Origin of the sequence: Alicyclobacillus sp. SO9, from assembly GCF_016406125.1 — a bacterium.
Lineage (GTDB): Bacteria > Bacillota > Bacilli > Alicyclobacillales > Alicyclobacillaceae > SO9.
The window spans coordinates 1326442-1557127 of record NZ_CP066339.1; the positions used below are offsets into that span (position 1 = coordinate 1326442).

Annotated in this window: 201 protein-coding genes, 22 tRNA genes, 3 rRNA genes, 5 pseudogenes and 2 riboswitches (1 of these 233 cut by a window edge); of the genes and pseudogenes, 164 read left to right on the top strand and 67 right to left on the bottom strand. The window is 48.1% G+C overall.

The genetic code is table 11. From position 1 onward, the window contains the following. The 5 genes and pseudogenes from GI364_RS05865 to GI364_RS24860 all read left to right on the top strand — a co-directional run. Positions 1 to 664, top strand: the 3' portion of a protein-coding gene (locus GI364_RS05865; protein ID WP_198852746.1) for a hypothetical protein. The gene continues 110 nt to the left of window position 1, outside the view; only the last 664 of its 774 coding nucleotides appear in the window; the start codon falls outside the window, past its left edge; it ends in the stop codon at positions 662 to 664. A gap of 2 nt (positions 665 to 666) precedes the next feature. Beyond that, positions 667 to 1374, top strand: a complete 708-nt coding sequence (locus GI364_RS05870) for a hypothetical protein (protein ID WP_198852747.1) — start codon at positions 667 to 669, stop codon at positions 1372 to 1374. 123 nt (positions 1375 to 1497) lie between these two features. Then, positions 1498 to 1959 carry a hypothetical protein gene (locus GI364_RS05875; RefSeq protein WP_198852748.1) on the top strand — a complete coding sequence of 154 codons (462 nt, stop codon included), beginning with the start codon at positions 1498 to 1500 and terminating at the stop codon, positions 1957 to 1959. A 155-nt stretch (positions 1960 to 2114) separates the two neighbouring features. Next, positions 2115 to 2948, top strand: a pseudogene (locus tag GI364_RS24855) (aminoglycoside 6-adenylyltransferase); the annotation flags it as partial. Between the two features lie 36 nt (positions 2949 to 2984). Next, the gene (locus GI364_RS24860; protein ID WP_233096148.1) at positions 2985 to 3422 is read left to right on the top strand and encodes a VOC family protein; all 438 of its coding nucleotides are present in this window, start codon (positions 2985 to 2987) and stop codon (positions 3420 to 3422) included. 66 nt (positions 3423 to 3488) lie between these two features. Here GI364_RS24860 and GI364_RS05885 read toward each other — a convergent pair whose 3' ends face one another. Both GI364_RS05885 and GI364_RS05890 read right to left on the bottom strand, forming a co-directional pair. Further along, positions 3489 to 3848 carry an MmcQ/YjbR family DNA-binding protein gene (locus GI364_RS05885; RefSeq protein WP_198852750.1) on the bottom strand — a complete coding sequence of 120 codons (360 nt, stop codon included), beginning with the start codon at positions 3846 to 3848 and terminating at the stop codon, positions 3489 to 3491. Positions 3849 to 4061: 213 nt separating this feature from the next. Continuing rightward, complete coding sequence (locus GI364_RS05890; RefSeq protein WP_198852751.1) at positions 4062 to 4712, bottom strand: GntR family transcriptional regulator; 651 nt, start codon at positions 4710 to 4712, stop codon at positions 4062 to 4064. A 354-nt stretch (positions 4713 to 5066) separates the two neighbouring features. Between GI364_RS05890 and GI364_RS05895 the strand changes: the two genes are divergently transcribed. From GI364_RS05895 to GI364_RS05925, 7 genes are all read left to right on the top strand, one after another. Then, a complete protein-coding gene (locus tag GI364_RS05895; RefSeq protein WP_198852752.1) occupies positions 5067 to 6257 on the top strand; it encodes a CaiB/BaiF CoA transferase family protein in 1191 nt (396 codons plus the stop codon). Between the two features lie 80 nt (positions 6258 to 6337). Next, a complete protein-coding gene (locus GI364_RS05900) occupies positions 6338 to 7222 on the top strand; it encodes a hydroxymethylglutaryl-CoA lyase (protein WP_198852753.1) in 885 nt (294 codons plus the stop codon). A 69-nt stretch (positions 7223 to 7291) separates the two neighbouring features. Beyond that, complete coding sequence (locus tag GI364_RS05905; RefSeq protein WP_198852754.1) at positions 7292 to 7909, top strand: isochorismatase family protein; 618 nt, start codon at positions 7292 to 7294, stop codon at positions 7907 to 7909. Between the two features lie 47 nt (positions 7910 to 7956). Next, positions 7957 to 10005 carry a hydantoinase/oxoprolinase family protein gene (locus GI364_RS05910; protein WP_198852755.1) on the top strand — a complete coding sequence of 683 codons (2049 nt, stop codon included), beginning with the start codon at positions 7957 to 7959 and terminating at the stop codon, positions 10003 to 10005. Positions 10006 to 10032: 27 nt separating this feature from the next. After that, a complete protein-coding gene (locus GI364_RS05915) occupies positions 10033 to 11796 on the top strand; it encodes a hydantoinase B/oxoprolinase family protein (RefSeq protein WP_198852756.1) in 1764 nt (587 codons plus the stop codon). Positions 11797 to 11995: 199 nt separating this feature from the next. Continuing rightward, the gene (locus tag GI364_RS05920; RefSeq protein WP_198852757.1) at positions 11996 to 12745 is read left to right on the top strand and encodes a hypothetical protein; all 750 of its coding nucleotides are present in this window, start codon (positions 11996 to 11998) and stop codon (positions 12743 to 12745) included. A gap of 246 nt (positions 12746 to 12991) precedes the next feature. Continuing rightward, entirely contained in the window at positions 12992 to 13324 is a 333-nt protein-coding gene (locus GI364_RS05925; protein ID WP_198852758.1) for a hypothetical protein, read from the top strand. A 132-nt stretch (positions 13325 to 13456) separates the two neighbouring features. Here the strand turns inward: GI364_RS05925 and recQ are convergent, their stop codons facing one another. Continuing rightward, a complete protein-coding gene (gene recQ / locus GI364_RS05930) occupies positions 13457 to 15280 on the bottom strand; it encodes a DNA helicase RecQ (protein WP_233096031.1) in 1824 nt (607 codons plus the stop codon). A 152-nt stretch (positions 15281 to 15432) separates the two neighbouring features. After that, a complete protein-coding gene (locus GI364_RS05935; protein WP_198852759.1) occupies positions 15433 to 15834 on the bottom strand; it encodes a MerR family transcriptional regulator in 402 nt (133 codons plus the stop codon). Between the two features lie 102 nt (positions 15835 to 15936). Here GI364_RS05935 and GI364_RS05940 point away from each other — a divergent pair, with 102 nt between their 5' ends. Beyond that, positions 15937 to 16779 (top strand): SDR family oxidoreductase, encoded by an 843-nt coding sequence (locus GI364_RS05940; protein WP_198852760.1) that lies wholly within the window; start codon positions 15937 to 15939, stop codon positions 16777 to 16779. A 226-nt stretch (positions 16780 to 17005) separates the two neighbouring features. Here the strand turns inward: GI364_RS05940 and GI364_RS24865 are convergent, their stop codons facing one another. After that, positions 17006 to 17254: a MerR family transcriptional regulator gene (locus GI364_RS24865; protein WP_233096032.1), complete on the bottom strand. Its 249-nt coding sequence runs from the start codon at positions 17252 to 17254 to the stop codon at positions 17006 to 17008. 292 nt (positions 17255 to 17546) lie between these two features. Here GI364_RS24865 and GI364_RS05950 point away from each other — a divergent pair, with 292 nt between their 5' ends. Continuing rightward, entirely contained in the window at positions 17547 to 18551 is a 1005-nt protein-coding gene (locus GI364_RS05950; RefSeq protein ID WP_198852761.1) for a hypothetical protein, read from the top strand. Between the two features lie 52 nt (positions 18552 to 18603). Here GI364_RS05950 and GI364_RS05955 read toward each other — a convergent pair whose 3' ends face one another. From GI364_RS05955 to GI364_RS05970, 4 genes are all read right to left on the bottom strand, one after another. Beyond that, complete coding sequence (locus tag GI364_RS05955) at positions 18604 to 19323, bottom strand: response regulator transcription factor (RefSeq protein WP_198852762.1); 720 nt, start codon at positions 19321 to 19323, stop codon at positions 18604 to 18606. Between the two features lie 25 nt (positions 19324 to 19348). Next, positions 19349 to 20539, bottom strand: coding sequence for an ATP-binding protein (locus GI364_RS05960; protein ID WP_198852763.1), 1191 nt, complete (start codon positions 20537 to 20539; stop codon positions 19349 to 19351). A 75-nt stretch (positions 20540 to 20614) separates the two neighbouring features. Then, positions 20615 to 21115 carry a hypothetical protein gene (locus GI364_RS05965; protein ID WP_198852764.1) on the bottom strand — a complete coding sequence of 167 codons (501 nt, stop codon included), beginning with the start codon at positions 21113 to 21115 and terminating at the stop codon, positions 20615 to 20617. A 163-nt stretch (positions 21116 to 21278) separates the two neighbouring features. Then, complete coding sequence (locus GI364_RS05970; RefSeq protein WP_198852765.1) at positions 21279 to 22673, bottom strand: MFS transporter; 1395 nt, start codon at positions 22671 to 22673, stop codon at positions 21279 to 21281. A 134-nt stretch (positions 22674 to 22807) separates the two neighbouring features. On the opposite strand from GI364_RS05970, the gene GI364_RS05975 reads away from it, so the two are divergent. The 5 genes from GI364_RS05975 to GI364_RS05995 all read left to right on the top strand — a co-directional run bounded on the left by GI364_RS05975 (position 22808) and on the right by GI364_RS05995 (position 33375). Further along, positions 22808 to 23491, top strand: a complete 684-nt coding sequence (locus tag GI364_RS05975; RefSeq protein WP_198852766.1) for an ArsR/SmtB family transcription factor — start codon at positions 22808 to 22810, stop codon at positions 23489 to 23491. A 187-nt stretch (positions 23492 to 23678) separates the two neighbouring features. After that, on the top strand, positions 23679 to 24797 hold the full coding sequence (gene dnaN, locus GI364_RS05980; protein ID WP_198852767.1) for a DNA polymerase III subunit beta: 1119 nt from the start codon (positions 23679 to 23681) through the stop codon (positions 24795 to 24797). 156 nt (positions 24798 to 24953) lie between these two features. Then, a complete protein-coding gene (locus GI364_RS05985) occupies positions 24954 to 26366 on the top strand; it encodes a MocR-like pyridoxine biosynthesis transcription factor PdxR (protein ID WP_198852768.1) in 1413 nt (470 codons plus the stop codon). Between the two features lie 94 nt (positions 26367 to 26460). Then, positions 26461 to 27066 (top strand): thioredoxin family protein, encoded by a 606-nt coding sequence (locus GI364_RS05990; protein ID WP_198852769.1) that lies wholly within the window; start codon positions 26461 to 26463, stop codon positions 27064 to 27066. 930 nt (positions 27067 to 27996) lie between these two features. Then, positions 27997 to 33375, top strand: a complete 5379-nt coding sequence (locus tag GI364_RS05995; protein WP_198852770.1) for a beta strand repeat-containing protein — start codon at positions 27997 to 27999, stop codon at positions 33373 to 33375. A 205-nt stretch (positions 33376 to 33580) separates the two neighbouring features. On the opposite strand, the gene ppsA is transcribed toward GI364_RS05995, so the two are convergent. Beyond that, on the bottom strand, positions 33581 to 36178 hold the full coding sequence (gene ppsA, locus GI364_RS06000) for a phosphoenolpyruvate synthase (RefSeq protein ID WP_198852771.1): 2598 nt from the start codon (positions 36176 to 36178) through the stop codon (positions 33581 to 33583). A 306-nt stretch (positions 36179 to 36484) separates the two neighbouring features. Then, positions 36485 to 37405 carry a DNA-3-methyladenine glycosylase family protein gene (locus GI364_RS06005; protein ID WP_198852772.1) on the bottom strand — a complete coding sequence of 307 codons (921 nt, stop codon included), beginning with the start codon at positions 37403 to 37405 and terminating at the stop codon, positions 36485 to 36487. 255 nt (positions 37406 to 37660) lie between these two features. Between GI364_RS06005 and GI364_RS25250 the strand changes: the two genes are divergently transcribed. After that, positions 37661 to 38194 carry a methylated-DNA--[protein]-cysteine S-methyltransferase gene (locus GI364_RS25250; RefSeq protein WP_304503173.1) on the top strand — a complete coding sequence of 178 codons (534 nt, stop codon included), beginning with the start codon at positions 37661 to 37663 and terminating at the stop codon, positions 38192 to 38194. Between the two features lie 76 nt (positions 38195 to 38270). Further along, positions 38271 to 40256 (top strand): beta-N-acetylglucosaminidase domain-containing protein, encoded by a 1986-nt coding sequence (locus tag GI364_RS06015; protein WP_198852773.1) that lies wholly within the window; start codon positions 38271 to 38273, stop codon positions 40254 to 40256. A gap of 79 nt (positions 40257 to 40335) precedes the next feature. Here the strand turns inward: GI364_RS06015 and sat are convergent. The 4 genes and pseudogenes from sat to GI364_RS06035 all read right to left on the bottom strand — a co-directional run bounded on the left by sat (position 40336) and on the right by GI364_RS06035 (position 43057). Continuing rightward, a pseudogene (gene sat / locus GI364_RS06020) lies at positions 40336 to 41523 on the bottom strand (sulfate adenylyltransferase). Between the two features lie 70 nt (positions 41524 to 41593). After that, positions 41594 to 42204: pseudogene (cysC, locus tag GI364_RS06025) on the bottom strand (adenylyl-sulfate kinase). Between the two features lie 72 nt (positions 42205 to 42276). After that, positions 42277 to 42489: a hypothetical protein gene (locus GI364_RS06030; RefSeq protein ID WP_198852774.1), complete on the bottom strand. Its 213-nt coding sequence runs from the start codon at positions 42487 to 42489 to the stop codon at positions 42277 to 42279. 241 nt (positions 42490 to 42730) lie between these two features. Then, positions 42731 to 43057 carry a sulfotransferase domain-containing protein gene (locus GI364_RS06035; protein ID WP_198852775.1) on the bottom strand — a complete coding sequence of 109 codons (327 nt, stop codon included), beginning with the start codon at positions 43055 to 43057 and terminating at the stop codon, positions 42731 to 42733. 217 nt (positions 43058 to 43274) lie between these two features. On the opposite strand from GI364_RS06035, the gene GI364_RS06040 reads away from it, so the two are divergent. The 6 genes from GI364_RS06040 to GI364_RS06065 all read left to right on the top strand — a co-directional run bounded on the left by GI364_RS06040 (position 43275) and on the right by GI364_RS06065 (position 50198). Continuing rightward, positions 43275 to 44003, top strand: coding sequence for a response regulator transcription factor (locus GI364_RS06040; protein WP_198852776.1), 729 nt, complete (start codon positions 43275 to 43277; stop codon positions 44001 to 44003). Further along, the gene (locus GI364_RS06045; RefSeq protein WP_198852777.1) at positions 44000 to 45373 is read left to right on the top strand and encodes a HAMP domain-containing sensor histidine kinase; all 1374 of its coding nucleotides are present in this window, start codon (positions 44000 to 44002) and stop codon (positions 45371 to 45373) included. Before GI364_RS06040 ends, GI364_RS06045 begins: the two co-directional genes overlap by 4 nt. Before the next feature lie 140 nt (positions 45374 to 45513). Next, complete coding sequence (locus tag GI364_RS06050; protein WP_198852778.1) at positions 45514 to 46497, top strand: carbohydrate ABC transporter permease; 984 nt, start codon at positions 45514 to 45516, stop codon at positions 46495 to 46497. Positions 46498 to 46540: 43 nt separating this feature from the next. Further along, positions 46541 to 47368: a carbohydrate ABC transporter permease gene (locus tag GI364_RS06055; protein ID WP_198852779.1), complete on the top strand. Its 828-nt coding sequence runs from the start codon at positions 46541 to 46543 to the stop codon at positions 47366 to 47368. A gap of 39 nt (positions 47369 to 47407) precedes the next feature. After that, complete coding sequence (locus GI364_RS06060) at positions 47408 to 48718, top strand: extracellular solute-binding protein (protein ID WP_198852780.1); 1311 nt, start codon at positions 47408 to 47410, stop codon at positions 48716 to 48718. 208 nt (positions 48719 to 48926) lie between these two features. Further along, on the top strand, positions 48927 to 50198 hold the full coding sequence (locus GI364_RS06065) for a glycoside hydrolase family 18 protein (protein ID WP_233096033.1): 1272 nt from the start codon (positions 48927 to 48929) through the stop codon (positions 50196 to 50198). On the opposite strand, the gene GI364_RS06070 is transcribed toward GI364_RS06065, so the two are convergent. Next, positions 50130 to 50978 (bottom strand): MFS transporter, encoded by an 849-nt coding sequence (locus tag GI364_RS06070; protein WP_198853873.1) that lies wholly within the window; start codon positions 50976 to 50978, stop codon positions 50130 to 50132. The two genes, GI364_RS06065 and GI364_RS06070, sit on opposite strands and share 69 nt — an antisense overlap. Before the next feature lie 248 nt (positions 50979 to 51226). Between GI364_RS06070 and GI364_RS06075 the strand changes: the two genes are divergently transcribed. Beyond that, positions 51227 to 52120, top strand: a complete 894-nt coding sequence (locus tag GI364_RS06075) for a LysR family transcriptional regulator (protein ID WP_198852781.1) — start codon at positions 51227 to 51229, stop codon at positions 52118 to 52120. 18 nt (positions 52121 to 52138) lie between these two features. Beyond that, positions 52139 to 52978, top strand: coding sequence for an SPL family radical SAM protein (locus GI364_RS06080; RefSeq protein ID WP_198852782.1), 840 nt, complete (start codon positions 52139 to 52141; stop codon positions 52976 to 52978). Positions 52979 to 53001: 23 nt separating this feature from the next. Here the strand turns inward: GI364_RS06080 and GI364_RS06085 are convergent, their stop codons facing one another. Beyond that, complete coding sequence (locus GI364_RS06085; RefSeq protein WP_198852783.1) at positions 53002 to 53427, bottom strand: DoxX family protein; 426 nt, start codon at positions 53425 to 53427, stop codon at positions 53002 to 53004. Positions 53428 to 53711: 284 nt separating this feature from the next. On the opposite strand from GI364_RS06085, the gene GI364_RS06090 reads away from it, so the two are divergent. Continuing rightward, positions 53712 to 54722: an LLM class flavin-dependent oxidoreductase gene (locus GI364_RS06090; RefSeq protein ID WP_198852784.1), complete on the top strand. Its 1011-nt coding sequence runs from the start codon at positions 53712 to 53714 to the stop codon at positions 54720 to 54722. 91 nt (positions 54723 to 54813) lie between these two features. Here the strand turns inward: GI364_RS06090 and GI364_RS06095 are convergent, their stop codons facing one another. Continuing rightward, positions 54814 to 55977: an alpha-hydroxy-acid oxidizing protein gene (locus GI364_RS06095; protein WP_198852785.1), complete on the bottom strand. Its 1164-nt coding sequence runs from the start codon at positions 55975 to 55977 to the stop codon at positions 54814 to 54816. Positions 55978 to 56243: 266 nt separating this feature from the next. Between GI364_RS06095 and GI364_RS06100 the strand changes: the two genes are divergently transcribed. The 12 genes from GI364_RS06100 to GI364_RS06155 all read left to right on the top strand — a co-directional run bounded on the left by GI364_RS06100 (position 56244) and on the right by GI364_RS06155 (position 66369). After that, positions 56244 to 57527: an RNA-guided endonuclease TnpB family protein gene (locus GI364_RS06100; protein ID WP_198852786.1), complete on the top strand. Its 1284-nt coding sequence runs from the start codon at positions 56244 to 56246 to the stop codon at positions 57525 to 57527. Positions 57528 to 58734: 1207 nt separating this feature from the next. Beyond that, positions 58735 to 58974 carry an RNA polymerase sigma factor gene (locus GI364_RS06105; RefSeq protein WP_198852787.1) on the top strand — a complete coding sequence of 80 codons (240 nt, stop codon included), beginning with the start codon at positions 58735 to 58737 and terminating at the stop codon, positions 58972 to 58974. A gap of 282 nt (positions 58975 to 59256) precedes the next feature. Beyond that, positions 59257 to 59472 carry a hypothetical protein gene (locus tag GI364_RS06110; protein WP_198852788.1) on the top strand — a complete coding sequence of 72 codons (216 nt, stop codon included), beginning with the start codon at positions 59257 to 59259 and terminating at the stop codon, positions 59470 to 59472. Positions 59473 to 59829: 357 nt separating this feature from the next. Continuing rightward, entirely contained in the window at positions 59830 to 60006 is a 177-nt protein-coding gene (locus GI364_RS06115; RefSeq protein WP_198852789.1) for a hypothetical protein, read from the top strand. A gap of 64 nt (positions 60007 to 60070) precedes the next feature. Next, a complete protein-coding gene (locus GI364_RS06120; protein WP_198852790.1) occupies positions 60071 to 60280 on the top strand; it encodes a hypothetical protein in 210 nt (69 codons plus the stop codon). A gap of 70 nt (positions 60281 to 60350) precedes the next feature. Then, positions 60351 to 60761 carry a sigma-70 family RNA polymerase sigma factor gene (locus GI364_RS06125; protein WP_198852791.1) on the top strand — a complete coding sequence of 137 codons (411 nt, stop codon included), beginning with the start codon at positions 60351 to 60353 and terminating at the stop codon, positions 60759 to 60761. 20 nt (positions 60762 to 60781) lie between these two features. Next, on the top strand, positions 60782 to 61186 hold the full coding sequence (locus tag GI364_RS06130; RefSeq protein ID WP_198852792.1) for a hypothetical protein: 405 nt from the start codon (positions 60782 to 60784) through the stop codon (positions 61184 to 61186). Further along, positions 61183 to 62097, top strand: coding sequence for a sulfite exporter TauE/SafE family protein (locus tag GI364_RS06135; protein WP_198852793.1), 915 nt, complete (start codon positions 61183 to 61185; stop codon positions 62095 to 62097). Before GI364_RS06130 ends, GI364_RS06135 begins: the two co-directional genes overlap by 4 nt. Positions 62098 to 62357: 260 nt before the next feature. Next, a complete protein-coding gene (locus GI364_RS06140; RefSeq protein WP_198852794.1) occupies positions 62358 to 64004 on the top strand; it encodes an FAD-binding dehydrogenase in 1647 nt (548 codons plus the stop codon). A 289-nt stretch (positions 64005 to 64293) separates the two neighbouring features. Further along, a complete protein-coding gene (locus GI364_RS06145; protein ID WP_198852795.1) occupies positions 64294 to 64467 on the top strand; it encodes a hypothetical protein in 174 nt (57 codons plus the stop codon). Positions 64468 to 64798: 331 nt separating this feature from the next. Continuing rightward, positions 64799 to 65815 carry an SDR family oxidoreductase gene (locus tag GI364_RS06150; RefSeq protein ID WP_198852796.1) on the top strand — a complete coding sequence of 339 codons (1017 nt, stop codon included), beginning with the start codon at positions 64799 to 64801 and terminating at the stop codon, positions 65813 to 65815. A 2-nt stretch (positions 65816 to 65817) separates the two neighbouring features. Beyond that, entirely contained in the window at positions 65818 to 66369 is a 552-nt protein-coding gene (locus GI364_RS06155; protein ID WP_198852797.1) for a GNAT family N-acetyltransferase, read from the top strand. Positions 66370 to 66462: 93 nt separating this feature from the next. On the opposite strand, the gene GI364_RS06160 is transcribed toward GI364_RS06155, so the two are convergent. The 4 genes from GI364_RS06160 to GI364_RS06175 form a co-directional block, all read right to left on the bottom strand. Then, positions 66463 to 68166, bottom strand: a complete 1704-nt coding sequence (locus GI364_RS06160) for an NAD-dependent malic enzyme (protein WP_198852798.1) — start codon at positions 68164 to 68166, stop codon at positions 66463 to 66465. A 446-nt stretch (positions 68167 to 68612) separates the two neighbouring features. Continuing rightward, entirely contained in the window at positions 68613 to 69530 is a 918-nt protein-coding gene (locus GI364_RS06165) for an aldo/keto reductase (protein ID WP_198853874.1), read from the bottom strand. Between the two features lie 477 nt (positions 69531 to 70007). Continuing rightward, on the bottom strand, positions 70008 to 70559 hold the full coding sequence (locus GI364_RS06170) for a DinB family protein (RefSeq protein WP_198852799.1): 552 nt from the start codon (positions 70557 to 70559) through the stop codon (positions 70008 to 70010). Between the two features lie 114 nt (positions 70560 to 70673). Continuing rightward, the gene (locus tag GI364_RS06175) at positions 70674 to 71654 is read right to left on the bottom strand and encodes a helix-turn-helix transcriptional regulator (protein WP_198852800.1); all 981 of its coding nucleotides are present in this window, start codon (positions 71652 to 71654) and stop codon (positions 70674 to 70676) included. A gap of 384 nt (positions 71655 to 72038) precedes the next feature. Here GI364_RS06175 and GI364_RS06180 point away from each other — a divergent pair, with 384 nt between their 5' ends. After that, on the top strand, positions 72039 to 72683 hold the full coding sequence (locus GI364_RS06180) for a DUF2239 family protein (RefSeq protein WP_198852801.1): 645 nt from the start codon (positions 72039 to 72041) through the stop codon (positions 72681 to 72683). Between the two features lie 86 nt (positions 72684 to 72769). Here the strand turns inward: GI364_RS06180 and GI364_RS06185 are convergent, their stop codons facing one another. Next, the gene (locus GI364_RS06185) at positions 72770 to 73792 is read right to left on the bottom strand and encodes a pirin family protein (protein ID WP_198852802.1); all 1023 of its coding nucleotides are present in this window, start codon (positions 73790 to 73792) and stop codon (positions 72770 to 72772) included. Between the two features lie 278 nt (positions 73793 to 74070). On the opposite strand from GI364_RS06185, the gene GI364_RS06190 reads away from it, so the two are divergent. From GI364_RS06190 to GI364_RS06220, 7 genes are all read left to right on the top strand, one after another. Then, a complete protein-coding gene (locus GI364_RS06190) occupies positions 74071 to 75054 on the top strand; it encodes a GGDEF domain-containing protein (protein ID WP_198852803.1) in 984 nt (327 codons plus the stop codon). A gap of 76 nt (positions 75055 to 75130) precedes the next feature. Next, entirely contained in the window at positions 75131 to 75310 is a 180-nt protein-coding gene (locus tag GI364_RS06195) for a hypothetical protein (RefSeq protein WP_198852804.1), read from the top strand. Between the two features lie 334 nt (positions 75311 to 75644). Further along, positions 75645 to 77522: a molecular chaperone HtpG gene (htpG, locus tag GI364_RS06200; RefSeq protein WP_198852805.1), complete on the top strand. Its 1878-nt coding sequence runs from the start codon at positions 75645 to 75647 to the stop codon at positions 77520 to 77522. Positions 77523 to 77738: 216 nt separating this feature from the next. Next, the gene (locus GI364_RS06205) at positions 77739 to 78071 is read left to right on the top strand and encodes a hypothetical protein (RefSeq protein ID WP_198852806.1); all 333 of its coding nucleotides are present in this window, start codon (positions 77739 to 77741) and stop codon (positions 78069 to 78071) included. Between the two features lie 449 nt (positions 78072 to 78520). Then, a complete protein-coding gene (locus GI364_RS06210) occupies positions 78521 to 80407 on the top strand; it encodes a PrkA family serine protein kinase (RefSeq protein ID WP_198853875.1) in 1887 nt (628 codons plus the stop codon). A gap of 12 nt (positions 80408 to 80419) precedes the next feature. After that, entirely contained in the window at positions 80420 to 81562 is a 1143-nt protein-coding gene (locus tag GI364_RS06215; RefSeq protein ID WP_198852807.1) for a YeaH/YhbH family protein, read from the top strand. Then, positions 81559 to 82854, top strand: coding sequence for a SpoVR family protein (locus GI364_RS06220; protein ID WP_198852808.1), 1296 nt, complete (start codon positions 81559 to 81561; stop codon positions 82852 to 82854). The genes GI364_RS06215 and GI364_RS06220 overlap by 4 nt, the downstream gene beginning before the upstream one ends. A 179-nt stretch (positions 82855 to 83033) precedes the next feature. Here GI364_RS06220 and GI364_RS06225 read toward each other — a convergent pair whose 3' ends face one another. Continuing rightward, positions 83034 to 83774, bottom strand: a complete 741-nt coding sequence (locus GI364_RS06225) for an SDR family oxidoreductase (RefSeq protein ID WP_198852809.1) — start codon at positions 83772 to 83774, stop codon at positions 83034 to 83036. A 226-nt stretch (positions 83775 to 84000) separates the two neighbouring features. Here GI364_RS06225 and GI364_RS06230 point away from each other — a divergent pair, with 226 nt between their 5' ends. Continuing rightward, positions 84001 to 85071 (top strand): protein-glutamate methylesterase/protein-glutamine glutaminase, encoded by a 1071-nt coding sequence (locus GI364_RS06230; protein ID WP_370541832.1) that lies wholly within the window; start codon positions 84001 to 84003, stop codon positions 85069 to 85071. A gap of 106 nt (positions 85072 to 85177) precedes the next feature. Here the strand turns inward: GI364_RS06230 and GI364_RS06235 are convergent, their stop codons facing one another. Next, entirely contained in the window at positions 85178 to 86068 is an 891-nt protein-coding gene (locus tag GI364_RS06235; RefSeq protein ID WP_198852810.1) for a gluzincin family metallopeptidase, read from the bottom strand. A 304-nt stretch (positions 86069 to 86372) separates the two neighbouring features. Here GI364_RS06235 and GI364_RS06240 point away from each other — a divergent pair, with 304 nt between their 5' ends. The 4 genes from GI364_RS06240 (at position 86373) to GI364_RS06255 (ending at position 92702) form a co-directional block, all read left to right on the top strand. Continuing rightward, positions 86373 to 88313, top strand: coding sequence for a PAS domain-containing protein (locus tag GI364_RS06240; RefSeq protein WP_198852811.1), 1941 nt, complete (start codon positions 86373 to 86375; stop codon positions 88311 to 88313). A gap of 114 nt (positions 88314 to 88427) precedes the next feature. Further along, on the top strand, positions 88428 to 90176 hold the full coding sequence (locus GI364_RS06245) for a methyl-accepting chemotaxis protein (protein WP_198852812.1): 1749 nt from the start codon (positions 88428 to 88430) through the stop codon (positions 90174 to 90176). Between the two features lie 39 nt (positions 90177 to 90215). Beyond that, a complete protein-coding gene (locus tag GI364_RS06250) occupies positions 90216 to 91454 on the top strand; it encodes an EAL domain-containing protein (protein ID WP_198852813.1) in 1239 nt (412 codons plus the stop codon). 132 nt (positions 91455 to 91586) lie between these two features. Next, positions 91587 to 92702 carry a diguanylate cyclase domain-containing protein gene (locus GI364_RS06255; protein WP_198852814.1) on the top strand — a complete coding sequence of 372 codons (1116 nt, stop codon included), beginning with the start codon at positions 91587 to 91589 and terminating at the stop codon, positions 92700 to 92702. Between the two features lie 6 nt (positions 92703 to 92708). Here the strand turns inward: GI364_RS06255 and GI364_RS06260 are convergent, their stop codons facing one another. The 7 genes and pseudogenes from GI364_RS06260 to GI364_RS06290 form a co-directional block, all read right to left on the bottom strand. Next, entirely contained in the window at positions 92709 to 93443 is a 735-nt protein-coding gene (locus GI364_RS06260; RefSeq protein WP_198852815.1) for an ABC transporter permease, read from the bottom strand. Between the two features lie 36 nt (positions 93444 to 93479). Beyond that, positions 93480 to 94199: an ABC transporter permease gene (locus GI364_RS06265; protein ID WP_198852816.1), complete on the bottom strand. Its 720-nt coding sequence runs from the start codon at positions 94197 to 94199 to the stop codon at positions 93480 to 93482. 34 nt (positions 94200 to 94233) lie between these two features. Then, positions 94234 to 94407, bottom strand: a pseudogene (locus tag GI364_RS06270) (ATP-binding cassette domain-containing protein); the annotation flags it as partial. Between the two features lie 175 nt (positions 94408 to 94582). Beyond that, positions 94583 to 96046: a sensor histidine kinase gene (locus GI364_RS06275; RefSeq protein WP_198852817.1), complete on the bottom strand. Its 1464-nt coding sequence runs from the start codon at positions 96044 to 96046 to the stop codon at positions 94583 to 94585. Continuing rightward, complete coding sequence (locus GI364_RS06280; RefSeq protein ID WP_198853877.1) at positions 96043 to 96825, bottom strand: response regulator transcription factor; 783 nt, start codon at positions 96823 to 96825, stop codon at positions 96043 to 96045. The genes GI364_RS06275 and GI364_RS06280 overlap by 4 nt, the downstream gene beginning before the upstream one ends. Before the next feature lie 287 nt (positions 96826 to 97112). After that, positions 97113 to 98339 carry an MFS transporter gene (locus GI364_RS06285; RefSeq protein WP_198852818.1) on the bottom strand — a complete coding sequence of 409 codons (1227 nt, stop codon included), beginning with the start codon at positions 98337 to 98339 and terminating at the stop codon, positions 97113 to 97115. Between the two features lie 171 nt (positions 98340 to 98510). Continuing rightward, positions 98511 to 99728 (bottom strand): glycosyltransferase family 2 protein, encoded by a 1218-nt coding sequence (locus tag GI364_RS06290; RefSeq protein WP_233096150.1) that lies wholly within the window; start codon positions 99726 to 99728, stop codon positions 98511 to 98513. A gap of 155 nt (positions 99729 to 99883) precedes the next feature. Between GI364_RS06290 and GI364_RS06295 the strand changes: the two genes are divergently transcribed. The 5 genes from GI364_RS06295 to GI364_RS06315 all read left to right on the top strand — a co-directional run bounded on the left by GI364_RS06295 (position 99884) and on the right by GI364_RS06315 (position 103934). Continuing rightward, positions 99884 to 100570: an MBL fold metallo-hydrolase gene (locus GI364_RS06295; RefSeq protein WP_233096034.1), complete on the top strand. Its 687-nt coding sequence runs from the start codon at positions 99884 to 99886 to the stop codon at positions 100568 to 100570. Positions 100571 to 100680: 110 nt separating this feature from the next. Further along, complete coding sequence (locus GI364_RS06300; protein ID WP_198852820.1) at positions 100681 to 101448, top strand: Cof-type HAD-IIB family hydrolase; 768 nt, start codon at positions 100681 to 100683, stop codon at positions 101446 to 101448. Positions 101449 to 101543: 95 nt separating this feature from the next. Next, a riboswitch (cyclic di-GMP riboswitch) is annotated at positions 101544 to 101630 on the top strand. Between the two features lie 244 nt (positions 101631 to 101874). Then, positions 101875 to 102879, top strand: a complete 1005-nt coding sequence (locus GI364_RS06305; RefSeq protein WP_198853879.1) for a fatty acid desaturase — start codon at positions 101875 to 101877, stop codon at positions 102877 to 102879. An 81-nt stretch (positions 102880 to 102960) separates the two neighbouring features. Beyond that, positions 102961 to 103449, top strand: coding sequence for a glutathione peroxidase (locus tag GI364_RS06310; protein ID WP_198852821.1), 489 nt, complete (start codon positions 102961 to 102963; stop codon positions 103447 to 103449). 185 nt (positions 103450 to 103634) lie between these two features. Next, the gene (locus GI364_RS06315; RefSeq protein WP_198852822.1) at positions 103635 to 103934 is read left to right on the top strand and encodes a hypothetical protein; all 300 of its coding nucleotides are present in this window, start codon (positions 103635 to 103637) and stop codon (positions 103932 to 103934) included. Here the strand turns inward: GI364_RS06315 and GI364_RS06320 are convergent. Both GI364_RS06320 and GI364_RS06325 read right to left on the bottom strand, forming a co-directional pair. Beyond that, on the bottom strand, positions 103921 to 104208 hold the full coding sequence (locus GI364_RS06320) for a glutaredoxin family protein (RefSeq protein ID WP_198852823.1): 288 nt from the start codon (positions 104206 to 104208) through the stop codon (positions 103921 to 103923). The genes GI364_RS06315 and GI364_RS06320 overlap by 14 nt on opposite strands. 463 nt (positions 104209 to 104671) lie before the next feature. Then, on the bottom strand, positions 104672 to 106141 hold the full coding sequence (locus GI364_RS06325; RefSeq protein WP_198852824.1) for a purine-cytosine permease family protein: 1470 nt from the start codon (positions 106139 to 106141) through the stop codon (positions 104672 to 104674). A gap of 181 nt (positions 106142 to 106322) precedes the next feature. Then, positions 106323 to 106424: riboswitch (purine riboswitch) on the bottom strand. 212 nt (positions 106425 to 106636) lie between these two features. On the opposite strand from GI364_RS06325, the gene GI364_RS06330 reads away from it, so the two are divergent. Then, complete coding sequence (locus tag GI364_RS06330) at positions 106637 to 107062, top strand: DUF1641 domain-containing protein (RefSeq protein WP_198852825.1); 426 nt, start codon at positions 106637 to 106639, stop codon at positions 107060 to 107062. A gap of 14 nt (positions 107063 to 107076) precedes the next feature. On the opposite strand, the gene GI364_RS25100 is transcribed toward GI364_RS06330, so the two are convergent. Together GI364_RS25100 and GI364_RS06340 are read right to left on the bottom strand one after the other, a co-directional pair. Continuing rightward, the gene (locus tag GI364_RS25100) at positions 107077 to 107298 is read right to left on the bottom strand and encodes a nucleotidyltransferase family protein (protein WP_198852826.1); all 222 of its coding nucleotides are present in this window, start codon (positions 107296 to 107298) and stop codon (positions 107077 to 107079) included. Between the two features lie 211 nt (positions 107299 to 107509). Continuing rightward, on the bottom strand, positions 107510 to 107821 hold the full coding sequence (locus tag GI364_RS06340) for a hypothetical protein (protein ID WP_198852827.1): 312 nt from the start codon (positions 107819 to 107821) through the stop codon (positions 107510 to 107512). Between the two features lie 413 nt (positions 107822 to 108234). Here GI364_RS06340 and GI364_RS06345 point away from each other — a divergent pair, with 413 nt between their 5' ends. The 4 genes from GI364_RS06345 (at position 108235) to GI364_RS06360 (ending at position 112210) form a co-directional block, all read left to right on the top strand. Beyond that, positions 108235 to 109293, top strand: coding sequence for an ABC transporter substrate-binding protein (locus tag GI364_RS06345; RefSeq protein ID WP_198852828.1), 1059 nt, complete (start codon positions 108235 to 108237; stop codon positions 109291 to 109293). Between the two features lie 64 nt (positions 109294 to 109357). Beyond that, on the top strand, positions 109358 to 110134 hold the full coding sequence (locus GI364_RS06350) for an ABC transporter ATP-binding protein (RefSeq protein WP_198852829.1): 777 nt from the start codon (positions 109358 to 109360) through the stop codon (positions 110132 to 110134). Further along, the gene (locus GI364_RS06355) at positions 110115 to 110999 is read left to right on the top strand and encodes an ABC transporter permease (protein ID WP_233096035.1); all 885 of its coding nucleotides are present in this window, start codon (positions 110115 to 110117) and stop codon (positions 110997 to 110999) included. The genes GI364_RS06350 and GI364_RS06355 overlap by 20 nt, the downstream gene beginning before the upstream one ends. 95 nt (positions 111000 to 111094) lie before the next feature. Continuing rightward, positions 111095 to 112210 (top strand): GH25 family lysozyme, encoded by a 1116-nt coding sequence (locus GI364_RS06360; protein WP_198852830.1) that lies wholly within the window; start codon positions 111095 to 111097, stop codon positions 112208 to 112210. Between the two features lie 91 nt (positions 112211 to 112301). Here the strand turns inward: GI364_RS06360 and GI364_RS06365 are convergent, their stop codons facing one another. Next, positions 112302 to 114431: an RNA degradosome polyphosphate kinase gene (locus tag GI364_RS06365; protein WP_198852831.1), complete on the bottom strand. Its 2130-nt coding sequence runs from the start codon at positions 114429 to 114431 to the stop codon at positions 112302 to 112304. A gap of 228 nt (positions 114432 to 114659) precedes the next feature. Here GI364_RS06365 and GI364_RS06370 point away from each other — a divergent pair, with 228 nt between their 5' ends. Beyond that, on the top strand, positions 114660 to 115640 hold the full coding sequence (locus tag GI364_RS06370) for an aldo/keto reductase (protein ID WP_198852832.1): 981 nt from the start codon (positions 114660 to 114662) through the stop codon (positions 115638 to 115640). A gap of 145 nt (positions 115641 to 115785) precedes the next feature. Here the strand turns inward: GI364_RS06370 and GI364_RS06375 are convergent, their stop codons facing one another. From GI364_RS06375 to GI364_RS06400, 6 genes are all read right to left on the bottom strand, one after another. After that, positions 115786 to 117321, bottom strand: coding sequence for a putative bifunctional diguanylate cyclase/phosphodiesterase (locus tag GI364_RS06375; RefSeq protein ID WP_198852833.1), 1536 nt, complete (start codon positions 117319 to 117321; stop codon positions 115786 to 115788). Positions 117322 to 117646: 325 nt separating this feature from the next. Continuing rightward, positions 117647 to 118489: a 2-oxoacid:ferredoxin oxidoreductase subunit beta gene (locus GI364_RS06380; RefSeq protein ID WP_198852834.1), complete on the bottom strand. Its 843-nt coding sequence runs from the start codon at positions 118487 to 118489 to the stop codon at positions 117647 to 117649. Continuing rightward, positions 118490 to 120199, bottom strand: coding sequence for a 2-oxoacid:acceptor oxidoreductase subunit alpha (locus GI364_RS06385; protein ID WP_233096036.1), 1710 nt, complete (start codon positions 120197 to 120199; stop codon positions 118490 to 118492). A gap of 271 nt (positions 120200 to 120470) precedes the next feature. Further along, on the bottom strand, positions 120471 to 121874 hold the full coding sequence (locus GI364_RS06390; protein ID WP_198852835.1) for a DHA2 family efflux MFS transporter permease subunit: 1404 nt from the start codon (positions 121872 to 121874) through the stop codon (positions 120471 to 120473). A gap of 141 nt (positions 121875 to 122015) precedes the next feature. Further along, positions 122016 to 122753 (bottom strand): 5'-methylthioadenosine/adenosylhomocysteine nucleosidase, encoded by a 738-nt coding sequence (locus GI364_RS06395; protein WP_198852836.1) that lies wholly within the window; start codon positions 122751 to 122753, stop codon positions 122016 to 122018. Positions 122754 to 122972: 219 nt separating this feature from the next. Then, complete coding sequence (locus tag GI364_RS06400) at positions 122973 to 124754, bottom strand: Rieske (2Fe-2S) protein (protein WP_198852837.1); 1782 nt, start codon at positions 124752 to 124754, stop codon at positions 122973 to 122975. A 286-nt stretch (positions 124755 to 125040) separates the two neighbouring features. Here GI364_RS06400 and GI364_RS06405 point away from each other — a divergent pair, with 286 nt between their 5' ends. Beyond that, positions 125041 to 126618, top strand: coding sequence for a peptide chain release factor 3 (locus GI364_RS06405; RefSeq protein ID WP_198852838.1), 1578 nt, complete (start codon positions 125041 to 125043; stop codon positions 126616 to 126618). Here GI364_RS06405 and GI364_RS25335 read toward each other — a convergent pair whose 3' ends face one another. The 3 genes from GI364_RS25335 to GI364_RS06415 all read right to left on the bottom strand — a co-directional run bounded on the left by GI364_RS25335 (position 126619) and on the right by GI364_RS06415 (position 128338). Next, a complete protein-coding gene (locus GI364_RS25335; RefSeq protein WP_370541833.1) occupies positions 126619 to 126969 on the bottom strand; it encodes an alpha/beta hydrolase fold domain-containing protein in 351 nt (116 codons plus the stop codon). Continuing rightward, a complete protein-coding gene (locus GI364_RS06410) occupies positions 126899 to 127555 on the bottom strand; it encodes an alpha/beta hydrolase (RefSeq protein ID WP_370541834.1) in 657 nt (218 codons plus the stop codon). Before GI364_RS06410 ends, GI364_RS25335 begins: the two co-directional genes overlap by 71 nt. Positions 127556 to 127732: 177 nt before the next feature. Continuing rightward, positions 127733 to 128338: a sulfocyanin-like copper-binding protein gene (locus GI364_RS06415; protein ID WP_198852839.1), complete on the bottom strand. Its 606-nt coding sequence runs from the start codon at positions 128336 to 128338 to the stop codon at positions 127733 to 127735. Positions 128339 to 128658: 320 nt separating this feature from the next. Here GI364_RS06415 and GI364_RS06420 point away from each other — a divergent pair, with 320 nt between their 5' ends. From GI364_RS06420 to rrf, 31 genes are all read left to right on the top strand, one after another. Further along, entirely contained in the window at positions 128659 to 129762 is a 1104-nt protein-coding gene (locus GI364_RS06420; protein ID WP_198852840.1) for a GerAB/ArcD/ProY family transporter, read from the top strand. A gap of 149 nt (positions 129763 to 129911) precedes the next feature. Further along, complete coding sequence (locus GI364_RS06425) at positions 129912 to 130556, top strand: hypothetical protein (protein ID WP_198852841.1); 645 nt, start codon at positions 129912 to 129914, stop codon at positions 130554 to 130556. Next, positions 130531 to 131211 carry a class D sortase gene (locus tag GI364_RS06430; RefSeq protein ID WP_198852842.1) on the top strand — a complete coding sequence of 227 codons (681 nt, stop codon included), beginning with the start codon at positions 130531 to 130533 and terminating at the stop codon, positions 131209 to 131211. The genes GI364_RS06425 and GI364_RS06430 overlap by 26 nt, the downstream gene beginning before the upstream one ends. 143 nt (positions 131212 to 131354) lie before the next feature. Further along, positions 131355 to 131900 (top strand): RNA polymerase sigma factor, encoded by a 546-nt coding sequence (locus tag GI364_RS06435; RefSeq protein WP_198852843.1) that lies wholly within the window; start codon positions 131355 to 131357, stop codon positions 131898 to 131900. Then, entirely contained in the window at positions 131897 to 133045 is a 1149-nt protein-coding gene (locus GI364_RS06440) for an anti-sigma factor (protein WP_198852844.1), read from the top strand. Before GI364_RS06435 ends, GI364_RS06440 begins: the two co-directional genes overlap by 4 nt. Positions 133046 to 133451: 406 nt before the next feature. Beyond that, a complete protein-coding gene (hprK, locus tag GI364_RS06445) occupies positions 133452 to 134363 on the top strand; it encodes an HPr(Ser) kinase/phosphatase (RefSeq protein ID WP_198852845.1) in 912 nt (303 codons plus the stop codon). Between the two features lie 192 nt (positions 134364 to 134555). Beyond that, a tRNA-Arg gene (locus GI364_RS06450) sits at positions 134556 to 134632 on the top strand. A 44-nt stretch (positions 134633 to 134676) separates the two neighbouring features. Continuing rightward, a tRNA-Lys gene (locus GI364_RS06455) sits at positions 134677 to 134752 on the top strand. A 214-nt stretch (positions 134753 to 134966) separates the two neighbouring features. Beyond that, positions 134967 to 135041 (top strand) — tRNA-Ala (locus GI364_RS06460). 5 nt (positions 135042 to 135046) lie between these two features. Continuing rightward, positions 135047 to 135121: transfer RNA gene (locus GI364_RS06465), tRNA-Asn, on the top strand. 1 nt (position 135122) lies between these two features. Continuing rightward, positions 135123 to 135198: transfer RNA gene (locus tag GI364_RS06470), tRNA-Thr, on the top strand. A 5-nt stretch (positions 135199 to 135203) separates the two neighbouring features. After that, a tRNA-Glu gene (locus tag GI364_RS06475) sits at positions 135204 to 135278 on the top strand. Positions 135279 to 135307: 29 nt separating this feature from the next. Then, positions 135308 to 135383, top strand: a tRNA-Val gene (locus GI364_RS06480). Between the two features lie 156 nt (positions 135384 to 135539). Next, positions 135540 to 135615, top strand: a tRNA-Met gene (locus GI364_RS06485). A gap of 3 nt (positions 135616 to 135618) precedes the next feature. After that, positions 135619 to 135694, top strand: a tRNA-Phe gene (locus GI364_RS06490). Positions 135695 to 135743: 49 nt separating this feature from the next. Further along, positions 135744 to 135818, top strand: a tRNA-Gly gene (locus GI364_RS06495). Positions 135819 to 135967: 149 nt separating this feature from the next. Beyond that, positions 135968 to 136044: transfer RNA gene (locus GI364_RS06500), tRNA-Pro, on the top strand. Positions 136045 to 136051: 7 nt separating this feature from the next. Further along, positions 136052 to 136126: transfer RNA gene (locus GI364_RS06505), tRNA-Val, on the top strand. Between the two features lie 3 nt (positions 136127 to 136129). Further along, positions 136130 to 136206: transfer RNA gene (locus GI364_RS06510), tRNA-Met, on the top strand. Positions 136207 to 136216: 10 nt separating this feature from the next. Further along, positions 136217 to 136291 (top strand) — tRNA-Thr (locus GI364_RS06515). A gap of 5 nt (positions 136292 to 136296) precedes the next feature. Continuing rightward, positions 136297 to 136380, top strand: a tRNA-Tyr gene (locus GI364_RS06520). A gap of 83 nt (positions 136381 to 136463) precedes the next feature. Further along, positions 136464 to 136539: transfer RNA gene (locus GI364_RS06525), tRNA-His, on the top strand. Positions 136540 to 136542: 3 nt separating this feature from the next. Then, a tRNA-Gln gene (locus GI364_RS06530) sits at positions 136543 to 136617 on the top strand. A 28-nt stretch (positions 136618 to 136645) separates the two neighbouring features. Then, a tRNA-Gln gene (locus GI364_RS06535) sits at positions 136646 to 136719 on the top strand. 4 nt (positions 136720 to 136723) lie between these two features. Beyond that, positions 136724 to 136798, top strand: a tRNA-Glu gene (locus GI364_RS06540). Between the two features lie 6 nt (positions 136799 to 136804). After that, positions 136805 to 136881, top strand: a tRNA-Lys gene (locus tag GI364_RS06545). Between the two features lie 123 nt (positions 136882 to 137004). After that, a tRNA-Asp gene (locus GI364_RS06550) sits at positions 137005 to 137081 on the top strand. 4 nt (positions 137082 to 137085) lie between these two features. Beyond that, positions 137086 to 137162 (top strand) — tRNA-Ile (locus tag GI364_RS06555). 473 nt (positions 137163 to 137635) lie between these two features. Beyond that, a 16S ribosomal RNA gene (locus GI364_RS06560) occupies positions 137636 to 139182 on the top strand. Between the two features lie 319 nt (positions 139183 to 139501). Further along, positions 139502 to 142462: ribosomal RNA gene (locus GI364_RS06565) — 23S ribosomal RNA — on the top strand. 162 nt (positions 142463 to 142624) lie between these two features. Further along, positions 142625 to 142741: ribosomal RNA gene (rrf, locus tag GI364_RS06570) — 5S ribosomal RNA — on the top strand. Together the 16S, 23S and 5S rRNA genes with 22 tRNA genes alongside form the textbook arrangement of a ribosomal RNA operon. An 822-nt stretch (positions 142742 to 143563) precedes the next feature. Here rrf and GI364_RS06575 read toward each other — a convergent pair. After that, complete coding sequence (locus GI364_RS06575) at positions 143564 to 143917, bottom strand: hypothetical protein (protein WP_198852846.1); 354 nt, start codon at positions 143915 to 143917, stop codon at positions 143564 to 143566. Positions 143918 to 143956: 39 nt separating this feature from the next. Between GI364_RS06575 and GI364_RS06580 the strand changes: the two genes are divergently transcribed. After that, positions 143957 to 144442 (top strand): hypothetical protein, encoded by a 486-nt coding sequence (locus GI364_RS06580; protein ID WP_198852847.1) that lies wholly within the window; start codon positions 143957 to 143959, stop codon positions 144440 to 144442. An 87-nt stretch (positions 144443 to 144529) separates the two neighbouring features. Here GI364_RS06580 and GI364_RS06585 read toward each other — a convergent pair whose 3' ends face one another. Together GI364_RS06585 and GI364_RS06590 are read right to left on the bottom strand one after the other, a co-directional pair. Further along, a complete protein-coding gene (locus tag GI364_RS06585; RefSeq protein WP_198852848.1) occupies positions 144530 to 145852 on the bottom strand; it encodes a S53 family peptidase in 1323 nt (440 codons plus the stop codon). A gap of 116 nt (positions 145853 to 145968) precedes the next feature. Beyond that, entirely contained in the window at positions 145969 to 146427 is a 459-nt protein-coding gene (locus GI364_RS06590) for a GNAT family N-acetyltransferase (protein WP_198852849.1), read from the bottom strand. Between the two features lie 233 nt (positions 146428 to 146660). Here GI364_RS06590 and GI364_RS06595 point away from each other — a divergent pair, with 233 nt between their 5' ends. After that, on the top strand, positions 146661 to 147143 hold the full coding sequence (locus GI364_RS06595) for a hypothetical protein (RefSeq protein ID WP_198852850.1): 483 nt from the start codon (positions 146661 to 146663) through the stop codon (positions 147141 to 147143). A 25-nt stretch (positions 147144 to 147168) separates the two neighbouring features. On the opposite strand, the gene GI364_RS06600 is transcribed toward GI364_RS06595, so the two are convergent. After that, positions 147169 to 147525 (bottom strand): hypothetical protein, encoded by a 357-nt coding sequence (locus tag GI364_RS06600; protein WP_198852851.1) that lies wholly within the window; start codon positions 147523 to 147525, stop codon positions 147169 to 147171. Positions 147526 to 147926: 401 nt separating this feature from the next. Here GI364_RS06600 and GI364_RS06605 point away from each other — a divergent pair, with 401 nt between their 5' ends. The 20 genes from GI364_RS06605 (at position 147927) to uvsE (ending at position 170015) form a co-directional block, all read left to right on the top strand. Beyond that, positions 147927 to 148379 (top strand): OsmC family protein, encoded by a 453-nt coding sequence (locus GI364_RS06605; RefSeq protein WP_198852852.1) that lies wholly within the window; start codon positions 147927 to 147929, stop codon positions 148377 to 148379. A gap of 288 nt (positions 148380 to 148667) precedes the next feature. Further along, on the top strand, positions 148668 to 149138 hold the full coding sequence (locus GI364_RS06610) for a hemerythrin domain-containing protein (RefSeq protein WP_198852853.1): 471 nt from the start codon (positions 148668 to 148670) through the stop codon (positions 149136 to 149138). 54 nt (positions 149139 to 149192) lie between these two features. Continuing rightward, positions 149193 to 149480: a hypothetical protein gene (locus GI364_RS06615; RefSeq protein WP_233096037.1), complete on the top strand. Its 288-nt coding sequence runs from the start codon at positions 149193 to 149195 to the stop codon at positions 149478 to 149480. Between the two features lie 81 nt (positions 149481 to 149561). Then, entirely contained in the window at positions 149562 to 150617 is a 1056-nt protein-coding gene (locus tag GI364_RS06620; protein ID WP_198852854.1) for a tellurite resistance/C4-dicarboxylate transporter family protein, read from the top strand. 82 nt (positions 150618 to 150699) lie between these two features. Beyond that, positions 150700 to 154443 (top strand): nitrate reductase subunit alpha, encoded by a 3744-nt coding sequence (locus GI364_RS06625; RefSeq protein ID WP_198852855.1) that lies wholly within the window; start codon positions 150700 to 150702, stop codon positions 154441 to 154443. After that, entirely contained in the window at positions 154433 to 155926 is a 1494-nt protein-coding gene (gene narH / locus GI364_RS06630; RefSeq protein ID WP_198852856.1) for a nitrate reductase subunit beta, read from the top strand. The genes GI364_RS06625 and narH overlap by 11 nt, the downstream gene beginning before the upstream one ends. Continuing rightward, positions 155923 to 156702 (top strand): nitrate reductase molybdenum cofactor assembly chaperone, encoded by a 780-nt coding sequence (gene narJ, locus GI364_RS06635; protein ID WP_233096038.1) that lies wholly within the window; start codon positions 155923 to 155925, stop codon positions 156700 to 156702. The genes narH and narJ overlap by 4 nt, the downstream gene beginning before the upstream one ends. A 61-nt stretch (positions 156703 to 156763) precedes the next feature. Continuing rightward, entirely contained in the window at positions 156764 to 157450 is a 687-nt protein-coding gene (narI, locus tag GI364_RS06640; RefSeq protein ID WP_198852857.1) for a respiratory nitrate reductase subunit gamma, read from the top strand. A gap of 1516 nt (positions 157451 to 158966) precedes the next feature. After that, entirely contained in the window at positions 158967 to 159629 is a 663-nt protein-coding gene (locus GI364_RS06645) for a hypothetical protein (RefSeq protein ID WP_198852858.1), read from the top strand. A gap of 32 nt (positions 159630 to 159661) precedes the next feature. Next, positions 159662 to 159838, top strand: coding sequence for a hypothetical protein (locus tag GI364_RS06650; RefSeq protein ID WP_198852859.1), 177 nt, complete (start codon positions 159662 to 159664; stop codon positions 159836 to 159838). A gap of 15 nt (positions 159839 to 159853) precedes the next feature. Continuing rightward, entirely contained in the window at positions 159854 to 160063 is a 210-nt protein-coding gene (locus tag GI364_RS06655) for a 4Fe-4S binding protein (protein ID WP_198852860.1), read from the top strand. Positions 160064 to 160078: 15 nt separating this feature from the next. Further along, positions 160079 to 161152, top strand: coding sequence for a 3-methyl-2-oxobutanoate dehydrogenase subunit VorB (locus GI364_RS06660; RefSeq protein ID WP_233096039.1), 1074 nt, complete (start codon positions 160079 to 160081; stop codon positions 161150 to 161152). Further along, positions 161153 to 161899: a thiamine pyrophosphate-dependent enzyme gene (locus GI364_RS06665; RefSeq protein WP_198852861.1), complete on the top strand. Its 747-nt coding sequence runs from the start codon at positions 161153 to 161155 to the stop codon at positions 161897 to 161899. Position 161900: 1 nt separating this feature from the next. Then, positions 161901 to 162446 carry a 2-oxoacid:ferredoxin oxidoreductase subunit gamma family protein gene (locus GI364_RS06670; RefSeq protein WP_198852862.1) on the top strand — a complete coding sequence of 182 codons (546 nt, stop codon included), beginning with the start codon at positions 161901 to 161903 and terminating at the stop codon, positions 162444 to 162446. Positions 162447 to 162500: 54 nt separating this feature from the next. Continuing rightward, positions 162501 to 163652 (top strand): DmpA family aminopeptidase, encoded by a 1152-nt coding sequence (locus GI364_RS06675; protein WP_198852863.1) that lies wholly within the window; start codon positions 162501 to 162503, stop codon positions 163650 to 163652. A 416-nt stretch (positions 163653 to 164068) separates the two neighbouring features. Then, on the top strand, positions 164069 to 165127 hold the full coding sequence (locus GI364_RS06680; RefSeq protein ID WP_233096040.1) for a BMP family lipoprotein: 1059 nt from the start codon (positions 164069 to 164071) through the stop codon (positions 165125 to 165127). Positions 165128 to 165211: 84 nt separating this feature from the next. Then, a complete protein-coding gene (locus GI364_RS06685; RefSeq protein WP_198852864.1) occupies positions 165212 to 166741 on the top strand; it encodes an ABC transporter ATP-binding protein in 1530 nt (509 codons plus the stop codon). After that, positions 166738 to 167814, top strand: a complete 1077-nt coding sequence (locus GI364_RS06690; RefSeq protein WP_198852865.1) for an ABC transporter permease — start codon at positions 166738 to 166740, stop codon at positions 167812 to 167814. Before GI364_RS06685 ends, GI364_RS06690 begins: the two co-directional genes overlap by 4 nt. Positions 167815 to 167818: 4 nt before the next feature. Further along, positions 167819 to 168739 carry an ABC transporter permease gene (locus GI364_RS06695; protein WP_198852866.1) on the top strand — a complete coding sequence of 307 codons (921 nt, stop codon included), beginning with the start codon at positions 167819 to 167821 and terminating at the stop codon, positions 168737 to 168739. A 310-nt stretch (positions 168740 to 169049) separates the two neighbouring features. Beyond that, a complete protein-coding gene (uvsE, locus tag GI364_RS06700) occupies positions 169050 to 170015 on the top strand; it encodes a UV DNA damage repair endonuclease UvsE (RefSeq protein WP_198852867.1) in 966 nt (321 codons plus the stop codon). Positions 170016 to 170089: 74 nt separating this feature from the next. Here the strand turns inward: uvsE and GI364_RS06705 are convergent, their stop codons facing one another. Then, complete coding sequence (locus GI364_RS06705) at positions 170090 to 171661, bottom strand: GGDEF domain-containing protein (RefSeq protein WP_198852868.1); 1572 nt, start codon at positions 171659 to 171661, stop codon at positions 170090 to 170092. Between the two features lie 246 nt (positions 171662 to 171907). On the opposite strand from GI364_RS06705, the gene smpB reads away from it, so the two are divergent. Further along, positions 171908 to 172381, top strand: coding sequence for an SsrA-binding protein SmpB (gene smpB, locus GI364_RS06710; RefSeq protein WP_198852869.1), 474 nt, complete (start codon positions 171908 to 171910; stop codon positions 172379 to 172381). An 86-nt stretch (positions 172382 to 172467) separates the two neighbouring features. Beyond that, positions 172468 to 173595, top strand: a complete 1128-nt coding sequence (locus GI364_RS06715; RefSeq protein ID WP_198852870.1) for an NAD(P)/FAD-dependent oxidoreductase — start codon at positions 172468 to 172470, stop codon at positions 173593 to 173595. Between the two features lie 53 nt (positions 173596 to 173648). On the opposite strand, the gene GI364_RS06720 is transcribed toward GI364_RS06715, so the two are convergent. Continuing rightward, positions 173649 to 174329, bottom strand: coding sequence for a tetratricopeptide repeat protein (locus tag GI364_RS06720; protein ID WP_198852871.1), 681 nt, complete (start codon positions 174327 to 174329; stop codon positions 173649 to 173651). Between the two features lie 61 nt (positions 174330 to 174390). On the opposite strand from GI364_RS06720, the gene GI364_RS06725 reads away from it, so the two are divergent. Beyond that, the gene (locus GI364_RS06725; RefSeq protein WP_198852872.1) at positions 174391 to 174549 is read left to right on the top strand and encodes a hypothetical protein; all 159 of its coding nucleotides are present in this window, start codon (positions 174391 to 174393) and stop codon (positions 174547 to 174549) included. Between the two features lie 70 nt (positions 174550 to 174619). Next, entirely contained in the window at positions 174620 to 175654 is a 1035-nt protein-coding gene (locus GI364_RS06730) for a mannosyltransferase family protein (protein WP_198852873.1), read from the top strand. Positions 175655 to 175677: 23 nt separating this feature from the next. On the opposite strand, the gene GI364_RS06735 is transcribed toward GI364_RS06730, so the two are convergent. Together GI364_RS06735 and GI364_RS06740 are read right to left on the bottom strand one after the other, a co-directional pair. Next, complete coding sequence (locus GI364_RS06735) at positions 175678 to 176208, bottom strand: CBS domain-containing protein (RefSeq protein WP_198852874.1); 531 nt, start codon at positions 176206 to 176208, stop codon at positions 175678 to 175680. A 188-nt stretch (positions 176209 to 176396) separates the two neighbouring features. After that, entirely contained in the window at positions 176397 to 176744 is a 348-nt protein-coding gene (locus GI364_RS06740) for a hypothetical protein (RefSeq protein ID WP_198852875.1), read from the bottom strand. Between the two features lie 260 nt (positions 176745 to 177004). On the opposite strand from GI364_RS06740, the gene GI364_RS06745 reads away from it, so the two are divergent. Continuing rightward, a complete protein-coding gene (locus GI364_RS06745) occupies positions 177005 to 179146 on the top strand; it encodes a HelD family protein (protein WP_198852876.1) in 2142 nt (713 codons plus the stop codon). Positions 179147 to 179183: 37 nt separating this feature from the next. Here the strand turns inward: GI364_RS06745 and GI364_RS06750 are convergent, their stop codons facing one another. Beyond that, complete coding sequence (locus GI364_RS06750) at positions 179184 to 180179, bottom strand: phosphotransferase (RefSeq protein WP_198852877.1); 996 nt, start codon at positions 180177 to 180179, stop codon at positions 179184 to 179186. Positions 180180 to 180972: 793 nt separating this feature from the next. Between GI364_RS06750 and GI364_RS06755 the strand changes: the two genes are divergently transcribed. Genes GI364_RS06755 through GI364_RS06765 form a run of 3 tightly spaced genes read left to right on the top strand, consistent with a single transcriptional unit; the run spans position 180973 to position 184259 of the window. Further along, positions 180973 to 181638, top strand: a complete 666-nt coding sequence (locus tag GI364_RS06755) for a succinate dehydrogenase/fumarate reductase transmembrane subunit (RefSeq protein WP_198852878.1) — start codon at positions 180973 to 180975, stop codon at positions 181636 to 181638. Beyond that, positions 181638 to 183455, top strand: a complete 1818-nt coding sequence (locus tag GI364_RS06760) for a fumarate reductase flavoprotein subunit (RefSeq protein WP_198852879.1) — start codon at positions 181638 to 181640, stop codon at positions 183453 to 183455. The genes GI364_RS06755 and GI364_RS06760 overlap by 1 nt, the downstream gene beginning before the upstream one ends. A 60-nt stretch (positions 183456 to 183515) precedes the next feature. Next, positions 183516 to 184259: a fumarate reductase iron-sulfur subunit gene (locus tag GI364_RS06765; RefSeq protein ID WP_198852880.1), complete on the top strand. Its 744-nt coding sequence runs from the start codon at positions 183516 to 183518 to the stop codon at positions 184257 to 184259. Positions 184260 to 184483: 224 nt separating this feature from the next. Here the strand turns inward: GI364_RS06765 and GI364_RS25340 are convergent, their stop codons facing one another. Both GI364_RS25340 and GI364_RS25345 read right to left on the bottom strand, forming a co-directional pair. After that, a complete protein-coding gene (locus tag GI364_RS25340; protein ID WP_370541851.1) occupies positions 184484 to 185026 on the bottom strand; it encodes a hypothetical protein in 543 nt (180 codons plus the stop codon). 218 nt (positions 185027 to 185244) lie between these two features. Then, a pseudogene (locus GI364_RS25345) lies at positions 185245 to 186027 on the bottom strand (Mbeg1-like protein); the annotation flags it as partial. Between the two features lie 35 nt (positions 186028 to 186062). Here GI364_RS25345 and sfsA point away from each other — a divergent pair. After that, on the top strand, positions 186063 to 186770 hold the full coding sequence (gene sfsA / locus GI364_RS06780; protein WP_370541835.1) for a DNA/RNA nuclease SfsA: 708 nt from the start codon (positions 186063 to 186065) through the stop codon (positions 186768 to 186770). A 120-nt stretch (positions 186771 to 186890) separates the two neighbouring features. Next, positions 186891 to 188138 (top strand): aminopeptidase P family protein, encoded by a 1248-nt coding sequence (locus GI364_RS06785; RefSeq protein WP_198852882.1) that lies wholly within the window; start codon positions 186891 to 186893, stop codon positions 188136 to 188138. A gap of 166 nt (positions 188139 to 188304) precedes the next feature. Here the strand turns inward: GI364_RS06785 and GI364_RS06790 are convergent, their stop codons facing one another. Then, positions 188305 to 189225, bottom strand: a complete 921-nt coding sequence (locus GI364_RS06790; RefSeq protein ID WP_198852883.1) for a ketopantoate reductase family protein — start codon at positions 189223 to 189225, stop codon at positions 188305 to 188307. Positions 189226 to 189532: 307 nt separating this feature from the next. On the opposite strand from GI364_RS06790, the gene GI364_RS06795 reads away from it, so the two are divergent. From GI364_RS06795 to GI364_RS06820, 6 genes are all read left to right on the top strand, one after another. Then, complete coding sequence (locus GI364_RS06795) at positions 189533 to 191686, top strand: ATP-dependent Clp protease ATP-binding subunit (protein ID WP_198852884.1); 2154 nt, start codon at positions 189533 to 189535, stop codon at positions 191684 to 191686. A gap of 452 nt (positions 191687 to 192138) precedes the next feature. Next, the gene (locus GI364_RS06800) at positions 192139 to 193479 is read left to right on the top strand and encodes an MDR family MFS transporter (protein ID WP_198852885.1); all 1341 of its coding nucleotides are present in this window, start codon (positions 192139 to 192141) and stop codon (positions 193477 to 193479) included. A 256-nt stretch (positions 193480 to 193735) separates the two neighbouring features. Further along, positions 193736 to 193999, top strand: a complete 264-nt coding sequence (locus GI364_RS06805; protein ID WP_198852886.1) for a metal-sensitive transcriptional regulator — start codon at positions 193736 to 193738, stop codon at positions 193997 to 193999. 228 nt (positions 194000 to 194227) lie between these two features. Next, positions 194228 to 194614: a DUF302 domain-containing protein gene (locus GI364_RS06810; protein WP_198852887.1), complete on the top strand. Its 387-nt coding sequence runs from the start codon at positions 194228 to 194230 to the stop codon at positions 194612 to 194614. A 91-nt stretch (positions 194615 to 194705) separates the two neighbouring features. Then, on the top strand, positions 194706 to 195566 hold the full coding sequence (locus GI364_RS06815) for a DUF421 domain-containing protein (RefSeq protein ID WP_198852888.1): 861 nt from the start codon (positions 194706 to 194708) through the stop codon (positions 195564 to 195566). A gap of 72 nt (positions 195567 to 195638) precedes the next feature. Further along, positions 195639 to 195929, top strand: coding sequence for a hypothetical protein (locus GI364_RS06820; protein WP_198852889.1), 291 nt, complete (start codon positions 195639 to 195641; stop codon positions 195927 to 195929). Positions 195930 to 197223: 1294 nt separating this feature from the next. Here the strand turns inward: GI364_RS06820 and GI364_RS25350 are convergent. Continuing rightward, complete coding sequence (locus tag GI364_RS25350) at positions 197224 to 197442, bottom strand: PT domain-containing protein (RefSeq protein ID WP_370541836.1); 219 nt, start codon at positions 197440 to 197442, stop codon at positions 197224 to 197226. Between the two features lie 43 nt (positions 197443 to 197485). Next, entirely contained in the window at positions 197486 to 198976 is a 1491-nt protein-coding gene (locus tag GI364_RS06830) for a cation:proton antiporter (protein WP_198852891.1), read from the bottom strand. Positions 198977 to 199363: 387 nt separating this feature from the next. Here GI364_RS06830 and GI364_RS06835 point away from each other — a divergent pair, with 387 nt between their 5' ends. The 4 genes from GI364_RS06835 to GI364_RS06850 are packed head-to-tail and all read left to right on the top strand — an operon-like array spanning position 199364 to position 201032. Next, complete coding sequence (locus GI364_RS06835; protein ID WP_198852892.1) at positions 199364 to 199828, top strand: hypothetical protein; 465 nt, start codon at positions 199364 to 199366, stop codon at positions 199826 to 199828. 24 nt (positions 199829 to 199852) lie between these two features. Continuing rightward, positions 199853 to 200305, top strand: a complete 453-nt coding sequence (locus GI364_RS06840) for a hypothetical protein (RefSeq protein ID WP_198852893.1) — start codon at positions 199853 to 199855, stop codon at positions 200303 to 200305. Between the two features lie 15 nt (positions 200306 to 200320). Continuing rightward, the gene (locus tag GI364_RS06845; protein ID WP_198852894.1) at positions 200321 to 200551 is read left to right on the top strand and encodes a hypothetical protein; all 231 of its coding nucleotides are present in this window, start codon (positions 200321 to 200323) and stop codon (positions 200549 to 200551) included. Beyond that, on the top strand, positions 200541 to 201032 hold the full coding sequence (locus GI364_RS06850; protein ID WP_198852895.1) for an Hsp20/alpha crystallin family protein: 492 nt from the start codon (positions 200541 to 200543) through the stop codon (positions 201030 to 201032). Before GI364_RS06845 ends, GI364_RS06850 begins: the two co-directional genes overlap by 11 nt. Before the next feature lie 23 nt (positions 201033 to 201055). Here GI364_RS06850 and GI364_RS06855 read toward each other — a convergent pair whose 3' ends face one another. Continuing rightward, positions 201056 to 201322 carry a DUF1292 domain-containing protein gene (locus GI364_RS06855; protein WP_198852896.1) on the bottom strand — a complete coding sequence of 89 codons (267 nt, stop codon included), beginning with the start codon at positions 201320 to 201322 and terminating at the stop codon, positions 201056 to 201058. A gap of 126 nt (positions 201323 to 201448) precedes the next feature. Here GI364_RS06855 and GI364_RS06860 point away from each other — a divergent pair, with 126 nt between their 5' ends. From GI364_RS06860 to GI364_RS06915, 13 genes are all read left to right on the top strand, one after another. After that, a complete protein-coding gene (locus GI364_RS06860; protein ID WP_255524605.1) occupies positions 201449 to 202918 on the top strand; it encodes an amidase family protein in 1470 nt (489 codons plus the stop codon). A 522-nt stretch (positions 202919 to 203440) separates the two neighbouring features. After that, positions 203441 to 204916, top strand: coding sequence for a S8/S53 family peptidase (locus GI364_RS06865; protein ID WP_198852898.1), 1476 nt, complete (start codon positions 203441 to 203443; stop codon positions 204914 to 204916). A gap of 472 nt (positions 204917 to 205388) precedes the next feature. After that, positions 205389 to 205643, top strand: coding sequence for a hypothetical protein (locus GI364_RS24885; protein ID WP_233096043.1), 255 nt, complete (start codon positions 205389 to 205391; stop codon positions 205641 to 205643). Next, positions 205586 to 205846 (top strand): GNAT family N-acetyltransferase, encoded by a 261-nt coding sequence (locus GI364_RS06870; protein ID WP_233096044.1) that lies wholly within the window; start codon positions 205586 to 205588, stop codon positions 205844 to 205846. The genes GI364_RS24885 and GI364_RS06870 overlap by 58 nt, the downstream gene beginning before the upstream one ends. Before the next feature lie 8 nt (positions 205847 to 205854). After that, complete coding sequence (locus tag GI364_RS06875) at positions 205855 to 206040, top strand: hypothetical protein (RefSeq protein ID WP_198852899.1); 186 nt, start codon at positions 205855 to 205857, stop codon at positions 206038 to 206040. Between the two features lie 315 nt (positions 206041 to 206355). Further along, a complete protein-coding gene (locus tag GI364_RS06880) occupies positions 206356 to 206904 on the top strand; it encodes a GNAT family N-acetyltransferase (protein ID WP_198852900.1) in 549 nt (182 codons plus the stop codon). 198 nt (positions 206905 to 207102) lie between these two features. Next, positions 207103 to 207972 (top strand): alpha/beta fold hydrolase, encoded by an 870-nt coding sequence (locus GI364_RS06885; RefSeq protein ID WP_198852901.1) that lies wholly within the window; start codon positions 207103 to 207105, stop codon positions 207970 to 207972. Positions 207973 to 208951: 979 nt separating this feature from the next. After that, positions 208952 to 209836 (top strand): TOMM precursor leader peptide-binding protein, encoded by an 885-nt coding sequence (locus GI364_RS06890; protein ID WP_198852902.1) that lies wholly within the window; start codon positions 208952 to 208954, stop codon positions 209834 to 209836. Further along, complete coding sequence (locus tag GI364_RS06895; protein ID WP_198852903.1) at positions 209833 to 211089, top strand: YcaO-like family protein; 1257 nt, start codon at positions 209833 to 209835, stop codon at positions 211087 to 211089. Before GI364_RS06890 ends, GI364_RS06895 begins: the two co-directional genes overlap by 4 nt. Positions 211090 to 211116: 27 nt before the next feature. Then, the gene (locus GI364_RS06900; protein ID WP_198852904.1) at positions 211117 to 211944 is read left to right on the top strand and encodes a SagB/ThcOx family dehydrogenase; all 828 of its coding nucleotides are present in this window, start codon (positions 211117 to 211119) and stop codon (positions 211942 to 211944) included. Next, positions 211922 to 213037 carry a peptidase M16 family protein gene (locus GI364_RS06905; RefSeq protein ID WP_198852905.1) on the top strand — a complete coding sequence of 372 codons (1116 nt, stop codon included), beginning with the start codon at positions 211922 to 211924 and terminating at the stop codon, positions 213035 to 213037. The genes GI364_RS06900 and GI364_RS06905 overlap by 23 nt, the downstream gene beginning before the upstream one ends. A gap of 186 nt (positions 213038 to 213223) precedes the next feature. Continuing rightward, positions 213224 to 214162, top strand: coding sequence for an ABC transporter ATP-binding protein (locus tag GI364_RS06910; protein WP_198852906.1), 939 nt, complete (start codon positions 213224 to 213226; stop codon positions 214160 to 214162). A 31-nt stretch (positions 214163 to 214193) separates the two neighbouring features. Continuing rightward, positions 214194 to 214979 carry an ABC transporter permease gene (locus GI364_RS06915; protein WP_198852907.1) on the top strand — a complete coding sequence of 262 codons (786 nt, stop codon included), beginning with the start codon at positions 214194 to 214196 and terminating at the stop codon, positions 214977 to 214979. A gap of 486 nt (positions 214980 to 215465) precedes the next feature. Here GI364_RS06915 and GI364_RS06920 read toward each other — a convergent pair whose 3' ends face one another. Then, positions 215466 to 215942 (bottom strand): Lrp/AsnC family transcriptional regulator, encoded by a 477-nt coding sequence (locus GI364_RS06920; protein ID WP_198852908.1) that lies wholly within the window; start codon positions 215940 to 215942, stop codon positions 215466 to 215468. Between the two features lie 261 nt (positions 215943 to 216203). Between GI364_RS06920 and GI364_RS06925 the strand changes: the two genes are divergently transcribed. From GI364_RS06925 to pcp, 7 genes are all read left to right on the top strand, one after another. Further along, on the top strand, positions 216204 to 217133 hold the full coding sequence (locus tag GI364_RS06925; protein ID WP_198852909.1) for an ABC transporter permease: 930 nt from the start codon (positions 216204 to 216206) through the stop codon (positions 217131 to 217133). 2 nt (positions 217134 to 217135) lie between these two features. Further along, complete coding sequence (locus GI364_RS06930) at positions 217136 to 218053, top strand: ABC transporter permease (RefSeq protein ID WP_198852910.1); 918 nt, start codon at positions 217136 to 217138, stop codon at positions 218051 to 218053. A 10-nt stretch (positions 218054 to 218063) separates the two neighbouring features. Next, positions 218064 to 219053, top strand: a complete 990-nt coding sequence (locus GI364_RS06935; protein WP_233096045.1) for an ABC transporter ATP-binding protein — start codon at positions 218064 to 218066, stop codon at positions 219051 to 219053. Beyond that, positions 219026 to 219961 (top strand): ABC transporter ATP-binding protein, encoded by a 936-nt coding sequence (locus GI364_RS06940; protein WP_198852911.1) that lies wholly within the window; start codon positions 219026 to 219028, stop codon positions 219959 to 219961. The genes GI364_RS06935 and GI364_RS06940 overlap by 28 nt, the downstream gene beginning before the upstream one ends. Before the next feature lie 29 nt (positions 219962 to 219990). Then, the gene (locus tag GI364_RS06945; RefSeq protein WP_198852912.1) at positions 219991 to 221619 is read left to right on the top strand and encodes a peptide ABC transporter substrate-binding protein; all 1629 of its coding nucleotides are present in this window, start codon (positions 219991 to 219993) and stop codon (positions 221617 to 221619) included. A gap of 20 nt (positions 221620 to 221639) precedes the next feature. Further along, positions 221640 to 222488: a M55 family metallopeptidase gene (locus tag GI364_RS06950; protein ID WP_198852913.1), complete on the top strand. Its 849-nt coding sequence runs from the start codon at positions 221640 to 221642 to the stop codon at positions 222486 to 222488. 168 nt (positions 222489 to 222656) lie between these two features. Beyond that, entirely contained in the window at positions 222657 to 223307 is a 651-nt protein-coding gene (gene pcp, locus GI364_RS06955; protein ID WP_198852914.1) for a pyroglutamyl-peptidase I, read from the top strand. A gap of 27 nt (positions 223308 to 223334) precedes the next feature. On the opposite strand, the gene GI364_RS06960 is transcribed toward pcp, so the two are convergent. Further along, entirely contained in the window at positions 223335 to 224480 is a 1146-nt protein-coding gene (locus tag GI364_RS06960) for a C39 family peptidase (protein WP_198852915.1), read from the bottom strand. Positions 224481 to 224650: 170 nt separating this feature from the next. After that, the gene (locus GI364_RS06965; protein WP_198852916.1) at positions 224651 to 225532 is read right to left on the bottom strand and encodes a DMT family transporter; all 882 of its coding nucleotides are present in this window, start codon (positions 225530 to 225532) and stop codon (positions 224651 to 224653) included. Between the two features lie 162 nt (positions 225533 to 225694). Between GI364_RS06965 and GI364_RS06970 the strand changes: the two genes are divergently transcribed. Both GI364_RS06970 and GI364_RS06975 read left to right on the top strand, forming a co-directional pair. Continuing rightward, positions 225695 to 225865, top strand: coding sequence for a hypothetical protein (locus GI364_RS06970; RefSeq protein ID WP_198852917.1), 171 nt, complete (start codon positions 225695 to 225697; stop codon positions 225863 to 225865). A 117-nt stretch (positions 225866 to 225982) separates the two neighbouring features. Beyond that, positions 225983 to 227149: a solute carrier family 23 protein gene (locus GI364_RS06975; RefSeq protein ID WP_198852918.1), complete on the top strand. Its 1167-nt coding sequence runs from the start codon at positions 225983 to 225985 to the stop codon at positions 227147 to 227149. 220 nt (positions 227150 to 227369) lie between these two features. On the opposite strand, the gene GI364_RS06980 is transcribed toward GI364_RS06975, so the two are convergent. Next, a complete protein-coding gene (locus GI364_RS06980) occupies positions 227370 to 228335 on the bottom strand; it encodes a DMT family transporter (RefSeq protein ID WP_198852919.1) in 966 nt (321 codons plus the stop codon). A gap of 136 nt (positions 228336 to 228471) precedes the next feature. Here GI364_RS06980 and GI364_RS06985 point away from each other — a divergent pair, with 136 nt between their 5' ends. After that, entirely contained in the window at positions 228472 to 228813 is a 342-nt protein-coding gene (locus GI364_RS06985) for a winged helix-turn-helix transcriptional regulator (protein ID WP_198852920.1), read from the top strand. Between the two features lie 19 nt (positions 228814 to 228832). Here the strand turns inward: GI364_RS06985 and GI364_RS06990 are convergent, their stop codons facing one another. Together GI364_RS06990 and GI364_RS06995 are read right to left on the bottom strand one after the other, a co-directional pair. Beyond that, a complete protein-coding gene (locus GI364_RS06990; protein ID WP_198852921.1) occupies positions 228833 to 229006 on the bottom strand; it encodes a hypothetical protein in 174 nt (57 codons plus the stop codon). A gap of 268 nt (positions 229007 to 229274) precedes the next feature. Beyond that, positions 229275 to 230219: a type I phosphomannose isomerase catalytic subunit gene (locus tag GI364_RS06995; protein ID WP_198852922.1), complete on the bottom strand. Its 945-nt coding sequence runs from the start codon at positions 230217 to 230219 to the stop codon at positions 229275 to 229277. A gap of 203 nt (positions 230220 to 230422) precedes the next feature. On the opposite strand from GI364_RS06995, the gene GI364_RS07000 reads away from it, so the two are divergent. Further along, complete coding sequence (locus GI364_RS07000; protein ID WP_198854206.1) at positions 230423 to 230596, top strand: hypothetical protein; 174 nt, start codon at positions 230423 to 230425, stop codon at positions 230594 to 230596. Positions 230597 to 230686: the final 90 nt, after the last annotated feature.

A 230686-nucleotide genomic window follows, 5' to 3' on the forward strand; every position in this document is an offset into this window, starting at 1 on the left:
CAGCACTTCTGGCAAGAGGATTACTTTCGCCGAAATCTGGCGCGGTACAGGAGCAGTCCTGGCGGCGATGATCGTTGCTAGCTTCGTTATTCTTCACGTCAAGAATCCGCTGCCGTCTTACACGACTGCCGGGACAGGCAAGCCGGGGATTGAGGTGGGCTGGCAGTTCTCCCTCTTTGCACCATATTTCGTCCTTCTGGGCATGAGCGGGATACTGTTTTTGCTGGCATGGATTGGGCGCAAAACGGCGTTTGCACTCGCTTTTCGCTATCACAGTCTAAGTTGGCTTATTGGGTCAGGCACGGGTCTACGCTTGTACGATTCAGCGCGCATGCAGACCTACATTGCAATTCTCTTCTCGTGGGTTATGTTTGCCATCTTTGTAGCTCCCAGAACTACGAGCCCCTTTGTCGGGGTTGCGGCCTTCTTGCTGTTTTCCGCTCTGTGCGGGAGTCTCCGTTATCTGCTGTTTGCAGTTGTCGCGTTGCTGCTTGCAACGGTACCCGCATGGTGGATGACCGTCTTGCCTAGCAGCGGGATTGAAAGCTGGTATCGCTTAATCTTTTTCAATATCGTATTTTTCATTATGACTCCAGGTTTAGTTCTCATCTCTAGTCGCAATGCAATGATTCGGCGTTTGCAAAAACGGAAAGGGGGAAGGTAGTTGTGGCAACCAGATGGGTTAAAGGTATCGGCGTGGTCATTCTGTTGGTGCTGGTCCTTGTGGCCGCCCTCTACACGTATTTCAACGGAACCTTTTGGGGACGGGCATCGGCTCAACGACAGATTCAAAAAGCCCTGCAGGCGGAGTATGGCAAGATGAAACTCCATCAGATAGGGGGAGCCTTATACAACTTTGAGTCACATAGGTATGATGCCACGGTGGTATTTGACAAGCGTCCTGGCGTCAAATACTTCTTCGAGTTAAACAAGGGTCAACTTACATACGATGGGACAAATACCTTACGCGCGCCCATTCCTGTGCCCTATAACACCGGTTGGATAAGCAGTCCGACTTCTGTGCCTCCCAGCCCGGTGAAGGGGGTGTCTGTAACAGACTTGAATTGGAGCATCGGAGCGGTCAGTCCTAAGAACCTCAGTATGGATAGGCAAAAATACTCTTTTACAGCGACTATTGAAAACCAGACAAAACAGCGTGTACACGTGACAAAAGTCGTATTATCGTTGCCTGGAAAACTGGGCCATCACTTTCTTTCGGGGGTGCAGACCATCTCTGTAGATAGAACTCTCAAACCAAAAGGGTATACCTCGGTGTCAGGGTTCTTTATCATCAAGACGAAGGGGATGACGAAACAGCAGATCCTCGGATTGGGTTCCATCAAGGCGAGGGATTTCACCGTTTATGTAGCGTGATCACGATAACTGTGAACAAGAGACTCCGTAATCATCTAAGATATAGTAAGCTATACCTATAGTCTCAGGAATTTGAGGGAACCTGGAGCGATAGAATCGCTAGGTTTCGTCAGGAGGATTGTTTTGGGAGTGACTGTCAAGTGGTATCGTAGAAAAACTACCCTCATAGTTGGCGGTTGCGCTGTGGTATTGCTGTGTGTCGGTTGGTTTTGGCGCGATTGGGTCGGTCTTGGTCTTGAAACTCAAGTTCGAGCGAATACTGTGAATGCATTCAAGTGGGCGCTAAATACTTCCGCCGCTGAATCGACGTCCTTCCAGAAGGTTGACTCTGGCGACAAGACGTTTTACTTACCCAACTATGATCCAACGGATGCGGCTGGGATGCACAATATGCAGAATCTCAAAAGCCTGTTTGTTGATAGCTTGAGTAATAAATTGCCTATGCCCATGTTTCGTATTGAATCAGTTCAAATTGTGCCTACTACCACTATGCAATACACTGCCAGAATACGATATGCGACGTGGTTGGGTTTGAATAAAACAATTGCTGTTAGCGGCAATCCCCCGATTCCTCACAAAAGGTGACCGCGCGAGCAATGGAGGCGATTCGCATTCTACACTCATTACGGGTGATGACAGGGAACATATGGAGAAGTATGGAAAAGAATCTGCGAAGGTAACGCAGTGAGCAGCTAAGATGGAGAACGATAGGCACCAAAGAAATTGGGAGATGGTTGTGGATGGAGCCTCTTAGGTACGACCTTTTGACAGACCGCATCGTCAAGTGGGCGGAAGATAGGGACGATATTCGCCTCGTAACAATCATCGGGTCGCGTGCACGAACGGATGTGCCGGCGGATTTGTGGTCAGACTTAGATCTGCTGCTGTTCACGAAACACCCAGACATTTATCTATTAAATGCTAAGTGGCTTTCTGAACTTGGTGAGTATCACCTAACGTTTCTCGAATCGACCGCCGTTGGGGATTTCGTAGAGCGACGCGTATTGTTTGATGGAGGACTAGATGTCGATTTCGTTCCTTTGCCGATGCACGTCATTCAGGGTGATGTTGCGCCTGAGATGTCCGCAGTGCTCCAACGTGGCTATCAGGTTCTCGTTGACAAGGACGGGCTTTCACTAAAACTTCAAAATGCGGCAGGAGCAATCAAAAATTCGGAGATTTCAGCACCTGTCATTCCGACCGATGCGTCACTCCTGCATTTAGTAAATGACTTCCTTTACCACGCAGTCTGGTCGGCAAAGAAGTTGTGTCGAGGAGAACTGTGGACGGCTAAGATGTGCTGTGATGGCTCTATGAAGCGCCAACTTCTGCAGATGATGGAATGGCATCATCAGGCTTGCACAGAGTCGTGCGATACCTGGCATGAAGGGCGATTTCTGGACTCATGGGCTAATCCGGGTGTACTCAATGACGTACGCCAGTCCTTTGCCCTGTACGATGTGGATTCAGTCTGGACAGCACTCCTCACGACCACTGACGTGTTCGGACGACTTGGCAAAGAACTTGCCGTGCAGTTGGGGTACAAATATCCGACAGATGCGCATAGTTATGTGACAGGTCTCCTCCGAGAGTATCAAGATACAGACATTTTGGTATCGGCGAAACACCACACGGTTCCCTCTCAATCGGAGCGCACAGGTTATTTACACCATGTTGAAGTCAACGTATCTCATCTCGAAAGCTCGATACAGTTTTGGGGATGGCTGTTAGACTACTTGGGCTATCAGCTTTATCAAGAGTGGTCACAGGGGCAAAGTTGGAAGAAGGGTAACACCTATATTGTGTTTGTTCAAACTGTGCAAAGACATCTGGAGACTGGGTATCATCGAAAGCGCACCGGGCTAAACCATCTCGCTTTTCATGCTGAATCACGAGAAGAGGTCGACGAATTGACCCAGGTTCTGAGGACGCGGGGCATTCCTATTCTGTACGAATCCAGTCACCCCTATGCCGGAGGACCCGAACACTATGCAGTGTTTTTCGAGGACCCAGACAGAATCAAAGTTGAGCTCGTGGCACCGGAATAAGGGGATGGTAGAGAGGTGGGGCCGTTGACAGGCGACGAATCCGAGCAGTTACAGCCCAGGTGTGATTTATTCGAGCGCAAGCCTATCCTTACGTCGTAATTTAGAAACGACGCGTTGATAAGATTCGTGCAGCATTTGAACCACGACGTCGTCAGGAACACTTCCATTCAATATCACGGTATTCCAGTGTTCCTTATTCATGTGATAGCCAGGAATGACAGATCCAGGGTATGTTTGGCGCTGAGACCAGGCCTCTTCGGGATTCGTCTTTAGGTTGACGCTTTCATAGTTGTTGTGTTTGCCGAGCAGGGCAAACATTTTCCCACGCACGTCTAGTACAGGCAAATCGGGGCGAAAGGGAAATCTCAAGCTGGAGCCAGGGAGCTTGAGTCCAAGTTCAATCAAATAACTGTGGTTGACTGTCATGGGAATCACCTGATTTGGCAGAATTTTATCCTATCATCAACTTAATCTGATTGTCCGTCAAAAGATTGAGTTGTTTTTCTCATATCTCCCAGCCGTTCCCACATAGATGACGAGATACTTATAGATGGAGAAACAGACTACATCGATGGGGAGGGGTGCAGTGGCCAGTTGGTGAGGCCGTTGGCTACCGCGTATGCGGTATACGTTGCTGTGTCATCGCTCTATTTTGTGCATGTTGGCGAGAACGTGATCGCGTCCGTGATAGATATGAGATGCCATGATTGCGCGGGCTTGGTGGCTGTCGTTGTTTCGAATGGCTGCTTCCAGCAGTTGATGGTGATAAACGGATTCGCGCAGTGCATCGGGACTAAACCAAGAGAATCCGTTGAAGGCCACAGGTAGAGACACAACTGTGGTTATGACGTCCGTCAAATAACGGTTCTTTGCCAATTCCGAAATGATAGAGTGAAAGGCTTGGTTGGCTTTAACCATGTCCAACGTATTATCACTTGTTCTGCTGACAAGACATTTTTCAGCCGCCACCTCACACGCGCGATTCGCTTCTTCAAGGCGGACAATGTCGTTGTCTTGTGCATTCTCGGCAGCCAGTGTGGCCGCATAACCTTCCAATTGAGCCCGAAGATTGTAGGCATCCCGAACATCATCAAAACTATAGGTTCTGACAGACACGCCTCGATTCGTCGAGTAAATTAAGAGCCCTTCTGCTTCAAGTCGGCGAATCGCCTCGCGTACAGGTGTACGGCTCAAGTTCAGCCGTGTTGAAATTTGTTCTTCTCGGAGTCTCTCACCAGGCTTTAGGTTGCCGCGTAAGATGTCTTCCTTGAGTACGGTGTATGCATCCAAAATAAATGCCTCATCTCAAATTGTATACAATTTAGAAAATTATTAAAAGATAACGAGTGTAACAGCGTGTTTAAGGTCCCGGATCCATTATAACACTATGTCGGCTGCTGTCGCGGGTGGCTGGTAAGTTTGCAAGGGCACAGATATCCATGAGGTTTCTGTCTTAGAACAAGCCCATTTAAGACATTTGATACATCGGTTTGGCTGGAAAATGTCGTGTTATGACAGCGGAAAGAATTAGGGATATGAGATGTTTGTGTTAATCTATCTCTTGAAAAATAATATCTGAATGTTATGATTGTATACAATTGATGCTTAGGGCGAGTCAACTTTGTGATATATGGAGGAGAATAAATGGGAGCATTGACTGGAATTCGGGTGTTGGAAGTAGGCACGCTTTTGGCAGGTCCGTTTACTGGGAGACTGTTGGGAGACTTTGGGGCGGAGGTCATCAAGATTGAGCCTCCGGACAGATCGGACCCAATGCGTCACTGGGGACAACAGATAGACGGAGAGGGTCTATTATGGCCTGTTCAATCCCGAAACAAAAAGTGCATTACGCTTAACTTACGCAAACCTGAGGGGCAGCGGGTGTTTAAGGAATTGGCGGCAGAGGCGGATGTGGTCCTTGAGAACTTTCGCCCAGGAACCATGGAGAAGTGGGGACTTGGTTATGAAGAACTAAAAACTGTGAATCCAGGCATCATCATGCTTCGCACCAGCGGTTTCGGGCAGACGGGGCCCTACAGCAGTCAAGCTGGTTTTGGCAGCGTCGGTGAGGCAATGGGTGGACTCCGCTACGTCACAGGATACGGAGACCGTCCGCCAACGCGTGTTGGAATCAGTATTGGTGATTCCCTGGCAGCGTTGTTTGCGACCATTGGATGTCTATTGGCCCTCCAGGAACGGAACAAATCGGGCCAGGGTCAAGTGGTTGACACGGCTATCTATGAAGCTGTCTTTTCCTTGATGGAGGGGCTGGTGCCGGAATACGCACTCAAGGGCTATGTGCGTGAACGCAGCGGAAACATTCTTCCCGGTGTAGCGCCGGCCAACATCTACGAAACAAAGGAAAGTGACTATGTTGTCATCGGCGCCAATGCAGATACAGTTTTTAAGCGATTGGCACAGGCCATGGGAGCGCCTGAAATGGCAGAAGATGAACGCTATGCTACGCATAATGCCCGGGGACAGAACCAGGACGAACTGGACAATCTCATTAACGAGTGGACACAAAGCGTTAGCACAGACGATTTATTGCAGATATTAAGTGAGTTTGGTGTGCCGGCGGGAAAGATTTACAGTGCAAAGGATATCGTGAACGATCCGCACTATTTGGCACGGGATATGATTCTATCCATGATGCATCCGCATCTCGGAGAATTCAAACTGCCGGGCATCGTGCCAAAACTGAGCCGTACACCTGGGGAAGTGAACTGGCTAGGTCCGGCGGAAATGGGTGAGCACAATTCGGAAGTCTATCAAGGCCAGCTGGGTTACACGGACGGCCAAATTAACCAACTGAAGCGGCTGGAAATCATCTAGTCGGGAACTTGTCTTGAGGCCTGCTGCCGATGCCATTTCAGCAGAGGGTAACAGGGAGTTGAGGGGAGCGCTGAAAAGAAGTGGTGGAAATATGTGAAGTCGGACCTCGCGACGGTCTCCAGAACGAAGCCGTCACTTTGTCCGTATCAGACAGAGTACAACTCATCAATCGGCTGGTAGAGGCGGGAATCACAAAAGTGGAAGCAGTCTCTTTTGTCAATCCCAAGGTGGTTGTGCAAATGGCTGAGCCAGAAGAGGTCATGAGACAGCTCAATCAGGCAGTGGGTGTACGGTTTGCGGGCCTGGTTCTGAGTGCCAAGGGGATGGAACGGGCGATGGAATCGGACGTGGACGACATTCATCTTGTACTGGCTGCATCCACGGCATTCAACCTGAAAAATGCACGCAGAACGACGGATGAATCACTGGGGGAACTGGTTCCTCTGGTGGAAAGGGCTAAGACAGGTCATCGCGGTGTCACGGCTGTCATTGGAACCGCTTTTGGCTGTCCGTTCGAAGGAAAGGTGTCAGAAGAGGTTGTTTTTTACGCTGCAAAGCGATTTCTGGATGCTGGTGCGGATGCGATTACGCTGGCAGACACAACCGGTATGGCGAACCCCGGTCAGGTGAGAAATATGGTCGAGGCTTTTGTAGAGCAATTTCCTGATGTGCCGCTTGGTCTTCACTTTCACAATACAAGGGGCCTAGGGGCGGCCAACGTCTACGCGGGTTACCTGGCGGGGGTAAGACGGTTTGATGCGTCTATCGGAGGTTTGGGTGGCTGCCCTTTTGCTCCGCTGTCCGTGGGCAATGTCTGTACCGAAGATGTTGTTCACATGTTTGAGCAAATGGGGGTTGACACAGGACTGAATTTGGATGGGTTGTTGGCTGCGGCAAGGTTTGCACAGGAAAAGGTTCAGCATCCCGTTGACAGTTATGTACTACGTGCAGGGCCTGTGCCGTGACGAGTCCGTGAAAGTAGCAGCAGATGCTGCGCAGACTGAAATTTTGAACACGGAGAGGAGGAATGGGTGTTGGCGCAGCAGTTCAAACGGTTTGACGGTTTTGGCGGCAGCTCTGGTGTGGGACGTCATCCTGCTATTTTGGTGGTGGATTACATTCAAGGATTTACGGATGCAAGTTGTCAACTCGGCAGCAATTTTGACAAGGAGGTTACCGCTTGTCGTCAACTGCTGGATCCGGCGAGAGTGAAGTCTGTTCCTGTGATTTTCACAACGGTCTTCTATGAAGACGTTCGCGAGGGAGGTCATTTTCTCGAAAAAGTCCCTGCGTTAAAGCAGCTTGTGCCTGGGAGTCCCTTCATCGAGGTGGATCATCGTTTGGGACGCAACTCTGGCTCCGAACCTCTTATCGTAAAGAAGTTTGCCAGCGCCTTTTTTGGTACGCACTTACAGTCTCTACTGACAACCATGCAAATCGATACACTCATTGTGACAGGATGTACAACTTCTGGGTGTGTTCGGGCAAGCGTTGTTGATGCTTTGCAATTTGGATATAGGGTGGTGGTGCCGCGCGAGTGTGTCGGAGACAGAAGTGCTGCCGCTCACGAAGCCAACTTATATGACATTCAGACAAAATACGGAGATGTAGTTGGGTTGGAGTCGGTGCAAGAGTTCTTTCAATCGCTATAGACTGTTCGGACAATTACTTAAAACAATGCCGTCGGGAGGCTGAGTTCATGTATCGGATCGCAGTTGACGTAGGGGGAACTTTTACAGATGTTGTCCTGCAAGATGAAACAAGCGGGGAGATATACGCCACAAAAGTGCCGTCAACTCCTAAAGACCAATCCATCGGTTTGATGGACGGAATTATCAAGATTTGTGAAGAAAGGGGTGTTTCATTTGACGATGTTCGGGCCATTATGCACGGGATGACTGTGGCTACAAATGCTGTACTCGAAGGAAAAGGAGCAAAGGTTGGGCTCATTACGACAGAGGGGTTCGAGCAGATTCTTCACGTAGCCAGGTCTTGGACACCGGCTCCTGTAAGTGCGTGGATTGGGTTTTTGAAGCCCGATCCATTGGCAGATTTGCGGTTTACACGGGGAGCCAAGGAACGCATGACTGCCCGGGGAGAGCTTCACTTGCCTTTAGATGAAACAGACATTCGTGAGAAAATAGAAGACCTGTACGGTCAGGGTGTAGACAGCCTTACAGTAAGCCTTCTCAACTCCTATGCGAATCCGGAAAACGAGCAACGGATTCGCGAGGTTGCCTTAAGTGTAAATCCAGATATACCAGTCTCCATTTCCTACGATATTCTTCCGGAATTTCGCGAGTATGAACGTACGCTGACAACTGTGATGAACGCGTACGTCCGTCCCGTCATGCAGCGTTACTTGAATAATGTTCAGAACAAGTTACATCACGAGGGCATCAAAAGCCGTATCAGTATTGTGCGGTCAGACGGAGGACTGATGAGTATCCCGTCTGCTGCAGCACGCCCGGTTCATACTATGTTGTCAGGGCCCTCGGGTGGCGTGACAGCAGCTGCTGCAATCAGTGCCCAAACTGGACAGAAGAATGTAATTTCGTTTGACATGGGTGGCACATCAACCGATGTAGCCCTTACTTATAACGGCACACCCCGGGTATCACGCGAGACAAAAGTTGGTGTGTTTCCGGTAAAATCTCCGTCCCTGGAGGTTGTGAGCATTGGTGCCGGCGGCGGTTCCGTTGCCCACGTGCCCTTGACGGGTGCGCTCCGAGTCGGGCCGCAAAGTGCAGGCGCTGAGCCGGGACCTGCATGCTACGGCAAAGGCGGAGACAATCCCGCTGTCACGGATGCGAATGTTGTGCTTGGCTATCTGCCCCCCAATCTCGTCGGTGGTGAGATGAAACTCGATGTCGAGGCTGCCAAAGCAGCGATGGCCAAAATTGCAGAGCCTTTGGGTGTCGATGTCTATCATGCAGCAAAAGGCGTATATGATATCGTAAATGAGAATATGTATGGTGCTACACGTGTTGTCTCCGTAGAAAAAGGATACGATCCGCGCGAGTTCGCCCTGCTGGCCTTGGGCGGAGCAGGGCCGCTTCATGCAAATGCGCTGGGGAGTCTATCGGGATCGTTCCCCATTATTATTCCACCCACCCCAGGCGTTCTGTCAGCACTGGGATTCCTAGAGTCCGATATTCGAAATGAATTCTCACGAACCTATATCAGAACCCTCAGTTCCACAGACAAGGATACATTAATCGAAGAATTATCTGAATTGGGCAAAGAGGCGAAAAACTGGCTGGAGGACGAGTCTGTACAAGGCGATCTTCAGCAGATTACTCATGAAGTGGATGTGCGTTACTTCCGCCAGGGATTTGAAATTCCTATCAAAGTTGACACTGAGTTGCTGGCTGACAGAGGACTGAACCTATTGAAGGACATGTTCGACGACATTCACGAGCAAACCTATGGGTTCAAGATGGACATCGAAGTGGAAATCGTCAATGTCCGCGCGGTGGCAATTGGGAAAGTGTTGTCGCCGAGTCTTCCGACGGACGAGTTGGGAGAGTCAGACTCATCGCACGCTGTCATTGACGCAGAGCACCAAGCGTTCTTTGACGGTGCGTTTCAAAAGACCCCCTTGTACAGCCGCGATTTGCTCAAGCCGGGGAATCAAATCACAGGTCCGGCAATTGTGACGCAGAAGGACAGTACGACCCTAGTCTTGCCTGGATTTATCGCTGCAGTGGATGCGTATGCCAATATCATCATTTCTAAAGCCAACTAAAACTTTCTAAAGTGGAGGGGATTGCCAATGACGACAATGGATTCAATTACAGTGGACATTGTGGAAAATGCCTTGAAAAATATTAAGGAAGAAATGGATGTCACGCTCTTCCGGTCGGCCATGTCGCCGGTCATTCGCGAGCAACATGACTGCTTTCCGATGATTACGGACGCTTCAGGAAAAATGGTTGTAGGGAACTTCGGCTCCCACGTCCCTGAAGTTGTAGCACATTTTCCGGAGGGTGTGCAGGAAGGGGATGTGATTTTCCTCAGCGATCCGTATAGCTGCGGCGGGTCTATCTCCCATATCAACGACTGGATGATTATCATTCCGATTTTCTACAAGAGCGAGCTGGTGGGATACTCTTCCATGTTCGGACACGTGATGGACGTTGGCGGTCCTGTACCAGCCAGTCTTCCGGTCACCGCCATTTCCATCTTTGGCGAAGGTGTTCGGTTTCCTCCTGTCAAGCTGTACGAGCAGGGGCAACTCAACCAATCTATCATCAAGATTGTCAAGGCCAATACGCGTACACCGGTTGAAAACTACAGTGATTTAATGGCGATTGTTGCAGCCTGCCGGACGGCAGAAAAGCGTGTAAAGGAACTGTGCGAGAGGTTTGGACCTGAAATCTATCAGCAGGCTCTCGGTGAACTGCTGGATCGGACGGATAAGATGATGAGAGAACTCATTAAAGGGTTCTTACCGACCACGCCAGTTTCCTTTGAAGACTACGTGGATGACGACGGGCTTGGCAATGGGCCATTCAAAATGAAACTGACCATTTGGCGCGATGGGGAACAAGCGTACTTTGACTGGACAGGAACGGACCCTCAGGCACAAGGTCCCATTAGTTATTATTTGAGTGATTCGATGTTCAAAATGTTTATTGGGTCGTTCCTCATTTCTGTGTTTGATCCCGCTATTATGTTCAATGACGGCTTCTATAATTTGCTTCACATTACAACACCGGAAGGCAGCCTGCTGCGCCCGAACTTCCCGGCAGCCCTGGGTTGCCGGACCCACGTGTTGAGCAGACTTTTCGATGTGCTCAGTGGCGCCCTGTCGTTGAATACACCTGAAAACAGCCCGGCGGCTGGTTACGGCACGAGCCCGTACTTTATCTACTCTGGTAAAGATGAAGACGGACGGGATTACCACCTGATGGAGGTCATGTACGGAGGACTGCCAGGCCGCCCCATAGGAGACGGATTAGACGGTCACTCCTGGTGGCCGGCTTTCGTGAATATCCCAACAGAATACCTGGAGACCTACTACCCGTTGCTTGTGGAATACTACCGAACGGGAACAGACTCCGGCGGAGCCGGCAAACACAGAGGCGGCAACTGCAACGAAAAGCAGTACACCTGTCTGGCAGACGGAGTGGTTTCGATTCATGATGACAGAGCCAAGATGCAGCCTTGGGGCATTAATGGAGGCGAGCCAGGAACGTCGTCTTATAAGATCCTTTTGAAGAAGGATGGCAGTGAAGTCCCCATTGAGTCCAAAGTAGACAACGTCCAAGTGGCGAAAGGAGACAGAGTTCTGTTTGTCACCGCCGGAAGCGGGGGCTGGGGTGACCCGCTGGAACGCGAACCGGAAAAAGTTCGCACTGATGTACTGCGCGGTCTTGTCAGCAGAGATAAGGCTGAGGATGCTTACGGAGTAGTTTTAACAGCAGACGGGGAAGTAGATGCCGCAGCTACCGAAGAAAAACGCCAAGTCATGAGTGTGTCTAGAGGAGAGATTGATCTGTTTAACTTTGGCAACCGCGAAGCTGCTATCCGGTAATAGAGTATCTCAATTCAAGGCCGTCGACGAAATTTTTTCGGCGGTCTTTTTTGGCGTACACTGCGATTCTCATCGAGCAATGACCCGGTATCCAATTAACGTAATTGTGAAAGTGTTCAAAGTTGACACTATAGAGCTGACAAAAGTTTAGGGAGTATCATAATGATTAGAAAATTATGTAAGGTGGGTGACAGTTTAGGTGGTTTATCGTAATAGAGAATACAATTATACTGTCCTCTCCGCTTCCCTTTCCCTTGTCGTATTTGCCCTCGGAGGGTGTGCGACAACGCCTGCAACAAGTCAACAAAAGACGAATCGGGTTACTACGAATACAGCGGTATTACAAAGCCGGAACAGTACTTCTTCAAATCCTGTGTCTGGCCAGCTATCAAATTCTACAGCAGCGTCGCAACAAGTCTCGACGAAAGTGAGTCAAGCAGGTGCCGTCGAACTGGCCGCCAAGCCGATTACACTTGTCTACGGCGGCACGAAATATCAACTCTCTGTACCGGCGGCAGATAGTGGCGGAAAACAAACGAATGTCAGCGCTGTGGTCGTACCCGGCGGTATCGTCTGGATTCCTGGCGGAAGCAGTATCGGTGTTGTGGTTTCTGACCCAAAAAATCCAAGCGAAAAGGTTACCTTGTGGATGAATGCGTGCGCTGGGTGCTATTCGCCATCCGTAGTTTCTGCAGAATTGGTAACTGCCCCCGATTCACCTCTACTGGGTGCTCAAAAAGGGGAGAGCTATACTTGGCTGAACGATCACGCTGTCACTTACACGCTTCCCCCCTCCAAAAAGTCCAAATATCCGACCTACGGGTTGACCAGGACATTCACTGGTGCTAGTGGGGATGAAGAGGTCACTGTGACTGTACCGGCAAGGGATAAGCAAACCGCAACGGACATCTTAAATTCTGTGTTGTCAAGACCGTCACGGCATGCGTAATCCATCATCAACAGCTGCATCTCGAACCGTTCTCCGCCGTGTACTCGCTTCATTTTTACGATTTTTCCCTGTCCGTTTGCGAAGGTGCAAATTCCCTTTTAATTTGAAAACTCTAAAGAGGGGGATTTAATTTATCAAAGTATCCAGTTGCGGTACAGGCTCGAAATACTTACAAAATGAATAGTGCGGCGTCTATCACAGGGATGTATAATAAGCGTTAGATTGATTGACTCGGGAGCGGATGGAATGTCTGACAAAACGCAGATGGACCGTATGGAGGACTTGTTAACCCAACTCATCGGCAATGTCGCCAGCAATCGCTCAGATCTAGTTGGACTCAAGAATGATATGGCAGGGTTCCGTGAGGATATGGACGCAATCCGCAGTGATGTGGCGAGTTTTCGCAGTGATATGGACGCAATCCGCAGTGACATGGCGAGTTTTCGGAGCGAAGTGAATGAGCGCCTGGACAGAATTGAGGGTCAGCAAGCATTGACCGATAAACGACTGTCGGTGCAAAGAGATGACATCGCTAACCTTCGAGAGCGTGTTGGTGTCATAGAGCAAAGCCAGCATTAGGACATGAAGCCTACCTGGCCAAAACAGTGTGTTCTCAAACAGGCTCCCGGTAGGGAGCCTGTTGTTACAGCATCTCGTTTGAAACTGACGGCGTACCCGCCGTGATTTCGGTTCAGGAGGAAACTGCTTACCCTACCTAGGTGCTTCTGACGCATTGAGGTACATTTGAATTCTGTCCAAAAAGTGGCGACCGTAGCGTTCGGCTTTGACCTCTCCGATGCCTTTAATTCGCAGCATCGATGCAAGGTTCGTAGGGCGCACTGAGGCCAATTCACGCAGGGTCGTGTCCGGGAAGATAACATAGGGTGGAACGTTATTCCGCAACGCGAGCTCACGACGCAATTCCCGAAGGTTTTCAAATAGTCTGGTGTCCCCTGCGGAGTCTGACGTACGTTTCGTCGATTTCACCTGTAATACTTTCATCAACACGCTTGCTTCTTGCTTTAGCACCGGAGCTGCTTTGGGTGTGAGTTGGAGGACAGGGTACTGTCCTTCACTCATCCGCAGATACCTTTCCGTAATCAGATGTCGGACATAGCCAGTCACTACTTTGTCTGACACTCCGCGCATCAGTCCATAAGTAGACAGCTTGTCCAAACTTGCATCAACGATTTTCTTAGTCTTCGATCCCTTTAGTACCCCGACCACAACCTTTATCCCATAGCGTTCTCGCAACCGTAGAACGCATGAGAGAATCTGCTGGGCCGGGATGGTGATATCCTGAACATCAAAGGTCTGGTTGCAATTGCTGCAGCGCTGACAATCTGCCTCTGGCTCTTGCCCAAAATACCGTAAAACGAAGGACTGCAGGCAGTGCGTGGTTTGGCAATAATCAATCATCGCGTAGAGTTTCTTCAACTCGATGCGTTTGCGTTCCTCGCTTTCAACACTCTGCTCAATTAAAAACTTCTGGACGCGGATATCTTCCGGACTGTAGAGGAGGATGCACTCGCTCGGACCGCCATCTCGTCCTGCACGGCCGGCTTCTTGGTAATAGGCTTCTATGTTTTTCGGCATATTATGATGGATCACGAATCGAACGTTGGACTTATCAATCCCCATTCCAAATGCGTTTGTGGCGACGATGACCCGAATATCATCGTACAGAAACCTATCTTGGACGCTGGCACGTTCACCATCGTTCATCCCGGCGTGGTAGCGCCCCGCAGAACACCCGTTGTCCAGAAGATACTGGTACAGGCTGTCCACTTCTTTGCGCGTAGCCGCATAGATAATACCCGCATCACCCTGATGCTGATTCAAGTACTGCATGATATAGTCCCGTCTGTCCCACCCCGACAGTACCGAAAATGACAAGTTGTCGCGGCTGAAGCCGGCGACGTAAACCTCAGGTTGGGCTAAATGCAACGAGATGGCGATATCTCGTGTCACCTCTGGTGTCGCCGTCGCTGTGAGTGCCACCACAACGGGACGCTCATCGAGCTGCTCCAAAAAAGGGGCAATTGATTGATAACTTGGCCGAAAGTCATGACCCCACTGCGATAAGCAATGCGCTTCATCTACAGCTACCAAGGATGGCCGAAGTTTATTTAACCAGCGTGTAAAGGACTCTGATTCCAGCCGCTCTGGCGACACGTAGAGGAGCTTATAGGCTCCTTGGTCTGTTTCGCGGATACGTTGTCGCAACTCCGTCGTGGTTAATGTACTGTTGATGAACGCAGCTGGAATTCCAATGGACGTTAAGCTGTCCACTTGATCCTTCATCAGGGATACGAGCGGTGAAATGACAATTGTAATTCTCTCAATGACCATCGCCGGAATCTGGTAGCAGATTGACTTTCCGCCTCCGGTGGGCATTATGCCAATGGTGTCTTGTCCTTCAAGTACGGTCCTCACAATGTGTTCCTGGCCCTCGCGAAACCCATCATAGCCGAAGTACTGCTTCAGTGCCTGCTTGGCAATGTGGATCCGACTTAAGTGGCTTGGTTGATCCAAACTATTCGACCCCTAACATCTTATGTACATCTCGCTAAAACCATCATACCATCACAATAGACAAGAAAGGGTTGAACTCCCCGATGAGAAGCGACTGAATACACATGGTGCGCATGCAAAATATGATGTTCCCAGCTGAGGGCGGATTGATTCTAGTGCTTGACATCCTTCAACATCGCTTGGGCTCGCTGCGGATCGCTCGTCAACGCCATTCTGTACTCCAACATCCATTGAAGGGTTTTAAGAACATGGTCCAATTCGTCCTTTTTGCTTTCCACTTCATTCATCTTTTGACGAATCCATTCAATGACTTCAACGTTAGTCAGGGTATTCGTGTCACGGTCCTGCAGGATTGCTTTCAACTCGGACAGCGAACACCCCAATCCCTGGAATTTCTTGACCAGATTCAGACGCTCTAGAGCCTCATCAGAATAACTGCGGTAGTTGTTCTTCTCTCTGCGCACATGTCGCTGGTCCAACAGTCCCTCCTTCTCATAAAAGCGAATGGTGTGGGCAGTCAACCCTGATTTATCAGCTAACTCCTGTATCCTCATGCAAAAATCTCCTCAAAATGGCTTGCCTTAGAGTTCACTCTATAGTTTAGACTGCAATTGTCAACTTGTATTTCATTCCCTTGGTTTAAGGAGGATATTTTGATGCGTGTTTTTGTAACAGGAGCAACAGGCTATATTGGTTCTGCCGTTGTAAGAGAACTCATCAGGAATGGTCATCAAGTCCTAGGACTCACCCGACGGGCCGATAGTGCAGGTATGCTGAAGGAAGCTGGTGCCGAAGCACATTACGGTACCCTTGACAATCTCGACAGCCTTCAAAGCGGAGCTGCTGCTTGTGACGGAGTCATTCACCTTGCGTTCAAACACGATTTCTCCGATTTCTCCGGATCGCTTGCCAACGATTTACGCGCGGTGCAGGCAATCGGCGAAGTGCTTGAAGGCTCACAAAAACCCTTCATCACGACCGCTCATGCAAATGGAGAGGCATCCGACAATGCGGTCATCGCGCTGGCTCAGCGCGGGGTACGAGCAGCGGTTGTGTCACTCGCCCCAACAGTACATGGCGATGGGGATAAGGGATTCGTGCCGAGGCTCATCGACATTGCCCGCGACAAGGGAGTTTCCGCGTATATTGGCGACGGCTCCAATCGTTGGCCAGCTGTCCATCGCCTTGATGCAGCGACTCTCTACCGGCTTGCGTTGGAAAAAGCGCCGGCGGGATCACAACTATACGGTCGCGCCGAAGAAGGAATTGCCTTACGTGACATTGCCGCAGTCATTGGCAAGCACCTTGGCGTACCAACTGCTAGCGTGTCGCGAGAAGAGGCAGATTCTCACTTCGGCTTTCTCGGCACCATTGCTGCGCTCGATGTGCCAAGTGTACTACCTGGACGCGCCGCTGAAACGAAACAATTGCTGGGCTGGGAGCCCGTCGGCCCCAGCCTCATTGAAGACATGGAACAAGGGCATTACTTTCATAGCTGACTTCAGAAGTATGGTAACGGTTTGTCTGTAATCAAAGTGTGGGGCTACGAGTACGATGGCGTCAGGACTGCATCACCTGTTTGGTTAGTCTGACGCAACCTCAACACAGTATTCGCTGGCCCCGCATGAAGGGCATGTTAGTTTGCGTGTTTTTGATGAATGACGGGAGAATACGAACCGCCCCAGTGACGGCTTGAATTTCGCATCGCATTTCGGACAAATGTACTCAGCATTTCTGTAATACTTTGCCCGGTGTATCGCTGTCCAGTATGCCTTTAATTGATTTTAGCGTTAATCCCAGGGCTTTTAACATCAAAATTAAGCGCAGTCTCTCAACGTCTGTATCAGAATACAGACGTCTTCCACCCTCCGTAAGTTCTGACGGTTTCAATAAGTCTTTCGTATCATAAAACTGCATTGTTCGCACTGAGACTTCACACAGTTTTGCCAACTCTCCGGTTGTGTACTGCGGCATAGAGCTCACCTCCTTGCCCCGATTCTAGGGGGTTACGCAACGTCACCAGCAATGGGTGACGTTAGAGGATTTTTACAAAGTCAACAATACACTCTATTCACAGGAAATGTTAGATACAGTTTCCGTTGGTGTATATGATTCAATGCAAGTGTTACCAGTGCAAAAGTAGGTCTCCATACATAACTGTCACAAAGTCTTCACAAGGCTTGCATCGAACCTTTATCCAGGTATACAAAGCCGGAGTTACAATGTGTATGCATAGGGGCAGGACTCAGTTCAGGGGGGGATTGTATTGGAGGTCTTTTGGATAACTCTTAGTTTTGGATTTCTTTTGGCCTATGGTTTTGGCTATTTATATGTTAGTAGTAAATTATCCACAGTTGCCGAAACAGAGTCAGAAAGGAGCAGAAATGGGCTCACTCCAAATCGCCGAGTATTGAGAGTCTCACGCATAGGTATGCAGAGAATACTGGGTACCGTCTGGTTTCTTGATGGCTTGTTTCAATTGAAACCACAGATGTTTACACCGTCTTTTCTTAAACAGGTCGTCTTGCCCACTAGTGCCGGGCAACCTCATTGGCTTGCCTCCATTGTAAAGTGGGGCGCGGGCATTGAGATGTCACATATAGTAGTCTGGAACACTCTCTTCGCACTTATCCAACTCCTTATCGGACTGGCGCTTATATTTAATTTCAGAGTAAAGTTCTTCATTATTGCATCATTAATATGGAGTGTATTTGTTTGGATTTTTGGGGAAGGAGCCGGTCAGATTTTAACAGGGCAGTCCTCTTTGATAAATGGAGCCCCTGGCGCGGCTCTGATTTACGGCTTATTGGGGATTGCCGTCTTTCCAAAACAGGAAGCCGATGCCGGTGAATGGCGCGGATTCGGTATTCGATTCGCACAAGTATCACTGGCCATCGTGTTGTTTACGGGCTTTGCCTTGCAATTTCAACACTTGTATTTAACGCCAACGGGTCTGTCGCAGGCAGTCTCCGTGACATGGTTAGCGAAGGCAATCGGAACTGGTGGGATTCCGCTTTCTATTCTATTGGCACTTATCGAATTAGCATTGGGTACTATGCTACTTGTCAAGTTCAAACTCCGCTTTACTGTTTGGGTGTCAATAGCTCTGTTTTTTGTCTATTGGTGGATGGGGCAGTCATTTGGTCAATTTACGCAACCGTTGGCGACGGATTTTAACACGGGGCTGTTGATGATTTTGTTAGCGATATCTTCGAATCCCGAATTGGCAAGTTGGTATACTGAAAAGACCGTTCAATACAGTGCAATCTAGAAATTTTGCGTAATCAAGACCACTGAGGAGTTTCTCAAAATCTTTAAACCAGCTATTTTACTAGACCTTGTCGCAGAGCAAGGACGACGGCCTGCGTTCGGTCTTCTACACCAAGTTTGTCGAGAATGTGGTGAATGTGGGTTTTGACTGTTCCTTCAGATACATGCAGGTTCCTTGCAATTTCACTGTTGCGTCTGCCATAGGCCATCTCTTGAAGGACATCTAACTCCCGTTCGGTTATGCGCTCACTTGGACCTGTTTTAGTTGTCGCAGCCTCAAGGGATCGATTTCCAGTTTCTGTATCCGGCTGTACAGCATCCCCGTACACAGGCTCGGTGTGCGGGGAGGTCTTCACGGCAGTGGTCATCGCTCGACTTGCATGTTCCGTACGAAAGAAGGCCTCACCGCGGTTTGCTGCCCGAACCCCTTCAATCAGGTCATCAGGTTCGGCATCTTTCAGCAAAAAGCCGACGGCGCCCGCTCTGATGGCGTCCACAACGTGAGTCAACTCGTTAAAAGTGGTTAGCACTACAACCTTGAGTGACTCGTTCTGCGCCAGAACTTCGCGTGTCGCGGAGATGCCGTCCATGTCCGGCATACGAATATCCATCAACACAACGTCTGGATTCGTTTGAACAATACCATCCACTGCCAGGCGGCCGTTCTCGGCTTCGGCCACCACTTCCATATCTTCTTGCACATCCAGAATGTATTTAATGCCTTCACGGACTAGGGCTTGATCGTCTGCTATAAACACTCGAATCTTTCGCATCTTTCCGCCCTCCTCATCCCTTCGTTCACTTCTCCGTATCAGCAGTGGGAGCATGAAGTGGCAGTACCACCTCAACAGTGACACCGCCGTCAGAACCCACCTGCCAACCACAATGTCCGCCAATTTCTTCACATCGTGCTCGCATGTTTCGAAGTCCGAAGCCAGGTTGCAGCGCCTCCTCTGAGGCCATCGTTCCGTTATCTGAAACTGTCATTGCGACCCCCTGCATATGCTCAGAAACACCAACCTGAATGTGGCTCGCGTTGGAATGGCGTATTGCATTCGACAGTGTTTCCTGAAGAACGCGGTAGAGTACGATTTGAACGTTTGTGGGCCAGTTCTCGTTGTCACTGACATTTGTCTGCAGGTCCACAGTGCAGTGGGACGTGGATTTTACTTCCTGGACAATTGCCCTGAGAGCGGTCAAACCACGGGTGTCATCGGAGTCTTCCCAACCTCGCACAGACTGCCGTACTTCGTGCAAACCTGTCCGAGCTACATATAGCAGCTTGGGAATGCGATTGCGAACTTCATCCAGGGAATCCGGAATCATGTAGGTCAGCGCCTGCAACTGCACAATCAGTGAAGTGATCTGGTGCCCTAGGCCGTCGTGAATGTCTCGGGCAATGCGGAACCGTTCAGCCTGCGCTGCATAGTGCATCGATTGGGCAGATTCTGCTTCTAATTTAGCTTGGGTGGATTTTAATTCTGCCAAAGTGGCCTCGAGTTCTTTGATGTAACGCTGCCGCATGGCTTCCATTTCCCGCCGTCCGCGAATACTTCTGACACCTGCATAAATACCGAGTTGTGCAACGCCGCTCCACAAACCCTCTGGATATGAGCTCCCTGTGACGCTCATGAGGGTAACTGCCGCCGATAGACCAAGGCTCAGTGCTAGGATGCGGTTCGGCGCACCAGCCAAAATCACCACAGCGGCAATGAGGCCGTCTGGAGGGATATGGTGAGGCGATGCGGTGGTCCACAGCCAGGCACCAGCGACCAGTGCTCCGGTTCCGACACCGACGTAGTAGGCGGTTGTCCGAAAGCGTTTCGGGATCCAAATTGCGATGAGCGTTACACCAAACAGGACAGCGTAGATGACGACGCTTGACCGAGGACCGCTTGTAGCAAGCGATTGATACAGAGCAGCCATGGCAATTGTAAAAATGAGTCTGCCGCGGATTACCCGGATGTAAGCCTGGCTTAAACTAAACAATGTCGCCGTCCTCCACTTGTACCATCAGCTGTTGATTTCCCTATTGTAGCCCTTGTCTATAGCTGGCACAATTCATTAGACATCGCAGCGACGTCCCTTCCTCCTAGCGAGTTGACTGCGAATCTCTGGATGCTTCAGGTACAGTACAATACCCCGAACTCCCCACACACACGCCAACTCCGCCCAAATAATCCAAGCCATGGATGAGAGCGAGTTGCCAGACTGATGGAAGACAATATCTGTAGCAATTCGACTGACAAAAAGCACAATCCAAAGTATGAGATAGACCCAACCGCCGCGCATGTACAAGACACCGTCTGTCTCAGTGTATACCGCGGTGACTTGAGCTTGCAGGAAGCCAATGACGATGGATATGGAAAGCGCGATGGCCGCCTCTGTCAATTGATTTGCTGAAATCGTTGAACGGGGCAGGGAGTGAACAGATTCATACAGTCCAATGAGAGGCAGGATGATAAACGGAAATCGATTGACTCGGCGAGGGGTTATCTGACGAAAGATAGCCCAGAGAAAAACAAGTCCGATAATAATGCCAAGAACTAAAGTATGCGTTGACATGGGAAACCTCTCCTTGTTATGAGTTCATGCATTCAGTTTAGTACCAGCCGCTTGGGATTTCGTCTGTCTGTAAGTGGATTTACGTATGAGTAAGTCTATCCAGAGATAGAGGACGAGAGCGGACACGACACATCTGAATGACGAAAATGCGGAGAGAATCTAGTTACCTGGAGTACCGGCTGTAGGTTGTAAGGAACATGATGATGCTGCACAGAATCGTCGCTGCTGCAAAATCCCACGCCAGATGAAACCCGTGAATGAGACCGAGTCCCGTCCCATTTGAATTGGCAAGCAACAATGCGGCGGCTACGGCAGTATACACTGCTATCCCCAAATTTTGCACCATTCGCTGAACCGCTCCAATCGTACCCTGGGCATCCCGTGCGACTGTGCTCATGATTGCCGCGATGTTGGGTGAAAGAAATAAGCCGCCGCCCGCTCCGTACAGTAATAAAAGAAGACTCACCACCAGTGGATTCCAGCTCACTTGCATTTGACCTAGCACTGTATAGGAGATGAACATGATGATAAGGCCCGTCACCATCAAGCGAGTAGTTCCCCACCGGTCCATCAGTCGTCCCGATACTTTTGACAGCAAGACAATGCCAAGAGGAGACGACAGGTTGACCAATCCCACTTGCCACGGCGTGAGGTGAGTGACTCGTTCAAGAAAAAAAGGCGGGATGATAAAGCCCATTGAGCTCGCGCCGCCAAATACAAAGATGGCCAGCATAGGAGCCGAAAACCTTCCTTTCGAAAACAGATGGAGGTCGACAATAGGCTGTTTCACGTACAATTGATTTATCAAAAACAAAATAAACACCATGATGAAGATCCCAAGCGGGATATAAGTCATCGGCTTTGACAGCCCAACCGACGGCCACATGGCGAGGCCCTGCAAGAGAGCAAGCATAGAGAGGGACAGTAGTGTGTTTCCGGACACGTTGAGTTGGATTAGGCTGTGTTCCTCAGTAATCCTCCTGAACAGATAACGACATCCTATCAAGCCTGTCAGTGCTATCGGCAGATTAATCCAAAAAATCCACGGCCATCCGCCGAGAGAGATGAGAACCCCGCCCACACTGGGACCCAAGACCGGTCCAAGTCCCATTAAAACGCCAAGTGTTCCTAGTGCGGAGCCTCTGCGATGCGGTGGGATTGAAGTCGTAATAATAGCCGCAGCGGTGGCTTGAAGCATCGCTGCACCGATGCCTTGAATCGTACGAAAAGCTATCAATTCAGCCGCTGAATGGGATAGTCCGCATAGTGCGGAGAACAGGGCGAACAAAATCAGGCCCAGTGTGTAAATGCGCAGGCGTCCGTACCTGTCACTGAGTCTGCCAAAGATGATAATTGTCCCCGTTAAAGCAATCGTATATAGCGTCACCGTCCAGGCAATGGTTGTCACACTCGTATGAAGCACTCGTGAGAGCGTGGGTAAGGCAACGTTGATGATACCAGTATCCAAGGTGGACAGGAAGAGTCCAATCCCTGCAGTGATAACAAGAACTCTTTCATTGACATTGGGTGCATCATTATGAACTACACCACATTCCATTGAATAACCCCCTGCAAAGCGAAATAGCATCGTTTGCTCTATTCTATCTACGGAACATTTCATGCACCGTCGAAATATGCTCATGCTAGACTAAAGTAGGAAGTTTATAGCATGGGTGAGGGGAGTGAACGTAAGTGGTCTATGAGAATATAACGACTGTCGCAGCGCTCATTGGGGACAAAACTCGCACAGCAATTCTTTTGGCGCTAGCTGACGGGCGAGCATTGCCTGCGGGGGAGTTGGCCAAGATGGCTGGGGTGTCGCCGCAAACAGCAAGTAATCACCTGGCCAAATTGGTCGAAGGGAAGCTCATCACCGTGGAGGCCTGGAGCCGACACCGATACTATCGGCTGGCTGGATCAGACGTTGCCAATATGCTGGAAGCGATTGCATCCTGTGCTCCGCCTTCACCCATCCGCTCACTTCGACAATCAGAACAAGTGAAGGCGTTACGTCACGCCAGGACCTGTTATAACCATATTGCGGGCGAATTAGGCGTCAGATTTACTGAGGCACTCGTTACCAGGACATACCTGAAGGAAGCAAATGACGGGTTCTTGCTTACTCCGGAAGGAGAGACGTGGTTGCGGAACTTCGGTATTGCGAAGAGAATCATTGGGCAAGCCCATGTAGCTGTACCGTGGCACAATGATTGGACCGAACGCGTGCATCATATAGCGGGTCCCGTTGCGCTTGCGGTCACAAAGAAGATGTTTGAAATGGGGTGGATTGACCATGGAAGAATCCGTCGGTCAATTACTGTAACGCCGGTCGGGCGGGAGGCGTTTGCACGGGAGTTTGGTATATACCATTTATAGGAAACGGTCTTCGCGTCCGCTTGCAGCATGCCATCGACGTATTTGGTGTCGTCCATTCGTTATGTCAGAAAAGTAGGAAATGACACCAAACGAGTCGAAGTATGTCCATTCACACCGTAAGAATCGGTTAGAACAACAAGTCTATAACGGTATCTACTGAACTGCTCGGTACGAAAGAGGGAATAACATGGAATTTAAAATGAACAGAATGTTGTTGGCTAGCATGCTGCATGCAGTTTCCAGCGGACTTGCAACACGAACACCACATCAGATCTTGACCGGTGTATTGTTACAGGTGACCGAAACCTCAGTTGAGGCGACGGCCTATAACCTGGAAACCGGTGTTAGACAAATCTTGCCGGTGGAGTTAGATGAAGATATTATGGTCATAACCCCGGGCAGTGTAGTGGCACCTGCCAAGCAGTTGATGGATCTGATTCGTAAACTCACAGGTACCCACGTGACGGTGTCTTGTGAGAATGCAGAATTAATCACACTGAGTTCCAATCAGTTCGAATGTAATTTACATGGATTTGATGCAGAGGCTTTTCCACAGTTGCCGAACTTGTCAGGAGCGGTACAGTTCTCTCTCACAGCACCTGTACTTAAGAGCCTGATTACGAGTACCGCTTTTGCGGCATCCAAGCAAGAGGCACGTCCCGTGTTAACCGGGATCTACATAGAATTAGCTAACGGACTTCTTCGATTCTCCTGTACAGATTCTCTGAGACTGGCGACCCAGGCAGTACCTCTCGAAACAGACGTAGACACACTGTGTGCTATTATTCCAGCTAAATCCATGGTAGAACTCGCTCATTTGCTTCCGGACAATGACCAGACCATTTTCGTTACAGTGGCAAACAGTCACTGTTCCTACACAATTGGGAATTTGCAGTTTTACACGCGCATCATCGAGGGTGCGTTTGTCGAAGTGACCAGACTGATTCCCAGCGTTCACATGACAGAGGTGACGATACGGACCCAGAGCCTCTTACATTCGCTTGATTGCGCCACAGTGATTGCACCACAAAGCCAAGAAATTCAGGTTCTCGTTGAGAAGGGAACGGTCCTAATATCCACTGAGTCTGCCGAATACGGAGATTCAAAAGACGTACTCGATGCAGTGTCTGTCAGCGGGGGGCGGTCGGCATTGCGGCTCAACGCAAAAAATGTGCTTGAGGCCTTGCGTACTTGTAAGTCGGAGGATGTTGTTCTTCGGTTCACCGGAAAAAACAGACCACTCATCGTCGTACCGAACGATGACACAAATCTGGTACACGTCATTTCACCCATTGTCTCAAGATAGAATTGCATCGCATTCGGTGAAAGTTGGAAGGTAACTGGCTGAGGCACTGACATGAGGCACTGACAGACCGGGAAACCGCATCTCACGGGCACATGATACCGGTTGAGCAGTGATTTGACGTTTGACACGACTGGATGCGATAAGAGGTGGCGCAGAATGGAATTTGTTTTCACATTTGATGAAAAAAACGGTATTCCGTATTATCATCAACTCTATCAGTTTGTGCGTCACGAAATTGAGTCGGGCAAGATTGCCGCCGGATCACGTTTGCCATCCGTTCGCAGTCTATGCGATTCGCTAAAAGTCAGCAAGACGACGGTAGAGCAGGCTTACCAACAACTGGTGGCAGAGGGCTACATCGAGAGTAAACACCGGTCCGGGTATTTCTCGTTGACACCTGAACACAGTTTCGGGTCTTCGACAGATTCAAAGTACATTGATGTGCTGTTTCCAACTGCAGAACAAAGACAACCGGATATTGACTTTCATCCTGCAAGAGTCGATGTTCATAGTTTTCCGAGATTGACCTTGAAAAGAATCGCAAACGAAGTCTGGAATGGGATTGACCAAACTCTGCTCGACTACGGTGATGCAAAGGGGGAACTTGGTTTGCGCAAGCAAATTGCGACCTATCTGCAGCATTCACGCGGTGTTCGGTGCAGCCCTCAACAAATTGTGGTGGGGAGCGGTATTCAATTTTCGCTTCAGTTCTTGGTCGATTTGCTCGGGAGAGAAAATATGCAGGTCGCTATGGAAGACCCAGGATATGGCCGTGCTCAGTCAATCTTTAATCGGCTTCATGTGGGCATTAAGCCCATATCCCTCGACCACGACGGAATTAGCGTGAAAGAACTGTATTCCAACACTGCACAACTCGTCTATGTAACGCCTTCGCATCAGTTTCCACTGGGCATGGTCATGTCCTATTCAAAGCGCATTCAGTTGCTGGAATGGGCAGAACAAACTGGAAGCATCATTATTGAAGACGATTACGACGGTGAGTTCCGCTACAGCGAACGTCCCGTTCCCTCTTTACAGGGTATAGACAGCCATCATCGAGTTGTTTACATTGGCACTTTTTCCAAGGCGCTCGCTCCATCCTTTCGAATGAACTACATGGTATTGCCTGTTTCACTTCTAGAGGACGCCTTGCATCGACTTCAAGAAATCGATTCTCCAGTTCCAAAATTGCAGCAATTGATTGTTGAGCGCTTTATGGACCTTGGCCACTTTGAACGACATATTCGAAGGGTGAGACGGTCGTACAGACAAAAGCACTCGATACTGCTGGATGCTGTTCGGTCTGAGTTTGGAGAGTTGGCTGCAATTGAAGGCCATGGTGCAGGATTGCACGTGTTAGTGCGCTTGCAAACGAACTACTCTGAGGTTGAACTGGCAGAGCGTGCAGAGGCCGTCGGTGTTCGCGTGTATTTTCCAGCACACAGTGCAACTTTACACATTGTACCCTGCGAGGCGAGCCCGACGGTGAGTATCATGCTGGGATTTGCAGGTCTTGGTGCAGCGGATATTGTGGAAGGCGTCAGTCGGCTCCGTGCTGCATGGTTATAAACTGACCTCTTATAAATCTCGAAAACTGACCATTTTGTGATATACAGTGTTGATCTATAGTGCAATTATCTTACTGTAGAGAGGACGCTGTACTGTGACAGAACCCATTAATCTAAAACATGAAATTGGACAAGGTATATCTCCACAAGAATTCATGGATGGAATGCAAACGCTGAAGATGGAATTGAGCAATATCCCCGATACCAAAGAACAGCTTCACAGGAACTACGAAGAATTTCGGTTTCGGCACCAAAGCGATGAGGCGTTCTTCTCCAGAGTGTCCCAGAAACCGGGGCTTCACTGTCTGATTTTGACGACGGATTGGTGCCCGGATGTGATATGGAATGTACCGGTGCTATTTCGAGTCATGAATCAGGCGGGGGTACCCACAGAAGTCCTGCCGATGGATGAACATCTTGAGACGATGGACTTGTTTCTCACAGATGGGGGGAGAGCACAACCCATTGCCGTGCTCCTGACCGAAGGCGGAGATGTTGTCGGAACGTGGGGGGCACGTCCGGCATACATTCAAGCGGTCATGGATAAGTTCAAGCTAGAACACCAAGTAAGAACGTCTCCCGAGTACGACGACCAAATTTCGGATGTGTACCGAGAGATTGGCGCCCTGTACCATGATGTAGCAAGGTATCAGGATGCAATGACTGCAGAACTGCGAGCACTGTTTACAAGTATTTTGTGACGGGCGAGTGAGGACCGGCGTCAAGGTCAAACGCTACAGTACAACAACTACTGGGAGGATCCGATGTCTCGGGCAATGCGGAACCGTTCAGCCTTGGCTGCATAGTGCATAGATTGAGCGGATTCTGCTTCCAGCTTGGCTTGTACCGATTTCAATTAAACAGGACAGCATAGATGACGACGCCTGACCGATGACCGTTTGTACCAAGCAATTGATAGAGCCGCTATGGCGATTGTACAAGTTAAATGTGAATCTCTGGGTGCTTCAGATACAGTACAATACCCCGAATTCCCCACACGAGCGCCAACTCGGCCCAAATTATCCAAGCCATACTGGAGAATGAGCGGCCAGGTTGATGGAAGCCCACATCTGTGGCAATTCGGCTGGCAAAGAGAACAATCCAAAGGACGAGTTAAATCCATCCGCCAAGCATGTATACCTGACCATCTGTATCAATATATACTGTTGTCACTTGAGCTTGCAGGAAGCCAATGACAATGCTGCAAGGAATGTTCAAGACAAAATAATACTGAATCTTTCGATGTATTTCGTGCTCAAGAATTTTTTCTGCTCTATACCCTAACTAAACTGCGCTGAAAAGTTAATTTCCCTGTGGAGTACAGAATGCTTGTACGCCGAGGACTCCGCACCGAGGGCTGTTTCTGTAATTGTTTAGAATTTGTTTAGAGGTGCTTCTATATAATGAAATCTATTCTGCGAGGTGTAAGAGACAGGCAAGCGATTCCGTAAGCGATATTCGTCGATGGCAAATGTTCAGTCTAGCAGGTATATCGAATGGGACGGAGTCTGGACGAGTGCATGGGTTTTGGTGCAGTCAGACATAGAAAGTGAGTGAAAACGCTGCTTGGAGTGTATTGTGCAGCATTCTAGTGGCTATTACTGCATGTAAGGAAAAGGGGAAAAGTGTTTGTGGGGAAACGACATGAGAAAAGAACAAAGAAGTTGACGCTAGAGGCCAGCATTCAACGCAAACGTTTAAGAAAGTCACTGGTTGCCTTCATCGTTATGACACCACTCTCTTGGTTGACACTGGTGCCAATGCAAAACACACGAGTGCTTGCTGCTACCACAGTCTTTGCTGGGGGAAGCGGAACTACAGCAGACCCGTACATCATTGCGACGGCTGCACAACTCGCGGCGATGGCGAGCGACGTTAATGCAAAGTTGACTGATCCGCAAGGCACATCCTACGCTACCGCCACGTATGACTTGGGTGCGAACATTGACTTGTCAGCCACAACGTGGACTTCCATTAGTAATTTCGCGGGGACATTTGACGGAAACGGTTATAGGATTAGCAATTTGAGCAGCAGTGGCGGCCTGTTTGAGAGTACTACATCTGGTGCGACGATTGAAAATGTGGCCCTGACCAACGTCAAGGTAACGACGAGCGGCTCATATTTGGGTGCCTTGGTAGGTGTCAACCGGGGTGATGTCACAAACTCGTACAGCAGCGGATCGGTACAGTCATCAGGAGGAGGAAACGTAGGAGCACTGATAGGGGAGAATTTTGGAACCATTTCGTATTCCTATTCAACCGGAACCGTGTCTAGTGCAGGTAACTCAGCCGGAGGGCTCGTAGGCTATAACAATGCTACTATTGAGGATTCCTCTTCCAGTGCTTCGGTTGCTTTCACAGCAAGCGGTTTGTGGGGCGCAGGCGGACTAGTGGGTATAAATTATGGCAAACTTACGGATGTATACGCAACAGGATCGGTTACAGCACAAACAACGAACGCGGAAGTGGGTGGATTAGTGGGTGACAACCCTGGTCATATTACGGACGCGTATGCAACTGGACGTGTGACCGCCTCGGCTTCAGGAGAAGCCGCAGGGCTGGTTGGCCAGGAATACTACACCGGATCATCAATCACCGATTCGTTCTGGGACACGACGACGACAAACCAGTCCAGTGGTGTTGGAGGAGGTGGCGCGTCTCCGTCCACCATTCAACTGACTGCGGAAACCGACACCAACATGAAATTGGCCAGTACGTTCTCCAGTTGGCCGTCTGTCTGGACCGCCACAAACGGGCACTATCCGTACTTCGGACTGCAGATGGGTACACAGCATTTGCCTTCAGCCACGGTGGGGGTCCTGTATATCGCATATTTGAAACCCAAATATGCGACAGGCACGGCGCCCTACACCTGGTCGCTCACGGGGAGCCTGCCGCAAGGATTGTCGTTCAATTCAAGTGGGGAAATCAGCGGCATACCCACTGTGTCTGGGACAGCTAATTTTTCCGCCCAGGTTAAGGACAGCTTGGGTGCTACCGCTACGATAAACAACCTGTCTATTGTGACCGGTAAGCCGAATCCTCCGGGCGCGCCGACGGGTCTCGGTCACAGCAGTGTGGGGAAGACCGGATGGACGGAGTATTGGTCTTCTGTGAGCGGCTCGACTGGGTACAACGTATACATCAATGGGACGAAAGTGACCACTAGCCCGGTAACAAGTACGAGCTACAATGTAACTGGAGAGACAGCGGGGACAATCTACAGTGTGATGGTGACGGCAGTGAATGCAGGTGGCGAGAGCGCGCCGTCTTCCCCGGACAGTGTGACGACGCCCCCTGGTGCGCCGACAGGTCTCACTCATAGTAATCTGACGCAAACGGGATGGACAGAGTCTTGGGGATCAGTTACCGGTGCTACGGGCTACAACGTGTACATCAATGGTACGAAGGTGACCAGTAGCCCAGTGACGGCTACGAGTTACGTAGTGTCTGGCGAGAGCGCAGGCACCACATATCATGTAACGGTGACGGCAGTGAATGCAGGTGGCGAGAGTGCCATGTCGACCGCGGACACTGTTACGACACTGCCAAATGTTCCCGGTGTGCCGACGAGTCTCACTCATAGTAATCTGACGCAAACGGGATGGACAGAGTCTTGGTCTTCCGTGACTGGTGCGACAGGATACAATGTGTACATCAATGGAACGAAGGTGACCAGTAGCCCAGTGTCGAGCACGAGTTACCCGGTGACTGGTGAGAGTGCAGGTGCCACATATCATGTGACGGTGACTGCAGTGAATGCAGGCGGCGAGAGTGCAACTTCTACAGCGGACAGTGTGACGACCGTCCCTGGTGTGCCGACGAGTCTTAGCCATAGTAGCGTGACGCAAACGGGATGGACAGAGTCTTGGTCTTCCGTGAGCGGTACGACAGGATACAATGTGTACATCAATGGAACGAAAGTGACCAGTAGCCCAGTGGCGGGTACCAGTTACGTAGTGTCTGGCGAGAGCGCAGGCACCACATATCATGTGACGGTGACGGCAGTGAATGCAGGTGGCGAGAGTGCAGCTTCTACAGCGGACAGTGTGACGACCGTCCCTGGTGTGCCGACGAGTCTTAGCCATAGTAGCGTGACGCAAACGGGATGGACAGAGTCTTGGTCTTCCGTGAGTGGTGCGACGGGATACAATGTGTACATCAATGGAACGAAAGTGACCAGTAGCCCAGTGGCGGGTACGAGTTACGTAGTGTCTGGCGAGAGTGCAGGCACCACATATCATGTGACGGTGACTGCAGTGAATGCAGGTGGCGAGAGTGCCATGTCGACCGCGGACAGTGTCACGACTGTCGCATTGGTGAATGCGGAAACACCGTCATTTAGCACGGAGCCGCAAGCCACGCAAAGTGTAACGGCGGGTTCGCCAGCGACGGCGTTGACGGTGGCGGCAAGTGTGACGGATGGCGGAACCGTCACGTATCAGTGGTACAAAAACACCACGAACAGCAACACGGGTGGCACAGCTATCACGGCAGCAACCAGTGCGAGCTACACACCTGCGACGGCTAGTGCGGGAACAACGTACTACTACGCAGTGGCGACCAACACCAACAATAGTGTCAATGGTACGAAGACGGCAACATCCACCAGCACTGTGGCGAAAGTCACAGTCAACGCGCTGGTGAACGCAGTTAAGCCAACCTTCACGACAGAGCCCCAAGCGGCGCAAAGTGTAACGGCGGGTTCGCCAGCGACGGCGTTGACGGTGGCGGCAAGTGTGACGGATGGCGGAACCGTCACGTATCAGTGGTACAAAAACACCACGAACAGCAACACGGGTGGCACAGCTGTCACGGCAGCAACCAGTGCGAGCTACACACCTGCGACGGCTAGTGCGGGAACAACGTACTACTACGCAGTGGCGACCAACACGAACAGGAGTGTGAATGGAGCGAAGACTGCGACAGCCACAAGCAGTGTGGCGAAAGTCACAGTCAACGCGCTGGTGAACGCAGTTAAGCCAACCTTCACGACAGAGCCCCAAGCGGCGCAGAGTGTGACGGCGGGTTCTGCCGCAACGGCCTTGACGGTCGCAGCGAGCGTCACAGACAGTGGGACAGTCACGTATCAGTGGTACAAAAACATCACGAACAGCAACACGGGTGGCACAGCTATCACGGGAGCGACCAGTGCTAGCTACACGCCACCGACCACCAGTGTCGGAACAACGTATTACTACGCAGTGGCGACCAACACGAACAGGAGTGTGAATGGAGCGAAGACTGCGACAGCAATAAGCAGTGTGGCGAAAGTCACAGTCAATGCGCTGGTGAATGCAGCGACGCCGAAATTCACTACGGAGCCACAAGCGACGCAAGGTGTGACGGCAGGTTCTGCTGCAACGGCGTTGACGGTAGCGGCCAGCGTCAGTGATGGCGGAGCAGTCACCTACCAGTGGTATAGCAACACTACCAACAGTAGCAGTGGCGGCACAGCTATCGCGGGAGCAACCAGTGCGAGCTACACACCACCGACCACCAGTGCAGGAACGACGTACTACTATGCAGTGGCTACCAACACGAACAGCAGTGTGAATGGCGCCAAGACAGCAACCGCCACGAGTAGCGTTGCAAAAGTTACAGTCAATGCGCTGGTGAATGCAGCGACACCGACCTTCACGACAGAGCCACAAACGACGCAAAGTGTGACGGCGGGTTCGACCGCCGCAGCCCTGAAGGTAGCAGTCAGCGTCAGTGATGGTGGAACCGTGACGTACCAGTGGTATAGCAATACTACCAACAGCAACAGCGGCGGCACAGCCATTACTGGAGCAACGAGTGCCAGCTACATGCCACCAAGCACCAGTGTCGGAACCATGTATTACTACGCGGTGGTCACAAATACCAACAATGGCGTCAACGGTGCGAAGACAGCGACAGCAACCAGTGATGTGGCGAAGGTCACAGTCAACGTCGTTTTGGCTCCAATGGGGCTGAGCCATAGCAGTATCACGCAAACTGGCTGGACAGAATCATGGAATTCCGTCAGCGGAGCCGCAGGCTACAACGTGTATGTCAATGGGACCAAAGTAAATGCCAGCCCGGTGACCGGGAGCAGCTATGCTGTGACGGGTGAGAAGGCGGGTGCCAGCTACAAAGTCACCGTGACAACAGTCGGTGCGGGTGCACAGAGCGCAGCTTCTGCTGCAGATACGGTTCAGACCTTATCCGTGCTCTCTGTATCCACAGGCTCTTCCCTACCCAGTGTCTTACAGGGGACGGACTACAAACAGAGCATCCAGGTGACTGGAGGGGCGAGCCCGTATACGTTCTCTGTGACTAAAGGAGCTTTGCCCACAGGGGTGACCTTGCAATCGGATGGGAACCTGGTCGGAACACCGTCAAGCAACGGGAGCTATAACTTTACCGTGCAAGTGACTGATAAGAACGGGAACACAGCTGCGAAGAACATGAGTTTGTACGTGATACCTGCGGCACCAGCAGGTTTTCTCCCCAAGGTAGAAACCAAGCAGGTGGTCGGTGGCAGCGGCGTGACTTTGACGGCTGGAAATGGTAGCACAAATGCCACATTGGTCGTGGCAACAGGAACTTTTGCGAATCCACTGCAAATGGATGTGACTAGCGGAACAGTACCCAATGCGCTGGTTCCAAAAGGTCAAAAGGTGATTGCGGCCTATGGGGTGAACTTTGATGCACAGGATGCCCCTTCTAAACCGCTGATATTTACATTGCGGAACGCAGAGATTACACCACAATCAAAGGTGTACAAGATTGTGAATGGGAAGATAGTCCCAATCAGTGCTGTGGTGACGCAGGGGAAAGCAGTGATTACCTTTACAACAGATCCTTCATTCGTAGTATTGAAGTCACAATCACAACCTCAACCGCAGACAAAGACAGTTCCAGGTGCGACGAAACCTGTGACAGGATTTGGCGCGAGGCCATGGGGAGCAGGAGGAGTGCTAAGTATCCTGACAGGTGGACTCCTGCTGTGGTGGCAAAGGCGAAGAAAGCATCATGAAGAGTAAAACTGCCAGATTACCATGAACATGCAGTACACTGAACGTAAATGCATGAAAAGACAGGGGGAGGCTTCTCAATTGAGAAGCCTTTTCTCCGTTCACCCTCCATCAGTGACGAAAGGCATTGCTCTCGCTGTTTGTAATGAGAATGTGGAAAACGACCTTCGTAAGCAGTGGTTACATTTGGTGCTGACAATTATGCCTTGCGCCATTACAGTAAATCGATATACCCTTCGGTTCCATTCAGACGAATTTTTTGCCCGTCTTGTATCCGTTTAGTTGCATTTTCCACTCCAACAACCGCCGGCAAACCATACTCACGTGCAATGACTGCACCGTGAGTCATGATTCCCCCAACTTCGGTGATGAGGCCTCTGCTGGATACAAACAATGGTGTCCAGCCAGGATCGGTGAAGGCGGTAACTAATATATCGCCCTCTTCGAGGTGAGCGTCTTCCATGTTTAAGATGACGCGAGCTCGTCCCTCCACAACTCCGGAGGAGACGGGCAAACCAGCAATCGCCTTCGGAGGGACATTTTCTCGTTTGTATAAGCCTCTGATAATCTCGCCATCAGAAGTCATCACACGCGGGGGAGTTAATCGTTCATAGACTTCGTATGCGTCTTTTTGCCTGTCGATGATGTGGTAATCAAGTTTGTGAGTCCGTACAACTTCGTCCAGTTCTTCAAACGTGAGATAGTATATATCTTCTTTCGCGACAATCACGCCAGCTTTTACAAGTCGTTCAGCTTCCCCTAGCAGAGCTTGCTTATAGACGAAGTAACGACTCACCATGCCGTATTTCGGATACTCCCGATAGCCAATGAAATTACGAATCAAGTGAATGGCTCGTTTCGTGTCCTTCATTTTTTGCTGACCACCCGGCAGTCGTTGTAATCGTTCTAATAACTCTTGCTCTTTCTTCAAAGCTTTTTGTCGCCCCTGGTCAAATATTCGGTTGCTTGCATGGCTCTCAAAATTTTTAATGTTATTGAGAATTATCGGGACAAGCGCAACTGGGTTTTCGCTCCAACGAGTTCTCGTAATATCGATTTCTCCATCACATCGCATTCCGTATTTGGTTAGAAAAGCGTAGATAGCGTCTCGGCTCTCCCGCCCGCCAACAAACTGAACGAGATTATCCAAGAAGGTGTCTTCTTTTACCTGTTGTAAATAGTCTACGACCTCCGCGTACGGACGAATCGCGTCTGCGAGATCCAAAAGGGCCAGCCCCATGTCGGAAGTAATGTTATTTGGCACAGACCGAGAGAGCGTATCGACTGCATTCTTTTCGCCCAACCACTCGTTTATGTGCTTATTGACCCATGACGAAGCATGAATAGCAGCCATAAACACACGTGAACTTTGAGGGTCGAATAATACTCGCTTTAGTTCCTTGATGTCTTCCCGAATAAAATCCAATAATGCTGGTCCCGATTTGGTACGAATGTCTTGTTTTAACTGGTTTATCGATGCTTGATTTTGCTGAATTAAATCAAGGACGACGGTCTCATCGCTGTGGATTTGTGCCAATCTGTTTGCGGTGCTGCTTGCTTCTGGCGTTGTCGTGTCACTTGGCTGGGATTTTATGAAACCCTCTCGCTGAGTGATAGTTTCAAGTGCGTCTCGTATGAGTGGATCGGACTGCTCGAAGGTGTCTAACAAAATCTTGCTTCTGACAGACGAAGCCAGGTGATGTGTTACATCCACAAACAACCTTCCACCGGCCTTACGCATGGGTGCATTCGTCGTTAACAGGAAGAATGACAATCCCAATGGTTTTATTGGGGCAGTCATCATTTGTTGATGACCAACGGATATGTAGACGTGGTTTTCGTCATCATTTGCATCTGGAATGGGGTACAGTGTTGTGATTGGACGACTTTGAACAACATAAAATGTGTTCTTAAACAGACACCATTCGATATCTTGCGGACATCCAAAATGACGTTCTATGGTTCTGGAAATATGCGCCAGTTGTAAAATCTCCTGGTCTGTAAGTGTTTGAGTGTTTTGTCGGTTAAAATCAATCTGCCGTGTTTCCGTGCCGCCTCCCCTTTGCCCGTAGATTCCTAATTTTTTGGTTGCTATCCTCTTGTCTTTGATGTTTTCGTCTTGCACCTTATAGCAGTCAGGCGAGACTTTGCCTGAAACCAGCGCCTCCCCAAGTCCAAAGCTGGCGTCTATTGACAGCAACTTTCGATTGGAGGTAACGGGATCGGCCGTGAATACTATCCCTGAAGCCGATGGCAACACCATTTTTTGAACGACAACGGCTAGACTCACTTTGCTGTGGTCAAAACCGTTTTGAATTCGGTAGATGACTGCACGGTCTGTATACAGAGAGGCCCAACATTTGCGGATATGCAGCAAGATGTCGTCGAGTCCAATAATGTTAAGGTAGCTATCGTGTTGACCGGCGAAAGAGGCATGCGGTAAATCCTCAGCAGTCGCACTGGAACGGACTGCATATGCGTGATTATCACCGCGCTTGGACAGGTAGTGAGAGACTGCGGCAGCAACGTCAGAAGGAACGTCAAGCTTCATGATAATTTGTCTAATCTTTTTGCTTAATTCACTAATTTGTTTGCGATTTTCAACTTGAAGCAGTGTTAATTGTTCCAAAGAATCTAGTAGTGCACGGTTTTGTTCGATGGCTTCTTGATAGCCTGCGGTTGTGACGCAGAATCCTTCGGGAACTTGTATTCCTTCGATTGTTGACAGCTCTCCCAGATTTAATCCTTTGCCGCCAGCCAGTGACAGGTGGGTTTTGTGCATTTCCTGAAAATCGAGGACCACAGGCTTCATAGACTATCTCTCCTCTAAAAAAATTTGACAAACCACTTCCGGGTGTGATATATTTACAGTGTAAGATGGGATTTTTATTAGAGTCGTATATTGAAGAGTGGTCGTAATGCGATTATAGCGTCGCATTTATTTTTGTCAATAAAAAAATGGGCTGGATTGCATATTCAGTCTCTTTTTTTCGTTTGCTCTGTGTCCTATCCATAGGAAACCGTGAGCTAGTGTTTAACGTATGTGTTACAAATGAGTAAATATGGTTTATAGGAAAGGATTAACTGTATCAAGTGCTTATGAATCAGGGAGAGTGCACTAGACTTGCGCAAACAGAGTCATCCATAAGTAAAATGTTGCGTAGGATTTCCAGTGCCCCCAGTGTTCTGCGATGTCCACTACCTCATTTACGGTTGGTTTGCGTTGCATTTGCAGGGCTATTTTCACGGCGTTTTGCAGTCCAACATCCTGAGCAGGCAACGCATACTCGTCTCGGAAATGTCGCATGAGGACGTAATTGGCAGACCATGGTCCAATCCCGCGAACGTTTTGCAGGGCTTTATACGCTTGGTCGAACCCGCTCATGTTCAAGAACTGTGCCCGTGATAACTCACCTGTGACAATGGACGCAGCTACTCCGATGAGATACTCCGCTTTTCGAACTGTAAACTGTAATTCTCGTAATGCATCGATGCTCAAATTTGCTACTTGTTCCGGTGACGGAAATGTCCAATATGTTTGGTTTTCATAGTTTACAGGACGTCCGCATAACTCCACCAGACGTTGTTTTAGTGTGTAGGCAAAAGGTAAGTTAATTTGCTGCCCTATAATGGTCCAACACAACGCCTCGAAAAAGTCAGGAACACCAATCAAACTCAGCCCCCGAAACTTTTTAACCGCTTGATGTAACACAACATCATTTTGTGCCATCTGGTAGAAATCGCTTAGATTTCTGTCCAAGTCAAACCAATCCCATACGTATGCCGCGGCTGCAACACGAGTCCTTCTTTTCGATGGTATCTGATGGACAAACCGGACTTGGAGACAGTGATTATAGATGGCGCTAATTTCCATCACAAGGTCTTGGTTGTCTAGATGAAGCAGCTTATACACCCTATCGTTCTCGACGACATGCATACACTCAGTCTCTGAGCGATTTAGGTACTGCAAGTTTGCTGCAAACCGAAAGTCTTTTGGCGTCTGCAAAACTATGAATGTCTGATGGTCACTCCAATCCATCGAGCGGTTCACCTCTTATAAAATGATTTTACTTGGACCTTTGCGGCACTGCTCACGGCACTGCTCTCAGCCAAGTATGACTCCTCGCTGCGCAACAGACTTGCGTTTTCTTGTCATCATATTTGCGTTCATGTGTGGGGAGATGTTCAAAGACGATAGGACGGCAAGAATCCGAAATCGGTCACTGCGGGAATATGTTAGACTCCAATCTACCTAAGCTGTTTGTAGACAACCAATCTGTGGAGAGTGAAAAGCATGTCAAATACGTTGTACTGGGGCAATGTCAAACACAGAGGGATGACTTTTACATTGGTACGTCACAAGGAAGCATTGTGCTTCGTTGGCCTGCCCAATCAGTCACATGACTCAATCGTCAAATGGACTCAATCTCATTTTCCTCATCATGATTTGGTTCATGTTGATGGAGAAATAGGCCAGCTCGCTGTCCAGTTGAAAACCTATTTGGATGGGGAAGTGGACCACCTTGACGGTCCGCTCGAACTGCACGGAACGCAGTTTCAGCAAGCTGTATGGGATGCACTTTGTGCTGTCCCGTTTGGCGAAACGCGGACGTATTCTCAGATTGCCGAAAACCTTCGCAAACCATCGGCGGTTCGTGCAGTCGGTGCTGCTATTGGTGCAAATCCACTTCCGATTTTTGTACCGTGTCATCGTGTGATTGGAAAGGATGGGAAGCTAACAGGATATCGAGGGGGGATAGAGTTGAAAGCGTCGTTACTGCTGTTGGAAGCCCGAAGGAAAAAGATGATGTCATGTCACATGAACTGAGGCCGTATCGTCTACATAATGGCAGGGAATAATGTGTAACTCGCCACGAACCGACTGAATTCTGGGGGACATCCTTATGCGTTGGATGAAGAAAACTATAGCAGGAAGCGGAACTATCATCCTTTCGCTATTCGCAGTCACTGCCTGTGCTAATACTTCTGGCAGCTCCCATTCAACTTCAAATAGTGGTGGCTCACATAACGAGACTTCTTCGATAGGCAGTAATACAATAAGTGAGAACTCATCTGGCAAAGGCACGAAAGCAGAGTCCAAAACGTTTGTGCTCCATTTAGATTCGGAGGCTAAGTCTGGGAAGACAGACAATTCACTTTATACAGCAGGGAACTCAAGCATCACACAGGTCAAACAGAGGTGGGGAAGTCCTGATAAACAGGGGGTTGCGGGTCAAGGAACCTACGCAACGTATAAGTCAGAAAAGGCTTCTTTTGGGTTTAATCAGGACGGCACTATCTTTGATGTCCGCTCTTACAGCAAGCAAGTGCAAAGCCTAACACTCTCCGACGTACGAGCAGTACTTGGGAACCCAAAAGAAACAACTAAACCTACAGCGAGTCAAATTAATGAGATTTATCAGGTGAACAACACTTTCCAGCTTGAATTCATCATTAACACGGGAACAGATGCCGTTAATCACATTTCCGTGTTCGATGCGAGCGCCGTCCATTCACCGGGGACACAGCCCACATCACCGCATGGGTCGAACATCGCGATTCGAGGGGTGATTGAAGGATTTTATGGGAAGCCCTGGAGTAACAAAGAGCGCATAAATATGTTTTCGTTCATGCAAAAAGAGAATCTAAACACCTATGTCTATGCTCCAAAGGGTGATCCATATCAACGTGTAGATTGGCGAGAGCCCTACCCCTCTGTGAAACTTCAGCAAATGAAGGCGCTTGTGGCCCAGGCCAAACAAGACGGTGTTCAATTCGTTTACTCCATCTCACCGGGAATGACCGGCTACTCAACAAAGGATATTCAAAAATCAATTACCTACAGTTCTGCTTCAGACAGAAAAGCATTAGAAGCCAAGATTCATCAACTTCAATCAATTGGTGTCAACACGTTTATGTTGTCGTTTGATGATATTGAGAAAACCTTAAAGCCTGCTGATAAGAAGGTTTACGGTACGGACTATGCAAAAGCACAAATGCAGTTGGCCAATCAGGTCCTAGCGTATGAAAAAGCAAGAGACCCCAACTTTAGGCTTTGGTTTGTTCCAACGTTTTACTATGGTATGACTGACGGCCCGTATTGGCAAACGCTTCGGTCCACCTTAAACCACAGCATTAAGGTCATTTGGACCGGAAAATGGGTTTTAAACAAGAGCATCAACAGTTCACAGGCAAAGGCTATCACAAACTTGTATGGGCGAAAGCCGATTCTCTGGGACAATTACCCGGTTAATGACTATACCTATGACAAGGGTAAACAGCATCAATTGATGTTGGGACCGCTAGAGGGAAGAACTGCAGACCTCACGAAAAACATAGCGGGATATATCAGCAATCCGATGGTGCAGCCATACGCGTCTAAGGTAGCGCTGGAGACAATTTCAGACTATCTCCAGAACCCCGGCAGTTATCAACCGAAGACGGCGTGGAACGGGGCAATCAATCATTTATCAGGGATCACTAACCCAACCTTGTTTAAAACCTTTGCGGAGTTTAACACTGTGAGTACTTTAAATTCTACTGGATATTCACCGATTGGAGCCATGGTGGCAGCCTACAGGAATGCTTCAACAAGTGCGCAAAAACAGTCAGCAGAACAAGGGTTGGAAACCGAGTTTCGCAGACTCCGCAATCTGCCTAGTACACTGCCGCCTACAATTACGAATAAGGAATTACTTCATGAGATTCAGCCATGGTTAACCAAGCTCGGTGCAGAAGGACAGGGTGGTCTAGACGCACTTGCAGTCATTAATGACCCGAGTACGTCTAACAAAAACCGGCTTGCTAAGGAGCTTAAACTTGTTTCCGACTCACCATATCAGGTGGGAGGTGAAATGATTGCGTTTATGAAACAAGCGGGTAATCAGTAATTGCAAGAAGCACATTTGAACGACTGCTGAGATGCGGCAGCCCTTGATTTAGATTGGCCTCGCTTGGCTCCGATTGCCTTTAATAAACCCCTGTATCCCTGGACAATCCGTCGACGAGTATTTGTGCGACCTCAGGCCGCGTTAGTTTTGGTGATGGAAGTGCGCCGCTTCGCAAAATTTCACGGACTCTGGTACCGGACAAAGTGTGTCGGTAGACTGACTCATGCGGACAAGTCTTTTCGGATGCCATCCCGTCACATTTATCGCAATAAAAGCTATTCTCGTAAAACAGCAGTTGGATTCCTAATTCATGTGGCGAGAACTGGGCAAAAATCCGTTGTGCATCGTAGGGGCCGTAGTAATTGCCAACGCCAGCGTGATCGCGTCCAATAATAAAATCAATCCAAAATTCTTGCGAACGATGGTATGCAGCACTGCTTCCCTCGGACCGGCGTATCTCATGGCCGCCGGATAAACTGCGAGCAGGACTCGGTCGGCTGGGTAGTAGTGCTCAAGCAACGCCTGGTAGCTCTTCATGCGGATATCCGCGGGAATGTCATCTGGCTTTGTTGTTCCTACAAGAGGGTTTAAGAATAACCCATCCACAGTTTCCAAAGCTGATTTTTGAATATACTCGTGGGCTCTGTGCACTGGGTTTCGAGTCTGGAACCCAACGATAGTCCGCCAACCCCGACGTTTAAATTGTTCACGCACTTCTGAAGGAGCAAGGTAGTACTCAGCAAATTGACTGGGCCTTTTATGGTTTAGCAACCAGACCGGACCGGCTGCATACCAATTGGGACGTTGATAGAGACTTGACACACCTGGATGGTCGGAGTTCGTGGTCCCGTAGACAGCGGCCGATTCCCGGCGTTTATCGTAGGAGTAGACATCTGTCACTTGGATGATGCCGTAAGTGATGCCGTCTAGTGAAACCAAGGCCGCCTTTTGACCCGGGGAAAGCGTTTTTGCAACTTGCTCCGAAATGGGCAAGTTGACAGGAATACTCCAGACTTCGCCTGTCACTAAGTGAAGGGAATCCAAAACTTTCGTAGTCCCTTTGATTCATGAAGCCGGTGAGCGGTGAATAGGCGCCAGTACTAATGAGTTCGACATCTGATGCTGCCCAGTCTGACACCACGATTTTCTGCAGTTCCGCTGCTTTGGAAAGGCCAGCTTGTTTCTCCTCACCTGTAAGCTCCCGCTGAATTAATCTGCCTCCGTGAGGAGGAACCAATACTTGGCTGCTGCGCTGAAATCCCATCATGTCTGTCCTCCGTTCGTTTACCGGTGGTGATTGAACGAAACTTCCAATGTACACACTGCTCTTGTGTCTGTTATTTCGCGTTTGTCGGTTTCACTAGCAGTAGTTGGCGGTTTGTGATATAAGCGAGGATTTGGTCTGTTCCGTCAGCAATGGAGAGCTGATCTGTGGGGATGATTAGTTCTGGATGAGAAGGTTCTTCATACGGTGAGTCAAAGCCAGTGAAATTGGTGATAACTCCTTGCTCGACCTTTTTGTACAGTCCTTTTGGATCCCGGTTTGCACAAACTTCAAAAGGACATTTCACGTAGATTTCGATGAACTCATCCTGTCCCACCAGATTTCGTGCGGCAGTTCGATCTCTCTGGTATGGAGAGATCAGTGCCACAATGCCTGCGTCGACCAAAACCTTAGCCAATTCTCCGGCTCTGCGAATGTTCTCTTGACGATGACGTTCCGTAAAGCCAAGGTCTGAACTTATCCCCATTCTGAGGTTGTCTCCATCAATTAAATAAGTGTGAACACCCCTGTAAAACAAACGTTTTTCGAGTTCATTGGCAAGTGTGGATTTGCCGCCCCAGACAAGCCTGTCAACCAAATCACGAAACTGTTATGACTGTTCATCTCTTGCCTTTGTTGTTTGTCAATTGCACTTTGGTGCCAAGTTAAGTGGGTATTTGCCATGTTTTCAACCTTCCTCTTGAACTGTCATGCTGGCTCAATTGGAATGAGTAATAAGAAACTGTTGGGATATGACTACCACGACAAGTCGTCCTCGTAGCCCAACTCAATGAGCATCTGTCCAGAGACGCGCTTAAAATCTCTCACATGCTGCTCATTAAACACTGTCTTCCAATCACCAATTTGCCCTTTTCGATACGTTGGCGACGCTCCTGGGTTGATATTGTGCTCCATCAGTGCCGCCAGTTCTTGTCTTGGAATCTCAAGACGGGACAAATCACTCCACAAAAGTCGACAATCCGTTCTACCGCCATTGTTCTTGCGGTGGATTGTACTAGTTCTTCAAAGGTTACATGGCAGACGGACGTCAAGTCTTTTCAGCCTATAAACTGAGAATAAAATTGGCGGATATTGGGGTAATAATCAGTTCCCTGTGCCACTAGCAATTGGTTAGCCAGTACCGTATCTTCTATCACTTCCTGTAGGCTGATACCATTAATAATGGCTGACAACCTCGCTGCGTTTGTCTTCAGATATTTTGCAAAGACGGAACGAAGAAGTGTGACGGGAACTTGGAAAGAATAAAGTGCATCATGGAGACTGTCACGTCTCTTAAATCACGGCTGATAAACAGAATTTTTACGTTATTATCCAAAAGAGCTCTTTCAAACTGCGGCGCATAGGGAAGGTGCATGACTCCCATTTCTCCAGCAGAAATCCCGTTCTTTGCTGCTTTGGTCAACATGTTATGTCGAGTTCTGACCATTCCAGGAATGCCAAGTATCACCTGCATCAACAGATTGGTGCCGCCTTTAGGTATGGATACAATCAGCACCTTGGGTGAAGCAGAATTCATACGGGCTTCCCCCTGCCTCGTTGTGGATAAGCAACCTAACTACGGTAGTGTATGTTGGCTGCAATGTTGTGGGTGGGGGACTGTCCTTTTCAAGGACAACACATTTACAAATGTAAATTGAATTTTGCAAATCCTTAACATAATCAAGATATAAGCTACACATTTCCTAGCTATACTTTTCATTTAGAACAAGATTTAGTGAGGAGATAGCTCTACAATGGCGGGAATCTTGATTATTGAGGATGAAAAGCATACTGCAGATACGATTGGTCTATATTTAGAAAAACAAGGGTTTCATTGCTTCATCGCATATGATGGGCAAGATGGCATACGATACTTGCTAAAAGAGACGATAGACCTCATTGTGCTCGATTGGATGTTGCCCGGTTTGTCTGGCATCGAGATTTGTCAGGTCGCTAAGTCTATGAATAACATTAGAGTCATCATGTTAAGTGCTAGAGCAACCGTGTCTGACAAGGTGAGCGGATTGGACAGTGGGGCTGACGATTACCTGGCAAAGCCGTTCAGCCTTCGCGAACTCAATGCCAGAATCAAGATGCTCCTGAGAACCACGAATTCACCTTCGCAAATCCCCCGGTCAAGCACCTCGTCCATAACGGAAATTCACTTTGATGATGGGGTTCTTTCATTGAATAGAGACGAGTTTACAGCTCGTTTTAATGACATAGAAATCCCTTTGACTTTAACGGAATTCAAGATTCTTGGGCTGCTGGCAGAGCGAGTGCAGCGCGTTTTGACGAAAGAGGCGCTGGCACAGGAACTGTATGGAACAAATGACTCGGGCCAGTTGCATGCGATTTCAGCTCACTTGAGCAACTTGAGAACGAAACTGAAAGGTTTGAGCGGTACTCCCCTGATTAAAACGGTCTATGGAATCGGATACAAGTTGGGCGGAAGCACAGAAACTCAGATGAGGCGCACATGACACGTCTCCCTGTATTTCCCAAACAGTCGCTGCGCCGACGTGTAATGGTGCTTGTCACCACTGTGATTTTGGCAATGTCTTTTCTCGATCTCGTTGCAGCCCACTGGAGCCTTCAACAATCGCTGTACAAATACTCCAGACATAACCAGACAGACCAAACTTCAGACTGGGCGCAGATGATGGGCGTCCTATATGATGAGTTTGGTTCGTGGAATGCGGTTCGTCAGCACCTCGCAAGTGAATCCTCTCTGCACATCGATGGACAAAAACTTAGTCAACTTGAAGCGGTAGTCGTCCCGAATAACGGAGGCGTTATCAGAACACAAAGTCATGCAAAACGAAAGCCTGATTGGCAGAGTGCGCCTATTTTGTTCCAGAACACAAAAGTCGGCACTTTCTACATGCATCCATACATCTCGCCCCAGGTCAGAACTTTGAAACGCAGAATTACGTATGGCTTTGACACAGCTCAATTCCTGGTTGTTTTTATCATTTCTATTGTAGCTTTTCTGTTTGTTGTGGTTCTTGTACGCAGTTTCCTTAGGCCGCTGGAGGACTTGGCTGCTACGGCCATATCCATGACCGCCGGAGCATTCGATGCTCCCCTGCCGACGGGTGGAGATGTAGAAATTCAGAATGTGATTAATGCATTTGCAGTGACACGTAACAGGCTTCAGGAAGCACAGGAAACTCGCAAAAGGATTTTAGCGGATATTCATCATGAACTGCGGACTCCGCTGAACGTTATTGGAAATCGACTGGAAGCAATTCACCTTGGGCTGTATCAATGGGATAAGCAAACGGCCACAATTTTGCATGAGGAAACAGAACGGATTCAAACGATTGTTGACGAACTTGACGAGTTGAATGAGGTTCAGGCAGGTGTTCAAAAGTTGGACCTCGCGTGGGTGTCTGTAGAAGACTGGCTGACCAAACTGGTTACACTTTTTGAAGCCGAAGCAACAAGGCGGTCAGTAAACATAAATGTACATATTGAGGACAAGTCGCTTTGCATTTTGATGGATAAAAACAGAATGTCGCAAGTCATCATCAATCTTATATCTAATGCTCTCAGGTATACTCCGCCAGGAAAACGTATCATTGTGACTGTCCGCAATGCGGTACACGGGGTAGTCTTTACTGTCGAGGATGAAGGAATTGGTATTGATTCAAGTCATCTTCCATTTATTTTTGAACGGCTCTATCGGATTGAACCATCGCGCAGTCGGGATAAGGAAGGTGCTGGACTTGGACTTGCGATTGTAAAGGAAGTCGTCGACGCACATGCAGGGGAAGTCACCGTGCGAAGTCTCCCTGGGAAAGGTACCCGCTTTACCATCCTGATTCCACCACAGAACTCGCTGTCTTGAGTTGAGATTTCATTAACAGAAAATTTACCAGCCGTGGAGATGTTTTTCACGGTTATTTTACGTTCACCACGTACACTCGGACTTGGTAAGGGGGAAACGCGGGCTGACAAGACTACTCCAGCAGGAAAGGCAGGTATACTATGTCGGTTCAAAAAGAGATTCCTGTTGTTCGGATTGTGAGGCAATCCTTACTCGAATCGGTTGGCAACATGGTGGTCAGAAAAGGCAAGCATCTTGTGGAGGCAAGTTTTGGATGGCTGCTCCTGAGTCCAACGTTAGCAGTGTTTGTAGTATTTACCTATGTTCCAATGGCATTTCTGTTTGTAATGGCATTGTTCCATTGGAACATCACCTTCAGTCACTCCCAGTTTGTTGGACTTGGTGAGTTCAAAATTCTTTTTCGGCAACCCTTGTTCTGGCGTTCCATGCTTACAACCGCGTATTTTGCATTCTTGATGGTACCGGCCCAAACATTCTTAAGCTTGGGTATCGCCATGCTGTTTCGTGAAGCAGCACGCTCCAAATTGCGCGGTTTTTTTCGCTCTCTAGTATTTCTGCCACATGTTACTCCTCTTGTCGCGACATCCATTGTCTGGGTGTGGGTGTTTAATCCACGATTTGGTTTGGCGAACTTCATTCTTTCGTGGTTCCACATACCCCCTCTTAATTGGCTGGAAAGCACCAACTGGGCGCTTCCCGCCGTCATGATTTACAGTACCTGGCACTCGCTTGGGCTCTATGTAATATTGTTTCTTGCCGGTTTAGCCAATATTTCCCGCCATCCCCTTGAGGCGGCGATGGTGGACGGCGCAGGGCGGGGGACGATATTTCATAAAATCATTTGGCCGCTTGTGTCTCCAAGCACCTTTCTTGTCGTCCTGTTCGCCACGATGAACGCACTGCAGGCTTTTTCGCAGATTTACACTATGACCGGAGGCCCGAGAGGCGGAGGTGGAGGACCTGCCTATGCGACGACCACAGATGCACTTTTGATTTATCAGACAGGCTTTCAATACTACCACTATGGTCTGGCTGCGGCCATGAGCATCATCTTGTTTTTCGTCATTTTGGGATTAACGGTGTTTCAAAAATGGATATCCAACAGATTGGTGTTTTATCGCTAGAAGGAGAAGAAGACATCATTTCTAGTAGGAGAGGAGTGTTTCAGTGAGACAAAAGTGGCAAGTTCGAGTCCCAACCTGGTTTTCTCAGGCAAGCCTAGCCATTCTCTTTGGGTTTCCGATTTATTGGATTGTGGTAACCGCGTTGAACCAACCGCAGGACGTTTACAAGATTCCTCCTGCATTTCTGCCGAAACTTGATTTCAAACCCTTATTCAGCGTATTGGAGGGGACTCACTGGTCGCTCTACATATTCAATACAGTGATGATTTCCGTAGTAACGGTCCTCTTGGTGCTCGTCACTTCTGCCTTGGCTGGATATGCGCTGTCGGATTTGAAGTTTCGCGGGCAGAACCTGACAACTCTTCTCATTCTGGGGACCATGATGATTCCTGGCCAGGCAATTCTCGTGCCGCAGTATGTCGTAATTTCAAAATTGCACCTCCTTAATACGTATGCTGTTGAAATTCTTCCGTTTGCGGCAAATGCGCTGGGTGTTTTTATGTTTAGGCAGTTTTTTAAAACACTTCCGAGAGCGTACTGGGAGGCCGTAGCGATGGAAGGGGGCAGTCGGCTGTTCTACTTGTGGAAAATAGCTATCCCCCTTGCAAGGCCTGCCGTGACGACGGTTTCCCTATTAACTTTTATAGGAGCTTGGAACATGTTTCAATGGCCGCTCATTATGACGGATAACCGAAATGTGCAGCCTCTAGAGGTGGTTCTTGCACACTACATGTCTGTCTATCAGGCAAATATACCAAAGATGTCTTCCGCTGTACTGATTGCGTTGTTGCCGATTGTAGTCATTTTCTTTCTTGCCCAAAAGCACATTGTTGCAGGTGCAGCTGGGCGCGATGCGGGCATTAAAGGTTGACCATATGGTTATTAAAATCGTTTCGAAGGAGAGAAAAAAATGAAAAATAAAATGTTAGCATTTGGGGCTGTGAGCCTTGCCACGTTGGTAATTGCGGGGTGTGGGACTGCAAACACGTCTTCAAGCGGAAGCAGCACAGGCGGTGCGAAAAATACCAGCAATACGGCATCGGGATCGACCAGTGGGCCAATCAAGATTCAACTGTGGGAATCACATTCGAGCGGGCCCGTCGCAAACACTGAGCAGAAGCTTGTGAAGAAGTTTAATGCATCTCACTCCAAGGTGGATATCAGTCTTAACATTACACACGCTTCTGCCAAAGCCCTAGCAGCAGTTACAGCAGGTCATCCTCCCGTGCTTGCCGAAATCAGCCACTATATTGGAAAATATGTGAGTGCCAAAGCGCTGTTACCTTTAAACTCGTTTCTCTCTACAAACAGCAAAGAAACCTTCTGGTCAGGTGTACAGGGCAATACCATGTGGAACGGGAAAGAGTACCGCTATCCAGCAGATGTGAAGGTGGAAGAGTTCTACTACAATAAGTCGCTGTTTAAAAAAGCAGGAATCAAAGCGCCTCCTGCCACGTGGACAGCAATGGCCCTTGATCTGCAGAAACTAAAAGCACTTGGTGTGATTCCACTTGGCTTTAAAGACTCCTCAGCCCACATTCTCTCTGCGTTTATTTCCAACGGAGGCAGCACATTCGCGGGCACGTCGAAGAAGAAAGTGCAGTTTGACAATTCTGCCGGTAAAACGACATTCAATTACTTCCGAACACTGCACCAAAAGAAAGAGATGGTTTTTGGACATGGAAATACAATGAGGGCCGACTTCGGCGCACAGAAAATGGCCATTGTTGACGGTACGTCGGCAGGTTATCAAAAAATTCTCGCTGCGACGGGCGGGAAATTTAAGATGGGGGCCTTTGCATTTCCAGCCGGAGTCTCAGGACATAGCGGGGGTATCATTCAAGGGCTTGGCTTTGTCTTGTTTAATGGCGTCAGCAAGGCGGATCAAAAGGCAGCATGGACATTTGTCCACTGGTGGAATGAACCTGCGCAACAGGCATATTGGTCCATGCACAGCGGATTTGCACCCACAACTCCGGCCGGCGCAAAAGCAATCCCAGCTAGTTGGTTGAAGTCGAATAAGGGTGAGGCTGTGACGATTAACATACTGAAATCAAAACACACTGTGCCTCGTGCTAACACAAACGCATATTCAGAGGTGGACAGTGTGCTCGACTCCGCCTTCTTCAACGCAGTCACCGGAAAAACATCAGTCGCAGCAGCATTAAAAAAGTTGGACACTCAAGCAAACCAGTATCTTTCGGGTAAATCCGGACTGTAACTGCACGCGCACCATCGACATCCAAAATGCCACCAAGCCAGGTGGCATTTTGTGCTTTCGCAGAAGGTTCGCCAGAAAGTTAGTAGGTTCTGCAACGAACAACAAAGACATGTGCTGTCGGATTAGACCCAGTTGTAGACTCGAGCCCACCCAAGGCTAAGGATACTTGGCATAGGCTGATGTCAGAGTGACGAGGAGGGCGTGTGGAATGGAGATTCACGTTATACGGCAGGGCCAGACTTTGTGGAGCCTCTCACGGCTATACGGAGTGAATGTACAGGACATGATTCATTTAAATGGCATTTCTGACCCGCGGCAACTAGTCATTGGACAGGCGATAGTCATTCCAACCCCGCGAGGGGCTTATGTCGTGCAGCCTGGAGACACATTGTATGCCGTTGCAAAGGGGTACGGTACTTCCGCGACTGCTCTGGCTGCACTGAATCAGATTCAAAATCCGGATATTCTGTCGGTCGGGCAGAAGTTGAAGGTTCCTAAGAAAAGCAGACGTACCATTGAAGCAAATGCATATTTAACGGACGTTGGCAGTAGAGGCGAGCAGGTTGTACGTGAAACCGCATCAGTCCTGACTTATTTGAGTCCATTCAGTTATCACGTTGGGCGAGACGGCTCTCTTGTCCCTCTGAACGATACCCAACTCATCAATTTGGCGAAAAATCAGACTGTTTCCCCTTTGCTCGTAATATCCAATTGGGAAGGCAGCATGTTCAGTTCGGATTTGGCTCACGTGGTGTTAAACAGCGACTCTGTTCAGCAGAGACTCATTGATAGTGTTTTGACTGTCATGAAAAACAAGGGGCACAAAGGACTCAACATAGATTTTGAGTACGTCTATCCAGACGATCGCGAAGTGTACAACCAGTTCTTACAAAAGGTTGTGACTCGATTTCACAGTGAAGGCTATACAGTATCCACGGCACTAGCTCCGAAACTGTCTGCATCACAGCAGGGGCTGCTTTATACAGCCCACGATTATCCAGTCCACGGGAGGCTGTGTGACTACGTTGTACTAATGAGCTATGAGTGGGGATGGATTGGTGGAAAAGCAAGGGCAGTGTCACCTGTAGACCAAATCCGCAAAGTCCTTGATTACGCAGTGACGGCGATTCCACGGCGCAAAATTCTCATGGGCGTCTCTGTCTACGGCTACGACTGGAAACTTCCCTTCGTACAAGGAAGCAGGGCTCGGACGTTAACCCCCTTGGGAGCCGTTCAAGTTGCCGCGAGGAACAATGTACCTATTCGGTACAGTACCGTGTCTCAGGCACCACACTATGATTACAAGGACTCGGCGGGAAGCACTCATCAGGTATGGTTCGAAGACCCCCGAAGTTTTCGGGCGAAATTGGATTTGGTTTCTTCGTATCGGCTGCGGGGTATCAGCTTTTGGTCATATCCTACCAGCTTTCCGCAAGTGCCGGCGGTTCTTAGCCAAGACTTTCGTGTGAGAAAGTTTTAGTTGAGATGTTGCCGCAACTTGAACAACCATCATGAATAGCACCACAGCAATGAGTGCGAAGACGGCAGAGGAAAAACTGTTCGAAACAGCATGGATCCAGCCTAGAAAAATTGGACCGGCAGCACCAATTACGTAACCGACTGACTGCGCTTTAGCAGACCATGCTGCGGCTTCATGGTGGTCAGACGTAATGTCAATGGGAAGCAGCAGATTGAGCGGAAACAAGCCGCCGGCTCCAATGCCAATAAGTCCCGAGGCCACTAGAGGGTGACGATGAAAAACCAGAAGCAGAAGTCCGCAAAGCTCAAACAGAGATTCCACGATGAGCCAAAGTCGACGAGACGGAATTTTGCGCAGTACAACAGAGAGAATTAGGCTGACCGGAATTTGAACAGCTACAAATAGGGTCAAGGCGTTGGCTGCGTAGGACTTGGTGTAACCCATGCCTTGAATGATTTGAGGCAGCCAAGCGGTAAACGAGTAGAACAACACAGCCATTAACCCGAAGGATATGGTAATGAGCCACGCCTTCGGGTTCGTCCAAGGCAACTTGGTGTTTACACCGGAAGGCGTTTGATACTGTTTCTGTTGCGGAATATGGGCGAGCAGTCGCCAGACAACAGCTGCGACGAATGCAATCACAGCCCAGGACGCGAGAGATGCCTGCCATGAATGAAAGCTTTTCTGAAGGAAGAGAGAGAATGAGGAACTGACGGCCGCAAATTCAACGATGCGATGAATAGTGCTATCGCCAACAAGAGCGTGTTTTTCTTCATATATTTAAACTCCTCTCAGTGCGCAGTCGTGTTGCACACTCTGTAAAGCAAACGGAAACCAATCTCATATCGGCATGAATTCATCTGTTACGGGTGGGTCTGAGAGGGCTGCATTGCCCCGGAAACGTCTTGAAAGAATCATACTTGCACATCAATCATTTATCAATTAGATTTAATTTATCATTATGATTTACCAGACAAATGATTGTCTGCTGTATAAGTCGGGTCAACCGATGGAGGGAGAGTGTTACTATGGAATTGAGACAACTGGAGTACTTTCTGGCGGTATGTGAAGAATTGCACTTCACCCGTGCAGCAGACAAGCTGAAGGTGTCACAGCCAAATTTGAGCTTGAAAATTAAAGCACTTGAAGAAGAAATCGGGATCCCGTTATTTGACCGCATCGGCAAACGAACCGCACTGACTGAAGCGGGTAGCGTTCTTCGCAAACATACTCTGAGCATGTTTGCGAATTTACAAAATGCAATGACTGAAATAGAAGACCTGCGTCACCATCGCGGTGGACGTCTCAGTGTAGGAGCATTGCCCTCTGAACTGGACTTTCGTTTGACTCCGATGTTTATCAGTTATATGCAACAATATCCAACTGTAAAATTAGAAATCACTTCCGAAGTGAATCTGGTGGAAGAGGTATTAAGCAATGGCATTGATATTGGCATCGCTGTCAAACCTGCAGTCGATGCGCGTCTCGTTATCCGTTCTTTGTCCCGTGAAGAATATGGAGTGGTGGTTTCCAGACAGAGTGCTTTCTTTGACAGAGAATCAATGTCTCTATTTGAACTAATGGACATGCCTATAGTTGCGTACCCTAAAGGATTTTGGGGGAGGCATTTTCTTGAAGATTGGTGTCTGCAACACGGCTTCACTATGAACATAGTGGTTGAAACCAGTTCAAACCCGTCTCTGTTTCACTTTGTCAGGGAAAATATCGGAATTGCCATCGTAGCGAATTCACTTGTTGAGTCCATGGATAAACTAAAATTGAGGTTTATTCCGATACATGACTATCCTCCGGTGAGGGAGATGAGTATCGTCTATAGGAGTGACAAGTATCTCAGTCATGCTGCACAAGCTTTTATCCGTTTTGCGGAAGAACACTTGCGGGTTACTTGGGACAGCCCGTAAGCAGTTGGAGTGATAGATTTGAACATTGAAGTCAAGGATGTTGTTTCAAAGACAATTCTTACGGAAGCAACGGGTTATCTAAACGTTGGTTTTACTCATTCGTTGAATCCGTACAGCGGCTGTGCCTTCGCTTGCAAGTACTGCTATGTACGGGAGATGCCCGTTCAGAAATTTAAAGACATGCCTTGGGGAACCTGGGTGAACATCAAAACCAACGCAGCAGAGAAATACAGAATCGAGGCAGTCAAACTACGCGCGAGAAACAGGCCAATCAACATTTTCATGTCTTCTGTTACAGACCCCTACCAGCCGATTGAAAGGAAAGCAGAGATTACTCGCAGTATTCTAGAACAGATGCTTGTAAATCCACCTGATTTTATTCAAATTCAGACACGGAGTCCGCTTGTTAAACGTGATATTGATTTACTGAAGCAACTCAAAGATGTGTGCAGAGTTCTCGTTTCGATGACAGTTGAGACTGACCGTGAAGATATGAAACGGATTTTTGCACCGTATGCGCCCGGTATTCGATTGCGGTTGAAAACGCTGGCAGCCGTCCATGAAGCAGGCATACCAACACAAGCTTCGGTTTCTCCGGTTCTGCCGTTTACCCGCGACTTTGCAAAGACACTGGAGGGAATCGCAGACAGTGTTTGGATTGACACCTTGACTATAGGTGACGGTTTAAGCGGAAGACGGTCAGCGACACTTGGCATGCCGAAGCTTTTTGAAGAACATGCCCTTACACAATGGTACAGAGGCGATTTGCATCACAGGGTTGAGAAGTATTTCAAAAAGTACTTTCCTGCTGAAAAGATTCGAGTTTCGAAGTCGGAAGCGTTTCTGCCGAAGGGCTGAACCAGCAGTTGGTATCTCTCTTATTACATATGTATGAGGATATATGACCCCGGCCCGGTCAAGGCTACGCCAATCACGACAGCAATCAATACCAAATTGTATTCAAACCCGCCCTTATCTATCCAGAAGCCGTTTTTCATGTGCACAATCAGAATGGCATCTATCATGACAAGGGAGATCAGAATTGCGCCAATCGGTGTCAGGGTTCCCGCTGCAAATAGGAATCCGCCTGCGAGTTCAAACAGGCCTGCAATGATACTCCAAATTCGCGTTCCAGAGCCAAAACCCAAGGATTCCAGCCATTTTCCAAATCCTATGGGTCCCGGTCCGCCGAACCAACCAAAAAGCTTTTGACCGCTGTGTCCGATAAACGTGATACCGACAACCAGGCGAATGAGCAAAAGGCCAACACTAATGAGTCCCGGATTATTCAAATGTTGATAAGACATGAATGGAAACCTTCCTTCGTCAAGGATCGCGTTGCTGTGCAGCCGTCAAGGGTCGTATTGTTGTACAGCAGGAGTGTGTATCTGTTTAATTGTGTACGGGTCCAATTGCGTACGGGTCCAATGCCGTTACTATTCCGTTGCAGACTTATGTCATGCATATTTCATATCAAACTTGAGACAGGAATAAAACCTGTATATAGTTGCAGGAGGGTTAGGCATCTTGCCTAGCCTCTCGGATACGCATCGTTACCTATTTTTTTGTGCTTTTGAAAGGGAGAGATATCATGTCTGGTACACATAAACTGGAGGACATTTCTTTTTCAGTGTTAGACCTGGCTCCCATCACAGAGGGTCACACTGCAACAGATGCTCTGAGAAACAGTCTGGATTTAGCCCAACATGCTGAGAAGTGGGGCTACAAGAGATACTGGGTTGCAGAACATCACGGTATGCCGGGGATTTCCAGTTCAGCCACTTCAGTGGTGATTGGCTATATTGCGGGAGGTACCTCGACGATTCGGGTTGGTTCCGGCGGTATTATGTTGCCCAATCACGCACCACTTGTTATTGCTGAGCAGTTTGGAACGCTGGAAGCGCTGTACCCGGGCCGCATTGACTTGGGATTGGGGCGTGCACCTGGTACTGACGGTGTGACAGCACATGCCTTACGTCGCAGATTCGATGAAAGTGCCGATGACTTTCCAGAGTTATTAGCGGAACTGTACTCCTATTTTCATCCGCAGGATGACGGAAAAAGGCATGTGCGCGCAGTTCCTGGGGAAGGTTTGGATGTTCCCTTCTGGCTGCTGGGGTCAAGTGATTTCAGCGCCCGCCTGGCTAGCCAACTTGGATTTCCCTTTTCCTTTGCGAGTCACTTTGCACCAAACTATACAATTCCCGCATTACAATTGTACCGGGAGAACTTTCGTCCCTCAGCACATCTCAGCAGGCCTCACAGCATGATTGGTGTGAACGTCATAGCCGCCGATACAGATGACGAAGCGCACAGGTTAGCCACATCTATGCAGCAGCAGGCATTGAGCTTGTTCCGCGGCCGTCCGGGGAAACTCCAACCACCAGTGGACAGTATCGAGCGTGTGGCAAACGAATATGAACAAGCAGCCTTGGCAGAGCGTGCCCGGTATACGGTTGTAGGCAGTAAGGACACGGTGCGAAAAGGTCTTGAACGCTTTCTAGAGGAGACGAGAGCGGACGAAATGATTGTCAGTGCACAGATTTACAATCACGATGCTCGGCTGCGTTCCTACGAAATTCTTTCGGGCATCATATCATAGCAGTTCACCAATTGTCTGGAGAAGTGGTTGCTTGCCTGCTGGAACAAGCCTTGCCTGCTGAAACGAGCCAACCATTTCTCCAGTAGTGTTGTTATCTGCTCACATACGTACTGTTAATTTCCCTGACCTTGCTGAACCCCGACAGAGCCAACTGCAAATCCAGCTCAGCTTTCCACTGCATGAGCAGTTCCTCTACTCCCTCCTGACCTCCGACACCGAGAGCATAAGCGTACGGCCTTCCAAGCAGTACCGCTTTGGCCCCAAGCGCAATGGCCTTATAAACATCTGCGGCGCACCGGATACCGCTGTCCATCAGCAAGAGGTAATCGGGTCCCACGGCCTGACGTACAGGGCTCAGTGCATCAATGGCCGCAATGCCGCCGTCTACTTGCCGTCCGCCGTGATTCGAGACAATGACCCCATCCATGCCCATGAACTGAGCCTGTCTCGCATCCTCTGGATGAGTAATCCCTTTGACGAGGATAGGAAGTTTGGTCCAGGTCCTCAATTCTTCCAGGTCGTCCCATGAGAAGGCGGGATTTACATAGACTTTCAGGAATTCTTCGATTGCGGCGCTCGGATTATTCTGCGGGGGCTCGTCGAGTCTGGATAAAAAAGCGGGATCGGACATAAAGTTTGCTACGCCTTCACCTTGCAGAAATGGGAGGTACACGTTGCTAAGGTCCTGGGGGCGCCAACCCAACATGGTTGTATCGACGGTCACAACCAGTGCAGAGTATCCAGCTTGTTCGGCGCGGGTGATAAAACTTCGAATAATATCTTTGTCAGTGCCGGGATAAAGTTGAAACCAACGTACTCCTTCTCCCATTACTTTAGCGATTTCTTCAATGGTGAAGGAGGACACAGTGCTTAAAATAAATGGAACCTCTTGGTTGTATGCAGCCTTTGCTGACGCTAATTCTGCGTCTTTATGGATAATCGACTGCACACCAATTGGGGCGAGGAGCAAAGGGGTGGGAAAGTCTTGCTCCAGGAGACGCACACTTAAGTCGCGAGTTTCCACATTGCTCAGCATTCTTGATTGGATTGCATACCGCTCAAAAGCAGACCTGTTGTGCCGCATGGTTTGCCCCATACCGGCACCTCCGTCTACATAGCCGAATGGGCCAGCATCCAAACGCTGTTTTGCCTCCTCTCTCCACCCATCTGATGTGACGGGCCACGGCCATTTGGAGACGCCTTTCAGTGCAGACGAGTAGATTCTAAGTTCTGCTTCATATCCGTATTGTGTCATTGGTTTTAGTTCAGCCCTTTCAGTGCTTTTGTACTGGCACGTGTCACCCCCATTCTAGAGGAAGTTGAAGAATAAGAAAATTAAAACATCTTTGCCTTGAGATTGTGCGCCATTTGCTAGGCCTGCAGTCATCCGTTATATGGGAATGAGATTACTACCCTCACTATAAAGCATCAAAATTCATAAGGAAGTGTTATATAATTTATGTGAACTTTCTATGACAAGATTGCCGGACTCTTGCGCCTGCGCGGCGAGGTGACATCTTTATGACACAACACATCAGAGTCATGCAATACCAGATTGTAAAACCCTGTAACGGTGACTGGAGTACTCTTGCAAAGGTCCTTAGTTATTTGCAAAATGCAACCAGACAAGTTCTGAACAAGACCATACAATTATGCTGGGAATGGCAGGGGTTTGGCAGTGACTATAAGAGAAAGTTTGGGGAAAATGCTGTTGACCGCGAGCTTTTGGGATACAGCCTGTTTGGGTTTTGCTACCATCAGTTGCGACAAGAATTTCCCCTGATACACAGCAGTAACATTTCTCAATCCATTCAAAGAGCCGTATTACGTTGGAACTCAGATGCACCTGAGATTTTGAATGGAGTGAAATCGGTTCCGTGCTACAAACGGGGTGTCGGTGTGGACCTGCACAAGGATACCGTGCGTCTCAAGAGAGGTAAGAACAATGAGTTCGTTGTCAGTATGAACCTCCTGAGCTTAATTGGAAGAAAGGAATTTGGATTTAAATCCGCTGCGTTGGATACTGTGATAAAAGTTGCCGACGGTAGGCAACGTCAAATCTTTAGTCGGGTATTATCTGGTGAGTATGGTCTGGGAGCATGTCAGATTGTCTGCCATAAGCGCAAATGGTTCTTGCAAATGAGATACAAGCTGGCTGTGAAAGAGCGTCAATTGAATTCGAATCATATCCTGGCTGTACGAATGGGAATAGAACGGCCGCTGTACATAGCATTCAGCCACACGTCGTCTCGCGTCACTCTCAACGGTGATAACGTTACTGCATTTCGAAAGAAATTCATGGCCCGGTATGCAGGTATGATAAGACAGAAAACCATGCAGGGCGGAGGGAACATCGGCCGCGGTAAAGCAAAGAGATTCGAACGTATTGAGTCCATGCGCACGAAAATTTCGGGCTTCCAAAAGTCACTGAATCATAAATACAGTAGAATCATTGTGGAACAAGCTGTTCTGAACAGATGCGGAACGATCCAAATTGAATCACCAAATGTGATTCGCCGTCAGACTGCATTTCTAGGAAACTGGGCTTACTTTGACTTGAAGAGAAAAGTGGAATACAAAGCTCAGCAACTTGGCATTAAGGTTGTCTGTCTAAAGACTCGTGACTACGAGCAACGTTGCAGCCAGTGCGGACACTTGAATGCAGTAAGGGAGACTTCGAAGGTGCTTTCGGGAGCCTATGCACGAAGCTTTTTCTGTGAATCCTGCGGCTTATTGACGACTGTGGACGAGAATGCCGTTCAAAATTTGACTCTGCCAAACAAACCGGTCATGTCGCAGGATTAGCACCATAACTTAATGACTTATATAAAATTACATGAACCTCACACGAACCGTTTTCACACGAATGCCTCTTCCCGTCTGGAAAGGCATGGTCTCAAACAACTCTCTCCGTGCCTAGGCGGATTTTGTGCCAAGGGTTTCAGTGCAAAATGAATCTACACTACCTTGCCGAGTGTCTGGCGTCCCATCCAGGGGCTGACCTCGGCTATAGGCCGCTGAGTCGACCTTACTTTTCTTTAGCTCACATACTAAACAATCTCTTCGCTTATTTCAATGTTTTCTGAGTGTCCTCAACATGTTACACGACGTGGGCTCCCTTTTTTCTTTTCTCTGTAATACGTCAGGGCACTGACGTAACTGGACGGCTGTTGCCGTCGCGAGCCGCCGCCAGGCTGGTGCTGTCAGGGACTACTGTAAGGCGGTTCGTGCCTGGAAAGATCCCTATCGTCGAAGGGGCAATACAATTGTGATTTCAATGATAATAATGCTCCTGAGCCCACGTGACAATCCCTCTTCTTGCCTTTGTTCTGCTTTCGCGACTGCCAGTACTGCTCCATGAAAAATGGGCACTGGAGCGTTTAAGATGGTTGTTTGTTCTATTATTAATAAAAATTTAAGAGGATTTTAGCTGCATGTACGTAATATCTGATGAAACTCTGCCTTATAGAGTTTGAACGGAATTGAGTTTGAACGAAATTTGAGCTTTGAGGCAATCAATGTCGATAACAGGGTATTACATTATCTACATGTAATATGATAACAAAATCAAGCTTTATAAAATCCATAAATTTCATAATAATTATAGATGTTTGCAATTAGAGAACCTTATCTGGCTGTTGACGGAAAATAACTGCAGTTCTTCGCGGAGCGTTTTTGTTCAGTACCGGGGTTACCTTTTTGCACGGGGATGCCTTGATCTATAGCGAGGGACGGGTTCACCAAAACAGCTGAGCAGGGAAGAAGTGGGGCAGTGCACCGTCGTAAGCGCAGTCATTTCGTCGCAGAGTTGTGTCCAGTGAGGAGTAACTGATGGGAGACCGTAGTTGTGACTTGAACGACTGAGGGGGTGAGTTTCTTGAACAGCAATAACAGCCTATTTATTGTTATGCTACTCATCTTTATGATGAATCAGCAGAGTAATAGTTCCAACTAATGAGGGGCCGGACAGAAAACCTCCCGTCCCTCAATTTGTACTTAGGGAGTGTGAATCATGCCAGACAAAAGAGACATGGAGCAAGAAAGCTTGACAGAGTTGATAATTGACGCGAAATCAGGCGATAAGAGAGGCCAGGAGGAATTGTATCGAAGGTTCAAACCGATGATTTGTAAAATGGCTCACAGAATGAATTGGAATGATTGGGAAGATGCACAGCAAGAACTAATTTACGAGCTGTTCTTGGCAGCCCAACGGTTCGAACCCCATATAGACGCAGGCAATCAAGAGTTGTGAAACGGCAATTCGAAGATTGTGGATACGTGTTAAATGCCCCTCTTTGAGGGTTCTTTTTTGTTTATTCACCGTAAGACATTTCTCATCTCCTCCTTCACTTTTCCACAAGTACCTGTTCCAAGCTGTTTAGTGCGCTAGTTGACCTGTGAGTGAGTATGCAACGAAACCAGCAGCCGTTGTCTGCTGGAACGAAGCGGAAGACTTCCCTGCTACCCGGATACCGGGCAGCACGTATCTCAGAACGAGATTTGGCCATCCTGATGAGTAGGAGGTGAATTCAAAATGTCCAAAAGAGACGAGGCGCGGTTGAGTTCTGATGACGAGTCAACAACAAAAACTTCGATGGGCAATCTTGCAGCAGACTGTAGAAGAACTTCTTTCGATGTGAGATATGCAGATAATACTGTCACGGCTTTCGAGTTTTTGAGACAACAACTCGCGACTGGAGAAATTACACTTGGTGAATATATGATGATTTGTCAGGGTATCACTTCCTGATGTTTTTCAAGAAAGGTTCTAAGTCCCCTAGGTTCTAAGTGCCCTCCACAAAGTACCTGAATGCGGATTGTACCCGTGTGCCTGATGCGATGCGAGACTTCCCCTCAACGAAAACTATCTCTTGAACTTATCTACTCTATTTTTCTTTTTTCCTCATAGGTTACCTTTTTCAACGTTTACGTCTCTATATATTGCAAGGGACGGGTCAAGCCAACCCGAGAAGAGGTGAGACAAATTTCCGAAGACTCGCCGCGGCACTACAAGGTGCCTCAATCCATTTGCGCATTGGAATCTTCTACACCGGTCCTGTCAAGACAATCATACGCGCTTTCTCTTGTCCTCATCCTCGTGATGCTGGTGATAGAGAAGATAGAGAAGATAGAGAAGATAGAGAAGATAGAGAAAGACAAGTCAACTGGCAGGCATGTGCTTATTGAGAATATGGGAGGTGAGATCGATGAAAACGGACCACAACATGTTCATCATTCTGCTGCTTATCTTTCTGATGAATCAACAACAAGGAACCAGTTCTGATTGATTGTCAGAATTGAATAAGGGGTGGCTGCTCGTCCCAGATATCAACGGACAGGAGTTGTTAATGTTGATTACCAATCAGGAAAACCAACTAGATTTGCTGTGCATTTCAGTGCCGGGCCCCATTACGGTAGACATTCTGGGCAGTAAAACAATTGATTTTGAAGTGCCGGAGCTTCGGTTATCCAGTACAGATACTCTGTCCCAAGAGCAAATGAACATTTTGCAAGTCATGATGAAATTAATGGCGCAGATGAATCCTGAACAGAATTAGCAGTCTTACAAGCTCTTTGAAAACGCACTTGCATACCGATGACGACACCCTAATTGAGGGGGGAGGTTTCATGACATTCCATAACAGCGACAGTTTTGACGCAGCAGCATTTGTGTATATTCGTTCATGTTTGATGGGGCGAGCGCACCGTTTCCGGGAGAGGCAGCTGATTCAAGTGAAAAGGGAACCTGCAATACTTAATGAACCGCTTCGTCAGAGTGAAAACAGTGCGGACAGACTCAGTCTGATTACTGCTTCGGACCCGCACTACGACCCGAATCGAATTGCAGATTCCGTCACGTTGCAAGGTGCAATGCAGTGTCTTACGCCGAATGAGTTGAGAATCATCGAGGCCTTGTTTTTCGAAGGGGAAAAGGTAATTCGTCTGTGTGAAACCTTACACGTTTCGAAAAACACGGTGTTAAAAACGAAGCGAAATGCGTTAAGAAAACTTCGTAGAGCCCTACAACAATTACAGTAGATGGACCAGGAGGAAAAATCATGAAAGACCACGATGGTATTGACCAAGTGAATGCTTCCACTGATAGAAAACAGTCCATTTATGTGAAACAAGTTGAATCCCGTGTTGATGCAGAAGCTGAGCAAGGTCAAGGACCCGCTGCTGCAAGCGCCAGCAGTTCTGCAACTGGGGAACACACAACGAGTACCAGTGCAGTGTCCGTTGCAGTCAGCCCATACGGAGCTGCTGCCGCTTGTGATATCGGAGTGGTTGTAGTCGGCCCCTATGGGGCCGCTGCAGCCAGCGAAATCGGAGTCGTGTCCGTAGGACCAAACGGTGCTGCTGCAACCAGCAATGCCGCAAACTCCAGCAAGGTTACCACAGGCAGAGATGGTACCGGCAGACCCTGTCGAGACAACGAAAAAAAAGGAGATGAAAAAGCATGACACGTCTAGTCATAATGGTGCTCATCGGGTTCTTTGCTCAGATGTTGGACGGATCACTGGGGATGTCATATGGAGTTTCGACTACGACTTTCCTTTTATTATCAGGTCTAGCCCCTGCGGCCGCGTCTTCCGTGACACATATGGCAGGTGTTGCGACGACTACGGCTTCAGGATTGTCGCATTGGAAGTTCCACAATCTCAACAAACGTCTCGTGAAAGGCATTGTTGTACCAGGTGCAGTCGGAGCCTTTTTGGGAGCATTTTTCCTGACGAGTATCCCCGGGGACATTATTAAGCCGTACATTGCTACGTTTTTGCTCTTGCTCGGGTTCTATATTTTGATTCGCTTTCTGGTAGGAGATCACCGTAAAATTCATCACAAGAACAGTGTTGCACATGGAGACGTAACACTGAAACGGCGATTTCTTATTCCATTGGCGCTCTTGGCCGGGTTTATGGATGCTATCGGCGGAGGCGGGTGGGGTCCCTTAATGACGCCAATCCTGCTCACTCATCGTACCATGAAGGCACGCAGGGTAATTGGTTCGGTGGATACCAGCGAAATTGCGGTTGTCTTTTCGGGTGCAACGGCCTTTATTATCGCTCTGGGATTTCACGGAGTACATTGGCTGTGGGCGGGGGCAATTATGATTGGCGGTGTATTCGCAGCTCCGTTAGCTGCTTGGATAGTTAGAATACTTCCAGAATTCATTCTCGGTGTGGCGGTAGGCGGCATGATCATTCTCATGAACGTTCATACTCTACTGCACTCCGGCCACTTTCTACCAGCTTCATGGGACGCATCTGTGTACTCATCTCTTGTAACACTGTGGTTCTGTGCAATTGCCTTCGTTCTCTGGAGAAAACACGAGCAGAATTCACTGTCTTCGGAAACGGAGCAGTCCAGGTAAGGTATCTGGACCTGGCAAACGCTGCGGTACATTTGTACAATAATAGCCAAAGGCGAGGTGTCCAGAGATAGATGAATATCAGGTCAGTGCTGATTGCTTTCTGGACAGCTGAAGCGGATCAGGAGTAGTCTATTGAGTCTGCAACTCAATAGACTGAAGAGTATGAATGATATAAATGAAAAAACCTGTAATTCGGCCTATGACCTAGAGAAATAAGCAGGGAGTTGCGGCCATGAGTAAGTACAGTGGTGGAGGAGCATATGGAGTTTGATGTCATTGTCATTGGTGCAGGATTGGCTGGACTTGTTACGGTATCGGAGATTGTCAAATCGGGTAAAAAGGTCCTGCTTCTAGACCAAGAGCCCGCAACATCTTTTGGAGGCCAAGCCTGGTGGTCCTTCGGCGGGCTCTTTCTGGTTGATTCACCCGAACAGAGATGGATGGGAATTAAAGACTCTCGCGAGACTGCGTGGCAAGATTGGCTGGGTTCCGCTGATTTTAGCAGCGGTGTGAATGACTACTGGGGACGCCGATGGGCCGAAGCATACGTTGATTTTGCTGCCGGTGAGAAAAGGAGCTGGTTGCACTCACTGGGAATGTGGTTCTTTCCAGTCGTCGGATGGGCGGAGAGAGGCGGACACCTGGCTGAGGGTCATGGGAACTCTGTACCGCGTTTTCATATTGTTTGGGGCACTGGTCCTGCAATTTTGGATCCGTTTGCGGCCCAAGTCCAAGCAGCTATACAAAGGGGACAGGTTGATTACAGGCCGCGCCATCAGGTTGATGAACTTCTTACTCACGATGGGACAGTCACAGGCGTTAAGGGCTCCATACTGGTGCCAAGTCATGCAAACAGGGGTGAACCAAGTTCACGAGAAGTCATAGGAGATTTTGAATTCTATGCGCCAGCCATCGTGATTTCCAGCGGAGGAATTGGCGGCAATCACGACTTGGTGAGACACAATTGGCCGGACAGGTTGGGAAAGCCTCCGAAAACCATGCTCTCAGGTGTTCCGTCGCATGTAGACGGTCGTATGATTGGTGCTGCAGAGCAAGCTGGCGGCAAACTTGTAAATCGCGACAGGATGTGGCACTACACGGAAGGAATAAAAAATTGGAATCCAATTTGGGAGAAGCATGGTATACGAATCCTTCCCGGACCCTCTTCCATATGGTTGGATGCCACTGGCAAGAGGTTTCAAACTCCGAATTTCCCTGGATTCGATACACTTGGGACTTTGAAGGCCATTCAAGAAACTGGCTATGACTATTCCTGGTTTATTTTGACCGAGAAAGTGATAAGAAAGGAGTTTGCCCTTTCTGGTTCGGAACAAAATCCTGATTTAACTGGGAAAAGTGTTTGGGGTGTTTTGTCCCGTGTCCGAAAAACGGTTCCCGAGCCAATACGGGCTTTTCTTGATAAGGGGGAAGACTTCGTTACCGCAGGTACTTTACAGGAATTGGTCGAAGGGATGAATAAACTCGCGGGAAATCATCTTTTGGACTATGGCAGTATCGAACGACAGGTTCTCGCTCGCGATAGGGAAATGGATAATAGGTTCAGTAAGGACTTGCAAATTGCAGCACTGCGAAATGCAAGTTATTACCTGGGTGATAGGATTAGTCGTACGGCTTCACCACACAAATTTCTTGACCCAAGGAACGGACCCCTCATCGCTGTCCGATTGCATATTGTCAGCAGAAAAACGTTGGGCGGCTTTCAGACCGATTTGTCAGGCCGGGTTCTGAATCAAGCTGGCGAACCAATAACTGGTTTGTATGCAGTCGGAGAAGCTGCTGGATTCGGCGGCGGCGGCTTGCACGGATACCGTGCTCTGGAAGGCACCTTTCTCGGCGGATGTCTGTTTACCGGAAGGAAAACGGGAATTCACATTGCGAAAACCTAGCTCTGCGCTGCACTGTGCGCTTTGGTAGTTTGCGCTTAGGCGGTTTGCGGCGCTTAGATGACTTGCGGTGCTTAGGTGGATTGCGTTTGCCTGTGAACTTCCGTGTAGTTCCGTGTTAGGTGATACGTATCAGCAGGCTTTTGCTTTGGCTTGAGGCAATTTTGAATTTAGAGGGTGATACTTTATGAGTCCATACGGTGATAGTGTGGTTTGCGTCGAATTTGACAACTGAGCATAACGGTAAGCAGCTTCACCTTATCGCGGTGCCCGGCAGTAGGAGGTCTTCATCATGCAGCACAGACACTGGGAAATTGACTCTATCTGTCCGAAATGCGAAAAGACGAATCATCTGTCTGTTCCGGAAGGAAATACGGTTGTTCGAGTTCATTGTGAGCACTGTACACACGGCTACGATTACATTCATGTGGTGCAGGAACACAGTGTAGTAGAAGACGCAAGCTAGAAACGGTTCTCCTTCAGTGGGCTTGAAGTTTATGCACTCGCTGACGACGATACAGAATTTGCCGATAATCCGTTAAAACCACCAATTAAACAACCAATCGCGAAAATAGGACTGCGCATTGAAGGTGTGTGCGCAGTCCTATTTGTCTGCTATTAGCTCAACGACAGTAGACGTTTGGTACAATAGAAGCAGGAAAGTAAGGAAGTAGACAGGGTCAACTAGGGTCAATGGGTTAATGGGTTAATGGGTTAATGAACCGATGAGAGCGAGCGAAGTCTTGAGCTTGGGACATCTTAATGTAAGCGATGACGAAACCGTACGGAGGGGTACTATGAAGGCACTGTTTATAGGCGGTACTGGGACGATTAGCTCAGCCATTACGAGGCTGTTGGCACAGGAAGATTGGGAACTGTATTTGTTAAACAGGGGGACTCGCAATATCGACATTCCTAAAAATGTATCGCTGATTCAGGCGGACATTAATGATGAAGCAACAGTCTCAGACCTTATTAGAGAGCACAGTTTTGATGTAGTCGCCGACTTTATTGCATTTCACCCTGAGCAGTTGGAGCGGGATTATCGGTTATTCAAGGACAAAACAGCGCAATTCATTTTTATTAGCTCTGCCTCAGCATACCAGAAGCCGTTGTCAGATTATCGTATTACAGAAGGAACGCCTCTATCCAATCCATACTGGGAGTATTCCAGAAACAAAATTGCCTGCGAAGAGTATTTGATGGAGTTGTACAGAAACCATGATTTTCCTGTAACAATTGTACGACCCAGCCACACCTACAATGAGCGCTCTCTGCCTGTTGGCTTTCATGGAAAGCAAGGAACTTGGCAAGTTGCCAAAAGAATGTTGGCTAATAAACCAGTTATCATTCACGGAGACGGTACCTCCCTGTGGACAATGACACACAATAGCGATTTTGCAAAAGGGTTTGTCGGGCTCATGGGAAATCTTCACGCGATTGGAGAAGCAGTCCAAATTACATCAGATGAAACGCTCACATGGAACCAAATTTATCAAGCTATAGCGAATGCCCTTGGCGTTAAACTTCACCCTGTTCATGTCTCGTCAGAGTTCTTGAACGCATGCAGGCAAGATGACATTGCGGATGGGCTGCTGGGAGACAAGGCGCACTCGGTTGTATTTGACAATGCCAAGTTAAAGCGCTTGGTTCCTGGTTTTACAGCGACAACCCGTTTTGATGAGGGGGTACGCGAAACTGTAAAATACATCCTGGACCATCCAGAATACCAACAACAAGACCCGGAGTTTGACGAGTGGTGCGACAAAGTGATGGATGCCTTGAATACGGCCGCTCAGGCGTTCAGGGGGTAGTCGTGGTTAAACTTGAGTATTTTACGTCTTCTGACTTTGAACAGCTAATGGGGTGGATCACGTCAGCTGAATTTTTGCTGCAGTGGGGCGGGTCTGCTTTTACATATCCGTTGACTGGCGAACAGCTGCAGAACTATATTCAGCACGCGAATCAGCCTGGTGCTGACAGTTTGGTATTTCGTGTTGTAGAGTCAAGCAGCAGCAAAGTGGTTGGACATATTTCCCTCGGTCGCATTGATAGAGCGAATCAGTCAGCAAGAATTGGCAAGGTACTTGTTGGCGATCCAGCCGCGCGCGGCAAAGGCTTGGGCCAGAGCATGACCCATTCTGTGTTAGAGATTGCATTTGATAGATTGAAGCTACACAGAGTGAGTCTCGGTGTGTTTGATTTCAACCAAGCGGCCATTGCTGCGTATGAAAAAACCGGGTTTCAACTTGAAGGCGTGTTGCGCCATGCCAGGAAAACCGGACACGAGTATTGGAATCTTTGCGAGATGAGCATATTGGCTGAAGAATGGAAAGAGACGAGGGCTGCCGGTCGCGTTTTACGGTAGACAGCGAGATTGGAGGCAGCCTTCGGATGGTTTTCATGTATTTCTATTTGACAAGACCAGACCAACTAGAAGTAAATAAGTCGGCACTCGCAATCATTCCGACAAAGGGCGCACGATTGGGTACTCTGGACGCCACATGGCATCATGGACAGCTTGAATCATGTCTTCGGGCTGGATGCGGGCAACCCCTTCTTCGACGGCTGCGGTTGCTACGGCCACTGCAACTGTTGCAGATACCGCGCGAAGTTCATGAACATCCGGTACCAGAGATGCACCAGGCTGCTCCACATTTACCATTCCGGTAACGGCCCGAGCTGCGGCTTCCAGCATACCGTCCGTAACGCGGGTAGCACGGGATACAGCTACGCCCAGCCCAATCCCAGGGAACACAAAGGCATTGTTTGCCTGACCAATGGTATAGGTGACGTCTCCACGAACTACCGGTGCATAAGGACTTCCAGTCGCAATCAAGGCCGATCCGTTCGTCCACTCCAACAAATCTGCCGGCACCGCCTCGGAAGAAGTGGTCGGGTTCGACAAGGGGAGAATCACGGGACGGGCGGCGTGTTTACTCATTTCCCTCACAATTTCTTCGGTAAAAGCACCAGCGACAGTAGATGTTCCAATTAAAATCGTTGGATGTACTTGACGAATGACTTCCAACAGACTGATGTCTCCGGAAGGTTCGCGCTTCCATCCACGGACTTCTTCCTCAGACCGTGCATACGGTATTTGAGATTGCCGGAGTCTTGGCGAATCCATTGTAACAAGACCGCGACTGTTAATGAGCCAGAACCTTTTGTTAGCTTCTTCCTGTGGAACACCCTCTCGAATCATGGCGTCCCGCACTTGCTCACTGACACCGACGCCTGCAGAACCGGCTCCAAACATGACAATGCGATGTTCAGAGAGCGGAATGTGTGAAGCTCTGACCGCAGATAGTATAACTGCCAGAGTCACTGCACCAGTGCCTTGAATGTCATCGTTCAAGGTGCAAATGTTGTCCCGGTATCGTTCCAGAATCGGTCGGGCGTTTGCCTGAGAGAAATCTTCCCAGTGAATCATGGCGTTGGGAAACATACGGGTCGCAACACTTACGTAGGTGTCAACAAATTCGTCGTAACGCTCTCCGCGTACGCGGGAATGACGGGTCCCTATGTACACCGGATCGTTTAGGAGAGACTCATTGTTTGTCCCTGTATCGAGGATCACCGGAATGACCCGATTTGGATCAATCCCGCCAGCCGCGGTATACAAGGCAAGCTTTCCGTTGCAAATCTGGATTCCGCCCACACCCCAGTCGCCGATTCCCAGAATGCGTTCGCCGTCTGTGGCTAAAACGAGATCAATCTCTTCAGGATTGACGTTAAGATTCTCGAAGGCTTGCTCAATGCCGTCTGGATTGTCGATAGACAAATAGACACCGCGGGAACGTTGATACTCGTGACTATATCTCTCAATTGCCTGACCGACAGTCGGCGTATAGACAATTGGCATCATTTCTTCAACATGTTCTGTAAGCAACCGATAGAAGAGCACCTGGTTTCTATCATGAAGTGCATTGAGATAGGCATTCTTCGCCAAATCATTCGGCTGCTTGGAGTACTGTTCGTATGCACGACGAGCCTGTTCGTCGATGTTCAGCACTCTTGGAGGCAACAACCCCGCCAGCCCAAGTTCCTGCCGCTCCTCCTCTGTAAATGCCGTGCCCTTATTGACATCAGGGGTTTTGAGAAGTTCTGAGCCGCGTAACGTGGTTTCAATCATGCCTTTCGATCGTACACTTCGTACATGCATCCAAATCGCCTTCTCTTCTGTGTTTTAGCCTAGGTGCAGTCGCGCCGCAGTTCACAACAGGTCGACGATGGCTTGTGCATCTACACTCAGGCCGCCGAGTACAGTTGAATTCTAACACTGCAGTTGTGTCATAACCTTGACTCTGTAGAGAGTTCACAAATTTGTACGTAATGAGCGCTATTTGAACTCCGGTTATCAGAATATTAAATATGGTTCATGCGGGAATATACAGATGCATGCAAAGATACAGATGTATCGGAATGAGGAAGTGTCGGAATGAGGAAGATTTGCGCTGGGGAGCAGTATCGAGGCGACAGTTCCGGCCAGTCGTACTTGAGGGCCCCCTTTGGGACGTTGTCCGTTGTCCTCACGTCGACGCCGCGTCAAAAGCTCTTTCAGCGCAGAGTGTGACCCCGGTTGGCAGTCACACTCTACACTGCTGTTACCTATGGCAAGATATTGCCAGCTGCACGGTAAATGTCATACCATTCCTGACGCGTCAGTTGAACGTCGCTGGCCATAACACAGTCCTTCAGTCGAGTCGTGTTCATTGTCCCGATAACCGGCTGCATTTTTGCTGGGTGACGTAAGATCCAGGCAATGGCAATGGTGGTGTTGCTAACGCCGTACTTTGCGGCTATCTCGTCAATCTTCTGGTTCAATTCCGGGAACTTCTCACTTCCCAAAAATACGCCTTCAAAGAAACCGTATTGGAACGGAGACCAGGGTTGAATCGTAATGTCATGTAGACGGCAGTAGTCGAGAATGCTACCGTCTCTGTCGGTTGAGGAATCTACTTCCATGTTTACGTTAATGCCGTTACTAATCATATTGGCATTCGTTACACTCAACTGGAGTTGATTTGCTACCACAGTCTGCTTGACGTGCTTCTTTAGTAGTTCCACTTGCATTGGCTTCTGATTGGATACCCCGAAGTGGCGAACTTTTCCAGACTGTTCGAGTTCATCAAAGGCTTCTGCAACTTCTTCTGGTTCGACTAAAGCATCAGGTCGATGTAAAAGCAGGACATCAAGATAATCCGTCTTTAATCTCTTCAGGCTTCCTTCCACAGCTTCCAAGATGTGTTCCTTGGAAAAATCAAACATTCCTTGTCGTATACCGCATTTTGACTGGATTATGAGATTCTCGCGTACGTTGCTGTTCATGTGAACAGCGTCAGCAAAGATTTCTTCGCAGGTGCCGTTGCCGTATACGTCAGCGTGATCGAAGAAATTGGCCCCCTCTTCCAGCGCCGTTTGCACAAAGTTCTCAGCCTGGGATTTGTCCAAAGAGTTAATTCGCATGCAGCCAACTGCGATGACAGGGACTTCCAATGCGCTTTGACCGAGTTTTATTGTTCGCATCATTTTATCCTCCTTCAGGTTTATGCGGATAAGCATAGTCGCGTCAATACAGCTGTCGCGGACGAAAGTATCATGCAGGTGTACATACATAGGAGTCACTACCGCGCAGACATCAAGTCATCGGCAGGTCACCTTAGCATGAGGAGTAAGAACTGAAAATTTCGCGGAACTTACTTTTTTATGGAGCTCACTGTAGGTATGTACATTCTCCTCATGCGGGGCTCGGCTGAAGAGCGTTTGCAGGAACCTCCTATACATAGATAAGTGTGGCATAGATGCTACGCGCGCACAAGGAACATTAGGTGGCGAAGGGTCCGGATGGAGCTTAAGTCTCGTGTGGATACCAGGGGTGGGTATGCGTGTAGGCGGATAAGCTGGGGTATCTCATCCGGCAGGTGTGCGTGCAGGCGTATAAGTTGTAGTATCCCATCGAGGGGCTATTCGAGAGGGTCAATAGCCCCAAACGGACGCGTTGGTCTATCTGGAATCAGAAGAACGTTGCTTCGTTGGGATGGGACTCTTGGCTGTGTACAGATACATCACATAGTCTGTCGGGGTGCCTCTGTGACCCAACTGTCTCAGCATGGCTGTAACATTTCCACGGTGGTAGGTGCCATGATTGACCACATGCCCGATAATCTCCCGATAGCTCGCTTTGAGCGTGCCATATGTCGGATGAGGGTACTCCGATACCGTATCCAAATTTTGATGCTCTCTGAGAAATGCTGCGTACTCTTCTGCTGTCTCCGCGAACTCAGACTCCATCTGCGGGAGGTCAGCTTTTTCAATGGTCTGTTGCCATAGCGGCAATGAAGTGTTAATTTCCGCAAAATCACCTTTTAGTGCTGTGAGCCAAACGTGATCGACGATGTAGATGTGAGCCAGAGCATCGTGGATGGTCGGGAAGACACTCTGCAGTCGCCTTGTCGCTGTATTTGCAGGCAGGGTTCTAAGGTGACGGAAGACCTCATTGTTTGCCCAAACATGGTAGTGGTACAGGTCTCTTGTATTGTCGGCTGAATGACTCATTTTTCCATCCTCCTTCTTTCTCTCCAATCAAAGGAGGCTCCGTGTACGCCGTGAACCCGGGTTGCATAAGCAAGTCTGCCTCCCCCTCATTGGTGATCCAAGGATAGCATGGCTTCACTGACAGGTACGGTCAGTAGATTGTTGATAATAGTCGGCCAGTTGCTGTGCCAAGTTGGCGATGCGGTGCCTTAAGGATGCCGGTTCTGCAATGAAGATGGACTTGCCAAAAGCGAGAAGGATGTGAGGAATGTAAGCGTGAAGGGATTGTTCTTCGACGACAAAGACGGCTTTCTTGGACCATCGAGATACCATACGGGGCTTCAGAAACCAATGGCGTGAGAGGTCGGCGATTGCATCGGTCTCACCAGTGAGTACCATGCGCACGAGTTGTTCCGACGTTTGTATTTGCAGTTGTTGTTCCGCGAAGAAATCCGTTATTGAGAAGCCATCTGGACGGACAAAACGATTAGAAGACAGGGCATACTTTTGGATTCTGTCCACGCGGAAGATGCGAATTTCCGTGCGCAGATGGCAAAACGCAATGAGATACCACCTGTCGCGCCAGTGGATCATTCCGTATGGATCGATGTTCCGGTGTGTATCGGATTGCGCCTTAATCTTCCGATACGTAATACTGACTGTTCGGCAGGCGGTTATGCCCAGTGTCAATTTTGAGAGGGTGTCTGCGTAGGCACTGTGATCGATACTATTGACGACGGCAAGTCCTCTCGTGTGCTGTGACAAGTCTTCCAGTTGCTGGGGTGTACTGTACAGTTCAATTTTGTGCAGAGCTTGTTCCAAGTCTTTCGTGAACGGATAGCCAGCGGTCCGGGCGAAAAGTGCTGAATGCTTCAGGGCAATTTTTTCTTCAGGACGAAAGAACAGGGGTGCATCATTAAAGGATGGCGCCAGGTGAAATCCGCCGTCGTGACCCGCCTCGGCTTCAATTGGCACACCGCTGGCACAGAGCGAATCAATATAACGATAGACAGACCTAACACTGACTTCCAGTGCGTCAGCTAAGTTCTGTGCCGTCATACGTCCGCGAGATTTTAGCATCCAAACAATCGCCAACATACCATCTGCTTTGGCCATATCGCACTCCTTTCTTTCACGCATCTGCTAACACTTGTCTATAAGCCCTTCTCGGGACTCTCTATCATCTTCTATCGTAGTTTTCATTTCCACAAATGCAATCGTTTTTTCTCCATTAACGGAAGGGCGTTCATTCTAACTGAACAAATCATTTTTCCGTTTTTATTATTATTATTTTATCCGGGTGATATTGACTGGGTTATTTAATCCGGATAAAATGGATGGAGGGAGCGTGACAGCAACGAAAGCATGGGCACTCACAAGGTTACGAGAAGGGCCGCAAGGGGCCAAACGGCTGAACGGCTAAACGCCGAGGCGCCAAGAGAGAAACTTGCCCAATTGTGAACTAGGGCAGGAGAATTGGTTCAGAGAGGATGAAAGTAGATGGAAAGTTCAACCGAGGACAGAGTGTATTCAGCGTTTGCTGGGGATGAGTTGATACAGACGGGATCGCTGAGGGAAGTCGTATCGAAAGTGAAAAATGAACTTGACGATGACGATTTGTCACGAGTACTCATATTTGACGATACGACAGGACGAGTAACAGACGTTGATTTTCGCGGCACAATCACAGACGTGCTGCAGCGGCTAAGCTGCGATTTCGAAGGGGGAAGTGTCGCCAGTTCTGTCACTAGTTCTGACGCGGGGGATGCAGTCAACCGGGACAAGCCGAGGCGAGTGGGGCGTCCAAAATTGGGTGTGGTACCAGGGGAAGTAACACTGTTGCCTCGGCACTGGGACTGGCTCAAAAGTCAACCTGGTGGCGCCTCTGTGACGTTGCGAAAACTAGTGGAAGAAGCACGGCGTGCACGGGCGAACAAGGATGCGATGCGGCAAGCGCAAGAAGCCACATATGGATTTATGACGGCGATGGCCGGCAATCGTCCACACTATGAAGAAGCCCTGCGAGCACTGTACGCAAAGGACTCTCAGCTCTTCTATCAGCTGATTGAGGATTGGGCAGAGGACGTTCGCAATCACATCAAAAAGTTGGCCCAGAACGCATTTTTGGCGGAGGATAAGGGTTAATTCACTGGAAGCGGGAAGGTATGAAGGATGTACGGAGCCAAACTAGGCCGACCGCAGGGTCGGCCTCTGTGGCAATTAAGTTGCGTTTAACCCTCTCTTCTTTCAACCGTTCCGTCAGCGTACTGTGCAAATCTTCCTGAGGTGCGTTCGTTCACAGGCTCCGGACCATCCCATTGCCATCCTCCAAACTGCGTCCGCTGATAATCTTCGAACGCCGCGCGAAGTTCTTCCTGTGTATTCATGACGAACGGGCCGTATTGTGCGACAGGCTCTCGAATGGGCTCGCCTTCAAGAACCAGCAACTGTGCTTCCGTTGCACCATTTGTAATTGAGATGTGTTGGTCGCCGGCAAGCTTCACTCGACAATTTACTTCAACGGGTGTTCCTTCAACACTGATTGTGTCGCCTTGATAGAAATAGAGATTGCGATTGAGGGTTCCTGTCACTGGCGGGAGCGAAAGATTAGCTCCGGGACTGAGAGTAACAAGGAAAATCCCCACATGATGCTGGGATACACTTGCCCACGATGCTTTGGTCGGCTCTAAGCTATCTCGTCCATTCAGGCTTCCAGCTATCAAACGGACTGTCGCGGTTTCCCCGTTGCTGCCGGTTATCTCCGTCTCTGGAATGTCCTCAGCCCAAAGCATTTTGTATTCAGGTGTCGCTGATTTTCCTTCACTAGGCAGGTTCAACCAAATCTGAAAGAGTTCAAGAGGATTCTCCTTATCTTGGTGAACCAGAGGAAACATTTCCGTGTGTTGAGCTCCTCGTCCTGTGGTCAGCCACTGAACATCTCCATTGCCGTATCGCCCGCACGATCCGGTGGAATCAAAGTGGTCTACGAATCCTTTCAAGACAATCGTAACGGTTTCAAATCCCTTATGTGGATGCGCTGGGAAACCAGGTACTTTGCTTCCGTGATACATTCTGAATCCGTCTTGTAGTGTATAGTCCTGCCCGAGGTTTCTGCCGTCCAGAGACGTGGCTGGTCCTTGTACTTCGTTTCCTCGAGGGTAGGCATCTTGATGATGGACTGTCATAAGAAATGGGTCTTCTGTTGTCCAAGGAAAGTCCATATTTTGTATTTTGAGAATCTTGTTGTCTGACATGTGGTGCTTCCACCTTTCTTCATAACTTGATTGAGATGGCCCCTGTGCTTGAACACGAGAACAACTCCAATTTCTAAAACGTAAGTATACACTTTAATGTAACATAGTATCAGAAGGATACCAATGTAGGGGAATATTCTATGAAGAAACTGGAGGATGTTCAGTAAAAATATAGAATATGTATGACAACGTTTTGCGAAAACAGAGGTCAGAAGGTATGCCATTCAGTCAGCAGGATGGCCGGAAATTTCACTTTACTTTGCAGAGGGGGAACACTATTGAAGAATCCAATCGACGTGCTGCTTGACAAGTCTAAGGACTGGATTCTTCTTCCTCGTGCATCGAGTGTTGCGGAGCAGGCGGTCGCTTTTCTTCGAGAGACCTTTCAGATTGAAGCGGGCATTCTCAGTTACGGAAGACGTCCTCGCAAAAGCGGACCAGATTACCTCCGCCGGTCAAAACGCTGGTACAAGTCATGGGGATTTGAAACGTCACAACCTGAAATTCAGGGAGCGATTGAGCAGTCTGCTCCATTTTCTGAGAATGCAGCTAAACGGCAATGGTTTCGAGCGGAAGAGGTACCTTTGGTTTGGCGAGGTATTTTGAAGGATAACCAGGTGCAGCAGGTAGGAATTTGGCTGGTGAATTTGGACATGAGTCCAGTAGGGTTGTTTGTGCTTGCCTTGAAGAAAAACAGAAGTGTTAGCGAGCGAGAAGCTATTGCACGGTGTATGGCTCACATTACTGTTGTCCTGGAATTGGTCGTAACGCGTCGTTTGTCTGAGGAATTGAGTATCCGCGATCCGTTGACACGTGTGCTAAATCGACGCGGCCTCCTGTCTGAATTCGATAAACTGACGGCTCAGCAAACTCCGTCTACTGTCGTCGTTGTCGATCTTGACGGTTTTAAACAGTTTAACGACGAACAAGGCCACATCGCCGGTGATGAGACACTATTGCGCGTTGCAGATGTGCTTGAGGACCATACTGCAAAAGCTAACGGCATTTGTTCACGGTTCGGCGGAGATGAGTTTGTGATTGTGTATCGACATGCAACGGAGGACGTCGATTTGACCGCGCAACGGGTGGTAGACAAGCTTTTGGACGTCAAGGTGTCGGCAAGTGCAGGGGGTGCAGTCTTTCGTGTTGATGGATATGACTTTGATACTTGCTATCGGATTGCTGACACTCGCCTGTATGAGATGAAGAAGCAGAAAAAGCGCGGGATTGGCAGGCCGGACAACGGAGGGTATGGCTTCTAGACGCTAGTTGTACCGAGTCAATGTGATTCTATCTGCCTGTCTGGTAAAATAATGAATCAGAGAGGGGCGATAATGCATGGTGCAGAATGTTGGGTATACTGGTCTCATAACGCTGGTCATGACACTTTTGATGTTCATTTTATTTTTCTCGATTATTGTAGCTATTTTTCAGATTCGCAATCATACTCGTGACACTTCTCAGAAGCTGGATGAGTTATCTCGCTTGTTAAGCGAGTATATCAGTCGTAAATCATGAGCGTACTTTGCATTGAGACAATTGGCATTAAGCAGAAATCGTACAAGCGAGAAGTGCTGCGCGTCACAGTCTCTAACCATCATTATTGCGTCGGACCCCGTTTTTCGTGCGAGGTCCCTTTTATCGCCCTTTCTTCATTGACGACAGGCCATGAATATGTAAAATAAACAGTGTGTTAGCACTCGGCGGTATTGAGTGCTAATGTGAGAGATGTTCAGTATTTTGAATGCATTCATCATTGACAACTGATACTGCACCAGCCGTTCTCGTACGACGAACAGAGGAACGACACATGCAAATGAATGTTTGAGAAACCGAAAGGAGACATTTTTAAATGGAAAAAACCCCTTTTAAAGCGGAATCAAAAAGAATGCTCGAGATGATGATTGATTCCATTTACTCCAATCGCGAAATTTTTCTTCGAGAACTGATTTCAAACGCCAGTGACGCAATTGATAAACTATATTATAGGGCACTGACAGATGAAACACTCACTTTTGATAAGGACAAGTACTACATAAAAATCTCCGTGGATAAAGACAATCGAACCCTGGTTGTTAAGGACACAGGGATTGGTATGACGAAGGAAGAGCTGGAAAGTAATTTAGGTGTCATTGCCAAAAGCGGTTCACTGGCCTTTAAAGCGGAGAACGAGGCTACAGACGGACACGACATCATTGGCCAGTTTGGCGTTGGCTTCTACTCATCATTCATGGTGGCGGACGTTGTCACCGTTGTGACGAAAGCGCTAGACAGTGACTCTGCATACAAGTGGGAATCTTCCGGTGTTGACGGCTATACAATCGCACCGACTGAAAAGATTGAAACGGGTACAGAAATTCGTCTTAAACTGAAAGAAAATACAGATGATGACAACTATAACGATTATCTGGAAGAATATCGACTTCGCTCTATCATCAAGAAGTACTCTGACTTTATTCGCTACCCCATAAAAATGGACGTGACGGAACAGAAGCCCAAAGAGGGCAGTGAAGATGAGTTCGAACAAGTCTCAGAAGAGCAGACCATCAACAGCATGGTTCCGATTTGGAGAAAAAACAAGAATGAACTGACAGACGAAGACTACGAAAATTTCTACATGGAGAAGCACTACGGCTTTGACAAACCACTCCAACACCTTCATATCAGCGTTGACGGCATGGTGCGCTACAACGCTATTCTCTACATCCCTGAGCAAACACCCTTCGATTACTACACAAAAGAGTACGAAAAGGGTTTGGAACTGTATTCAAACGGAGTTCTTATTATGAGCAAGTCTCCGGATTTGCTGCCGGATTACTATAGTTTTGTAAAAGGTATGGTTGATTCTGAAGACCTGTCTTTAAATATATCCAGAGAGATTCTGCAACAGGATAAACAACTGAAATTTATAGCCAAAAACATTAAGAACAAGATTACGAAGGAATTGCAACGAATGTTGGAGAACGAGCGAGAAAAGTATGAGAAATTCTATAATGCCTTTGGTACGCAATTGAAGTATGGCGTGTACAGCGACTACGGTATGAACAAGGAAGACCTTCAGGACCTGTTGATGTTCTATTCGTCCAAGGAAAAGAAACTGGTGACGTTAGACGAGTATGTTTCCAAAATGCCAGAGGAGCAAAAGTTCATATATTATGCAACGGGTGGCAGCTACGACAGAATTGAAAAACTCCCGCAGACCGAGATGGTATCGGACAAGGGGTACGAGATTTTGTATCTCACTGAAGATGTGGATGAATTCGCCATTAAGATGCTTGTGAATTATAAGGAGAAAGAGTTTAAATCTGTTTCGGCAGGCGATTTGGGTATTGACGATGAGAAGAAAGAGCAATCCGAAGCTGAGGAAAATGAGAACAAAGTTCTCTTTGGAGCCATGAAGGAAGTACTCGGCGACAAAGTGAAAGATGTCCGTATTTCAAAACGGCTGAAAAATCATCCAGTATGCCTAACGGCCGATGGTGAAGTGACTATTGAAATGGAAAAAGTTCTAAGTCAAATGCCAAACAACCAGAATGTAAAAGCTGATAAGGTTTTAGAGATTAATATCAATCATGATGTGTACAAGTCGTTGAAAGACGCTTTCGAGAACGACAAAGAAAAACTAAATCTGTATACCAATCTGCTCTACAATCAGGCACTCTTAATCGAAGGACTGCCTGTCAAAGACCCAGTAGAATTTACAAATGACATCTGTAAAATTATGGTTTGATGTCGTTGCAGAAATTGACAAAGAAGCAGAGAAAGAGTTTTTTTGTCATAAGGATGAGTTCCTAGTGTAACTCTAGTGACAGAACTATCCTTAGTATGCGGCAGTCGTGTACTTAAAGTAAATGATATACTTAAAGTGAATAGTGTACGTAGAAGTGTGATGAAGTCAGTTCAGGAACTGCAGACGGTGAAAATTAGCACGAGAGGAGCTTGCGAAATGGGCACCAAAGTCTTGGTTGTACTCTCAACGGGTGAAAAACAGAAGGCATTGACAGGTCTGCTCTATGCCAGCAATGCCATGAAGAACAAGTGGCTCGAAGAGGTTAAAGTTGTCTTTTTTGGTCCGTTCGAATCACTCTTGGCTGAAGACGAAGAAGTGCAGAACTGGACCGGGCAGTTGGCTGAGTTTCAGACACCTGTTGCGTGCAAGTTTGTGTCTGACAACGGCGGTGTGAGTGAGAAGCTCTCCGAGTTAGGTATTGAAGTCGAATATGTAGGTCAAATGGTATCGGATTATATTAACGATGGGTATGTACCAATGGTATTTTAGTAAGTACCCGTAGAAAGACATATCCATAGGCACCAAAAGAGGAAGTGGCTAAGACGGGTCAGGCGAGTGGAACAGATAAGCTGTTGTTGTCTGTGTACCATAAGCCTGGCGCCGTCTTTTGTTTTCTAAAAAGAAGCGACATCTGGGTGAAATGAGGCGACAGGCAATCTTCGTGCATGTGTAACATGTAGCGGACCGTTAAACAGTTATGACAATTTATGTTGGAAAAAGTTAGAGATGCCGAAGAGGTGGGGCTGTGATATACTAGATTTAAATAGACTGATAATTCTGATGTGTTTGATAAAAAAGAATAGATTTGCTCTTTTCGTGTCCTTGCTTCAATTCTTCCCTTAATTCTCCCTTCAAGTCGGAAGCTTTACTATCACCTAAAATTCTGCTTGTTCGCTCTAGTGGCTTAGAGAATCAAACTGAGGGAGGCGGTTATCGTGATTGACATGGCAAATCGGTTGAAGTCTTATACACAGGCAGAGAACAAGTTAAAATGGGAAGGTCGGTTTGAAGATTACCTCCAGATTGTCAAAGAGTATCCAACTGTCTCGAATTCCGCCCACGCACGCGTCTATGACATGATTGCGGCAGCTGGTATTGAAGAAGTGAACGGGCACAAAGTCTACCACTTCTTTGACAATGAGATTTTTGGGATAGATACGGCCCTTGAACACTTGGTTGAAGAATACTTTCATTCTGCGGCACGCAGACTTGATGTGCGCAAACGGATTTTGCTCTTGATGGGACCTGTCAGTGGGGGAAAATCCAGTTTGGTGGCACTTTTGAAGCGCGGTCTTGAGGAATACAGTCGAACAGACAGAGGTGCCATGTACGCAATCAAAGGATGTCCAATGCAGGAGGAGCCTCTGCATCTGATTCCCACACCTATGCGTAAAGACTTTGAGGACGAACTGAGTATTAAAGTTGAAGGAGAGTTGTGTCCTGTCTGCCGCTTCCATCTAGAATACACTTATGGAAATGACCCCACACAAGTTCCTGTTGAGCGCATCCTGTTTAGTGAAGCAAACCGTGTCGGAATTGGTACGTTCAGTCCGTCAGACCCGAAATCACAAGACATTGCAGACCTCACTGGTAGTGTCGATCTCGCTACCTTAGCACAATACGGTTCGGAATCAGACCCCCGTGCTTTTCGCTTTGACGGTGAACTGAATAAAGCAAACCGCGGTATTCTTGAGATGCAGGAGATGCTGAAGATTGACACCAAGTTTTTATACCACCTGTTGAGCCTGACGCAGGAGGGCAACTTCAAGGCAGGGAGATTTGCGCTGATTAGCGCGGACGAAGTGGTGATTGCTCACACCAATGAAACAGAGTATCAGGCCTTCATTTCCAATAAAAAGAATGAGGCATTGCACTCCAGGATGATTGTCATGCCGGTACCCTATTCTTTACGAGTATCGGACGAGGTCTCGATTTATGAAAAGCTCATTCAGCAAAGCGATTTGAAAGACGTTCACCTTGCGCCTCACGGCCTCATGACCGCTGCCACCTTTACAGTGTTGTCCCGCCTCAAGCCTTCTGCCAAAGCAGAACTCATGAAAAAACTGCATCTGTATGACGGTGACCTTCACGACAGTAGTGAGATTGATGTGAAGGAACTGAAGGCTGAGTTTTCCGATGAGGGAATGAATGGAATTGACCCGCGTTATGTTATGAATCGAATTTCCAGCACATTGGTGAAAAATAATGCCGTTTGCATTCATCCGTTAGATATTCTGCGCGGACTAAAAGACGGACTGAACCAGCACACCAGCATCAGTAAAGAAGATAAGGAACAGTTGCTGAACCTTATTGCTATGGCACGCCGAGAATACGATGATTTGGCTAAAAAGGAAGTTCAGCGAGCGTTTGTGTATTCCTATGAGCAGTCTGCGCAAACCATGTTTAACAACTATCTGGATCACATTGAAGCCTTCTGCAACAGACAGACGCTCCACGACCCGATTACAGATGAGACGGTTGAACCAAATGAACACTTGATGCGCTCCATCGAAGAACAAATTGGCATCACAGACAACGCAAAGCGCCAGTTCCGAGAAGAACTGCTGATTCGCATCTCCAGCTACGCACGGCGCGGGAAGTCCTTCACGTACGACTCGCACGAACGCTTGAAAGAGGCTATTGAGAAGAAACTGTTCGCTGACCTCAAGGATGTTATCAAGATTACCGCCAGTGTGAAAAATCCAGATCCGGACCAGTTAAAACGCATGAATCAAGTACTGGACACACTGGTCAACAATCATGGCTACTGTCCGGTCTGCGCGAATGAAACGTTGACATACGTTGGTAGTCTTTTAAGCCGGTAGGAGGTGAGAAGGATGGCCACAGTATCGAGGGATGACTGGACACTGCACCGTAAGGGCCAGCAGGCACAGGCACGGCACAAGAATAAAGTCAAGGCGGCTATCCGAGAAAATCTAAAGGATGTCATCACTAATGAAGGATTGATTGTGCAGGACGGTCATCAGGTGGTTCACATTCCAATTCACTCCATGGATGAACCCCACTTTCAGTTTAACCGCTCCAAACAACAGCACATTGGCCAGGGGGAAGCAGAGAAAGGGCAAGTGATAGGACAAGCCGATGACCAAAAGAGAAATGCAGACGAGCCAGGTGATGGGCCGGGTGAGCGCGTATTTGAAGCCGAGGTGACACTGGACGAAATCGAAGCCATTCTGTTTGCAAATCTTGAACTGCCCAATTTAAAGCCAAAGCCGAAACAGACAACCCGAGTCTCAGCCGAGGAGTGGACAGACGTTCGCACGCGGGGTATTCAGAGCAATTTGGATAGAAAGCGCACCTTCATCGAAGCGCTGAAACGGAGCGTCAGAAAGCAATCGGCGTTTCAAATTAGCCAGGAGGACTTGCGTTTTAAGACGTATGATGAAAAAGATGAGCCGCAAACTGGGGCTGTTATTCTTGCAATGATGGATATTTCGGCTAGTATGGGTGAGTTCGAGAAGTATGTGGCTCGTACATTTTTCTTTTGGATGGAGCGATTCCTGAACAAGCATTACCCACAGGTTGAAATTCGCTATTTGGTCCATCACATCGAGGCCGCAGATGTAGCTGCAGAAGACTTCTACCGGCTCCGGGAAAGCGGAGGAACCAAGTGTTCTTCCGTCTACGAATTAGCACTTCAACTGATAGAGACCGAGTACCCGGCAGCCTCGTGGAACATCTACCCAATGCACGTGAGTGACGGCGACAATATGAGCAGCGACAACAAGCTCGTATTCGAAATGATTGAAACCCTGTGTCAACGTTCTTCCATGGTAGGCTACCTTGAAATTCAATCTCATCACTATCATTCGAGTCTCTCGAGAGTACTTGGTGCCCTTGCTAGTCCTGTTTTCCGCCAGGTTCGGGTTTCATCCAAGGAAGGTGTCTTGGAAGCCTTATCCCGCTTCTTTAGATCGGCGGACTCTTCTGAAAGCACAGAGGGGGTCGAAGGCATATGAGACCGGCAGACTATGAGCGATTTGAAAGAACGGCACAGTGGATGGAAGAACAGGCTGGAAAATGGGGCTTGTCACCATTTCCTATGCGCTATGAAATCTGTCCTGCGGACGTTGTCTACAGTATTGCCGGCTTTGGCATGCCAACCCGATTTGTACACTGGAGCTTCGGGAAGCACTATCACAGACAAAAAATTGGCTTTGACTATGGAATGTCAAGAATATACGAGCTGGTTGTCAACAGCGATCCTTGCTATGCATTTTTTCTCGACAGCAACACAATTCTTCAAAACGAAATGATTGTGGCTCACGTTCTGGGTCATTCGGATTTTTTCCGAAACAATGGTCGATTTCGTCATTCCAATCGACAGATGGTCGAAACCATGGCGGCGACTGCAGAGCGTTTTGAAAGCTACGAGCAGCGCTACGGTGTAAACCGCGTTGAAGCACTTCTGGACAGTGTCCTTGCCATTGCCGAGCACGTCGATCCATCTTTCTACTATCTTTCAGAGCAGGGAGGAGCAAAAATAGGTCCCAGACAAGTCGATGCAAACTCATTAGTGAATTTATCGGTGGACTTGTCTCAAGACTTGCTGCTGTTTTTAATGGCAAAGGCGAAGGGCCTGGAGGACTGGGAACGAGACGTCATTGCCAGTGTTCGCGAAGAGATGCTCTATTTTTGGCCGCAAATCGAGACGAAAATTATGAATGAAGGGTGGGCCACATACTGGCACACGAAGTTTATGCAAACCATGGACCTGTCCGGTGAAGACGCCATTGAGTTTGCGAAAATGACAGCTCAAGTTACTCAACCCAATCGTTTTCAACTGAATCCCTACAACGTAGGACTGGCTATCTGGGAGGATATCGAGCGCCGGTATGGCAAGGAAGAGATGTTTATTGTGCGAGAATCTGATTCAGACAGCGGTTTTCTTCGTAATTACCTGACGCAGGAGATTGTGGACAGATGCGATTTGTATCTGTATGAGCAACAACACAGTGAATGGGTTGTCGTTGAAAAGGACGTAAAGGTGATTTCACAAGTCTTGTTAAATGAGCGCGTTCACGGCGGTTTTCCTGTACTTCGCGTGAATGCGGACCAAACACGGGCAAAAGGAACTCTGGAACTGATGCATTTATACGAAGGTGTTGAGCTGGACGAAAAGTATATTCAAAAGACTCTTCCTCATGTGGCTCGGCTCTGGGGTGACGCTGTGTCTCTAGAGACGACGGTCAACAAGAAGAAGGTAAAATACGTATTTGAAGGTGGGAAAACAAAGACGGTTGCGAGCTAGCAGTTTAAAGTCCTTGTGTTCCTGCCCGTTGTTCCATGTCTGGGTATACTCTTGTTGCTATTCAGGAGGATGATACACTTATAGCGTCGCAAATGCGTAAAGGGAAAGACATGAACCGGAGCTGAGAGAGTTCTAAAGCTAAGGTGCATGGCCATCCCTTCACGTATTGTGCCAGACTGTTAGGACTGCTGTTTTGTCGGGCGGATAAGAATTTCATTGACTGAAGTTCGTTGCGGTTGGTCAATCGCATACAGGATTGCCTCGGCAATATCAGCGGATTGAAGTGCTTCTGAAGCAGCCCGTGATTTTAATGCAGAAAGAGCGTCTTCATCCGTGATGGTCGACAGCAGTTCGGTTTCAACCATACCGGGTGATATAATGGTCGCTCGTATGTTTGAACTTGAGGATAGTTCCATCCGTAGCCCTTCTGTAATGGCGCGGACAGCAAATTTGGTTCCACTGTACACTGCTCCGCCCATGCCAACTCGGTGGCCCGCGACGGAAGAGACATTAATGATATGGCCGCTATTTTGTTGTTCCATAATGGGTAGTGCAGCTGCAATGCCGTAAAGAACCCCTTTTATGTTGACGTCAATCATTTGATCCCACTCAGAAAGCTTTCTCTTATTCAGAAAAGAAAGCGGCATCAAACCGGCATTGTTTATCCACACGTCAACAGTTCCGTAGGTTTTCACAGCAAAATCTGCTAAAGACTGAACATCGTCTTTCGCTGTAACGTCAACTGCAAACTGTGTTGCATGTCCGCCTTCATTCACTATTTTTCGCACTGTCTCTTCGAGTCGGTCTACTCTGCGCGCGGACAATACGACCTTGGCACCTGCTTTTGCCAAGCGAACCGCAGCAGCTTGTCCGATGCCGCTGCTGGCACCCGTGATTACAATAACTTTGTTTTCAATCATGTCAAGAAAACTCCTTTATTCGTGTTTATCATTTGTTCCGCACTAGATACAATGGTATCGATTCAATGAGTGTTTGACAACGCATTTTGGCTTGGGATTGACACCGTATTAATCTTGCACAAGAATATGTCTAATCACGTCGAAGGCAGTTCGTTGACGCGTCATACCAGAACTTTGCTTAGGTTCTTCGAAAACTACTGTGTGACGCTAGGAGAAGGTGTGGATAGTGAAAATTAGAGTTCTTGTTGTCGATGACTCAGCGTTCATGAGAATGATGATTACAAAAATGTTGGAGTCAGATCCCGACATTCAAGTGGCAGGCATCGCGCGTAACGGTGTCGATGCATTGCGCCGTATCCAACAGCTCTCACCAGACGTGGTAACCATGGATGTAGAGATGCCTGAGCTGGATGGAATCAGCGCGTTGAAACGCATCATGATGGAGTCTCCAAAACCTGTCATTATGGTGAGTTCTCTGACAAGCAGGGGCGCAGATGCTACCCTGGAAGCACTGAACAGTGGCGCATTCGACTTTATTGCCAAGCCGGACAATCGGTATAACGATATTGCTGGTGTTGCAGAGGAGTTAGTAGCCAAGGTTAAGTTGGCAGCCCAAACCAGTTTACCAATTGCGGGGTCTCGACTTATTAAATTCAGCCGTTCTAACCTTACGGGCAATCGTTTTCATACGGCTGATGTACCTAAGCAATCGCACCAGGTTGTCCAATTGGTTGCAATAGGGACATCAACGGGCGGCCCGAAGGCGTTGGATGTAGTACTCAGAAGCTTCCCGAAGTCAATGCCTTGTCCTGTCCTCATTGTTCAACATATGCCGCCAACGTTTACGAAATCTCTTGCTGACCGTCTCAATCATGAGTGTGACATGGAAGTTGTGGAAGCACAAAACAATGAGGTTTTGCAAAACGGCAAAGCCTATATTGCTCCCGGCAATTTTCATATGACAGTTGTCAATGCAAGCGGAGAATTTCGGATTGTACTAGACCAAGCTGAAAAGCGTAATATGCACCGCCCCTCTGTTGACATATTGTTTGAGTCGTTGGCGTTGCTGAAAGATGTTTTCCGTCATTTGATAATCATGACAGGAATGGGAAGTGATGGTGCAAAGGGTATGTTGGCAGCAAAACAGTCGGGAGCTGTGACCATTGCCGAGGCGGAAAGCACCTGTGTCATCTATGGAATGCCTAAATCGGCAGTAAATCTGGGGTGTGTAGACAAGGTTATTCCTCTGCCGCAGATTGGTGCAGAAGTCCTTGCAATGGTGATGGAACAGCAATGACTGATTGAAGCCCGTTATGCCTAAACTGGAGTCGTTTTTGCCTGCACCTCCTCTTTCTGTTGAACCAGATGCTGGCCCATACGACTTTCGTTATTCATTACTGGTGTTATTCATTACTGGTGTATTCGTAAAAGAAGTGTTCGTAGTCCGTTATTGAACTGTGGTAGGTTTGTCTGTACGCACTCGCAAAAGATTCCTGACTTGAGGCGAAGACAAACTTTTGAAACGCCGCCAGACCGTAATCGGAAATGAGTTCGGAAACAGCGGCAAAGTCTTCAAATTCCAGGTTGTATTTCGTTTCTTTAAATATCTCTGCTTCATTTTGATTTAATGGAGCAATTCCGCTGGTTTGGGCAGCGTAATCCAAGTTGTAGTAGTTAGAATTGGAGAGTTGGCTTGAACGAGACTGATTGAACTTACTTTCTGCATTCATACCATTGTACCAGGCAAATCCTTCGTTGACCCACACAGGAACGGAAACCGTGTCTGCGTTTAGGACGGCATGAGTCAACTCATGAGTAAGATAATTTGCTAGTTCTGAGTTCGCGTAGTGAGATACTCCATTTTGGACATACCGGTATTTGTAGATAGGTATGAAGGCAGTCGTCTCATTTGCGAAACCGTTCAGTATAATTCCGTCTCGTGTGTTCGCCGCGAGTGGAAAGTATTTTTTAACAGCCTTTTTGAACTGGTCTCTACTATTAAAAAGCAGGATGTACAGCGGCTTGTTAATACCGTGGTTGATATCGGCATTGAGCGCCGGAATACTGTAGTTCTGGAGTATAAATATCACGTCATGAATATCGGACGGAGACACAGTTGAATCCGCTGTCTTAATGACTATGTTTTGGTTCAGAGAAGGTTGAAAGACAGACAACTGGTTCTCGGTCTTTTGAGTGGGCAGAGGTATCAGTTTTTGACGCCGTGCAGAGACGGTAAGAGTCGTTGGCACTAGCAGTATCAAACACGCAATCAGGACGCTGATGAACTTGTTCATATATGATTGCCTCCTCTATATCAGGTATGGCAGATACTCCCAATGGACGCTGTGTCTGATCTTAAAAAAAAGAAAAGCTTCTATACAAAACAGTATATGCGGAAAAAACACCTTTTCTTTACGTGAAATTAATATAATCTTAACATTTTCTTAATAATCAGTAATTGCTTTTTAGTAATGGCTTTTTAGACAGTTTCACCATTTGAATGCAAAGCCAGTGAACTGGTTCCATACAACGATGTATACGGCCGAATAGATGGAAGCCTGGGCTTAGGCAGCACTGGTGTTACTGCAGGAGAATGTCGTGAAGACAGAGAATTACGAAAGTAGCTTGATGCAAGTGGGAGGGGAACCGGAGATATTGTTTGCTTTGTATCAAATGGGGGACTGCAGGTTGACGGACGTCATGGGTAAGAGGGGGGAATGCGGGGTGGATGTTGACTGGTCGCAAGACAATCGGAAAATTGACGTACATAAGCTTATAAATCAATTTTCGGAGGCTTTTTTTGCGGTGGACAAGGATTGGAATTTCACCTTTCTCAACAAACTTGCGTGTGAACTGCTGGGTCGACACTGTAGTGATTTAATTGGGAAGTCCATATGGACCGAGTTTCACGAAGCGCTGGGGTCTGCATTTGATGACGAATATCACCGGGCTGTAGAAGAACGTAAAACGGTTGAATTTGAGGAGTATTATCGCCCGCTGAAGAAGTGGTTTCACGTACGTGCGTTTCCCGGTGATGAAGGATTATACGTCTACTTCGAAGATGTGAGTGTCAAAAAGGTGATGGAGTCTGAGATAAAACGCAGTCACCAATTGTTGTCACAGGCTCAGGTCATTGCAAACATTGGAATATGGGAATGGGATGTTGTGAACGATGAAATTACTTGGTCAGACGGTGCAATTCGTATCGGGCAGCACCCGCAGCCAACGGGGTCGTCCCATTACTTTTTAAATAACTTCGTGCATCCGGAGGACAGGCATTTGGTGCTTGCAGCCATGCAAAGCGCTTTAGCTGGCCAGCCCTGTGATGTTGAATATCGGTTTCTGCGGCCAAATGGGGACACACGTGTCGTCCATTCACAAGGAATGCTGCTTGTGGACGATGGAGGTTCGCCGGTAAGGATGATAGGCATTGCCAAAGATGTTACACAACGAAAAAAAGTAGAGGTGCAATTAAGGGAAAGTGAAGAGCGCTATCGTACGCTTGTGGAAAACTCTTTAAATGTCATTGCGGTAGTCGATGGTATCAAGTGGATTTATATTAATAAAGCGGGCATGAAAATGTTTGGTGCAGAGCATTTGGATGAGATTACTGGGAGGCCCGTTGCGGACTTTTTGCACCCGGATTACCGAGTGATGTGCAAAGAACAAACACGTTTAGTATTGGTTGAACAGAGACTGCTCCATTTAACAGAAATAAAATGGCTGACCCTGCAGCAACAACTTGTTGAAACCGAAGTTATTGCCGTTCCGTTGTCGTATCAAGGAAAATCCGTAGTCCAATTGATTATTCGAGACACTTCCGACAGGAGGCAGGCACAACAACTTGTCATGCAATCTGAGAAGTTGTCTGCGGTAGGCCAGTTGGCTGCAGGGGTTGCGCATGAAATTCGCAACCCCTTGACATCTTTGAAAGGTTTTCTGCAGGTCTTGCGGTCTGACTACGAAGGTGCAAAACTTGAGTACTTCGACATCATGGAACGAGAACTCAGTCGCATTGAGTTGATTTCCGGAGAAATGTTGATGCTTGCCAAACCTCAGGCTGTAACCTATGAGGAGAGAAAGGTTCAATTTCTTCTACAGGGAGTATTGGCTTTGCTTGAGACACAGGCTCACTTAAAAAGTGTTGAAATTGTAACGGAATACTACTCTAACCCGCTGATCCGCTGTGTCGAGACAGCCATGAAACAGGTGTTTGTAAATCTCATCAAAAATGCAATTGAGGCGATGCCGCATGGCGGTAAGCTTACGATTCGAATCAAAGAATCACACCAAAAGGCCTTAATTCAAATTGAGGATGAAGGGTGCGGTATTCCGGAAGACATTCTTGGGAAGCTTGGGCAGCCCTTTATTACGACGAAGGGAGAGGGCACGGGACTGGGGCTCATGGTCACACAAAAGATTGTCAAAGACCACAGAGGAACAATTGATTTCACTAGTCAAGTCGGCGTTGGAACTATCGTCAACGTGACTATTCCCGGGAGTGAAGACGTCATCAAGGTGTCTTCTGCCGGCGCTTAGCTTCTGATGTTTGCCAATCCACGTACAACGTATTGGTCTTTACATAAATTTTAGCAAACATTTATTGTTTATTTACGTTTCTAAAATATGATCCTCCATAGGGGAGGATGGAAAATGCGGAAATACAATGGCAACCAAGAAAAAAACACCAGGACATTTCAAAACCCGTTAAGAAACCTTGGGGTACAATCAAAAATCTTGATTTCGCTAGCACTCATTTCTATTTTCTCGATGTTAATCCTGAGTTTTCTGAGTCTGAATGTCGTCAACAAAATGGCTGCTCAATCCAGCCGAAGCAAACTGGGCTCCGACGTGAAACTGGGGCTTACACTTTTTGATAATCAATTTAACGGAAGCTGGGATGTCTCAAAAGGAACACTGTGGAAGGGCGGAATTAAACTAAATAACAATGCAGGGGTCGTACAACGAGTCAGTCAAGAACTGGGTGACGCCGTTACCGTTTTCCTTGGGAGTCAACCAGTGGCGACTAGCATCAAGAGCAAAAGCGGAGCAGCCCTCTCGACTCTTAATCCATCCGCAAAAGTAATTCAGGCAGTCCTGAAGCAAAAGAAAGAGTCAGTTGGGAAAGTGAGAATTGCAGGTACAGTGTATGAAGGTGCATACACACCCATCGTAAACAATAAGGGTAACGCTATTGGCATGTGGTTTGTAGGGGTTCCCCTAAATCGATTAATGACCCAAGAGCAGACCTTGAGGAATGAGATTATGGCGGTCGGTTTGGCGCTTCTTCTTGCAGCGCTCTTGGTGGGATGGATTGTCGCACGACGTATTGTCAAGCCGTTGCAGAAATTAGTGGAAGCCTCCCGGAAAATTGCCTCTGGAAATCTATTGAATAGAGTAGAACTACAGTCTCAAGATGAGGTGGGACGACTCGGAGAGAGTTTTAATGTCATGACAGAGTCGCTGCGTGCACTTATCCGGGAAGTTCACTCATCCTCTCAGCACTTAGTGTCGTCTGCTGAAGACTTGACCTCAAATTCCAAAAGCAACCTGAGTGTGAATGAACAAGTAACGGCCATTATGCAGGAGGCTGCAGCAGGAGCAGAACGCCAAGCAAGTGAAGTTGAAGTGATAGTTCAAAGCGTAACGGCCATTTCTGAGAAAATAGACATCATTTCAAGGACTTCATCGGATATGTCAGAGTCTGCTGGACAGGCCTTTGCGCTTTCAATGAGAGGAAATGAGTCGGTAGACACGGTTGTGCAACAAATGGATTCGATTCGTGATTCTGTAGACGCGCTAGCACAGAGCATCAAAGGCCTTGGAGATGAATCGTCGGCAATCGGCGAAATTATCAGGGTTATCACTTCAATTGCCAGTCAAACAAATCTACTTGCTCTGAATGCGGCCATTGAGGCTTCAAGGGCTGGTGAACAAGGGCGCGGCTTTGCTGTGGTAGCAGGGGAAGTCAAGAAACTTGCTCAGCAGTCTGCTGCTTCCGCCGAAGAAATTTCAGAGATAATCCATGTGATTCAGCGAGAAACCCGCCAAGCTGTTTCATCTGTGCAGGGGACTCTTGAAGAAGTTGCTGACGGTATCACGAAGGTTCATTCAACTGGGAACTTGTTTGCGGATATATCAAAATCGATACACGGTGTGTCGGCGCAGACAGAGGAGGTCGCAGCGAGTCTACAGGAAATGACTGCCGGAGCGGAGCAACTGCAGGAAGGCATTCAGACTGTGGCTTCGGTTATTGACACGACTACCAGAGGAATGAAAAATGCAAGTTTTTCGACTGGGCAACAATTATCGCTGCTGGAGAGGACTGCTTCCTCTGCAGCTTCACTCAATAAAATGGCGGAAGGGTTGGAGCAGCAGGTGAGTCATTTTAAAGTAAGTTGACTTGTAGAAGCTGCGAAAAGGGATCTCGAAGATTGGTTGGTGAACGAAATAATAGTATCAAATCCAGATCTGATAGATAAAATTCCGAGTCTCTTCAGAGACACCATGAAACAGTTTGAGGCTGCACATCCTCGTGTTGAGTCAGTTTTGTTTATCGACATTGTGGGTTTTAGCCGATTTGAGCAATTTCATGGCGGTAAAGCTTGTGAAGACGTGCTGCAAATATTTGAAGGCGTGTTGACAGGGATTCTTTTCGAGGGTTATTTACCTTGGTCTGAACTCAAACCAGTCCATTTATTTGATGATAGTTTCGCTGTTGTATTTTGCGGGAATATTGTGCGGCGTGTACACGAGGACATCATCCATAGATTTGTTCGAAACCTGGAAAGCAAGTTTCACGAAGCGCTTCACCGGGAAAACTTTGACCTTCTTAGTCTCCGTTACGGGAGCGCCTCAAGATCCGACGTGCAAAGCGTGAGCCAAGAACAAGTCGATTTGTTTACGCTTGTGACGCAAGCAGGGCGAATTGCTCGGCGATACACTGAAGTCGTCTCCCTTTCCATAGTAGAACAACTGCAGTACATCATAAACGAAAAAGCAGTTACCGTTCACTACCAACCAATTTGGGACCTGAAAGCAAAGACCATTATTGGTTGGGAAGGCCTTGTTCGCGGACCAGATAAATCTGATTTGCAGGCACCAAAAGCGTTGTTTAGTGCTGCGGAACGATGCGGCTGGTTACTTGATGTGGAAAGGCTCTGCCGTAATACGGCAATTCGTGAAGCCCGGATATCGGAGTGTGAGCGCCTGTTTTTGAATATTTCACCAAATATCCTAGCTGACCCGTCGTTTCGTCAAGGTGAGACATTGGCTGTCCTGAAAGCGACAGGACTTCAGCCAAACCAAATTGTGTTTGAAATTACTGAGCATCACGCAATCGAGGACTATCAAGCATTCTTGCAACTCGTCCGTCACTACAAAGAGCAGGGTTACAAGATTGCTATCGACGACGTGGGAGCCGGACATTCCGGTCTCGTCACTTTGATGCAAGTAAAACCCGACTTTGTAAAGATAGACATGTCGCTCATCCAAGGTATTGAGAGTGATCGTACGAAACAAGATATTGTACGAGCAATTCATCAAATTAGCATTGGCTTTTCGGGAGAAGTCATTGCTGAAGGCATCGAGACACCAGAAGAACTGGAGTGTGTTGAGGCTTGCGGCATTCCTTGCGGTCAGGGCTTTCTTCTAGGCAGACCAGGACCATATCCGCAATAACGAAGGTTAGAATCGACGGATCGATGGATAGAGATAGATAGATACAGAAGTAGAGTTAGATAGCGACATGGAGAGAATTCTGGGGTGGAAAGCGCTGGATTGGTAGAGAGTTAGCTGCAAGAGGGTGAGATTTTGACGTGGGACAAGGATGATAACCCTTCGCTGATAAACTTCGCATCCGAATTTGCGGAGAATTGGCCTGGGGATTTGCAGGGTGTTCATATGCATCGAAATGGGAATGCAGAGTCAATCGTTCGGCCCATTAAACAAGTGACTCCAGATACACCCGTATCGCAAATTGTAAAATACTTTACCGAGTTTGAGTATGAGACAGGTGTTGCTGTGGTCAGCGATAGAAAACCTGTTGGGCTGGTCATGAGGGAGAAACTGTTTCAGCGGCTGGCTTTTAAATACGGTTACGCGCTCTTTTGGAATCGTGCCATTTCAAATGTCATGGATGAAGAACCACTCATTGTGGAATTGACGACACCACTTGATGCGGTGTCTAAGATGGCCATGGAGCGGCACCGCGATAAGGTCTACGATTTAGTGATAGTGACACAACGATCTGAGATAAAGGGCGCGTTGACGATTCGAGATGTGCTCAATATTATCACGGAAATGCAGATGGAACTTGCGAGGGAGGCTAATCCGCTGACAGGACTGCCGGGAAACCGCCGTATCGAAGGAGAGATACAGCGGCGCATCAACCTAAGTCGTCCTTTTGCAGTAATCTATGCCGATCTCGATGGTTTCAAGTGGTTCAACGATGAATATGGATTCCTGAATGGCGATATGGTGCTTCGCTTTACTGCTGCAATGCTTCGTGAAACCCTGGGGAAAGCAGGCGACAGGGAAGGCTTCATCGGTCATATTGGCGGTGACGATTTCTTACTCGTGACAGATACAGTTTATACTTGGGATTTGACGCAGACCGTCATCCAGCGCTTTGATAGGGAAGTTTCCCGATTTTATCCTGACTTACCTAAGCGTACGGACTTGAAGCGCGAAGAGAGTCTGGATAGACGAGGCGTTCCGGTGTCGAGGCAAGGCATTTCTATCTCTCTGTCTGTCCTCGAATGTCGGGTCACCTCCTCTAACAATTTGAGTTTTGAAGTGATTTCCCGGTACGCTGGCGAACTCAAAAAGACCGCAAAACGTACATCTGGCAGTACCGCAGTGTGGCAGGTATTGAATGATACCGGACTTGAGAACAGTGTCAGAGCATTGAGTCACGATGACAAGTAACTGTGGTTAGGCACGAACATCCCGTCGAGAAAAATGAATCAGCCCAACAAGAGTAAAAACCACAGAAGACAGAATGACTGTCCAAACGGCTGTGTGAGTGAGATTCCATCCGCTTCCGCTGTCGCTCGGGAGCATTGCCAGCGCTGGCTGTACCCAAGGATAATAGGGGGAGTATGTTGACGAGTTAATAATCATGAGTGATGGAATGGTAAAAATGACGTTGACAGCAAATTGAGCACCAAAGCTTTTCCACCATGTTGAGACCCACAATTGTAAAGCTGCTAAAGGTATTGCGGCCACCCAACCGCCAACGAGACTTTTCAGCATAAGACTCCATGGAACAGGTCCATTGATGTGCAGTAGCACGGACCCTGAAAACAAAACTGAAAAGAACATCAGGATTTGGGATAAGGCAAGAAAAAACATAATAATTGTAAATTTGGCGGAGTAGATGTAGGTCCGTCGGACAGGCAAGGCCAGAATCTGTTTCCAGCCTCCCGCAAGGTGTTCAAATCTGCAGACCAACGACGTCAAGATACCAATCAGCAGCGGAAAGAGCAGCAGTCCATAGAAGGCTGCTGTTACGCCATAGGCGTCGTGCCAGGTAATTTGCTGATGTGGTGTGCGTCGAATGAACCCAATTGTGGTCAGGGACAAAACCGGGGATATGAGTAACGGGATCCACACGCTGGAGTAGCGTATCTTCCTCCACTCGGAACCTAGTACGGGTAAAAACACCATCAGTTGATTCCTTTCTACATTCACTCTATATTGGGTTTACTTTATTTCTTGGCGTTGAAACACAAGCAATCCAACGTTCACAACAAGTACTCCGAAGCCAATGCCGTATAAGACAAACACGGCTGAATAGTGGGGAGACACAGGTGAAGCGATGGCAGGATATACCCAGGGAACCCACTTTGGCAGAAGTGTTGTTGTACTGGCAATAAACCCGACGACGCCTGCAATGAGTGCGTAAACCTGGCTGTTAAAGAGTGTCGAAAGCAAGAGTTGGAAAGCGATTATTCCGTATGAAGCCAGGTATGGGTAAAATCCGTCCTTTAGAATTAGTGCCCAAGGTATTTGACGAGGAAGTCCAAGGCCTAGTCCGAGCAGCCATGTTCCCACAACAGCAAGCGTTGCAGAAACGGCAAGAAACGCGATGAGCCAGAAAAATTTGCTGAGGTATAAAACATAGCGGGGAACAGGGAGTACTAGGAACTGCTTCCACATGTGTCCTTGGTACTCGATGCTGTTCATCATAGATGCCAATACTGCGATACCAAGGACCAGTGTAGGAATTAGAACGACATTGACACTGTTCATGACGGCTCCCCACTTATCCGGTTGTTGGATAAGCCACTTGTAGCCCAGCGTAAAGCGCAGAGTGTTTACCAAAATGACACCAAAGGGGCCGAGAAAAACGAGAAATGTGATCCACGTTTTTCGAAGTTTTACCCAATCTGCAGCAATGGCTCTCCACCAAGGAGCCGACACGCGAAAGCACTTCAAGTTTGTGTTTGGGAAAGTCCTTATCAAATAGTCTCACACGGCCCTCAGTGGGACGAATTAGGCCAAGCAACATGCGAATGGTGGTTTTCCCAGCACCGTTTGGACCAAGAAAACCATAAATACTGCCTTTGGGCACACTCAGATTCAGTTTATTTACAGAGAGCTGGCGCCCGTACTTTCGGGTTAGATCCATTGTCTGAATCACAGTTTCACTCACACTCAATCACCTCATATCCAAGGATAGAGGGTCAAGTTTACACACTGTTTAAGGCTTCCTTAACAGGAGCTAAACTTTTCTGTGAACAGGAAGGTGGCAATTCAATAACAATGAAGGTATGTTGGAATAAGGATGTCAGCTGAACAAGTAGTCAATTTTTAAGTATTTCATTTTGCGGCGGCAGAGTAATCGTAATGTTTGTGCCCTCGCCCGGTACACTATGCACGTCAATTTGCCCGCCGTGTGACTCAATTAACTGCTTGGCAACGGCTGTTCCCAAGCCGCTGCTTTTACTGTGTTCCGGATTGGTATTTGTCCCGCGGTAATAGCGATCAAATAGGTGCTCTACTGTTTCTTCGTCCATTCCGCGGCCGTTGTCCGAGATGGAAATTTTGACTCCTGAATGGATGTAATCAAAGGCGTTCACGGGTTTCACTTGGACTTTAACGCTGGTTTCAGGTGGATTGTGGAGTACTGCATTGGACAGCAGGTTCTCGAGAGCTCGGCCAAGCCAATGTGTATCAAATGGATATATGAGGTAATCAGAATAGCTGTTGAAAGTGACCTCCTGATGCTCATGGGTCTCAGTATTTATCAGTTGGATAACGAGCCTTCGGACAAATTCCACAATGTCTTGAGGGCGACGTTCCAACGGCAGGTCTTCATTCTTTAGCCGGAACGTCAGATTTAAATCTTCGATTAGGTTCTCCATGTATTCGGCTTTTTCGGAAACAATCTTGGCAAACCCTCTCGTCTCGGCTTCCGTCCAGCTATAGTCGACTGCCGACAACAGGTCACCATACCCTTTGACCGTGGACAGAGGTGTCTTTAAGTCATGGGATACGCCTGTAATCCACTCTTCTCGGGTTTGCTCAAGTTTCCTGTACTCCGCCTCATTTCGGGCCAAGGTTAAAGATAAATTGTTGAGCGCTGCGAGCACTTCTCTATAAACCTGGTAAGAGCGGCGTATTTTACCAGACGCGTTGCGGCTTCTCGGAGTGCCGCTGGTATCCTTGGGTTCATCGAATGTGCCAGTTGCCAGACCTTGGAGCCATGACATCATGTGCAGCAAGGGAGCGCCGAGGCGCCGGCCAAACAAGAGTGCCACGAGCAGCGGCAGGCCGACTAGGGATAATCCAAACGCGAGGATGAGTTGAAGCAGAGATACTCCTGAATATGATTTGGCCTTCTCTCCAACAATCCACGTGATGGATTGTCCGTTCAGCTCTGCATACCACGTGTGGAGTGTGTAGCCCAAGTCGGATTTGCTGTGTTCGTAGACCAGGTACCCTGGACTATAGTGAGTAGGAATGTTGTTGGGAACGCGGTAAGCATATATTTGTCGGCCGTTTCCATCAAGGACTTGCAACCAATCACCGGCGTGAGCGACTTTGCTCAATACGGTTGGCGCAATGCTGACGGTACTGCCAGTTAGGGTTGTGTACTTCGGAATATGCTCCAAAATCGACGCAGCAGTAACTCGTTCCTTGGATGAAAAGTCGATGGTTGCTCGCCTCGCAGCGACCATTATTCCAATGTAGACGACGCTCTGCAATACCACAAGCAGTCCGAGTTGCAATAGGAATCTCATCGTCAGTCGAGTCTTCAGGTTCATAGATGGTCACCGGATTCAAGTGTGACTTTCGCTTTTTGGGGGGGATAAACAAGCTTGTATCCTAAACCTCGAACCGTAACAATGTATGAAGGGTTGCCTGGGTTGGCTTCAATCTTTTCTCTCAACCTACGAATATGTACCATAACGGTGCTGTCATCACCAAGACTGTCTGCACCCCAAACCACTTCGTAAAATTCGTTGCGGCTGAATACATAATTAGGGTGTTTGCAAAGAAATACAAGCAACTGGAACTCTTTTGCAGGGCAGTCGACATCTCGTCCATTGACCACAAGGCGCGCAGCGTGTTCGTGAATTTGGAACCGCCCCAAGTCAAGAACCTTGTCATCTTTCGTGGCCGCGGAGGTATGGTCTGTCGGTATGAACGTTCGCTCACCTGGGCTGTCGGGGGAAAGGCGGCGGCGCAGATGCGCCTTGAGCCGCGCTACAACTTCAAGTGGATTGAAGGGCTTTGTAATATAGTCGTCTCCGCCCATTCCGAATCCCATTAATTTGTCCAAATCGGAACTGCGGGCCGTCAGAAAGAGAATCGGAGAGTCTGTGATTTCACGCAGCTTTTGCGCGACGAGAAAGCCTTCCATATCAGGGAGCATTACATCCAGCACAACAATGTCCGGATGGGTCAAGTCACACAATTCTAGTGCCCGATTACCGCTATGGGCAACATGTACTGATGTGAAGCCTTCTTTTGCGAGCACAACTTTAAGCATGTCCACAATGGATTGTTCGTCGTCGACAAGCAGGATTGTCGCTTCTGACAGAGTTGCCATCTTGTCACGCCTTTGCACACTTGATGCTGGAAAAGGCAGGTCCAGAGATGCCGTGAGACTGTGATTCGTGAGACTGTGATGCCACGTACACACAGCAGTGTTTCTCTGTTTCCAGTATAGTGCATTTTCCTCTGTTCTATCGACCTATTGGAGAAAATGGACAATCTGGAGCTGTACGTCACGAGTGTACACTTATCGCTCCAATTATACTGCGCGGTGTGTCTGCTATTCGTCCGTCCAAGTCAAGAATCTTTATCGGCCATGTGGGGTGATGAAGGCTACATTTGCGAATCTCCGCTTCGAGACAAGCGAATTCTAAGCACAAATACGATTGCCAGCACACTGGCTGTCATGCTCACCAGGAACATACTGGAATAACTGCCTGACCAGGACACAACAACCCCGGTAAGTGGAGCTGCAATGAGTAACCCGGCTGCTTCCATAAGCGTATTGAGACCAAATAATCCGCCGCGCAGTTGTTCTTCTCGTTTCTCATTTTGGACAATTTGATGGAGCAAATCCGTAACAAGTGCAAAGGACACGGTTAGGTTGACAGCCCAGAAGACGCCTTCAATTGCAACGACAATGTAGACGCCTGTCATTGAGTGAATAAATAGTCCTGCGAGGCTGACCAAGCCGTATAGTCCCAAAGCACTGGACAACATAAGTTTAGGGGAAACCCGTTTGTACAATTTACCGACGACAAAAGCTGTTACAATGCCGGTTCCAGTATAAAGGGCCATAGCCAGAGCCGCATCTATTTGTTTGCCATGGGCAACATGTAACACGAAGAGTGTAAAAAAGGAGGCCATTGATTCGTAGGACAACCAGCTTAAAAAATGTACCGTAAAATACAGAACAAGATTTCTGTGCCGCAATGTTCTGTATGAGAATCTCGGTTTGTTTCTAGCATCCGTTTTCTGAACGACAGCCTCTGGTACACCGATTACAGTTGTCAATCCGCCGAGAACCATGATTGCTGACGTAAGAATAAAGGCTCCTGTGTGAGTAAAGGTCCAGACCATAGGAATGACAAGGAATGCTGCAAGATTCCCCACTAGCCACCATAAGTTCAAGTATCCGGACGCGACACCCCATTTGGACGCCGGAACAACTTCTGGCATCCACGCCTGATAAGGACTCATGGAAGTCTGTTGGAAAAGATAGAAGATGACAATGACTATCATTGCAAGAAGAGGTTGATGAAGAAAATAGAACAACAACCAAGCTAAAGCTGCCCCGGGAAGACAGATGGCTACATAGATTTTTCGGCGGAAACCAGGTTTCGTTGTGTGGTCGCTGAGCCATCCAGCTAATGGGTTCATAATCAATCCCAAGAGTCCTTCAAGGCCCAAAATTAGTCCAATGAGAGGCTGCGAAATGTGAAGATTCTGAAGCATCGGGCTCGTGAACACCTTATTTGCCCCATATCCTACATTGCGGCCAAGACCTGCCATGCCCAACAAGTGGATAGTACGTGATTTAAATGTTTTTTCTTTTGACACCCATGCAACCCCCTCATTTATCTGTATCTTGCTTATTACACCTATCCTACTTTTCTTTCATTAATCTTGCGTTGAGGTTTTCTTAAGGCTTTGTAAAACCAGGTGCTAACGTGGAAGTTTCAGGGTCTATCCGCGCAACTCAATATCCGGTCCAAACAAAAGGTCTATTGCCTATTTTTGCTTTCTTAGTTCACGCAGTGAGTAAAATGTGTCCCTCCAGCGAATACCTCCGTTTACAGCAGTAAGCATTGCAGCTCGTACGAGAATGCAACATAAAACTGGGGCTGACAATGGGACTGTGATGGACCACAATGCGGACACACCGCTGTACTTTCTTGTCATGTAAAACAAGTAGGTTTCCATTGCCCAGGCCAAGGCGAAAATACCTCTTGTCCATCCGGCAGACAAAATTGTACCAACGGCAGGCCCACTATAGAATAGAAGCATGGCTGCCATTGCTGACGAAAAATACCAATACCTATAGTGAAAAGGTGCCAAAGCGTTTTTTTCGAGCCCCAGTGTCATTTCAGACAAGGTTTTGTACCACTCAACGGACAGAAGATGTGTACCGCCTGCAAACACCTGCTTAAAACCAGCTTTCTTTATGACGGAGCCAAGCGCTAAATCTTCATCCGTCCGCATTGCCACGCTGCGGTGTCCGTCTACGCTGTCATAGGCTTGTTTTTGAATGAGATTAAAGGCCCCTATACCTACCGACGCAGATGAATGAGAAGAATCTGCATTTTGCGGCCTAAAGGCTAGAACCACGTTGTACAGAAAGAAGTAAACTACAGACCGCAGCCAAAATCCCTTTGCAATAATACGCGGTGATAATGCTAAATGAGTTATGTTTCTTGTTGTGACATACTTCATTGCAGTTTCCACTGCATCACGCGTAAACGCCACATCGGCATCCGTGAACAGAAGCCACTTTCCGTTCGCTTGCCGCGCAGCTGTCCACAAAGCGTATGTCTTTCCCAACCAGCCTTCCGGGAGTGTTGTATTGTAAATGACTTTTAACTGGGGCCAATTGTGCGAGGCTTCCTTTAAGACACGTCGTGTATTGTCAATTGATCTGTCGTCGACTACGATGACTTCCAGGTTTGCCCAAGTTTGCTCTCGCAGGGAAGATAGTGTGTGGGGAAGATTCTGTGCCTCATTTCTTGCCGCTAGTATGAGGGAGACTTTTTGGGAATAGAGACGGTTTTGGTCGTCCTCAGCGCTGGAGCCGGACAAGTCCAGAGCTGCTCTCGAAGGCTGTTTACAGTCCCATTCAGCTGACACATGACTATTTTTGAGAGCAACAGCTCTTTTCAGTCCTGGAAAAGATAGTATGGTAAAAATCATCCATGCTGTGAGAGTTGTTGCAGCAAGCAACCAGAGCCACATCACGTTTCGTACCCCCGTCCTTTGTAGACTTATTGTAGCGTATTCTTTCACACGGTGGTAATCTCGTTTTTTGATTTGGATTCGATACTTTCGGAGTTTACAATAGATGAAGAATTTGAAGGATAGTCTTGCAAGAAGGGGAGGAGAGGTAAGCTGTGAAAAGGATTGTTGATGGAATTGCGCTGCTGGATTTGTCCTTGAACTTCGGCGACAGACAGATGGTTATTCATCCAACGCTGTTGTGGGACAATGACGAGGCAGTACTTGTCGACACTGGCTTTCCCGGGATGTTGTCTGACATCAAGACGGAGATGGACCAGGCCGGAGTGCCTTTTGACCGACTGAGAAAAATCATTTTGACACATCAGGATTACGACCACATTGGCGGATTGCCTGACATTATCAATGCGTTGGACCATACGGTAGAAGTGTGTGCACATAAGGACGATGCGCCTTATATTGAGGGAGAAAGACTTTTAATCAAGCACGACCCGTCCCGTGGTACACCTCCTCAAGCTAAGGTAAATACCTTACTTCAGGATGGAGAACTACTCTCTCTGCTGGGCGGGTTGCAAGTTATCTTTAGTCCAGGGCATACGCCTGGACACATAAGTCTGTATCACCCAGAGAGCAAGACCTTGATTACAGGGGATGCTATTGTTTCCGAAGAAGGAAAGTTGTTGGGTCCCAACGAAAAGTTTACACCAGATATGTCTCTGGCCTGGAAATCGATTGCAAAGTTCACAGCATTTAACGTGGAAACAGCCTTGTGTTATCACGGCGGCGTGTGTAATGAGGATGTTAATAAACAGTTTGCTGACCTTGCACAGGCGCATAGTTAATCTCGTTTACGCAGCCGGAAACACTCAGTACAGTCACAGTACCACGGAACTTATATCGTTTCGTGGTACAATTTTGAACGGAGAAAATACTATTGCAAGGGTGGACGCATTTGATAAAAACCGTGTTTTTTGATATCGATGGTACCCTGGTAAACTGGCAAGGGAACCTGTTGCAAAGCACGAAGAGAGCCGTTTTGCAGTTAAGAGAGAATGGCGTTACTCCTGTCATTGCATCCGCCCGTCCTGCTTTTAACATTTACGGATTGATGCAGGAACTTGGAATTGCTTCGTATGTAGCCCTTAACGGCAGCTTAGTGGTATACGAGAACGAGACGATTTATCGAAGTGTGATTCAGTCGTCAACTGTGGATGCGATACGTAAGTTAGTGCTGCAACAGAGTGATTCATTGGTGACTTGTACATCAGATGGTTTCGAAATTGCCAGTCGTGACAGAACGGACATATTGGAAAATTACATGCGCAAATGGGATATGAGCAAGGAGTGTGCCGGCGGTTGCGAAGGGGACGTTCTGCAGCTCGAAGTGATGTGTTCTTCAGAGGGAATTCGTCTGTATACAGAGGGAAACCGACTTGATTTTTATCCGTGGGGGTCTAGAGAAGATGCTTTCAACGCCGTGAACAGGGGAATTTCAAAGGCCTCAGGGATAGAAAAGCTGCTGGCCGTTCTCCATCAGGACAGGTCGGAAGCTGCTGCATTTGGCGACGGCATCAATGACATTGAAATGATGTCAGCAGTGGGTATCGGCGTAGCCATGGGAAATGCGGTCGATGAATTGAAGCACAGGGCCAGTTTTGTAACATTGGATGTAAATGAGGGCGGTATAGCTCACGCACTTGAGAAACTGGGACTTATATAGGTCTGAAGCCAAGTGTGTCCAACAGAGTTGCATGGAAAATACCTGTCGTAGTATTTTGTTAAATTTTCTAGTAAGATGAACACATTAAGAGGAACAGATAGAACGAGCAAACACACCGAAAGGTATGGACGCAAAGCCACGGGTCTACAGGTATCACTGCCCAGGACAGCCGGGTTGCTCCCCTTACACAAGCCAACGGATAAATATCCGTGAAGAAAATTCCTAAAAGACATTCGTTCCTTAGTCGTGATGAACTCACGCTTATAGTACTATAAATAGCACAGTCTAACTCTCTTTCCCGATTATGTTTGTGACGATACCAGAGTCATAAGTGACCGATGGGATACGCCTGTTTGTCGGCTTTTTACGGACAACGAAGAGATGCAGTGCATAAGTTAACGCAGTAATTCAAGTGAAAGGTAGATGATGAGCATTCAAGGGAACCTAAATAATTGGAAACGGCAGATTGCTCCTTTCGAGCAGTGTCATCGTGGAAAGAGCTTGTGGCAACTTGCAACGACAATTATTCCCTTTTTTCTGTTATGGTACCTTGCCTTTGAGAGCCTAGCTGTCTCCACCGTTCTCGCATTATTGCTTACGATTCCAACTGCGGGATTTGCTGTGAGGACGTTCATTATTTTTCATGACTGCTGCCATGGAGCCTTTTTTAAGACAAGAAGAGCCAATGCGGTTGTAGGAATCTTAACGGGACTTGTTGTGATGTTTCCATTTTACCGTTGGAAACGTGAGCATTCAATTCATCATGCCACCAGCGGGAACTTGACGAGAAAGGGAGTCGGGGATATTTGGACACTCACAGTGGATGAATACGCTGCGGCTTCTCCGCGGCGTCGGTTGGCTTACCGGCTCTATAGAAATCCCCTGATTCTCTTTGGTTTGGGCCCCTTCTACATGCTGTTAGTTAACTATCGATTTAACAAAAGGAATGCAGGGGTAAAAGAGAGAGTAAATACCTATGCTACAAATGCGGTACTGCTACTCATCATTGCCATCCTTGGCTCCGTATTAGGATGGAATCGGTTTTTAATTGTGGAAGGGCCTGTTTTGTATCTCTCAGGTATGCTAGGAATTTGGTTGTTTTATGTTCAGCATCAGTTTGAAACAACGTACTTTGAACAAGAAGACAATTGGAGCTTTTTTCAAGCAGCGATGCACGGAAGTTCCTTTTACGATTTGCCTAAAGTATTGAACTGGATAACTGGAAACATAGGTTACCACCATATCCACCACTTGAGTTCACGGATACCTAATTATAATCTTCAGGATTTGTATCGAAGTGACACAGCGTTTCAACAGGTTCCACGTGTCGGGATAAGATTGAGTTTTAGAGCTTTGGGATATCGGTTATGGGATGAAAAAAAGAAGCAGTTTATTAATTTTAAGAATGTTAATAAATTGTTAAAGGAGTAAAATAGTATACATGCAATTGTTTATGCTCGATATTATATCGAGCTTTTTTTGAATCCATATTAATGAGGAGGAGCTCCTACCATGACCGTGTATGATTTCGCCGCCAACCGGATTGACGGAAGTGAGCAGTCCCTAGCCGACTATAGTGGAAAAGTCTTACTGATTGTAAACACAGCCAGCAAATGTGGGTTCACCCCGCAATACGAAGGGCTGCAGGCGATCTATCAGTCTTATCGTCAACAAGGTTTTGAGATTCTTGGGTTTCCATGCAATCAATTTGGCAAGCAAGAACCTGGGAACAGCACTGAGATTCAAGAATTCTGTAGTCTAAATTACCAGGTGAGTTTTCCGATGTTTGAAAAGATTGATGTCAACGGTGAGGAGGCTCATCCACTCTATCGCTATCTTAAGTCCAATGCTCCAGGTATACTTGGCAGTGAGAGGATTAAATGGAACTTTACAAAGTTTCTGGTCAATCGTGATGGGCATGTGGTCAAGCGCTACGCCTCGGCCGTCAAGCCTGCCGACATGGGATTAGACATCGAGAAATTGCTTAAAGCGGGTAATTGAGAATTCTGCATCGGCATCTGGGTTATCGCCAAAAAATATCGACTATCCTTCAACTCCTCGAACCAACTGCAACTGGTCAGCTTAATTTGTTTGGACACGGCCCTTGAAGACACCCCTTGCGGATAAATCATGAAGACAAGGCTCATACTCTGCGTAGTAATCACAAAGTATGAGGAGGGGGTCCCATGGCCGATGGGTCAAATATCAACTTCAATCCGCTTGGAGTTACACGTCTGGACGGAGATACTGACATGAAGTTGGTCCACGATAAATACGATGTCTATGTCAACGCTGACTTTGTCGGAAGCAAGGTTCTGCTCAGCGCGGCAGAGTCTGCGGATGATATTTCATCTTATCTTACGCAAGCAGGCTTTAACGGTTTCTCCGCGACTTTGCGCGGAGACCATTTTCATCTCGAAGTCGATTCAGAGGAGAAAGCTGATGAAATGAAAAATCAGCTCAATGTATACCTCAATCTTCGCTGAGTTTCCATCCTTCCATTTGCAGCAAAGATGCAATGGCTTCCGGATTATACCCTCGAACAAACTGTTTACCGATGATTGTGACAGGTGCTTCCAAAGTGCCTGTCTGTTTCATCAACTCTTGGGCAGCGTTCTCTTCGCGAAAAATGCTGATTTCGCGAAATGGCACTCCCAACCGGTTCAGAAAACGCTTTGTCAGCACACATCTCGTACAGTTCGTTGTCGTATACACTGTAACAGGGCTTTGTTTACCAACTGTGTCAGCTATCATGGGCATTTCAGTGCCTCCTTTATTCAATCAGTAAATATTTGGAGGGTTATTTCATTATTTCATTGATGAACAAAGTGCGGTATTCTTGTATCTCTTAGCATAACGAATTCATGTACAAACAGACAACTAAATCGGGGTGTATGGCAGGGATTGGGATCACATTATAGCTTTCGAATTCTAAAATTGTCTCTGAGTAGTGTCCAGTTATAGGTCAGGTAAGATGCGTGTTGTCGTACAGTGTCTCCTGCTGCAGGGCCAAATTGGGTCATAAATGCGTTGACTTCAAACTAGGTCAATGTCACTGTATGCGGCAAGTGTAGTGTTTGATATGCTCAAAAAAAGGTCCCCAAGGTGGGGACCGCAGGCATAACTTTTCAGAGAATTTTATTAATCTGTTGCAGGCTAGTAACTTGCATTCGTGCGAATGTGGTCGAGATAAAAGGGGATTTCAATTCGAAACCCAGGTCATTTACGAATTGATACTTGATTCCAGTTTTGTCGAAAAGGCTTCAGCCGGTTTGGACACGAGTAATAAATATGCAATGCCAGTTACAATTGGCGCTGCAAATGCTGTTAAGTCAGCCCCGCCAAACCACATGATGGTCAATTTACTCTGGAAAAACGAGTTGTTGACAGTCAAGAAGGTCGCAATGACTCCAATGATAAAGGCGGCCATAACCTTCCAGTTCACTCCGCCAGTAAACCAATAGGGCGACGACGAATCAACTGCGTCCAAACCAGATGCATTGTATCTTCCTTTCAAACGCCAGTGATGAATCAAATAGATGGTGGCCCATGGACCAATAAACACAATCATCACGTCGAGAAAATTTTCAAAGAAGTTTACAAAGTTAGGAGAGAAGAAGAGCGCGTATACTGCCACTCCTGTGCAAATAATACCGTCAACTGCGACTGCCCAGTACCTTGGAATCTTAATGCCCATGGACAGGAAACTCATTCCGGAACTGTACGCGTTCAGGTAATTAGCTGTAATATCTCCAACAATTACGGCAATCAGTAATGGGATGGATGCCCAAGCTGGAATGGCTTTGGCAATAGCCATGACCGGATTGCTGGAGAAGGCAGTTGCGCTTACGAATGTTCCGAGCAGTATACCTACACTCATCATTATGAAATTAGCCACTCCACCGCCGAAAAAGGTTACTCCAACAATTTTCCGAGTGGGCGTTTTGGCCGGTAAGTAGCGGGAATAGTCAGCCGAGAAATTGACCCAGCCGTAAAATGTGCTGGCCAAACCGATGGACAAGGCTAATAAGAATGTCGGGAATACACCAGTTGCCGCCATTTTGCTTACAGGTGTTGAAAATGCCCAATTGACGTCCGGAAGGATTGCAAAGATAACGAACACGGCGCAAATAGCAAGGATGAATGCGAGAATACGCTGCATTGTAATCAGGGTAGCGTGACCGAGAATGGGGACCGTATAGGTAAACACAAGAGTCAGTAGCAAAGCGATGATGGTCGGACCCACGCCTGTTGATGGCAAGCCGACGTATTGTGCCAAGCTTAACAGAGCCCATACAGTTAATACCATCGTAACACTTTCCCATCCAACAGCCGTTATCCAGCTGAAGAACGCGGGAACTTTATTGCCTCGAAGTCCAAAGGAAGCCTTCGATATGGTCAGTGTCACTGTACCACCCTTGGGGCCAGTGGAGGATGCATATCCTAGAACGGCGAAGGAGATAGAACAAATGAGAGCGACTATCATACTGTCCCATACATTTAATCCGAGAGCTGTAAACAGTTGCCCGGTCACAACACCAGTAAAGGTAAGTACAGCCGCAAACCATACAAAAAACAATTCACGCGGCATTCCGTGCCGTTTTTGCTCAGAAATAACCCCAGTACCTTCCGTTTCGAGTTGAAACGCCTTGTCTTGCTGCGGGTTCTGCGTGGCCGTCTCTGCGGTCTTCATTCAAATAAGCCCCCTTGTAACAAATAGTAGAGATCACAAAAACCCGGCACCTATGGAGAGCTCGTTCGCTGAGTCTACAAGAGGCACCGGGTCTCATAAATCACAAACAAAGCGACTCAATGAACTGTCTCTCTCTGTAAAGCCCGAGAAAGAGCAGACTTCTTTTCATCGCCGTGAAATATGCAAACCAGAACGTTCTCATAGTCAAGCGATTTAAGGTCACTTGGTAGAAACCATCGAGCCGTATTCCCGATGTTATATGAGGGTTGGTGTGTGATTTTGTCCAAAGCGTAGTTCAGTTTCGACAGGATGTCAATAGAAAACACCCTTTATCAATGTTCTGTTCATAACTTACGCCCAATGCTTTTTTAGATAGATATTTATGAAAAGCGACCTCTCACGGATTTTGTGACTAATAAATGAAACTTGACTAATGTCTCTCAAGTTGGATATCCTACGTCGGAAGGATGTTCTACACGAGGGGAGCGGACAGTCGTGCCTACTACTATGTCAAAGGAAAAACCAACTTTAGATGTAACCGAACTTTTATTGCAGCCAGAAGTACAGCACGCAGTCACTGAATTAATTCAGCAACTTCCAAAATTGGCACCGTTAATTTCGCTTCTCGGTACTGGAGTTGAAGTTGCAACAGAGGCTCTTTCGGATGCGGAAATGATGGGTGGACTAGAAACCATGGTGCGTGAAAAAGCGAAACCACTCCAGACTACCGTCAAAAATGCATCGGAAGCGATTCGGGAAGCAAAGAGTCGTGCGGAAAAGGATAATACGTACATTGGAATATTTGGTGTTCTTCGTTTGTTAAAGGATCCAAACGTACAGTACGCTTTGCGCTTTGTACAGGGAATGTCGGACGTCGTTTCTGAACGCAACTTGTTTTCCTTAAAAAACGAATCAAAATAAACAAGTTCGACCGATCAGAACACTGAGCGTACGGGAGACAGAAGTGGTGAGGTAGACTGAGGGAGTTCGTACAGAGGCTCTCCCCGGCCTCGCCTTATTTTGTGTCGCATCTCGGTTCTGTTAGCACATCTACAATCTAGTCCATCAGCAGTTGACGTATATGGGTTATGACCGTTTTTGATATGCATTCGTGCTTGATTTTTCACAGACCAAGGAACAGAAGAATCCATTTGCATCCGGCTCTCCACTCAAGATATTTCACACAGAGGTTTCTGACAGGCTTCACATGAATGTGGACAGGCACATCGACTGGCCAAGACGTTCCAAACGTCGATGGCGAAAAGCAGGAGTCGAAGAATAGAGCACCACGGGCACCTTCACGGGTTTGAGCAAGCCGCTGTGCTATTGCTACGCCAAGCGAGAAACCAGCATAGACTACTTCGCTCCTTATTGTTTCATAAATCTCATGGTCAGGATAACCGATGACCAACCAGTGAAGGCGACAACGTCAAGTACTGCGCCCGGGATAACCCCAGTGATATGCAGGGACGTAAACATGATATTAGCCAACCACCCCATGACAAACGGGTAAAAGATAGACACCCAACGTATTCGACCATGACTCTTTAATGGGAACCAGGCCGCTAGGACAAGGCTATTCAGTGCAATAATCAACGCAAACACAACATTGGACATATAGAACTGATAAGTAAGGAACCCTACTATGACAGCGACTGCGCCGCTTATAACCCATCTCATAATGGACACCTCTTTGTTCTCATCTGGGCACAAAACGACTTCCGAGACTGTCCCACCTTCTATTTCCAGTGTGACATATAACGCAACCACCCACATTCAAGGGTGTTCTACCGCCTGTCTTTCTGTACTGTGCTTCCCTTTAATTGAATAAGTGTAACATGCCGGAAGTGAATGGATGCACGGTTGGGACCTGTCGCTTGTTCATTCCACGAGGGTCTTGGAGCTAGCAACATCTGGACAGTCTCTGCCGCCAGGTTTTGGGCACTATAGAACGGCCAAGACAAAGAGGTTTTTTATTGCAGCTATGCTGCGTCTGTTGATTTTGAACCAATTTCCCTCTGGGCGCATAGTCATACCTTGTGAACACAAAACCAAGGGCGAATGCCTAGATTTCGTAATAGGGGGATTTTGGAATGCAGAGACTGGGTAAAAAGGTAAAACGCGGCGCAACAGTCCTTGGTATTGGGGCTGTACTGACGACTGCGCTGATTGGCTGTGGAACGTCGCCTTCAAATAATGTATCGGGGGGGAGCAATTCAGTACCGTCCACGGGCGGAGCAAAGCCCGTTACCGTGCGCTATTCGGAAGTCATTCGCTCCATCTTCTATGCCCCGCAATATGTTGCGATGGCTGAAGGATTTTTCAAGCAGCAAGGCATAAAGGTCGATATGGTTACGTCGGAAGGATCCAATAAGGGAGCTGCGGCGCTTTTATCGGGATCGGCTGATATTGCTCTTGTTGGTCCGGAGACTTCTGTCTATATCTACAATCAACATGGTGGTAAGACACTAAAAGTATTCTACCAACTGACCAACACAGACGGCTCTTTCATTATGTCCCATAAAAAGATAAACAACTTCAAATGGAGTGATTTGCAGGGGAAGTCCGTCATTAGTTGGCGCCCGGGAAGTGCTCCACAGATGGTACTCGCTCACGATTTGAAAGCAAAAGGTGTGAAGGCGAACGTCATTACAAACATTGCCCCGCAAGCCATGGTTGGGGCGTTCGAAAGTAAAAAGGCCGATTTTATCCAAGTGTATGAGCCGGTTGCTTCACAACTCGAACAATCAGGTAAAGCTTATTATGATACCTCCGTAGGTCAGGCGATTGGCAATTATCCGGAAACGGCTTTTGAAGCGACATCTTCTTACGTGAAGGCTCACCCCAAAGTCATCCAGGAATGGACCGACGCAGTGTACAAGGCCACACAGTGGATCAATTCACACAGCGCAACCCAAGTTGCCCAGGCAATTAAACCGTACTTCACAGGTACACCTGTGAACCTCATTGCCAAATCCGTTGACCGTTACCAAAAGCTGAACACATGGAAAACTCCAGTACTAAGCAAGGCCGAGCTGACAACACTGCAAAATGTGCTGATAGCATCAGGTACGGAGAAGCCGAATCAGCGAGTGAAATACAGCGATGTGGTGGACCCCAGCTTTGCACAGAAAGCTCTAAATGGGAAATAATGCTGAGTTCAGGTTCGAGCCTTGCGGCATATTGTCCAGCGAACACAGACGGGAGGTGTGTCGGGTGTCTCAAATCCAACTGCGCAATGTTTCACTACATTACTTTACCAAAAGAGAAGAGACTCAGGCATTGCAAGATGTGAACCTGTCAATTGAAGAAGGCGAGTTTGTCAGCATTGTTGGGCCCAGCGGCTGTGGAAAGAGTACACTTCTCTCCTTGATTTCCGGCATGTTAAATCCGACTTCCGGAGAAGTGTTGCTGGATGAAGAGAGAGTTACTGAACCGTCCCGAAAAGTTGGATATATGCTGCAACACGATTACCTATTTGAATGGCGAGACGTTCTCAACAACCTATTGGTTGGAGCCGAGGTACGCGGACTCAAAAAAGCGGAGGCAAAAGAGCGGGCATTGCATTTACTCAATCGCTACGGATTGGAAGGTTTTGCATCGCATAACCCAAAGCAACTTTCAGGCGGGATGCGTCAGCGCGTTGCATTGATTCGAACGCTTGTGGTCCAGCCGGACATACTGTTGCTCGATGAACCTTTTTCAGCACTCGATTATCAAACCAGGCTGACACTATCAGATGAGATTTCTCGCATTCTCAGAGAGCAGCGCAAGACTGTTGTACTTGTTACGCACGATTTGTCTGAAGCGATATCCATGGCAGACAGGGTTCTAGTGATGTCTCGGAGACCTAGTACGGTCAAGGCCGATCACAAAATTGAATTCTCAGGAGGCAGACCGTCTCCCTTTCAAACTCGTCAGCGACCTGAGTACCATCGCTACTTCAACCTTATCTGGGAGGAGTTGGAGGACCATGTACGACTCTCGGAGTGAAGATATTAGGCCCGTCATGAATTCAACTGATTCCTCTGCCTCCACACCTGCTGGCGCAAATGAGAAGAGGAAAAGCAGTGCATATCTCGCTTTTCTGAAGCGTCGGCGGCGTCACGTACTGCTTGTTCGCATGACACAATTGTTTCTCCTCATTGCATTTCTCGCAGTGTGGGAACTCGCTGCCCGGATGCATTGGGTGAATTCCATGTTGACCAGTCGACCAACGCAAATTGCGTCCATGTTTGGTCAATTGCTTCGGGAAGGAAAGGTACTGTCGGATACGTGGATTACGACCAAGGAAACGCTCATTGGCTTTGTGATTTCAATGGGCATCGGCGGAGTATCAGCTGTTGTGCTATGGTGGTCAGTCTTTGCTGCAAAAGTCGCTGACCCTTATTTGGTTGTTTTGAACGCTTTGCCAAAAGTGGCGTTGGGACCTATCTTCTTTATTTGGCTCGGGGACCGAATGTCCATCTATGGAATGGCAATTGCCATTTCTTTGATTGTCACAATTATGATGTTAGTCTCCGGATTCCATGAAATTGATAAAGGGAAAATTAAGCTCATGAAGTCGTTTGGGGCCACACGGTGGCAGATTCTCAAAATTGTTGTACTTCCTGCCAGTATTCCGAATTTCGTTGCGACCACGAAGGTGAATATTGGGCTTACATTGGTCGGAGTTATCATGGGTGAGTTTCTGTCGGCCAAGGCAGGTTTAGGTTTTCTGATTATTTACGGGGGGCAGGTCTTCCAAATGGGTCTGGTGATGACCAGCATCTGTATTCTGGCGGTTCTGTCATTGCTCATGTACGGTGTGGTGACCTACATCGGAAGGTTGCTGATGAAACGATATAATTTCGACTAACTTGACGTACCACTACCTTGTTGCTTGCCAACTAATGAAAATGCTCTTACCCGCTGTGAGCTAATTGCATAGTTATAGTGGGGGAGGTTGATGCTATGCAAAGCAGAAGCAATGCAGACGCCTACGGCATTGATGTCTCGCATTGGCAAGGAGACATCGACTGGGCCAAGGTTCGTCAATCAGGAATCACCTTTGCATATATTAAGGCAACAGAGGGCACAGGTTATACCGACCCTCAGTTTACGGCCAACTTCAAAAACTCTGAGGCAGCTGGGATTGTACGCGGAGCCTATCATTTCGCTCGGCCTTCTGAGAGCAGTGGTACGACACAGGCAGACTTTTTTGTAAGGACGTTGCAGCAACAGAATGCCAAAGGAGAATTGCCTCCGGTATTGGATTTAGAAGATACGGGCGGAAAGTCGAAATTCGCACTGACAGATTGGGTGAACCAGTTTGTTGCTGGTGTCAAAGCAAAGACAGGGACCAATCCCGTGATTTACGTCAGTCCGTCCTTTGCGAGTTCTTCGCTCACTTCATCCATTTCGAGTCTTCTTTTGTGGGTGGCAGACTGGGGAGTATCCCGGCCAAACAGTTTTAATGGTTGGAGCCAATGGACGTTCTGGCAGTATTCGAGTCAGGGCAGTATTTCCGGCGTTGCAGGGAATGTAGATTTGGATGTATATGCTGGTACACCGGGGAGCTTGCATCAGAGATTCGGGTCTGTTCCATCAGGCGGGAGTTCGTCTTCTTCGGGGACCAAGATTGCAAATTTACCCACTTTGCTTGAGGGAGACTCCGGTATTTACGTAAAAGACCTGCAACTGCTCTTATACAAAACCGGCCAACATCCGAATGGAGTCACAGGGATTTTTGATGCCAATACGAACATCTCGGTGCAGGCCTTTCAAAAGGACGCCGGTATTTCCATCGACGGAATCGCAGGCCCGCAGACGTGGTCTCATCTGGTCGAGCATCCTGTTTCGGGAAGACCAGCACTGCAACTCTGGTCTGCTGGGCAGGAAGTGACCGACTTGCAATATCTTCTACAATACAGGCAGGAAAACCCGGGACCAATCGATGGGCTGTTTGGCCCAGTTACGGAAGCAGCAGTTACAGACTTTCAATCAAAGACCCACCAAAAAGCCACTGGCACAGCTGACATGACGACATGGAAAAATCTCATAGAGGTTTTACCGCAGCCCATCGCGTAGTAGTTCTGCGTCTCCCCAGTTGGTCTCCAACTGGGGTTTTTTGGCTGTGATGAATGCCTTGATGTAACTTTTTACGTTCGTGTATTTCGTGTCAACGTTCCTTTGGTGCAACAATGGGCGTCATCTTGTGCACTACGCCGTCAGACAAAGTCGCGGCTTCAACAGCCTCTTCGTGAAAGTAGAGCTGGCTGTTTACGCAAATCTCATTCTCCTGTGGAACGACTTTTTCGTAGCTTTCATCAGCGTGAAGGACATAGCGGTGCGTATTATCGGAAAGGTAGACCTGGAGAATACTTTTTAGTCGCTCTTTTAAGTTATCTTGTACGACCGGAAACAGGATTTCCACCCGCTTAATCATATTCCTTGTCATCCAGTCTGCACTCGACAGATAAACTTGTTCATTTCCACCGTTCTTAAAATAAAAAATGCGGCTGTGTTCCAGAAATCTACCTACGATGCTGGAGACGTTTATATTTTCACTGACTCCCGGAATCCCGGGTCGAAGACAGCTTATACCTCGCACAATTAAGTCAATCTGGATACCGTTGCAAGATGCGTGGTACAGGGTGCGAATTAAGTCTTTGTCTGTCAAGGAGTTCATTTTGGCGATGATACGTCCAGGATTGTCAGGAGTACTCGTTTCAATTTCATTTTCAATCAGCTCTATAAACTTTGTCTTCATGCCTCTAGGTGCAATTGAAATCATTCGCCATTCAGGAGTTGTCCCAAATCCGGTGAGATGATTAAAGAACTCGGATGCGTCGTAACCAAAATTGTTGCGCGCTGTGCACATTCCGATGTCCGTGTATGCCCTTGCGGTAATATCATTGTAGTTCCCCGTACTTAGGTGAACGTACCTTTGGATTGTGGTCTCTTCTCGTCTGACTACAAGTGTGATTTTACTGTGTGTTTTTAATCCGACTAGACCGTAAATTACGTGGCAGCCGGCTTCCTCCAGTTTCTTTGCCCAAACAATATTATTGGCCTCATCGAACCGCGCCTTCAGTTCCACTAAAACGGTCACCTGTTTCCCGTTTTCGGCTGCACGGGCCAAGGCGTTCACCACAGGGGAGTTCCCGCTGACGCGGTAGAGTGTTTGTTTAATGGCTAGTACATTGGGGTCATCTGCGGCTTGATTCACGAAGTGAATCACCGGTTCGAAAGACTCATAGGGATGCATCATCAGGATGTCTTTGTGCTTGATGGCTTCAAAAATGTTGCTCTCGCCAACGAGATCGCGAGGCCGTTGGGGCATGATAGTGTCATAACGGAGATAATCATATCCGGGCAAGTCATAAATCTTAGAGTAAAACTTTGTGTCGAGGGGGCCGTGAACAGAATACACATCCTCTTTACGTAAATCACTCCAGATTCTAAGTGGTTCCGAAAGTGCCTGGCTCATACCAGACTCTACTTCCAGCCTAACCGCTGCGCCTTTTTTCCGGTTTTTCAGTTCCCGTTCAATTTCTTCGAGCAAGTCTTCTGCGCTTTCCTCGTCAAACGTAATATCAGCATTGCGGGTAATGCGGAAAGCCCCGGATTCCAGTACTTGGTTGCCCGGAAACAGTGTTTCAATGAAGTTCTGAATGACACTCTCCAATAGCACATACTGATTGTCGTCGGCCTTGGACGGAAGTTTAATAAACCGCGGCAAAACAGAAGGTACTTGTACCACTGCAAACAGGTTCTCTTTTTTATCTCCAATTGTGTCCCTTGGTTTGAGAAGTACTGCCAGGTTTAACGTACGATTCGCCAGCATCGGGAAGGGATGACTCGCGTCTATACCCAGAGGCGTTAAAACTGGGAAGATATCGTGATGAAAGTAGTCCAGTAAGAATTCCCTTTGAGTACTGGAGAGTTCCTGACTGCTTAAGAATTGAATCCCGCTGTTCGCCAAAGCAGGTAAGATGCGGTTGGTTAACGTCGAATAAAGCCTGGTAAAGTGCTTGTGAACTCGTTTGGAAATTTCGCTCAACTGCTGTTCTGCCGTCATTTTAGTTTTGTTGTCTGGGACGTTGTAGCCGACTTTAACTTGGTCCTTGAGACCAGCCACTCGAACCATGAAAAATTCGTCCAGGTTTGATGCCGTTATGGAAATAAACCGAAGACGTTCCAGTATGGGGTTGTTTGGATTAGCCGCTTGGTCTAAAACACGCTCATTAAATGCCAGCCAGCTTAATTCCCTGTTAATGTAATTCGATTTGTCGCTAAAATCCTTCATTTGCGCAACCCCATTTGTAAGAAGATTCCTGATTTCAGTATTCCTATTGGTATTGCTTTGTATTTATTATAGAGGATCTGCAGCATATACAGAAAGAGCGTCTCCAAAGCGCGTGCCGCGCCGCCTCCTCGCGGACGGTGCCGCCAGTGTTAACGCAGAATTTGGTGATGTAATTGGACAAGGGGTAATATATTAGGTACACCTACAGGTGAGGAAGGGGAGAAGCTAATGGATTACGTAAAACTGGGAAACACGGGCTTGGACGTTTCTCGAATTTGCCTCGGTTGTATGAGTTACGGCGTCCCCGAGCGAGGGAGACACCAGTGGGTGCTAAATGAAGAGGAAAGCCGTCCATTTATCAAACGTGCTCTTGAAATGGGCATCAATTTCTTTGACACTGCAAACGTGTATTCGGACGGTACGAGTGAAGAAATTGTTGGACGTTCGCTCAAGGACTACGCTAAGCGCGACGAAGTGGTTATTGCCACAAAGGTTCACGGCCGTATGCATGAGGGTCCCAATGGAGCAGGATTGTCCAGAAAAGTGATTATGACGGAGATTGATAATAGCCTTAGAAGATTAGGTACTGACTACGTAGACCTCTACCAAATTCATCGCTGGGACTACAATACGCCTATTGAAGAAACCATGGAGGCCCTGCATGATGTAGTGAAGGCTGGAAAGGTCAGATACATAGGAGCATCTTCTATGTACGCATGGCAATTTCTAAAGGCTCTTCATACGGCAGAAGAACACGGATGGACAAGATTTGTAACAATGCAGGACTACCTGAATCTGCTCTATCGTGAAGAAGAGAGGGAAATGTTGCCTTTATGTAAAGAAGAGGGAATTGGTGTGATTCCGTGGAGCCCTCTCGCTCGTGGACGATTGACAAGAAGCTGGGAAGAGACCAGCAAGCGTTCGGAGTTGGACGAGTTTGGCAAGACTTTGTATACTCCTATGGCGGAGGCTGACAAGCTTGTGGTACAACGGGTAGGCGAGATTGCGGCAATGCGAGGCGTTCCCCGTGCCCAAATTGCGTTGGCTTGGGTGCTTCAAAAAGAACCGGTCACGGCTCCAATTGTAGGTGCCACGAAAACGCATCATTTGGATGACGCAGTAAATGCCTTATCTGTGACACTGACACAAGACGAGATTGACCGCTTGGAGGGACCTTACATTCCTCACCCAGTCCTCGGCTTTCGCTGAATTGGACCTTTGAACAACATCATTAAATGTGAATAACAGCATTAAATGCGAAAGAGGAGACGGAGAAAACGGGGCAGTTTCGTGTACTGCCCCGTTTTCGATTGAAACACATTATTGGGTGATGCTCTGACTCACGTTCTGAAATTCAGCGTATCTCTGTCATGGCGCTTTCCTGCTGAGACAACAACATTGTGGAGAAGGCCGTACTGGACATCGGATAGCCAAAAAAGTAACCCTGTACATAGTCGCAGCCAAGCTGCCTTAAGAATTCAACTTCTTCTGGATTCTCAATACCTTCGGCAACGACTGTCAACCCAAGTTCGTGTGCAAGCTGTATGACAGAGTGGCATATGGTCCTTCGCCGTGAATCAGATTCATGACTTCTGACCAAAGTCTGATCCAGTTTAACAATATCTGCTTCGATGGATGTCAAATAGTGAATGGACGAAAACCCCGCGCCGAAGTCATCAATAGAGACAAGACAGCCCATTTCCCGGAGTCTGGCAATCTGGTCAATGGTTATTTTGTCATCCGGCATAAGAATTCGTTCCGTGATTTCAATAATGATATCTTGTGCATTAAGCCCATGTTCCGCAATGACTTGTTCCAAATCCCCGATGAATCCGGTGTTAAAAAATTGGACAGCTGAGACGTTAATGGACACTTTGGTGTGAGGAAGTCCTTGAATTTCCCATTCTCGCTTTTGTTCTAGAACTTGGCGAATGACTGTTTTTCCAATACTTAAAATGGATGAACTCTCTTCCGCTAGTGGAATAAATGATGCCGGATACACGACTCCGTGTACAGGATGGTTCCATCTCACCAAGCCTTCACAGCCAAAGACTGCCCCTGTGGAAAGATGGATAATGGGTTGGTACACCATAAAAAACTCGTTGTTGATTAAAGCTTCATGAATTTCCCCCTGAAGGCTCATGCAAGTCTGTAGGTTTTCTCCCAGACTGTTGTCATAGAATCTAACTTTTTGGCTGTTCTTCCGTTTTGCTTCATACATGGCTAAGTCGGACGCCTGTAATAGTTCAGGAACTGTTTCGCCATGGCAGGGATAAACGCTTACACCGAGGCTTACTGTCATGTGAATTGTATGCTGGTTAACAATAAACGGTTTCTCAAACAGGTCCTGTAATTGCTTTGTCAGTCCGTTAGGTTCCTCAATCCCAATTAAGACTGCAAATTCATCACCCCCGAGACGCCCCAAACAGGCGTTTTCGGGAAGTATGTTCATTAGCCGCTGTGCCATTTGGATGAGGAGTTGATTGCCCGTCGCATGTCCATAAGTATCGTTTACAAACTTGAATCGATTTGAATCTATGAACACGAGGTACGCTTTCTCTGAATCATTCAGCATTCTCTCGGCTTTCGAAAAGAAGCCGCGTCGATTAAGAACACCTGTCAAAGAATCCTGAACCGTCTGGTGTTCCAGAAGTCGATTTGCTTTTGAGCTTTCCCGCCACCGCATCGCAGCAAAGGTACTGCTTGCCACCAACAGGACAAATAATGCCACGAGGATGTCATCGAATTGGAACCGCGTTGAGTGACGCAGGCTGTCAACCCAGAGCGTCTCGGCTCCAGTACTCTTATATACCACCATCAACACTACACTAGCTAGGGACAGAAGCAAAAAGTGTTTCCACGCACGCGTCATGTTCCGCCACCACTGCATCAAGATTCCTCACATTTCCATAGAGTCATCATTTTTTCCGTGTCCATGCCAGGCGTCACCACGGAGCTTACAACTCAACGAATCAAGTGTACTATGAATGGTTTTTTGAATTATGATAATGGGTAATATACTTTTAACAGTTTCTTTACAAAAGGCTTACCCCGTCCTATTTGGCGGTATCACATTTGTTGCAGATAGGCTGGGGTGAGGTGGCATACAGCTTCGAGGCGTGCTCCATTAATCACTGCGGGGGACGTACAGCCAGGGCCAAGAGGGGCAGACACTCCTCGCAAGCAAGGAGTGTCTGCCCGGCGCGGGTGAACGACTACATAAACGTCTTCTCAATTTCGTGAATCATATCTGCGTCCATATCACCGGAGGATACGTGCATATTCCAATCAATACCCAGTTGACTTTGAAAGTCCTGTTGCTCTTCTTCATAGACGATGCCGGTAACTAAACCGTTATGTTCCTTCACGTAATTGATAGCTTCCGTTCTGGATGAAAAGGCTTGGTCGATATGAACCAGATTGTCCTTGAAGAAATTGTAAGTATTGATCTTGTTAAAAGTTACACACGGACTAAAGACGTTCACTAGGGAAAAACCCTTGTGTGAAATTGCCTTTTCAATGATTTCTGTTAAATTCTTGACGTCACCTGAGTATCCTTGTGCGATAAATGTGCCGCCGTTTGAGAGTGCGGTGGAAATCGGATCGACAGGATATTCTTTGTTTCCCTTAGCTGTGGTTTTCGTTACAAAGTCGTGTTGACTGCGTGGAGACGTCTGCCCTTTGGTTAGACCGTAGATTTGGTTATCCATGACCAAGTAGGTAATGTCAATATTGCGGCGAACGGCATGAATAAAGTGGCCAACACCAATCCCATAGCCGTCTCCATCACCGCCGGACGCAATGACCGTAAGCTCTGGATTGGCCATTTTAGCTCCCTGGGCTACAGGTAGTGAGCGACCATGGATACCGTGAAACCCATAGGTTCTCGTATATTCAGAAATTTTACTCGAACAGCCAATACCGGATATTACAGACATTTGATGGGGTTCCAGTCCCATGTTTACGGCAGCGCGCTGCAGCGCGGCCATGACACTGAAGTCTCCGCAACCTGGGCACCACGTGGAGACGTCTCCCTTAAAATCCTTTACCGTCGCCATTTATACCAACTCCTTCAATTGAGATGCAATTGTATCTACACGGAATGGATTGCCGTCATACTGGCGAATTGAGTACGACCTGTCGTGAATCGGCAGGTGCTGTTTGAGCCAGTTCAGTAACTGCCCTTCATAATTGCTCTCTACGACGATGACTTTTTTATCTGCCAGGTACGGGCGCAGGGCATCGGTTGGCAGGGGATGAAGCTGTTGGATATTGAGTTGCCCCAATGACGCACCCTCACTACTCATGGCACGAATAGCCTCCTCCACCGCACCACGGGTAGAGCCCATGGTGACAACCATAGTGTCCGCTTCCGGGTTGGAGACATAGAACGGGTTCTGGCAGGTTGCGTTCTCAATTTTTCGCATGCGCTTTTCCATGATTTTCGTACGGATGTCCGGCTCTTCTGTGATGTACCCAGATTCAGCGTGTTCATTGGAACTTGTAACGTGAACCCCGCCCGGAGTTCCCGGAATGGCACGAGGCGATATGCCGTCACTGGAAAACTGGTAGCGCTGAAAGTTTTCCTTGAGCTGCTCCAGGTCAGATTCCGTCAGGACCTTGCCGCGATTGACTGCGACACGCTTTGCGTCGATGGGCATAATTGTGCTTTTATTCATCGACATTCCTAAATCCAGCAGCAAAAATACAGGACATTGGTAGTTTTCAGCCATGTTAAATGCTTCCGCTGCTAGATAGAAGGAGTCTTCGATGGTACTCGGATAGAGAACGATGCGCGGGAACTCGCCGTGAGAAGCGTGGAGTACGTGCTGCAAGTCAGATTGTTCGAACTTTGTGGGCAATCCAGTAGAGGGACCTGCGCGTTGTGAATCGACAATGACAATGGGCGTCTCGCTCATCCCTGCCATGCCGAGAGCTTCCGTTTTTAGTGACAGCCCGGGACCCGAGGTCGATGTCATCGATCGCGCTCCTGCAAAAGACGCTCCAATGGCGAAGGTTATTCCAGCAATTTCATCCTCGACTTGCATAATCGTCCCGCCGACCTTTGGCAACTCGTGGCTCAGCCATTCCATGATTTCACTTGCTGGTGTGATGGGATAGGCAGATAAGAAACGACACCCAGCCATCAGACTTCCGAATGCTACAGCTTGGTTGGCTGAAATCAGCATTCGCTTTTCGGCGTCGGGGGCATTCAAGTGACGAACAGAGTCGCTCAGGTGTTCAGCCACAAGCTCATAGCCTTTTTCCACGGCCGTTTTGTTGGCTTCGATAATCTTCGTACCTTTTTTTGCAAACTGGTCTTCAATTAAGGCAAAAAACTCTTCCTGAGGCAGAGAGACAAGGGCGCCGCTGACACCGAGCGCAATCATATTTTTGGCAAGCGGATTCCCTATGTCTTTCGCGATTTGTTTCAAAGGAAGATGAACGAGTGTATGGCCTTCCGTTTTCTCAATGCTGACCTCACCGTCAAACAGAACCAGTGCGCCGTTGTTCAGTTCATGTTTGTTGACTTTATAACTGTCGTCATCAAGAGCCAGCAGAATGTCCAAACCGTCTCCCGCGTGATGGGTCGAATAGGAAGTAGCCCTTATTTTATAGTTCGTGTGTCCGCCTTTGATACGCGACATAAACTGTTTGTACGTCGTGACATAGTGACCGTGACGGAACAGCATTTTGGCAAAGATTTCGCCTGTACTGTCGACACCTTCGCCTTGCTGGCCGCCGACTTTCCATTCAAGACTGTCCATAATTGATCCCTCCTATTATGCTTATGAGAAATTTCAATAAAATTTCATTATTTCCCTCTATGAAAAAATTGCGATTTTTATATTCTGTGCTATAACAGCGGGCTTTTCAGCCCGCCATAGACAGGAAAGATCGTGACGCAAATCGTCTCTATCGGGCAAATATTTTTAGTAAATCATAGAGATTTAAAACAGTCTTGCAGACAGATAGGACAATGTCGTTTGTCACTTGTTCGGGGGTTATGCACAGAACCTGCGTTTCTCGGCTCCGTGTCTAGGCTTGGACTTCTTCATGAGGATGTGTACGCTTGATGAAAAATGAAGTGACGGCGCCAATAAGAGACAGTGCGACCAAAACCATGAATGCCACATTTACGCCGTGGATGGCAGGGTTTGAAGCAGACGTATTCGTTCCGCCCGATGCCGCTGTTGTTGTCATAATGGTCACCAGAATGGCAGTTCCGATGGAGGCTGCGACTTGGCGCATGGTGTTACTCATTGCTGTGCCGTGCGCAATCAGGCGATGGGGCAACTGGTTTAGTCCTGCTGTCGTAGCTGGCATCATGACCATAGACAAGCCTAACAGTCGAATGGCGTAGACAATTGTAATATAGGCAAACGAGGTTGCAGGACTCAGCATCGTATACAGAAAGGTTGACACTGTCAGAAGAGACAGTCCAGTTACAGCCAGCCAACGTGCACCAATCCTATCAAAAATACGCCCAGTGATAGGCGACATCACACCTGTGATTAAGGCTCCAGGTAGAATTGCCAATCCGGATTGCATTGCAGAAAATCCGCGCATGTTCTGCATGAACAAGGGAATCAGCGTTTCGCCTCCGATAAGTCCCATAAAACCAATCATTCCGAGCAGTGTAGTTAAGCTAAACATATTGAATTTGAACACGCGAAATTCCAGCATGGGTGTCTCAAGGCGCATCTGCCGAAAGATAAAGAGTCCGAGAACGACGCTGCCCACACCAAGCCAGATGATGGTAGCGTTGTTACCCCACCCAAAGTTGCCCGCTGATGTAAAGCCGTACAGGAGACCTCCGAAGCCAACGGAAGAGAGAATGATGGACAAGACATCTATCTTGGGACGGGTCACTTTTGTTACGTTTTTCATAGTAAAGAAGGCTACAACAATATCTGCAAGGGCCAGTGGGAGAATCATTGCAAATAAGAGACGCCATGAATACTTGGCAATAATCCAACCGGAAAAAGCAGGGCCTATGGCCGGTGCAAATGAAATGACCAAGCCAATTAAGCCCATGGCAGCCCCTCTCTGGTTATATGGGAAGATCATCAGAAAGACGGTCTGCATCAGTGGCAGTAAAATACCTGCTCCTGCTGACTGAATGATCCGTCCGAGAAGCAGTACGCCAAAGTCAGGGGCAAAGTATGCAACGATTGTGCCCGCTGAAAAGATGCCCATGGCAGAAATGAATAATTGCCGCGTGGTATAGCGTTCAATTAAAAATGCGGTAATCGGAATCATGATGCCGTTTACCAGCATGAAGACCGTAGTCAGCCATTGGCCTGTGTTTGCTGTAACGTGCATCTCCTTCATGATGGGAGGAATGGCTGTAATCATCAGGGTTTGGTTGAGAATGGCTATAAACGATCCCGCAAGTAACAAGGCGGCAATGGAAGTTCGGCTATAGGTTTGGGAGTTCATAAACACGCTCCTTGCGCTTCGTGGCACGTAAAAACGGCCCTTGTCGGGGCCATTAACTCAGTGCAAAATAGCAACTTTTCTATTGTAGCTGTTTTGCTTTAAAACGTCTAAGGTCCTTATTTCCAAGTGAATGGAGAGGTGCTACGCGCCTGAAACTTGTTGTGTGTGATAAGAGGAAGAATAGTTCGGAATCAACATGGTGAGAATAACCAATTGAGATTTTAGCGATGCAATCCTAGAGTTCCGGCTAAAGTTCTTCGATGGCGTTGTTCCTGCCTTGTCGGAAATTCCTCGAATCACAGTATAACCTATCTTATTCTTATAGGCTACCTGCCCGATTGCTCCCGCGCCAATGGAGTCGACACAAAGTCCGCCAAAGGTTCTCCGCAGGTGAGCCACCGCTTGGGGCGAGGCAACAAACTCATCCCCTGACAGGACTTTGCCCTTATATACAGGAAATCCTAACTGGTGTGCGCTGCGATAGGCTTTGTGAACCCATGCGGGTGTCGCGATAAAGACAGATGTTTTCATGCCGGGAATAACCCCAGGCGGATAACCTAGAGCAGTAAAGTTGACGTCGTGCTGTTGAGATTTTGTTGCAACCACGAGGTTTCCGATACCAATGCCGGACCTCAGAGAGCCTGCGATGCCTGTCCCAAGAATTGTACTTACGTGAAATGTATCAACCAAGGTTTGAGCTGCAAGTGCGGCATTTACTTTGCCCACACCCGATTGGCACAGCACAATCTGCCTGTTTCCCATTGTCCCCCGATAAAATGAGATGCTGGCGGTGTTTCGTACAGATTGGACGTGCATTGCCTTCCTTAAGAGCCTGATGTCCCCGGCACGTCCTCCCACAATCCCGATAATCTTTGCCATACTGTCACGGTCTCCTCCCATTTCGTTTGTCCAGACACAACAAGTCGTCGGATAAGCGCAATGCATTTCCCCCTCGTCTGGCAAAATGGATTCTCCTTATGTGTACGAGGGGGTGAGGAGTTGTGAAACGGACAGGCGGCTAGGATACGCGAAGAGACAACACCGTACTCTTACTTTTCTTCTTCCAGCGTTCCTTTCAATAATACTGAATCCAGTCGCTCACTCCTCTTCAAACAGTTTCTCGCCGCGGTGCAAACGCCAGGCAATACGAGCAACGTGCGGGAGTTCTCTTGAAGTGGGCGCATGTGCCGCCAGATACCTGACCAATGCAATGAGTAAGGTGTCTTTGGCATCTTGTGCAATGTCTTCATTGTAAGGCCGGTGTGAATGTTTTATCGTATCCGACCACAAATCGTATTCAGAAAGTGCCGCTTCGTACATTTGAAACGAGTGAAATTCCGCGTCTTCCCTCAACAGCAGATGGCCGAAGGTATTCATCAAATCCGGCACATCGCCGTCGTGATGCAAATAGGCGGAAACCCAGTTTGCTGCGTCCTCAACCCGCTGATTCTTGTCGGTCAGTTCGAAGAGGCTCGTAAGCGTCGTTGTATCGTGTATGTTTTTGCGCCAGTCTGGATTTTTCGCAGCTGGAATATTCAAGAAGCGGTCAAGGTAAATGCGCATAGCAGTGTGGTAGATGCCGCGGATAACGAATGGAGTAGGGGTTTCCAGCAAGCGCTTATGAACTGCGTGCGCGTGCGTAAAGGTATGAAGTACTGCAATCCAGTCGCCAAAGTCATTTTGCGTGTGAAAACGCTGAATCCGTTTTGCTGCGGCCAGAGCGGTCAACTGCGCCAAAATTTCTGGAGGAACACCTCGTTCCAACGAGTCTGTCAGGGCGTGGACCGTGGCAATGGGATTGTCTGAAAGAATTTGCTCTACAAATGCGGCAGCATGAAAAGCGTTGCTTTTAGAAGGAGATGTTTCTCGTTGCCGTTTACCGGCTTCAATGACTTCCGGCAACCTTTCAAATGCGTCCTGCAGAGGACTTACCAAGTCCACGGGGGATTGCCAGTTCTGCAGCTCCTCGCTGCGGGTCGGGTTGCTGAAAAGCGGGATGAGAGATGTAAGAACTTGAGACTTCAGAGTTTCATTAACAAATTGGAGCGCTTCGATGGCCTTGTTGTGAAAGTCGAAGGTGTGACCTCCGTCTAAATAGAAGTGATCGGTGGCGGCCGTCAACATCATATTTGACCAATCTGTCGGGTGACTGCTCTTGGCGACAGCGGCCCGCAAGATACGCTCGGCTCCGTCCGTGTCCCGAACGTCAACACTCTGGCGGTACCATGCCGTGAGACGGCTTACGGGGAAGTCTGAGTCCGGCAGTGACTGCAACATATAGCGGGGCGGAGTTCCGTCTGTGTCCCGAGCTACGTGTACTAATCCCTGAAACAAAGCCAGAATGCGGCCGTAGTAATCCAGTTTCGGCAACACGTTTACCATAGCTGTAAGAATGGTGAGACCCGATTGCCAACCGGCAGCACGTTGCGTCGTGCCAAAATCTATTCCGACCTCTGCAATTTCAGTTTCAGGTACACCAGACTCAACTAAAGCTATGACACTTTTTGCGATGATTAACGAAATATTCTGTTCCATACCTTCGCGGAGTCGTCGCAACAGGCTTGCCTTATCCCGCCGGTTCTTGGGTAGAGGGTTCACATAGATTTGATTGTTTTCAATCCGAATCTCGTGGCTGGGGACGTCGTCTGCCCAAGGGTCCAACGTGCCTCCGCTGCATACATCGAAACGGGCGTGGTGCCAGTGACAGGTCAAGATACCGTCGCATAACGTACCTTTGTTCAGCGGAAACCCCATGTGAGGGCACGCGTTCTCCACAGCGTACACACCATTCTCATGTGAAAAGACCACAATTCCCCTGATGAGCTTACTTCCAACTTCGTGAAGTTCATCAACGCTGCCTGCTTGAAGCCATTCTGACACATTTATCTCCTCCTAAATGGTATTCGGAAGGGTTGACTGGATGTTTTTCCTGCTGATTCCATCATAGCTCTTTTAAGCAGGGAGCCGAATAATACTTTGGTCGTAAGTCCGCGGCTGACGCGCCGGTCGTCACTGGGACGTATGCCACAGAAACAGCAGGCTGAAACAGAGTGTCTGTTTCTTGGCAGACCGTGGTACACTCATAGGAGTGCATTTGCCGAAAGTAGCTGAAAGTAATTGACGAAAAGCAATTAGTCTTGAGTAACGGGAGTGGCACAGAGACATTATGAAACAGAAGAATGAGCATGACGAACGCCGGACTTTTGCGATTATTTCTCACCCTGATGCAGGGAAAACAACACTGACCGAAAAACTGCTGCTGTTTGGCGGAGCCATTCGCGAAGCCGGAACTGTTAAAGGAAAGAAAGCGCGACGACATGCGACATCCGACTGGATGGAGATTGAGAAACAAAGGGGTATTTCAGTCACCTCGACGGTACTGCAGTTTAAATATCAGGGACTGAGAGTGAACATCCTCGATACACCCGGACACGAAGATTTTAGCGAAGATACGTATCGAACGTTAACAGCCGCTGACAGTGCGGTGATGTTGATTGACGCGGCCAAGGGTGTAGAACCGCAAACCATTAAACTGTTTGAGGTTTGTCGCATGAGAGGCATACCCATATTTACGTTTATCAACAAGCTGGATAGGCAGGGAAAAGAACCCCTCGAACTGCTCGAGGAAATTGAAGCCGTTTTGGGAATTCGCTCATGCCCCATGAACTGGCCGATTGGTATGGGTGCAAATTTTCAAGGCATTTATAACCGCGATGACTGTCGCTTTGAGCGCTTTACAGAGCGCGGTGTGGACACAACCGACATCGAGGCTTCCGATATTGACAGTCCTGTTCTGCGGGACGTATTAGGAGAGCAACTGCATGAGCAACTGAAGGAAGAGGTTATGCTGCTCGATATTGCGGGCGATCCGTTCGACGCAGAGTTGGTAGCACAAGGGCAACTTACACCTGTGTTCTTTGGCAGCGCCATCGCAAACTTCGGTGTTGCCACATTTCTTAACCAATTCATCAGGTTGGCTCCTGCGCCCGGACCAAGAAAGACCGACAAAGGCCCGGTGGAGCCAGAATCCCCTTCATTCTCTGGCTTTGTTTTTAAAATTCAAGCCAATATGAATCCAGCCCACAGGGACAGAGTGGCATTTATCCGCATTTGCTCCGGTCAGTTTGAGCGGGGGATGAGTGTGAATCACGTACGGACGGGCAAAAAAATTGCTTTGTCTCAACCGCAGCAATTTTTCGGGCAGGGACGTGAAATTATCGATGAGGCGTTTCCTGGAGATATCATCGGCATTTTCGATCCCGGTGCCTTCCGCATTGGCGACACCCTCGCAGAGTCTGGTTCTTTTCAGTTCGAGAAACTGCCTCAGTTTTCTCCGGAACACTTTGCACGGGTCATGGTAAAAAACACACTCAAATACAAGCAATTTCATAAAGGGCTTGAGCAAATTGCGGAGGAAGGCGCCATTCAGGTATTTCGTCAATCGAATCGAACAGAAGACTTGCTTTTGGGAGCGGTTGGGCAACTGCAGTTCCAGGTGTTTGAGTACCGGATGAAGGCAGAGTACGGTGCTGAAGTCCAACTCACCAATTTACCGTACTCGTATGCGCGCTGGATTGAGACTTCAGAGCCCATAGACCGGCTGAACTACGACAGGTATTCTAACATGCTTGTAAAAGACAACGACGACCGTTCTGTCATGTTGTTTGAAAATGAGTTTTCAATCCGCAGAACGGCCGACAACAACCCTGGTGTTACTCTGCATACGACTTCTTTCGGAATGTAATTATTGTGACTGCAGCGCTGACTGGAGTTGTTGTGCACACTCTGACAGTGCTGCTTTTGCACCAGGTGAAAAGGCGTGAAAATTTGCAAAGCCGTGAATTAAGCCTTCGTAGTTTTTCGATTCTACCAGCACGCCATGTCGTTTCAATTCTCTGGCATATTGCTGGCCAACGTCGCGTAACGGATCGAATTCTGCAGTAGCAATAAAAGCAGGAGGCAGTCCAGACAAATCAGGGTAGAGGACTGGCGAAAAATAAGGGTGTTTGTTGTCCTCTTGAGACCTAAGGTAGTGTTGTCGGAACCACAACATCACCTCTGCCGTCAAAAAATATCCCTCTGCATTTTCCTGCATAGAAGGCGGCTCTTCCAGATAGCCTGTCGACGGATAAAGCAGAAGCTGGAATCGAATTTTTGGGCCGCCCCGTTCCTTTGCGATGATTGATGCTTGTAACGGCTGCCAAGTTACCGCCTGCACTGTCTCCGCCGACCGCAATACGGTCACGATGAATCCCTAATTCCTCCGCAAGAGAGGAGATGTTCGCGAAAGCGTCATAAGCATCCTGAACAGCGGCGGGGAATTTGTGTTCCGGAGCCAATCGATAATCCACCGATAAGACTACGCATCCGGATTTGGCGGCCAGAAATCGGCAGACAGAATCATGACTGTCCAGATTTCCAACGACCCAACCACCGCCGTGATAGAAAACCAGTGCGGAATAGGGCGGCACTCCAGCCGACTCCGGAACATACACGCGAACAGTTAAATCCCGCCCTTCTAACGAGAGTGTCCTGTCGTAGACTTCTTTCACCGGAATCGTAGGTTCGGGCAACAACGCTTGCTGCTCGCGAAACGACTCCGGCGAGATCTCACTCATTGGTACTTTAGGCATAGAGTTGATTTGATTCAAAATCATTGCCATTGCTGGTTCGAGGGGCATCAGTTGGTCTCCTTTCACTTTGAATTCGGTTACATCATGTCGGTGCCCAGCTTGTCTTGCCTTGGCACCCCGCTTTGGCCACTGTGCGCCATGACTCCTCATTAGGTATGATACAACAGAATGGACCTGAGTTTTTCCCCTGATCGCTTGGCGGACGGTCGCGCAGCATAGGAACCGTCAACCGTTCTTGACTGTCAATGAGGGTGATTTCACAGAGGATACGTTAAAGTGATCCCACATCCCGGAAGTCCCGTAACCGGTCACGCCTGACATGATGGCGTACTTGCCTGGTTTGTTTGCAATGAAACTAAAAGAGGCGCTTGCACCGCTTGGAATACCTTTGCTTGCATTTTTGATTGCCGCGCCAGAAAACGCAGGCTTCGGCGGAGTCTTTTTCTTCACTGCTGCAATTGGCGCAATCATCGCACTGTTGTGCAGTTGCCCCTTGTTTACAAATTGAACGTGTACATGCCAGTTTACCGGCACAGTAATCGTCATAAAACCGTTAGCGTAGCCATTGAAGTTTAATCTTCCGTTCATGGCACCGTTCATTTTCAAAGTAACAGTGTGGGTGGATGAATCTACCGTCATCCACTTCGAAGCGGGTGAGCCGGTGCTGTGGGACGAGGGTGAACTCTGTGATGTTTTTGTACCAGTTTTGGACGTCGAATTGTGAGACGCACACCCCGTCAGTGCCAGGGAAAGCAAGGTGACGGTGATACTGATATGAGACCACTGCGGGATCTTCAACGTGCTGTGACCGCTGTTAGATTTATTGAACAAATTCCATTCCCCCAATTAAAAGAACCGGTTTGGCTCTGATGTGGCAATCTGAATTTCGCACTCACTGAAATCCAGTTTCAACTCCTGGTTCAGTCAAACTCGCATTCAATCATACCAGTTTGATGAAATTATCTCACAGTTTATAAAAAGTTGGCTGAAAAATTAACGACTGTCGTGATGGCTGTCGTGATGGCTGTACATCGTATAAATTTTCCGGTTCGGCTTCACATTACGTATACATGCTTGTACTGGCTATCATTTGAAGCGAGGGGGGAGCCTCTCTATGTCTAAAGACCTTTTTGAGGAATGGGATGGATGCCATGGGAGATAAATTATCCCGTCTGCAAGTTGCCAATTTAACATTTTGGATTGTCATGGGTACCGGCGTGTTGGCTTTACCTGCAACGACGGGATATTTTACGGCTCGAAATGGCTGGATTTCCGCGCTTGTCGCGTCTAGCGGAGGATTTGTATCCATCGGAATTGTATTTATTTACAGCAGAGTTTTTCCGGGCGTCGACTTGCTTCAAAGCTTTGAGAGTGCTTTTGGACGTTGGTTTGGAGCTTTTGCCGGGCTTTGGTACGTTCTGTGGCTGTTTATCACTATTTCCGGCATTTGGCGCGAATTGTCCGTTTTTATTGAAGTTACGGCTTACCAGAAGACTCCTCTGATTGTACTGAGCGCCGTTTTAGTCATTCCTATTGTATACATTATTTACCAAGGGATTCAGACAGTCGGGATGTTCAGTGAATTTCTCACCCCTTTAGCGACTGGTTTTACTTTCTTGTTTGTCGTTTTGACCGTGAGTAATATTGATTGGAGTCAATTTCGTCCAATTTTGGCAGACGGATGGACCCCCGTCCTCCGCGGCAGCCTTGTCAGTACCACCTTTGCTATGGAACCTCTCATCCTTTTGCAGGCCGCCAGCAAAGTAGACAAGCCAAATCAGATGGCATCATCAATGTTCGTGGCATACAGCGGGATTCTGGCTCTCTCACTGCTCATCGAAGTCGTGGCTATAGGGACTTTGGGAGGAGCTATCCAAAATTTAAATTATCCCATTTTGGAAGTCATTCGAAACGTTTCATTCTTGAAGCACTTTGTTGAACGGATTGACACATTTTACGTAATGGCGGTTGTCGCAGTTTTGTTTCTAAAGTTGTCAATGTTCCAGTATGTATTCGCAACATCCATCTCCCAGATATTCCGGTTAACGCATTATCGGACAATTGCCTGGATAAGCACCATTATGACTTGGAGCGGCAGTGTAGTTCTGTTTAGGGATTCAAGGGAGTTAGCAGAACTGATTCTTTTTGTCTTGCCAGCGTACTTTACGCTCACACTGGCAGGATTGCCCCTGTTGTCCATGACAGCAAAACACATCAGAAAAATAATAAGTTCACCGAAATCCACTTCTCACTAAATGATTTCAATAAGTTCATTTGTACAGGAGCACACTTGCACAGAAGCTGCACTTGTACAGGAGCTGCAAATTGCAAATTTTACGAAACCGCTTTGACTCTTCTGTCGTATAAGTAGACGAGACCTAATTAAGGGGAGGAGAACGGATTCATGAAAAATGTGTTGAGGGCTGTTGTTGCTGGAGGTACAGTCTTGGCTGCGGGTGGCAGTATCACAGCCTTGGCCGCCTCCGTGCCGGATTTTTCGATGCATGGATTTCCGACCGTGGCAGCGAGTGCGTCAATTCCTGCAAATTCGAGTTCATCCACGACCCTGAAAGTCAACGGTGCTACTTTCACCATTCCAGCGATGTTTTCAACCGATCCCGTAAAGTTTGAGGTTCTTGAAGGCAAACTTTCCAATTTTACAAGTAATGCGCCTTCTGGCCAAATGCCGGTTTACGATTTTGCCTTTAAGGTTATGGATACAAAGACAAACATGCTTGTGGGCAAGTTTTCGAAGCCCGTGAAGTTTAGTTATACAAATTCGCAGCTGAGTTCTAAGAGTATGTACTACAATGTTTCAACGACTGGCACATATTCCAGCAACCCGAAGACAATGACCATTACCGGACATACCATGACACACATGATTGCCGGTGACCCAGTGGGGTGGGTCGTTACTTCACCAAGCAGTATGGTATCGAAGAGCACGTCGCCTGTCACTGGACTTCCCATCAGTACCTGGTTGTACAGCGGCTTGGGGTTGATTGCGGCAGGGGGAATTTTAGTTGCCTTCAGAAAGAAAGTTTCGTAATCTTGTGAGAAAAGCTTTGCTTTGGCTTGGCATAGGCATCATCGCAATAGGAGTCGCACAGCTGCTCCGTATCCCTTTGACCTATGCTCGAGTTGCGTATTCACAGCGTGTACTGAATCACCAACAGAAGACACTGATTGTGACAACTCCGTCTCCGAAGGTGAAGTCTAACCTTCACGTTGTTGAATACAAACGTAATGCTCTTTATCCGAGAGCGGCCAAACCTGGAAATCAGCCGCAGACAAGAAGTGACATCGGGAAACTGACAATCCCGAAACTTGGATTGACTGCTCCAATCCGCCAAGGCACAGCTCTATCCATTCTGGCCTCAACTGCAGGACACTTGTCTACCAGCGTCCTGCCCGGGGAAGTTGGGACGAGCATCATAGCGGCTCATGATGTAACCTATTTTCATCACATCGATGCGCTTAAACCTGGCGATGTAATTGAAGTTCAAACCTCCCAAGGGACATTTGAATTTAAGGTGCGGTCCCACCAAATTATTCACGTTGGGACCGATGTGGTCAATACGTCGTATCCGTCGTTGGTCTTGGAGACCTGCTACCCCTTAAATGCTCTTCATCTTGTTAATCGGCGCTATATCGTAAAAGCTGTTTTGGTGCACTCCAGTCTGTCAAGACAGTCGTTTTCGTGAATGCAGACCGAGTTAATCCTTTGTTCTTGCAGCAGCAGGCACCCCTCGATACACGCCTTCTCGGTTAATTTGTTGGGAAGGTGTGTATTATCCGGGGGGCGCATGAGGAGTGAGCGGCGATTCAAATACCGGATGATAACCAGTTGTTTCAACAGGTGAAAGAGGGAAATGCTGCGGCGTTCGAGGTGCTCTACAATCGCTATAGTGCACTCGTGTATTCGTTTGCCCTGAAGGCCTGTGAAAGCAAAGAACTGGCGGCTGAAATTACACAGGATGTATTTGTTCGCCTGTGGACAACTACAGCCGTTTATCGTCCTGAACTGAGTCAGTTTCCAACGTGGCTGTTAACAATTGCAAGAGGGATTTATCGAGACAAGTTAAAGAGTGCTTCCAAATCAGCCAAAGTGGTAACCCTTTACGATACAGCAGAGTGGGAGCACGGAGCGACATCTGCATCCCAACGCACAGTTACAAGGAATTGGTTTCGAGAGGATGTCTACAGTGTCCTTTTGAATATGAACCGGCAAGAGAAGCTCATCATCGAGTTGGCATACTTCCAGGGGCTGACCTTGTCTGAAATTGCAAACCAGCTGGAACAGCCTTTAGGTACCGTAAAGACCCGGCTGCATCGAGCGTTAAAACGGTTGCGTAAAAGTATGGTTGAGTGGGAAGGGGGCCTCGAACAGTGAAGTGGAGAACATGCGACACTATCGATCTCGTTGCCTACCTTCACCACCGTCTGTCCCCAGACGACGCAGCCGCCGTAGAGCATCACCTCCATACCTGCACCGAGTGTCGGATTGAGTTTGTCAAATTGCGCCAAATCATGTCCGCCATGACGCACAACTTGCCCATTGTTGAAGCACCACCACAGTTGAAAGACAGGGTGCTTGCGGCTGCGTATGCAACGCGATCGCCCAAACAGCAGGATAGTCACAGAGAAGCCGTTCAGGATACTGCTGGTGGTACGATTACAGATGATACTGCACATGATGAAGCCAGCAGCAAAAGGGATGAGTCCGTAAGCGATGAAGTTGTGACGGCGAGGGATGACACAAGCCCCAACTCAAATCCAAACCTTACTTGTAACTCAGGCACTCACACAGATATTGCGGACACCATGCATCAAGGGGTACAGGTGAACAAAGGCGTTGGTGTACATGGAAGCGCAGAAGACGGAGCTGAAACCCGTACTGAGACCCCCGTTACAGCTCCCATTAAGACTCGCATTGAAACTCGCATTGAAACTCGCATTGAACCTCGCATTGAACCTCCCATTGAACCTCCCATTGAACCCCGCATTGGAACCCGCATTGAAACTCCCATTGACATGAGTATGACCCAGCACATAGTGACTGGTCTGCGTCGCTATTCCCGGCTGACGCGGTGGCTTGCCGCTGGATTGATTGTGTTTGTATCTTCTACTGCCGTCCTGACGAATGCATTGGTAGATGCACGTCAACAACTTCATCAGGTTCGCCGGCAACTGGCCTCATCAGCCAAAATCGTGAGCTTGCACGCAATGCCTTCAGCGAAGAATGCAGCAGGCAAGGTTGTTTTTGTACAGGAAAACAGCCAACTCAGGCTAATTTTATACGCTGCCAACTTGAAGCCTACGAAAGGAACGCAGGTCTACCATATTTGGTTGTGGAACCACGGTAAGCGCAGCAGTGCAGGTGTTATGACAGTTGGCCCTGCAGGCACAGGTGAATTTCAGGGCACTCTAAAGAACCGGCAATTGGACGGCATTGGTATTACACTCGAGCCCAATCCCAATACGTCGATTCCGGTCGGACCGAAAATTTTGGGCATCAAAAACATTAAACTCACTTAGTGGATGTGGGCTTGTATTTTTTGGAATATAGTTAGGGATCTGGATAGGAATCTGAATAGAAATCTGAATAGAAATCTGAATAGCTTAGAGGTGCGAGGCAGCAAGCCTCACACCTTTTGTTTTGGCCTTATCACAAAGATCGAGCGGTTTGAAAGTAACAGAAATCTCCTTTAGCGAAAAACCGCAAATGGAGAGACTTTTAGAATATGTGCTTTGTAAGCCTGCATAAGTAGTGGTGAAGACCAGGAAACAGGAACTTCTTGAGTCCAACTCAACGAGTGATTATGACCGATTATTGTCCGTGATTGGGAGTTTGAAGGAGTTAGCGGTAAGGGTGTAGAAGTCGACGACAAATGAACTCCTGCAAGACGATCGGTTACAATATGGGAGAAGCGGGGGAGTCGGATTGAAGACTATCACAGTCCAGAATCTGGTCGATAAATTCCACTTGGAAGTCATTGCAGGTAAAGAGCGGCTGGACAGCAGGATTGAAAGTGATGACATTCATCGACCCGGCTTGGAGTTTACGGGTTACTTGGACTACTTTCCAAAAGAACGAGTCCAAATTTTGGGGCGTCAGGAGATTACATACCTCCATTCATTGCCTGAAGATGAACGCGATAAACGAATCGGCGAGGTCGTTGCAATGGCTCCGCCTTGTTTCATCATTTCTCGGGGTCAAGCGGGCCTGGACTACTTCACACTGTATTGTGAGCGGTATCAAATCCCCTTGTTGAGAACAGAACTAAAGACGACAAGTTTTATTAGTCGATTGAACAGTTATCTGGAACGCGTACTTGCACCAGAAGAAGTCCTGCATGCGGTTTGTATGAACATTTTGGGTGTCGGCATCATCCTGCGCGGAAGCAGCGGGATTGGCAAGAGTGAGGTCGCGTTGGCATTGATTGAACGCGGGCACCGCCTTGTCTCAGACGACATTGTGCTCGTCAAAAAAATTGGGGCAGAAACCCTCATCGGCACTCACAACGTCAATAACCGTGAGTTGCTGCAACTGCGGGGAATTGGTTTTGTTGATGTGACTAGATTGTACGGGTCCGGCGCCTATCAAGAGGAGACAACCATCAATTTAGATATCTTTCTAACTCACTGGGAGGACTATGCCAAAACTGAACTGCTGGGCATAGAAGAACAGACGACCCATTTACTCGATGTTGCGGTACCGCAGATTGATATACCGGTTAGACCTGGCAGGAATATTGCTGCCTTGATTGAAGTGGCATGTAAGAACTGGCGCCTAAAGGCTCAGGGATATGATGCTCTGGAGACCTTTGAACGTCGCATTACTGAAGAAAATTAGCAGAGTACGTCCCAAAATTACGGATGTGCAGGCTGCTTCCCCAGCAATTTCGGATATTCTGAAATCATTAGAGATGATGAGCGGTTTAAGGTGATTTTGGGTGATTTGTAATGAGTTTTAGAAAAGGGCTTGATTAATAATGTGATTCTGTGTTACATTACTTCTCGCGCTTTTAAATTGTTGTTAAGCGATGTGCCCGTAGCTCAGCCGGATAGAGCACTTGACTTCGAATCAAGGTGTCGGGAGTTCGAATCTCTCCGGGCACGCCATAATCCTAATTACCGTGTGCCGTGGTGCTTAGGAGAATGCTTATGAGCCATTAGCTCAGTTGGCAGAGCACCTGACTTTTAATCAGGGTGTCGCTGGTTCGAATCCAGCATGGCTCACCATTGCAACTGTAAAGCTGCTGTAGTTGCTTCTAAATAACCAAGCGACAGCGTGACTGCTTGAAGGTCACGGACACATTGAAGGTCACGGACATATTGAAGGTCACGGACATATTGAAGGTCACGGACATATTGAAGGTCACGGACACATTGAAGGTCACGGACACACTGTCCGGAAACATGTTGCGTGGTGAAATCAGTATTTTGCTAGGAATACGGGGGTATAGCTCAGTGGGAGAGCACCTGCCTTGCACGCAGGGGGCCGTCGGTTCGAATCCGACTACCTCCACCAAGTGATCCTCGATAGCTCAGCGGTAGAGCATCCGGCTGTTAACCGGAGGGTCGTAGGTTCGAATCCTACTCGGGGAGCCATGCTTCCATAGCTCAGTCGGCAGAGCGCATCCATGGTAAGGATGAGGTCATCGGTTCGAATCCGATTGGAAGCTCCACAGACGGCCCCATGGTCAAGCGGTTAAGACACCGCCCTTTCACGGCGGTAACAGGGGTTCGAGTCCCCTTGGGGTCACCATTGTTCCAAGGCGTCGAAGTAAACGTTTGGGGCGGTTAGCTCAGTTGGGAGAGCACCTGCCTTACAAGCAGGGGGTCAGCGGTTCGAGCCCGTTACCGCCCACCAAATCTGAATACGCGATTTGCGCCGTCAAATATGCTTGGCGCTTGTGAAAGCCTGAAATACAGTGCATGAAGGGCATACATAGTTGCAGATGCACATGAGGATAAAAGGGCACGCGTAAGTTAAGACCGGAATATCATGTTGAAGGCAAGTTATTGACGCGGGATGGAGCAGTTGGCAGCTCGTCGGGCTCATAACCCGAAGGTCGCAGGTTCAAGTCCTGCTCTCGCAACCACATGGCTCGGTAGCTCAGTCGGTAGAGCAGAGGACTGAAAATCCTCGTGTCGGCGGTTCGATTCCGTCCCGAGCCACCACGCACTGAAATGATTGTGTTGGTATCGTGCCAGACAGTGCGCACAATTCGCGGAAGTGGCTCAGGGGTAGAGCATCGCCTTGCCAAGGCGAGGGTCGCGGGTTCGAATCCCGTCTTCCGCTCCAGAAGTACCTATAAGGTCACGGACAGACCGGATTCTCACCCAAGGGTTCCCCCTTCGGGAAGGACACCCTCAGGGACTGGCTCAAACCTACGGTTTCAGCGTCGGAATCCCGTCTTCCGTTTGAGTAAGACTAGCACATTGTAAGCATATCGGGATGTGGCGCAGCCTGGTAGCGCGCTACCTTGGGGAGGTAGAGGTCCCGGGTTCGAATCCCGGCATTCCGACCACATACTTGCGGCTATAGCTCAGAGGGAGAGCACCACCTTGACACGGTGGGGGCCATAGGTTCAAGTCCTATTAGCCGCACCATATGGCGGTGTAGCTCAGTTGGTTAGAGCACACGGTTCATACCCGTGGCGTCGGTGGTTCGAATCCACTCACCGCTACCAGACCTGACGTGCCACCTTGGCTCAGGGGTAGAGCGGCTCACTCGTAATGAGCAGGTCGTCGGTTCGAATCCGACAGGTGGCTCCAAAAGCGGAGGGATACCAAAGTGGCCAAATGGGGCGGACTGTAAATCCGTTGCGGAAGCTTCGAAGGTTCGAATCCTTCTCCCTCCACCACTGCACAAATCATGCTATGCAGCAGACAAGCTCCTCGACGGCTCACAGCCGCGGCGCTGGTCCACATATAGAACTATTCAATGGTGAATGTGGCGAAGTGGTTAACGCACCGGATTGTGGTTCCGGCATGCGTGGGTTCGATTCCCACCATTCACCCCACAATGGGGGGTAGCCAAGTGGTAAGGCAACGGACTTTGACTCCGTCATGCGAAGGTTCGAACCCTTCCCTCCCAGCCATCCCGGTCTTTTTATGAGACCGTAGTAATGCCGAATGGTGTAATGGTAGCACGACTGACTCTGAATCAGTTAGTCTAGGTTCGAGCCCTAGTTCGGCAGCCAAATTGGCCCTATCGTCTAACGGTTAGGACGCCGCCCTCTCACGGCGGTAATCGGGGTTCGAATCCCCGTAGGGTCACCATAACTTGGGTCATTAGCTCAACTTGGCAGAGCATCCGACTCTTAATCGGCAGGTTGAAGGTTCGAGTCCTTCATGACCCACCAAGTCTTCCTTGTGAGGGCGAGGCGCAAGAAGAAATACTTCCAATGGATATAAGTCTACCTGGTGTATTCACCTGAGAACGACGATCGCTGAAATCGGGTCGATGGCTGTATCCGTTATAATGTGGAGCTGTGGTGTAGAGGCCTAACATGCCTGCCTGTCACGCAGGAGACCGCGGGTTCGAATCCCGTCAGCTCCGCCACTAAGGGCCTATAGCTCAGCTGGCTAGAGCGCACGACTGATAATCGTGAGGTCAGAGGTTCAAGTCCTCTTAGGCCCACCATTGTAAACCTGATGATGAGATTCGTTAAGATGGAATTGCCTTCATCTAAATTGTGAGGGTGAGACGTCATATCGTACTTACAAATTGATGAATCTTAACGAATTAGTTCTGTTGAATCACATCACAGTCAGATTTGCAAAGAAAAAGTTTCCATTGGCTTTTTGCTTGAAAGATGGTATATTAGTCGATGCCGCCGCGAGAGCGGGCCGGACAACAAAGCCTTTAAAACCCGCGCCATAACAGCATTTTAAGACATCATGAACGACTTCAGGCGAGATGATTCAGCCGAGATTGACAAGCGGATGAGCGGAGAAAGATGTGCCGCCAAACCCAGTGGATTGACAGCAGAATGGTTCATCGGGATTTGAAGCAAAGGGTTCCTTGAAAACTAAACACACGAAAGAGACGCTTGTGTAAGAAATGAGCTTCGTCTGTTCTTTGAGAGAAGAGCAGTACAGGATATATGTAAGACCAAATTTGAGAGTTTGATCCTGGCTCAGGACGAACGCTGGCGGCGTGCCTAATACATGCAAGTCGAGCGGACTGATGGGAGCTTGCTCCCGGAGGTTAGCGGCGGACGGGTGAGTAACACGTGGGCAATCTGCCTGTCAGACTGGAATAACATCCGGAAACGGGTGCTAATACCGGATAGACAGCGGGAAGGCATCTTCCTGCTTTGAAAGCTGCTACGGCAGTACTGACAGAGGAGCCCGCGGCGCATTAGCTTGTTGGTGGGGTAACGGCCTACCAAGGCAACGATGCGTAGCCGACCTGAGAGGGTGACCGGCCACACTGGGACTGAGACACGGCCCAGACTCCTACGGGAGGCAGCAGTAGGGAATCTTCCGCAATGGGCGAAAGCCTGACGGAGCAACGCCGCGTGAGCGAAGAAGGCCTTCGGGTTGTAAAGCTCAGTCAATCGGGAAGAGCGGACAGGAGAGGGAATGCTCCTGTCGAGACGGTACCGGAAGAGGAAGCCCCGGCTAACTACGTGCCAGCAGCCGCGGTAATACGTAGGGGGCAAGCGTTGTCCGGAATCACTGGGCGTAAAGCGTGCGTAGGCGGCCTTGTAAGTCTGGGGTGAAAACTCAGGGCTCAACCCTGAGAATGCCTTGGAAACTGTGAGGCTTGAGTACTGGAGAGGCAAGGGGAATTCCACGTGTAGCGGTGAAATGCGTAGAGATGTGGAGGAATACCAGTGGCGAAGGCGCCTTGCTGGACAGTGACTGACGCTGAGGCACGAAAGCGTGGGGAGCGAACAGGATTAGATACCCTGGTAGTCCACGCCGTAAACGATGAGTGCTAGGTGTTGGGGGTTACCGCCCTCAGTGCCGAAGGAAACCCAATAAGCACTCCGCCTGGGGAGTACGGTCGCAAGACTGAAACTCAAAGGAATTGACGGGGGCCCGCACAAGCAGTGGAGCATGTGGTTTAATTCGAAGCAACGCGAAGAACCTTACCAGGGCTTGACATCCCCCTGACCGGTGTAGAGATACACCTTCCCTTCGGGGCAGGGGAGACAGGTGGTGCATGGTTGTCGTCAGCTCGTGTCGTGAGATGTTGGGTTAAGTCCCGCAACGAGCGCAACCCTTAATCTGTGTTACCAGCATGTAAAGATGGGGACTCACAGGTGACAGCCGACGCAAGTCGGAGGAAGGTGGGGATGACGTCAAATCATCATGCCCTTTATGTCCTGGGCAACACACGTGCTACAATGGGCGGAACAAAGGGAAGCGAGACCGCGAGGTGGAGCAAAACCCAGAAAACCGTTCGTAGTTCGGATTGCAGGCTGCAACCCGCCTGCATGAAGCCGGAATTGCTAGTAATCGCGGATCAGCATGCCGCGGTGAATCCGTTCCCGGGCCTTGTACACACCGCCCGTCACACCACGAGAGTTGGCAACACCCGAAGTCGGTGGGGTAACCCTTAGGGGGACTAGCCGCCGAAGGTGGGGCTGATGATTGGGGTGAAGTCGTAACAAGGTAGCCGTATCGGAAGGTGCGGCTGGATCACCTCCTTTCTATGGAGTACTAGACAGACCGCGAGAGTCTGTCAAACCACAAGCGTCTCTGAACTAACTGCAAGTCCTTTTTAGGAAACTGGAGTTAGTGTGTGTGTTTAGTTTTGAAGGTGCCCTGCCTGCAGGAATGCAGGGAAGTGTATCTTCAACTTTTGTGTCTACGGACACAGAGGTGTGTACCTTGACAACCAGATAGCGAGAAGTGAATTTTCCTGTTCACAAGTAAGAAATGGGTAACTGCACTTCGTTCACAGGGATGTGAATGAAAGTGATAGTATGAAATACCGAAAATCGGGAAGCAGCAATGCGGACCGAATGTGGTGAAGGTAGAAAGGGCGCACGGGGGATGCCTAGGCGCCAGGAGCCGAAGAAGGACGGGGCGAACACCGAAATGCCACGGGGAGCTGTAAGCGAGCCTTGATCCGTGGATGTCCGAATGGGGGAACCCCCTGGTCGTGATGGGCCAGGACTGCAGGCTGAATCCATAGGTCTGTAGAGGCAACCGGGAGAACTGAAACATCTCAGTACCCGAGGAAGAGAAAACAAGAGTGATTCCGTCAGTAGTGGCGAGCGAAAGCGGAAGAGCCTAAACCGGATACGCGGGAAACCTTGCAGGGGATGCGTAGACGGGGTAGCGGGGCAAGCGAAGAACGGGCTGCAACCGGTTCACAGAGTGAGAAAACGATGTTCGTAGAGGAAAGGTCTGGGAAGGCCTGTCGAAGAGGGTGAGAGCCCCGTACTCGAAACGGACGCGACTTTGTCGCATGACCCCAAGTACCGCGGGACACGAGAAACCCCGTGGGAATCTGGGAGGACCACCTCCTAAGGCTAAATACTCCCTGGCGACCGATAGTGATGAGTACCGTGAGGGAAAGGTGAAAAGCACCGCGGGAGCGGAGTGAAAGAGAACCTGAAACCGTGTGCCTACAATCAGTCGAAGCATCCATAGAGGTGTGACGGCGTGCCTTTTGTAGAATGAACCGGCGAGTGAGGGCGGCGAGCAAGGTTAAGGTGAGAAGCCGGAGCCGAAGCGAAAGCGAGTCTGAAAAGGGCGATAAGTTGGCAGTCCTCGACCCGAAACCGGGTGATCTACCCCTGGTCAGGGTGAAGTGCGGGTAACACCGCATGGAGGCCCGAACCCACTGGCGTTGAAAAGCCAGGGGATGAACTGGGGGTAGGGGAGAAATTCCAATCGAACTCGGAGATAGCTGGTTCTCCCCGAAATAGCTTTAGGGCTAGCGTCCGGGGATGAGTTGCGGAGGTAGAGCACTGATTGGGTGCGGGGCCCGTCCAGGGTTACCAAGCTCAGTCAAACTCCGAATGCCGCAATATTAACCCGGGCAGTCAGACTACGAATGCTAAGATCCGTGGTCAAAAGGGAAACAGCCCAGACCAACAGCTAAGGTCCCAAAGTACCAGTTCAGTGGGAAACGATGTGGCGGTGCACAGACAACCAGGATGTTGGCTTAGAAGCAGCCACCATTGAAAGAGTGCGTAATAGCTCACTGGTCGAGTGACGCTGCGCGGAAAATGTAACGGGGCTAAACTGGACACCGAAGCTTTGGATGCACAGAGATGTGCGTGGTAGGGGAGCGTTCCATGAGCGGCGAAGTTGAGCTGAGAGGCTTGGTGGAGGTCATGGAAGTGAGAATGCCGGTATAAGTAGCGAAAAGACAAGTGAGAATCTTGTCCGCCGAAAGCCCAAGGGTTCCTGGGGAAGGATCGTCCGCCCAGGGTTAGTCGGGACCTAAGGCGAGGCCGAAAGGCGTAGTCGAAGGACAACTGGTGGAAATTCCAGTACCACTCCAGACTGTTTGAGCGAAGGGGTGACGCAGGAGGTCCAGGGAAGCGGCCGGATGGAAGAGGCCGTCCAAGCAGCAAGAGGGGAATCGAGGCAAATCCCGGTTCTGGTAACTTCAAGCTGTGATGGGGAGGGAAGAACAGTACCGAAGTCCTGAGGATCACACTGCCGAGAAAAGCCTCTAGTGAGGAAAGGAGTGCCCGTACCGAAAACCGACACAGGTGGGCGCGTGGAGAACACGAAGGCGCGCGGGAAAACTCTCGTTAAGGAACTCGGCAAAATGGCCCCGTAACTTCGGGAGAAGGGGCGCTCATCGAGAGATGAGCCGCAGTGAAAAGGCCCAAGCGACTGTTTATCAAAAACACAGGTCTCTGCCAAGCCGAAAGGCGAAGTATAGGGGCTGACGCCTGCCCGGTGCTGGAAGGTTAAGAGGAGGGCTTAGGGTTTCGACCCGAAGGTCTGAATTGAAGCCCCAGTAAACGGCGGCCGTAACTATAACGGTCCTAAGGTAGCGAAATTCCTTGTCGGGTAAGTTCCGACCCGCACGAAAGGCGCAACGACTTGGGCGCTGTCTCAACGAGAGACCCGGTGAAATTGTAATACCTGTGAAGATGCAGGTTACCCGCGGCTAGACGGAAAGACCCCGTGGAGCTTGACTGCAGCTTGATATGGGAGATGGGTATGTCATGTACAGGATAGGTGGGAGACAGAGAAGCAGGGGCGCAAGCCAATGTGGAGTCGGTGTTGGGATACCACCCTTGAGATGCCAATCTTCTAACCTGGCGCCATGAAACTGGCGTGGGGACAGTGTCAGGCGGGCAGTTTGACTGGGGCGGTCGCCTCCAAAAAGGTAACGGAGGCGCCCAAAGGTTCCCTCAGCGCGGATGGAAATCGCGCAGTGTGTGTAAAGGCAAAAGGGAGCTTGACTGCGAGACGGACAGGTCGAGCAGGGACGAAAGTCGGGCTTAGTGACCCGGCGGCCCCGAGTGGAAGGGCCGTCGCTCAACGGATAAAAGCTACCCCGGGGATAACAGGCTGATCTCCCCCAAGAGTTCACATCGACGGGGAGGTTTGGCACCTCGATGTCGGCTCATCGCATCCTGGGGCTGAAGTCGGTCCCAAGGGTTGGGCTGTTCGCCCATTAAAGCGGTACGCGAGCTGGGTTCAGAACGTCGTGAGACAGTTCGGTCCCTATCTGCCGCGGGCGCAGGATACGTGAGAGGAATCGTCCTTAGTACGAGAGGACCGGGATGAACAGACCGCTGGTGTCCCAGTTGTTCTGCCAAGAGCATAGCTGGGTAGCTAAGTCTGGAAGGGATAAGCGCTGAAAGCATCTAAGCGCGAAGCCCCCCTCAAGATAACGTGTCCCATCCATTTATGGAGTAAGACCCCTTGAAGAAGACGAGGTAGATCGGTCCGGAGTGGAAGCGTAGTGATACGTGGAGCTGACGGATACGAATCGGTCGAGGGCTTCACCAGAGGAACAGGGAAACGACAGACGACTCGCTGTCTGGGAAGACAGGTATACAAACTACTTGAAGCACGAAGGTGACTTCAAGGAAGTACATAGGGTTGATGCGGTGTCTGCGAAGAAGCGTTCACTTTAGTGCCAGCGGATGAGCTGACACCGTATGAACCCAGTCTGGTGACGAGAGCGGAGGGGCCACACGCGTACCCATCCCGAACACGACCGTTAAGACCTCCAGCGCCGATGATACTTGGAGCGCGAGCTCCTGGGAAAGTAGGACATTGCCAGGCGAGAGAGCAGGAAGAGAGAGGCGTTGCACCCGATGTGGTGCAGCGTCTTTTTGTATGTGACTGTAGGTACAAGTGGAGGAACCGACAAAGAGAGAAAGAGGAGAAGGAAGATAAACGGGGAAACCCGTTTATTTACCGTCTGAAGTTCCTTGAATGCATGGAAGCAGAGTTGGTGTTTCGTGAGGGGAGCGATAGAGAGAAGACGACGAGAGCGGATGAAGTGTTTTTGTGTGTGACTGTAGGTACAAGTGGAGGAACCGACAAAGAGAGAAAGAGGAGAAGGAAGATAAACGGGGACACCCGTTTATTTACTGTCTGAAGTTCTGAATGCATGGAAGTAGAGTTGATGTTTATGACGGGATTGTGTCTGCTTGAGGGCAAAAGAGGGGGGGCAGTGCCAAAACATGTTCCCTGGCGTCGTTGTGTTCACAAGGCGGACACAAACAGCCCGTTGACATGCCTCAGATGTGGCGGAACTGTGTCCAAAGACCCGATGAGGGGGAGGGGTGCAGAAAATAGAGATCCCACAAGTGCTTATTTGGAACGTGGCTATCGCCGTGTACAAAATAAGCTCCTGAGAAGTGCTTAAAGGCCGGAAAACCAACGAAAATGGGGTCTGAACGGCAAATAAGCTCGTCTGAAGCGCTTATTTCCTCTCTTGGGCCTCCGTTTCGGCGAATAAGCGCTTCTCGGATCTCTATTTGGCCCTGGCGCCGACAGCCGCAGCCCCGAGCCCCCCGGTGCCTGGCCGGGTGCCACTTCCAAACGGATCACGCCCTGATGTATCTAGTCCCTTCTTATGTGTTGCGGCTGTGCGTCTGTCTAATCAAGTAACTTAGATAATAATTGGACAAAGGGTTCTATGTTGAGCCTGAGAACGTAAAATCTAATAGGACAATCGTCTCTGTGACTGTGACTGTGACTGTGACTGTGACTGTGACTGTGACTGTGACTGTGAATTTGAATTTGAATTTGAATTTGAATTTGAATTTGAATTTGACTCTGACTCTGACTCTGACTCTGACTCTGACTCTGACTCTGACTCTGACTCTGACTCTGACTCTGACTCTGACTCACAGTCTGGACCGCTTTGATGACTGTACGGAACGCACCTCTTCGGTCGGCCAAAGCTCTAAGGATGCGCAGCATCTGAATCGTTGGTGAGTCCGACTTCATTATAATCAATCCACTATGCAGTATTGGCAGGAGGGAATCATGGACAGAATTCTCCTCGGTTTGAGTGCTGTAACTCTTATTGGGTATCTGCTACTTGGATTCTACCGTCCGGGGGTTGCACTAAACGGATTAAGTATGACAGCAGATATGTTCGTACAGGCAGTTCCATGGATTGTTGTCTCCATGTTTGCAGCTGGGTTGCTTGCGCAGTTTTTGCACCCGGGCCTAATTGCTAGGTGGCTTGGACGAGAGGCTGGAGTTGGAGGTGTGGTTCTGGGGGCATTGTTGGGGATGCTTGGAACGGGATCGCGTTGGGCTATGTATCCTTTAGCCACTGGCCTCCTTGCTGCTGAGGCGAGTCCCGGATCGGTTTTTGCCTTCGTAACGACATGGCAGCTCGTCTCTCTGACACGGCTGCCTGCTGAAGTGCCGTTCTATGGTGCGAAGTTCACGATTGTCCGTGCGGTAATGTCTGTGTTTATCGCCATCATCGGCGGCATGCTACTGGAGCACATTGAGATTTAAAACGACCGACACCACTTTGCTGAGATGGTATATAAGGATGAAAGCCCATGTGCGAAGACATGGGCTTTTGTGATGCATGACACTAATCTAATCGTCGTACTGGTTGAAGAGAATGCGTAAAATGATGCGCCACAAGCGGTAAATGGACGGCTGCGACGGCTGAGTTGGCTGAGTTGGCTGAGTTGGCTGAGTTGGCTGAGTTGGCTGAGTTGGCTGAGTTGGCTGAGTTGGCTGAGTTGGCTGAGTTGGCTGAGTTGGCTGAGTTGGCTGAGTGGGGGTTCCAGACAACGCGTCGATGAATGCTGACGCGTTGACAGAGCCCCAGCCTGTACATGCGTCCCATCCGGGTGCAGCCTGGTAACCGACAACGCCATTATATGAGTTATTTCCAACCGTGATATCGTTGTACGGGAGTGTCGTGGAATTTTGATAAAGTGTCTTGGTCAGTCCTTTTAATGGACCGAGGCCAACTTGGGTTCGCCTTTGGTTTGCCAGTGCAACGATGGCAGCAAAAACGGGTGCAGAGACGGAGGTGCCGCCGACAACGCCTGGTTGTCCTTGAAATACAAACTGGTAGCCTGTGTCTGGATCGGCGTTGAGTGCAACGTCAGGTATCCCACGGCCGCTCATTTGCCCGCTCGTGCTGCCCTTGAAAATCTTTCTTTGAAACAGGGGCGAGCTGAAGGCAAGACTGAAGCCTCCGCCTGTTGCGCCTTGGTCTTGTGGTGTTTTATAGGTCCATGCAGTTTCAGTACCGTCGGGGTGAAGTGATGTTCCTCCCACCGCGACTGCGTGCGGGGCAGTGGCAGGTGCATCCGCGTGCTTGATGCGGACGCGGTAGGGGTTGTGGAGGCCGTAAGCACCTTGATCGCCTGAGGAAATACACACGGTAACACCCTTGGCGTCGAGTTGTTTAATGAGCATCGCAATTGTCTTCAGTGACTGTTGACCAAAACTTGTCTCGCCATCGCCGTAAGAGATAGAAATTACTGACGGATGGTGGGCGGTGTCCTTGAGAATATACTTTAGTGTCCTTATCATCGCTTGACCAAAACTATAGAAGGTCTGTCCGCCATTGGCTTCGTAAACTACAATTTTCGATCCCGGCGCCACAGCTCCCGCCCACTGCAAATCAATGCTCGCTTCTGCATCTTGAGGCAGTGTACCTCCATCATTTTGCGTTCCATCGACAGACACAAATGTGACTGCGGGCGGTGTAATTCCGTTTGCCTGCCAGAATTGGTGAGCGTCTGTGAGACTGTAACCGCTCGAAAATTCAAGAATGCCTATTGTCTGGCCGCTGCCGTCAAGATGGGCGGGGATTTGGTATGCTTTACGAATATCGGAAGGAGCATAGCCCTTTCCGCCGTTAACACGATTGCTTGTGGAAAACAGATAATGTTTCTTCAAAATGAACTCACCTCTTTCGCCTTTCTTGCAATCTATGAATGCGAAAGAGGTGTTGTCCGATATAGTAGTCTAGTTAACTTGTAAATGGGTCTGTTGCTGTGCTGCTTCAGATTGCCTCATGACCTGGCTGAATCTAATGTCTTGTACATCGTAATATGTTCAATACCTGCTTCAAAAAATAGACTTCCTTTCGGGCTGTATCCCAGGTCTTCGTAGAAACGTCGAGCATGGGTCTGCGCATTGAGCTTGAGTTTCGTGAACCCCGAACGAACTGCTTCGTCTTCAAGAAACCTCATCAATGCCTTGCCAATTCCGTTTTTTCTCTTCGAGGCTACGACGGCCACACGTTCTACCTTTGCTGTATTGTGGTCATCAGTAGGTCGAATCCGTGCAGTTCCAACGACATTGCCCCCTTCATCCTGAACAACAAAGTGAATGGTTTCCGCCGCTTCATCTAACTCATCAAGCTCAAGTTCATCTGGTACCTTCTGTTCTTTCACAAAGACTTCTGTTCGGACTCTATATGCAGCTTCCTGTAATGGTCTGTTTTCAACTCGTGCTATAGAAAACCTCACAAAACCCCTCCTCATCGCAACACATGGTCATGCGTTTATTCAAAGCTGTTCCGGTATTTCAGCATATACGATACAAGTCTTTCTCTATGATGTACATACTTAAAGTGTACAAACATACCGAAAGTGAGAGAGAACGAAACTGAACGAGAATCATGAGTCAAAATCGATGCTTTGGGAACATTGTTCAGAGAGACCTGTGCCAGAATACATGTGAGTTGGGAAGGAGATATGGAATGAGTACCACTGAAGTATTCGGGATTAAAGAAAATGGAGACGTCGTAAAGGTTGGAGAAACAGAAGATGCCATGAGAGGTGCGATGTTCATTTGGGCTCAGCTGTCTGGCGACTACGATGCGGGTAGTGTCATGGATTTTAGTCCTCTGTGGGAACTCTGTGACACTGCGCGAATGAAGGACAAGGACAGTTTAGTCCTGAAGACAACGTTCGACAACGTTGTATTTATGCAAGAAGATATCCCGCAGATGCTGGATGCATTCATGGACTTTGACAAACGCCATCCTGGAAGCAGTTTGCCGGAACAGGCTGAAATCGTACGGAAGCAGATTCTCAGCGATGACAATATGATTGGTGTTTGCTGGAATCAGATTTCGAGCATACCAAATGCGTGGAAAGTGACCAGTCCGAAGGACCATCAATTGGAGCCGTATAACATTAACGAGCAGTCCGAGCACTGGGTAGGGAAGACAGTCAATTGATAACAGTTTCAAGTTTCAATGAGCATTAGAGCCCATTGTCATTTTTGCGAGGCAGCCCGATATTCATAGACCGCTTGTATTCATTTTTTAATGTTTCGTGTGCACTCTGAGCGCATTCTTTAAGAAATTTTGTTATTGATTCAAACTCAGCAGTTTCTAGGTTCTTGTTTAACGTCAAATCTTTGAACTCCGTGAATGTTTCTCCAAATCTAATGCGGATTGTGATTTCATTAGGACTGTCCGTTGCACCGGTAATTTGTTCGAGAACCTCTGCCTTGACGTCGTATGACTGAAGGCCAATTTTCTGAAATTCTTCAATGAGTTGTCTGTGTACCTGAGGATAGCGCAGTTGTAACAGCGTAGTTCGCACATCATGTTCCATGATTGGGTTCATCCCTCCAAACGGTGTTGCCAAACGGTGTTTGCCAAGTGTTCTTCTTCCTGGCGGATGTGAAACTCCACAACAGCTAACAATGCATGAAAGCGCAGCATGGTGTTGTCATTGACTGCTCGAGTTTTCACCATTGTCCTACAAGAGTAGAGGCTCTTCAAGGGCGCGAAGGAAATCTCTTGTGTCAAGAATACTTCGTAAAATTCCCGTCATTTCTCTCGCATCACGGTCAGAAGCGTCATCAATCAAGCGATGAGATTCTGTATGATTGTGCTCTCTGTCACAGAACCTTGTCTCTCAGTGCTGTATCGTGCAATACAGAACACAGCTTGTTAGCTCAAATTGGGGCTGAAAATTGCAAGGATACTACTATTTAAAAAGAGGTGGTTCTGGTGGCCGAACTCAATTTTTCAATCACGGCAGAGTGGTCGGGAACCGGGAGAGACGGAGAAGGAGTTATTGATACGGGAGGGCAAACGATACATTATGCCGCTCCCGATAACATGGGTGGTAAAGGAACCGGTACCAGTCCCGAAGAGTTGTTGCTCAGTGCTGTTGCTTCCTGTTACAGTTCAACTTTGTTTGCATTATTAAAAAAAACAGGTATGCCGGTGGAAAAAATCACAATTCAAACTGAGGGCATCGTAACAGACTACCCTCTGAAGACCAAGTTTTCAACTCTGCGTGTTCATCCAACCGTTCATGGCGGTGTTGAAGCTCTCAGCCAACGCTATCAGGAAGCAGCCTTAACCGCACGTGATAAGTGTTTCATTGGTAAGTCCATTCATGGCAACATCTCATATGAAGTCGGACATGTTTTGGTAAAACCTGCGGTGCAGTCCTAGTTCCCTGGACTGCACTTTCTTTGCGTGTGATGCTTGCAAGCAAAATAAATCCAGCATATCAACATGTTCGCAGTGATCTTCATCACAATGGTCTCCAAAATAGTCCGTTGAGACCGGCGTATATGGTCTGAATGCATCTAGCAAATAGTCTTTGCACTATACAGATTTAGTAACCTTTAGTCTTCGGTAACTTCCCCTGCAACTTGTATGCTTAATACAGAAGTCAGAGAGTTCTTCTACACATCAGCGATGTTTCACTCAGATTTATGACTCAGCAGACGTTCATCGATGGCGATGATTGAAGGCAAAGGGGAGATAGAAGTGTCAGGCCCAGCGTTGAAGAAGCAGGATTCTCACTACGCAATTCATGAGTCTGCTTACGGAGAAGCAGAGGAGCTGACTGACCTGCTTGGACAGTTGCTCGAAGACAACCAACTCAACAAGGCTCATATGCTTGTTCCGGTCATTGTTGAACATTGGCAGACGAGAACACTCCAGCACGCAAGTGAAGAGGAAGAAGGTCTGTATCAAGAAATGCTCTCGGAAGACCCTTCACTTGTGGAGAAAATTGCTGGATTGAAACGCGATCACGACTTGATGAGAGAACTGGTCAATCAAGTAAACCTCCAATTCATGAACCTGGAGCAAGCAGGTACAAATCCGAAACTTGAGGACCTAAGGCAGATTTTGCAGCGATGTAAAACGCTCTTGTGGTTGAACCGGACGCACAGTCGTTCAGAAGAGACACTACTTGCGTAGATAAGATTGTTGTCGAGAAGTCAGAGAAAAAGGGATTTGAAAGGATGAATAGCTGTGAATAACAATACAGCCGAAGAAACCGAGTTTTTGCAGCGACTGCGCGCGGAAGCATTGGATACCGACAAAGAAGACCTCCTCGCAATTTTTGAACTTCGCTTTGGCGGAATGCCTGAAAGTGTTAAAAAATCCATTCACGCCATTGATGACGGTACGAAATTGGAACGATTGGTTCTTGTAGCTGCTAATGTACCAGTCTTATCAAAATTCATGGAGGAATTAGGGCAGGGCACGGAAGCATTTCGGATTGTCGGAGAAGACTACAATCCGTTGTCTCAGCCCTAATCCGAATATGCAGTACTGTGAAGCACTGTGAAGTACGACTCGAAGTATGAAACGAACTACCGAGTATTGGGGGAAGGTCTGGTGAGACTTCCAGAGTCATTGAATAACATCACCAAAAAGTTGTTTCCTGGGTACTTTGCATCGGTCATGGCAACCGGCATTGTATCCATCGCATCGTTTCTTACGGGGCATAAGGCGCTGTCAGACTTCCTCTTTATTGCGGCGAATGTGTTCTATGTGATTCTCATCTTAGGCTATCTGTTGCGGCTGGCCTTATTTCGGAAAGAAACCTGGACCGACATGACCAATGCTGCAAAGGTGTTTGGATATTTCACGTTCGTGGCAGGGTCAGATGTGCTGGCAACACGGTATTCCCTTGCTGGAGACTACCAGGCGGCGTTGTGGTTAGGGGTAGTCGCGCTCATCGCGTGGACACTGATGAACTACTTTATCTTGACCTTCATGGTCTTTTACAATGAGCAACCGATTACAAAGGCACTCAATGGTACCTGGTTGTTGGCAACAGTTAGTGCTCAGTCGCTGTCTATTGTGTCGCTCATTGGCATCCACACGTTGCCGACTCACCGATCGCTATTGATTCTACTATCCGTGTCGTTTTGGGCGTTTGGCGTGGTTATCTACCTCATTTTCATTGCGCTCATCATCTACCGCTATTTCTTCCATGTTACGAAACCAAGCGATATGACGCCGCCTTACTGGATTAACATGGGAGCTATGGCCATCACTACACTGGCAGGAGCACACCTGGTCTTGGCAGCACCGACAGCGCCAATCCTGACTATGCTGCAGCCGTTTATGGAAGGTTTCACAATTCTGCTCTGGGTATGGGGGACTTGGTGGATCCCGTTTCTGTTCATCGTTGGCTTTTGGAAGTATGTACTGGACCGCGAACCGGTTCGCTATGACCCAGCCTTATGGAGCATGGTCTTCCCGTTGGGCATGTATACGACGGCCTGCGACACAATGAGCAAGATTCCCGGGTTGGGTCTGATTCATTCGTTTGTCACTGTCGGACTTTGGATTGCGATAGCATCTTGGTTCATGGTGGCAGTGTTATTCCTGGTTAAGAACAAGTCATCCGAGCGACAGCAATCTCCGCAAAAAGCGATGAGATAAAAGCAATGCAAGGTACTGTGAACCGCAAAATTGTAAGTCAGGCTCCAAAATTATAAGAGAGACGGAAAGGAGAGTTCTGCACGTGGTACAGCAGAAACGTACACTGGCGAAAGCATTCAGCCATTTACAGCGCGGGCAGCGCATTAATCAGAACTGGACAGAGCAAAGTCCGCGTCCGCGGGACTGGGAAGATACCTACAGAGGTCGCTGGCAGCACGATAAAGTAGTTCGCTCCACACACGGTGTGAACTGCACAGGCTCCTGTAGTTGGAAGATTCATGTGAAAGACGGAATTGTGGCTTTTGAGACACAGCAGACAGATTATCCTTCAAACGGTGCTGACGTGCCTGATTATGAACCGAGAGGATGTCCGAGAGGAGCAAGCTTCTCCTGGTATGAATACAGTCCCCTTCGTGTGAAATACCCGTACGTCCGCGGCGAATTGCTGCAGATGTGGCGTGAGGAAAAGAAGGCGGCCGGCAACAATCCGGTCGAGGCCTGGAAACGACTCATGGCAAACCCGCAGAAGGTGAAGCGGTACAAAGAGGCCCGAGGGAAGGGCGGCTTGGTCCGCAGTAGTTGGCAGGAAGTCAATGAACTGATGTCTGCATCCATGATTCACACCATCAAAGAATACGGGCCGGACAGAGTCACCGGATTCAGCCCAATTCCGGCAATGTCGCAAGTGAGTTATGCGGCAGGATCGCGTTTTCTATCCATGATTGGCGGCACCATCGTCAGCTTCTACGACTGGTACGCAGACTTGCCGCCGGCATCCCCGCAGATTTGGGGAGAGCAGACAGACGTTCCAGAAAGTGCAGATTGGTACAACTCCAAGTACTTCATTATTTGGGGTACAAACCTGCCGATGACAAGAACGCCTGACGCTCACTTCATGGTAGAGTCTCGCTACAACGGAACCAAAGTTGTCGGTGTCAGCCCTGACTATGCAGAATACGTCAAGTTTGCGGATCAGTGGTTGCCGGCCAAAGCAGGCACAGATGCCGCATTGGCTTTGGCTATGACGCATGTGATTCTGCAGGAGTTCTATGTAGACCACCCGACAGACTACTTTCTCAACTACGCCAAAGACTATACAGACTTGCCGTTTCTCGTAACGCTGAAAAAAGCACAGCCTGAGGGCACAGAGACTGATGCAGAAGCCAACGAGATTGACGAGAACACCTGGGTGTCTGACCGGTTCCTTCATGCAGCGGACTTAACCCCTGACGAGAAAATGGGCGATTGGAAAACCCTGATTTGGAATGAATCCGAGGATGCACCCGCTGTTCCAAACGGCAGCATGGGCTTTCGCTGGGATGAGTCGAAGAAATGGAACCTTCGGATGGAAGATGAGAACGGAACCCCGTTGCAGCCGCAGTTGTCTTTTGTGGACAGCTCTGACGATGTACTGCAAGTGGGCTTCCCGGTGTTTGAAGAAAACAGCACGGGTGTTGTGAAGAGAGGCGTGCCGGTTCGAAAGATCCAAACTGCATCTGGTGAAAGCGTCTTTGTAACAACAGTCCTTGATTTAATGATGGCGCACCACGGTGTTCGCCGGGGACTAGTTGGAGAGTATCCGGAAAGCTATGACAGTCTCGTTCCATACACACCTGCATGGCAGGAACAAATCACGGGTGTGAAGCGGGAGTTAGCCATTCAAGTCGCACGGGAGTTTGCAGATAACGCAGACAAGACACAGGGTAAATCCATGATTGCCTTAGGCGCTGGCACCAACCACTGGTACCACAGCGACTTGATTTACCGGGCCATTATCAACTTGGTGCTGTTGACAGGCTGCCAGGGCGTAAACGGCGGCGGCTGGGCGCACTATGTTGGTCAGGAAAAGGTTCGTCCCTTGGAAGGCTGGTCTACAGTCGCCTTTGGGCTGGATTGGATGCGGCCGCCGAGACAAATGAACGGAACCTCTTTCTTCTACTTTTCTACAGACCAGTTCCGGTATGAGGAAAAGGACGTTGCCACCAAGTCGTCTCCGTTGGCAGGAAAGTTTGCCGATACACACCCGGCGGATACGAATGCGTTAGCGGCACGGCTGGGCTGGCTGCCGTCATATCCACAGATGACCCAGAACTCTTTGGACGTCATCAAAGCGGCCCGCGAAGCCGGTGCAAACACACCGCAAGAAGTGGCCAAGTGGGTTGGGCAGCAGCTAAAGGACGACAAACTGAACTTCGCAGTGGAAGACCCGGACAACGAAAAGAACTTCCCGCGAGTGATGTTCGTGTGGCGGTCGAACCTATTGGGATCGTCCAGTAAAGGCCATGAGTATTTCTTAGAAAACCTGCTGGGTGCATCTGGCCATACATTGGCACGAGAGAACAAGGACTGGAGACCGGAAAACATCAAGGTCAGCGACGACGTACCCCGCGGCAAGCTAGACCTATTGATAGACATTGACTTTCGTATGACAGGAACCGGGTTGTATTCGGACATTGTCCTGCCTGCAGCCACCTGGTATGAAAAACATGACTTAAGCAGTACGGATATGCATCCGTTTATCCATCCGTTTAACCCGGCCATTTCCGCACCGTGGGAGACCAAATCGGATTGGAACGCATTTAAGAGCATTGCAAAATCCTTCAGCGAACTCTCAGAGAAGTATTTGCCTGAGCAAGAAGACGTAGTGATGGTGCCTCTGGCTCATGACAGCCCGGATGAACTTGCCCAATCAAGCGGAAAAGTCTTGGATTGGCGTAAGGGTGAAGTGGAAGCCATCCCCGGTAAAACCATGCCGAAGTTCGTGGTTGTGAAGAGAGACTATCCACACATTTACGAACAGATGATTTCCATGGGACCTCTGGCGGAGAAGAACATGAGCGTCAAAGGCATGACGGTCTCCACAGAAGAAGCCTACAAGGAATTTGGCCAGCGGGTCGGCAGATATCCGGATTCAGCTTCTGAAACCCTGCGCGGAAAGCCGCGGTTAGACGAAGACCGGCACCTGGTGGAAGCCATCTTAACTATGGCCGGTGCCACCAACGGCAAACGGGCCTATGACGAGTGGAAGGCGCTGGAGAAAACAACAGGCCTGGAACTGGCAGAACCCATCACGGGCGAGCGGAAAGCAGAAGCCATGACCATGGCAGATATCACAGCCCAACCGCGCTTGTCACTGGCAACTCCGGTTTGGAGCGGTTTGGAAGGAGAAGGACGCAGATACTCTCCCTTCACTTCCAATGTAGAATACAAGATTCCGTGGCGTACGTTGACGGGACGGCAGCACTTCTATGTCGATCACGAAATGATGCTCGACTATGGCGAAGGCCTGCCCCTGTACCGACCGCCCATTGACGAAGTACCCTTCGTGGAAGGCGACCAGCAGGTGGAAGGGAACGGGCAGCAGACACTGGTGGTCCGCTACCTGACACCGCACCAGAAGTGGGGGATTCACTCCACTTATACAGACAATCACCGGATGCTCACATTGTTCCGGGGCGGTCAGGTGATTTGGATGAACGAAGAAGATGCATCGGATATCGGTGTGAAAGACAACGACTGGGTTGAGGTCTACAACCGTAACGGCGCCATCTCAGCCAGAGCCGTGTTGACGTACAGAATTCCGCGGGGTGTATCCATGATGTATCACTCGCAGGACCGGACCATTGGTGTCCCTGGCAGCAAAGTCACTGGTGACAGAGGCGGAACGCACAACAGTGTAACCCGTATTATTCCGAAACCGACACACATGATTGGCGGCTATGCACAGCTCAGCTACGGATTTAACTACTACGGACCGACAGGGCATCAGCGTGATGTCGTTGCTGTGATTCGGCCCTTGAAGGAGGTTGATTGGCTTGAAGATTAAAGCGCAAATTGCAATGGTGATGAATCTGGACAAATGCATCGGTTGTCACACCTGCAGTGTGACCTGTAAAAATACCTGGACCAATCGACCTGGCACAGAATACATGTGGTTTAACAATGTAGAGACAAGACCTGGTGTGGGCTATCCCAAGCGCTGGGAAGACCAGGAGAAGTTCAAGGGCGGATGGACACTGAAAGACGGCAAACTCCGGCTGCGTGCCGGGGGTGCCGTGAAAAAGCTGGCCAACATTTTCTATAATCCAGACCAGCCCACCATTGACGACTACTACGAACCGTGGACCTATGACTACGAAAACCTGATTCAAAGTCCCAAGAGGAAGCATCAGCCTGTGGCACGACCGCGATCGGCCCTGACAGGAGAGTGGATGGACAGTCCCAAATGGGGGCCCAACTGGGATGACGACCTGGCCGGCGGCTCGGAAATCGCACCCCAGGACCCGAACTTCCAACACATGCAGGAACACGTGGCATTCACCTACGAGCAGACCTTCATGATGTACCTGCCGCGGATTTGCGAGCACTGCCTGAATCCATCCTGTGTGGCGGCTTGCCCGTCGGGCGCCATTTACAAGCGGGATGAGGACGGTGTCGTCTTGGTCGATCAAGACGCTTGCCGCGGCTGGCGCTTCTGCGTCAGTGCCTGCCCGTACAAGAAGGTTTACTTCAACTGGAACACGCACAAGGCAGAAAAGTGTAACTTCTGCTATCCCAGGATTGAATCAGGGCTGCCCACAGTGTGCTCCGAAACCTGTGTCGGCCGGATTCGCTACTTGGGTGTCATTCTGTACGATGCAGACAAGGTCCGCGAGATGGCCTCTGTCAAAGATGAAAAGGACCTGTATGAAGCTCAGTTGTCTATGTTTTTAGATCCGAACGATCCCGAAGTCATCGAAGAAGCCCGCAAAGCCGGCATCTCCGAAGCATGGATGGAAGGCGCCCGCAATTCGCCGGTCTACAAAATGGCTGTTGAGTGGAAAGTGGCATTGCCCTTGCACCCAGAATACCGGACACTGCCCATGGTCTGGTACGTACCGCCCCTGAGCCCAATGATGAACAACATCCAGAACGAAGATGCTTTGTCACCAAAGGGCTACGTCGAAGCTGTCAGTCAGATGAGAATTCCGATGCAGTACCTGGCTTCCATTTTGACAGCGGGTGACGATGAAGTGATTCGCAAAGTCATGCTTCGCCTGACCGCTATGCGTGCCCACATGCGCGGCAAGAGTGTTGGCCAGTCCGAGGACACAAGCCTGCTGGATGAATCCGGATTGACGACAGAACAACTGGAAGCCATGGCACGGATGTTCGGCGTTGCCAAGTATAATGAGCGCTTTGTCATACCAAGCGGCAATCGCGATAAGGACCCGGATTTGGCGTACGAGCAAGGCGCCTGCAGCCTGGAAGGGATTGCACCGCCGGAAGGCGTCTTGGCACCGGTGTCTCACGGGGGCGATGAACGATGAGCATGGAACACATAGACAGCGAACTAGGAACGGGCCGACGAGCTGCCGGGAGTCAGTTGCTGGAGGCAGCACAATCCGAAGCAACCGCATATGTCGGAACAGTTGCGGGGTCTGGCGGGTCTGGCGGGTCGCGAGAGCTACCGGGATCATCCGCATCCGTGAAGGAAATGCCCGCCGATACGGACGCAGCCGCCGTTTGGACCCAGCCGGAATGGAAGATACTTTCGCTTTTGCTGAGCTATCCCGGGGATGAAATTTACTCTCAGTTAATAGAAGAAACGGCTGAATGGGCTCATGAAATTGGCGATGATGAGATGGTTCAGCTTGTCGCTGAGTTTCGAGACAGTGACGTTGAGGGTTTGGTAGCGGAATATGTACAGTACTTTGATTTCCAGTCCAACACCTGTCTGTACATGACGGCACATGAGCTTGGTGACAGCAGGAAGCGTGGAGTTGCACTGGTAGCCCTGCGGCGAATGCTTGCGGCTGCAGGGTGGGAACAGGATGAATTAGAACTGCCGGATTATTTGCCGCTGCTATTTGAGTTTTTGGCAGCCAAGTCATCGGATTTCGACGCGGGAGACGTGGAAATTCGCTTAGGCAGAGTGTGTAAAGTCATTGCCGGGAAACTGCCTGCTGAGAGCGTCTACCAGAAGCTGTTTACTGCGGCTGTCAAACGCCTGCCGGAAGTACCGATACCCGAAAATGGCATCGTTTTCACAGGCAATGAAGCGACGGATTTAGACGAACTGCCGTATCCCGTTTTTTACGAATAAGCGAGACCCAGTGAAAGGTTAAAGGTTAAAGGTTAAAGGTTAAAGTGAGGGGTGTAACACGATGAGTCAGTTCTTGTGGGTGATATTCCCATACCTAGCCCTGGCCCTGATGATTGTCGGTTCTCTCTACCGATTTGTATATGGGCAGCGCGGATGGGGATCGAAATCCAGTGAAATTCTTGAGAAGAAGTGGCTGAGACGAGGCAGCCTCATGTTCCACTGGGGCATGTTGTTTGTCTTCGGCGGTCATGTCATGGGCCTGCTGATTCCCATATCTGTTTATCACGCCCTTGGTGTGAGTACCGAATTCTATCATTTCAACGCCGATCTCTTTGGCGGCCTCGCCGGCCTCATCACCTTTGCCGGTGTTGTCATTCTCTTGTGGCGGAGGACCTTTGATTCCCGCGTCCGTGCCAACTCTAGTACGTCGGACTTTGTCGCACTCATTCTGTTGCTGATTGTCATTGGCATCGGAACCTTTGAAACGGTGGGCTACAACAATATCTTTGGAGCCTACGAGTACCGGACAACAATTGGTCCGTGGATTCGTGAATTGGTGGTGCTGCACCCAAATGCGGCTTTGATGAAGTCGGTTCCGGTGGTCCTGAAAGCCCACATTTTGGCCGCTTTCTCGTTGTTCGCAATTTGGCCGTTCACTCGGCTGGTTCACGTGTTCAGCCTGCCCATTCGGTATCCACTGCGAGCTCCTGTACAGTATCGATCGCGCAACCGGTATCGTCACTATTAATCTAGCCTAGCCCTGTTAGTATTATGGGTCGGACAGAGTCATGCGGCGAACACTCTATTGCGGTAGGGAGAGGAGAGGAGAGGAGAGGAGAGGAGAGGAGAGGAACAAACCAGGTGGTGGATTGTAGCGGTTTGGCCGGTGCGTCACGGTATGACAGGTGGATAAAGGTTGAAGAGGGATTATTTATAGGAATAAATGAGGATAAATCCGGTGAAACCGGATTTTTTCCTGTTCGACGCCTATTAATTCGCGCTTACCGAACAAAATGGCAGTAACTTGAGATTATGTTAATACAGTCCGCGCTGCTAGGGGTGGGCGGACCGCGAGGGGGTTAGTGAGGCGGTTGGCAAGGCGGTTGGCAAGGCGGTTGGCAAGGCGGTTGGCAAGGCGGTTAGTGCCTGGAAAGATCCCTAATGTCGACCGCGGGCTGCGATTGTGATCTCAACGATCCCTAATGTCGGTACCGTCAAGATATTAGTGTCACGAATGATCACTAATGTGAGGAGGGTCAGGGCGGGGCGTCGCGGATAGGGAGCAACGGGATCCCTATTCTCGGCGGCAACCTAGGTTAGTGATCGAATCGATCCTTATTGCTGAGCCAGTATCGTAATAGGGAGCAGCGGGATCACTAACGAACCGGGCTAGGAACAAACTAGCTTACATGGGTAGGCTGCGTGAGTGCTCTTTCTTTCATTTTTTCCTAATATACCTATTATTTTAATTTAAGAACATTCTAAGTGTATAAATGGAATTTATCCGCTTATCTTTCTGTTCGATCCCAGTGCTTGCTCTGGCTACCACGCAGACTTGGCTCCCGGGGTTGCCTGTGAGGCGGTTGGTAAGGCGGTTGGCAAGGCGCTTAGTGCCTGGAAAGATCCCTAATGTCGGCTCCGGGCTGCGATTGTGATCTCAACGATCCCTAATGTCGGTACCGTCAAGATATTAGTGTCACGAATGATCACTAATGTGAGGAGGGTTAGGGCGGGGCGTCGCGGATAGGGAGCAACGGGATCCCTATTCTCGGCGGCAACCTAGGATAGTGATCGAATCGATCCTTATTGCTGAGCCAGTATCGTAATAGGGAGCAGCGGGATCACTAACGAAGGAATTGGGGATAAATGCACTGCGATTGGACCTCTGCACGACAGTGTCAAACGTGTGTTAAGGCGCCAACTCTGTATCTCTCACAACTGGTCCGTCTATGCCTACATTCACCGTAATGTTGCAGGCGCCATTTGGGTCACTGACGGAAATGGTTCCGCTCTGCGGACTCTGACTCTGACTCTGACAAAGCGGCTTGACGTGGAGTTCCTCTTAGACCTTTTAGAAGGTCATTCGCTTTTAGAATTCGCTCACATTTCCCATGACGATTTGGCGCAAACGGACTATTTCTTTTCTCTCTGACAGAGATATGCTTGTGAGTGGGGATTCCGAAACAGGTGACTTTTGAGGCCATTTTGTATGGGTCGAATTACAGTTTGACCTTGGTAATGACCTGACAAAGGAGAGCGGCGTCATGGCTAGAGTACGGATCTTTACAGGTCATTTCGGCAGCGGAAAGACAGAGTTTGCACTGAACTATGCATTCAAATTGGCGAAGACGGAAGAAAAAGTATGCTTGGTCGACATGGATATTGTGAATCCCTATTTCTGTTCTCGAGACGTGCGAGAAGAACTGGAACAGAGCGGCATTCGACTGATTTCTTCGAATCCCAATCTTGCCAATGCCGAACTGACAGTCATTTCTCCGGAGGTGATGGCAGTCTTCAACGATGACAGCTATGAAGTGGTCATAGACGTGGGTGGAGACGACTTAGGGGCGGTTGCGCTGGGGCAATTTAACGCATATTTCCGCAAAGAGCCTTATGACATGTATTTCGTTGTCAATACGAACCGGCCGTTCACCGCTCATCGCAGTCAGATAGTGGATTATATACAGACCGTGGAACGGGCCTCGCGGCTGAAAGTGACACATTTGATTGCCAACACGAATCTCTCTTTCGAGACAACGATGTCCGATGTTCTAAGGGGAGATGAGCTCGTATCTGAGATGGCAGACGAACTGAATTTGCCCCATAGTTTCACAGGTTGTCCGGCCGATTTGCGAAAAGAGGCGGAGGGGAGAGTCCGTGCGCCACTGTTCGAACTGAAGCTCTATATGAAAACTCCGTGGATGTAAGCGCATACAACGGCTGCCGTGGAGAAATGCGTGTGACGCGAGACAGCGTGCGTCATCAGGGCTGGAAGTCACGCAGAGCAAAAGTCGCGCTGGGCTGCACACGATGCAGGCTGTGGAAGTCCGCTGGGCTGCACGCGATGCAGGCTGTGGAAGTCAAGCAGGGCCCTGCGCCAAGCACAGCAAACGTAATCAGAGAGAAGGATCCCTGAAGGGAGGCGATAGGTATGGCGAGAGTTACCTTTACCGAGGACACTTGTAAGGGTTGTGGACTTTGTATCGATGTCTGTCCTAAAAACATTATTCAGTTTTCTGACAGGCTGAATGTGAAGGGGTATCATTCCGCTACGGTTCCGGAAGAAGACATGGATCAGTGCATTGGCTGTACTTTCTGCGCTGTCATGTGTCCGGACGTAACCATCGCAGTGAGTCTTTAGAGGGAGGGATCAATCATGGGTGACAAAGTCTTAATGAAGGGCACGGAAGCCATTGGTGAGGCGGCGATTCGTGCAGACTGTCAGTGTTTCTTCGGATATCCAATTACTCCGCAGACCGAGGTTGCAGCTTACATGGCGAAGAAGATGCCGGAACTTGGCCGCGTCTTCGTACAAGCCGAGAGTGAGGTTGCGGCAATCAATATGGTTTACGGTGCTGCAGGAACAGGCGTACGCTGCATGACTTCATCAAGCAGTCCCGGAATCAGCTTGAAAGCGGAAGGGATTTCGTACATTGCAGGTGCTGAATTGCCGTGTCTTATCGTTAATATTGTGCGGGGCGGACCGGGTCTAGGCAGTATTCAGCCGGCCCAGTCGGATTATTTCCAGGCGACAAAAGGCGGGGGACACGGTGACTACAACATGCCTGTATTTGCGCCTTCATCGATTCAGGAAATGGTCGATCTCATTCAAGAAGCCTTCGATGTAGCTGACGCCTACCGCACCCCTTGTATGCTGATGGGTGACGGGATGTTGGGCCAGATGATGGAGCCTGTTGAGTTTCATGAAACCGCCAGGAGAGAACTGCCGAAAAAGGATTGGGCAGCCGACGGACTGCGGGGGAGAGCACACCATAATGTCATTAATTCACTCTATCTGAATCCGGAAGAATTAGAGCAACACAACTTGCACTTGCAAGAAAAATACCAGCAGATTAAGAAAAACGAGGCTCGCTATGAAATCTACAACTGCGAAGGAGAAGTGGATATCATCCTGGCGGCCTATGGAACCACTTCTCGTGTTTGTAAAAACGTCATTAAGATGGCGGCAGAAGAAGGGATTCGAGTTGGCCTCGTACGTCCAATCACCTTGTGGCCGTTTCCAAATGAAGCCTTCGAAAAGACAGTGGAACATACGAAGTATGGATATTTGGCGGTGGAGATGAGTGCAGGGCAGATGATAGAGGATGTCAGGCTTGTAGTTAATGGTAGAAAACCGGTAGGCTTTCACGGACGCATGGGCGGTATGGTTCCGAATCCCGAAGACATACTGGCAAAGGTTCGCGAGCTTGCGCTCGAGGGGGTGAAGTAATTGGCGTTGACATTTGAAAAGCCAAAAGGATTGACGGATGTTCCAACGCACTATTGTCCAGGCTGTACTCACGGCATTATTCACAGGCTCATCGCAGAGGTTGTGGACGAACTGGGTGTTCTGGACAAGACAGTTGGTGTGGCACCAGTTGGGTGCTCCGTTCTTGCCTACGACTACTTCTCCTGTGACATGTACGAAGCTGCTCACGGCAGAGCGCCTGCTGTTGCAACGGGAATCAAGCGTGCGAAGCCGGATGCCACGGTCTTTACCTATCAGGGAGACGGCGATTTGGCAGCCATCGGTACAGCGGAGATTGTTCACGCTGCGACACGGGGTGAAAAAATCACTACTGTCTTTGTCAATAACGCCATCTATGGAATGACCGGCGGCCAAATGGCGCCAACATCACTGCCGGGTCAAGTGACGGAAACATCGCCCTATGGCCGGAATACTGGCCTTGCTGGGTATCCAATCAGAGTTTCGGAAATGATTTCAACATTGGACGGAGCCAGTTACGTTGAACGTGTGTCCGTTGACAGTGTTAAAAATGTCATGAGAGCTAAGAAGGCAATCAAGAAAGCCTTTGAATACCAAATTGCAGGTAAAGGTTTCAGCATGGTTGAGGTACTCTCAACGTGTCCCACGAACTGGGGGTTGTCTCCCACAGAAGCGTTGACGTGGCTGCGAGACAACATGATGCCTTACTATCCTCTCGGTGTGAAAAAAGATATCGGGGAGGAGGATTAAGATGGTGTCACAAGAAATCATATTTGCGGGGTTCGGCGGACAAGGAATTCTCTCAATGGGGAAATTTCTGGCATACGCTGGCATGGAAGCGGGTTTGAACGTCTCATGGCTGCCTTCCTACGGCCCGGAGATGCGGGGCGGAACCGCCAATTGTGGCGTTATTATCACAGACGAAGCTATCGGATCGCCAATTGTGACCCGTCCCACCGCCTTAGTTGTTATGAACCGGCCTTCACTCGACAAATTTGAGTCTGTACTCCAACCGGGAGGTCTGTTAATTCTTGACTCCAACCTCGTTACACGCTCATCCGAAAGAACCGATATAGACATCATTTCTATTCCGGCGCAAACGTCTGCCGAGGAACTGGGAAACAAACGTGCTGCAAACATGGTGCTTTTGGGCGCTTTGGCAGCCAAGACGGGGATTATTGCAGAGGACCTGTTGTTGCAGTCGATACAGCGCCACGGAAAGAAGGACTTTTTTGAAGTGAACCAAAAGGCTTTGGCAAAAGGGGCGGAGTACGTGCCAGCGCACAGCGCCTCATGATGCTGAAAAATCCAGACTAAGAATGCCTAGTGATGACATGGAGGGTGTTGTTGAGTGAGGAAGAGATTCCGAGACTACGGCTACCAAGTTGGAACACTGGATCCGGGACCTGAAAACTCGATTACAGATGTAGCTGGGGTCTCCGTGGGTCATGCGACCCTCAGGCCCGAAGCTGGGCACCAGCGTGATGTCTGCACAGGTGTTACAGCCATCTTCCCCCACTCTGGGAATCTATACAGAGATAAGCCCGCGGCCGCGGTACATGTGATTAACGGTTTTGGGAAGACGACTGGATTAGTCCAAGTCGAGGAGTTGGGCGAGCTTGAGTCCCCCATCATGCTGACCAATACGTTCAGTGTCCCTGCTGTAACAGAGGGGACACTGAGGTATATGTTGATGCAGCACCCGGAAATTGGAGATACCAGCGGTTCGTTAAACGTGGTAGTTGGGGAGTGTAACGACAGTTATTTAAATGACATGCGGGGTCTGCACGTGCGGCCTTACCATGCGCTTGAGGCTTTGCAGCGTGCTCACAAGGGCGGTGCCGTTATCGAAGGCAGCGTGGGGGCAGGCACGGGAATGCGCTGCTTTGGATGGAAAGGAGGAATTGGGACCGCGTCAAGAAAAGTGGAAACAAGTGAAGGCAGTTTTGTTTTAGGCGCACTTGTTCTGACGAATTTTGGAGAGGCACAGGACTTGATGATACTGGGGGTACCTGTTGGACAGTACCTGCAACCACCAGTTGACCCTGCTGGAATCGGTGTCCACGATGCTTCTGGAAACGCCAGTGAGAGTCCAGCAAACACCAGCGAAAGTGGTGACGCAGGAATGGGTGATGGCTCGGTGATGGTCGTGATTGGGACGGATGCTCCGCTTGATTCACGCCAGCTCAAGCGTTTGGCGAAGAGGGTTGCGTTTGGTCTTGCGCGAACGGGATCGATTGCGCATCATGGCAGCGGCGACATCGCCATCGCCTTCTCAGTGCCTCGTTCGGGCAGTGGAGCCGCCTATCAAAATTGCTTTACTTCAGACGCGGCCTTTATGTCCCAGTACTTTCGTGCCGTTGTGGAATCTACAGAGGAAGCGGTTCTGAACTCGCTTGTGGTCAATCAGGATATAGCAGGAAGAAAGGGGCGCCTACTCACGGCCCTGCCGATGCAGCGGGTTGCCAAACTATTAGACTCTCATTATCCTCAATTTCGCTAAAATATGACTTGCGCAAATGTATTTGTCTCAGTCATAATCTATGCAAAGACATCTGATGTCCGGCGTCTCGGACAGGATGACAAGATCCCGCACACTTCAACAAGAAACTTGGGTTATTTTCCAAACATTAATATTCCCAAGCAGTACATATTAAACGGGGGAACTTTGTCTTTTTAAACGGACTGTAGTCCGCCCAAGCCGCACCTAAACGATGCAATGACTCAAGATTGTCCGCCGCTTTTCTCAGTTGCCCGCAACATCCGGGGATTTTAATGCTTTTCCAACTGCTGTTTTGGCCAACTCAGGCGGGTGTGGTTGTGTGTAATTTAGGTCTAGCAGATTGGTCCGGGCGGTGATAGACTGTAAAACGGTCTATACAGTGTTTTGAAGTTTTGAGTTTGTTAAGGGGGAAAATAATGATGAAAAGTAAGAAGTGGAACGTTGGTCTGGGTATTACCAGTGTTGCTGCTCTGACCATGATGCTGGCTGGGTGCGGTGCGAAGACGGGCGGAGGAAATCAGTCCAATGGAACTTCGGGCAGCGGCGCACACAGCAATTTTAAAGTCGGTTTGGTAACGGATACAGGCGGTCTGAACGATCACGGTTTTAACCACTTGTCCGACGTTGGTCTGGTCAAAGCAGAGAAGCAGCTTGGCGTGACAGGCAACGTGGTGTCATCAAAATCGGCCTCTGACTATGTCTCAAATTTAACGACCTTTGCCCAGAAACATTATAACCTGGTGATTGCAGTCGGTTATTTGATGGATTCTGCTGTGAAACAGGTCTCGAAAGAGTACCCCAAAACCAAGTTCCTCATCATTGACGATTCCATTACGGGGATTCCTAATGTAACTGGCGCACTGTTTAAAACGGAACAGTGCGGATATTTGGCAGGCGTCATGGCTGGAATGATGGAGAAGCAGGGTAAAGCGCCTCGCCTAAACAGCAAAAACATTCTTGGTGTTGTAGGGGGTCAAAAGATTCCACCTGTAACATCTTATATTGCAGGATTCCAGCAGGGTGTGAAAAAAGTGGACTCTGGCGCAACAATTCTCGTTAAGTATGCAAACTCTTTCAGCGACCAAGCTAAGGGGAGTGAAATTGCTCAATCTGAGATCAGCAATGGCGCAGACATTGTCTTTCAGGTCGCTGGAGCAACGGGTATCGGTGTGATTAAGGCTGCGCAAAAGGCAAAGGTCTATGCGATTGGTGTAGATGCTAACCAGAACTATTTAGCGCCAAAGACGGTCATCACAAGTGCGACAAAAGGTGTAGACACTGCAACTTACGATGTCATCAAGCAGGCCCTTGACGGTAAATTCAAGTCTGGAGACCAATACTTTGACCTCAGCAACAACGGTGTGGGCCTCGCACCTGCCAACAGTGCCGTACCGAAGAGCATTGTGTCTCAGGTGCAAAAGTACCGCAGCGAAATCAAGAGTGGAAAAATCACAGTGTCGGCAAAACTTCAATAATACTTACTGGGAATGCTGCAGTTTGGACTTTGACTGCAGCCGTTCCCCTTTTTTGATTTAGGGTGAGTAGTAAGGAGGAGACGGATGAACGGATTCCTCGAGGTTCGAGACGTGACAAAGACATTTCCTGGTGTTGTTGCGAATGACAAAGTCAATCTGACACTCCAATCAGGTGAGGTTCACGCAATCCTTGGAGAAAACGGAGCGGGAAAGTCAACATTAATGAAGCTTATTTACGGCTTGTACCAACCGGATTCCGGGGATATCCGCTTGGAAGGAAAATCTCTTGATTTTCAAAGCCCTCGAGATGCAATCAGAGCTGGGATTGGCATGGTGCACCAGCATTTTATGTTGATCCCCGCGTTGACCGTGGCAGAAAACATTGTTCTAGGAGCCGAGCCAGGGCGGATTCGCTATCGCCGCAAGCAAGCCAACCAACAAGTTCGGGCACTGTCCGAGCAATACAAATTAACCGTAGACCCTACTGCCAAAGTGGGACATTTAAGCGTTGGCCTGCAGCAGCGGGTGGAAATTCTTAAGGCGCTGTTCCGTGAGGCAAAACTGCTGATTCTGGACGAGCCTACCGCACTTTTGACCCCTCAGGAAACCAGGGAATTGTTTGAAGTGGTGCGTCATTTACGGGATGAAGGGATTCCCATCTTGTTTATCAGTCATAAATTGGACGAGGTTAAGGAAATCTCAAACCGCGTCACTGTCATGCGCGCAGGTCAAACTGTAGAAACAGTGGAAACTGCAGATGCTACACCGCAAGAACTGGCAAACTTGATGGTGGGCCGCGAGGTCGTTCTTCAGATTAACAAGAAGCCTGCGACTCCGGGTGCACCCGTCATTTCCGTCAAAGACCTGTGGGTGCAGGATATGGACAAGCATGACCGGGTACGGGGAGTTTCTTTTGATGTCAAAGCCGGTGAGGTTTTCGGTTTGGCCGGAATTGACGGCAATGGCCAATTTGAACTGGTCGATGCAATTGCCGGCTTGGCACGTGTTACTGGCGGTGAAATCCGATTTGACGGGAAAGACATCCGCCACCACAGTCCAGCGGCAAGAACGGTTGCCGGAATAGCATACGTTCCTCAGGACAGGCAACGAGATGGTTTGATCCTCGACTTCAGTCTTGTGGAAAACTCCATTCTGAGGGACTTTCGCAGCAGGGAATTTTCGCGGTTTGGATTTACCAAGGCCAGGTCCGCTTTGACTTTCACGAAGCGGATGCTGAAAGAGTTTGATGTCAGGCCTCCAATTCCTGAGCGTCACGCTGACGATTTGTCTGGCGGCAATCAGCAGAAGGTGATTTTGGCCCGTGAAGTCTCTCGTGACCCAAAACTCATGATTGCAGCACAGCCCACTCGCGGGTTGGACGTGGGTGCTATTGAAGGCATTCATAAACAGTTGATTCGCTTGCGGGACGAAGGCCGTGGAGTTTTGCTGGTCTCGCTGGAGCTGGACGAAATTCTGAGTCTGTCCGACCGCATCGGGGTTATTCATAACGGTGAACTCGTCGCAATTGTTTCTGGCGCAGAGGCGACTCGTGAGAAAATAGGCCTCCTAATGACCGGCGTCAAGGACGCAGAAGCAAAGGAGGTTGAGTCATGAGGAGAACATGGTTTCAAATCTTAACGCCAGTTCTGGCCTCCATCATTGCCATCGTCATTGGTGCCATTGTTGTGGCAGCCATTGGGTACAATCCTCTTAGCGTTTACGGCGCGCTGCTTGCGGGTGCTTTTGGTGGATGGTACAGCATTGGCAATACCCTTGCCGGCTCGATTCCATTGATTCTGGCTGGTCTCGGCGTAGCGCTGGCCTTCAAGGCAGGGCTCTTTAATATTGGCGCCGACGGCCAGTATTGGGTAGGTGCTATGACGGCTGTGTGGCTGGGCTACCATTTTAACAGTCTGCCGGGCTGGCTGCATCTTACAGTGGTCCTTGTCGGTGCCATGATTGCGGGGGGTCTCTGGGGCGGCATTATTCCGGGGTTGACCAAGGCCTACGTGGGGGCTCATGAAGTCATTACCACCATGATGATGAGCTACATTGGCATTTCACTGGCCCGTTACATGATTGAGGATGGGCCGATGAGAGTGAAAGGATACATTCCGCAATCTGCAAAGGTGGACAAGTCAATTTGGCTGACAGTTTTAATTTCACATACACAGTTTACAACAGGTATCTTTATTGCTCTCGTCGCAGTCATTGTCACATGGATACTGCTATATAAAAGCAATGTTGGATTTCAATTGAGAACCGTCGGGATGAATCAAAGAGCAGCCAAATATGCGGGTATTAATGTTCCTCTATATACTGTATTAGCCCTTGGTCTCAGTGGTGTTCTCGCGGGCCTGGCAGGCGGGGTGCAGATGTTGGCGTCTACAGACCATCGGCTGGTAGACAGCTTTTCAAGCGGGTACGGGTACACCGCAATCGTTGTGGCTTTGCTGGCGAGAAACAATCCCTTTGGTGTCATTGTGGCCGCGATATTCTTTTCTGCGCTTAACTACGGCGGAAATAACATGCAAATGGTATCCGGTGTCCCTGCAAGTTTAACGGATGTTCTCACTGGACTCATTGTCTTCTTTGTTGCTGCGGAGCGCCTAATTCCTATGATCGGAACTTGGTACCGCAAGCGGCGCAGCGGGAAACACACTTTGAACGTCTCGGAGAAAGGGTGATTTCATGGACGTATTGCTGCAACCCCAGTTGTGGGCATCAACTTTGGCAATGACTGTTCCGTTGGCTTTACCGGCAATCGGAGGCACCTTTTCAGAGAGAACAGGTGTGGTCAACATCGCAATGGAAGGAATCATGTTGATTGGAGCGTTTTTTGCCGTAGCTTTTTCTTATTGGACGCAAAACCCGTGGTTGGGGTTGTTAATGGCTATGATTATGGGAGCCGTCATTGCATCTGTTTTTGCTTGGGCGGCAATCAGATTGTCGGCTGACCAAGTGGTTCTTGGTATGGCAGTGAACATATTTGCAGCCGGCCTAACTGCATTTTTGCTCAACACCATCTTTGGGTTTAATGGAACACCGACGAAAACCCCAAGTCTTCCGAGTATCACCATACCCGGCTTGTCCAAAATACCGTTCGTGGGCACACTGTTCTCCAATCAAAGCGTGTTGGTCTATATCATGATTGTCATTGTCTTTGCAGCCCATTGGTTTTTATTTCATACCAACATGGGCCTTCGTATGCGGTCTGTTGGGGAACATCCTTTGGCAGCCGACACAGCAGGTTTGAATGTGTGGCGTTTGCGTTACACAGGAGTCATTTTAAGCGGAATTTTATCCGCCATGGGCGGGGCGTATCTGTCCATCGGCATGCTCAACTCATTTGATGTGAATATGACAAACGGTCGAGGATACATTGCACTTGCTGCCATGATTTTTGGCAAATGGACGCCTTTTGGCGCTTTTGGTGCAAGCGCCCTATTTGGTTTCGCAACAGCTCTTCAGATTGCGTTGCAGAGCAGCGGCGTTTCTTCAAATTTGTTACAGATGCTGCCGTACGCTTTAACGATTCTGGCCTTAGCCGGTTTAGTGGGGCGCAGCACGCCTCCTGCAGCCGACGGCATACCGTATGAGCCGCGGCGATAAACGATAACCCAGAGACAGACAAATGATTTAGATTACCCTTATTCGTAGTATCAAAGGGCTCTCCCAACTGCACTTCCGTATGTGGGACAGCCCTTATTTCATGTGCTCCCATAGGACGCCAGCTACTTTAGAACGCTAGTTGCTGTGTCCCTCGTCTCGCATGTTCGGTTCGACTAAGAGTCAAATGTTTGGGGAATGTTATCGGGATGGAGTTACTGCGTTACGTGGGTTGAAGTTCCATTGACTGAAGTTCCATTGACTGAAGTTCCATTGACTGAAGTTCCACTGGTTGAATTCGGGGTGAATACTTTTGCGAGTCAGGTTCGGGTTTGTTGCAATGGCGCTGTCATTAAAAGATGCTTCTCCGTCAAAAACCATGACCTATAAGACCTTTCAGTCCCTTGAAGATAGGGAAGCGGCTCTTCGAAAGGTCACTAGAATTGCCGAAAGCAACCTTCGCAACACCTTGCGGATTTTGCGTCATGCTTTCTACTCCGGAATTTATGTGTATCGTTTCTCTTCCAAGTTAATTCCGCTTTATGGAGTTCCCGAGACAAAGAATTGGGCTTTTTTTGAAGAACTACAGCCGCAGTTCCGCGACATTGGAGAGTTCGTAAGAAGTCATGAAATGAGGGTGAGCTTTCATCCAGATCATTTTGTGGTACTGAATTCACCAGATAACGATGTCTTTCACAGGTCACTTGAAAATTTGGATTATCACGTCCAGATGTTCAAAGCCATGAATCTCAAAGAGGAGAAGATGGTGATACACGTTGGCGGAGCATACCAAGACAAAGAGGCCTCTCTTCAGAGATTTATAAATAATTGGGGGAATATCCCGGTTGAAATTCGCAATCGATTGACACTGGAAAACGACGACAAGATTTATACGGCCGCAAATGTTCAAGATTTGACAACCCGAATTGGAGTTCCTCTCGTTTTCGATATCCACCATGACCGGTGCAATAAGGAGCAAGACAGCCAACTCAGTTCCATAGTTGAGCCGTTTGTTGAGTCTTGGAAAGACACAGGTCTGCCTCCCAAAGCCCATATCTCGTCACCGAAAGACGAGGCTAATATGAGAGCCCACGCTGATTTAATACGCACCGAGGACATCTTGCCCTTTCTTGATGTTGTCCGGCCCCTGAATACCGACATCGACATTATGGTTGAAGCGAAGAAGAAGGACGAGGCACTGTTTCATCTTGTCAAAGAATTAGTGAAGGAGGACTTTGTTCACTTTACAAGTGACGGCGTCATTGAATATCGGCCGTGAGCAGCAGCGGTGTGTGCGAAACCGTTTGGATTGGGTACCTGCTAAATTCAGTGGAGGATGTGCGAACCAAGACATCACTTGCCGGTTTCCGGGTCGGAGAAGTCTACACGAAAAACGGCAAACTGGCCGCGCCCTGCGCGTTTCGCCGTGTACATAGCAATATCGGCTGCAGCAAGGAGTGTATCCCGAGTATTTCCATGCTGAGGATAGAAGGCGATGCCGACACTGGCAGACAGCAATTCAGGTGTATCTGGTGCTACCGTTTTGTTTTGCAGCGTCTCCACCAAATTATTGGCCTGTTCAAGGACACAATTCTTATCCCCTTTCAGCAGCATAACAAACTCATCTCCCCCCAGTCTTGCGGCAATGTCTTCTTTGTCAAGGAGTGAATTGAGCACCTCAGCAACTTGTTGAATCGCTGTGTCGCCTGCCTGGTGACCATAGTTGTCGTTAATGTCCTTGAAGTGGTCGATATCAATCAGCAACACAGCAAATGGCTGAGGACCTGCTGTGTCGAGTTGAATTTCAAGCAATTGATAAAAATAGGCTCGGTTCGGAAGGCTTGAGAGTGAGTCATAGTAAGCTAGACGTGCAATTTGTTCCTCCGCGTTTTTACGGTCAGTGATATCTCGAATAACCGAAATAGACAGGGGCTCACCGACTACTTCGACAAAGCCTATACTGATAAGCACCGACATGCGGGTTCCGTCATAGCGCAACAGTTCCGTCTCAAAGTTTCTGGGTGCAGATTGGGGCTGAAACAGCTGTGAAAGGCCTTTGTAATGTCGTTGCTCTTCTGGGAAGAGTTCGGTCAGCATTCTTAAGTTCTCTCCAAATAATTTTTTTGCGAATGGATTCATTTCTAAAATGGAGAGCTCCAAGTCCGCAACCAGAATAGCTGCAGGCACCAGATTAAACAATGCTTGGTATTGCTTTTCAAAGTGAGGCAAAAGCTCTTGGGCGGACATCGACCAGCGTACGATAGTCAGCCATACCAGGTCGCCAAAGATATACGGATACGGCGGCAAATTGTGAAACCACGGAACAATCCCAGGAAGTATGCCAAAAATGCAGTGCCACACGCCGATAATAAGCGTCGCTATCAGGAGGGTAGTGAAGCGCCTTTTTAGGGATGTAGAAGGAGCATGTCTTCGGGCTGCGTACATCAGAATAGTGAGACCGAAAATCACGGTAATCCCTGTTATCATCGCGATGTAGTACTGTGTGTTGTACACTGGCTGAATCCACGGCCCCGCCACATAGAAGGCGTTACTGTTATAGATGTTACGCTGGAATAACAGCGTCAGTGCCGTTGGAACTAAGAGGATATAGCTTAGTGGCACGTAAATGCGCGGGCGAATTCGAAGGCTTGAAGCCGTGAGTTTAAAATAGAAGTGCATGACAAACGCGGCCGACAGAGCTCCGAAATTTCCAAAAGCATAGAAGACGAATGCGGGACTGTCAGACACGGGCAGTGTTTGACGAATAAATTCCTCAACAAACATTGCCATGACAGAGAACAGTGCAAGGCTCGCCAGTTGAAACTCGGTTCTGGCAGGGTTACGGAAAAAACTCTCTACGGCGAAGTGAAACAAAAGTGCTGCAGGAATGAGATAAATCATAAAAAGAAAGGCAGTGTGCGGCATCGACTCACCTAGACTTCACAATGGTTCAGTTGTTTTAATTAGTGTACAGTATTTTGCCTTGTAAGTCATATTATTCAGGTTTGGAGGTTGTTCTGCGAACATGTGAGCCTAACCTTACCCAGTGCTGCTGGCAGCAAGTAATCTTGTTCAAAGAATAAAACCGTGCTACGATGAACTATACTTGACGTCGCACGTTCTGACATCTTGGAACGCTGTTTGTGTTCCACACACGAGGTGAAGACAGGTTTGGCACACGGAGAAGGTACGAAGTCCGTTACAGTGAACCGTAAGGCTTATCACGACTACTTCATAGATGAGACGTATGAAGCCGGAATTGTTCTGACTGGAACGGAAATCAAATCAATACGCAAAGGATCGGCAAACCTGAGAGACGCTTTTGCCCGTGTGGAGGATGGAGAGGTTTTTCTTCACAATATGCACATAGCTCCCTACGAACAGGGGAATCGGTTCAATCATGAACCTCGAAGAACGCGAAAGCTGCTTTTGAAAAAGGCGGAAATTGCAAAGCTGGTTGGTGCATCTCGCGAGAAAGGCTATGCCCTGATTCCAACGAAGGTGTACTTAAAGCGCGGTTTATGCAAAGTCGAAATCGCTCTGGCGAGAGGAAAAAAGTTGCACGACAAGAGAGAAACAATGAAGCGTCGCGATGCAAATCGAGAGATTCAGAGGGCGATGCGTGATCGGCAAAAAGGCATGTAACAGCGGCATGGATCATCCCTGGAAAGGCCATACTGAGAGTATGAGGCCAATGGAGTCGGAATACGAGGCTCTACAGGGGGGTCAGAATGAAAGTCGCAGTAATGGGCGCGGGACTGTCTGGACTGTCATGTGCCATCGAACTGGAACGAAATGGAATACGACCCGCTGTTTTTGAAAAACGCAGCAGCGTAGGAAACCGATTTGTCAATGCTGAACTTCTTGTTTCTATCTTCTCAAGACCGATTACAGATGAGATAAGTTATCTAGCCGAGAAACATCATTTGTACTTGTCTCCCGCATCAAATGTGAAATCACTCGAGATAAACTCTCCGAACCAACAGGCTGTCATTGAAGGCCACTTGGGCTTCACAACGATACGGGGTCGACACCAGGATTCTTGGGAACAGCAGTTGGTGAATCAACTCAATACCCCCATCCACTATGATTCAAATGTGAGCTATGAACAGCTTTTGCGGGAATATACCCATGTTGTTGTTGCCACCGGAGATGCAGCATATACGCAGGAGATATCTCAATTTCGCGTTGGGAGTCGGGCTGCTTTGAAAGGTGTTACCGTGGAAGGGGAGTTTTCCAGGTCAAAGGTTGCCTGTTGGTTCAATTGCGATTTTGCGCCCGGAGGCTACGGGTACTTCATTCCATATTCAAAGAAAGAGGCCAATGTTGTACTTGCAATTCCGCAGCCTCCCTCTGACAAATCGCAGTCTGGTTCGTTGCCGCACGACTTATTTAGAATAGAAGAAGACCGCTGGGACCTGTTTTTTGAATCGGTGAGAAAGCAGTTAAACCAGAAGCTCAAGGTCACAGATGGGTTTTCGGTTTCGAATTATATAATGGGAATCTGCGAAACGCCCAGGGTTGGGAATACATTTTTTACGGGGAACTGTTTTGGCACACTAATGCCCTTACTTGGGTTTGGCCAGTTTCCATCTGTGTTGTCCGGCATTTATGCAGCAGACGACATTTGCGGCATATCGCACTATACCGAGACGACACGGGCTTTGCGAACATCGTTCGAGCAATCGCTGGTTCTACGGCGTTTTATGGAACGCCTAAAAAATGATGATTTTGACGTGATTGTTTCCAAGATGAACGGATTCTGGGGGCAGAAGTTATTGGCCTCCCATAAAGATGTGCTAAAGTGGATTGCCTATGCGCTGCGAATTTGGATGGCAGGCAGCAGGCTTACTCCGTGATGACTCAGGTACCCTTCCCGTTCGGTTGGCGAAACATGCTTTTCTGACGCGTGTCATGAAGGCAAGACAGACTGCAGCAAGGCCAACACAGCCCACCGGCGTTCTGTTCGCCTGCGGAATCGGGGGAGTACGCGGTAGGTGTCAAGACATTGTCTTAGCGCATCGCGTGCCTCTTGCTTACGGCCAAAATGTCGGTGCAACTGTGCCATTCTATAGTAGGATTCGCAAGAAGAAAAATTGTAGCTTTGAACTTCTTGCACGAACCGCAGTGCCTTGTCCGGGTCTGAAGAACTATACGCAACAGCGAGCTTCAAATAGGGTTCACCATAGCGCAGTTGTTTGTTCTTTTCGAGGGACCTTAAGACCAACTGTTCTCCCTTCTCCAGGTTGCCGAGGGCCAAATAACACACGCCCGTATCGTACACAACGTCTTCGGATTCCTTCATTGTGTCGGAAAGGTCTTCAAGTAGTCGCAAAGCACCGCGATATTGCCTTTTCTCCATGTAGGTCCGCGCCAAATCGTACTTTGCTGGCATATCGTGGGGGTTCATGGCAATTTGTCTGCGTAGATTTGAAGTCCGCATTAATCTCCGGAAAGGCTTAATGACACTGGGGAACAGACCGATATATCTTCTATCAATAAAGTAGTAGATGATAACAATGAGAATAATAGAGATCCAAGTGTTTCCAGTAATGAAACGCAACAGTCCAAACAGAAACAGCCCTTTGAGCATGCCACATCTCCTTCTAATTTGACATCATACGTTGTTGCTGGCGCTTGCAGATGGCACAACCTTGTTTGTATTGTACCATTTAATGACGAATATTCGTTGGATGATTGACGTCGAACTGCTCTTGCAAGGTATGCTGGACAAAGAACTGCCGCAGTATGCATTGACCTTGCAAGCCATGCAGCCATACTTTGTTGCCATTCGGACAGAAAGGGGTGGTTGAAGTTTACTCTGTACTTTCCCTCTCTCATCGTGTGAGATTTCCCGCGCTGAGATGGTGGTCGTTTGTCATTGTGGCAGTATTGCTGCAAAGGCTTGGACTTTTCTTAGTCACAGTCCTGTTTCACTTCACTGCGCCTCATCCCGTACATATTGGCTGGGACCAATGGGACACAACCTGGTTTGTACACATCGCCGAACACGGGTATGTCAAAGAAAGCGCCACACCGTTTTTACCGGTTTATCCCGTCCTAATTCATATGTTTCACCTGATTTTTCGCTTTTCGTATCGGATGGCAGCACAATGGGTGGCAGTACTCGGATGGATCCTCGCACTGTATGCATTAGCGAGAATTGTGGAAGTTGAACAATCACCAGGCACAGCAAGGTGGACTGTTGTTTTTGCCGCGGCTTTTCCAACAGCTTTTTACACCCAAGTGCCATACAGCGAGCCAGTGTACCTTGCCTTCGCACTTTGGACAGTTTGGATGGTTGAACAAAATCGATTGTTTTTTGCAGCGAATTTAATGTCTATCACTTCTTTAACAAGAAATACCGGATTCTTGGTAGGGTGGTATATTGCGGCTCCTGCGATTTTGGGGAGAATTCGTTTTCGTCGTCTGTGGGTCTTTGTTGTTCCCCTGATTTTGGGAATCCTGTACTTGGTGTGGTCTTTGTTGACCTTTCACGATGCATTCGCTTTTATGGATGCCGAAAAGGTGTGGCACCGGACCTTTACACTTCCCTTTATAACGTTACTCTTGGCAGCGGAGCACTTCTTGCCATTAAAACACGTTGCGTATAAGACGATGGAAGCTGTGTCAGCTATATGGTTCATCTTTGTCACAGCCTGGCTGTTTCGGCAGCGCGATTACATTCATCTCGGTTATGCACTTGCGCTCACACTGATTGTTTTCTCAGCTCCGGCTGTCTCTGTTCACGATTATTTACTCAGTGTTCCCCGTTTTACGGTCATGCTGTGGCCGGGCTATTGGTTGCCTGCGGTCAGTCTGAAAGCGGCGAAGAGCAAGATAGTCCTCGCCGCTCTGATGTTCTTGGCCCAGTGCTCCATCTTTTACATTTACTATGGTGGACATTGGATTGCTTAACGCTGACAGAAACCGGACCAATCCTAAGACGGTTTCCTTTCATCTTCAACGTTGTCCAATGTGAGAACTTTTTGCACGACTGCCCGTACCACGTCTCCGCGGCTGACAATCCCAGTTAGAATGCCGTTCTTGGTTACGGGCACTTTCTTTATTTTGCGTCGGGACAGTGTGTCTGCTACGTCCACTAGATTGTCATCTTCGTCGATGGTAATGACTCTTCGTACCCCAACTTGGCCGGCTGTCTTTTGACACACATCCTGAACATTTTCCTTGAGTTCGTCGAAGTTTACCCGATTGTAGGCATCATCGTTCATGGCCGCTCCATAGTAGAAGCCAACTGCTCCAATCCAGGATGTAACCGATGTATCCACGTGTTTTCCCAGATACCTCATGATGTCACCGTCACTGATGTATCCGACAATGTGGTTGCTGTCGTCGACTAGCGGCATGCCGCTGATTCGATATTGGGCGAACTTCTCCAACACTGTTTGAACTTTGTCGTCGCGATGTGCAGTATAGACATTTCGTATCATGATATCTCTGGCGAATAACACTTTTCATCGCTCCCATCTGTTCATCAATCCAGTTACCTTGATACTTCAATTATAGACAGGATGAAAGGCTTCGTGCATGAATCGTTTATACCATTTTTCATCCTCGGGTTGGACAGAATTTGAGGAACATGCACGGAGGAATGGACCTGAAAACAGACCTGCCTTGGGGCAGGTCTGTTTTGGCAAGCTCAGTGTTGGCGGTTGTAGTCGTCTTCCTGTTCTTTTCGCTTGCGGCTTTGCAGCCATTCGTGCAACTGGATTTCATCCTCTGCTCCGACCACGTGCCGCCCATATGGAGCAACATACGCGCACTCCCAGCCCTGGTCCTTACCCCAATCTAAAATCTGTTGCGGGCTGAGGTGCCCGTTGACTGGGTGGCCTTGACCGTCCTTTGTTACGAGCCAATAGTTTTCCGGGACAGACCCAGAGCCAGATAACTCCCAATGGCCCGTATATTCATTTACATACTTCAGGTCTTCAGCAGGAATCGTGAAACCCAAATCAGATATGGTATCGTGGTGTTCTCCAGTACTCAACGTGTTTGCCCTCCTTACACAGCTAGTATGAGTGCTTTCACAGAACCTCATGCAGGCCATGCACGTGCTGTATCCTTCATTGCTTCTGTGAGAGAACTTCACACCTCAGACCAAGTCCGGTGACAAGTCCTTGATTTACACTTGCGATGCAGTTGCAGAGGTGAGAACGCTGTGGTAAGTTTAAAATTCCGCATTTGCATTTGGATTGGGGCATTGAGCTCTGCTGGGCAGTTGAATTTCAATTAGATGGAGGGATGACCGTGGCAGATGCTGCCAAGGAGGAACAGCTTCATCTTACGTTTGTACTCGAGCGAATCAGAGAAATGATTGATTATCTTAACCAACGTGCACAAACCGCATCCACAGACGACGGACGTGACACAGATGAGGCAGAAACTGCTGAAGAAGTAGCTGCCCGTGTGGTCGAACGACTGCGGGAAGTGCACCTCGACGGTCTAACGCGATCGCAGAGTGAACCGTATTTTGGAAGGCTGGACTTTCAGGAAGAAGGAGAGGCACGGCCGGCCGCGCTTTACATCGGAAAACGGGGAGTAGAGGACATCGACGACGGTAACCGCATGGTCATTGACTGGCGTGCGCCTGTTGCCAGCATGTTCTATGCATTTGCAGGGCAGGAAGAAAGCTCCTACGAAACGCAGGAAGGGGAAGTGCGCGGAAGAGTTTCATTAAAGAGAAATGTCGTGATTCGAAACGGCAAACTCCAGCGGGCGGTAGACAGCTACGTGTCTGGACAGGACAACTTAAATGTGACAGATGAGTTTTTGCTGTACCGTTTGGAAGAACACAAGGACAATCGACTTCGTGACATTGTATCCAGCATTCAGGCAGAGCAGGACAGAATTATCAGAGCTGTGCGCAGCCAAGCGGTAGTCATTCAAGGGGTTGCAGGAAGCGGAAAAACGACCGTGGCCTTACATCGTTTGGCATACTTGCTGTACCAATATGCCGACCGTTTAAACCCAGAACGCATGGTCATTTTTGCACCGAACGAAATGTTTATGGATTATATTTCAGATGTGTTGCCAGAGCTTGGCGTGGGCGGAGTACAGCAGACGACCTTTACGGCATGGGCCTTGAAAGTGCTCAACTACGAAGTGAAGTTGCAGTCGTCAGAAGGTCAGCTTGAGCGTTGGTTCGGCCAGAAACAGGAACAGCACGCTCAAGAATTTGAACTGTCTCGTGTAAAGGGATCGATCGACCTTTTGCGAAGAATGGACCATCGGCTCAAGCAAATGGAAGCCGACTTCATTCCGCAAAACGACTTTGAACCATGGCCCGGACAGGTACTTCCCGTTTCTCAAATTGCACACTGGTTTCAAAAAGAGTATGTTCATTATCCCCTGGCAACGCGACGTGAGCGGGTCTTAGCGCGGATCAAACGCTGGTATGAATCAGAATATAAGCGTGTGAAAGAGGATGATAAAACCGGAGCAATCAAGAAACAGGCCGCTTCTCGTTTTCGTTCCTACCGAACCAAGTGGACTGAAGTAAAGGCTGTTGACCTGTACCAGCGTTTGTTAAATGAAGTGTTGCCTGGATTTTCGGTGCCGAGTCAAGAAGTCACCAAAGGCAAAGGCAAAAAATCGAATCGCCCTCAGGTACAGGCTGAAGACCTGGCCCCTTTGTTGTACTTGAATCTGAAATTAAATGGAATGGATGCAAGAGACAATTTCCATCACGTAGTTATCGATGAAGCACAGGATTTCTCTCCGCTTCAAATTGCAGTGCTTAAAGAGTATTGTCCATCTCAATCATTTACCATTCTTGGTGATTTGTCGCAGAGCATCCATACTTACCAGGGCATTACAGACTGGGCGGAATTTATGGACTTGTTCGAAACCGAAAAGCAAGCGTATTTTCAGCTCAATGTGAGCTATCGTTCAACGATGGAAATCATTGAATTTGCAAATCACATCCTGCAGGAATTTTCTGGTTTCACCAAGGCAGAACCCGTCTTTCGCAGCGGCGATCCCGTTTCCATCCACCACGTCGAAAAATCCAATCAAGCTGACAGCATTGCCAGGGTCTTAGACACGTGGCAGGAGACCGTTGAAACCGTTGCCGTGGTTACGCCATCCACAGCTTCTGCCAAACAACTGTATGATGACTTACGCCATAGCGGTGTTTCCGTAAAATTAATTGACAAAAGCGATGAACCGTATGCCGGAGGTATCTCAGTTGTCCCTGTGTATCTGACTAAAGGTTTGGAATTTGACGCTGTATTCATCACGGACGTCAATGAGGAAACGTATCCCTTTACTGCACTGGCAGCCAAACTCTTATATGTTGGATGCACTCGTGCTTTGCACAGACTCCAGATTTTCTATTCCACCACACCGTCGTCATTGCTAAAGAATGTACTGCAAGAGCAAATATCCTAAGTACATATCGGTACCGAATTTCAACTGCAACGGTCTGCTAAAGTGAGAGCACAAAGGCAGCACTGCTTCGAATCCACACGGACTTTGTGCTTATCATTTCCCAAAAAACATCCGCGTCCAATGTACCGGCCCTGTAACTGGCAATATCCCATCCAAGCATCATCAGTGTATTGTCGAGAAAGTGTATGAAGTAATCCTTCTTGAATTGCTTTGAATCTGTATCCCATCCGTGTTTTCGCAAGGTGTGCACATATGTCTCGTAAAGTGTTTGCTGCTCCTTCAGATTGGGAATATCCTGCAGAAAGATGGCTATATCTCTTTGCGGTACAGACAAACCAGCATATTCCCAGTCAACCATCCGCAACTCCTCGCCTCGCACAAGCCAGTTTCCCAAATGGGGGTCTCCGTGTGTAACCGTGATTCGAGAATTTGTGTCTGTGTAGTAGTTGTGTGCTGTGTCGACCCACCGTTGCGCTATAGTGCACAGGTCCGTCAGATGAATAGTTGCGTCAGATTCATTCACCAACCCAGACCTGTCTCGCAGTCCTCTCAATTCGTCCAACGCCATTTGTCTCCACGGCTTTGCAACGGCTTCCAGTGAGGTCGGAAGGATGTCGCCTCGCCGCTGCGCTTCTACCTGGTGTTCCAGCTTCCCGTGCATTTCAGCTAGCTTCACTGCTGCCTTTGACACAAGTGCCATTCGTCCGGCTGCTGACAGCCCGGTTACAGTTTCAGTCAGCGTCCTTCCGAAACGTTCCAGCACGAGTGCCGTTCCTGCCTGTGTCTGAACAGTTCCTAACCATGAAGGTGCAAGAGCTGGTTCTGCGCCTAACAGGCCTTGGTATAAGTGTACTTCAACCCCTTGGTTGGAGCTGATTTTACAAATCAAATCCTTGATTTGCCCAGACGCATTTTTCACCGTAATAGAAAAAAGACTGGCGCGAAAGCGTCCCTGCAAAGGGTAAATATCCATAGTCTCCATACCATTGCTGAGCAACCAGTCTGTGACTTCGCGCGAAATTGTGTTCAGCATATTTTCACCGCTTTTTTTAGGCTGCAGCCATTCAGTGTCTGTTCGGCATCCTTCTGGCTCTGGTTTCACTGGATTGTGTGAACATGTCCAAACTGTGGTGAATCTGTTTCCGTTCATCAAATCTTTTTCCAGTTACCAAAAATTTGCCGGTATTTATGCTAGCTTTACGTTATACAGATATACAGGATGGTCTTCTTCATGGCTGGTTTTCTCAATTTACAAAACTTTTGCGCCATCTGTAAAGTTTCTTGACAAAGGGGATCTCATAAAAGACATTCGACACTTATAGACTAATGGAAATAGTCTGTTGTAATCACGTCGCTGGAGTTATTAAGTGCTAGAATACCCTCATAGGGGCTTCATTTTCCAGCAAAATGCATTGGATAGAAAAAGTAGTAACTATCGGAGGTACGAAAAATTCACATTTTGGCTTTGACTGGAAGTTCTGCAAACTGAGGATATTCTTCTGAACCGCGGATCTTAGAGCATCTCTTCAAATAGAGGCATCGAGATCATCATCGTACATAGGGGAGGAGGTTGTAGCGTCGAGACTCTGAACCCTGGTTGTTTGGCGCGGTCTCATTTTCTCAGGTTGTCTCACAACTATGCTGATAGTAGGGAGAGATAATGATGGAACTGTCCAGTTGTTGCAACAAGCCGATTATTGTGGAAATGCGCTCTGATCCATCCAATTTTGGCGACGATGAATACGATTTGAAGATCCCTTTTCGTGTTTGCTCGGAGTGTGGGGCCATCCTGATTCAAAACAGGTACCAAGGAGGGGAAATCAAACATGCAGCTTCATCGGGCAATGAGTTATAATCCGCGTGCTGACTTCGTTGTCGAAACAGTTCAAATGATAAGCGGACTACTTTTGGTACTTTTTTTATGGGTTCATATGATTTTTGTAGGCACGGTCATTATCGGTAAAACTACCTTCGGCTCCTTAGCCAGCTTCATGGAGACCTGGGGTACAGGTACGGAAGTAGGCAAAGTGCTGTCACCTCTGTATCTGACCATTATTTTTCTGATTTTGGTCTTTGGTATGCATGTCGGGACCGTTATGCGCAGAATGCCTCGACAGTATCGTGAGCAAAAAATAGTCTGGCAGCATGCCAAGCTGATTCACCACTATGACACTTGGTCATGGGTGTTTCAGTCAATTACGGGAACAGCCATTCTTGTGTTGGCTGCCATTCACATTACGGTTGTCACTGGATTTGGCATCAGTCCAGCACTCAGCGGCACTCGGATGCACTACTGGGGATTCTTGATTTTCTACGCTGTGTTGCTGCTCTTGTCGGAGTACCATGCCAGTGTGGGACTGTATCGTATCTTTGTAAAATGGGGTTATGTCCAGCACCACAAGATGAAGCACGTACTCGAAGTCATTAGCCTCTTATTTATCATCATAGGCATTATTTCAATCGTGATTTTGTTCACCTGGGGGGCGCACTGATGGCACAATACGATACCCATGTAACCGACGTACTTGTAATTGGCGCTGGTTTGGCAGGAGAGCGTGCCGCCATTGAGTCTGCAAGAAGCGGTCTGAATGTGACATTGCTCAGCCTGGTTCCTCCTCGTCGCTCACACAGTGCCGCGGCTCAGGGAGGAATGCAGGCTGCACTTGGAAACACCGCAAAAGGTAAGGGAGACAGCCCGGACGTTCACTTTATGGATACAGTGAAAGGATCGGACTGGGGCTGTGAACAGGATGTTGCTCGGATGTTCGCAGAAACCGCTCCCATTGTCATGAGGGAAATGGCCCATTGGGGTGTTCCTTGGAGCCGCGTAACAACAGAACCGAGAATCTATGAGGGTGAAGAAATTCATGAAGACCCGGAAAAGGTCGGTCTGATTGCAGCTAGAAACTTTGGTGGAACAGCCAAATGGCGTACCTGCTACACCTCGGATGGAACCGGTCATACTGTGCTCTATACGATGGATAGTATGGTTATGAAATACGGAATTACTGTTCACGATCGCGTTGAAGCCCTCAGCCTTATTCAAGACGGAGACACCTGTTACGGTGCCATCGTCCGCGATATGCGCAACGGTGAACTGATTGTATACACAGCTCGGTCGACTGTGATTGCGACGGGCGGTTACGGGCGCTTGTACGGCGCATCAACCAACGCCGTTATCAATGAAGGCTCAGGCATGTTTGTTGCTCAAGATACAGGGGTTGTTCCCTTAGGCAATATGGAAGCCGTACAGTTTCACCCCACTGGCATTGTTCCTTCCTGGATTTTGATAACAGAAGGAGCTCGGGGCGACGGCGGTCATCTGCTCGACAAAAATGGCTACCGCTTTATGCCAGATTATGAACCTAAGAAAAAAGAACTGGCATCGCGCGACGTCGTTTCTCGCCGCATGATGCAGCATATTCGTGCGGGATACGGGGTTGAAAGCCCATATGGTGACCACTTATGGCTGGATATCAGGCATTTGGGTGCAAAGCATATTAATACAAACCTGCGTGAGATCGCTACTATTTGTCGCGAGTTTAACGGCATTGATCCCATTCATGAACTGATACCGGTACGCCCCACACAGCACTACAGTATGGGCGGAATTAGGACAAACAAATACGGGCAGGCCTATGGGCTGAAGAATCTGTACGCATTGGGTGAAGCTGCGTGCTGGGACTTGCATGGGTTTAACCGTCTTGGCGGCAACTCCCTTGCGGAAACAGTTGTGGCAGGAAAAATCATTGGTGAGAAGATTGCCGAGTTTACACAGGATGCCTCACTCAATGTTTCCTCTTCATTAATTGAGGAGCATCTGCATAAGCAGCAGCAACGAATCGATGATTTGCGTGAGGGTAAAAACGGTAAGGAAAATGCCGTGGAAATTCGCAAGAGAATGGAACAGGTGTTGAGCGAAAAGGTTCATATCTTCCGCACAGGTGAACACCTTGAGGAAGCCGTCAAGGAATTGAAAGAACTGCACGAGCGTTCTTTGCACATTGGGCTTCGCGGCAGCGGCAAAGGCGGCGATCCCGAAATGGCATCAGCTCTGCGGCTTCCCGGAATGGTTCGTTTGGCACTCAGCATTGCCAAAGGAGCTTATGCTCGCACGGAGAGCAGGGGCAGTCACTTCCGTGAAGACTATCCAAAACGCGATGATGAGAACTGGTTGAAGCGTACCTTGTCCTATTGGCGTGAAGGTTCCTCTGAACCGGAACTCCATTACGAACCTGTGACAATTACCGAGTCGCAACCGGGAGATCGCGGATATGGAGAAGCCACAGCCGGACCGAAGACGAAATGAGGCCGGACTGAAGAAGAAGTAAGGCCGGACTGAAGAAGAAGTAAGAAGGAGGAGACAAGTATGGCACAGCGAGAGCTGACGTTTCGGATATTTCGCTATGACCCAGAAACGCCAGAAGTAAAACCGCGTCTACAAGACTTCAAGCTGATGGAAGAACCGGGCATGTCCCTGTTCGTTGTATTGAATAAAATTCGTGATGAGCAAGATCCGACTTTGAAGTTCGACTTTGTGTGCCGCGCGTCCATTTGTGGTTCTTGTGGCATGATGATTAACGGGAAACCGACACTGGCGTGTAAAACACTGACAAAAGACCTGCCAGACCTGACAACTCTGATGCCCATGCCTGCATTTAAGCTGCTCGGCGACCTCTCCGTTGACACGGGGACTTGGTTCAGACAAATGTCCATGAAGACTGAATCTTGGATTCATGAAGAGTCAGAGTTTGACCCATCTGCACAGGAAGAGCGGATGGATAATGACACTGCGTTGAAGATTTATGAGGCAGAGCGTTGCATCGAGTGCGGAGTCTGCGTAGCCGGTTGTGCGACTGCGAACCTGAAGCCAGATTTCATTGGTGCCACAGGTATTAACCGCGTTGCAAGGTTTATGGTAGACCCGCGTGATAAGCGCGACGAGCAAGAGTATTTCGAAGTCGTAGGCAGCGAAGACGGCGTGTTTGGTTGCATCGGTCTGATGGCGTGTGACGACAACTGTCCCGTTGGCGTACCGTTACAAGGACAGATTGCCTACGTCCGCAGAAAAATGGCCAGTGCGGGCTGGAAAATGAAAGCCAAGCAACGCTAAACGCTGATAGAGGCCGGCTTAAAACTGAGGGGTCGCTCCTGAGAACGGGAGCAACCCCTTTTTCTGCTTCTCTGTTACATTCTCTTCACCTTCTACGCGCTTTACTTGAAGGGTGTGGAACACGCAACTTCTTAATAAATATAGTTGGATACTTCGTAGATACACCCGTTCTCTGTAAGGGAGCTGCCGTTGAACCAAGGTTATTTGCAGGTAAAGCGGTCCTTTCACGCTTTTTGGATAGCGTCCGGCGTACAGAAATCTGTCCTGCTGGTGCAACCGGCGTTGGCGTGACCGGTGTTGGCGTGACCGGTGTTGGCGTGACCGGTGTTGGCGTGACCGGTGTTGGCGTGACCGGTGTTGGCGTGACGGTCGTTGGCGTGACGGTCGTTGGCGTGACCGGTGTTGGCGTGACCGGTGTTGGCGTGACCGGTGTTGGCGTGACCGGTGTTGGCGTGACCGGTGTTGGCGTGACCGGTGTTGGTGTAACCGGTGTTGGCGTAACTGGTGTTGGCGTAACTGGTGTTGATGTAACCGGTGCTGGCGTGACCGGTGTTGGCGTGACCGGTGTTGGTGTAACCGGTGTTGGCGTAACTGGTGTTGATGTAACCGGTGTTGGCGTAACTGGTGTTGATGTAACCGGTGTTGGCGTAACCGGTGTTGGCGTGACGGTTGTTGGTGTAACCGGTGTTGGCGTGACGGTCGTTGGCGTAACCGGAGCCTGAGCCCTTGGCTGCGACTCGAACGCAGGATGAATTGCAGTTCTGGATTCTTCTGAATGACTTGGATTGTCAGGTGGACAGAATTCCGGGCAGGCATCGTACAACTCCCGATAGAATGCCGGTTCTTGTTCCGCTAATTTGCGAAAGTAATGCGTAATAGAATGGTTGTGAATGATAGATTGAGTGTTGAAATCAATGGAGAGTTTTCCTTGTACATGATAGTAATACAGCGGTTCTTCGAATGGAACCTGAACTTGGGGTTCCAGCGGTACATAGTCATTCGCATTTACAACGCGCACGGTGTCCGGAACCAACTGATTGTAGTCTGATACAAAAGCGGCGTTTCCCACCCTGGGTGAAGCAAAGGTGTAGACTTTAATGTTTTGAAACTGGGTATTTCGAACAATATCTACGGCCGCTAACGTAGCAAGAGCGCCTCCCAGGCTGTGTCCGGTAATGTATAGTGGGCTGTGAGAATCAAGTGTGTTCATAACTTCAATAATGGATTTGTCGGTTTGAAGCCAGTGACTTGTAAATAGAGATTGATACAACTCCTTATATCCTCGATGGACTTTTGCATTTGAATCGCCGCTGTCAAAGGGAACTTGAACGAGGTTTAAATCAACGTGGATATCTTCAACCGTGTCCACAGGATGCAAGATAGATGTCTCCGTGCCTCGAAACAACAAAATGTAAGCTTTCTCAGCACCGACATCATTTGTTTCAATAATACTGGCAAAGTATTCGTGGTTTGGCGTATAAAAAGTGTACAAATGCCGAGATTCTGACGGCAAATTCATGTCAGGTCCAATCATGAAGTGATATCCTTGATAACTGAATCCCGCCATTAGGAGGGCTTCCTGCAAGTTATTCGCAGGAGCAGAGAACGACGGTTTTGACATCTTCAATCGCTCCAATACAAAATGATGGGGTATCATATGCAAACTGTGCTTAAAATGAATGGGACAACCGATTCTTTTCGATATAAAACGCTCGATTGCTGAGGTTGACCAAACCCCCATGACCCAATCTAACTGGTTGAATTCCATATCGAACCCGGTTTTTAAGGTCTGGAACTGCAGAGGTGAATCATTTGAAATATGCTGAGGTCGAGGAAGCAGTTTTCCTCCGCCGACCCAATCGATTTATAGCTGATGTGCGTACGAATTCAGGGGAAGAAACAGTTCACGTGAAAAATACAGGACGCTGCAAGGAACTTCTCGTACCAGGTGCTCGGGTTATCCTTGAAAAGAGTCAAAATTTGAATCGCAAGACCCGATACTCCCTGGTTGCCGTGTATAAGGGAGAGAAACTCATCAATATGGACTCTCAGGCACCAAATCAAGTGGTTTATGAAGCGGTTAGTGCAGGAAAGATAAAGGAACTGCCAGGCATTGTGTCTGTAAAACGGGAGGTGACATACAGTCAATCCAGGTTTGACCTTGGCATCACGTTGAAAAGTACGTTGGCGAACACATCAGGTTACATAGAGGTGAAGGGTGTGACACTGGAACAAGAAGGAATGGTGCTCTTTCCCGATGCGCCGACAGAACGAGGCGCAAAGCACGTTGCAGAACTCATTGGCGCCGCAGACGAAGGGTACAGAGCTGTATTGTTTTTTCTCATTCAGATGCAGGACGCGCAGTTCTTTCGTCTCAATGAGGCCATGGATGAGAAATTTGCACGAGCTGTGAGGAAGGCTCATGAATCCGGCGTCCTTGTACTCGCATACGATTCACTGGTGACAGCAGACTCCATGGTGATTGGGCGTCCTGTTGAGGTTCGTCTGTAGCACTTGTCCAGTGTGTTTCGAAGATGTGTTCTAGGTACCTGTGGTCTTCAGTCCACTGCTGTATAATGTACATAAGGTTCACAATTTAACTATCATTTGCTTTTTGGAGGCGATTACAGCATGACAACGACATTTTATGCGGAACGCAGACACAGGGTTGCAGCGTCACTCCCCGATGAGGCAATGCTCATTTTGTTTTCGGGGCAAGCTCTGACAAAAAGTCATGACGCAGAGTACCAATTCCATCCCAACCGTAATTTTCTCTATTTGACAGGACTAGATAAACAAAATATGGTGTTGGTCATGCAGAAACAAAACGAGGAGGTCTCCACACACCTGTTTATAGAACGTCCTGAGCCCGATAAGGAGAAATGGACAGGCTTTCGCATGCGCACAGAAGAAGCGAAGAGTGTGTCTGGAATCAGTGATGTTCAATATGTGGACAGCTTTGAAGCATACTTGGGACGACAGTTCTATTTCGGAAGGTATCGCAGTGTTTATCTTGATTTTGAGCGGCTTCAATGGGATGCTGACGAATCCAAGGCGGCTCATTTTGCCAAGGAACTGCAACAACGCTATGCATACTTGCGTATTGATAATATTCATCCGACCTTGGCTGGCATGCGCACGATTAAATCAGATGAGGAGATTGAAAAGGTCAAGAGAGCCATTTCAATCACCTATGACGGTATTGATAATTTGATAAGGCATGCGAAACCAGGGATGAAGGAATACGAGCTTCAAGCTCATTATGATTACATACTTGGGAAAAACGGGGAACGCGAACCAGCCTTTGACTCCATCGTTGCCAGTGGAAGCAATGCGGTTGTATTGCACTATGTTGAAAACTCAGACACGGCCAATGATGGCGATCTCGTTTTACTCGACATGGGTGCACAGTCAGACTACTACAGTGGTGACATATCCAGGACTTTTCCTGTGAATGGGAAATTCACGGAGCGACAGCGTCAGATCTATGACATTGTCTTAAAGGCACAGTTGGCAGTCATTCAATTTATCGAGCCAGGCCTAACCTTGACTGCACTCAATGAAAAAACCAAACAGGTGCTTGCAGAAGAGTTACAGGGCATTGGCCTCATTCAGAACGAGGAAGAACTCAGTCAGTATTACTATCACGGCGTTAGTCACCACATGGGACTGGACACTCATGATGCCTGTAACAACAGTGCCAAGTTGCAACCCGGTATGATTGTAACGGTTGAACCTGGCTTGTATATTGCGGAAGAAGGAATTGGCATCCGGATTGAAGACGATGTCCTGGTGACTGAGACGGGGTGTGAAGTGCTGTCTTCACAGATTCCCAAAGCGCCGGAAGAGATTGAGGCATGGGTCGGAACGGCGAAATAAGGTAGAACTGAGAACTTGAAGTAAAATTTGGAAGCGTGTCATGAAGACCGCTTCGCGTTTATCACACCAGAGGGCTGCGCGGGCATATGGTAAAAGCGCCCGTGCAGCCACTGCCAGTGTGTCAGGTACAAACGCATTGTCCGCATGTTGGATCCGCGATTTCTTTTTATTTCTGTCCTGTTTCAAAAGGGTGCAACACCGCATAGACAGATGCTACATGCGGTACGGCAAGTCCTGACTCGATTGCCATTTTGACCACTGCTCCCTGCAGACTGCTGATTTCAAGAGGCAACCCTTTTTCTAAATCACGGTGCAATGAGGACGTCATGGTTGGAGACATTCCCTCCATTTTTGTCATAGTATTTCTTATTGTTTCTTCAACCGGTAATTTGATGCCTCGGAGGTTTGCTACTTGAACGACCTCTCGGATCACATGTTCAAGGAGTTCTCTTGCAACTGCATCGTTAAGGATGACTCCAATTGGACTTCTGGCTGCGGCCGTTAATCCGCTGATGGATGTTAGAAAGACAAACTTGGTCCACATGTCTTTGAGAATGGCGTGACTCTGCGTGACGTTGATGCCGCTTCTTTGAAACACATGCAGCAATTCTCCCAGCCATTCCTCATTAACATGACCCAGAGAGCCAAATACAATGTCATGCATTGGACTGGTATGTACGATACCGCCTTCAGCATCCAGGGTTGACTCGATGTAGCAGGTACCGCCAAGAACGTGTTGGTCACCAAAATTCCTCAGAAGCACATCTATGTGTTCTACGCCGTTCAGCAGCGGTAGAATCTTTGCCCCCTTATTCACAAGGGTTTGAAGTTGGCTCATTGCGCCATCAAGGTGGTAATTCTTGACGGCTAAAAGCACTACATCAGGCTTGTCAATTTCTTCGGGGGAGAGTGCCAATTCAGGTTGGATAGTAAAGTTTCCGTGAACACTCTGTATAGTGAGTCCAGATGTTTTTAATTGATGATATCGGTTTTGTCTGACTAAAAAAGTCACAGGGTTCCCTGTCTGAGCTAACTTCCCGCCAAAATAGCCTCCAACAGCCCCAGCACCAAATACGACGATATGCATACACTTCGCTCCAATCTGTTGATAAATCAGCCCGTTGTTTCCCAATCCATGTTATCAAATGAGCCATTGATGAAACAGAAAGGGTTGCAAAAAAGAGATCACATCATTATAATCAAAGATAGTCAAAGTCAAATTCATAAGATATTAGTCAAAGATAGTCAACATCAAACCTGGTTTGATGAATGGTTTAAGCGGGCCTGAACTGTAGTTCACGAAGGCTGCTTAAAGCGGATCGCTCTTTAGACAAGGCTGATTCTCATTAAAGTAAAGCGCAGCAAAAGTACCATTTTTTAAGGAGGAATCAGGAATGCTGTGTCAAGAATGCAAAACAAATCAAGCTACAATCGAACTTCATGTGCAATTTAATCACGAAAAGGAAAAACTCCACTTGTGCACGTCGTGTTATGAAAAGATTACATCTGGTGCGAAGTCGCCAGCGGCATCGTTTTCATTTGGCAGTTCGCCTTTAGACGACCTGCTTGGAGGTTTCTTTGCATCTGGTCAACCAGGCATGTCCGGTACGAGTCAAGGAATGCCTCAACAAGGTCCTCCTGCGGGAAATGGGGGCGGAGGTGTTCTGGATGAATTCGGACGGGACTTGAGTTCGTTGGTGAGAAACGGAAAGATTGATCCCGTGATTGGCCGCGACAAAGAAGTCGCCCGCGTCATTGAGATCCTAAATCGAAGAAACAAGAACAACCCAGTCCTTATTGGTGAGCCCGGAGTCGGTAAGACAGCAATTGCTGAAGGACTAGCGCTGAAAATTGCAGAAGGCGATGTTCCGTCCAAATTGAAAGGCAAACAGATTTACGCTTTAGACGTCTCATCGTTAGTAGCAGACACTGGAATTCGCGGACAGTTTGAGCAACGGATGAGACAATTAATTAGTGAGTTGGAACAGCGGCCAAATGTGATTTTGTTTATTGATGAAGTTCACTTGTTGGTCGGAGCAGGTTCTGCACAAGGATCGATGGATGCTGGGAACATTTTGAAGCCTGCGTTGGCACGGGGAGAAATCCAGGTTGTCGGTGCGACAACGCTCAAGGAGTACAAAGCAATTGAAAAAGACGCGGCACTCGAGCGTCGCTTTCAACCAATTATGGTGTCTGAGCCCACTATAGCTGAAGCCACGGCGATTCTGGAGGGCTTGCAACAGCAGTACGAGAAGTACCACCATGTTCGTTATACAGATGACGCCCTTCGTGCCTGTGTGACACTCTCAAACCGGTACATCCAGGACAGGTTTCTGCCTGACAAAGCAATTGATTTAATGGATGAGGCGGGATCAAAAGCGAACCTGACCCTTGCCGGTGACAATGGTGAAGATTTGACATTACAGCTTGAACAGACTGTAAAGAGGAAGCAGGAGGCAACAAAAAATGAGCAATACGAACTAGCTGCCAAGCTGCGTGATGAGGAAGAAAAGCTTCGAAGAAAGTTGAATGAGGCAGCCCCGCAGACGCAGACGGCCGAAGTGACACTAGCGCAGATACAGCAGATTGTTGAGGAGAAGACCGGTATTCCGGTGCAAAAACTCCAACAAAGCGAGCAGAATCGACTAAAGGACCTGGACTCGCGTCTAGGCGAAAAGGTCATTGGTCAAAGGGATGCAGTCAAAAAGGTAGCCAAAGCGATTCGAAGAAGTCGTGCAGGCTTGAAAGCTGCCAATCGTCCGATTGGATCGTTCCTGTTCGTAGGCCCAACTGGTGTTGGTAAGACGGAGTTGGCTCGTCAATTGGCGGAAGAGTTGTTTGGTACAAAAGACGCCATGATTCGGCTTGACATGAGCGAGTACATGGAAAAACACAGTGTTTCCAAGCTCATTGGTTCACCTCCGGGATATGTGGGCTATGATGAGGCGGGACAACTGACAGAGCGCGTTCGAAGAAAGCCGTATAGTCTGGTTTTGCTGGACGAGATTGAGAAGGCACATCCGGACGTTCAGCACATGTTCTTGCAGATTATGGAGGACGGCAGGTTAACGGACAGCCAGGGTCGCGTAGTCAGCTTTAAGGATACATTGATTATCATGACGAGCAATGCCGGTGTCGTCGATAGGAAAGCTGCTGTGGGATTTGGCGTGGATGAAGAACAATCCAAGTCACAAAACCACCTCAGTGCACTGGGAATGTTCTTCAAGCCAGAGTTTCTGAATCGATTTGACGCCGTTATTGAGTTTGAGTCCCTTCATGAAGAGGAACTCAGGAAGATTGTTGACTTATTACTAGCCGATGTAAGAACCAATCTCTCCGAGCAGGGGATAGCTTTAAGCTGGAGTGACGAAGTTGCTCGTCATATTGGCCTCAAAGGCTATCACCCGGCATATGGTGCACGACCGCTGCGCAGAATGATTCAGGAAATCGTGGAAGACCCGATTGCTGACTTGCTCCTTGACGAGGAGAAGGTAAATGAGATTATACTTCAGGTTGTGGACAATCAGGTGACATTGGAGAGCAAGTAAGGTAAATAAGGTCGGAACCTGGAAGCGCACCGTGAAGGCACTCACTGATGGAAAGTGGGTGCCTTTCTGCATCAGAGACGCAGGTAAAGTTAGGCTTGCCGATTCTAAGGGCATCGCCTATAATTGGATTAACGGTTTAAATTCGGTTGAAAGGAGTGGGCAAGATGCTATCTGCAATCATTTTCTCTGAACTCACTTTGCACAAAAGTTCATCCAGAAGTTTACTTGCCCACACTGTTCGGTAAGACTGGTTCTATTTTAGAGACCTAGGCCGCAGGTGAGCAGACCTGTGGCTTTTTTTGTAAAACATGTGTTGAGCCACAGGGAGACCTGTGGCTTTTTACGTGTCTCGAATTCTCTAGACGTCGGTCCCTTGCTGGTGGACTTGTACTTCTAAGACTCAGTTTAATAGAAACAGTTGCCCCTTTCAGTGTGGCCGGGAGGAGAAATACATGCGCTTTACAGACCTGCACCGTAACGTGAAAATAAGAATTTATGTACTATTTGCCTTTGGCACAGTACAAGCAACAACTATGCCGTTTATGGCAATTTACTTTGCACAGAACTTGGGTGAGGCACTGACGGGAATACTGCTGACAATGAGTATTGTGGCAAGTATGTTCAGCGGCATGCTGGGCGGATTTTATGCCGACAGGTTTGGCAGGAAAAAACTTATGGTCGGATCAGAGGCCGTATTTTTGCTTGCATACCTGGTGATGGCCTTTGCCAATAGTCCCTGGCTTCATTCTCCGTCACTTACCTTCGCTATGTTTTTGTTCACAAACGTATGTTGGGGGATTTACGGCCCAGCAGATGAAGCCATGCTGATTGATGTGACTACGTCAGAAAGCAGACCGTTTGTCTACTCGATTTTTTACTGGGTATGGAATCTAACCATGGCTGTAGGTGCCAGCATTGGTGCTGTATTGTTTGAACACTACCGCTTTTTTCTCTTTACAGCCATGTCGATTGTCTTGCTTGGGACCCTGTTAACTACTATCTTCAAAATTGAAGAGACGTTCCATCCCAACCATGTGATTCATCCGGGAGCACAAGGCGATGTAGAAACAAACGCGCGCCGTCGATTCAGCTTTAAAAGGCTGCTGCCAAATGGCATTTTAAAAAACTACGCGTCTGTAATGAAGGACACTACGTTTGTGAAATACATTTTTGCAGGAATGTTGGTGATGGCTGTAGAATTTCAGTTATCAAATTATATCGGTATCCACTTTTCCAAAGATATCGTGCATCAGTCTCTAATCCACATTAAGAATTTTCATATTTGGATTGACGGCGTGAAAATGCTTGGCTTTTTGCAAACTGAAAACACCATTATAGTGGTTTTGCTTGCGAGCATCGCTGTGCGGATTGTGAATCGATACCCGGACAGGAGAGTTCTGTTCTTCAGTATCTTGCTGAACACTGTTGGATACAGTTTTATGATTGTGGTCAATGCACCTTGGGTTTTGATGGGGCTGATGGTCATAGCGACAATTGGGGAAATATCGTCCGTGCCGATTCGGCAGACCTATCTGGGTGATATTGCGCCCAGTGCGGCACGGAGTTCGTATGTGGCTGCCAACGGCTTGACTTTTGACGGTTCTCAAATCATGGCGTCTCTCGGTGTCATGCTTGGCGCCGTAGTATCGCCTTGGATGATGGCTGCATTGAGTTTGGCATCGGGTATTGGCGGTTTTCTGCTGTTCTACTCCATCGTCCCGGCTGTGCACCGCCGGAGAAAACAAAACGATGAGGTATCAGTGCAAGGTGATGCTGGCTCAGTGTCACTCTAACGCTTGCAGAGAAATATCTAAAAATTGCATTGACATTCTACAGATAAACAAGGGTATAATATACCCTATAAGGTATAAGGCAATGGGACTATCGATAGACAGGAGCGGCTGAATTTGATTCAATTATGGAAGTCGCTGTGACCCACCCGCAAGTTAATGCTCCTGGGAGGAGCTATTTGGACCATAGCAATTATCGTGAGTATGATACTCAGTTGGATATAGGCCTTGAGCAGTGATTTGGGGAGGTGACAAACTGATGGAATATAACAATCAGATAAAAAATCGTTTGCGCCGAATCGAGGGTCAGGTTCGCGGGGTCATTGGCATGATGGATCAAAGCAAAGATTGTAAAGACGTTGTGAACCAACTGTCTGCGATTCGCTCTGCTGTTGACCGGGTAATTATGTATACGGTAGGCGAGAATATGCAGTACTGTATTCGGGAAGAATTGGAGAACGGCGGGGAATCAACGGACAAGGTTCTCGAAGAAGCGATTCAGTTATTGATGAAAAGCCGCTAATCTTCAAGCTAAGTCACGTGCTAGAGAAACACGTGCACAGAGAGATATTTTCAGAAGCACATTGTAAAAAAGACATTGTAAAAGACGTTTTAAAAAGACCGTTTAAAGAGACATTTTGAAGAGTCTAGCACACACGAGCAATCATCTTGACGAGTTGTCCTGATTGGCGAAGCAATAGGCTTATGTGATGACGCTTGACAAGTTGACGAAAGGAGATTCACTGATTTTATGGATTTTGAATATACAGCAGTGACAACCAAGTCAGTAGACGAGGTCGTTGAGGCGCTAAAGGATGCATTAAAGGGGCATAAATTTGGCGTGTTGTGGGACTTTGATTTAGCTGGGACTTTGCAGTCTAAAGGAATTGAGTACAATTCTCCATACCGCATCTTAGAAGTATGCAATCCCAAAGTTGCTGGTGAAGTGGTTTCTACGAATGCAAAAGCGGGCTACTTTCTTCCATGCAAAATGGTGGTCTACGAAGAAAACGGAAAAACCCTTATTGGACTCACAAAACCCACTACTTTAATCGGACTTGCGGGTGACAGTCGTTTGGCTTCCTATGCAGAAGACGTTGAGACTTCCTTAACCCAAGCTATTGATGAAGTAAAGTAATTTAAAAATAACCTTGCAGTATATGCTTTTTTCACATAATCCCCCCTGATTGTTGGAATCTTAATTCCGGAACACAATAGGGGGGATTGTTGTGCCTTCTGTGGGAGAAATTTTGCTTAAGTCCGTGGTTTCTTTTGCTGTCCTCTTCATTTTTGCTCGATGGATGGGAAAACGCCAAATTGCGCAACTGACGTTTTTTGACTACGTAGCCGGAATCACAATTGGAAACATGGCTGCCAGTTGGGCTTTAGCCGAAGTAATTTCGAGAACTGCATTGACGGGATTGGTTGTCTGGACGGTCTTATCAAGTGTCCTCGCAATGATTGAACGGAATTCATACCGTGTGCGCGTTCTGTTGGACGGTAAGCCTACTGTCCTTGTAGAACAAGGAAAACTCCTAGAGGAAAACCTGAAAAAGGTACAAATATCGTTAAACGAGTTTATGGTTTTGCTTCGACAGAAAGATGTTTTTGACTTATCAGAAGTGGACTATGCCGTTATGGAGAACAACGGGAAAGTGAGTGTTCGGAAAAAACCGGAGAGACAGCCTGTTACTAAAAAAGACTTACATGTGCCCGTCGCTCCAGAAGCCGTGCCACAGTTTCTTGTCATCGGCGGTCAAATTATAGATAAAACTCTCCAGCAGCTGGGTTATTCAAGAAAATGGCTGCAAACGGAACTCGAAAAGCAGGGAGTGGCAGATCCATCTGATGTGTTTGCTGCACAGCTTGATTCTAAAGGAGTGCTTTATCTTGACATGTACAAGGACTTGACTGTACATCCGCAAGTGCAAGCAAAGCCGTTGCTGCTGGCATCTCTAAAGAAGGCTGAGGCGGATTTGGAAATGTATTCGCTGCAGACAGAGGACCGTGAAGCGAGAGGGCTTTATGAAAGCCTGGCACGTGAAACACAAGACATCATTCGTCGTATGACACCATTCCTTCAGTCCTGATTCCCTGCCATGTGTCCTGTGCATCTCTCCTTGTCCCTCCATAAGATAGTGGTACGGAAGGGGGGAGAACGGATGATAACCCGGTCTCATGCGTCGCCGTTTATCGGTCAACACATTGTCTGCCGAACCCACGAAGGGGCCGTTCATCACGGGATTTTGCATTCAGTCACGGCCGAGGGCGTATATCTTCGTCCACTTCAAGGTAGGACACACTTAGCTGCCGGATCCCAACAACCGTCAAGTGCGGTTACTCTGAACAACGCCGGAACAGACGAATTGGATGTCGAACAGACATGGTGGCCCTTTTTCTTCCTGCCATTCTTTGCACTTGCTTGGCTCGGTCCATGGGGATGGTGGTGGTAGAAGACAGGTCAACTTCGCCTTCGGAGACAATAATGTAGATACTATGATTGGGGCGAGCTTTTGAGGTCGATACCGACCTTGCTGCTATTCGCCCCCTTTTTATTTCCCTAAGGGTTGCGATCCCGAGATGGCATAATGCCATACTACATTTGATGCCGAACCCTTGCGATGAGGAATAACGGCGTTTTCGTACCATCATGCAGGCTGCCCGTCTAAACGAGTTTTGTTCGTGATGTCAGCCGGTCGCATTCGTTAGTGATCCTTTTGCTCCCTATCCCAACCCTCGTCAAAGAATAGTGATCGATTCGATCCCTATCCCCACTAGCCGCCCAGAATAGGGATCCCGTTGATCCCTATCTCCCGCGCCCCACTCTGCCGCCTCCCACATTAGGGAGCTTTGCGATCACTAATATCCCGGGCGCGGAGCATTAAGGATCATTGCGATCACAATCGCATTGGGCCAGCGCCCGTTAGGGATCATTGCGATCACTAACGGCCTCACGCCAGTCCAGACAGCCAGCGACGGCACCGGGATCAACAAGATTTAACAAAAACACAAGCGGAAGAATTGGATTTATTAACATCAAATACGGTTTCATCCAGTTATGTGCGCACCGGAACCGGTGCAGGCTCTCAGGCAGGGCTCTGGCCTTTGTTGCGCTAGTTGGTTAAGGATCCTTTTGCTCCCTATCCCAAGACTCGGCAAAGAATAGTGATCGATTCGATCCCTATCCCCAATAGTCGCTCAGAATAGGGATCCCGTTGCTCCCTATCAACTACGCCCCACTCTGCCGCCTCCCACATTAGGGAGCTTTGCGATCACTAATATCCCGGGCACGGAGCATTAGGGATCATTGCGATCACAATCGCATTGGGCCAACACCCGTTAGGGATCATTGCGATCAGTAACTGCCTCACGCCAATCCAGACAGCCTGTGACGGCAGCGGGATCAACAAGATTTAACAAAACACAAATTAAATATATTTACATTTCATACTGTTACATCCAGTTATGTGCGCACCGGAACCGGTGCAGGCTCTCAGGCCTTTGTTGCGCTAGTTGGTTAAGGATCCTTTTGCTCCCTATCGCGACACTCGTCAAAGAATAGTGATCGATTCGATCCCTATCCCCAGTAGTCGCTCAGAATAGGGATCCCGTTGATCCCTATCTCCCGCGTCCCACTCTGTCGCCTCCCACATTAGGGAGCTTTGCGATCACTAAATTCCCGGGCACGGAGAATTAAGGATCTTTGCGATCACAATCGGATGACCAATTCGAGAAATAGTGATCCTTTCAGGCACTAACTGGCCGATTCACTGGCCGATTCACTGGCCGATTCACTGGCTGATTCACTGGCCGATTCACTGGCCGATTCACTGGCCGATTCACTGGCCGATTCACTGGCCGATTCACTGGCTGATTCACTGGCTGATTCACTGGCTGATTCACTGGCTGATTCACTGGCCGATTCACTGGCTGATTCACTAAACCTGCTCCCAGCCTACTCACCACTACGGCTCCCCAACTGCCTCGCTGCTCCAGTCCAGGTCTTTGTCTATTCCTTCAGGCAAGCGTCATGAAGGCTGATATCCCCGTGAAACAGATAACGAATTTGGCTGATGCAATCTGGCTCACCCATGACTTGCACAACGTCAAACTGTTCCAAATGGGTATGTCCGCGCGGGATAATGCGTTCATCACCGCGAATGATGGACAAAAATAGTACCTCCTGAGGGAGATGGAGGATGCGCATGGGGATGTCATCCATCATCCGGGATCGGACTTCGATTTGATCAATTACCCAGCCCGGCGGCAGTGTATCGCTGTTGATCTGCAGCTTTTCCGGAGGCTTTTCTGTCTCTGGTATTCCCGGCAGGGGCATTTTCTTCAAGATTCGGGTGAATGCTGCTGGTGACACGAGACACGTTGTGACGGACAATAGGATAAAACCATTTGCCATAGCGTGGGAAATAAGCCCGGTCTGCTCACCAATTTGACTGGCTGCGATGGTAAGACTCAATCGGGAACTGAGAAGAAATCCGCTGCCAATTCGTTGACTTACTGGAAATCGCCGCATCAGAATCCATGAAGGAAGCAATTTGTTGACATACATTACGACCAAGAAGATTATCATGGCCAGTACAAAGTTTCTCGTGCCTGCCAGGGATTGAAAATTGAATCTCAGTCCGACGTCAACGAAGAAAATTGGAATGAGAAATCCATAACCGATGGAATTTAACTTATTGGTTAACAGGGAGTGCTTTTCAGACAATAAGGAGACGATGGCTCCAGCTAAAAAGGCGCCAATCACCACTTCCGTTCCCAGCGACTCCGAGAACGCCAGGAACGCCAGAATTAGGGCGAACGCGAAGCGCAGTCCAATTTCACTGGTTGCATTCTCAACTGCATGAAACAATCTCAGCCTCTGCGCCAAGTGCAAGAGCCTCCATACTGCAACGAAAAACAGTAAAAGAACCATGATGAGCAGAAAACTGAACGCATTTCCGGTGGTATGCAGTGTAATGTATCCAGTGAAAAACACTAACGTAAACACATCGGCCATTAACGCGTAGAGAAGGGTCTCTTGGCCAAAGTCAAAACTTATCCAACCGGCTTCTTTAAGTGCTGGTGTAACGATACCAACAGAGGTTGTACTGAGGAGCAGTGTGATAATCCATATGTGGCTTGTGACATGAAGCCGGTATAATCCAAAGGCGACGACAAAGGAGATAGCGGTTGTGATGAGAAAATAAACAAGTCCCCGGAGCCATGGCGGTCTTCCGCCTTCTTTTGGTTTTTGGAAGAGCAAGTCAAAGTCCATTTCAATACCGGACAGAAACATCAAATATGAGAAACCAAAGGTAGCCAAGAAGCTGATTCCCTGTGTGGAGGTCGCAATACCTAATGCATGTGGGCCAATCAGAAAACCAAGGATGATTTCCAGCACTACACTTGGAATGAATCCGCGAAACCCGTGAATCGAGAGCCACGGACTTAGAAGTGCAGCAACCGTGACAAAAAACAACGAGTTATAGGTGTGTCCCATAAGATCTCCCCTGTTCTGTCCCAATATAGATTGGCCTTCTGAATGGTTGTTATACAGATTGCATTTCGGTATTGAGAACAGGTCTTGTGTAAAAGGCCTGTACAAAATGGACTCCAAAAAGATCTGTCAAGGAACATTTGCTTAGATACTTACATAAGCTCATCGCAGATCCAGCACAAGCATCTGGCACAAGCATCCGGGCTCTTAGATATCAGTTGAAGAAGCTTTGAACCATTGAAAGCCTCTGTGGGTGAGGGAATTATATCATAATTCTACCCAGTAAGACTGCCCGCTGGTCATTCTCACTTTCCTGGATGCATACATACTACTAAAGGGACATACTACTGGCTCTCTTGTGTCATCTGATGAAGTAATGGGGAATGTGCGATGTTTGGAATGGGAAAATCGAAACGTATGCAGCAACAGTTACAAGAGTTAACGGAAAAACTAACGGTGCTGACAAAGCATGTTGAGGAATTGAACAAGTCGGACGCACATCGAGGTCGAGTGAATATTGAGAAGCTAGAGATTGACCAGGCATTTTTAGACCAATTAGTGTTTCGACTGGAGAGTCTGGACATTGAGGAACTAAGTGGTTCGTTAAACTTGGGCAACAATTTTTCACCAAAAGTGGAAAATGGACCGGACAAACTGGGACACAGTGAACAAAATCTGTCTGCAGACAGGGCGCCTGCACAAGGCAGCTCTGCTCACGAATCAGCCTATCACTTCGAGAACGACCGCGAGGCATCTGCCGCCGCAGAGCCAGATGGGGGTGCCGAAACGACGGTGTCATTGCCGGACGGGACGACTCTAAAAGCAACGGATAAAGGTTACCTAATGACGCTGTAAGCTTAAACGGAAAGGCGGAGTGGTATGGATAATCCGTTGTCGCCGAACTTCTTCATTGGTACCATCCATATCGGTCAAATCGAGAGTGCTTCCTGCTTCAACCTGGGAAACAACTGGCCGACAAATTTTCGGAGTTACAAGAAGCAGAATCAAGGTTTTGGGACGGTGAGGGGGAATCATAATAGTGTAACGGGATCGAAATCCTTATTAAACGATCCCGATGTCATCGACGCCCCCAATTTTTCCGGCAAACGCCCTCCAGAATGGCTGCAGCGCATGCTTGAACAAGGCAAGGGACCCTTCGTCGATGCGGAACCAGAAGAGGAGGAAAACTCTTCCGAGGAGACGACTGCAAGCAGTGAAACAGATTCTCAATCAGACGAAGTCAGTGAAACCGGAGATGAAGACTCGACTTCTGCACATATGGACAGCGACAACACCGGACAGAACACTTCTTCAGGGAATGCAATAGATTAAAGGGGGATTGGCACTGTGAAAATCCGGTTCGGTTCCATCAGCATCGGCAGTGTGAGTAATCAGTCCGGGGTCTACTACGGTGTCAACCGCCAGCATGATGTGAGCAATTCCATGAAGGAGAATGACGGATTCGGTACTGTGAAGGGCGAGCGGAATGTCTATCGAAATAACATACAGATTGTATTTGATGAGGACGACATAGATACGTGGACGGTTCCAAGCGGGGGAAAGTCTGATGAACAATAATTTCAATCCATTCGAGTCATTGAAGCAATTGGGACAACTGCGTCAGTTTCAAAAAATGTTTGGTCAGGATTTCTTTAAAAATATGCCTATGCCGGACATGGCAGGGACAGACTTTGAAATGCCGTTTTTCAATGGGGACTCTTCAGAATTCCCGAGGGCGGATGTATATGAGCAGGGCAGTGAGGTAGTGGCTGTTCTTGAGATACCGGGACTGAATAAGAGTACAGATGTTTCCCTGTCCGTTCGACCGAACAAGCTCTATGTAAGAGGCAGCATTTCTAACCTGGGGGTATCCAACGACAAGGTCCTCTTGACGGAACGACATCATGGTTCTTTCGATCGCGAAATTAACTTGCCAGTAACAGTGCTGCCTGACACAGTGCGCGCTTCATATAAGAATGGGTTACTTGAGGTTTACATGTTAAAAGAGGACGACCACAGTGATCGTCCTACAGATTCCATTCCTATTGATTTTGCCTGACAAGTGGCTGGTTTGTGGAAGGCTTAGCTGAACAGCAGTTCCTTGAGGCGATCCCACTCGCTTTCGTCCACAATATTTTCGTAGTGCTGTTGTCCGTTTTCGGTCTCAATAACCTTCAAGAGGGCGTATTGGTCATCAGCATCGGTGCCGGCAAGAAATACATATTTTTGATGTGCGACAGTCAAATTGTCCGCAATATAGAATTCATGCGGTATGCCTGCCTCATCCTTAAGATAAAGGTATTGTGGTGCAGAGCATGAACAACTGTCTTGTCCACAGGAACACGACATAGTCTATACCTCACTTCATAGATGATTTCTTATTTGGACGAGCCTGCTGTATGCTTAAAACAGCGGGCTCCATCATTTACAGTATCACACACGCACGTTGTCGTGCCAGTTTTGGGAGGTGCCAAATTGAGCAATACGTCAGGGCAGGTTGGAACAGAGAAGTGGCTTTTACACGCAACAATACCGGAGTTGCAAGAGGCCATGGAAAACGGAGAGATTACGGCAGTTTGGATAGTAACCCAGTTCTTGCGCAGAATTGCAAAGTTTAACTCCCAAGGCCCAAGCATCAACGCGGTGCTGGAGTTGAACCCAGACGCGCTGTTTACGGCGGAAGCACTTGATGTTGAGCGGCGGGCTTCAGGAGCGAGATCGAGCTTGCATGGAATTCCAATTCTCCTGAAGGACAACATTGATACAGGAGATAAAATGCACACAAGTGCAGGGTCTATAGCATTGGCCCAGTCAACAGCAGCGGATGACGCGTTCATCGTTCGAAAACTGAGGGAGGCAGGAGCCGTAATTTTAGGCAAAGCCAATATGACTGAATGGGCCAACTTTATGACAGAGAACATGCCAAACGGCTATAGTTCACGAGGCGGTCAGGTACACAATCCATACGGTCCAGGCAAACTTGATACGGGCGGATCCAGTTCAGGATCTGCCGCCGGTGTCGCCGCTGGGTTTGCTGTTGCTGCCATCGGGACAGAAACCTCAGGTTCGATTCTCAGCCCGGCCAGTGCACAGTCGTTGGCAGGAATCAAACCGACAGTTGGGCTTGTCAGCAGGGACGGAATTATCCCCATTGCTTACAGCCAGGATACCGCTGGTCCAATCGCTAAAACCGTAGAAGACGCTGCTATTGTTCTAAGCGTAATTCAAGGGAAAGATGAGACAGACGCTGCTACTCTGGTGTCGGAAGGCGCGCTCGAAGACTATTCCGCCAACCTTTCTAACGCCAGTTTAAAAGGTGCCCGTATTGGCATTCCAAGAAAATTCTTAGATGGCGTATCGGAACAACAAATGGAGGTCTTCCAGCGGGGGATTTCCGAGCTGAAGGAATTAGGAGCAGAGACCGTTGCGATTGAAGGCCAATTCGAGGACTACGATGAGTCAGACATTCATGTTTTGATTTACGAGTTCAAATCTGCCCTAAATGCATATCTAGCTGGCCTCTCTCAGCAGGCGGAGGCTCACTCACTGTCCGAATTGATTACATTTAATCTCAAACATGCGAGAAAAGCATTGAAGTACGAGCAAACCCTCCTGACGACAGCAGACAGGACCAGCGGTACACTCACGGAAACCAGATATTTGGAATCTCGCCTAATGGACATTCAGAGTTCAAGAGAGGACGGCATTGACAAAGTTGTGAAAGAATACGAGTTGGATGCTTTACTCTTTATCAACAATTATGGGGCGGGAATCGCAGCCAAGGCTGGCTATCCTTCTGTCACCGTTCCTGCAGGATACACGGAACACGGTGAACCCATCGGTTTAACCTTTACTGGAACTGCGTATGCAGAAGGCAGATTGCTTCAACTTGCCTATGCCTACGAACGAGCAACACAGCACCGAGTTCATCCTGACTTTGATTAACAGGCTTTGACTACATGCTTCGCTGTATGGTCTTGGCACAAGGGTTGTCGTGCTCACGAAGATGCAATGTGGTAATGAATGGACCCCCAGCGCAATATGCTGTTCTCCTGTTCTGGGGGTCTTGTATTGAGACCAGACCTTCCGCCAAATCGCCCCCTACTCCTACCTCAAGGAATGAGTTGAACGCAACCGGACGTTAGAAAATGTAGAGCATAACTAAACACAGCCGAATGACCGTTTTGTTTGTGAGGTATTCCGCGCAGATTAAGGAGGCAGCCTTATTGCTGACTTGGGCAGAAATACCCCATAGTGATCCAATGTATTACAATGATAGTATATAATGTGTTCGTATAGACTTATACTTAAGAACTAGCGGGTGGGAATTAGGCTTGGCGTAACAATCGTTGACCGTGAGTGATGAGGTGAACTCTGGTGATTGTTAGCAGGGCCGGCAGTTGGTGTTATAGAGCGCATTGATTCTGATTCCATGCATTATGCTAGGACAAGGTGGGGTATACTTCGATGCAAAATGGTCGCCGTTCGAAAGAAATGTTTTTATGGATATATACTTCAGTCCTCTTATTAACCCTCTCAGTAGTTCTGAATTTTGATTTTTTCAATGAATTCCATCCTGGTGGCTCAAATTCTACAATGGCGACACCGGTCGGACCTCCGTCGTTTTCCATTTTGAAAAAAATGTTTCCTAGCACGCTTACGCCAGAAAAATTTGCAGATACATTTGACCTCCTTAAGGCACAAATTGCAGGAGATTATGGACAAGGCGAAACAATAGGTTTTATCGAGGTGGATGGCGAATACAGCCAAAAATCGTTCCATGAATTCAATCGACAATTTGAAGGACAAATGTCCGAACTAAGTAGCCCCGTCAAAGTCACAGTGCTCCCCAAAGCAGAGAATTTAGGTGTTCATTCCAAGGAACAAATTGACGAGACAATGACGGATGTCGAATGGGCTCACGTTGTCGCACCAAAGGCGAATTTGGTAGTATTCGATTCTAGCAAAATGAGTAAAGAGCAAATTTCACAAGCGATTTCGAAGTATCACGTTAACGTGTTGTCTGAATCTATTCTCGATTCAAAAGTGTTTAACCATGTGAGAGATCCTTTTATCCGTTCCCATCAAGCTGGAATCTTATCTCTATCGATGTCACATCCCTTCTTTACGGGGACAGGCGATGGTGGCGCGAATGTAGCCCCAGCCGCGATGTACCCAGATGCAGTACTAGTAGGGGGCATTGAAGTTCCATCACGTAATCCTATACAGGTATGGAACTTCGAGGGCTACGGTAGTGCCGTTGGAATGCAAATTGCACCTCGATACGAGAGAAGTATCACTCACAATTTTTGGAGAACTGTTCCAGATGTGTTGTGGATGTCTGGGCCGCCTGGTGTCTCTACCGAAACTCCATTAGGCTGGCTACCCATGAGTGGTACTAGTTTAGGCGGACCAATTTGGGCTGCACTTTGGTCGCTTGGAGACAATCTACACCGCCATAACATGGGTTCCCCGCTTTCATCTAACGCAAACGCAACGTTATATAAATTGTATAAAAAGTATCCAAACGCTTTTATTCACCCGAGAGATAATAGTCTGCCTACGGAGGCTACAGGATTGGGATATCCAAATTCGTATCAAATCGTAAAGGATTTAGGAAAATTTCAAGGCCGAGTTACTCCTGGGAGTAGTTTCAAACTTCAGAGAGTGCCGTTCTATTTGGCATTTATTGAATTTGCACTTGCAATCCTCTTCGCGCTCTTGGGACGAAGCTTTAAAGCAAGTCGTCGTAAAGCGGTGCTTATAGTGACTGCTAATTCGGTTCTAGCTTTCTGTGTCATGATAGTTATATCCACTCTTTGCAGTGCAATCGAAGCAAACGATCTCATTCGTGATATAGCTTTCTTCTTCATGGTAATACCATACCTGTTTCTGATACGTCGCTTTGATAAGTGGGTTTGGAACACCTCTAGGTGGAAGTAACGTGGCGTCGGCATTTCCTACCCACGTTTCAATTCCAAGTATAATTCAGAACTGATAGAAAGAGAGTACGCGTTGCGCCGTGAGAAGTGGCAGCAGTTAAACGGGCAACTCTACTGAACAAACGAGAGCTCGATTTCGCTTAGTGCAAAGGATGCCCCCCCTTCTAAACCGCTCCAAAAGCCGACGACGGATGTAAGTCAACGGTTTCATGTTGTTTCAATTGGACAGGTTTAAAGTGTGGAAATAACAATGAGATTCGGTTACTGCTATCCCTGTCTTTGATTATCTGCCGCAAGGGAGGAAGGCTGAAGGCAAGCTGGAGAGGAGGTAACAGTCATCGCCATTGTAAAGAACTCAGACGCTGAACGAAAAAGAGCGAGAAAAAAGGGATGACAGGACACATGCCGAACATGAAATGCATGAATTATCAAAAGATGCAGGAGTCGAATTTGCCTAATTTGAGGACAAACGTTTGGAAATTCGTCGTGCGGTTCAAGGAGAGTTTCAAGTGCTGAGTGATTTAGCCTTTAGGTCAAAGGCGTACTGGAACTACGGCAGTGACTATATGGATGCTGCACGAAACGATCTCACGGTTAGCCCGGTGGAGATTGAAAAAAACCCGTCTTTGTACTTGAACATGACCGGCAAGTTGTTGGTTTCTACGAACTTATGGAACATACGCCACAAGATACGGAATTGCTTTGGCTATTCGTCGACCCGAGTCTAATCGGCGGAGGATATGGTAAGAAACTATGGATACATGCAGTACAGACAGCGTGGGCAGACGGATACAAGAGCATCAGGATAAAGAGTGACCCGTTTGCAGAAGGGTTTTACTTAAAGCAAGGTGCCCAGCGTGTTGGTGAGATACCTTCGACCGTGCAGCCCGATTTTATGTTTCCACTGCTTTACTTGAACCGTGAGGCATGAGCAGATAAATGGAGACAGCCCCGGGGCAAATATACAAAAAATATGGAGACTACAATGTACTGTACTTGCGTAACAATATGGATTCTAGTTCCATTATCGAACTCAACTTCTTTCCGAGCAAAGATGCTTACGATGCGACCATGCAAAGGGTAAATGATGATGCTGCTACGAGCGCACTCTTCAGGGCGTTCTAACGTACATTAGTTAAGGGAACAAGCATCGAGGAGGAAGAATATACAGAGGTCTCGATACCATCGGGATGAACAAAAGAGTGAAGGGAATTGCAGAATATCGACCAGCAACCGTTGTGTCTGGTTGGCTCTTTAAGGTGGACTAATAAACCTGTTACATTTGATGTATAAACGTATGAAGTACTATAAATGTGAATCCTACCATCGCCAACACAGATAAAATCGAGACGGCTAACCAAACATATGCCCAACCCTTTTTCCCTGTCTTAAAGAAGAACATGACGCGAGCATGACATTCTACGGGAGGTGAAGCCTCACATGCAAATTCGTGAAATGAAGTCCGCTGATCTCAGTGCAATTGCGAGAATCAATGTCGATACTTTCAAGCAAACCCAGCGAAAATGGCTTCCAGATGACGTAATCCGAGAATTATCGTATGACGCAACAGAGGAACGATTCAGGCAGATGTTGAGCAAGACGGAACGATTTTCAACAATCTTTGTAGCGGAAGACAATAGGGGTGTCATTGGGTATGCCATGTGCGGATTAGCAAGAGAACAGGTGTTGAGCTACGCGGGTGAGTTGTACGGGATTTACATATTGCCCGAATACCACGGTAAAGGCATCGGGACTCGTTTGATGGCTGCGAGCGCAAGGTACCTGCTGGACCAAGGCATTACTTCGTTGTATGTGGTGGTCTTCACGGAGAATATTGGTGGTCAAAAGTTTTACAAAGCGCTAGGTGGACAATGGGTGTATGAAAGAGCCATCCAGCTTGGTGGAAAGAAGGTCAGCGAAACACTTTACGGGTGGAAGTCCCTCAATGCCTTTTTCGCTCTAAGCGAGCGGGGCCAGCTCAAAAAGTAGCAACATATGCTTTTTAAGCTGTGGGTATTGCGTCTGCGTTTGGCCCCGCAGAGCCACGTGATGAACACCGCTATTCGTCCTTGACCTGCACCACACTAAACAATTAAAGGGTTGATGAGAGACATTGAACTTGGTGCCTATGAGACAGTTGGTGCAGAATCCAATAGCACTACACACAAATATCAAAGGAGAGATGGTATGACTGGGCTATTTGTTGAGGAGATTGGACGTAGTTCGGCGCCGCCGCTGTTGTATCTTCACGGCGGACCAGGAACTGGCTCGTATGACTTCGTGGAATATCAACACAAATTTTTGGCTGATGGGGTACGGTTAATCGCAATGGATCAGCGAGGTGTTCTTCGTTCCTCCGCAATTGCAGACCGTGACTCATTTGGTTTGAATCATCTCGTGGAGGACATTGAAGATGTCAGGAAGTCGCTGGGAATTTCAAGCTGGTCAGTTCTTGGACATTCGTTTGGCGGATATTTGGGCGCCCTGTACGCAAATGTCTACCCATCCTCTGTAGACAAGCTGATTTTTGAAAATGCGACATTTGATTTGGGATTGTCAGCGAGATCTCTCCTTCAGGGTGTAGCCCTGGAGTACAGCAAATTGAGAGATACTGAGATGGTAAAAGCATGTTTGAATTTAGCTTTTGCATCAACAAAATCAGTATCAGATTTATGGTATGAATTTATGAGTTTGACGAATGATTTAGGAGACGATAGGAATTCTCTGTATGTCCATGGTATAAATAGAGACTTCTTTGAGCAACTCGTGCAGCAGTCACCTTTCTCTTCCGATGAATGGGGTAAGGCAGCCATGCATCAAACGAAACTTTTTGAAGAGGGCAAAGTATTCAATTCTCTTCTTGGCCGCATTCCCGTTCAACCTACACTACTTTTAAAAGGAAGATTCGATTATGTGATGAGTTTAGACCAGATTCAAGCATACATAGCGAGGAATTCTAAGACAGAGCTTGTGGTTTTTGAAAACAGTGCTCATTTTCCGCATGCGGAAGAAGCACGAGCATTTGCTTCAGAAGTTATACGTTACATGAACGAATAGTTAGCCTTGCCTCAGAGGGCGAGTCATCATGGCTCTAACGACCAAACGCATTAATCGTTTACACTTGATGTCGGCTGTGGGGCAACCTGATATGATGGCAAAATCAACGGAGTGGAAGGAACTAAGCTATGTCCCTGTTGAACTGGTCAGAAAACATAGGGTGGTTCCTTTATGGGAAGGGGAGACGAGGCTATGAAAGTCTGGTATGTCGGTTCTGGGGAATATTGTTATGCTAACTCGTTGTCAATGATGTTACAACATGAAGGCGAGCAATGCTCCGGACAAGGGTATCAACCGCGCTCTTACCATTTTGGGGCATGCATTCAATCACAGTTATTCAACCAACATCGATATTTCGACCCACTGAAAGGCGCGGTACTATATTTACGTCCCCCGATTTCCTCGTATTTTCCTACGAACAAACTTTCTTGGCGTAAAGAAAAACTGTTTCGATGATCCAATAAATGTCTTAGTGTGGACTTTATATCATTTGTTGGCGGTACCCCAAGTATAAAAAATACCCGTATCTTTTTGGTGGTTACTTAGTAATGTATAGTCGATCTAATGATAGTTACGTGTTTCCTATCTATTTTGGTTGATTTAACACCACACTAAAAATTTTGAATATATGCACAGACATCTCGTGGATTATATGTTATATTATTCATTAAAAGATAGGAGGTGGTATAAATGAAAGCTACGCTATTGGAAGAAAATGAAACCATGGATTTTGACAAGATGGATTGGAGCATTAGTCTCTGTTGTTGTCCTTGCTGTTGCTGCTTTGGCTAATGGGGTAGGGGGGACTACAATTCCCCCCCTTTGCTTTAATTTGACTGGATATTCTGGAATTATACAATTTCTAGTGTAGCCATATTGCATAAATTTTATACGACACTTTTAGATGACACGTTATCTAACGGAATAAGCAAGTAGGTTCGATGAGGTATTTAATACTAAAAAAGAGTTGGTGAAATTCATGGAGTTATTGAAGTTACGTACAGACGCAAGTTTGGCTAGCGCCGGCAATATGACTTATTTGCAAGTTGGGAATTCTGTTTATAGCCTCAGTGGTGCATCGGTAGCACAACAGTCTCACTGGTGGGATTTACTGTTACAAGGTGAATTAACTGAGGATATAATAGATGAACCAGAATTTATTGAATTTGTAAACCTGTTAAAAAGTTTGAGAGCGTTTCAGGAAGACGATCCATGGACTACATATGGTCGAGATTACGGACTACAGATCAAGAGATTACAAAGGGCAATGTCAGATTATCCTGTTGCTGTAGTAGGTGATTCCGACATTGTTAATAATTTTATATCAGGAAATAACTGGATTAACGTGGTAGGAGAAGACGCGGCAGAGTGTGTCATTTTGTTAGCCAGATCGACACAGCATGGAGCATTTCATGAATGGAACAGAAAAGCTTTTCAAATGAATAAGCCTACATTTATGGTTGGGTTCGACCCCTTTAAGGCATGGCTAGGGCCTTGGATCTTCCCCGGAGAAACCTCCTGTTATAACTGTGCTACTCTGCGTAGACAAGACAATTATACACATCCTGAACGTAGACTCTTTGATAGTAACAAAAATGAGATTCGCGATAATTTACCTCAACAATTCCTACAGGCCACAATAAATGTTGCAATTGTGTCGCTGACAAAGCATTTGATGGCAGAAGAGGGCAATGCAGTTTTTGTGCAACCTATTGGAAACATCGTTGAATACAACTGGTTGGCTGGGACAGTCGAAACACACAAGATTCTTAGACATCCAAAATGTGAATTATGTTTTCCACGATCTAATAAATCTACAGTATGGTTACCGTCGATAGAAATAGATAAGGAAGATGTACGATGACTATGATGATCACCAACCGTATTAATGATCTGATTGACTCTAAATACGGGTTGATCCAACGGATTATGAAGGTACCTGAATATCCTGGACGAACAATGCCCCAAGTTAAAGTTTACGTTACAACAGGAGGATTAAATAAAGTCCGAGGGTTTTCGGCGAGCGGTGCCGGTGTAACAGACGAATCAGCAATAGTGTCTGCTGTTGGCGAATATGTAGAGAGGTACTGTGCACTCGCCGTTGAGCAAGGGAATACAGCGAACATCTCTGAAATTAAACATCAAAATATTGAAATTATAGACTTGTCATTACTTCAGAATATGAAGAATAAAGAGCAAGATAAGTTACGTTGGACGATTGGACAGGATCTACTTTCTAGAACTTCTGTTGCTATTCCTTCACAGATGGTTTATCTTTCGTTCGCGCAAAAACTTGGCGAACGTCAACACTGGGTAACGACTGCAACGGGTGCTGCGGCTGGGCAAACATGGTCTGATGCAGTCTATCGCGGGCTGGCGGAGTGTTTTGAGCGAGATGCAATTCAGGTTATGTGGAGAAATCAAATTAAAATACCCCATATTGATTTCTTAGGTAACCATGAAATTCGAGGTTTCTATGATAAATTCATAGCTTGTTCTTCTGTGAAGTTCCATCTGTATAAGTTGATAACGGATTACGATGTGCCGGCTGTTTTTGGACTAGCTGAGATCGATGACGGTGGCGTTGTTGCAGCGGCTTCTGTCAGAGGGACGTGGGTTGATGCATGCAAGAAAACATTAATTGAACTTAGTCAAAGCTTAGTGGGTTACTCTTCGTTGATATTTAGTAAAGAAGTTCAGCACTATCGTGAAGATTTTTCTGATGTGGCTACCTACGATGATCATACTCTCTTGTACTTTAACCCACACATGCGCAAGTATCTTGAGTTCTTATTGGAAAGTAAGGAAACAATTCAATTACCTTCTGACGACGTAGTTTTTGATGATGTCAATACGTACATCCAGCAATTCTTGAAACAACTGGACGCGGTTGGGGTAAAGGCGATTGCAGTCGACATTACCACTCAGGACATAAAAGAATTTGGATGGTTTGTTGCAAAAGTCATTATTCCAGGGTTTGCAGATCTGGAGCCTGGTACAGAGCTCTTGTATGATTATGAACGGCTAAGACAGGTTCCTCTTAAATTACTTGAGAGTGGACGGCGGAAGGAAGGTCACATTGGCGGTTCGCCAATAGCTCCGCACCCATTTCCTTAATTGGAACTTTATCTAGGAGGAATTTTAATGGATGGATTTTGGTCACTTTTGTTTACAAATCATCTTGCATCTGAAATTGATAATGAAGAACGCATGGATATGTTGTTTCATGTGAATTCAAAGCTGTCTCGGCGTATGATTTCGCCGAATATGGTGTCATCCCGAGAACTATTAAGTCATAGAGACATGTTAAAAACGATGCAAACGAGTGAAAAATCGTATCCAGATCGGGAGTTTATACCGCTTCCCGATGTTCGTCCCATATCAATTCCGTTAGGAATGGCTCTTCGTGAACGTCGTTCGCGTCTCATGGATACTGTCGGTGATGTGACTGTTGAACAACTTTCACAGTTGCTCTGGGCCGGGAACGGATTGACCGGTGATGATAGATTCTACCGAACTGCTCCATCAGGAGGAGCCCTTTATCCCTGCGAACTTTATGTTATTTCACGGCATAGTTCTTTGAAGGCGGGTATCTATCATTATCGTTCTCTTCAACACGGTGTTGAATACCTTGATTCAAAATTTGATTGGGCATCCTTATTCGTTCCAGGGACCGAACCGAAAGGCGCAAGTTTGCTTATTGTAACAACAGCAGTTTTTCAGAGATCATTCTTCAAATATGGAGAACGTTCTTACCGATTTATCTTGTTGGAAGCGGGAGCTATCGCCCAAAATATAGCACTTGCAGCATGTGATATGAATTTGGGTGTTCTTCCTCACGGAGGATATTCAGATGTAGAGGTGGAAAGACAGTTACAGATTGATGGGATTGACGAATCAGTTGTTCACGTCGTGGCCGTTGGCGGTAACAAAACGGGGAGAGAGTCAAATGAGCCGAGAAATAGCATTTAACGGTAGAATCGGTCGATTATTCCGTATGAGCAATCGTGAAAATACAGTTAAATTCGCACTGCGCGTAGGAAGTCGGGATGACTATGCTATTGGTAGTGCCCACACTTTAGAGCATATTCTTGTGAAACGGGTACAGGCGATAGTCAAAAATGATGCAACTGTCACTGGCTACACAACACATGATATGTTGATACTTTCCATAACGATATTTGCTTCCAACAGTCACAATAGACGAATTGTACTCAGCGACGCTCTTTCGACATTTTTGGAGATTGGTAACGGTGTTGAAGAATCAGAATTCCTAACCGCTAGGCAGCAAATTACACAAGAACTTACATTTGATGCAACCGATATAAGGAAGACTCTTACCCATACATCAGTACAATCCCTGTGGAGTCGAAACTCTTTGGGGCGACCAATTGATGATTTAAGCAGTAAAATACAATTCCCTGAATTCCGATTATTTGTCAATAACATTAGAAATATAAAATTTTCAATTGTAGCATCTGATACATACTATGACGATTTTATAGAAATCTTAACCGTTTCACCAAATGAAGTTCCTGTAGAAATCCTTGTTGATAATCCATGTGTTTACGAACCAGTGGATTTACATTACACCCGCAAAGAACTAGGATCGCTCATTATCAAAGCTTGGGGCGTGGGGATACCGAAGATTACGGCAAATGATATCTTAACTGTCGGTGTAGTTACTGGAATTTGGAATACTAGACTACAAAAATTGAAAGAATTAGGATCCTACGTTACAGTTTGCTTTCCACGAATTCATAGAGGAGAGCATTCTATCAATATCATTTACAGCGGAGACGCAAGTTTGATTGAAAAATTGGATACAGTTGTTAGTGACATTCAAAGAGAGGCTGTTTCTTCAGAGGAATTTGAAGTGATGAAATCCGTATTTACGGGGTTACAACAGAGTACAGCGGTCGATGAACTTAAAACGATTTTCTGGAGTGACATTTTCGAACAAGACATCACGGCTTCAATTGAACGAATTGTTTCCAACATCCATACGTGGATGAATGAACTAAATAATAAAAAGCCAGGAACTATTGTATGGTCTTCCTCATAGTTAGCACTTTGTGATTTTTCATATTGGGATGTTCTTAAGAATATGATCAAGACAAAACGTAATAGTAGGTAGGAGGAGATAACATGAATTTTTGGTGGTACATTCCGTCGTTAATCGTACTAGTAGCTGGTGTAATCTTTTGGTTCCGTAAGACACGTTAAATCTAGGAAAATGAGGGATTCTGTAATGGAGCATCGGCCTATCGTTTCTATTGAAAATATGAATATAAAATACAAACAGATTCATGCAGTCCAAAATGTCAACTTTGATATCATTCCAGGACAAATAATTGGTCTGCTTGGTCCAAACGGCGCGGGAAAAACAAGCATTATTGAGTCAATAATAGGTTTGAGAAAACCAACATCTGGGACTATTTCTGTGTTTGGCCTGAATCCATGGAAACACAGGCGTTCTATTCATCTGTGGACCGGTATACAGCTGCAGGTCACGTCTCTACCTGATGACGAAACCGTTGTTCGATTTGTACGCTTGTTCCGTCACTTTTATCCGGAATCTATGAATGAAGACGACTTGTTAAGTACTACCGATTTACTAGACCAAAAAAACAAACGTATTGGTAAGCTTTCAGGTGGTCAGAAACAACGTTTGGTGCTTGCACTTGCACTTATCAACAACCCGCGCTTGGTTTTACTTGATGAGCCAACCACTGGTTTAGATCCAGCAGCACGACGTTCAATATGGGATACCCTTACTCGGTTAAAAAGTAACAATCGTACGATCATCATGGCAACGCATATGATGGATGAGGCAGAGTTACTATGTGACAGAATCCTATTTTTAAATAAAGGGGAAATTATAGAAGACACAACGCCGAGTAATATTTCTCAAAAAAATAATACATCCTTGATACAATTTAGAGCAAGCAAAAGTCTTGATAGATCTGAAATTGTTGCTCGTTTGACAACTGAGTTCGGAGTTCCAGACAGCTCAATTTTTAATTGTCAAGTCATCCCCCCAGATAAGTATGAGATTACGACGGACAAAGCAGACGTTGTCGTTGCATCACTTGGGTCTTGGAGTATTTCGGAAAATTGGCAGTTGAATGACTTACAGATAAAAAAACCCTCTCTCGAAGATGTTTATATTGAAATGTTTAGAAGATGAAATGGCTATTCTAGAATGGAGGATGACCTTAGTGATTTCTGAATTGGAACGACTAGATATTAAGCCTCTTAACTCACTTAAGTTTTGGATAGAAGGTACGTGGAACTGGGCTATGTATTGTTTCAGGGAGAACCTCACTAGCCCGATTGCTTTCATATTTGATGTAGTCTATGCACCTGCGATGGTAGTTGTGGGATCTGTAAGCTTTGCTCATGATAGCGCCAGTGCCCGTATATTTCTGACTGCAGGGATGGTTTTTCTTGCCGTATTGGCTAGTGCAGTTGTTTCTTTGTCAGGCATTATCGTTAGCCATAAGGAACGTCATTTATTGAAACGATTCAGAGCTACTCCGATGTCGACCAGTGCAATTATTGTGGGGTTTTTTGGAGGTTCTGCAGCAACTGCGCTCCTATCAGCGATTTTGTCTTACATTGTTGCACATTGGATGTTTAATGTACCGTGGCCAATGAGTATGGGGTTGACAATCGTCTCATGGATAGGAGTTCTTGTTTCGTCTGCTCTAGTAGCAGTAACTTTGTCTTCCTTTCTGAACCGAGTTAAAACTTCTATGAGCTTGATGATGCCACTATTCTTTGTGTTTATCGGTGTCAGCGGATTGTTCTACCCCATGAAGCTATCTCCTCGATGGTTGCAGATCATCTCATGGTTCTCACCGACTCGCCCAGCATCGGATTGGTTTATCAAGTCTGCCACTCATTCAACCTTTGTCCACTTATATTCGTGGGAGCCTTATGTGCTTATTGCCTGGATCATTGGCCTAAGTCTTGTTTCCGTTGCAAGTTTTAAATGGGATTGAATATTCCTATCACAATAGACTTTTATACGATTCTACTGAACGCCACCATCCCTTTCCGGAACAGGGATGATCAGACATTCACTTATATCTTAATGAGTCGGGTACATCAATCACATTCATCGCGTAATTAATCGCATTGAGTAATTTTTAATGCAAAATTCATTTCAGAAATTCGCGCCCAAGTCAAAACAGACTATTTTAGGGGTCCTACTGACACCACACTTCGGAATTTCATGAGCCCCTATCGGGACACACTTCTCAAGCGGGAGACCGAGATCTTTGAGTGTGCCCCAGGATGCCAGTCATAAGTAGATTGGGGATTTCAAGGTGGAGTGGCAAGGAAAGAAGAAACAGTCTCACGAAAGCAGGAACCATAAAATGCTAAAAGCATGCGTTTAGCTTCTCTACCTTGCCTAAATAACTGCTTCTTCTTCTGAAAAACGCTATTCTTTAAAACGCTTCTTTAAGGAAAACTGTCGGCCGTTGTTATATGAGTTGGTTATCTCGAACAAGTCTAAATTCATTCTTGAGTACATCCATTTCGACAATGACATTCATTTTTCGTATGCCGTCAATTTGGCGCAGGATATTTGACTCCACCTCGAGAAAATGCCTGTGAGATTTCGTAACTACCTGAATCAACAGTTGGTATTCTCCTGAAGTAAGTGTGATAAAGCGTATCTGCGGTGCTTTCTGAAGAGCTTGTATGCAAGCCTCCAGTTGGGGGCCTAGAATGGACAATTGTATTATTGTAACAAATTGCAGACCAGCCTTGATTGGATTCACGACCCCAACGATTTGAAGAACATTATGTTCACGCAGTTGTGCCACCCTCAGGCGCACTGTTCGCTCTGCCACACCTACGTCGTCAGCAATTTCTCGAAACGACCTCCGTCCATCTTCCTGAAGATGCGAAATAATTTTTAAATCCAATTCATCGATTTGATCTGGGCTCCAAGTCATAGTTATTCAGCTTACCTCCAATGTCAACGTTACTTCTATTGTAGCGTAGTTAAGCAAGCGTTATCATTCAAAATTGATAAAATAACCCTTGACTAATTTCTGATTTAGTATAGAATTCATAAAAATAGTTCTAAATTCGGAATAAAACACTATATTTCTTACTGATATCGTCGTTCCAAAGCCGTCAGGGGTACACCCATCCCATTCAACTCCAAATGAAATTATCTAAAAAATCAAATAATCGACAAGGGGGTAAAGGTAGTGGTGGTATATGTTTTGAAACGGTTTATCTGGATGCTTTTCACGCTGCTCATCATTGTTACATTGACGTTTTTTCTTATGCATGCCATACCTGGGAATCCAATTTCAAACGAACAGAGTATGACACCGGCTATCTATCAGAACATGCTCCACTACTACCACTTGGATCGGCCGCTCATAGTGCAGTATCTAGACTATCTAAAATCTTTAATGCACGGACAATTAGGGCCATCTATTGAGTACCAGAACCGGAGTGTCAATCAAATTATTGGTCAAGGGTTTCCTGTATCTGCGCAAATTGGACTCTGGGCCATTAGTATTGCCTTTGTGTTGGGTGTTCTATTTGGGGTGATTGGCGCAGTGAAACAGAACGGCTGGCAAGACTACTCCGCAATGATCCTGGCAATACTGGGCATTTCAATTCCAAACTTTGTTCTGGCAACCCTTCTGATTAACTACCTCGGGGTTGTCTGGGGCATATTGCCGAGCGCTGGATGGGGCACACCCCAACAAGAAATTATGCCGATATTAGCTCTGGCTGTTACCCCAATGGCGTATTTTGCTCGGCTTATGCGGACGAGTATGCTCGAAGTTTTACAACAGGATTATGTGCGAACAGCGCGGGCAAAGGGGCTCAACTTCTCCTATACCATTTTGAAGCACACAATTCGCAATGCGATTTTGCCTGTCTTGACAATGTTGGGACCGCTTGCAGCCTATATTTTGACGGGGAGTTTTGTCATTGAAAAGATTTTCGGTATTCCTGGCATGGGACAGTTGTATGTGACGGCGATTGACAATCGGGATTATCCTCTGATTTTAGGGACAACCATCTTCTTTAGCGCTGTTCTGATTTTCATATTGTTTCTAGTCGATACTGCTTATGCCTACGTAGATCCAAGAATTCAATTGACGGGGAGGAGGAGTTAGTCATGGGCCAATTGTCTCCGGAGTTGTTTCAGCCTTTAGCGGCGGAGGACGTGCCAATTGAAGAAGAACGCCCGAGTTTGAGCTACTGGCAAGATGCACGGCAGAGATTCGTAAGAAACAAACTAGCTGTCGTTGGTCTAATTGTCATTGTGCTGCTCATCTTAATGGCCATCTTCGGCCCCTTTTTAACAAAATATTCGTACAGCACGCAAATTCTATCCCAGAAAAACCTGCCTCCTTCCGGAATTCATTGGTTCGGGACTGATGACCTGGGCAGGGACGTGTTCACTCGTTCCTGGTACGGTGCTCGAATCTCACTGTTTATCGGATTTATGGCAGCGCTCATCGATCTTGTTATTGGTGTTGTGTATGGCGGTCTGTCTGGCTTCCTAGGCGGAAAGACAGACGACATCATGATGCGAATTGTGGAAATTCTGTATGGGCTCCCGTATTTGCTCATGGTGATTTTGCTGATGGTTGTCATGGGACCTGGTTTGTTTACAATTATTGCGGCAATGACCGCTACGGGATGGGTGAACATGGCAAGGCTTGTTCGAGGCCAAGTTCTGCAATTGAAGGAAATGGACTTTGTCTTTGCAGCCCGTGCTACCGGCGGATCCGTGGGACACATTTTGCGCAGACATTTAGTCCCCAACATGATTGGCCCGATTCTGGTCAACATGACGCTGACGGTTCCCACAGCCATTTTTGGTGAAGCGGTCTTAAGTTTCCTTGGTCTCGGTGTTCCGGCGCCCTTGGCTAGTTGGGGGACGATGACGAACAACGGCTTAGTTTCAATTATCGACGGTTATGTATGGCGCCTGTTTTTCCCTGCGGGCTTAATATCCCTAACAATGTTTGCATTCAACGTGCTTGGTGACGGATTGGCTGAGGCGTTGGATCCGAAATTGCGAAAGTGAGGAGAAGGCAGTGCTTGAGTTAAAGGATGTCAGGGTGGACTTCAGGACGAGTATTGGACGAGTCCAAGCCGTGCGCGGTGTAAATCTTACTGTGAAACCAGGTGAAGCAGTAGGAATTGTAGGTGAGTCCGGTTCAGGGAAGAGCGTCACTGTTCAAAGCATCATGCGTTTGCTCCCCAAAACAGCCAAAATTGAAGGGTCGCTGACTTGGAACGGTACAAATATTGCAGAAATATCTGAGAAGCAAATGCAAAGGATTCGCGGTCGCGATATCAGTATGATTTTCCAAGACCCACTGACTGCTCTGAATCCCACGATGAAAATTGGCCGTCAAATCGCGGAATCGTTGGTCCTTCATAAGAAAATCCCACCTAGAAAAGCACTGACTCAGGCTGTAAATCTGTTGGAACTGGTAGGTATTCCTGACCCGAAGCAGCGAGCAAACAGTTACCCTCACGAGTTTAGCGGGGGTATGCGGCAAAGGGTGGTCATCGCGATTGCCATCGCATGTGAGCCGAAACTGGTCATTGCGGATGAGCCGACAACAGCTCTGGACGTTACGGTTCAGGCGCAAATCTTGGAACTCTTGAAGAATTTGCAGCAGGAATTGAATATGAGTTTGCTTTTTATCACACATGACTTGGCGGTCATCAGTCAGATTGCTGAACGGGTAGCTGTCATGTATGCAGGACAGATTGTTGAGGAAGGACCTGTGGAACAAGTCTTGTTAAATCCGGTTCATCCCTATACACGAGGGCTTGTCAATTCGAGGCCAAAAAGCGGGCAATCCAATCTGACTCCCATACCAGGAAGCCCTCCAGATTTACTGAACCCGCCACCAGGGTGTGCATTTACGGCAAGGTGTCCATATGCCATGCAGGTCTGCAAAGAACACGCACCGCCAAGTTTTGAAACGCATTCACACAATGTGAATTGTTGGCTGTTACATCCACAAGCGAAGGGAGGACAACCATGGCACTCCTACAATTACGGAACATAAAGAAACACTTTGCGAAGCGAAAGCAGGTTGTGCGTGCTGTGGATGGTATCGATATTGAGATTCCGGAGGGCAAGACCTTTGGTCTGGTGGGCGAATCTGGCTGCGGCAAGTCTACCACTGGCAGGCTGATACTGGGACTGAATTCGCCTACAGGCGGCGAGATTTACTATCGGCAGCAAAATATTCACAAGATGTCCAGAGATGCGTCTAAGAAATACCGTCGCCAGGTCCAAATGGTGTTTCAGGACCCGTATGCGTCTCTCGACCCCAGAATGAAAGTTGAAGACATCATTGCTGAAGGTATGCAAATTCATGGTTTGGCAGACGGAACTGAACGCCGCAACCGTGTAGTGGAGCTCGTTGAGAGAGTTGGATTGAAACGTGATGACCTGTCGAGGTTTCCTCATGAATTTTCCGGTGGGCAGCGTCAGAGAATTGGCATTGCGCGGGCTCTTGCAGTCAACCCGGAACTTGTGATTGCGGATGAACCCATTTCAGCCCTTGATGTTTCAATTCAAGCGCAAGTGATGTCGCTTTTAAAGTCTCTGCAATCAGATTTTGGATTGACTTACCTCTTCATTTCGCACGATTTGACGATGGTACAGTTTATCAGCGATCGCATTGGGGTCATGTACCTTGGCAAAATTGTCGAACACGGCGACAGCAAGGAAGTCTATCAAAATCCGCAGCATCCGTACACGAAGGCATTACTATCTGCCATCCCGAGCATTGGTGAATCGACCGCTCGAATTCAACTCACAGGAGACATTCCTAGTCCGGCCGCCATACCACAGGGATGCCGATTTCATACGCGGTGCCCCTTTGCTGTAGCGAGGTGTAAGAACGAAGAACCTGTACTGAAGGGAGGTGACACTCACCAGGTCGCTTGTTTTCTTGTCGAAGATTAAAATTCGAGCTTACTTAAGGGGGTATCAATGTGAATACGAAAAAACTAATCTCTGTTGGAGGGGCAGTCAGTGCACTGGCCATGCTCACTACTGCCTGTGGCACTGCGTCACACAAAGGGACTTCGAATGGCAGTCAGAGTGCTGGAAGCAGCAGTCAAGTCGTCAAGATGGACCTGATGACAGAACCGCCTACTTTGAATCCAGCCAAGGCGGTTGATACAACTTCAGGGTGGGTTATGGACCAAGTCATGGAGGGCTTGACTTACGCAGGCAAGAACAACAAACCGCAGCCTGGAATTGCAAAGTCATGGAAGGTTAGCGACGGTGGTAAGGTCTACACATTTCATCTGAGAAATGCAAAGTGGTCTAATGGGGATGCGGTGACAGCAGGAGACTTCGCGTATGCTTTAAAGCATGTGCTGAATCCCAAAACAGGGGCTCAGTTTGCAAGCTATCTCTACTATATAAAAGGAGCAAAGGCCTACAATACAGGTAAAGGCAGCGTTAAAAATGTGGGTATACAAGCTGTAGACGCCCATACTCTTAAAATCACATTAGCCAATCCGACTCCTTTCTTTCTAAGCTTAACCACTTTTTGGCCATATTTCCCGGTTGACCAAAAGGTAGCTCAAAAGAACCCGAACTGGTATACCCAAGCCAGTACTTATGTCAGTGACGGACCGTTTAAACTTGCGTCGTGGCAGCATCAACAGAAACTGGTGTTGGAGAAAAACAATGATTACTGGAACAAAAGTACTGTACATTTGAGCAAAATAGATGCTGTTATTGTCAATGATAACAACACCCAGTATCAAATGTACCGCAGCGGTCAGTTAACGATGGACACATCTCTTCCCCTTGATGTCGTACCAAAACTCATCAAGGACAAAAAAGCCAAAGTCTATCCATTCACTGGGACGTACTTCCTTGAAATTAACACAAAGAAAGCGCCGTTTAATAATGTCAACATTCGAAAGGCGTTTGGCCTGTCAATCAACCGGACATCCATGACAAAGGATGTATTGCAAGGTGGGCAGATTCCCGCATATGGGGCTGTTCCACCAGGGATTCCAGGGAACAACGGCCAGTTTAGAAAAAATGGAGGAAATCTCTTTAAGGAGAATGTTGCAGAGGCCAAGAAACTTCTTGCTAAAGGTTTGCAGCAGGAAGGTCTCAAGAAACTTCCGCCGGTCACATTTGATTACAATACCAGCGGATCAAACAAGAAAATTGCTGAAGCATTGCAACAAATGTGGTCCAAAAACCTTGGCGTTAAAGTGAATCTTCGCAATGAAGAGTGGAAAGTCTATTTAAATAAACTGAAAAACGGGAACTATCAGTTTGGCCGTATGGGCTGGATCGATGTCTATGCAGACCCGTCGGCAACGTTAGACTTGTTCAAGGCGAACTTCGGAAGCAACTATACTGGATGGAAGAACCAACAGTATACGAAACTCGTTCAAGAAGCGGAATCCACTACAAATAAGACACAGCGTTTTAAAGAGATGCATCAGGCTGAGAAGATTCTAATTCAGCAAATGCCGATGATCCCAATCTACTTCTATACTAATGTTTTTGCTATCAGCAATAAGTTGCAGGGCTATGTAGTACATCCTAACTGGGAGTTTCCTGATTTGCGTTCTGCGAGCATTAAGTAAAATCTGAAACGGGTGATGACATGAAAATTTTTATCTCAGCTGATATGGAAGGCATATCTGGTGTCGCTACCAACATGCAATTAAAAAAAGATTCGGAATATAACCGTTTTCGCAGCTTAATGACAGCAGACGTGAATGCTGCAATTGCCGGTGCTTTTGATGGAGGTGCAACGGAAGTTGTCGTTGCTGACGGGCACGGGAATATGTCCAACATTCTAATTGAGGAGTTGGATGAACGTGCTCGCCTGATATCTGGAAACAATCGTGTGATGTGCCAGTTAGAAGGGTTGGATGACAGCTATGACGGCATCTTTTTCGTCGGTCATCATGGGCGCGAAGGAGGCTCTACAAAAACTGTCATTAATCACTCGCTTGCCGGGATAGCAGTGAATGAAGTCAAAGTCAATGATGTGGTTGTCGGGGAGACAGAACTGAATACAAGAGTTGCAGGATACTATGACGTTCCTGCCTTGTTGGCGACTGGAGACGAAGCTTATACACAGGAAGTTGAAGCGTCCTTGCCAGGTATCTTTACCGCAGCAGTAAAAAAGGGACTGGACCGTTTTGCGGCAGAGCTGATTGCTCCAGTTAAAGCACAGAAGTTGATCCGCCAAAGAGCGGCGGAAGCGACTCGTGAGAGAGGTCGTATGAAGCCTCTCAAGCTGACTGGACCCGTTACCTTTGAGGTAGAGTTCAAGGGTACCAATCAGGCGTTGATGACAACAACGATTCCAGATGTAGAACTTATCGATGCGAAGCGGATTCGATTTACCTCTGTGGACATTGTAACAGCCTACAAACTGTTTTGGGCATGTGTCATAATAGGCATGACAGCGACAAATGGTGTGTTGGGAAGTGCGAACGCGTAAAGGAGGGAGGCATATTGCCTCCCTTTTGGTTAAACCGGTCGACCTGTTTACGGTTCCGCAGGGATTCGAGCGGGTTTGAGCGGGGTTTTAGGGTGTGTGAGAGGATAGTAAGGCACATGAGTGATGGGGTCGGATTTCGAGAGAATGAGTCAAGAAGGTGGGGGAGAAATGAAACGAGTTCTGTTGACAGGTTTTGACGCTTTTGGAGGGGAGTCCATCAATCCGTCCTGGGAAGCAGTACGTCAACTTGACGGTATGGAATTACAGGGACATACAGTTAGATCATTCAAGATTCCTACCGTTTTTCATACGTCAATCTCCCGCTTGAAACAGTATATCGACGACGTACAGCCTTGTCTCATTATTTGCGTTGGGCAAGCTGGAGGACGCTCTGACATCACTGTTGAACGTGTTGCAATCAATATGGATGATGCGCGGATTCCAGATAATGAAGGTCAGCAGCCTATTGATATTCCTATTGTTGAAGGGGGACCGGACGCGTACTTTTCAACGCTTCCGATAAAAGCTGTTGTGAATCAATTGTTAGCTGAAAACATACCAGCGTCTGTGTCCCAGACAGCTGGAACATTTGTCTGCAACCACTTGTTTTATGGGTTGATGCACATCCTGGCAAGTCAAAGCCCCGTCGCAACACGGGGTGGATTCGTACATATTCCGTTCGTGCCACAGCAGTCAGTCAAGCACAGAGGGCAACCGAGTATGTCTCTGGAAACTGCAGTACGGGGTCTTAGGTTTGCGATTATGGCAGCAGTCAATCACGAACGAGACATTAAAAAAGAGGATGGGGCACTCCACTGATGTGACTATCGTCTCTTCTTTGAGTGGTTAGTTCTTGAACTTTTCCGGCGCCACTGTAATCGCCTGTTCGCCAAGCTGGTGCCACGCTTTCATGAATGGACCAATGGGTACCTTTTGAGCAGCTTTTCCGTTATGTGGGTTGTTTATCCATACGTACTTCTTGTTATAGCCAACGAGGAGGACTGCATGTTCAAACCAGGTGGCCTTGACCGTTCCTTCGGGGCTTTTCCACGTAACCCACGAGTTTGTCGGCTGAAAATTAATGGTATCCCAGACCTCAACAGGCGTGCCTCCTGCCACCACGGCTTCTAAATCTGTAAAGGGCATTCCCGTCAAATCAAGTCCTCGGTCAGGCAGTATTTCGTTGACCAGTTTTGTCAGCGGTCCATGATAGATGCTGTATCCAAGGTTGTTCTTTCCTGATACACTTCCGACAAAACCGACGTTTGGATTTCCCCAGGATATAAACTTTTTGTTCTTTCTGACAAGGGGTGTCTTGTCTTGCGGTTCTTCCTTAGCCAAGGTCATTTTACTGACCGGGTGTTTTTCAAAAGTGAGCAGCATTGACAGACTGGTTACTTCACAGCCGTTTTCAAGTTGCGGCAACTGCGACATAGCCGGAACACGAAGGAGTGCCTCACTTGGCAACGGGTCTTTCATCATTTTTTGCAGAATTTCCTGCTTGTTCGGCAGCGGGTTGTCGTGAGGTTTAGGTTTGTCGCCGTCCTTCGGTTTGATGGTGGTACCGCCTGAAATTTTGTCAGTCACAGTTCCTGGTGGTATGCTGCTCGGAGATCCCGTTTTTCCGCTCTGGGTTCCTACTTTTTGTCCACCTGTTCCCTGTGCTGTTTGCTTGCCTCCGCTTCCTGAGGTTTGGCCCTTCGCTTTCGCTGGCGGTTGTCCAGAACGGGTCGAGCCACCTGCTTGGTTCGCCTGACTTTGACCGGGTGTTACGCTGTTCCCGCTCGTCGCGGTTGTATTGTAGAGATTGTATCGACTTACTTTATGAATCATCCATGCGGCTGTCGTACCTCCGCCGAGCACAGCCAGAGTCATAGTGGCCACAGCCAATCTGCGCGTACTCTTATTCGGTTTCTTCCGAGCATGAGGCTGGATTTTTGCGTAACGAACTTGATTTTTATATTGTTTTTGACTTCTTTTTTTGTTTCGCAAGGTTCACCCTCCCCCAAGCTCTAAGTCTCCAGTATCCATTTAGTTTCCAGCACCATACTTCATCATATGTATAAGTTCCACATATACAGACGTGACACTTCACGTTTGTGTTACAGATTTGTTCATTTGAGATATCTTTGAGTAGAGTGTCTTTAAAAGCGGCGCGGGCTTCAGTCTGTTGCGGGGTTCTCTTTGGCCCGCTTAGACCGAGTTTGAAGAAGAAACAGACCTACACCTGTCAGTGTAACAGTCCCTCCTAGTATTTGAAACAGATGGATCTGTTCATGGAGTACTATAGCTGCCAGAGTAATGGCCCCAATTGGTTCTTCCAATATGGACATAGCGACAGTCGTCGCAGAAACATATTTAAGCAACCAATTGAAGAGCGTGTGCCCAAATAAGGTCGGTATGACGGCAAGCAGAACAAACAACATCCACTCATGGCTCGAGTACCCAATAAGGGGCTGTCTCGTCACCACGTTGAAGAGAAATAAAACCACAGCAGCTGTTACAAAAACAAGAAAACTGTAGACACTTGACGAGATGGTCTTACGTAATTGTTGTCCAGTTAACATATAGCCTGAAATGGCTGCGGTTCCGCCCAAGGACAGAACATCACCGAACAGGGAACCTCCGGCAGAGCTTGAGTCTCCTACTGCTATCACAATACTGCCCAATACAGCCGTCGTCATTGCAATCACTGCAACTGTATTTGTGCGTTCTGTGAAAAAAAGATACGCACCAAGACTGACGAGCACAGGCTGAATGCTTAAGACAATCATCGAACTGGCCACGCTGGTCAGCTTGAGCGACTCAATCCACAGTAAAAAATGAAGACCTAGAAAGACGCCGGACGTCAGTATCAGGCCTAGCTGCCGACGGCTGAGCCCCGTAATTTCATGGGCATTCTTAAGTGTGACTGGGATGAGCAGAACGCTTGTAAACAATAATCGATACATACCGATAATAGGAGCGGGAGCAGTTGACATTTTGATGAGAATGGCAGAAAAGGAGACGGCGACAACTCCAACCAAGACGAACGACCTATACATATTCTCTCCTCTGTACCTTAACAACATCGACAATTATAAGATATAGTATCATATATAGTAGTGTACCGGATGCTCTGCGGGTTCGTCAGCATTATCAATAATTTGGCTTTGTACGACATAGGCGTGATTTTCTGTACAGGTCTGCACAGGGAGGTGTCATCAATGCGTATACACGTTGGTAGTCAGGTAAACCACCCAGAATTACAACGAGTCGGTACGGTAGTGGACATTCACACCAATCCCGCTTGCCTGCTGCGACAGTTGGTGGTGGAATGGGATGATGGTGAGATTGAAGAACTCGAAGAACTGGAGTTTGGTCCGCTGGAAGATTAAATGTTCTGAAGTATGCAGTCCGTGTTGTCGAATGGTATCGAATTCTATCTTTCTTTTCTATGAACTTCATGATATCCTCTGATAGATTTGTGAATTTTCAAAGGGGAGGATATCTGTTTGAACAGCGCAATACGGAAGTTTCCGCTTTCTGTACAGCACGTGTTTGCCATGTTTGGCTCCACTGTACTTGTTCCGTTCCTGACCGGCCTCGATCCGGGCAGCGCCTTAATTGCAAGCGGCGTCGGCACCTTGATTTTTCACCTCATTACACGCGGTAAAGTACCAACCTACCTGGGCTCTTCATTTGCATTCATCGCACCACTTACCTTATTTGTTACGAAACATCATTCACCTGCCGAAGCGGCAGCAGGGCTCATCAGTGTGGCAGTTGTCTATGCAATTTTGTCCTTACTGGTCGCTTCCATTGGTTTTGCCAAGATCCGAAAAGCAATTCCTCCGGTAGTTGTGGGACCAGTAGTATCTATTATTGGACTCGCGTTGGCCAATACTGCGGTAACCCAGATGGCTGCAAAACAGTGGGATGTAGCGATTGTCAGTCTTGGAGCAGCCATACTGTCATCATTGGTGGGATTTAAGCAAATGCGTCTCATCCCACTCTTAATTGGTATTTTTGTGGGTTATGTGTACGCGTGGATACGAGGGCTGGTACATTTTGGTGTGGTCGAAAAAGCTCCTGTGATTGCATTGCCGCACTTTACGATGCCCCACTTTGCCTGGGCCGCAATACTGAGCATGGCTCCAATTGCCTTGGTGACGATGGTAGAAGATTTGGGCCATATGTTTGTGCTCAATGAGATTATCGGCAGAGATGTTACAAAGGACCCTGGTTTTTCACCCATTCTAATTGGAAACGGAATCGCGACTTTTGTGTCATCCCTTTTGGGAGGTCCTGCACAGACAACCTATGCAGAAAACCTTGGTGTTCTAGCCATTACGAAACAGTACTCCAGCCGTATCATTCAAGGCGGAGCCGTCATTGCAATCATATTAGGTTTATTTGGAAAAGTCGGCGCTCTGATTCACTCCATCCCTGTGCCGGTGATGGGAGGAATCAGCATACTGCTGTTTGGCATGATTGCCGCTATGGGCATCCGTCATCTCGTTGAAGAAAAGGTCGATCTCGGTAACATGAAGAATCTCATCGTCGTAGCTGTGATTTTCATTATCGGCATTGGCCTTCCAAACAATGGAATCGCCTTGGCTACACTCGCGGGAATTTTAGTTTACTGGTTGGTACCGGACTTTAGCAGCAAACAACAGTGAATTGACGACACATGTTAGCAAAATGCAGATGTATAAACAGGGGGAAGAGCTAGAAAGACAGGGTATTAATGTAGACAAGGTAGTTGACACAAGTATGAATAATGAAAAATAGTGATAACAGGCTGTGGGTCTCCGCAGCCTGTTATTATTCAGTCGGATGATAAAACGGGGCCTCAAACCTCAAGGCAATCAAACCGAGGATTTTCCCGAGGTGATCCTTTTAGCAATCTGACTTTTCCGCTTCTATACAACCGATGGAAGCATCACTGCGGCGAACTAATGAAGTCGCAGCGCTCGTTTGAATGGTTTTCGCCTTTCTAGAGGACAATACAATTCCTGAGATGATAAAGGCTGCACCAATGAAGTCGTATATGTACAGAGGTGTCTGTAAGAAAGCAACGCTGAAGACGATGCCGAAAAACGGTACAAGGTGTGTGAATATTTGTGATCGCGTTGCTCCAATCAGACTCACGCCTTTGTTCCATAGCGTATAGGATGCAACGGAAGGGCCTAATGCAAGAAACAGTATCCCTAGTGTCACAGCGAGAGACATGTACGAATGCCAATGCACAGTATGCGACCCAATATCGATTGCAGCAAACGGGATCAGCATCAGAGAGCCAAGAACGGAGGTGAAAGTGGTGAACCCCGGGACAGACATCTGCTTGTGTTTCGTTCGCAGGAAGGAACTGTAGATACCCCAAGCAACGGCGGACCCAAGCGCCCACAAATCTCCGACTCCAATGTGTAACCCGAGTATATTTGAAATGTGACCTTGCGACAGGACAAAGAACACCCCAATTGTACTCGATAGAACGCCGAAGACATTGAAAAGTGTAATTCGTTCTTTAAAAACCAGGGCATTGATAATCAATACGATGGCAGGAGATGTAGCTAGAAACATTGACGCATTCACAGCCGTGGTATACTGCTCTCCAATATACAGGAATGTCGGAAACAGCACTGGACCTAAGAGTGCTAAAAAGATTGTGCGTCCCAGTGATTGGCGTAAAAACCTGAACTCGTTCAATGCCCTTTTGTGATAGAGGGCAATGAGGAGCAACGATGCAATGACCCAGCGTGCTTCCAGGATAAACCCTGGCACGACGTGGCTGACCAGCACGCGGCCGACAACGTAGTTCCCTCCCCAAAGTGCTGCCGCCAAAACCAACATGAAATAAGCCATTTGTATCCCTCCACTAGTCGTGCTGGAAATCGTCTTTTCGTTCTTCGTCAAGTATGATAGATACTAGACATTCACGTAAGTACGCAGTTTTTTGTGACATAGTGTCAAGAAGGGTACTAATGAGGTGAGGCTGGATATGGTGAACAGGAGGACAATTTGCGGGATTGAAGTATTGGTCGATATAATTGGAGGTAAATGGAAAACGGTGATTTTGTTTCATCTGATTGACGGGACGAAACGTTTTGGAGAATTAAAGAAGTTAATGCCGGGTATTACACAGAGAATGTTGACCAATCAACTGCGTGAGCTAGAATCAGACGGATTAATTCACCGTGAAATCTACAAGGAGATTCCGCCGAAAGTGGAATACTCGCTGACGATTCTCGGACGGAGTTTGGAGGGGATTCTTAAACAGATGTGTGCGTGGGGTGAAGAGTACCCGGCACATGCACCAGACAGTACACCAAATGAATTATAATCAACACAGTTCCTTGCTCCTATGTGTCAGAATCCAGCAGTAACAGACGGGCTGCTTCACGTTCTGCTTCTGCTTCATTGAGATGATTCATCATTAAATCCATTTCTCTGTCCATTTGTACAAGTGCTGTAGTACCGAATCCTAAGTGATGAAGTGCAAGCAGTGCGTAAGCCACAGCTTGTTGCTTTGTCATGAACTGCTTCACCCTTTCTGCATACGACTAGAGTCTCCTCTGAAACGCTAACCATGTGTGCTGAGCCTCTGCTTTAGTGTTGACCAGGAGGCCGGTTACATTCGTACAAATGAATTTGGATGGGGAAGGGCAACTTGGTTACACGCTCGCAAATGCGGTATTTGCATGTGGGGTATTAGCATGAGACGGGGAATTCAGTTGCCAGTGATGCAGACTAGGCGGCAATGATGGACGGACCAGGGACTCAGTGAGCCCCGGTTCCGATACCTTACTTGCTTTCACTATCAGGGACTTTGGTAACGATACCAGTAAAGCGTCCGGCTAGAGTCACTGTAACACCTTTGGGAAGCAGGACGGCATGTCCCTTTTCAAGGGTCAAAGACTCAGAGTCAAATGAGAGAGTAGCGCTGTTGTCTGTAGGAGCGATGACCAGTACTTGATTTGCCAGAACTTCTTCTTTCCCGTCAATTTCCCATTTTTCCACTTCGAAATATGGGCAAGATGCTAGCGACGTCCCCGAACTGACGTGAGACACCAAACTGTCGTCAGTGTCCGGAAACGGAATCACGTTTAGGGCATCTTCCAAGTGCAACGGCCGCAGTTTGCCGTCGGTTCCCGGCCTCTTGTAGTCATATACACGGTACGTGGTGTCAGAACTCTGTTGGACTTCAAGCACCATCGTTCCCGCTCCAAGTGCATGCACTTTGCCAGCCGGCACAAAGCGAAAATCACCTGGGGAAACCGCTGAGTACTTGAGCACATCGTCCCATTTATCGGCTTGCTCTGCCTGCTCAAAATCTTGTCTGGTCTGTGCGTGATGACCATATACAATTTTGGCGTCTTGAGCGGCGTCGAGTACCCACCAACACTCTGTTTTGCCGCGTTCACCGGCGTGTTCATAGGCGTAGACATCGTCAGGATGCACCTGAACGGATAAGTCTTTCGCAGCGTCAATGACTTTAAAGAGGAGCGGGAATTCCTTCATGTCAGGCCCAAACCAGTCTGGTTCCTGCTCAATGACTTCAGACAGCGTCTTACCCGTATAAGGTCCATTGGACACAGTGGATTTCCCTTCTTGGTGATCAGACAGGATCCACGCCTCACCAATCTGGTCCGTATCACTACATTCCCTGAACCAGTCTTTTAAACGGGTGCCGCCCCAGACTCTTTGTTTAAAAACAGGATTGAATAGTAAGGGATAAGGTTTCATCATTTCACTCCGGTTTCCATTTTCGTTCGGTTCCCATTTTCGTTCGTCAGGTATTTGACGTACTTTTCATGTTCATTATACAAGTTTTCCGGTGTTCGTCATCCAGTGAAACTGTCATTCCAGAAAAATGCCTTGTGCGTGCATAGCCCGCACAAGATTCGCACAGGATATGTCTGTTGGCGCCAAGACCTGGAGGTGCAAGACTGATGTCATCGAGCAGACGTAAGTCAATCGGTCGCGGCGATGAGGCTTCCGGCCCTGTCATCAATGCTTTTGCGAGCAGAAGTATGGCACGTGGTGAATCGAAAGAAGAGCTGCACAACCATCAGTATGGTACGCCCAATCGCGGGAAGTACACGCGGATACCTCACAAGGGGTAACTGTTTTCGGACAGATGCATGAGCGCCAACGAAGAAGACCCGGGCAGATTCCCGGGTCTTCTTGCTGTGAAACGCCGTTTGTTCTGTAAC

Bases quoted from the DNA above. Each gene is read 5' to 3' on its own strand.
- GI364_RS05885 (WP_198852750.1), bottom strand. From the start codon at position 3,848: ATGACAGTCAACCACAGTTATTTGATTGAACTTGGACTCAAGCTCCCT.
- GI364_RS05895 (WP_198852752.1), top strand. From the start codon at position 5,067: ATGGGAGCATTGACTGGAATTCGGGTGTTGGAAGTAGGCACGCTTTTG.
- GI364_RS05910 (WP_198852755.1), top strand. From the start codon at position 7,957: ATGTATCGGATCGCAGTTGACGTAGGGGGAACTTTTACAGATGTTGTC.
- GI364_RS05915 (WP_198852756.1), top strand. From the start codon at position 10,033: ATGACGACAATGGATTCAATTACAGTGGACATTGTGGAAAATGCCTTG.
- GI364_RS05925 (WP_198852758.1), top strand. From the start codon at position 12,992: ATGTCTGACAAAACGCAGATGGACCGTATGGAGGACTTGTTAACCCAA.
- GI364_RS05935 (WP_198852759.1), bottom strand. From the start codon at position 15,834: ATGAGGATACAGGAGTTAGCTGATAAATCAGGGTTGACTGCCCACACC.
- GI364_RS05940 (WP_198852760.1), top strand. From the start codon at position 15,937: ATGCGTGTTTTTGTAACAGGAGCAACAGGCTATATTGGTTCTGCCGTT.
- GI364_RS24865 (WP_233096032.1), bottom strand. From the start codon at position 17,254: ATGCCGCAGTACACAACCGGAGAGTTGGCAAAACTGTGTGAAGTCTCA.
- GI364_RS05955 (WP_198852762.1), bottom strand. From the start codon at position 19,323: ATGCGAAAGATTCGAGTGTTTATAGCAGACGATCAAGCCCTAGTCCGT.
- GI364_RS05965 (WP_198852764.1), bottom strand. From the start codon at position 21,115: ATGTCAACGCATACTTTAGTTCTTGGCATTATTATCGGACTTGTTTTT.
- GI364_RS05970 (WP_198852765.1), bottom strand. From the start codon at position 22,673: ATGGAATGTGGTGTAGTTCATAATGATGCACCCAATGTCAATGAAAGA.
- dnaN (WP_198852767.1), top strand. From the start codon at position 23,679: ATGGAATTTAAAATGAACAGAATGTTGTTGGCTAGCATGCTGCATGCA.
- GI364_RS05985 (WP_198852768.1), top strand. From the start codon at position 24,954: ATGGAATTTGTTTTCACATTTGATGAAAAAAACGGTATTCCGTATTAT.
- ppsA (WP_198852771.1), bottom strand. From the start codon at position 36,178: ATGAAGCCTGTGGTCCTCGATTTTCAGGAAATGCACAAAACCCACCTG.
- GI364_RS06005 (WP_198852772.1), bottom strand. From the start codon at position 37,405: ATGGATTGGAGTGACCATCAGACATTCATAGTTTTGCAGACGCCAAAA.
- GI364_RS25250 (WP_304503173.1), top strand. From the start codon at position 37,661: ATGTCAAATACGTTGTACTGGGGCAATGTCAAACACAGAGGGATGACT.
- GI364_RS06015 (WP_198852773.1), top strand. From the start codon at position 38,271: ATGCGTTGGATGAAGAAAACTATAGCAGGAAGCGGAACTATCATCCTT.
- GI364_RS06035 (WP_198852775.1), bottom strand. From the start codon at position 43,057: ATGAATTCTGCTTCACCCAAGGTGCTGATTGTATCCATACCTAAAGGC.
- GI364_RS06040 (WP_198852776.1), top strand. From the start codon at position 43,275: ATGGCGGGAATCTTGATTATTGAGGATGAAAAGCATACTGCAGATACG.
- GI364_RS06045 (WP_198852777.1), top strand. From the start codon at position 44,000: ATGACACGTCTCCCTGTATTTCCCAAACAGTCGCTGCGCCGACGTGTA.
- GI364_RS06050 (WP_198852778.1), top strand. From the start codon at position 45,514: ATGTCGGTTCAAAAAGAGATTCCTGTTGTTCGGATTGTGAGGCAATCC.
- GI364_RS06060 (WP_198852780.1), top strand. From the start codon at position 47,408: ATGAAAAATAAAATGTTAGCATTTGGGGCTGTGAGCCTTGCCACGTTG.
- GI364_RS06065 (WP_233096033.1), top strand. From the start codon at position 48,927: ATGGAGATTCACGTTATACGGCAGGGCCAGACTTTGTGGAGCCTCTCA.
- GI364_RS06075 (WP_198852781.1), top strand. From the start codon at position 51,227: ATGGAATTGAGACAACTGGAGTACTTTCTGGCGGTATGTGAAGAATTG.
- GI364_RS06085 (WP_198852783.1), bottom strand. From the start codon at position 53,427: ATGTCTTATCAACATTTGAATAATCCGGGACTCATTAGTGTTGGCCTT.
- GI364_RS06090 (WP_198852784.1), top strand. From the start codon at position 53,712: ATGTCTGGTACACATAAACTGGAGGACATTTCTTTTTCAGTGTTAGAC.
- GI364_RS06095 (WP_198852785.1), bottom strand. From the start codon at position 55,977: ATGACACAATACGGATATGAAGCAGAACTTAGAATCTACTCGTCTGCA.
- GI364_RS06100 (WP_198852786.1), top strand. From the start codon at position 56,244: ATGACACAACACATCAGAGTCATGCAATACCAGATTGTAAAACCCTGT.
- GI364_RS06105 (WP_198852787.1), top strand. From the start codon at position 58,735: ATGCCAGACAAAAGAGACATGGAGCAAGAAAGCTTGACAGAGTTGATA.
- GI364_RS06110 (WP_198852788.1), top strand. From the start codon at position 59,257: ATGTCCAAAAGAGACGAGGCGCGGTTGAGTTCTGATGACGAGTCAACA.
- GI364_RS06120 (WP_198852790.1), top strand. From the start codon at position 60,071: ATGTTGATTACCAATCAGGAAAACCAACTAGATTTGCTGTGCATTTCA.
- GI364_RS06125 (WP_198852791.1), top strand. From the start codon at position 60,351: ATGACATTCCATAACAGCGACAGTTTTGACGCAGCAGCATTTGTGTAT.
- GI364_RS06130 (WP_198852792.1), top strand. From the start codon at position 60,782: ATGAAAGACCACGATGGTATTGACCAAGTGAATGCTTCCACTGATAGA.
- GI364_RS06135 (WP_198852793.1), top strand. From the start codon at position 61,183: ATGACACGTCTAGTCATAATGGTGCTCATCGGGTTCTTTGCTCAGATG.
- GI364_RS06140 (WP_198852794.1), top strand. From the start codon at position 62,358: ATGGAGTTTGATGTCATTGTCATTGGTGCAGGATTGGCTGGACTTGTT.
- GI364_RS06145 (WP_198852795.1), top strand. From the start codon at position 64,294: ATGCAGCACAGACACTGGGAAATTGACTCTATCTGTCCGAAATGCGAA.
- GI364_RS06150 (WP_198852796.1), top strand. From the start codon at position 64,799: ATGAAGGCACTGTTTATAGGCGGTACTGGGACGATTAGCTCAGCCATT.
- GI364_RS06160 (WP_198852798.1), bottom strand. From the start codon at position 68,166: ATGCATGTACGAAGTGTACGATCGAAAGGCATGATTGAAACCACGTTA.
- GI364_RS06165 (WP_198853874.1), bottom strand. From the start codon at position 69,530: ATGCGAACAATAAAACTCGGTCAAAGCGCATTGGAAGTCCCTGTCATC.
- GI364_RS06170 (WP_198852799.1), bottom strand. From the start codon at position 70,559: ATGAGTCATTCAGCCGACAATACAAGAGACCTGTACCACTACCATGTT.
- GI364_RS06175 (WP_198852800.1), bottom strand. From the start codon at position 71,654: ATGGCCAAAGCAGATGGTATGTTGGCGATTGTTTGGATGCTAAAATCT.
- GI364_RS06180 (WP_198852801.1), top strand. From the start codon at position 72,039: ATGGAAAGTTCAACCGAGGACAGAGTGTATTCAGCGTTTGCTGGGGAT.
- GI364_RS06185 (WP_198852802.1), bottom strand. From the start codon at position 73,792: ATGTCAGACAACAAGATTCTCAAAATACAAAATATGGACTTTCCTTGG.
- GI364_RS06195 (WP_198852804.1), top strand. From the start codon at position 75,131: ATGGTGCAGAATGTTGGGTATACTGGTCTCATAACGCTGGTCATGACA.
- htpG (WP_198852805.1), top strand. From the start codon at position 75,645: ATGGAAAAAACCCCTTTTAAAGCGGAATCAAAAAGAATGCTCGAGATG.
- GI364_RS06205 (WP_198852806.1), top strand. From the start codon at position 77,739: ATGGGCACCAAAGTCTTGGTTGTACTCTCAACGGGTGAAAAACAGAAG.
- GI364_RS06215 (WP_198852807.1), top strand. From the start codon at position 80,420: ATGGCCACAGTATCGAGGGATGACTGGACACTGCACCGTAAGGGCCAG.
- GI364_RS06220 (WP_198852808.1), top strand. From the start codon at position 81,559: ATGAGACCGGCAGACTATGAGCGATTTGAAAGAACGGCACAGTGGATG.
- GI364_RS06225 (WP_198852809.1), bottom strand. From the start codon at position 83,774: ATGATTGAAAACAAAGTTATTGTAATCACGGGTGCCAGCAGCGGCATC.
- GI364_RS06235 (WP_198852810.1), bottom strand. From the start codon at position 86,068: ATGAACAAGTTCATCAGCGTCCTGATTGCGTGTTTGATACTGCTAGTG.
- GI364_RS06245 (WP_198852812.1), top strand. From the start codon at position 88,428: ATGCGGAAATACAATGGCAACCAAGAAAAAAACACCAGGACATTTCAA.
- GI364_RS06260 (WP_198852815.1), bottom strand. From the start codon at position 93,443: ATGGTGTTTTTACCCGTACTAGGTTCCGAGTGGAGGAAGATACGCTAC.
- GI364_RS06275 (WP_198852817.1), bottom strand. From the start codon at position 96,046: ATGAACCTGAAGACTCGACTGACGATGAGATTCCTATTGCAACTCGGA.
- GI364_RS06290 (WP_233096150.1), bottom strand. From the start codon at position 99,728: ATGTGGCTCTGGTTGCTTGCTGCAACAACTCTCACAGCATGGATGATT.
- GI364_RS06305 (WP_198853879.1), top strand. From the start codon at position 101,875: ATGAGCATTCAAGGGAACCTAAATAATTGGAAACGGCAGATTGCTCCT.
- GI364_RS06310 (WP_198852821.1), top strand. From the start codon at position 102,961: ATGACCGTGTATGATTTCGCCGCCAACCGGATTGACGGAAGTGAGCAG.
- GI364_RS06315 (WP_198852822.1), top strand. From the start codon at position 103,635: ATGGCCGATGGGTCAAATATCAACTTCAATCCGCTTGGAGTTACACGT.
- GI364_RS06320 (WP_198852823.1), bottom strand. From the start codon at position 104,208: ATGCCCATGATAGCTGACACAGTTGGTAAACAAAGCCCTGTTACAGTG.
- GI364_RS06325 (WP_198852824.1), bottom strand. From the start codon at position 106,141: ATGAAGACCGCAGAGACGGCCACGCAGAACCCGCAGCAAGACAAGGCG.
- GI364_RS25100 (WP_198852826.1), bottom strand. From the start codon at position 107,298: ATGCAAATGGATTCTTCTGTTCCTTGGTCTGTGAAAAATCAAGCACGA.
- GI364_RS06340 (WP_198852827.1), bottom strand. From the start codon at position 107,821: ATGAGATGGGTTATAAGCGGCGCAGTCGCTGTCATAGTAGGGTTCCTT.
- GI364_RS06345 (WP_198852828.1), top strand. From the start codon at position 108,235: ATGCAGAGACTGGGTAAAAAGGTAAAACGCGGCGCAACAGTCCTTGGT.
- GI364_RS06355 (WP_233096035.1), top strand. From the start codon at position 110,115: ATGTACGACTCTCGGAGTGAAGATATTAGGCCCGTCATGAATTCAACT.
- GI364_RS06360 (WP_198852830.1), top strand. From the start codon at position 111,095: ATGCAAAGCAGAAGCAATGCAGACGCCTACGGCATTGATGTCTCGCAT.
- GI364_RS06365 (WP_198852831.1), bottom strand. From the start codon at position 114,431: ATGAAGGATTTTAGCGACAAATCGAATTACATTAACAGGGAATTAAGC.
- GI364_RS06370 (WP_198852832.1), top strand. From the start codon at position 114,660: ATGGATTACGTAAAACTGGGAAACACGGGCTTGGACGTTTCTCGAATT.
- GI364_RS06375 (WP_198852833.1), bottom strand. From the start codon at position 117,321: ATGCAGTGGTGGCGGAACATGACGCGTGCGTGGAAACACTTTTTGCTT.
- GI364_RS06380 (WP_198852834.1), bottom strand. From the start codon at position 118,489: ATGGCGACGGTAAAGGATTTTAAGGGAGACGTCTCCACGTGGTGCCCA.
- GI364_RS06385 (WP_233096036.1), bottom strand. From the start codon at position 120,199: ATGGACAGTCTTGAATGGAAAGTCGGCGGCCAGCAAGGCGAAGGTGTC.
- GI364_RS06390 (WP_198852835.1), bottom strand. From the start codon at position 121,874: ATGAACTCCCAAACCTATAGCCGAACTTCCATTGCCGCCTTGTTACTT.
- GI364_RS06395 (WP_198852836.1), bottom strand. From the start codon at position 122,753: ATGGCAAAGATTATCGGGATTGTGGGAGGACGTGCCGGGGACATCAGG.
- GI364_RS06405 (WP_198852838.1), top strand. From the start codon at position 125,041: ATGAAACAGAAGAATGAGCATGACGAACGCCGGACTTTTGCGATTATT.
- GI364_RS25335 (WP_370541833.1), bottom strand. From the start codon at position 126,969: ATGCAGGAAAATGCAGAGGGATATTTTTTGACGGCAGAGGTGATGTTG.
- GI364_RS06410 (WP_370541834.1), bottom strand. From the start codon at position 127,555: ATGCCCCTCGAACCAGCAATGGCAATGATTTTGAATCAAATCAACTCT.
- GI364_RS06420 (WP_198852840.1), top strand. From the start codon at position 128,659: ATGGGAGATAAATTATCCCGTCTGCAAGTTGCCAATTTAACATTTTGG.
- GI364_RS06425 (WP_198852841.1), top strand. From the start codon at position 129,912: ATGAAAAATGTGTTGAGGGCTGTTGTTGCTGGAGGTACAGTCTTGGCT.
- GI364_RS06575 (WP_198852846.1), bottom strand. From the start codon at position 143,917: ATGAAGTCGGACTCACCAACGATTCAGATGCTGCGCATCCTTAGAGCT.
- GI364_RS06580 (WP_198852847.1), top strand. From the start codon at position 143,957: ATGGACAGAATTCTCCTCGGTTTGAGTGCTGTAACTCTTATTGGGTAT.
- GI364_RS06595 (WP_198852850.1), top strand. From the start codon at position 146,661: ATGAGTACCACTGAAGTATTCGGGATTAAAGAAAATGGAGACGTCGTA.
- GI364_RS06600 (WP_198852851.1), bottom strand. From the start codon at position 147,525: ATGGAACATGATGTGCGAACTACGCTGTTACAACTGCGCTATCCTCAG.
- GI364_RS06610 (WP_198852853.1), top strand. From the start codon at position 148,668: ATGGCGATGATTGAAGGCAAAGGGGAGATAGAAGTGTCAGGCCCAGCG.
- narJ (WP_233096038.1), top strand. From the start codon at position 155,923: ATGAGCATGGAACACATAGACAGCGAACTAGGAACGGGCCGACGAGCT.
- narI (WP_198852857.1), top strand. From the start codon at position 156,764: ATGAGTCAGTTCTTGTGGGTGATATTCCCATACCTAGCCCTGGCCCTG.
- GI364_RS06645 (WP_198852858.1), top strand. From the start codon at position 158,967: ATGGCTAGAGTACGGATCTTTACAGGTCATTTCGGCAGCGGAAAGACA.
- GI364_RS06655 (WP_198852860.1), top strand. From the start codon at position 159,854: ATGGCGAGAGTTACCTTTACCGAGGACACTTGTAAGGGTTGTGGACTT.
- GI364_RS06660 (WP_233096039.1), top strand. From the start codon at position 160,079: ATGGGTGACAAAGTCTTAATGAAGGGCACGGAAGCCATTGGTGAGGCG.
- GI364_RS06670 (WP_198852862.1), top strand. From the start codon at position 161,901: ATGGTGTCACAAGAAATCATATTTGCGGGGTTCGGCGGACAAGGAATT.
- GI364_RS06680 (WP_233096040.1), top strand. From the start codon at position 164,069: ATGATGAAAAGTAAGAAGTGGAACGTTGGTCTGGGTATTACCAGTGTT.
- GI364_RS06685 (WP_198852864.1), top strand. From the start codon at position 165,212: ATGAACGGATTCCTCGAGGTTCGAGACGTGACAAAGACATTTCCTGGT.
- GI364_RS06690 (WP_198852865.1), top strand. From the start codon at position 166,738: ATGAGGAGAACATGGTTTCAAATCTTAACGCCAGTTCTGGCCTCCATC.
- GI364_RS06695 (WP_198852866.1), top strand. From the start codon at position 167,819: ATGGACGTATTGCTGCAACCCCAGTTGTGGGCATCAACTTTGGCAATG.
- GI364_RS06705 (WP_198852868.1), bottom strand. From the start codon at position 171,661: ATGCCGCACACTGCCTTTCTTTTTATGATTTATCTCATTCCTGCAGCA.
- GI364_RS06715 (WP_198852870.1), top strand. From the start codon at position 172,468: ATGAAAGTCGCAGTAATGGGCGCGGGACTGTCTGGACTGTCATGTGCC.
- GI364_RS06720 (WP_198852871.1), bottom strand. From the start codon at position 174,329: ATGCTCAAAGGGCTGTTTCTGTTTGGACTGTTGCGTTTCATTACTGGA.
- GI364_RS06750 (WP_198852877.1), bottom strand. From the start codon at position 180,179: ATGCTGAACACAATTTCGCGCGAAGTCACAGACTGGTTGCTCAGCAAT.
- GI364_RS06755 (WP_198852878.1), top strand. From the start codon at position 180,973: ATGCAGCTTCATCGGGCAATGAGTTATAATCCGCGTGCTGACTTCGTT.
- GI364_RS06760 (WP_198852879.1), top strand. From the start codon at position 181,638: ATGGCACAATACGATACCCATGTAACCGACGTACTTGTAATTGGCGCT.
- GI364_RS06765 (WP_198852880.1), top strand. From the start codon at position 183,516: ATGGCACAGCGAGAGCTGACGTTTCGGATATTTCGCTATGACCCAGAA.
- GI364_RS06785 (WP_198852882.1), top strand. From the start codon at position 186,891: ATGACAACGACATTTTATGCGGAACGCAGACACAGGGTTGCAGCGTCA.
- GI364_RS06790 (WP_198852883.1), bottom strand. From the start codon at position 189,225: ATGCATATCGTCGTATTTGGTGCTGGGGCTGTTGGAGGCTATTTTGGC.
- GI364_RS06795 (WP_198852884.1), top strand. From the start codon at position 189,533: ATGCTGTGTCAAGAATGCAAAACAAATCAAGCTACAATCGAACTTCAT.
- GI364_RS06800 (WP_198852885.1), top strand. From the start codon at position 192,139: ATGCGCTTTACAGACCTGCACCGTAACGTGAAAATAAGAATTTATGTA.
- GI364_RS06805 (WP_198852886.1), top strand. From the start codon at position 193,736: ATGGAATATAACAATCAGATAAAAAATCGTTTGCGCCGAATCGAGGGT.
- GI364_RS06810 (WP_198852887.1), top strand. From the start codon at position 194,228: ATGGATTTTGAATATACAGCAGTGACAACCAAGTCAGTAGACGAGGTC.
- GI364_RS06820 (WP_198852889.1), top strand. From the start codon at position 195,639: ATGATAACCCGGTCTCATGCGTCGCCGTTTATCGGTCAACACATTGTC.
- GI364_RS06830 (WP_198852891.1), bottom strand. From the start codon at position 198,976: ATGGGACACACCTATAACTCGTTGTTTTTTGTCACGGTTGCTGCACTT.
- GI364_RS06835 (WP_198852892.1), top strand. From the start codon at position 199,364: ATGTTTGGAATGGGAAAATCGAAACGTATGCAGCAACAGTTACAAGAG.
- GI364_RS06840 (WP_198852893.1), top strand. From the start codon at position 199,853: ATGGATAATCCGTTGTCGCCGAACTTCTTCATTGGTACCATCCATATC.
- GI364_RS06850 (WP_198852895.1), top strand. From the start codon at position 200,541: ATGAACAATAATTTCAATCCATTCGAGTCATTGAAGCAATTGGGACAA.
- GI364_RS06855 (WP_198852896.1), bottom strand. From the start codon at position 201,322: ATGTCGTGTTCCTGTGGACAAGACAGTTGTTCATGCTCTGCACCACAA.
- GI364_RS06865 (WP_198852898.1), top strand. From the start codon at position 203,441: ATGCAAAATGGTCGCCGTTCGAAAGAAATGTTTTTATGGATATATACT.
- GI364_RS06870 (WP_233096044.1), top strand. From the start codon at position 205,586: ATGGAACATACGCCACAAGATACGGAATTGCTTTGGCTATTCGTCGAC.
- GI364_RS06875 (WP_198852899.1), top strand. From the start codon at position 205,855: ATGGAGACAGCCCCGGGGCAAATATACAAAAAATATGGAGACTACAAT.
- GI364_RS06880 (WP_198852900.1), top strand. From the start codon at position 206,356: ATGCAAATTCGTGAAATGAAGTCCGCTGATCTCAGTGCAATTGCGAGA.
- GI364_RS06885 (WP_198852901.1), top strand. From the start codon at position 207,103: ATGACTGGGCTATTTGTTGAGGAGATTGGACGTAGTTCGGCGCCGCCG.
- GI364_RS06890 (WP_198852902.1), top strand. From the start codon at position 208,952: ATGGAGTTATTGAAGTTACGTACAGACGCAAGTTTGGCTAGCGCCGGC.
- GI364_RS06895 (WP_198852903.1), top strand. From the start codon at position 209,833: ATGACTATGATGATCACCAACCGTATTAATGATCTGATTGACTCTAAA.
- GI364_RS06900 (WP_198852904.1), top strand. From the start codon at position 211,117: ATGGATGGATTTTGGTCACTTTTGTTTACAAATCATCTTGCATCTGAA.
- GI364_RS06905 (WP_198852905.1), top strand. From the start codon at position 211,922: ATGAGCCGAGAAATAGCATTTAACGGTAGAATCGGTCGATTATTCCGT.
- GI364_RS06910 (WP_198852906.1), top strand. From the start codon at position 213,224: ATGGAGCATCGGCCTATCGTTTCTATTGAAAATATGAATATAAAATAC.
- GI364_RS06920 (WP_198852908.1), bottom strand. From the start codon at position 215,942: ATGACTTGGAGCCCAGATCAAATCGATGAATTGGATTTAAAAATTATT.
- GI364_RS06930 (WP_198852910.1), top strand. From the start codon at position 217,136: ATGGGCCAATTGTCTCCGGAGTTGTTTCAGCCTTTAGCGGCGGAGGAC.
- GI364_RS06940 (WP_198852911.1), top strand. From the start codon at position 219,026: ATGGCACTCCTACAATTACGGAACATAAAGAAACACTTTGCGAAGCGA.
- GI364_RS06950 (WP_198852913.1), top strand. From the start codon at position 221,640: ATGAAAATTTTTATCTCAGCTGATATGGAAGGCATATCTGGTGTCGCT.
- pcp (WP_198852914.1), top strand. From the start codon at position 222,657: ATGAAACGAGTTCTGTTGACAGGTTTTGACGCTTTTGGAGGGGAGTCC.
- GI364_RS06965 (WP_198852916.1), bottom strand. From the start codon at position 225,532: ATGTATAGGTCGTTCGTCTTGGTTGGAGTTGTCGCCGTCTCCTTTTCT.
- GI364_RS06970 (WP_198852917.1), top strand. From the start codon at position 225,695: ATGCGTATACACGTTGGTAGTCAGGTAAACCACCCAGAATTACAACGA.
- GI364_RS06980 (WP_198852919.1), bottom strand. From the start codon at position 228,335: ATGGCTTATTTCATGTTGGTTTTGGCGGCAGCACTTTGGGGAGGGAAC.
- GI364_RS06985 (WP_198852920.1), top strand. From the start codon at position 228,472: ATGGTGAACAGGAGGACAATTTGCGGGATTGAAGTATTGGTCGATATA.
- GI364_RS06990 (WP_198852921.1), bottom strand. From the start codon at position 229,006: ATGACAAAGCAACAAGCTGTGGCTTACGCACTGCTTGCACTTCATCAC.
- GI364_RS06995 (WP_198852922.1), bottom strand. From the start codon at position 230,219: ATGATGAAACCTTATCCCTTACTATTCAATCCTGTTTTTAAACAAAGA.
- GI364_RS07000 (WP_198854206.1), top strand. From the start codon at position 230,423: ATGTCATCGAGCAGACGTAAGTCAATCGGTCGCGGCGATGAGGCTTCC.